At 41.2% G+C, this 230,686-nt stretch carries 177 protein-coding genes and 5 pseudogenes (1 of these 182 cut by a window edge); 85 read left to right on the forward strand and 97 right to left on the reverse strand.

The annotated features are described in order from the left end of the window. Window positions 1–125: 125 nt before the first annotated feature. A pseudogene (locus H6G18_RS01400) lies at window positions 126–320 on the forward strand (glutathione S-transferase family protein); the annotation flags it as partial. A gap of 121 nt (window positions 321–441) precedes the next feature. Beyond that, window positions 442–1,338 (forward strand): DMT family transporter, encoded by an 897-nt coding sequence (locus H6G18_RS01405; protein ID WP_449224085.1) that lies wholly within the window; start codon window positions 442–444, stop codon window positions 1,336–1,338. Window positions 1,339–1,758: 420 nt separating this feature from the next. On the opposite strand, the gene H6G18_RS01410 is transcribed toward H6G18_RS01405, so the two are convergent. The 20 genes from H6G18_RS01410 to H6G18_RS01505 all read right to left on the reverse strand — a co-directional run bounded on the left by H6G18_RS01410 (window position 1,759) and on the right by H6G18_RS01505 (window position 32,303). Continuing rightward, entirely contained in the window at window positions 1,759–2,925 is a 1,167-nt protein-coding gene (locus H6G18_RS01410) for an alpha/beta fold hydrolase (protein WP_190405294.1), read from the reverse strand. Window positions 2,926–3,192: 267 nt separating this feature from the next. Then, window positions 3,193–4,059, reverse strand: coding sequence for an SDR family NAD(P)-dependent oxidoreductase (locus H6G18_RS01415; protein ID WP_190405295.1), 867 nt, complete (start codon window positions 4,057–4,059; stop codon window positions 3,193–3,195). A 53-nt stretch (window positions 4,060–4,112) separates the two neighbouring features. After that, window positions 4,113–4,787, reverse strand: a complete 675-nt coding sequence (locus H6G18_RS01420) for a DevA family ABC transporter ATP-binding protein (RefSeq protein ID WP_190405296.1) — start codon at window positions 4,785–4,787, stop codon at window positions 4,113–4,115. 13 nt (window positions 4,788–4,800) lie between these two features. Next, complete coding sequence (gene devC, locus H6G18_RS01425; protein WP_190405297.1) at window positions 4,801–5,970, reverse strand: ABC transporter permease DevC; 1,170 nt, start codon at window positions 5,968–5,970, stop codon at window positions 4,801–4,803. Between the two features lie 23 nt (window positions 5,971–5,993). Continuing rightward, window positions 5,994–7,310: an ABC exporter membrane fusion protein gene (locus H6G18_RS01430; RefSeq protein ID WP_190405298.1), complete on the reverse strand. Its 1,317-nt coding sequence runs from the start codon at window positions 7,308–7,310 to the stop codon at window positions 5,994–5,996. Window positions 7,311–7,408: 98 nt separating this feature from the next. Then, the gene (locus H6G18_RS01435; RefSeq protein WP_190405299.1) at window positions 7,409–8,719 is read right to left on the reverse strand and encodes a CmpA/NrtA family ABC transporter substrate-binding protein; all 1,311 of its coding nucleotides are present in this window, start codon (window positions 8,717–8,719) and stop codon (window positions 7,409–7,411) included. Between the two features lie 57 nt (window positions 8,720–8,776). Next, window positions 8,777–9,589: an ABC transporter ATP-binding protein gene (locus H6G18_RS01440; RefSeq protein ID WP_190405300.1), complete on the reverse strand. Its 813-nt coding sequence runs from the start codon at window positions 9,587–9,589 to the stop codon at window positions 8,777–8,779. 50 nt (window positions 9,590–9,639) lie between these two features. After that, window positions 9,640–10,437 (reverse strand): nitrate ABC transporter permease, encoded by a 798-nt coding sequence (gene ntrB, locus H6G18_RS01445; protein WP_190405301.1) that lies wholly within the window; start codon window positions 10,435–10,437, stop codon window positions 9,640–9,642. A 145-nt stretch (window positions 10,438–10,582) separates the two neighbouring features. Beyond that, window positions 10,583–12,169 (reverse strand): GMC oxidoreductase, encoded by a 1,587-nt coding sequence (locus H6G18_RS01450; protein WP_190405302.1) that lies wholly within the window; start codon window positions 12,167–12,169, stop codon window positions 10,583–10,585. Window positions 12,170–12,313: 144 nt separating this feature from the next. After that, window positions 12,314–13,738, reverse strand: coding sequence for a carotenoid oxygenase family protein (locus H6G18_RS01455; protein WP_190405303.1), 1,425 nt, complete (start codon window positions 13,736–13,738; stop codon window positions 12,314–12,316). 22 nt (window positions 13,739–13,760) lie between these two features. Next, the gene (locus tag H6G18_RS01460; protein ID WP_190405472.1) at window positions 13,761–14,009 is read right to left on the reverse strand and encodes a hypothetical protein; all 249 of its coding nucleotides are present in this window, start codon (window positions 14,007–14,009) and stop codon (window positions 13,761–13,763) included. A 196-nt stretch (window positions 14,010–14,205) separates the two neighbouring features. Then, window positions 14,206–15,963, reverse strand: a complete 1,758-nt coding sequence (locus H6G18_RS01465) for an NAD(P)/FAD-dependent oxidoreductase (RefSeq protein WP_190405304.1) — start codon at window positions 15,961–15,963, stop codon at window positions 14,206–14,208. A gap of 210 nt (window positions 15,964–16,173) precedes the next feature. After that, window positions 16,174–17,949, reverse strand: coding sequence for an NAD(P)/FAD-dependent oxidoreductase (locus H6G18_RS01470; RefSeq protein WP_190405305.1), 1,776 nt, complete (start codon window positions 17,947–17,949; stop codon window positions 16,174–16,176). A gap of 125 nt (window positions 17,950–18,074) precedes the next feature. After that, window positions 18,075–19,046, reverse strand: coding sequence for a DUF1702 family protein (locus tag H6G18_RS01475; protein ID WP_190405306.1), 972 nt, complete (start codon window positions 19,044–19,046; stop codon window positions 18,075–18,077). A gap of 210 nt (window positions 19,047–19,256) precedes the next feature. After that, window positions 19,257–20,228 carry a DUF1702 family protein gene (locus H6G18_RS01480; protein WP_190405307.1) on the reverse strand — a complete coding sequence of 324 codons (972 nt, stop codon included), beginning with the start codon at window positions 20,226–20,228 and terminating at the stop codon, window positions 19,257–19,259. A gap of 70 nt (window positions 20,229–20,298) precedes the next feature. Beyond that, the gene (locus H6G18_RS01485) at window positions 20,299–20,853 is read right to left on the reverse strand and encodes a hypothetical protein (RefSeq protein ID WP_190405308.1); all 555 of its coding nucleotides are present in this window, start codon (window positions 20,851–20,853) and stop codon (window positions 20,299–20,301) included. Window positions 20,854–20,898: 45 nt separating this feature from the next. Continuing rightward, complete coding sequence (locus tag H6G18_RS01490) at window positions 20,899–24,138, reverse strand: SDR family NAD(P)-dependent oxidoreductase (RefSeq protein ID WP_190405309.1); 3,240 nt, start codon at window positions 24,136–24,138, stop codon at window positions 20,899–20,901. A gap of 8 nt (window positions 24,139–24,146) precedes the next feature. Further along, a complete protein-coding gene (locus H6G18_RS01495) occupies window positions 24,147–27,224 on the reverse strand; it encodes a type I polyketide synthase (RefSeq protein ID WP_190405310.1) in 3,078 nt (1,025 codons plus the stop codon). A gap of 945 nt (window positions 27,225–28,169) precedes the next feature. Then, window positions 28,170–30,020 (reverse strand): NAD(P)/FAD-dependent oxidoreductase, encoded by a 1,851-nt coding sequence (locus tag H6G18_RS01500; RefSeq protein WP_190405311.1) that lies wholly within the window; start codon window positions 30,018–30,020, stop codon window positions 28,170–28,172. 1,929 nt (window positions 30,021–31,949) lie between these two features. Next, on the reverse strand, window positions 31,950–32,303 hold the full coding sequence (locus H6G18_RS01505; RefSeq protein ID WP_190405312.1) for a DOPA 4,5-dioxygenase family protein: 354 nt from the start codon (window positions 32,301–32,303) through the stop codon (window positions 31,950–31,952). A gap of 288 nt (window positions 32,304–32,591) precedes the next feature. Here H6G18_RS01505 and H6G18_RS01510 point away from each other — a divergent pair, with 288 nt between their 5' ends. Continuing rightward, window positions 32,592–33,773 (forward strand): acyl-CoA dehydrogenase family protein, encoded by a 1,182-nt coding sequence (locus H6G18_RS01510; protein ID WP_190405313.1) that lies wholly within the window; start codon window positions 32,592–32,594, stop codon window positions 33,771–33,773. A gap of 32 nt (window positions 33,774–33,805) precedes the next feature. Beyond that, a complete protein-coding gene (locus tag H6G18_RS01515) occupies window positions 33,806–33,970 on the forward strand; it encodes a hypothetical protein (protein ID WP_190405314.1) in 165 nt (54 codons plus the stop codon). Window positions 33,971–33,990: 20 nt separating this feature from the next. On the opposite strand, the gene grpE is transcribed toward H6G18_RS01515, so the two are convergent. The 3 genes from grpE to H6G18_RS01530 all read right to left on the reverse strand — a co-directional run bounded on the left by grpE (window position 33,991) and on the right by H6G18_RS01530 (window position 35,602). Next, the gene (gene grpE, locus H6G18_RS01520) at window positions 33,991–34,635 is read right to left on the reverse strand and encodes a nucleotide exchange factor GrpE (protein ID WP_190405315.1); all 645 of its coding nucleotides are present in this window, start codon (window positions 34,633–34,635) and stop codon (window positions 33,991–33,993) included. 85 nt (window positions 34,636–34,720) lie between these two features. Beyond that, window positions 34,721–35,212 (reverse strand): Dps family protein, encoded by a 492-nt coding sequence (locus H6G18_RS01525; protein WP_190405316.1) that lies wholly within the window; start codon window positions 35,210–35,212, stop codon window positions 34,721–34,723. Window positions 35,213–35,338: 126 nt separating this feature from the next. Continuing rightward, window positions 35,339–35,602, reverse strand: coding sequence for a ParB N-terminal domain-containing protein (locus tag H6G18_RS01530; protein ID WP_190405317.1), 264 nt, complete (start codon window positions 35,600–35,602; stop codon window positions 35,339–35,341). 114 nt (window positions 35,603–35,716) lie between these two features. Here H6G18_RS01530 and H6G18_RS01535 point away from each other — a divergent pair, with 114 nt between their 5' ends. After that, window positions 35,717–37,384, forward strand: coding sequence for a SpoIID/LytB domain-containing protein (locus H6G18_RS01535; RefSeq protein WP_190405318.1), 1,668 nt, complete (start codon window positions 35,717–35,719; stop codon window positions 37,382–37,384). Window positions 37,385–37,586: 202 nt separating this feature from the next. Here the strand turns inward: H6G18_RS01535 and petF1 are convergent, their stop codons facing one another. Continuing rightward, complete coding sequence (gene petF1, locus H6G18_RS01540; RefSeq protein ID WP_190405319.1) at window positions 37,587–37,886, reverse strand: ferredoxin PetF1; 300 nt, start codon at window positions 37,884–37,886, stop codon at window positions 37,587–37,589. A gap of 780 nt (window positions 37,887–38,666) precedes the next feature. On the opposite strand from petF1, the gene H6G18_RS01545 reads away from it, so the two are divergent. Continuing rightward, window positions 38,667–39,656: a Gfo/Idh/MocA family protein gene (locus H6G18_RS01545; protein ID WP_199311517.1), complete on the forward strand. Its 990-nt coding sequence runs from the start codon at window positions 38,667–38,669 to the stop codon at window positions 39,654–39,656. 5 nt (window positions 39,657–39,661) lie between these two features. Beyond that, on the forward strand, window positions 39,662–40,432 hold the full coding sequence (map, locus tag H6G18_RS01550) for a type I methionyl aminopeptidase (RefSeq protein ID WP_190405320.1): 771 nt from the start codon (window positions 39,662–39,664) through the stop codon (window positions 40,430–40,432). A gap of 86 nt (window positions 40,433–40,518) precedes the next feature. Here map and H6G18_RS01555 read toward each other — a convergent pair whose 3' ends face one another. Beyond that, entirely contained in the window at window positions 40,519–41,871 is a 1,353-nt protein-coding gene (locus tag H6G18_RS01555; RefSeq protein ID WP_190405321.1) for a pentapeptide repeat-containing protein, read from the reverse strand. A gap of 97 nt (window positions 41,872–41,968) precedes the next feature. Here H6G18_RS01555 and H6G18_RS01560 point away from each other — a divergent pair, with 97 nt between their 5' ends. Together H6G18_RS01560 and H6G18_RS01565 are read left to right on the forward strand one after the other, a co-directional pair. Beyond that, complete coding sequence (locus H6G18_RS01560; RefSeq protein WP_190405322.1) at window positions 41,969–42,835, forward strand: SDR family oxidoreductase; 867 nt, start codon at window positions 41,969–41,971, stop codon at window positions 42,833–42,835. Between the two features lie 283 nt (window positions 42,836–43,118). Next, the gene (locus H6G18_RS01565; protein WP_190405323.1) at window positions 43,119–44,141 is read left to right on the forward strand and encodes a tetratricopeptide repeat protein; all 1,023 of its coding nucleotides are present in this window, start codon (window positions 43,119–43,121) and stop codon (window positions 44,139–44,141) included. 152 nt (window positions 44,142–44,293) lie between these two features. Here the strand turns inward: H6G18_RS01565 and tftA are convergent, their stop codons facing one another. Next, complete coding sequence (gene tftA, locus H6G18_RS01570; protein ID WP_190405324.1) at window positions 44,294–45,646, reverse strand: hormogonium tapered terminus morphoprotein TftA; 1,353 nt, start codon at window positions 45,644–45,646, stop codon at window positions 44,294–44,296. A gap of 162 nt (window positions 45,647–45,808) precedes the next feature. On the opposite strand from tftA, the gene dnaG reads away from it, so the two are divergent. The 3 genes from dnaG to H6G18_RS01585 all read left to right on the forward strand — a co-directional run bounded on the left by dnaG (window position 45,809) and on the right by H6G18_RS01585 (window position 53,526). Then, on the forward strand, window positions 45,809–47,722 hold the full coding sequence (gene dnaG / locus H6G18_RS01575; protein WP_190405325.1) for a DNA primase: 1,914 nt from the start codon (window positions 45,809–45,811) through the stop codon (window positions 47,720–47,722). A 248-nt stretch (window positions 47,723–47,970) separates the two neighbouring features. Further along, the gene (locus tag H6G18_RS01580) at window positions 47,971–52,647 is read left to right on the forward strand and encodes a PAS domain-containing protein (protein ID WP_190405326.1); all 4,677 of its coding nucleotides are present in this window, start codon (window positions 47,971–47,973) and stop codon (window positions 52,645–52,647) included. 69 nt (window positions 52,648–52,716) lie between these two features. After that, the gene (locus H6G18_RS01585) at window positions 52,717–53,526 is read left to right on the forward strand and encodes a Tab2/Atab2 family RNA-binding protein (RefSeq protein WP_190405327.1); all 810 of its coding nucleotides are present in this window, start codon (window positions 52,717–52,719) and stop codon (window positions 53,524–53,526) included. Window positions 53,527–54,240: 714 nt separating this feature from the next. On the opposite strand, the gene H6G18_RS01590 is transcribed toward H6G18_RS01585, so the two are convergent. Beyond that, window positions 54,241–54,846 carry a DUF4360 domain-containing protein gene (locus H6G18_RS01590; protein ID WP_190405328.1) on the reverse strand — a complete coding sequence of 202 codons (606 nt, stop codon included), beginning with the start codon at window positions 54,844–54,846 and terminating at the stop codon, window positions 54,241–54,243. Window positions 54,847–55,131: 285 nt separating this feature from the next. Here H6G18_RS01590 and H6G18_RS01595 point away from each other — a divergent pair, with 285 nt between their 5' ends. Continuing rightward, a complete protein-coding gene (locus H6G18_RS01595; RefSeq protein ID WP_190405329.1) occupies window positions 55,132–56,520 on the forward strand; it encodes a collagen-like protein in 1,389 nt (462 codons plus the stop codon). A 21-nt stretch (window positions 56,521–56,541) separates the two neighbouring features. Here H6G18_RS01595 and H6G18_RS01600 read toward each other — a convergent pair whose 3' ends face one another. The 4 genes from H6G18_RS01600 to H6G18_RS01615 form a co-directional block, all read right to left on the reverse strand. Continuing rightward, entirely contained in the window at window positions 56,542–57,114 is a 573-nt protein-coding gene (locus tag H6G18_RS01600) for a nitrate transporter (protein WP_190405330.1), read from the reverse strand. A 278-nt stretch (window positions 57,115–57,392) separates the two neighbouring features. After that, a complete protein-coding gene (locus tag H6G18_RS01605) occupies window positions 57,393–57,968 on the reverse strand; it encodes a TIGR04376 family protein (RefSeq protein ID WP_190405331.1) in 576 nt (191 codons plus the stop codon). 88 nt (window positions 57,969–58,056) lie between these two features. After that, window positions 58,057–59,502 carry an NYN domain-containing protein gene (locus H6G18_RS01610; RefSeq protein ID WP_190405332.1) on the reverse strand — a complete coding sequence of 482 codons (1,446 nt, stop codon included), beginning with the start codon at window positions 59,500–59,502 and terminating at the stop codon, window positions 58,057–58,059. A 64-nt stretch (window positions 59,503–59,566) separates the two neighbouring features. After that, window positions 59,567–60,409, reverse strand: coding sequence for a M15 family metallopeptidase (locus tag H6G18_RS01615; protein WP_190405333.1), 843 nt, complete (start codon window positions 60,407–60,409; stop codon window positions 59,567–59,569). 275 nt (window positions 60,410–60,684) lie between these two features. Here H6G18_RS01615 and mnmG point away from each other — a divergent pair, with 275 nt between their 5' ends. Both mnmG and H6G18_RS01625 read left to right on the forward strand, forming a co-directional pair. Further along, a complete protein-coding gene (gene mnmG / locus H6G18_RS01620; RefSeq protein ID WP_390824732.1) occupies window positions 60,685–62,601 on the forward strand; it encodes a tRNA uridine-5-carboxymethylaminomethyl(34) synthesis enzyme MnmG in 1,917 nt (638 codons plus the stop codon). Between the two features lie 329 nt (window positions 62,602–62,930). Then, window positions 62,931–64,301 (forward strand): hypothetical protein, encoded by a 1,371-nt coding sequence (locus H6G18_RS01625; protein ID WP_190405459.1) that lies wholly within the window; start codon window positions 62,931–62,933, stop codon window positions 64,299–64,301. 233 nt (window positions 64,302–64,534) lie between these two features. Here the strand turns inward: H6G18_RS01625 and H6G18_RS01630 are convergent, their stop codons facing one another. Beyond that, on the reverse strand, window positions 64,535–64,756 hold the full coding sequence (locus H6G18_RS01630) for a hypothetical protein (RefSeq protein WP_190405335.1): 222 nt from the start codon (window positions 64,754–64,756) through the stop codon (window positions 64,535–64,537). Window positions 64,757–65,262: 506 nt separating this feature from the next. Between H6G18_RS01630 and H6G18_RS01635 the strand changes: the two genes are divergently transcribed. Further along, window positions 65,263–68,463, forward strand: a complete 3,201-nt coding sequence (locus H6G18_RS01635) for a glycoside hydrolase family 15 protein (protein ID WP_190405460.1) — start codon at window positions 65,263–65,265, stop codon at window positions 68,461–68,463. A 73-nt stretch (window positions 68,464–68,536) separates the two neighbouring features. On the opposite strand, the gene H6G18_RS01640 is transcribed toward H6G18_RS01635, so the two are convergent. After that, entirely contained in the window at window positions 68,537–69,160 is a 624-nt protein-coding gene (locus H6G18_RS01640; protein WP_190405336.1) for an exopolysaccharide biosynthesis protein, read from the reverse strand. 420 nt (window positions 69,161–69,580) lie between these two features. Here H6G18_RS01640 and H6G18_RS01645 point away from each other — a divergent pair. Next, window positions 69,581–69,802, forward strand: a pseudogene (locus tag H6G18_RS01645) (IS4-like element ISSysp3 family transposase); the annotation flags it as partial. Window positions 69,803–70,012: 210 nt separating this feature from the next. Here the strand turns inward: H6G18_RS01645 and H6G18_RS01650 are convergent. After that, window positions 70,013–72,268, reverse strand: coding sequence for an FdhF/YdeP family oxidoreductase (locus H6G18_RS01650; protein ID WP_190405337.1), 2,256 nt, complete (start codon window positions 72,266–72,268; stop codon window positions 70,013–70,015). Window positions 72,269–72,555: 287 nt separating this feature from the next. Between H6G18_RS01650 and H6G18_RS01655 the strand changes: the two genes are divergently transcribed. The 5 genes from H6G18_RS01655 to H6G18_RS01675 all read left to right on the forward strand — a co-directional run bounded on the left by H6G18_RS01655 (window position 72,556) and on the right by H6G18_RS01675 (window position 83,015). Further along, window positions 72,556–73,356: an RMD1 family protein gene (locus H6G18_RS01655; RefSeq protein WP_190405338.1), complete on the forward strand. Its 801-nt coding sequence runs from the start codon at window positions 72,556–72,558 to the stop codon at window positions 73,354–73,356. A gap of 208 nt (window positions 73,357–73,564) precedes the next feature. Then, complete coding sequence (locus tag H6G18_RS01660; protein WP_190405339.1) at window positions 73,565–74,629, forward strand: type I phosphomannose isomerase catalytic subunit; 1,065 nt, start codon at window positions 73,565–73,567, stop codon at window positions 74,627–74,629. Window positions 74,630–74,884: 255 nt separating this feature from the next. Continuing rightward, window positions 74,885–77,302 carry a GH116 family glycosyl hydrolase gene (locus H6G18_RS01665; RefSeq protein WP_190405340.1) on the forward strand — a complete coding sequence of 806 codons (2,418 nt, stop codon included), beginning with the start codon at window positions 74,885–74,887 and terminating at the stop codon, window positions 77,300–77,302. Between the two features lie 928 nt (window positions 77,303–78,230). Then, window positions 78,231–81,365 carry a cysteine peptidase family C39 domain-containing protein gene (locus H6G18_RS01670; protein WP_190405341.1) on the forward strand — a complete coding sequence of 1,045 codons (3,135 nt, stop codon included), beginning with the start codon at window positions 78,231–78,233 and terminating at the stop codon, window positions 81,363–81,365. A gap of 1,170 nt (window positions 81,366–82,535) precedes the next feature. Beyond that, a complete protein-coding gene (locus H6G18_RS01675; RefSeq protein WP_190405342.1) occupies window positions 82,536–83,015 on the forward strand; it encodes a HetP family heterocyst commitment protein in 480 nt (159 codons plus the stop codon). A gap of 53 nt (window positions 83,016–83,068) precedes the next feature. On the opposite strand, the gene H6G18_RS01680 is transcribed toward H6G18_RS01675, so the two are convergent. Continuing rightward, window positions 83,069–83,338 (reverse strand): hypothetical protein, encoded by a 270-nt coding sequence (locus tag H6G18_RS01680; protein ID WP_190405343.1) that lies wholly within the window; start codon window positions 83,336–83,338, stop codon window positions 83,069–83,071. A 221-nt stretch (window positions 83,339–83,559) separates the two neighbouring features. On the opposite strand from H6G18_RS01680, the gene H6G18_RS01685 reads away from it, so the two are divergent. From H6G18_RS01685 to folE, 9 genes and pseudogenes are all read left to right on the forward strand, one after another. Beyond that, on the forward strand, window positions 83,560–84,360 hold the full coding sequence (locus tag H6G18_RS01685) for an ADP-ribosylglycohydrolase family protein (RefSeq protein WP_190405344.1): 801 nt from the start codon (window positions 83,560–83,562) through the stop codon (window positions 84,358–84,360). Window positions 84,361–84,420: 60 nt separating this feature from the next. Continuing rightward, window positions 84,421–85,860 carry a sodium/glutamate symporter gene (locus tag H6G18_RS01690; RefSeq protein WP_190405345.1) on the forward strand — a complete coding sequence of 480 codons (1,440 nt, stop codon included), beginning with the start codon at window positions 84,421–84,423 and terminating at the stop codon, window positions 85,858–85,860. Window positions 85,861–85,881: 21 nt separating this feature from the next. Continuing rightward, window positions 85,882–86,592, forward strand: coding sequence for a response regulator transcription factor (locus tag H6G18_RS01695; RefSeq protein ID WP_190405346.1), 711 nt, complete (start codon window positions 85,882–85,884; stop codon window positions 86,590–86,592). 258 nt (window positions 86,593–86,850) lie between these two features. Next, a complete protein-coding gene (locus tag H6G18_RS01700) occupies window positions 86,851–87,966 on the forward strand; it encodes a sensor histidine kinase (protein WP_190405461.1) in 1,116 nt (371 codons plus the stop codon). 94 nt (window positions 87,967–88,060) lie between these two features. Then, window positions 88,061–89,071, forward strand: a complete 1,011-nt coding sequence (gene hemB, locus H6G18_RS01705; RefSeq protein WP_190405347.1) for a porphobilinogen synthase — start codon at window positions 88,061–88,063, stop codon at window positions 89,069–89,071. A 60-nt stretch (window positions 89,072–89,131) separates the two neighbouring features. Further along, entirely contained in the window at window positions 89,132–90,364 is a 1,233-nt protein-coding gene (locus H6G18_RS01710) for an FAD-dependent oxidoreductase (protein WP_190405348.1), read from the forward strand. 148 nt (window positions 90,365–90,512) lie between these two features. Then, window positions 90,513–92,357, forward strand: a pseudogene (thrS, locus tag H6G18_RS01715) (threonine--tRNA ligase). Between the two features lie 310 nt (window positions 92,358–92,667). Continuing rightward, the gene (locus H6G18_RS01720) at window positions 92,668–93,699 is read left to right on the forward strand and encodes a CobW family GTP-binding protein (protein WP_190405349.1); all 1,032 of its coding nucleotides are present in this window, start codon (window positions 92,668–92,670) and stop codon (window positions 93,697–93,699) included. Window positions 93,700–93,797: 98 nt separating this feature from the next. Then, the gene (folE, locus tag H6G18_RS01725; RefSeq protein WP_190405462.1) at window positions 93,798–94,448 is read left to right on the forward strand and encodes a GTP cyclohydrolase I FolE; all 651 of its coding nucleotides are present in this window, start codon (window positions 93,798–93,800) and stop codon (window positions 94,446–94,448) included. 89 nt (window positions 94,449–94,537) lie between these two features. On the opposite strand, the gene H6G18_RS01730 is transcribed toward folE, so the two are convergent. Next, the gene (locus H6G18_RS01730) at window positions 94,538–94,843 is read right to left on the reverse strand and encodes a hypothetical protein (protein WP_190405350.1); all 306 of its coding nucleotides are present in this window, start codon (window positions 94,841–94,843) and stop codon (window positions 94,538–94,540) included. Window positions 94,844–95,395: 552 nt separating this feature from the next. Between H6G18_RS01730 and H6G18_RS01735 the strand changes: the two genes are divergently transcribed. After that, window positions 95,396–96,073 carry a sugar transferase gene (locus H6G18_RS01735; RefSeq protein ID WP_190405351.1) on the forward strand — a complete coding sequence of 226 codons (678 nt, stop codon included), beginning with the start codon at window positions 95,396–95,398 and terminating at the stop codon, window positions 96,071–96,073. Window positions 96,074–96,315: 242 nt separating this feature from the next. Here H6G18_RS01735 and H6G18_RS01740 read toward each other — a convergent pair whose 3' ends face one another. The 4 genes from H6G18_RS01740 to H6G18_RS01755 form a co-directional block, all read right to left on the reverse strand. Beyond that, window positions 96,316–96,996, reverse strand: coding sequence for a HupE/UreJ family protein (locus tag H6G18_RS01740; RefSeq protein ID WP_190405352.1), 681 nt, complete (start codon window positions 96,994–96,996; stop codon window positions 96,316–96,318). A gap of 87 nt (window positions 96,997–97,083) precedes the next feature. After that, complete coding sequence (locus H6G18_RS01745; RefSeq protein ID WP_190405353.1) at window positions 97,084–98,397, reverse strand: sensor histidine kinase; 1,314 nt, start codon at window positions 98,395–98,397, stop codon at window positions 97,084–97,086. 85 nt (window positions 98,398–98,482) lie between these two features. Continuing rightward, window positions 98,483–100,234: an ABC transporter ATP-binding protein gene (locus H6G18_RS01750; protein ID WP_190405354.1), complete on the reverse strand. Its 1,752-nt coding sequence runs from the start codon at window positions 100,232–100,234 to the stop codon at window positions 98,483–98,485. A 163-nt stretch (window positions 100,235–100,397) separates the two neighbouring features. Beyond that, window positions 100,398–101,096, reverse strand: coding sequence for a hypothetical protein (locus tag H6G18_RS01755; RefSeq protein WP_190405355.1), 699 nt, complete (start codon window positions 101,094–101,096; stop codon window positions 100,398–100,400). Window positions 101,097–101,340: 244 nt separating this feature from the next. On the opposite strand from H6G18_RS01755, the gene galE reads away from it, so the two are divergent. Next, window positions 101,341–102,339: a UDP-glucose 4-epimerase GalE gene (gene galE / locus H6G18_RS01760; protein ID WP_190405356.1), complete on the forward strand. Its 999-nt coding sequence runs from the start codon at window positions 101,341–101,343 to the stop codon at window positions 102,337–102,339. Between the two features lie 142 nt (window positions 102,340–102,481). Here galE and H6G18_RS01765 read toward each other — a convergent pair whose 3' ends face one another. Then, the gene (locus tag H6G18_RS01765) at window positions 102,482–103,246 is read right to left on the reverse strand and encodes a circadian clock KaiB family protein (protein WP_190405357.1); all 765 of its coding nucleotides are present in this window, start codon (window positions 103,244–103,246) and stop codon (window positions 102,482–102,484) included. Window positions 103,247–103,422: 176 nt separating this feature from the next. Next, window positions 103,423–104,709: a type IV pilus twitching motility protein PilT gene (locus tag H6G18_RS01770; protein WP_190405358.1), complete on the reverse strand. Its 1,287-nt coding sequence runs from the start codon at window positions 104,707–104,709 to the stop codon at window positions 103,423–103,425. Between the two features lie 700 nt (window positions 104,710–105,409). Between H6G18_RS01770 and H6G18_RS01775 the strand changes: the two genes are divergently transcribed. Then, window positions 105,410–105,784 (forward strand): hypothetical protein, encoded by a 375-nt coding sequence (locus tag H6G18_RS01775; RefSeq protein ID WP_190405359.1) that lies wholly within the window; start codon window positions 105,410–105,412, stop codon window positions 105,782–105,784. Between the two features lie 97 nt (window positions 105,785–105,881). Beyond that, window positions 105,882–108,050, forward strand: a complete 2,169-nt coding sequence (locus H6G18_RS01780) for a DEAD/DEAH box helicase (RefSeq protein ID WP_190405360.1) — start codon at window positions 105,882–105,884, stop codon at window positions 108,048–108,050. Window positions 108,051–108,200: 150 nt separating this feature from the next. On the opposite strand, the gene H6G18_RS01785 is transcribed toward H6G18_RS01780, so the two are convergent. Then, complete coding sequence (locus tag H6G18_RS01785) at window positions 108,201–108,785, reverse strand: pentapeptide repeat-containing protein (protein WP_190405361.1); 585 nt, start codon at window positions 108,783–108,785, stop codon at window positions 108,201–108,203. A gap of 377 nt (window positions 108,786–109,162) precedes the next feature. On the opposite strand from H6G18_RS01785, the gene H6G18_RS01790 reads away from it, so the two are divergent. After that, complete coding sequence (locus H6G18_RS01790; protein WP_190405362.1) at window positions 109,163–109,888, forward strand: AMIN domain-containing protein; 726 nt, start codon at window positions 109,163–109,165, stop codon at window positions 109,886–109,888. A gap of 40 nt (window positions 109,889–109,928) precedes the next feature. Here the strand turns inward: H6G18_RS01790 and H6G18_RS01795 are convergent, their stop codons facing one another. From H6G18_RS01795 to H6G18_RS01855, 13 genes are all read right to left on the reverse strand, one after another. Then, entirely contained in the window at window positions 109,929–111,044 is a 1,116-nt protein-coding gene (locus H6G18_RS01795; protein WP_190405463.1) for an LptF/LptG family permease, read from the reverse strand. Between the two features lie 129 nt (window positions 111,045–111,173). Further along, window positions 111,174–111,902 carry an LPS export ABC transporter ATP-binding protein gene (lptB, locus tag H6G18_RS01800; protein ID WP_190405363.1) on the reverse strand — a complete coding sequence of 243 codons (729 nt, stop codon included), beginning with the start codon at window positions 111,900–111,902 and terminating at the stop codon, window positions 111,174–111,176. A gap of 28 nt (window positions 111,903–111,930) precedes the next feature. Further along, window positions 111,931–112,428 (reverse strand): LptA/OstA family protein, encoded by a 498-nt coding sequence (locus H6G18_RS01805; protein ID WP_190405364.1) that lies wholly within the window; start codon window positions 112,426–112,428, stop codon window positions 111,931–111,933. 276 nt (window positions 112,429–112,704) lie between these two features. Next, on the reverse strand, window positions 112,705–113,097 hold the full coding sequence (locus H6G18_RS01810) for a DUF309 domain-containing protein (protein ID WP_190405365.1): 393 nt from the start codon (window positions 113,095–113,097) through the stop codon (window positions 112,705–112,707). Further along, window positions 113,094–113,459: a ferredoxin thioredoxin reductase catalytic beta subunit gene (locus H6G18_RS01815; RefSeq protein WP_190405366.1), complete on the reverse strand. Its 366-nt coding sequence runs from the start codon at window positions 113,457–113,459 to the stop codon at window positions 113,094–113,096. Before H6G18_RS01815 ends, H6G18_RS01810 begins: the two co-directional genes overlap by 4 nt. Window positions 113,460–113,677: 218 nt before the next feature. Further along, window positions 113,678–114,841, reverse strand: coding sequence for a DUF58 domain-containing protein (locus tag H6G18_RS01820; RefSeq protein ID WP_190405367.1), 1,164 nt, complete (start codon window positions 114,839–114,841; stop codon window positions 113,678–113,680). A gap of 175 nt (window positions 114,842–115,016) precedes the next feature. Then, on the reverse strand, window positions 115,017–115,604 hold the full coding sequence (locus H6G18_RS01825) for a Uma2 family endonuclease (RefSeq protein ID WP_190405368.1): 588 nt from the start codon (window positions 115,602–115,604) through the stop codon (window positions 115,017–115,019). A 235-nt stretch (window positions 115,605–115,839) separates the two neighbouring features. Then, window positions 115,840–116,085, reverse strand: coding sequence for a hypothetical protein (locus H6G18_RS01830; protein WP_190405369.1), 246 nt, complete (start codon window positions 116,083–116,085; stop codon window positions 115,840–115,842). Then, window positions 116,069–116,344: a BrnT family toxin gene (locus H6G18_RS01835; RefSeq protein WP_190405370.1), complete on the reverse strand. Its 276-nt coding sequence runs from the start codon at window positions 116,342–116,344 to the stop codon at window positions 116,069–116,071. Before H6G18_RS01835 ends, H6G18_RS01830 begins: the two co-directional genes overlap by 17 nt. Window positions 116,345–116,427: 83 nt before the next feature. Next, window positions 116,428–117,234, reverse strand: coding sequence for a hypothetical protein (locus H6G18_RS01840; protein WP_190405371.1), 807 nt, complete (start codon window positions 117,232–117,234; stop codon window positions 116,428–116,430). A 173-nt stretch (window positions 117,235–117,407) separates the two neighbouring features. Next, entirely contained in the window at window positions 117,408–119,198 is a 1,791-nt protein-coding gene (gene typA / locus H6G18_RS01845) for a translational GTPase TypA (RefSeq protein ID WP_190405372.1), read from the reverse strand. A gap of 417 nt (window positions 119,199–119,615) precedes the next feature. Then, window positions 119,616–122,096 carry a DUF4114 domain-containing protein gene (locus H6G18_RS01850; RefSeq protein ID WP_190405373.1) on the reverse strand — a complete coding sequence of 827 codons (2,481 nt, stop codon included), beginning with the start codon at window positions 122,094–122,096 and terminating at the stop codon, window positions 119,616–119,618. Between the two features lie 301 nt (window positions 122,097–122,397). Continuing rightward, entirely contained in the window at window positions 122,398–125,517 is a 3,120-nt protein-coding gene (locus H6G18_RS01855; protein WP_313954410.1) for an esterase-like activity of phytase family protein, read from the reverse strand. Between the two features lie 761 nt (window positions 125,518–126,278). Between H6G18_RS01855 and H6G18_RS01860 the strand changes: the two genes are divergently transcribed. Continuing rightward, a complete protein-coding gene (locus tag H6G18_RS01860; protein ID WP_190405375.1) occupies window positions 126,279–127,064 on the forward strand; it encodes an RNA polymerase sigma factor SigF in 786 nt (261 codons plus the stop codon). Window positions 127,065–127,198: 134 nt separating this feature from the next. Here H6G18_RS01860 and H6G18_RS01865 read toward each other — a convergent pair whose 3' ends face one another. Then, window positions 127,199–127,777, reverse strand: coding sequence for a Uma2 family endonuclease (locus H6G18_RS01865; protein WP_190405376.1), 579 nt, complete (start codon window positions 127,775–127,777; stop codon window positions 127,199–127,201). 28 nt (window positions 127,778–127,805) lie between these two features. Beyond that, window positions 127,806–129,842 carry a magnesium chelatase ATPase subunit D gene (bchD, locus tag H6G18_RS01870; protein WP_190405377.1) on the reverse strand — a complete coding sequence of 679 codons (2,037 nt, stop codon included), beginning with the start codon at window positions 129,840–129,842 and terminating at the stop codon, window positions 127,806–127,808. 105 nt (window positions 129,843–129,947) lie between these two features. On the opposite strand from bchD, the pseudogene H6G18_RS24630 reads away from it, so the two are divergent. From H6G18_RS24630 to H6G18_RS01935, 14 genes and pseudogenes are all read left to right on the forward strand, one after another. Further along, window positions 129,948–130,049 (forward strand): annotated as a pseudogene (locus H6G18_RS24630) (Uma2 family endonuclease); the annotation flags it as partial. A gap of 99 nt (window positions 130,050–130,148) precedes the next feature. Next, window positions 130,149–130,835: a ribonuclease III gene (rnc, locus tag H6G18_RS01875; protein WP_190405378.1), complete on the forward strand. Its 687-nt coding sequence runs from the start codon at window positions 130,149–130,151 to the stop codon at window positions 130,833–130,835. 774 nt (window positions 130,836–131,609) lie between these two features. Beyond that, a complete protein-coding gene (locus H6G18_RS01880; RefSeq protein WP_190405379.1) occupies window positions 131,610–134,678 on the forward strand; it encodes a peptidase domain-containing ABC transporter in 3,069 nt (1,022 codons plus the stop codon). 115 nt (window positions 134,679–134,793) lie between these two features. Continuing rightward, a complete protein-coding gene (locus H6G18_RS01885) occupies window positions 134,794–136,344 on the forward strand; it encodes an HlyD family efflux transporter periplasmic adaptor subunit (RefSeq protein WP_190405380.1) in 1,551 nt (516 codons plus the stop codon). A 32-nt stretch (window positions 136,345–136,376) separates the two neighbouring features. After that, window positions 136,377–137,114 carry a peptidylprolyl isomerase gene (locus H6G18_RS01890; protein ID WP_190405381.1) on the forward strand — a complete coding sequence of 246 codons (738 nt, stop codon included), beginning with the start codon at window positions 136,377–136,379 and terminating at the stop codon, window positions 137,112–137,114. 437 nt (window positions 137,115–137,551) lie between these two features. Further along, on the forward strand, window positions 137,552–137,827 hold the full coding sequence (locus H6G18_RS01895) for a hypothetical protein (protein WP_190405382.1): 276 nt from the start codon (window positions 137,552–137,554) through the stop codon (window positions 137,825–137,827). A gap of 473 nt (window positions 137,828–138,300) precedes the next feature. Next, entirely contained in the window at window positions 138,301–141,060 is a 2,760-nt protein-coding gene (locus H6G18_RS01900) for a tetratricopeptide repeat protein (protein WP_190405383.1), read from the forward strand. Between the two features lie 109 nt (window positions 141,061–141,169). After that, window positions 141,170–142,351: a calcium-binding protein gene (locus H6G18_RS24920; RefSeq protein ID WP_190405384.1), complete on the forward strand. Its 1,182-nt coding sequence runs from the start codon at window positions 141,170–141,172 to the stop codon at window positions 142,349–142,351. A gap of 133 nt (window positions 142,352–142,484) precedes the next feature. After that, window positions 142,485–144,401 (forward strand): tetratricopeptide repeat protein, encoded by a 1,917-nt coding sequence (locus tag H6G18_RS01910; protein WP_190405385.1) that lies wholly within the window; start codon window positions 142,485–142,487, stop codon window positions 144,399–144,401. A 26-nt stretch (window positions 144,402–144,427) separates the two neighbouring features. Then, window positions 144,428–145,282, forward strand: a complete 855-nt coding sequence (rfbF, locus tag H6G18_RS01915; protein WP_190405386.1) for a glucose-1-phosphate cytidylyltransferase — start codon at window positions 144,428–144,430, stop codon at window positions 145,280–145,282. After that, on the forward strand, window positions 145,206–146,252 hold the full coding sequence (locus H6G18_RS01920; RefSeq protein WP_190405387.1) for an NAD-dependent epimerase/dehydratase family protein: 1,047 nt from the start codon (window positions 145,206–145,208) through the stop codon (window positions 146,250–146,252). Before rfbF ends, H6G18_RS01920 begins: the two co-directional genes overlap by 77 nt. Before the next feature lie 202 nt (window positions 146,253–146,454). Next, window positions 146,455–147,714, forward strand: coding sequence for a class I SAM-dependent methyltransferase (locus tag H6G18_RS01925; protein ID WP_199311519.1), 1,260 nt, complete (start codon window positions 146,455–146,457; stop codon window positions 147,712–147,714). A 27-nt stretch (window positions 147,715–147,741) separates the two neighbouring features. Continuing rightward, on the forward strand, window positions 147,742–148,965 hold the full coding sequence (locus H6G18_RS01930; RefSeq protein ID WP_190405388.1) for a class I SAM-dependent methyltransferase: 1,224 nt from the start codon (window positions 147,742–147,744) through the stop codon (window positions 148,963–148,965). A gap of 187 nt (window positions 148,966–149,152) precedes the next feature. Beyond that, on the forward strand, window positions 149,153–149,992 hold the full coding sequence (locus H6G18_RS01935; protein ID WP_190405389.1) for a PEP-CTERM sorting domain-containing protein: 840 nt from the start codon (window positions 149,153–149,155) through the stop codon (window positions 149,990–149,992). Between the two features lie 262 nt (window positions 149,993–150,254). Here the strand turns inward: H6G18_RS01935 and H6G18_RS01940 are convergent, their stop codons facing one another. Further along, window positions 150,255–150,779, reverse strand: coding sequence for a DUF937 domain-containing protein (locus H6G18_RS01940; RefSeq protein WP_190405390.1), 525 nt, complete (start codon window positions 150,777–150,779; stop codon window positions 150,255–150,257). 356 nt (window positions 150,780–151,135) lie between these two features. On the opposite strand from H6G18_RS01940, the gene hemN reads away from it, so the two are divergent. Together hemN and H6G18_RS01950 are read left to right on the forward strand one after the other, a co-directional pair. After that, a complete protein-coding gene (gene hemN, locus H6G18_RS01945; protein ID WP_190405391.1) occupies window positions 151,136–152,554 on the forward strand; it encodes an oxygen-independent coproporphyrinogen III oxidase in 1,419 nt (472 codons plus the stop codon). Window positions 152,555–152,739: 185 nt separating this feature from the next. Further along, window positions 152,740–153,846 carry a saccharopine dehydrogenase family protein gene (locus H6G18_RS01950; protein ID WP_190405392.1) on the forward strand — a complete coding sequence of 369 codons (1,107 nt, stop codon included), beginning with the start codon at window positions 152,740–152,742 and terminating at the stop codon, window positions 153,844–153,846. Between the two features lie 299 nt (window positions 153,847–154,145). On the opposite strand, the gene H6G18_RS01955 is transcribed toward H6G18_RS01950, so the two are convergent. The 3 genes from H6G18_RS01955 to H6G18_RS01965 all read right to left on the reverse strand — a co-directional run bounded on the left by H6G18_RS01955 (window position 154,146) and on the right by H6G18_RS01965 (window position 162,305). Then, complete coding sequence (locus tag H6G18_RS01955) at window positions 154,146–155,000, reverse strand: DUF2382 domain-containing protein (protein WP_190405393.1); 855 nt, start codon at window positions 154,998–155,000, stop codon at window positions 154,146–154,148. 214 nt (window positions 155,001–155,214) lie between these two features. After that, window positions 155,215–159,138: a hybrid sensor histidine kinase/response regulator gene (locus H6G18_RS01960; protein ID WP_190405394.1), complete on the reverse strand. Its 3,924-nt coding sequence runs from the start codon at window positions 159,136–159,138 to the stop codon at window positions 155,215–155,217. 1,655 nt (window positions 159,139–160,793) lie between these two features. Next, a complete protein-coding gene (locus tag H6G18_RS01965; protein ID WP_190405395.1) occupies window positions 160,794–162,305 on the reverse strand; it encodes a hydroxysqualene dehydroxylase in 1,512 nt (503 codons plus the stop codon). Window positions 162,306–162,417: 112 nt separating this feature from the next. On the opposite strand from H6G18_RS01965, the gene H6G18_RS01970 reads away from it, so the two are divergent. After that, window positions 162,418–163,437 carry a tRNA-dihydrouridine synthase family protein gene (locus H6G18_RS01970; protein ID WP_190405396.1) on the forward strand — a complete coding sequence of 340 codons (1,020 nt, stop codon included), beginning with the start codon at window positions 162,418–162,420 and terminating at the stop codon, window positions 163,435–163,437. A 259-nt stretch (window positions 163,438–163,696) separates the two neighbouring features. On the opposite strand, the gene H6G18_RS01975 is transcribed toward H6G18_RS01970, so the two are convergent. Continuing rightward, window positions 163,697–163,861 (reverse strand): hypothetical protein, encoded by a 165-nt coding sequence (locus tag H6G18_RS01975; protein ID WP_242040152.1) that lies wholly within the window; start codon window positions 163,859–163,861, stop codon window positions 163,697–163,699. Window positions 163,862–163,909: 48 nt separating this feature from the next. Further along, a pseudogene (locus tag H6G18_RS01980) lies at window positions 163,910–164,116 on the reverse strand (iron uptake porin); the annotation flags it as partial. Window positions 164,117–164,417: 301 nt separating this feature from the next. On the opposite strand from H6G18_RS01980, the gene H6G18_RS01985 reads away from it, so the two are divergent. The 5 genes from H6G18_RS01985 to H6G18_RS25155 all read left to right on the forward strand — a co-directional run bounded on the left by H6G18_RS01985 (window position 164,418) and on the right by H6G18_RS25155 (window position 169,697). Beyond that, entirely contained in the window at window positions 164,418–165,485 is a 1,068-nt protein-coding gene (locus H6G18_RS01985; protein WP_190405397.1) for an iron ABC transporter substrate-binding protein, read from the forward strand. Window positions 165,486–165,651: 166 nt separating this feature from the next. Then, a complete protein-coding gene (locus tag H6G18_RS01990) occupies window positions 165,652–166,647 on the forward strand; it encodes an iron ABC transporter substrate-binding protein (RefSeq protein WP_313954409.1) in 996 nt (331 codons plus the stop codon). Between the two features lie 3 nt (window positions 166,648–166,650). Beyond that, entirely contained in the window at window positions 166,651–168,270 is a 1,620-nt protein-coding gene (locus H6G18_RS01995; protein ID WP_190405398.1) for an ABC transporter permease, read from the forward strand. 50 nt (window positions 168,271–168,320) lie between these two features. Next, window positions 168,321–169,361, forward strand: a complete 1,041-nt coding sequence (locus H6G18_RS02000) for an ABC transporter ATP-binding protein (protein WP_190405399.1) — start codon at window positions 168,321–168,323, stop codon at window positions 169,359–169,361. A 132-nt stretch (window positions 169,362–169,493) separates the two neighbouring features. Beyond that, window positions 169,494–169,697: a hypothetical protein gene (locus tag H6G18_RS25155; RefSeq protein ID WP_190405400.1), complete on the forward strand. Its 204-nt coding sequence runs from the start codon at window positions 169,494–169,496 to the stop codon at window positions 169,695–169,697. Between the two features lie 622 nt (window positions 169,698–170,319). Here the strand turns inward: H6G18_RS25155 and surE are convergent. Beyond that, the gene (gene surE, locus H6G18_RS02010) at window positions 170,320–171,000 is read right to left on the reverse strand and encodes a 5'/3'-nucleotidase SurE (RefSeq protein ID WP_190405401.1); all 681 of its coding nucleotides are present in this window, start codon (window positions 170,998–171,000) and stop codon (window positions 170,320–170,322) included. Window positions 171,001–171,047: 47 nt separating this feature from the next. Continuing rightward, the gene (locus H6G18_RS02015; RefSeq protein ID WP_190405402.1) at window positions 171,048–171,962 is read right to left on the reverse strand and encodes a M48 family metallopeptidase; all 915 of its coding nucleotides are present in this window, start codon (window positions 171,960–171,962) and stop codon (window positions 171,048–171,050) included. A 167-nt stretch (window positions 171,963–172,129) separates the two neighbouring features. On the opposite strand from H6G18_RS02015, the gene psb32 reads away from it, so the two are divergent. Then, window positions 172,130–172,867, forward strand: a complete 738-nt coding sequence (gene psb32, locus H6G18_RS02020) for a photosystem II repair protein Psb32 (RefSeq protein ID WP_190405403.1) — start codon at window positions 172,130–172,132, stop codon at window positions 172,865–172,867. 68 nt (window positions 172,868–172,935) lie between these two features. On the opposite strand, the gene H6G18_RS02025 is transcribed toward psb32, so the two are convergent. From H6G18_RS02025 to uvsE, 3 genes are all read right to left on the reverse strand, one after another. After that, window positions 172,936–173,319: a DUF4346 domain-containing protein gene (locus H6G18_RS02025; RefSeq protein ID WP_190405404.1), complete on the reverse strand. Its 384-nt coding sequence runs from the start codon at window positions 173,317–173,319 to the stop codon at window positions 172,936–172,938. A gap of 184 nt (window positions 173,320–173,503) precedes the next feature. After that, window positions 173,504–175,102, reverse strand: coding sequence for an Hsp70 family protein (locus tag H6G18_RS02030; protein ID WP_190405405.1), 1,599 nt, complete (start codon window positions 175,100–175,102; stop codon window positions 173,504–173,506). Window positions 175,103–175,161: 59 nt separating this feature from the next. Further along, the gene (uvsE, locus tag H6G18_RS02035; protein ID WP_190405406.1) at window positions 175,162–176,109 is read right to left on the reverse strand and encodes a UV DNA damage repair endonuclease UvsE; all 948 of its coding nucleotides are present in this window, start codon (window positions 176,107–176,109) and stop codon (window positions 175,162–175,164) included. A gap of 408 nt (window positions 176,110–176,517) precedes the next feature. Between uvsE and H6G18_RS02040 the strand changes: the two genes are divergently transcribed. Next, a complete protein-coding gene (locus H6G18_RS02040) occupies window positions 176,518–176,736 on the forward strand; it encodes a hypothetical protein (protein WP_190405407.1) in 219 nt (72 codons plus the stop codon). Window positions 176,737–177,012: 276 nt separating this feature from the next. Here H6G18_RS02040 and ftsH3 read toward each other — a convergent pair whose 3' ends face one another. The 3 genes from ftsH3 to H6G18_RS02055 form a co-directional block, all read right to left on the reverse strand. Further along, complete coding sequence (gene ftsH3 / locus H6G18_RS02045; protein ID WP_190405408.1) at window positions 177,013–178,854, reverse strand: ATP-dependent zinc metalloprotease FtsH3; 1,842 nt, start codon at window positions 178,852–178,854, stop codon at window positions 177,013–177,015. Between the two features lie 87 nt (window positions 178,855–178,941). Then, entirely contained in the window at window positions 178,942–179,733 is a 792-nt protein-coding gene (locus H6G18_RS02050; protein WP_190405409.1) for an aminotransferase class IV, read from the reverse strand. A 31-nt stretch (window positions 179,734–179,764) separates the two neighbouring features. Next, window positions 179,765–180,550 carry a hypothetical protein gene (locus H6G18_RS02055; protein WP_190405410.1) on the reverse strand — a complete coding sequence of 262 codons (786 nt, stop codon included), beginning with the start codon at window positions 180,548–180,550 and terminating at the stop codon, window positions 179,765–179,767. Between the two features lie 392 nt (window positions 180,551–180,942). On the opposite strand from H6G18_RS02055, the gene H6G18_RS02060 reads away from it, so the two are divergent. The 3 genes from H6G18_RS02060 to H6G18_RS02070 all read left to right on the forward strand — a co-directional run bounded on the left by H6G18_RS02060 (window position 180,943) and on the right by H6G18_RS02070 (window position 183,422). Further along, entirely contained in the window at window positions 180,943–181,440 is a 498-nt protein-coding gene (locus H6G18_RS02060) for a hypothetical protein (RefSeq protein ID WP_242040145.1), read from the forward strand. A 100-nt stretch (window positions 181,441–181,540) separates the two neighbouring features. Beyond that, window positions 181,541–182,455 carry a hypothetical protein gene (locus H6G18_RS02065; protein ID WP_190405412.1) on the forward strand — a complete coding sequence of 305 codons (915 nt, stop codon included), beginning with the start codon at window positions 181,541–181,543 and terminating at the stop codon, window positions 182,453–182,455. Beyond that, complete coding sequence (locus tag H6G18_RS02070) at window positions 182,442–183,422, forward strand: hypothetical protein (protein ID WP_190405413.1); 981 nt, start codon at window positions 182,442–182,444, stop codon at window positions 183,420–183,422. Before H6G18_RS02065 ends, H6G18_RS02070 begins: the two co-directional genes overlap by 14 nt. A 119-nt stretch (window positions 183,423–183,541) precedes the next feature. Here the strand turns inward: H6G18_RS02070 and H6G18_RS02075 are convergent, their stop codons facing one another. Beyond that, window positions 183,542–184,759, reverse strand: a complete 1,218-nt coding sequence (locus H6G18_RS02075; protein WP_190405414.1) for an acetate kinase — start codon at window positions 184,757–184,759, stop codon at window positions 183,542–183,544. Between the two features lie 100 nt (window positions 184,760–184,859). On the opposite strand from H6G18_RS02075, the gene H6G18_RS02080 reads away from it, so the two are divergent. Further along, a complete protein-coding gene (locus tag H6G18_RS02080) occupies window positions 184,860–185,288 on the forward strand; it encodes a hypothetical protein (protein WP_190405415.1) in 429 nt (142 codons plus the stop codon). Window positions 185,289–185,612: 324 nt separating this feature from the next. Next, window positions 185,613–185,984 carry a hypothetical protein gene (locus H6G18_RS02085; RefSeq protein WP_190405416.1) on the forward strand — a complete coding sequence of 124 codons (372 nt, stop codon included), beginning with the start codon at window positions 185,613–185,615 and terminating at the stop codon, window positions 185,982–185,984. A gap of 93 nt (window positions 185,985–186,077) precedes the next feature. Here H6G18_RS02085 and H6G18_RS02090 read toward each other — a convergent pair whose 3' ends face one another. From H6G18_RS02090 to H6G18_RS02105, 4 genes are all read right to left on the reverse strand, one after another. Further along, window positions 186,078–187,076 (reverse strand): transaldolase, encoded by a 999-nt coding sequence (locus tag H6G18_RS02090; protein ID WP_190405417.1) that lies wholly within the window; start codon window positions 187,074–187,076, stop codon window positions 186,078–186,080. 241 nt (window positions 187,077–187,317) lie between these two features. Further along, complete coding sequence (gene pyk, locus H6G18_RS02095) at window positions 187,318–188,748, reverse strand: pyruvate kinase (RefSeq protein ID WP_190405418.1); 1,431 nt, start codon at window positions 188,746–188,748, stop codon at window positions 187,318–187,320. A gap of 231 nt (window positions 188,749–188,979) precedes the next feature. Then, window positions 188,980–190,011 carry a type I glyceraldehyde-3-phosphate dehydrogenase gene (gene gap, locus H6G18_RS02100; protein ID WP_190405419.1) on the reverse strand — a complete coding sequence of 344 codons (1,032 nt, stop codon included), beginning with the start codon at window positions 190,009–190,011 and terminating at the stop codon, window positions 188,980–188,982. Between the two features lie 276 nt (window positions 190,012–190,287). Continuing rightward, window positions 190,288–192,669 carry a phosphoketolase family protein gene (locus tag H6G18_RS02105; protein ID WP_190405420.1) on the reverse strand — a complete coding sequence of 794 codons (2,382 nt, stop codon included), beginning with the start codon at window positions 192,667–192,669 and terminating at the stop codon, window positions 190,288–190,290. Window positions 192,670–193,032: 363 nt separating this feature from the next. On the opposite strand from H6G18_RS02105, the gene H6G18_RS02110 reads away from it, so the two are divergent. Further along, window positions 193,033–193,329, forward strand: a complete 297-nt coding sequence (locus H6G18_RS02110) for a hypothetical protein (RefSeq protein WP_190405421.1) — start codon at window positions 193,033–193,035, stop codon at window positions 193,327–193,329. Between the two features lie 2 nt (window positions 193,330–193,331). On the opposite strand, the gene H6G18_RS02115 is transcribed toward H6G18_RS02110, so the two are convergent. After that, window positions 193,332–194,063 carry a 2-phosphosulfolactate phosphatase family protein gene (locus H6G18_RS02115; protein WP_190405422.1) on the reverse strand — a complete coding sequence of 244 codons (732 nt, stop codon included), beginning with the start codon at window positions 194,061–194,063 and terminating at the stop codon, window positions 193,332–193,334. Window positions 194,064–194,351: 288 nt separating this feature from the next. Here H6G18_RS02115 and H6G18_RS02120 point away from each other — a divergent pair, with 288 nt between their 5' ends. Together H6G18_RS02120 and H6G18_RS02125 are read left to right on the forward strand one after the other, a co-directional pair. Next, window positions 194,352–194,771, forward strand: a complete 420-nt coding sequence (locus H6G18_RS02120) for a BlaI/MecI/CopY family transcriptional regulator (RefSeq protein WP_190405423.1) — start codon at window positions 194,352–194,354, stop codon at window positions 194,769–194,771. Then, the gene (locus tag H6G18_RS02125; protein ID WP_190405424.1) at window positions 194,771–195,616 is read left to right on the forward strand and encodes a M56 family metallopeptidase; all 846 of its coding nucleotides are present in this window, start codon (window positions 194,771–194,773) and stop codon (window positions 195,614–195,616) included. Before H6G18_RS02120 ends, H6G18_RS02125 begins: the two co-directional genes overlap by 1 nt. 213 nt (window positions 195,617–195,829) lie before the next feature. Here the strand turns inward: H6G18_RS02125 and H6G18_RS02130 are convergent, their stop codons facing one another. Then, a complete protein-coding gene (locus H6G18_RS02130) occupies window positions 195,830–197,473 on the reverse strand; it encodes a tetratricopeptide repeat protein (protein ID WP_190405425.1) in 1,644 nt (547 codons plus the stop codon). A 232-nt stretch (window positions 197,474–197,705) separates the two neighbouring features. Here H6G18_RS02130 and H6G18_RS02135 point away from each other — a divergent pair, with 232 nt between their 5' ends. The 3 genes from H6G18_RS02135 (at window position 197,706) to H6G18_RS02145 (ending at window position 199,441) form a co-directional block, all read left to right on the forward strand. Beyond that, window positions 197,706–198,488, forward strand: a complete 783-nt coding sequence (locus tag H6G18_RS02135; protein WP_190405426.1) for an SAM-dependent methyltransferase — start codon at window positions 197,706–197,708, stop codon at window positions 198,486–198,488. 78 nt (window positions 198,489–198,566) lie between these two features. Then, window positions 198,567–198,911 carry a cupin domain-containing protein gene (locus tag H6G18_RS02140; protein ID WP_190405427.1) on the forward strand — a complete coding sequence of 115 codons (345 nt, stop codon included), beginning with the start codon at window positions 198,567–198,569 and terminating at the stop codon, window positions 198,909–198,911. Between the two features lie 26 nt (window positions 198,912–198,937). Next, entirely contained in the window at window positions 198,938–199,441 is a 504-nt protein-coding gene (locus H6G18_RS02145) for a hypothetical protein (RefSeq protein ID WP_190405428.1), read from the forward strand. Between the two features lie 6 nt (window positions 199,442–199,447). On the opposite strand, the gene H6G18_RS02150 is transcribed toward H6G18_RS02145, so the two are convergent. The 3 genes from H6G18_RS02150 to H6G18_RS02160 all read right to left on the reverse strand — a co-directional run bounded on the left by H6G18_RS02150 (window position 199,448) and on the right by H6G18_RS02160 (window position 201,693). Then, a complete protein-coding gene (locus H6G18_RS02150) occupies window positions 199,448–200,152 on the reverse strand; it encodes a Crp/Fnr family transcriptional regulator (RefSeq protein ID WP_190405429.1) in 705 nt (234 codons plus the stop codon). Window positions 200,153–200,373: 221 nt separating this feature from the next. Further along, window positions 200,374–200,940 carry a phycobiliprotein lyase gene (locus tag H6G18_RS02155; protein WP_190405430.1) on the reverse strand — a complete coding sequence of 189 codons (567 nt, stop codon included), beginning with the start codon at window positions 200,938–200,940 and terminating at the stop codon, window positions 200,374–200,376. Between the two features lie 72 nt (window positions 200,941–201,012). Then, window positions 201,013–201,693, reverse strand: coding sequence for a HEAT repeat domain-containing protein (locus H6G18_RS02160; protein WP_190405431.1), 681 nt, complete (start codon window positions 201,691–201,693; stop codon window positions 201,013–201,015). A 232-nt stretch (window positions 201,694–201,925) separates the two neighbouring features. Here H6G18_RS02160 and H6G18_RS02165 point away from each other — a divergent pair, with 232 nt between their 5' ends. Beyond that, a complete protein-coding gene (locus H6G18_RS02165; RefSeq protein WP_190405432.1) occupies window positions 201,926–202,477 on the forward strand; it encodes a ferritin-like domain-containing protein in 552 nt (183 codons plus the stop codon). Between the two features lie 433 nt (window positions 202,478–202,910). On the opposite strand, the gene H6G18_RS02170 is transcribed toward H6G18_RS02165, so the two are convergent. Both H6G18_RS02170 and H6G18_RS02175 read right to left on the reverse strand, forming a co-directional pair. Next, window positions 202,911–204,230 (reverse strand): dihydroorotase, encoded by a 1,320-nt coding sequence (locus H6G18_RS02170; protein ID WP_190405433.1) that lies wholly within the window; start codon window positions 204,228–204,230, stop codon window positions 202,911–202,913. 49 nt (window positions 204,231–204,279) lie between these two features. Beyond that, on the reverse strand, window positions 204,280–205,629 hold the full coding sequence (locus tag H6G18_RS02175) for a histidine phosphatase family protein (protein ID WP_190405434.1): 1,350 nt from the start codon (window positions 205,627–205,629) through the stop codon (window positions 204,280–204,282). A gap of 235 nt (window positions 205,630–205,864) precedes the next feature. On the opposite strand from H6G18_RS02175, the gene H6G18_RS02180 reads away from it, so the two are divergent. Beyond that, window positions 205,865–206,329 (forward strand): hypothetical protein, encoded by a 465-nt coding sequence (locus H6G18_RS02180; protein WP_190405435.1) that lies wholly within the window; start codon window positions 205,865–205,867, stop codon window positions 206,327–206,329. On the opposite strand, the gene H6G18_RS02185 is transcribed toward H6G18_RS02180, so the two are convergent. Further along, window positions 206,326–206,724: a nuclear transport factor 2 family protein gene (locus tag H6G18_RS02185; protein WP_190405466.1), complete on the reverse strand. Its 399-nt coding sequence runs from the start codon at window positions 206,722–206,724 to the stop codon at window positions 206,326–206,328. The genes H6G18_RS02180 and H6G18_RS02185 overlap by 4 nt on opposite strands. Before the next feature lie 82 nt (window positions 206,725–206,806). On the opposite strand from H6G18_RS02185, the gene H6G18_RS02190 reads away from it, so the two are divergent. Then, window positions 206,807–207,544 (forward strand): DUF4437 domain-containing protein, encoded by a 738-nt coding sequence (locus tag H6G18_RS02190; RefSeq protein WP_190405436.1) that lies wholly within the window; start codon window positions 206,807–206,809, stop codon window positions 207,542–207,544. A 10-nt stretch (window positions 207,545–207,554) separates the two neighbouring features. On the opposite strand, the gene H6G18_RS02195 is transcribed toward H6G18_RS02190, so the two are convergent. Beyond that, window positions 207,555–208,349 carry an aspartyl/asparaginyl beta-hydroxylase domain-containing protein gene (locus H6G18_RS02195; RefSeq protein ID WP_190405437.1) on the reverse strand — a complete coding sequence of 265 codons (795 nt, stop codon included), beginning with the start codon at window positions 208,347–208,349 and terminating at the stop codon, window positions 207,555–207,557. 133 nt (window positions 208,350–208,482) lie between these two features. On the opposite strand from H6G18_RS02195, the gene H6G18_RS02200 reads away from it, so the two are divergent. Then, window positions 208,483–209,952, forward strand: a complete 1,470-nt coding sequence (locus H6G18_RS02200; RefSeq protein ID WP_190405438.1) for an amidohydrolase family protein — start codon at window positions 208,483–208,485, stop codon at window positions 209,950–209,952. A 224-nt stretch (window positions 209,953–210,176) separates the two neighbouring features. On the opposite strand, the gene H6G18_RS02205 is transcribed toward H6G18_RS02200, so the two are convergent. Further along, window positions 210,177–210,449 (reverse strand): hypothetical protein, encoded by a 273-nt coding sequence (locus tag H6G18_RS02205; RefSeq protein ID WP_242040146.1) that lies wholly within the window; start codon window positions 210,447–210,449, stop codon window positions 210,177–210,179. Between the two features lie 305 nt (window positions 210,450–210,754). On the opposite strand from H6G18_RS02205, the gene H6G18_RS02210 reads away from it, so the two are divergent. Further along, a complete protein-coding gene (locus H6G18_RS02210; RefSeq protein ID WP_190405439.1) occupies window positions 210,755–211,402 on the forward strand; it encodes a TetR/AcrR family transcriptional regulator in 648 nt (215 codons plus the stop codon). Between the two features lie 10 nt (window positions 211,403–211,412). Here the strand turns inward: H6G18_RS02210 and H6G18_RS02215 are convergent, their stop codons facing one another. Both H6G18_RS02215 and H6G18_RS02220 read right to left on the reverse strand, forming a co-directional pair. After that, window positions 211,413–211,841 (reverse strand): hypothetical protein, encoded by a 429-nt coding sequence (locus tag H6G18_RS02215; protein WP_190405440.1) that lies wholly within the window; start codon window positions 211,839–211,841, stop codon window positions 211,413–211,415. A 253-nt stretch (window positions 211,842–212,094) separates the two neighbouring features. Continuing rightward, window positions 212,095–212,640 (reverse strand): PadR family transcriptional regulator, encoded by a 546-nt coding sequence (locus H6G18_RS02220; RefSeq protein WP_190405441.1) that lies wholly within the window; start codon window positions 212,638–212,640, stop codon window positions 212,095–212,097. A 334-nt stretch (window positions 212,641–212,974) separates the two neighbouring features. Here H6G18_RS02220 and H6G18_RS02225 point away from each other — a divergent pair, with 334 nt between their 5' ends. Further along, on the forward strand, window positions 212,975–213,385 hold the full coding sequence (locus tag H6G18_RS02225; RefSeq protein WP_190405442.1) for a hypothetical protein: 411 nt from the start codon (window positions 212,975–212,977) through the stop codon (window positions 213,383–213,385). Window positions 213,386–213,480: 95 nt separating this feature from the next. On the opposite strand, the gene H6G18_RS02230 is transcribed toward H6G18_RS02225, so the two are convergent. Further along, window positions 213,481–213,774, reverse strand: a complete 294-nt coding sequence (locus H6G18_RS02230; RefSeq protein ID WP_190405443.1) for a hypothetical protein — start codon at window positions 213,772–213,774, stop codon at window positions 213,481–213,483. 125 nt (window positions 213,775–213,899) lie between these two features. Further along, window positions 213,900–216,911 carry a UPF0182 family protein gene (locus H6G18_RS02235; RefSeq protein WP_190405468.1) on the reverse strand — a complete coding sequence of 1,004 codons (3,012 nt, stop codon included), beginning with the start codon at window positions 216,909–216,911 and terminating at the stop codon, window positions 213,900–213,902. 293 nt (window positions 216,912–217,204) lie between these two features. Between H6G18_RS02235 and H6G18_RS02240 the strand changes: the two genes are divergently transcribed. Both H6G18_RS02240 and H6G18_RS02245 read left to right on the forward strand, forming a co-directional pair. Beyond that, a complete protein-coding gene (locus H6G18_RS02240; protein ID WP_190405444.1) occupies window positions 217,205–217,645 on the forward strand; it encodes a cyclic nucleotide-binding domain-containing protein in 441 nt (146 codons plus the stop codon). After that, the gene (locus H6G18_RS02245; protein WP_199311520.1) at window positions 217,642–218,157 is read left to right on the forward strand and encodes a GNAT family N-acetyltransferase; all 516 of its coding nucleotides are present in this window, start codon (window positions 217,642–217,644) and stop codon (window positions 218,155–218,157) included. Before H6G18_RS02240 ends, H6G18_RS02245 begins: the two co-directional genes overlap by 4 nt. A 120-nt stretch (window positions 218,158–218,277) precedes the next feature. Here H6G18_RS02245 and lysS read toward each other — a convergent pair whose 3' ends face one another. The 3 genes from lysS to H6G18_RS02260 all read right to left on the reverse strand — a co-directional run bounded on the left by lysS (window position 218,278) and on the right by H6G18_RS02260 (window position 221,881). Further along, window positions 218,278–219,963, reverse strand: a complete 1,686-nt coding sequence (gene lysS / locus H6G18_RS02250) for a lysine--tRNA ligase (RefSeq protein ID WP_190405445.1) — start codon at window positions 219,961–219,963, stop codon at window positions 218,278–218,280. Window positions 219,964–220,243: 280 nt separating this feature from the next. Beyond that, window positions 220,244–220,672 (reverse strand): hypothetical protein, encoded by a 429-nt coding sequence (locus H6G18_RS02255; protein ID WP_190405446.1) that lies wholly within the window; start codon window positions 220,670–220,672, stop codon window positions 220,244–220,246. Window positions 220,673–220,918: 246 nt separating this feature from the next. Next, entirely contained in the window at window positions 220,919–221,881 is a 963-nt protein-coding gene (locus tag H6G18_RS02260; RefSeq protein WP_190405447.1) for a M48 family metallopeptidase, read from the reverse strand. Window positions 221,882–222,036: 155 nt separating this feature from the next. Here H6G18_RS02260 and H6G18_RS02265 point away from each other — a divergent pair, with 155 nt between their 5' ends. The 3 genes from H6G18_RS02265 (at window position 222,037) to H6G18_RS02275 (ending at window position 225,231) form a co-directional block, all read left to right on the forward strand. Next, complete coding sequence (locus H6G18_RS02265; protein ID WP_190405448.1) at window positions 222,037–223,590, forward strand: helicase C-terminal domain-containing protein; 1,554 nt, start codon at window positions 222,037–222,039, stop codon at window positions 223,588–223,590. Between the two features lie 113 nt (window positions 223,591–223,703). Continuing rightward, window positions 223,704–223,919 (forward strand): DUF2839 domain-containing protein, encoded by a 216-nt coding sequence (locus H6G18_RS02270; protein ID WP_190405449.1) that lies wholly within the window; start codon window positions 223,704–223,706, stop codon window positions 223,917–223,919. 967 nt (window positions 223,920–224,886) lie between these two features. Next, window positions 224,887–225,231 (forward strand): DUF1815 family protein, encoded by a 345-nt coding sequence (locus tag H6G18_RS02275; protein ID WP_190405450.1) that lies wholly within the window; start codon window positions 224,887–224,889, stop codon window positions 225,229–225,231. Window positions 225,232–225,507: 276 nt separating this feature from the next. Here H6G18_RS02275 and H6G18_RS02280 read toward each other — a convergent pair whose 3' ends face one another. Continuing rightward, window positions 225,508–227,562, reverse strand: coding sequence for a CHAT domain-containing protein (locus H6G18_RS02280; protein ID WP_190405451.1), 2,055 nt, complete (start codon window positions 227,560–227,562; stop codon window positions 225,508–225,510). 118 nt (window positions 227,563–227,680) lie between these two features. Between H6G18_RS02280 and H6G18_RS02285 the strand changes: the two genes are divergently transcribed. Then, on the forward strand, window positions 227,681–228,181 hold the full coding sequence (locus H6G18_RS02285) for an acyl-CoA thioesterase (protein WP_190405452.1): 501 nt from the start codon (window positions 227,681–227,683) through the stop codon (window positions 228,179–228,181). Window positions 228,182–228,320: 139 nt separating this feature from the next. Here the strand turns inward: H6G18_RS02285 and H6G18_RS02290 are convergent, their stop codons facing one another. Both H6G18_RS02290 and H6G18_RS02295 read right to left on the reverse strand, forming a co-directional pair. Further along, entirely contained in the window at window positions 228,321–228,518 is a 198-nt protein-coding gene (locus H6G18_RS02290; RefSeq protein WP_190405453.1) for a hypothetical protein, read from the reverse strand. A gap of 537 nt (window positions 228,519–229,055) precedes the next feature. Then, window positions 229,056–229,847 carry a hypothetical protein gene (locus H6G18_RS02295; protein ID WP_199311521.1) on the reverse strand — a complete coding sequence of 264 codons (792 nt, stop codon included), beginning with the start codon at window positions 229,845–229,847 and terminating at the stop codon, window positions 229,056–229,058. Window positions 229,848–230,131: 284 nt separating this feature from the next. Between H6G18_RS02295 and H6G18_RS02300 the strand changes: the two genes are divergently transcribed. Continuing rightward, on the forward strand, window positions 230,132–230,686 hold the beginning of the coding sequence (locus H6G18_RS02300) for a phosphoketolase family protein (RefSeq protein WP_190405454.1). It continues 1,659 nt past the right edge of the window; 555 of the gene's 2,214 nt are visible here — the first part of the coding sequence; its start codon is at window positions 230,132–230,134; its stop codon lies off the right edge, out of view.

Below are 230,686 nucleotides of genomic sequence, written 5' to 3' on the forward strand. Positions count from 1 at the left end.
GATATCGGGCATGGGCTGATTGTGGTTTTTGAGTTGTCGTTGTGAGAGACAATAACTCTACTACATCGGCCCTCTCTCTTCATCCTCTTATTTTGGCTAAGGTATTGTTACAAGGAAAGGATTTCATGAGGAACATACAACTGTACTTCGCTAAAGCCTCTACCTTCTCTCAAGGTACTCGTGTAGTCTTATTGGAAAAAGGCATTGACTTCACCCCAATAGAAATTGACTTACAGAACAAACTAGATGGATATACGCAGATTTCGCGCTATGGCAAAGTTCCAGCTATCAAGCATGGGGATGTCATCATCTATGAATCTACCGCAGAAAAAACAGTGGTTTTAGCAATACAATCGGGTTATCCTTTAAAAACCTTTTAGCAAGTTGGGCATTCTGACAGTTCTTCTATCTGCTTTTGTTTTATCGTTCCACAACGTTACCGTGCGAGTTTTGTTTTCAGAACATCTCGTACTAGGTTTCTTTTTACTTGGTGGATACGTTAAACCGGATTTGCAGAACTCATTATTGCTGATGTTCATGCGAATGCTACTGGTGGTTCCACTTATGGCATCTCTAGCATTTAAGCTATATCCATCTGCTGGAAAAGAATTCCGAGACTTGTTCAGGCGCGAAAGCACTGATGTTTTGCTCCAAGCATTGGGCTGTGGAGTATTGATGTTTGTGTATATTGCGTTACTCTACGTTGCTATTGGGTTAATTCCTACTGGAATTGCCATGACCATATTTTTTACTTATCCCGTGTTTACGGCGCTGCTTGCTTGGAGGTTTTTTGGCGAACGTCCTACACTCTTCCGTTGGCTAGTAATGATGATTATTCTAGGGGGTGGCGTCCTCACAATTCCTCAATCTTCTGCTGCTTACGGCAGTGACACCATCACTACTGGCATTTTCGCCAGCGTTGGTTCTGGGGTTGTTTATGCTTTTTATAAAGTCCTAGCCCAAAAATGTTTGGAAAAATTCCATCCAGTTCCCTTCACTTGGATTAGTTTTACCTGCACCCTACTGCTCTCTGGTGTAAGCTTACTGTTCTGGCCACGTACCAGCACCCAACTTGATTGGACACCCCTGTGGATTGGCAGTATTTTTTCAGGTTTAGTTAGTTTCATGGGACACACTTTCAATAATGTGGGAATTCGCATGATTGGTGCAACTAAGGCTTCTATCATCGGCGCAAGCAGTCCAGCATTAACAACATTAGTCGCATGGACAACAATTAGCGAAACTTTAAACCTGATTCAAAGCTTGGGGATTTGTATTGTCACATTAGGAATTGCACTGTTGAGTGGAGAAAGCTTTGTACGTAGACGTAGCTCATAAAATTGCTCAACAATAGGTGTTAATGAGTGATTAATTTGTAAAGTAACGCCTGATGTGAATTAGCAACGCCTCTTATCCCACAAGAGTTTCAAGACTCACTCAAAATCACAGTTTTGTGAATACGTACAGAATTACAAGGGTTTCAAGACTAATTCACATTAAACGTAAGTATTTAATTTTTGATTTCATGCAGAGAAAGACACTTCCGTAGGCGGGTTTCCCGATTTGTACCCCTACGGGGAAACAAGCTAAGCCCAGCGTCTCCGTCAGGGTACTAGTGGGATTTAGACAAATGCGGTGTGACAATTGATGAAGAAACATTGGTTATGAAATACTCTATTAGATGATTACTTCATTACTTGAAGTATCATTCTATTCCTCCGTTTTCCTAATTAATACCGCAATCAACAACGCCGGAAATTAAAATGCGTTTCTCCTACGAAATATTGAGGAAAAGTTGACGGCTATCCATCTGAACAAAAGCTTATTCACATCATCAGCACGTTCTTGCTGCATCCAATGACCCGAATCGATCTGACTAATTATCAGACGCAGACATTTTTTCTTCATCGGGTTCATCAGATTGGTTCTTACCGTATCGTTGATATAGTCGTAAGTACCGGAAAGGAAAAGAGCCGGCATTTTGAGTACGCCATTGTCCAGAGCTTCATTAGCATACACCACATTGTCTGCGTCGTTCACGTACAGAGAATTTACACCAAAAAAACCAGTGCGTTTATATGCGTCAACATAGATAGCCAGATCAGATGGACTGAGAATAGCAGTGTCTAGAGGTACATCTGGTGCTACACCAGTAGGGCCGAACCAACTACCTTGTAGTCGAACGAAGGATGTTGGAAAAGGCTGACCAGCTTGTGTTGGATCGCCCCGACGCAATAAAACTTTGAAGGTATTATCGAGATTAGCTTCAAAATCTCGCGTTGCAATATCAAAATTCTCTTGATAAAACTTGTAGTATTCATATTGTCCATAGGGGAACTGAATTTCAGGGTAAACTCTGCGGTCAATAAACTCTCTTAATCTTTCCACACCACGTTCAAGGGTGTCATACGGAACAGTCAAAGCAACAACCCCATGACAACGGTTAGGATGATGACTAGCAATATTCCAAACTACAGGTGCGCCCCAATCATGCCCAACCCAGATAGCTTGATCAATGCCCAGGTTATCAACCAATTCGAGCATATCTTGAACTATCTCGCGTTGAGCATAAGCGGAATTGCTACTGTAGAGGTTTGACCGACCGCACCCCCGCAAGTCTGGTGCAATCACACGAAAACCAAGTGACGAGAATGCTGCCAGCTGATTCCGCCAAGCCCAGGAAATCTCAGGCCAGCCATGAACAAAAACGATCGCCGATCTGCTTGTTGTTGGCCCGGCTTCCAGATAATAACTCTGGTGGCGCGCTGTGCGGACATACCCTGTCCTAATGTGCTGCTTGATCTGACCAAAATACTGATTTTGCGGTTCTATTTTTTCCTGGGCTTTTAGTTGCGAATCTAGTAGAAAAGTTGCTCCCATCGTTGCAAATGCACTAGCACCCATGAGAATATTTCTGCGTTTCATTACCTATCTCTCCAAATGTTATGGTTAAAACCCACAGACAAAGCATCAGCCATCCATCTATGAAAAGGGATGTTGTAAGGATGTTGTGTTGTTCAAAAAACCTTGTATACAAATTGCAGTACCACATCTCTGCATTCAGATTTATACCCCGTGGTACTAACAACATTTTTTAGCTAGTAGATAATCAAGTTTGTAGTAAGGACTTTAGTCCTGGTTTTTCTAAGGACTAAAGTCCTTACTACGAACACTCCCAATCATTAAATAGATTCAACTTTTGCCCAGTCCCAGATTGTTTTCCCTTCGTTGATGCTTAGTCATCCCTTCCATCACCCCACCCATAATCCGGACTCGCGCCCATCGTGGCAAGGTGGAAAGAGAGTATACCAGCAGTTTTGACAGTGGACCTGGCAGTACTGTGGACTTGCGACCTAAGGCACTTAAAGTAGGTTGAGCCACATCCCCAGGCTTCATTGCCATGCCCATCTGCATACCAGCACGGTTGGCAAAGCCGCTATTTGTTGGGGCTGGGGCTGAGGCCAGGACATCAACTCCCAGAGGTGCAAGTTCAACATACAGTGCTTCAGCTAGGGTCTGCACGTATGCTTTAGTTGCGGCATAGTGAGCAGCGAAGGGCATACCTTGGAATCCGACGATGGAACTCATCAGCACCATACCACCACGACCGCGCTTGGCGAATCGTCGCCCAAAGTACCAGCTCACTCCCAAAATGCCACGGCAGTTGACGTTGATCATTTCTATCTCTTGTTCTAGTTGGGAATCGAGAAACGATCCTGAAGTCCCAAAACCAGCAGATGCAATGAGCAACCCAACATCCAAATCTTGGGTAGCTTTGTCTAGGGTTTCAACTCCTGTGTCTACAGCTAAATCGAGTCTGACAACCCGGACTTCAGTACCATATCGATTAGTTAATTCAGTGGCTATTTGTTGCAATATTTCTTGGCTACGCGCACACAAAACAAGATTTAACCCTGCTTCAGCGAGTTGGAATGCTATCTCACGACCTATACCTGATGATGCACCAGTCACTACTGCCCAAGGGCCATAACGGGAGTAGATCCGTTTTTGCCAACTACCTCCGGCTTGCCGTCTAGGGACTGAATTGATATTGAGCATTTTTTACTCCATTTTTCGCTTATTTTCAGGATGGTGGCTAAATATTAGTCGATTTATGATACTAAGTGACCATCTTCCATCTCCACAATGCGGTCTGCAATGTCTAAAATCCGATTATCGTGAGTTACCAACAAGATGGTACATCCTTGTTCTTTGGCTAGACGCTGCATGAGGTTGACAACATCTCTACCAGTTTTTTTGTCTAATGCAGCTGTGGGTTCGTCAGCCAACACTAGTTTAGGATGACTCACTAAAGCACGAGCGATCGCGACCCGTTGTTTTTGTCCACCAGAGAGACTTTCGGGGTAATAATTGATTCTTTCTTCCAGTCCTACCTCTGCCAGTATGGCTTCAGATTTGATTCTGGCTGCTTCGGGATTAATATCTTCATGTAGTTCAATCGACATCTGTACATTTTGTCTTGCTGTCATAAATGGCAATAAGTTATGAGCTTGGAAAATGTAGCCAATAAACCGTCGAGTTTGCACCATTTGCTCCTCATTTGCACGATTCATTTCTCTGTTAAGAATGTTGAGACTGCCTTCTTGAACCGACCTTAAAGCTCCAATTAACGATAATAAAGTGGTTTTTCCTGAGCCTGAAGGCCCTGTCATAATTACAATTTCTCCAGGATTTATATCTAAGTTAATATCAAATAAAACTTGCTTTTTTAGATTACCATTACCAAAATAATGATTGAGATTACGAATAGAAATTACAGATTCCATAAATATCTACCCATTAAAAAATATCAGCCGGATCTGCCGATTTAAGTTTGCCTACCGCAGTTGCACCGGAAATGAAACACATCACAATCGTGGCAATAATCACAAACATAGCTCGATTGAATGTCATTTCTACAGGTAGCAGTGTGGCTTTTTTGGTGACTTCATACTGAATAATAGAAATTAACAATCCCGGAACATAACCTAAAATACTAATAAATAAAGCTTGTTGTAAAACCATCGATAGTAAATATTTGTGTCGATATCCCATAGCCTTGAGTGTGGCATATTCAGGTAAATGCTCAGAAACATTTGTATAGAGAATTTGATAAACAACCACCATGCCAACGATTAAGCCTAAACCTACACCCAAATTAAAGATAAAACCAATAGCTGTACTACTTTGCCAATAGTTTTTCTCAAATTGGATAAACTCTTCTTTGGAAAGAATTTTTACATCTGGAGGTAAATAATTTTTAACTTGATTGACAAATTTTTGAGTATCCGTTCCTGATTTTAATTTAATTAAGCCAACATCAATAAAACCTTTGCGACGATTACCAAAAATCCTGAGGAAATTGACATGACTCACCATTAAATTACCATCAGAGCCGAAAGATGTTCCCATCTGGAATAAACCGACTACATCAATTCTGCGATTATTACCCCCGCTACCTACTTCTGTAGACACAGGCTTTTGCTGTTCAAAATTGGCAACAATCGGGCCAAACTCAGAGCGAGAACTGCTGTCAAATAAAACTGTGTCAGATATTTTTAAAGCTTCAATATAATCATTAACTCCTGGCAAATTAAATATGCGATAACGTAAATCAAAACCAATTACAAATAGGTTACGCCAATAATTTCTAGTTTCAGGGTTTTTCCATTGAGCAAAATCTAAATATACGGGAGTGACAAAATCAACTTCGGAAAACCCCAGGACTTGATTTAAACGTCTTTCTGGAAATGTTTCCATAGCAATTAAAGAGGTAGAACGGGGACTAATTAAAAAATAATCTCCCTCTAATCCCTTATGCAGACGAACGGCACTATCAAATAGAGCATCACGGATGCCAAGCTGCATGAAGATAATCACAACGGCGAAAATTACTCCCGAAAGTGCAACTATCAACCTGACTTTTTGATATCTAAGTTGTAACCAAGCTGTAGGTAATTTACTGAACATATAAAACTCATATCTGATATTAACTAATTTCTTTGACTCACCTGAGAATCACCTGTGTTGATGATGACATTCACTTGTAAATTCGTTAAGTTGGCAACTTTTGCACTAGATTCTTGATCTAGGCGAATTTTTACTTCAACTACTCTGGCATCAGCATCAGCAACAGGATCAGTACCTAAGGCGTTTTTTGTGCTAATCTTCCAGCCAATTTCATCGACAGTTCCGGTTAATTCGTCTACTACACCTTGCGCTTTGATAGTTGCAGTTTGATCGGCACGGACTCTAGTGATATCTGTTTCATAGACCTCTGCTTTGACGTACATTTGGTCAGTTTTACCTAACTCTACAATGCCATCGTTACCAACTAGTTCACCAGGCCAAGTCTGTATTTTTAGAACACGGCTATTGCGAGGCGATCGCACAAAGGCCATATCGAACTGAGCTTGCGCTTGCTGTACAGATGCTTTGGCTGATTCCAGTTCTGATTGTGCCAATCTGACATCTACCGGACGGACTTCGGCGACTGAGTTCAAAGTTGCTTTTGCTTCCTGGATTTGTTGGCGATTGGTGGCGACGGTGCGCTCTAAGTTAGCTTGAGCTTCAGCAATCTGCTCTTCATTTGTACTGATAATGCGCTCCAGATTGGCTTGTGCTTCCTTAAGAGTTTCTCGGGTGGTGTTTTGTTGCAAGCAAAAACTATCTCGTTGTTGCTCTGGGACTGCTCCTTGTTGATATAAACTTTCATAGCGATCGCAATTGAGGCGAGCAATTTGTAATTCGGCGTTAATCCTTTCAATAGTGGCTTTTTGGGCGCTGCTTTCCCCTGATAACTTGGCTTTTAAGCTGGCAATAGTGGCTCTTTGAGTAGCAATTTGTCCTTGGAGTTCGGCTTGGGTACGTCCAAATCTGGCATCTTGAGCGTTAATATCTCCTCTTTTTGCTCCTGCTTTAACTTGCAAAAGACGAGCTTCGGCTACTCTCACTTGTGTTCGCGCTTGTTGGAGAGCTGCTTGTAGGCGATCGTGATTGTCTAAAATCGCTAATACCTGTCCCGTATTGACTTGATCTCCTTGTTTGACAAACAGTTTCTGCACCTTTGCTCCTTCCATAAAAGCTGGAGCTGAGATTTTAATTACTTCTCCCTGGGGTTCTAGATATCCTGTTGCTGCCACAGATGTAGGGGTAGCGTCAACGGTTTGAGAAATAACTGGAGGACTAGAAGTTGCTGACTGCAAACGTAGTAAATGATAAGTGATCACAGCACCCGTGATCAAAGCCGCAGTCATTAATACACCAGTTTTTGCCCATCCTGTTGGTTTGAAAGCTAGTGGTATTTTCATGGAGCTATCCTGTAAAAGTAGGAAAAATTTCTGATGTGTTCGATCTACTGCTAGTTATATACCTTAAATGCACATTGGAGTACCGTATTTCAGAAGATTTATGCCAAATTTCTGATTTTAGGCGCGTTTAAATAAGCTTGGGGATTTTCGGGATCAAATTCCAAGCCATTAAAAAATTTCTCTACACCCCTGGATGTACTGGCAGGGATGGCTTTTTCCTGGCCGATGAATTTTGCAGTTTCTCGCCACAAATCTTCACGATTGACAGCATTAATTAAAGATTTGCTATCAAAGTCTGGTGAGCGATGTCCCCAGCGCATATCTTCAGTCAGAAACCACAAGTCGTGACTTTTGTAAGGATAGGAAGCACTGTCAGTCCAGAATTTAATTCTATGGGGACTGTTTTCTACTACCCGCCCATTACCATAATCAAACTTACCCAATAGGCGATCGCGCATAAAATCGATTTTGATGCCGATCCACTCTCGCTCGGACAAAATTTGCAACATTTCCTCTTTATTTTCCGGGCGATCGCACCACATCTGCGCTTCCATCACTGCTGCCAATATTGCTCTAGCCGCCTTGGGATGCTTATCCACCCAGTCAGCGCGCATAACCAGTGCTTTTTCGGGATGATTATTCCACAATTCGCCAGTAGTGACGCTGGAATATCCAAACCCCTGTTTTATCAGTCGGTGATGCCAAGGATCTACACAGGAGAAGGCATCCATACTACCTGCCCGCATATTAGCTACCATTTGCGGTGGTGGCATTGTCACTAATGTTAAATCTTTTTGTGGATCTATACCACCATAAGCAAGCCACCAACGCATGAAAAAATCACCTGTACATCTAGGGAAAGGAACAGCACATCGCACTGTTTCCCCAGACCTAGTCTTCTGTTCAAATCTTCGTTTAAGAGCAGAGCTATCCAAACCAAGGTTTAAATTCTTCAGAGCATTGGTAATGGAAATCCCTTGTCCATTCACATTCATACGAGCCAATATATACATCGGAATTTTGCGCCGATAGCTAATCTCGCCTGTGGCAATTAAGTATGCCATATTAAAAAGTAAATGAGAACCATCCAACCCTTCATCTTCTGATCCCAACATCATTTTGTCCCTTTGAACAGCCCAAGAAGGTTGTTTCTTCACCTGGACATCAGGCATACCATACTTAGCAAAAAAACCCTTTGTTTTGGCAATAATTAAAGGACAACAGCTGGTAACAGGAATAAAACCCAATGTTGCTTTTGTAACTTCAGGAGTGTCACTCTCACCAGCATACGCTCCTAAACTTAAGTTGGTAAAAGTATTACTGGATGTGGGGCGATGGTTGAAGGTTTGAGTTAACAGGGCTGCTGCACCGGTAGTGATGATAAATTTGCGTCTAGAAAGCTTTTTCATAAAAATTTGGGACTAGGAAACAGTATTGTTATTCAACACTAACTAAACAGGTTTTTATCAAACTTTGGTAATTTGGCTCTCTATGTACCTAATTTGCTGCTGATGGTGCAAAAATTGCATGAGATCATGGTGTAGTTGACGATAGTTAGTGCTATCCATAATCTCTATCGGGATGCGAGGATAGGAAAATGGCACATCCAAAATTTGCTCAATAGTTGCACCAGGCCCGTTTTTCAACATCACTATCCGATTGGAAAGCAACAGTGCTTCATCCACATCATGAGTCACCATCATTGCCGTAATATTGTGTGTACTACAGATACACATTAATTCAGCTTGTAAATTAGCACGGGTAAGTGCGTCTAAAGCTCCAAATGGTTCATCTAACAAGAGCAACTTAGGCTTAATCGCTAATGCACGCGCCAAAGCCACTCGTTGCTTCATCCCCCCAGAAAGTTGTGCAGGTTTCTTGTGCATCGCATCCTTGAGTCCCACCATTTCCAGGTAATGGCTAATCAATTGATGGCGTTCTTTCTTGGATCGGTGGCGCATAACTTTATTCACAGCTAAGGCCACATTATCCCAAGCAGTTAACCAGGGTAAAAGAGAATAGTTCTGAAATACCATCATCCGGTCTGAGCCAGGTTTTAGTACCCGTTGACTATCAACTTGTACATATCCTTGCGTTGCTTGATCTAATCCAGCAACGATGTTGAGTATGGTAGATTTACCACAACCTGAATGACCAATCAGAGAAACAAAATCTCCCGGTCTGATTTCCAAATTTATGTTTTCGAGGACAAGGTTTTTATCTCCATTAGGTAATTTAAATTCCTTTGCCACTCCTTTAATTTCCACAAAACTAGACATACAGACTCCTATTGGCGTGTAACTTTTAGAAAAACTAAAACCCTGAAAATTTACTCTTGGGGCGTTAATTTGAAGGATAGATAAGCCATCATCTTGTCTAAAAGCAAACCTACTAAACCTAAGTAAATAATTGCTAAGATTAACTCACTAATATTGGATGTGTTGTAAGCATCTACAATGAAAAAGCCAATTCCATCGTCAGAGAGTAGCATCTCAGCCGCTACAACAGCTAACCAAGACAAACCAAGGGCAATTCTCAATCCTGTGAAAATGTAGGGAAGTGTTGCAGGTAATTGAATTTGCAGAAAGTTCTCAAAAACTGTCAGTCCTAAAATTTTGGAAACATTAGTGTAATCTTTGGCAATCAGTTGTACACCCAAAGCAGTGTTTAGGATAATCGGCCAAATTGCTGTAATAAAGATGACAAAGATAGCAGAAGGATCTGGTTTTAGGAAAATAGCTTGCGCTAAAGGTAGCCAAGCCAGAGGCGCGACTGGACGCAACATTTGAATGATGGGGTCGATCGCTTCTCTGATAAATTTATTGCTACTAATAATAAACCCGATAGTAATACCTACTATTGCTGCTAGGGAATAGCCGAAAACTACTCGTTCCAGACTAGCAAGAATCAGCCAGAAGAATCCTTTGTTATTGCCTCCCTTGTTAAAAAAGGGATCTATAATTAAACCCCACGTATCAATTGTCACTTGCAATGGAGAAGGCAGCGATGATTGAGGATTTAAGCTCATCAAGTACCACACACATAACATCACGGCAATACCAACAGCAGGTGCCATAATTGACTGCAATTGTCTATGGGAAATGAATTGTTTCGCGTTGATCAACATTCAGGGTTATCCTCTGATTTTTAGGGACTAGGGTGTAGGGAGGGGTGCAGGGGAAAGACTTTTTCATCCGTTCTAGTTTACCCAGTTCATGATGACCACTTAAAACAATTTAAGTTGTTGGGTTTGCTCCCCCTGGCTCTTTACCTTACCTATTACGGGAACGCTTACCTACATAATTGAGGAAGCGATCCATACTGCGTTCCGCTAAAGCTGCTATGGTAAGTGAAGGATTGGCACAGGCTGTAGAAGCTGGAATCATAGAACCATCAACAATAAACATATTCCGATACCCAAAAACTTGCCCATAGGTATCGCAGACTTGCCCCATCAGTGCGCCACCCAGGGGGTGTCCAGTGGAAGAAAAGTCAGTTGGCCCAGCCAAACTTATACCGTTAGCTTCAGTCAGCAGTTTATATGTATACTGAATGGCCTTAGCCAATTTCTGATTATTAGGAGAGTTAGCAGGCCAAAATAACTCTGTTGACTTAGTAGCAGCCTTGTAAGTAAAATAACCCTCTGGTTTAGTGATTCCCTGTCCGAGAATCACGGCTGCACCTTGTGGCACGGAAGGAATCGGAAATGGTTCCAGTAAGACCGGTGCAATGGGGTTATCTAAATGCTCGATCGCTACTACTCCCGGAGTCCCCAAGGTCGGATTTGTTTGTCTGTTACTAATCACCGTAGTAATCGAGTCAGCATTAGTTCCCCATCCAAATCCAATTTGATTACTCAGGCGGCGCAAAGTCCGTTCTTCTCTAGCACGCAACAATAACTCCGTAGTGCCAATTGAGCCAGCTGCTAAAAACAAGTACCGACAAATAAAATTCCTTTGTGCCAGCACTTCTCCTTGCTCGTTAATTTGACCACAAACAACTTGGTAAAGTCCATTTCCAAATTCGTTGATTTCAGTCACGATGTGCAGAGGTCGGATTTCAACATAACCTGTTTCCTCTGCCATTTTCAGGTAGTTGCGGTCTACGCTATTTTTTGCGCCGCTTTCAGCACCGTAGTAATATTGACCCGAAATAATTGAAGGTTTCTTTTGACCTGACATTTCTTGCCGAACGATATCCCAATCAAAAGCAATAGGTATCTTACTGGCTTTTAAACCTGCTTTGGCTGCTTGCTCTAGAAAAATGCGGCTGGATAAGTAGTAAGGACTCTGTAGAATATCATCAGGAATGACAGTCGCCTTCAAGATAGAACGTACTCGTGGATAATAGATAGAGTTCATTTCAGAGTACTTGATTGAACGGGGAAAAACCTGATGAAATAGTTTTTCTGTCGGCTGAGAAGTAATACCACCATATACAAGTGAAGTCCCGCCAACTCCCGCGCCGTTCAAAGCACCAATAGTATTTCCTACTCCTAACTTCCCACTGAGAATACCAGCGTAAACATCGATAGGAGTACCAGCATTAAAGAACAAGGCTGTTGGACTTAAAAAAGCGGCGCGGCCATCAATCTTGTCGTAGGGGCTAAAAGTATTGCCAGCATCAGTAATAGTCCACCGTCGCCCACGTTCTAAGACAATAGTTTCAATTCCTGCCTCACCCAAACGCAACGATGCTACTCCTCCACCAAAACCACTCCCAATCACGAGGGCTTCGATGTATTCATTAGCACCATAATCTAACTTACGAGCCTGCGCTCTTAGATTGGATAAACCTATGCCGGCTGCTGCTCCTATCGAACCTTGAATGAATTGGCGACGCTTAAAAAGTCTAGTCATACCCCTCTATCCTCTAGTATTTTCATTTTTCTGAACTAAGCCAAGCCAAGTAAGTATGCGTTAAAATAACAACTCAGCTATCAGTTATCAGTTAAATTTCTAGGTTTTATTCCGAGACTATACGCCTGATAACTGTTCACTGATTTAAGCTGGTTTCCAAGTACCGTGAAAACCCAGAGGAACAACACTAGGTAATCCTAATCTGCACACAGGTTGCTCATCTAAACGATCGCTGTCAAATATCCAAACTTCACTGGTGTGAGAATTACCGTCATAAACAATCGTTACTACCCAACCCTGATGCGAATTAAGGGCATTTGGTGCGTAGATTGGTTCGATTGGGTAGCGGTTTTCTCCCAGATTAGCTGTTGTGAGTGTATCAGTTTGCGGGTCAAATTTGGCGATCGCCCCAAAGTATTCTTGACTAATATCTATTCCTGGACGCTCCATTAATAAATAAGTCGGAGAAATTTGCTGCACTTGTTGCGGTGGTACGATAGGGAACTCACAATGCTGGTTTAAAAGTTGCTGAATTGATGTAACTTTGCCTTGGGGCTTGAGTTGCACTTGCCACAATGTACTGTGAGCATGGGTGTGGGTTTGACCAGTTACCACTTCCTTGAGATATTGATTAGTCTGGAAGTCTGCATAGCGAACCACATCTATAATTAACGCACCACTAGCATCCACATAGCTATTGCCGAAGTGCCATTGATACCAAGGTTCTGTTTCACCCCGACCGACAACCGACAGTGTTTCCCGGTCAAATACGAGAATCTCAGTCCCTAGATTTGGTTGCCATTCGAGTGCATCACTGTAGCTGCTTAAGCCTAGCAACATTGGCAGTAAATTCAGCCGCACCGGTGCAATAAAAAATACTAAATATTGTCCAGCGAGAGCAAAGTCATGCACCACTGGAGAACCCTTTAACTTGATTGAGGCTTTTTGCCGAATCTTACCAGTGCGATCGCTTTTGTAGAGATGCAGAGTTGCATTCGGCCCAGGACTGATGCCAAAATTAAAAATCTCCCCTGTTTTGATGTCACACTTGGGATGAGCCGAATAGGGTAATCCGTGATGCAATCCTCCCAAATCATCCATTCCCTTGGTTTGTAGGGTTTCTGGATCTAAGGCATAGGGATTGTTACCTTCCCATAAAGCTAAGACTCTATCCGGTAATGCCAACACAGAAATATTCGCTGGATTCTTCATGGTTTTAAACCATCGCTTCCAGAATGGCCCCGGTGCAGTCATACCATAGGTGCTGTGAAGCAGTCGATTTGCCGCCGCTTCTTGCTGATAGCCATGAGTCTGCACATAGCGATAAACACCAGTCGCACCAGTATCATTGAAATGTACGGCAAGAACCGCACCATCACCATCAAACCAGTGTCCCATCTTGACACCATCACGTTCTAACCGTGCTGGGCCATTGCGATAGAGTGTACCACGTAGACCAGTTGGGATCTGACCAGAAAGAACTGGTAATTTAGTAGGCGGAAATTCTGTAGCGGGTTTGAGCGAATTAGCCCAGGCTTTTTGAGTCGTTGGCTGACTAATAGTTTGCATGATCAGCTTTTAATTCCAATAATCAATCTGTAATCAGTTGTAATTGTGGTTCGCGGTACTGTATGTTTGCAGCATCCAAGCGTTGTTGTTCGATACTTTGTACTTGCTGCCACAGCGATTCAACTTCTGCTGCTAGATGTAGAAACTTAACTTGCTGATCGGCTTGGTATGGTGGTTTTTCTGAATCTTTCCAGTATGGTTTAGAGATTGGTATTGTCTGAGTGTCGCTGATATGTTGCGGATCAGGCAAACTAGATAGACGGGTTGACATTAGTTTATGTAGGTCGATGTAAATATTTATAATTGGCTTTTGGTTGTTTGAAAGTTAACAAAATATTTAGAGCTTTAATCAAGGGTTTCTGGACTAGCGATCGCTAGTCTATCTATAAAAGAGGTATTTGAGACTGATTCAGGTTTCAACCAGGAGCAAGAAGGGAAATTGAATTTCCCTCTCTCCCCTTTAAACCTTAAAACCAAGGTTGTAGTTCAGGCTGATATTGATAATTTTTAAATTCTTCCCTCATTTGATTAATCAAGCTATTATCTGGAAGATTACGGGTTTTAAACAAATAAATTTGTTCGCCCATAGCAACGTATATATACAATCCGAACAATTGCAATACCCGGAATATACAACGTGGAGATAAAACACCTAAAATTCCAAATCCTTTGAAGCGTAGTTTTAAATAATAAAAGATGAGGAAAAAGAAGGTTGCTTTCATCCCAGCAAACACGTTGCAACGCAAAGCCTCAAATTTAGTATTCTCTAGGAATTTATCAAACATTTTGGTAGGAGAGTAATTCCAGAAAAATTGATCGGCTCGCGTATAATCTACAACGCCAATATTTATTTTTCTCTCAACCAATTTGTCAAATATTTCATACAGTTCAGTAAAAATGCTATTTTTCCCAAAGAAGATAAAATTAGCAATTTTTTGGTACTGGGAAATAAAATCAAAATCCAAAAACCACTTACCTATATACATGGGAACTAATATGCCAAACCAGAACATATTTTCCATGTAAATTCGCCAACTCATCACACTGGCATCACCTAAGTGTTTATCATGTTTCTGATAAATTTGGTTATATGTGCGAGAATTGATCAGCAAGAAATTATTGTAAAATTCCTGCTTCTGCTCAATATCAGCTTCTCCAGCCAGTTGACTACAAATGATATCGGTGGTGCTTTCAATTGCTAGAGCTGTTAGGGTTAAGCCAGGAGAATAAAACGGATCAAACATCTGCGCCGCATCACCTAACACATACCAGTTATCTTCCGAGATAATTTTCTTACTGTTGTGTGCCAATCTTGGTAAGTGATTGAAATCAACTAATTCACCACTTTCAATCAGATTAGAAACAACAGCGTGATTAGCTTTTAAGAAATTAGTGAACTTCTCTAAAGTATTAATCTCTTGGCTAGGAATGATATTTTTATGATAAACAATACCAATCGATAACTCTTTTTCTTGTTTATCAATAGGAATCATCCAAATCCAATGACCATGACCAAACCAGTGGTGAGTAGCATAAAAACGACTAGCCACAGAACTGTTTGGATGATAGCCATTGTCAATAATGCTGCGGTCTATATTCTTTACTCGCAACCACGCAGAACCGGTATTGATTCCATAAAGCTGTTCGGGGTCGAAGATTAAATTATCGGTTTTTTTACCAATGATAAAACGACGACCAGCAGCATCAATCAGGTGCTTGGCTTTAAGGTCAATTTGATTTTCTTCAAGTTTTACCTGAACTGTATGTAGTTCATCTTTGGGTGTTAATTCCACATCTACAACTCGACCATTGTAGAAAATTGCACCCATGTCTCGATTCATTTGCAACAAATCTTGCTCTAATTTAGCTCGATTGAGTTGAAATGTATCAATAGGAACTGTGCGATTTCCTACATGATAATAATCATCTATAGAATCAGTTTGATCAGGATTTTTTGCCCAGTGAAAATTTAATCCATGTTTGGGAGAGTGGTTTTCAATTAAATATTCATGCAAACCCAATTCTTTACTTAAGAAGGTTGCACCAATTTCTACTGTTGATTCACCCACTTTTAAATCTTTTGCAGTCCTTTCTGGTGAACGAGGATCTACAATTGCTATCTTGATATTGGGATTTTTTAATAATAGATGTCGCGCTTGGCAGTTACCTGCAAAACCTGCTCCCATAATCACGACATCATAAACTAGCTCTTGAGTAGGATTCATTAACTACTTCTCCTTTTTGTTGTGCAAATTTTGTTGATTGGGGAAAACCAGAAAATAAATTATCCGCAATTGATGGTTGGGTAGGGTGCGTCAGTATGAATAATTTCTGAGTATAGTTAGGTTCTATCGCACTGACGCACCCTACTGTTTGGATATTTTTTATCTGGAAGTCCCTTGCTGTCTGATTAAGAAATCAGACAGCAAATATTGTTAGGCTTTAATTACTTCCGTCCAAGAACGTAAATTGGGTTGATGTTGGTAGTTTTTAAACTCTTCTCTCATAGTGTCAATAGCAGTGTTAGCTGGTACATTACGCATCTTGAACAGATAAATTTGTTCACCAATAGCGACATAAAGAGCTAACGCTAACAATTGGATGATAAAGGAAATGTTACGTGGAGATAACACACCTAAAATTCCAAAGGCACTGTAGCGTAATTTCACGGAAGCCAGGATAAAGAACAGGAAAGTTCCCTTAATTCCAGCCAAGACATTACAACGCAAAGGCTCAAATTTGGTCTTTTTCAAGTAATCATCAAAAAATTGTAAAGGCCCATACTTAAAGAACAATTGGTCGTTGCGAGTAAAGTCCATGAGACCGATATTGAGGTTGCGCTCAACTACCAGATCAAGAATCCGATAATAATCAGAGAATAAACTATTTTTCTTGAAGAAAATAAAATTAGCTATGCTCTGGTATTGACCAATAAATTCAAAATCGAGGAACCACTTACCGATATACATTGGCAGTAAAATACCAAACCAAAGCATATCTTCTAAATAAGTCCGCCAACTCATTGCACAAGCATTACCTAAATGTTTTTCATGTCTTTGGTAAATGTAGTTATATGAGTTAGAGTTGGTTACTAAAAAGCGATTGTAGTACTCTTGCTTTTTCGCAGCATCAGCTTCTTGGGCAAGTTTAGCACGAACACACTCAGTCACACTTTCGATATCAAGAGCTGTGAGACTTAACCCAGGAGAATAAAAAGGATCAAACATATGTGCTGCATCACCTAACACATACCAGTTATCTTGGGAAATCATCTGGCGGCTTTTATGTGCTAGTCTTGGCAGATTATTAAAATCAACTAGTTCACCACTTTCAATGAGATTATAAAGCAGAGTATGATTCTCTTTTAAGAAAGCTTTGTATTTCTCGAAAGAGTTAATATCTTTGGTGGGAATGATGTTTTGATGATAGACAACACCAAGTGATAATTCTTTGCCAGATTTACCAATAGGAATCATCCAAATCCAATGACCATGACCAAACCAGTGATTTGTGGTGTAGTAGTGACTGGCGATGGAAGTATCGGGATGATAGCCGTTATCAATTATACTCCGGTCGATGTTTTTTACATGAACCCATGAAGCCCCAGTATTAATCCCATATAATTCTTCTTTGTCGAAGATGAGATTATCTAGTTTTTTCCCAATGAGAAAACGACGACCAGCCGCATCAATTACGTGCTTGGCTTTGAGGTCGATTTTACCATCTTCAAGTTTGACTTCAACAATGTGTAGTTCGTCTTTGGGAGTTAAGTCCAAATCTACAACTCTACCGTTGTAGAAAGTTGCTCCCATGTTGCGGTTCATTTGGAGTAAATCTTGTTCCAGTTTTGCCCGATTCAGTTGAAAACTTTCGGTGGGAGGTAGCCCATTTGTCCAAATGTTAAAGTAATCATCTGTACTATTAGTTTGTTCAGGATTTTTTGGCCAGTGGAAGCTCAGTCCGTGTTTAGGTGCTTGGTGTTCAATTAGATATTCATAAAGTCCCAACTCTTTAGTTAAGAAAGTAGCACCAATTTCGACTGTGGATTCGCCCACTTTTAAATCTTTTGTCGTTCTTTCTGGTGAACGAGGATCTATAATTGCGATCTTGATGTTGGGAATGTTTAATAACAGGTGTCTAGCTTGACAGTTACCTGCGAAACCTGCTCCCATAATCACGACATCATAAACTAATTCTTGAGTAGATTGCATTTACTGAGAATCCTTTTTTGGTTGAATAAATTTGGTTATTTGCTGTCTGATGGTAGTGAAGATTTTTACTGATATATGAGACAGCACATAGTAATGAAAAATTGAGCAAGATATAGGTCAATTAACTAGACCGCAACTGGCATTTCTATGAATTGACGGCGAATGGTTTCTCGATAAGTTTCGTAGATTGGTTGTTCTACAAACACCTTTTCATTAGGATCAACCTTTAGCTCTTCCATCACTTTGATAGTGAGTTTGGCTGCACTTTCCGCAGACATCCCACAGTGAACGGAACAAGCTAAATCATTGTGTTCCACAATATTGTTAGAAAAATAACGAGCATTTGCAGCCTGGGTAGAACCTAGAGATACGTAAGAAGCATATTCGCCAGCCGCCGCTTTTAAATCCCGTAAAGTTTCTTCACTAACTCCACCTGCGTAGGTACTAGCTACACCAATCCCACTCCATATATCGGCTCGACGGGATTCAGGAAACTTCTGCAATTGATTGACAATTTTGCTGATATCAGCGCTGAAGAGAAACCAGATGCTTCTACCCAATCCTCGATCAAATGCTCGCAGGGCGTAGCCGGAAACTTTCTTGGGAACAATTTGTTTTTCTGTAGTTTGTTTCCACTTAAATATCCCATTATAAAAACCATAGCCATCCATAGCCCACCACCGTTGCATGGGGTCCAGAGGTGCTAGAGATTTTTCGATATCTCGATTCAGTACAGACATAGCAAAACCAACACCAATGTGAGCCAAACTGCTGTGATTAGGATTCTGATCTACAAATTTTTGGAATTTGCTTTCCCGACCCAAACTGGTGTAATCAATCATAATTAAGCCCATGCCAACTCCCTCATAGGCAAAGCCACGCAGATTAATATCAAAAGATTGGAGTTCGCTGAGGATAATATGTGATAAACCAACTTCTAGAGCTGTATTATAGCCGCTAATAAAAGCGTTACTAGATAATCTTAATTGCTTTCTTGCTTCTGTTTCAGATCCAGGAAATTCTTTCCAAAATTTATCCATACCTTCTATAGGAAGTCCGAATAAAAATCGGCGTAAAAATCCAGTGGTGAAAATCATAATCTGCTCCCGGTTTTAGTTGATGAAATTGGATCAATTTGTCCAAATAATACTGACTGAAGCAAGAGTAACGGCACAGGGCAGTAGCTTCCATATAATAATTCTTCACTCTGACAAGAAGATTTTATGCAGCTAAATTTATTTATGGGGATTCTTTTCTGCCTACGTTATCGTGAATGTGCTTCTGTCTGGTGGAAATTGAGTTAATAGTTAGACGGTAACTGTATTTTTCAAGAAATGAGTACGAACGCCTTCTCGGTAGGTTTCATAGATTGGTTGGTCTACGGATACCGCTTCTTGTTCATCAATAGTTAGTCCTTGGATAATGTCCAATGTGAGCCGTGCTGCATCTATTGCTGACATCCCACACAAAACGTCACAAGCCAAGTTAGTGTGGTCGAGAATTTGATTAGTCAGGTAACGAGGATGTGCGGCTAAGGCAGCACCCAACGCTAAATAAGATGTTTTACCACCGGCTGCTAGTTTTAAATCTTGCAAAATCTGTTCATTAATTCCGCAAGTATGAGTGCAAGCTAAGGCGATACCACTCCACAGATCCCCATGACGGTGGGCAGGGAAAGATTGTAATTGTTGGATAATTCTGGGGACATCGCCGCCGTATAAAAACCAAATACCCCGTCCTAACCCTTGATCAAAGGCGCGAGTTGCGTAGCCTGTCAGCTTTTGGGGGACAACCTGCTCAAGTACCGCACTTTTCCAGTTGAGGAGTCCGGCATGGAAACCAAAGCCATCTATTGCCCACCACCTTTGCAGGGGAATCATTTGAGCTAAAGACTGTTGTACATTCCGCTTTAAAACTGCGATCGCAAAACCTGCACCAATATGAGCCGAACTGATATATTCAGGATTTGCATCGATAAATCGTTGTAGTCTTTGCTGGTTGCCAGGCGGAATATAGTCTAGGATTGCCAAGCCCATACTTGCCCCTGTATAAGCATACCCTGGTAACTCCCCCTTAAAAGCTTTTAATCTTGTAGTTAGATTTTCTGAGAAACCAGTCTCTAGGGCGATGTTATAGCCATTGACAAAAGCAGTGGTTGATTCCCTTAATTGTTGGCAAATATAGCTGTCAGGAATGTTCAACTTTTGCCAAGAACTGTCCATGACTTCTGTTGAGATCCCAAATATGGCGCGGCGTAAAGATCCGAAATTGGGAATCATACTTTGTTTTGATCTCCTATCGATATTTTCTGGGGAGTTAGATGGGGTAACACCCACCTAACTCAAATCTCTATTTTTTATTGACCACCACTGCAACCATTCTGGGAAAGCTCTTGGTCAAGTTGACCAGAAAAGTCATCACATACAGCTTTTTATCGGCAAATTCCCCCTCGAACAATACTGTATCTTCTCTTTGAGAGTCAATTCTCAAACTAATATCCCTAGCATCAAAAGCTTTACGGAAAGCTTCTATGGCTACCCACAGGCGTGTACCTGCTATATCTACTGAGTCGTAACCATTGGCTAGTAGTTGATTTAATAGGGATTGGCGATCGCTAGTTAACAGCAAGATCCAATCTGCTGGGGAGCGATGGCTGACAGGAAGAATATCACAGCCTTGGGGGCCTTGACCGACCACGCACAGACAGAACCGATCATCATGGGAAAGGGATACTTCTACTTGTTGGTTCTCTAATCCTTCCAGGATTGGTTTACCAGAATCTAGCCAGTTGATGTGTATCTGTTGTGGGTTTTCTGCACCAAACAGAGGGAGAGAACGGGATTGAGTGGGAGTAAATTGCTTTGCTTTTGTGTCGGATCGATTGGACTGTACAAGGGTTGTCATTGCTTTTGACCGTTTGTTTGTAATTACTTCAAAGTGTGTAAAAATTTACAGCAATCTAAACCACAACTCTTTCGCGGCCATGGTGAATACCAGCACCAAGGCTAAAAAGTTCAAAAACTTACCAACAGTCCGAGAAAAAATTGGTAGTTGGCGATCGTGACGTTTTTCCGTGGATAGGTTGTGCATACCAGGCATCTCTTCCAGGGATATTTGTGGTATGGTGACATCCAACGCTGCGGCTCGCTCCACCAATTCTTGATGTAAAATTTGTTCAGTGCGATCGCCACGAGTTGCCAATTCTTCGGCTGTGGGATTGTCGGGACGGTGGTCAATCATTCTTAATTGATAACCTTCTAACCTTTCAATTAGTCGTCCGTCTTCATCAACACTGAACACTGAGGTATCGTACTGTTTACCTTGTCTACCTTCCCCTTGTGCCACACCAATACAAGATTCGCTACCGTTGTTATGGGTTTGATAAATCTGAATGGCTTTGATCCCAATTGGTAATCCTAAATCTTGAGGTACCATTGGCTGCACAGACTGGAGTAGGGAATCGCGGTAATAAGGATCGCCTAACAGGAATGGGCCATCGGCTCTATCTACAGACTCTTGCACTTGCTCTACAGCATTCCTGAGCGTGCGGAAAACCATTTTTGTAGAGTTTAGGGTGTAAATCTGTTGCAAGCGTTGGAAGCGTGGGCCTTGGAACAACAACCAACTGTACAAGTCTTCTTTGGGTTGGAGAGCTAGAGGTTGTGCAGGTAATTCTACATTCTGAATATGAACTTCTATCGGTTGCCCTAAGATAAAGGTAGCAGCAAAGTGAGCTGTAGTAAACCCAGTCTGCTCAGTTCTAATTTCTGCCAAAATTTTGATCGGAGCTTTTTTAGATTCCCTCTCTAGCACTTGGGCGCGCAGTTCAATTTCTACACCATTTTGAGGATCTACAACAATTGGCCTCTCTAGACGAATATCCTCGATCCGCACGGTATGGAACTTGTCTTGACCTACAGTATAAGCAACAGTCTGTGCCATTGCTTCTAGACCAAACACTGTGGGGAATAGATAAGAGCCTTTGTATACGTGGTCTTTGACGTAGGAGTCTTTTTCTAAAGTCAGATGGGTACGAGCAATAATTTCAATCCCTGGATCGATAATTTGTAACTGCTCGATAAATTTGGCTGTCTGTGGGGGAGGAGTGCGTTTAACTCTCCAAGTATCAAAACCCCGTCCTAATGTCTGCACACCGCCCAAACTGGAAGTAATCACAACTTGAGCATCACCAGGATTTTTCTGTATGAGTTGTACAAACCGATTCACACCTTCATCTTTGGGAATGGCTTTGATTCCCATGCGGCGGAGGTTGTGAACTGTTCCCATCCGCGCACCCATACCGACTTCTGCCCAAACACTGTAGGCGGTGGAAAGAACTGCGGTTTCTGGGTGTTGCTGACTGAAGCGACGCAGAATTAAATCCAACACTTCGTTAGAGAAACTATACCAAGAGTTACCGGGTAAACCAACGACTGCACCGATGGATGAAATACCTGCAAACATCTTGGGTGGTTTATTTTGCAGTGCTTGACAGAGGTTGAATGCACCCATGACTTTTGGGGCAATTTCTACTTCAGCATCTGCCAAAGCACAATTTTCTACCCGTCGTGCTTTATTGACTGCTGCCCCGTGAATCACCCCTGTAATATTACCTAAATCTTTCTCCACCCGTGCCACTAGTGCTGTTACGGCTTGAGCATCAGCAACATTACATTGGTAATATTGACAAGTTAATTCTTCGTCACGGAATCTTCTTAAAATCCGGGAAATTTCGGGACTGCTCTGACCTGTAGGATTTTCTTGGGGATGGGCTGAACTACCCACTAGTGCCATTTTCGCACCAGTTACTCTAGCTAAAGCTAAAGCACATTCGGCTGTAATCCCTTTTGCTCCGCCTGTAACTAAAAATACATCATTCGATGACCAAACAATATTGCGGTCTTGATATAGGGATCTGTCTTGAATTGTCGGACGAGGAATGCGTCGAGTTAGTTGAGAATCATAACCTACTGCTAAGAAAGCATCTGGTCTAGCAATCTCTTCAATGGCACGTTCTACAACCACGCTCGATTCTGCTGAAGCAGGTAAATCGATGATGCGGACTTTCAGGTCTGGACGTTCTAGATGGAGTGTGGAGACAAAGCCGATAGTGCAACCTTGCTCGATATCACCGATTTGATGTAGTTTGCCAAAATAACCGCCACCAAATTGGATATAGCTGACACTGGTGTACTCCCGTTGTGCTTTGGATGCTTGTGGTGGGGTTGCTATAGCGTTGAGTCTAGCCATAGCTCGTTTTAACCCTACTTCTGGGGATGTCTCATCTGGAATATGCTGGGGTAGAACAGCAATGAAGTGGGTAAACTCTTCTTTTTTAATGAAGGAGTTAGCTGACATTTCTGCAAAGCTAGTCACCTCTACCTGAGCATGGAGTTGCTGAAGTTTTTGCTGAATGGTGGCGACGAAATCTGCGGCTTCTGCTTCCGCAACTATCAAGACTTTGGCTATTTTCCAATCATCTGTTGCAAATAAGTGAGTATTTTGCCAATTCTCTTCTTGACTGGAGATACTGGCGGCTTCTTCTGCAACAAATTCAACTACAAAGTTGCGTGTCCAACCAGTTATATCTTGATCTTCATTAACAGTGGGAGTGGGTGCAGTCTGTGTAGAGGTTTGTGGTTGCGATTGTTGGGGTTGGGATAGTGCTTTGAGAGCATCGACAATTTCGATGAGACTGGCATTAGCAAAGTGCGACGGATCTAGCTGTCCTTGAACTCCCATTTGTTTAGCTGCTTGAGCAACTAATTCTGCGGATTTAATGGAGTCTAGATTTAAGTCATCCAGTAACCTAGCTTGCAGGTTAATACTATCTCGTGGATATCCAGTTTGCTCGACAACTAAATTCACAAGAATGTCTTGTATGGAAACTGTTGACGGTTGGGTTACCTGTTCAACTGGCTGGTTTGGTTGATGACCGTTACTAACTACATGAATTGGTTGACTACCATTACTAACTACATGGGTGGTTGGGGGAGGTGTCAAAACCTTGATTTCTGGTTTGTGTGTTCCGTTCCCGTTAGTTGTATTGCTTTTAGCCTGTTTTGGTTTGTTATTTATCAATGATGAACTTTGTAAGTCGGCTCGAATGACTTGAGCTAAAAAGTGACCTCGGTGAGAAAAGTAGGTAGATAGTAAGTTGATCAGTTCTTCGTTGTTGTGTGTATCCATAGGAATATTTAATGATCTTGAGTGATAGTTGACAGTAAAGGTAGGCTTTCTATATCAGCCCGAATTAACTCAGCGAGGAAAAGACTTCTTTCTGAGAAATACTCAGTTAAAGCGTCTACTAGTTCTGTTTCTGAGTCGGCGAATTGGTGGATTGAGTGAGTATGATTGACTGTTTCTGCCAAGCCATGTTCAAGGGATGCGATCGCAGATATTTCTGGATCAGACACTTGAAAAGGCCTCTCACACTGGTTCTCAATAAATATCCGTTGTGATGCGCTCACAAACGGACGGACTAGGCGGTTGCCATAAACAACTTGCCAGTTAATTTCGCCGCCACGGACAAAGAAACTACCTAAAACGGTGTTAAAGTCGCGGTCATGTCCTGGTTTTGATTCTAGGGGAAGACAGATAAGGTTGGGGTCAGAAGTGGTTGCCTCTACCAAACCAGCCAGGACTTTTCCCGGCCCTACTTCTATCATTAAATCACACTCGCTCTCCATTGCTTTGACTAAGGAGATAAAGTTGACTTGCGAGAGCATCTGATGAGCAAAGTGCTGTTTTAACTCTAACCCTTCCGTGGCTTTTTTTCCATCCCCACTGAGAAATAAGGGTATGGAAGTTACAGAAAGTCTTTGTGGTATCTGAGCTTTCTCTTGTAAAAAGGCTGCGGCTGAAGACATCATGCGAGAGTGGAAAGCGTTAGAAACAGGTAGTTGCCGAGTCTGGATGTTTCTCGACTGGGCTTTCTGCACTACCTCCAAAACGCTGGCACTTTCACCAGAAATCACGGTTTGTGTGGGACTGTTAATATTAGCGATCGCTACATAACCAGACACCCCAGTTAATAGTTGCTCAGCAGTTTGGTAATCGCAGTTGAGACTAGCCATTGCACCGCTTTGATCCTGAGTCGCAGACATGGCTTTACCACGCATGGCTGCTAGACAAATCAGGGTTTTCTCGTCATAAGCACCGGCAGCACAAAAGGCTGTCAGTTCACCCAAGCTGTGACCACCTACAGCCACAGGTTTAATTCCCAGATATTCCAGGTACTTTTGCCAGAGTAAAGACACGAAGCATATAGCTGGTGAAGTTATTTCGGCTTTGGTTAAATCTTCTGACCATGTTTTGAGTTGCTCGGCATCGGCAGCTTTCTCTAGAGGATGATAGATATATTGACTGATGGGTTCACATCCAGCCTCTTTTAACCAATTATCGGCTTGCTCTAGAAATTGCTTTGCCCAGGTATGTCTTTCTACTAAGGTTCGGGCCATATTCAATTTTTGCGAACCTTGACCAGGGAAAAGAAAAGCTACTCGACAATTTTGGATATTGTTACCAATCCAGATGTCTTTTTGCGGAGAAACTCTGATTTCCCCTGCACTGGGAGGCATATCTTGCAGCATTTGCTCTAACTGCTGTAAACGCTCCCATAAAGCCATAGGAGTGTCAACAATTAATGCTGCTCGAATTGGCTGTGCAGAATCTATGGATTCTGTTAACTGCACTGCCAAATCAACCATTTCTGCCATGCTCATCCCATGTGCCGTTTCCCTAATCATTTGGGTGCGGGCGATTAAATCTGTAATCGATTTGGCACTGAGAACAAACAACTCTGTATCCTGATGAGAAACTAACAATGCTTGTTCTGTGAGGGATGGTTTTAAGTGGGGCGCGGGTGGATCTCCAGATTCTAAGGTGATGTGGGAATTAATGCCACCAAACCCCATAGCGGAAACTCCGGCTCGGAGAATATCCGTTGGCTGGCGTACTTCTCCAGAGATGACTGGATAGACAGACTTAACGGTAGTCTCGAACACGGCGTTAAGTTCTTTGCAACCACAAGTAGGCGGAATGACTCTTTGGTTAACAGCCATAACAGCCTTGATAAAACCACCGATACCAGCTGCGGCTTTTGTATGTCCTACTAGGGATTTGAAAGAAGTTACCCCGACAGAACGAGGTGCAATTTCTCCATCTTCAGCGATCGCTAGAGCAATTCCTTCTAATTCTGTGCGATCGCCTACTGGTGTTCCTGTACCATGTCCCTCGATGAAGTCTAGGTCGTGACTTGTGTAAGGTGCTTTATTATAGGCACGACGGAGGGCTTTGGCTTGACCAGTTTTCGAGGGTGCGGTAATTCCGCCTTTACCATCTGATGAGATTCCCCAACCTTGGATGACGGCATAGACATAATCTCCAGCTGCTCTGGCATCTTCTAATCGCTTCAGCACGACAAAGCCGCATCCTTCGCCGGGAATAAAGCCACTAGCTTTGCGATCGTAAACATTCATATCTCCTTCTGTGAGCGCGCCTGCCTTGGCAAAGCCAATCAATTCAAAGGTATCTAAACTAATGTCTACGCCTCCAGCTAAGGCAATATCTAGTTCTTGGGTTGCTAGTTGAGTACAGGCAGTCGCTACGGCAATTAGAGAAGAAGAACAAGCTCCGTCTACTACATATCCGCCACCGTCAAAATTGAAGAAATTGCAAACTCTACCTGCCACCGTATTCGCCAGATTACCGGCTAAAGTATCTTCTGTAATTGGCGCAAACACAGATTTGTAGTATTTTTCCATTGTTGCTACAAGCACTTCTGTGTTTTTTGCAGACATACCCTTGGCTGTTGCTGCTGCCTCTAGAGACTTGCGGACAAAAGGCCAGCGTAATCGCATATATTGAGAACGACTTTGTTCTCCTGTTAAGGTGTTGCCTAAAATAACTCCTGTGCGTTCTGTAGGGACGTTTTCACGGGTATATCCGGCATTTTCTATAGCTTGTAAAGCGACTTCTAGGGCTAACCAGTGAACAATATCAGATGACTCATAAGCTCTTTTGGGAACTCGTCGATTAGCCCAGTCAAAATCAAAGCCATCTATAACAGCAGCTCGACTGCCATAGGTCTTGTCTGGGGTTTTGCGATCTGGATCGTGGTATTGAGATACTGGCAATCTTACGTCTGGAAACTGTCGAAACTCGCGTCTTCTTGCAAGTATGTTTTCCCAAAGTTGTTTGAGGTTATTGCTACCAGGGTAATGACAACCCATGCCAACAACTGCAACAGCAAAGTTATTTGCTTTAGCGAACATAATTTATGCTTTTTTGATTGGATTTACATTTGTCGGGAAACCAACACTGAGGTTAGTTAGTGCTACCTATTTTCTTGAGTTGTTTGTTGAGCAACCATTGAACCAACACTGTCTATATTGGCAATTAGAGACGGCAAATATTTAGTTTATTTACCCCATAACCCTGATACATGAAGGGTTTGATTATGTTTAATGCTAAATTTGTTTCAATCAACATAGTTGCTACCCTGTATTGTTCTGCTCGATTCATTCTTTAGCTATGTTGATTAATCAGTTGTAACCAACATATTTATGCAATATTTTTTGGCAATTGGGGAAAAAATAGTTGTGGCTCTACTTTCCCCTGGATGCTGGGGGATTAAAATCAAAGGTTGAGAGTGGATATCAAAGTCTTGAAACATAATCCCCCATCAGAAATACAGCCTGTAACATTGTTTGCTTTCTCATCTGATTTCATAGAGAAATCGATAGAGCAAACAAATTTGATTCCATCATAAGGACTTTTCTGGAAGGATGAGAAAATCTTTACAATGATATTACTGAAACATTGAAAATCATCTCAAGTCATCATTAGATATCTCCAAAAATAGCGTATAAACCCTGATGACACAAAGCTGTTATCTTCTTTTCTGGAGATGTCTTGTGTGTTTTGTCCTTGAAGATGGAATTTGTCTCATTGTTGCCTCAACAGCCTAGTAGTTCACCAACCCAAATTGCTCGGTTAAGGTAAGCAGGGGGAGAAAGAGATTCTTTTGCTGCTTATCAACTTTGCTAAGTTAACTTGGCAGACTACTAGTAGTTCACCAACCTAAAATTGCTAGGCTAAGGCAAGCAGGGGGAGCAGGGGAAGTAGAGGGAGCAGGGGGAGAAAGAGATTTTTTTGCTGCTATTGACCTTGCAAAGTTAACTTGGCAGACTACTAGAAAAAGCGGCTAAGACTTAATTTCAGCCCAATGTTGATACTTTTTGAACTCTTGATGTCTCTTGTTCATCTGATTGTGCCTCTCCTACCTTCTGGTTATGCACAGATACATAAGCTATTTCCTGATCCCAAGGTTGCAATTCTGGTTGGTGACGATAGTTAGTGAACTCTTGACGCATCTTCGCTACTTGACTATTGGTTGGTAGGCCTTTAATTTTCTGCTTGTAGAATAACTCGCTAATAGCCATAAACCCTGCTATTATCAACAACCGGAAGAAATGGTATAGGTGTTTTGGCGCTAGTAAGCCGGGAAGGCCAAAGCCTTTCCACTGTAATTTCATGTACCAGATAGCAAAGTAGAAGTGTGTTTTTTTCAAGCCTGCGAAGACGTTGCAATGCCAAGGTTCAAATTTAGCATTTTCTAAGAAATGATCAAAGTGCATCAGGGTGTTATAGTCTCCAAACAACTGATCTCCCCGATAACAGTCCATAAATCCGATGTTGGCTTGTCGATCTACTAATTTGTTGAATTGTTTGTAGACATCAATAAACAGTCCGTTCACAGTGTCTCGATAGATATTGATGAAACTCTTGAGAAATGTCAGATGTAAATGCCATTTACCAACGAACAGAGGTACAACTATGCCAAACCACAACATATATTCAAAGTAAATGCGCCAGCTCATAACACTAGCATTACCTAAGTGCTTGGGATGGTCACGCATGAGTTGATTAATACCGCCGCTTTGGACGACGTTAAACTCGTTGTATGCAGTCCGCTTTGCTTCTGCATCAGGTTCTCCTGCTAGCTTGGCGCGAATAATCTCTGTCACACTCTCAATTGCAAATGCCGTCATTGAACTTCCCATCGAATAGAAAGCATCAAAAATACAAGCAGCATCACCAATTACATACCAGTTATCTGGAGAGAACATCACTTTACTGGTGTGTGCCAACCTCGGCCAGTAGTGGAAATCGATGTTTTCACCGCTAGCGACTAGTTGGTAGAGAATGTTGTGGTTCGCTTTCAGGAAAGCATAAAACTTCTCCTGAGTGTTGATACTATCAGTGGGAATCACATCATGATGTTGGATAATCCCAATTGATAACTCCATTGATTGAGTGTCAGTAGGAATCATCCATAGCCAGTGACCATGACCAAACCAGTGATTTGTGGCATAGTAATGACTGCATGAAGCACCATCTGGGTCATAGCCATCGTGGAAGATCGTGCGGTCTACATTTTTAACGCGCACCCATGCTGAACCAGTGTTGACACCACAGAGATTATCCGGCCCAAACAAAACATTATCGGTTTTGCGACCAATAATAAATTTACGACCGGCAGCATCAACCACGTGTTTGGTTTTGAGTTCCAGAGATTCATTACCGACCTTGACTTTGACGGTCTTGAGCGCATCCCCTGGCGTTAGATCCACGTCAACCACACGACCGTTATAAAAGACCGCACCCATATCTTTGTTCATTTTCAGCAAATCTCGCTCGAATTTAGCGCGGTTTAGCTGAGTAGCAGTCATGGCAGGTTGTCGATTAGTCCAGACGTGATAGTAGTCTTCGATATTCCCGGTTTTTGCTGGGTCTTTAGGCCAATGAAAGTTCAGTCCAAACTTAGGAGGATGATTTTCGATGACGTATTCATAAAGACCTAATTCTTTACAAATAAACAGAGCAGCAACTTCAACTGTTGACTCACCAATTTTTAGGTCTTTTTCTGTGCGTTCTTCAGGACGTGGGTCTATTAAGGCGATCTTGATATTGGGAACTTTGAGTAGTAGGTGTCGAGCTTGGCAGTTGCCAGCAAGGCCTGCACCCATGATTACGACATCGTACTCTTGTGTCTGGACACTGTGCATCTATAACTCCTTAATAACTTATGGAAGTTTTTGCGAGAGAACATGGTCTTACTAAATACCTGTGAGTCTTGGTTGGTCGCACCATCGCAGATTCACATAGTAAACCTAACGGTAGATAGATGAGATAATATGCAGTTACGGTATATTTTCCCAACCTCAAAATTCAGCTTCAAACATCCGAAGCCTCAGAAGTTAAAGTAGAAAGTCGATGAGGTTTCTGAGTGATTTAACAAATTCATCACCAAATCAAGCAAGAATCTAAGTTGGCAAGGCAAAAAATTCGGTGTATGTGGTGACACAGCGAGATCTGGATGCAGGAGATTTTGAGCCATCAAAGTTACCTTAGTAAACTCAGAAGGCATCTTTAATCACGTTCAATGGCTCGAAATCCCACGGAATTGACATCTGCTTGCTTTTCAGCAATCTTATTTTCCTCATCTAATTATCCTTCTGGTGGGCTATGGACATCTACATCATCTATATACATTGATATTGACGGACACAACTGACACAAACGTAATGCAAGTTTAACCCTCCGGTTACCATTTTTTCTAATCTCAGTCGAATCACTGTATTGACAATGTACAGTAGAAGTTCTCAATTCATCTCTATGTTGTGCAACGTCTATATGTTTTCCTTCTAGTTGTAAACAGCAGTGGTTTTACAGACTTCGGATAAATTCCTTTTTTGATCAGATTTAATTCTGCTTAACCTCAGCAATCAAGTTTTGTGCAATATTTACACGCATTGTTGATGTATGGGACATCCTCTAAGGATAAAAAGGAAAATTTGATGTGCAATGTGAATTGAGGGGAGAATCCTTGCCATTTTATCGATGCTGCCAAAACAACGATTTTTAACAAGTCTTGCAACGCTCACATTAGAAGAGGTATTTCTAATTCAACATTAGCAGTAATTAACCAACTAATACACTAATTGTGAGCAGATCGATTAAATAATGCCATTGTTATGTGGCAAATTTAATTAGCTGATTAACTTATCCCAGAATCTAGATGATAAACACGATTTCATAATATTTTATTTATATTTTAAGTCAATACACTAGATACCGAATTTTGAATATTTTCACAAAAGTTAATATCATTAGAATGATTATTCTATTTGATATGTGATTTTTGTTTATATGGTTAAAAATTGCACAAGATTTATTTAAGAGAAAGGTAAATGTCATGGAATTTAAACTAGATAATAGGATGTTTTAAAAGTGATGTAATTTTATGAGAAAACTCATAATCATTCATCTGCAAGATTTAATAACGCAGTATCTCGTGATTAAAGCTTTGTTATCTATATTTATTATATCCAGACTAGATAAAAGAATTAATATTTAATTAAATAGTTCTTAACCATAAAAAAGCAGAATTCTATATTGTTTAGATATTTATATTAGATTCAAAAAAAAGGAAGTAATTAATATTTAATATTTAATTAAATAGTTCTTAACCACAAAAAATCAACAGAAATGTCAGGCATATTTACGCCATCACTTCAAGCAACTGATTAAACTTCCTGACTTAAATAACCAAGAGATTGAGACAGAATTTATCAACCTGATAGATGAAGGTTTTAAAAACTATGCTTTATTCCAACAAAACCAAAACCTTGATGAATTACTGAGTTGGGCATCGGAGTTTAGCGCAAAATTGGAAGCAACTATTCATTCATGGATTGAGCAATCTGGAGGAGAAGTAGGTAAATTTCTACGTTCCTTACTCAATAAAGCTCATCAGTGGTGGTATAGATACCGCCTGACAATAATCTAGCCGAACGAACGTTACATTTAGCGGTAACAAAAAGAAAAGTTAGTGGCGATTCCCGTTCTATGGAGTGGTTTCAAGATACTGCCAATTTATTGACTGTTATTCAAACTTGTCGCGGTTTTTAAACGCAAAGTTACGCTGAGGGTTTTTAAGAAGCATTGATTCTTTTGAGGAGACCGATGTTTAAATTGAGTTTAGTTCCTAGCCATAAAGCGTGTGCTGTATGATCTGTGACATCATCGCCTGTTTCCGGATGGATGAGAATATCTAACCCCTCACGGTTGAGCATTAACCAGGGGACTACTTGAGGAAACTGGTTAGGTGAGAAGGCAACTTGATACATTGATGTGGGATGCGGTCCAATGGGTTGATCGTGCCAGTGTCCCAACTGTACTTCAAATCTAGCTTCTAGTCCTTCTCGGATACGGGCAGCAATGTCACGAGTTTCGGTATTGTAGTAGACGTGAGCGTGAAAATTAGTGATGATGCTATTTTCTTTCATCGTTCTTGCTGGGTTGGTCGAATGAGAATTTCATTCACATTAGATACTAAAGCTAAAGTGAAGATTGGGAACTTTTCGAGAGGGGGTAAAGCCCGGACACTGGAGTTTACATCTTGTTGAAACCACCTATAAAAAAGGAATCAAGATTATGTCACAAGAGTTAGAACAGTACCAACCCCAATGGCAGCATTCTGAAACATTACCCAAATGGGATATTACTATTGTCCCTTTTTAGCTGGTGTTTTTATTTTCTTGCAAGTCCCTTAATTACGAATTACGAATTATTCAATGTCACCAGTTTTAAAAGTTACCCCAACAGCATCTTCCCCGGACGTATTTGAGCTTGTCGCGTCACTGGCGGCTGATTTTGCCACGCGTGCAGCCATCCACGACCGCGACAGTTCTTTCCCTTTCGAGAATTTTCAAGCTCTCCATCAAGCACAACTGTTAAATCTCACAGTTCCTCAAGAATTTGGTGGTCAAGGAGCAAACTATACAACTATTTGTAAAGTCATTGAAAAGATAGCTAGTGGGGATGCTTCTACGGCTTTGGTGTTGACAATGCACTACCTACAACATAGTAATGCAGCCCGGACTCGTAATTGGCATCCCACCGTGTATGAGCGCCTGTGTCGAGAATCAGTTACAGGTATTGTTTTACTCAATGCTGCCCGTGTAGAACCAGAATTAGGTACACCAGCCAGAGGGGGACTACCAGCCACAATTGCCAAAAAAACGAGTGATGGTTGGCTAATTACTGGTCATAAACAATACACTACAGGTAGTCCGATCTTAAGTTATTTCATCGTTTGGGCGCGGACAGATGAAGCAGAACCACGGGTAGGTAGTTTTCTTGTCCCGCGTGACTTTCCTGGTGTGAGGATTGAGAAAACTTGGGATCATTTAGGGATGCGAGCCACTGGTAGCCACGACTTAATTTTAGAAAATGTCTTGATTCCCCAAGAATATGCGTTGGATCTTCATTTCCTGAACACTTCTTTAGCACCAGACCCTCTAAAATTGGCGGGTGGTAGTTTGTGGTTGAGTGCATTGTATCAAGGAGTGGCAACAGCAGCACGAAATTGGTTAGTTGAGTATTTGCATGAACGTCAGCCTGCTAACTTGGGTGATAGTTTAGCAACTCTACCCAGATTTCAAACAGCCGTTGGTGAAATCGAAGCCCTGTTATACGCCAATCAGCGACTAATTTACAGTTTGGCGAACGATATTGATCAAGGTGAGTATGATACCAAAGTTGCTTTACAAGCGCAAACAGTGAAATACCTAGCTACAAATAATGCCATTCGCGCTGTAGAAATTGGACTTGAACTGATTGGTAATCCTGGTTTATCCAAGAAAAATCCTCTGGAAAGACATTATCGAGATGTACTTTGTAGTCGCATTCATACACCACAAAATGATGCAATTTGTTTGTCTTTAGGGAAATCAGCACTCAAAATTACAACCTAAAGCCATAGATTATACCTATCAATGGTGAGTAAATGTTTAATGGACAAGTGGAAACAGAGTTATTAGATGGAGTACCTTGGTTATTCGGGAAACAGCCCCAATTACCACCCCATATTCAGTTATTAGTTGATGAACAACAGCAGAGACGAGATATTTGGGAGTTACCAGAAAAAAATAGCCCTGGAGAGAAGACCTAACGATCGCTCACATAGCACCACTATAATTTTTCCACCAAACTGACTGTGGCTCTGTAAAGCAGTCTAGCACCTTGAATATAACCAGCGTGGGTGACTTTGACTATTTCGCCTGGTTGCGCTGTTCCCTCTTTTAATTGCTGCAATTGAGGATCATAAGGTATTTCAGATCCTACAGGTGCGATCGCTTCTATACCCCACGCCTGTAATAATTTTTCTAAAGGTTTTTGGACTAAAGGCACGATTTTCACGGCTGCTAGTTCGGGATTATCTCGCGCTTTCTGGGCTGCTGTCGGCCATTGCAATAATAAAGGTTCCAGCAATTGTAAACTCGACTGCTGGAACTCTTGCTGTAATATTTCTCGCTGCTGTTGTAGTTGTAGCTGCGATCGCTCATACTCTCTTTTTAAATCAGCAATTTCTTGGGGATTGGGCGGTGCTTGGTACTCAATATCTGATTCTAAAAAAGTTGATAATAATTCACTCAAGGGTATTTGCAGCGCTTTTGACAGCTTTAGCAGTACATCCAAGCGCATCTGTTCTATCTTACCCTGGCGCAAGCGCAATACTTGATACTCGGAAACGTCAGCATTGCGACTTAGGGCTTTAAAACTAGAAATACCTACTTGTTGTATTAAATTTTGCAACTTTTGCGTAAAATCAGACATCGGTTACTGGGGATTAGGGATTAGGGGCTGAGAACCGAGTAAATTGTCTCTCCTCCCCCTGCTCCCTGCCCCCTGCCCCTGCCTCTTATTCTTCCAGTAAACTTCTCAACATCCAAGCAGTTTTTTCATGTACCTGCATCCGTTGAGTTAGTAAATCGGCGGTGGGTTCGTCGTTAACTTCATCTACTACAGGAAAGATAGAACGCGCTGTTCTGACTACAGATTCTTGTCCTTCCACTAGTAAGCGAATCATTTCTTTGGCTTTGGGAACCCCTGGAGTTTCGGGAATCGAACTCAGTTTGGCGTATTCGCTGTAAGTTCCTGGTGCTGGATAGCCAAGCGCCCTGATTCTTTCAGCAACTAAGTCTACTGCTAAGGCTAATTCTGTATACTGAGTCTCAAACATGAGATGCAGTGTCTGGAACATTGGCCCAGTAACATTCCAATGAAAATTATGTGTTTTCAAATACAGTGTATAGGTGTCAGCCAACAGGCGAGACAATCCATCGGCGATTTTAGCCCGGTTGGCTTCATCAATGCCGATATTTACATTGTTAATTGTTCCTTGAGATGCCATGAGTTTCTCCAAATTGAGTAATTATTATTAATTGGGAACCTGAGAACTGGGAAAAAGAGGAAATTTTGCTAATTTTTCTTCCTTACTCCCTGTCTCCTGCTTCTTGTCATGCCTCTTTCTTATTCTCTACGCTAAGTGCATCTTCAAAACACTACGTGGAGCTTTGCGAACTCTAGCTAGAATAGTTTCTTTACCTAAACGTTGGCAGGCTTCATACCGATGGCAACCAGAAAAGCCATAATACTGTCCATCTACTTCTAAAACATCTATGGGTTCTTGTTGTCCAATTGCCGCAATCGATTCCATCAGGGCTTGTACTTTATGGGGATCGTTACCACGGGGCAATGGCCGCTTAATTTGATTTAATGGAATTTCTTGTACCCTAACCATGAGGAGTAAACTCAACTAGTTCTGTTTCGTATCTTTATATAAATCATAGTCATTATGACTTCGTTTTGCAACTTTTTTTAGAGCAAAACCGATAAGGGTATTATTGGAGCGTTCATGCGACAAAACCACCACTTTATAAAGCAATTGCCACCAGCCCAGAGCCAAAGCACAGAAGGAAAAAATCAGATAGCAATGAAAAATCCGTTCTGGCGTTTTTCGTACACAGTACTGATGACATTCTGTTTATTGGGATTGACAGGTGCATCAGCCACTGAAGATAAAATTAAGGATTTAGAACTGAAAATTGGGATTGTGCAGCGATTTGGGGAACAGCCCACAGCCAAGCTGCAATTAGAACCAACAATAGGCGATCGCTTAAAACTCAAGTTTGCCGAAGGTGATAGAGAGCAAATTCTCGTCACGGAAAAACCTGTCAAACTGGAAACAGTGATGCAAGCGTTGCCCAAACCAGCAATTGAAGAGGTTGTGGTTTTAGGTACATATCGCACTTACGAAACAGCAGAAGACAGTGCCGAAAATTGGCGCAAGCAGGGGATTCAGGTAGAAATAGCCCAGCCAGAACGTTGGCAAGTTTGGGCGAAACGGGACGTATATAATACTCCCTTACTACGACGCTTGTTATTCCAGAGCGTCAAAGCCACTGGTAATGATTTAGCCTACATTGACACAAGGATTTTGCCCAAAGTACCGCGAGTGAGTTGGGTTGTGAATGGTAAGAGCTACACCCCAAATCATGTAGAAATCAGCACAGTTAAAAACTTAATTCGGTTGAAAAAAGGCGAAAAACTCAATACTTCTCGGCTTTACGCCGGGCGGATTAAGTTTCAACCCAACGCCTATGGTACATACACATTTGTAAATAAAGTATCATTAGAAACTTATTTACGTGGTGTTGTGCCGCATGAAATTGGCACCAATGCACCCACATCTGCTGTAGAAGCACAAGCAATTCTGGCTCGGACTTATGCTCTGAGGAACTTACGTAGATTTGCTATAGATAACTATCAATTGTGTGCTGATACTCACTGCCAAGTTTATTATGGGCTGGGTGGTACAGATGCAAGAATAGACAAAGCGATCGCCGCAACCAAAGGGATGGTACTCACCTACAATAATGAACTAATAGATGCACTTTATTCTTCTACTACTGGTGGAATTACTGCCTCTTTTAGTGATGTTTGGAATGGGGCAGATCGTCCTTATTTACGTCCAGTAGTGGATGCACCTACTAATATTTGGGACTTTTCCAAGCAAAACTTGAAAGACGAAAAGAACTTTCAAAAATTTATTAGCCTGCAACAAGGATTCAATGAGAGTAGCTGGAATATATTTCGATGGTATAAAGAAACACCATTAAATGACATCATTAAAGACTTGCAAAAGTTTTTACGGGCGAAAAATAGTCCTTATGCCAAATTTAAAACCATTGAAGCAATGGCTATAACCGAGCGCAGTCAGAGCGGACGTATTCTGGAACTAGCAGTAAGAACAGATATTGGCATTTTTACCTTACACAAAGACGAAGTTCGTAGCGCCTTTGCTGCGCCTCGGAGTACCCTTTTTTACATAGTGCCACTTAATAAAGGCAAAGAAGATTTGTGGGGATTTGCTTTCATTGGTGGCGGTTTAGGGCATGGAGTCGGATTGAGCCAGACTGGCGCTCAAAATTTAGCCAAGCTAGGCTGGTCTAGCTCCAAAATCCTCGAATTTTACTATCCTGGCACAAAATTGCAACGCCTGAGCGAGGAAATAAAGTTTTAATCGAGGTTTCCTTGTTTTAGTGAAGTAAATCTCGTTGAGGCAAAAGGCTTGTGTTGAGAAGTTGGATGTATCTAAAAATGGATGTTTCTCTGTGCTTCTGCGCCTCCGTGGTAAAAATTATTTAAACACAGAGACACAGAGGAAGAAAAACTAAGAGGCTAGGAACTAGTCTCTAGCCTCTATTTTTCAGCTAGGTTGACTCTTAGTAGAGGTCTTCTTCTTTGTGGGTTTGAATGGTTACATCAGAGGTGGGATAAGCAACACAGGTCAGTACATATCCAGCTTCGATTTGATCGTCATCCAAGAATGATTGGTCAGACTGGTCAACAGTACCAGAGACTAATTTACCAGCGCAGGTGGAGCAAGCACCAGCACGGCAAGAGAAGGGAAGATCAAAACCCTGTTCTTCAGCAGCATCTAAAATATATTCATCTTCAGGAACTTCAATTGTATTGGTGGTTCCTTCGGCTTCGTTGATCAATGTAACTTTGAAAGTTGCCATTTCCGTAATCCTCTCTTTTGTGATCGGCAGTATAAGTTATCTTAAAGCAGAGCTTGGCGGCTATTCTTCGGGGATTAGCCACAGATTCAAATTAAGTTCAATTCTGATACTACGAGAAAAAGTCAAGTATGTAACTCGAAATCCATCACGATTAGTAATGAAATTTAGTTACCAGATAACAATAAGTTTTTTTTATGCTTTAGGGACGCTAAAATCACGGTTATTAGAAAAACTTATGATTTGCATCGAAAAGACCAAATTAGGGAAAAAGAGTCCAGTAATTAAGATAGCTTTTGGTTAGGCTTGTGCCGACCAGGACAAGCTACCCCTAAAGGAGATGGAATCAATGAAGGGAACACCAAAAAATAAATTATTCCCAAGTGACAGTTATTAGGGTGCGTCAACAAGAGGCAGGGGGCAGGGGTAAGGGAGCAGGGGGAAACCCCATCCATGTAGCTTGCTTCCCCGTAGGGGTATGGAGGGGATTGAAATAAGGACGTAGTATTTCTTGCACTACGTGCCTTGAAATACATTGAAATTTGTTCTCCATCCATAAATGGAGGGGCTTGAGACCCAATGGCAGGGGGAATTCCAGAATCTTTCTCCCAGCAAGAACTGCTCCCCGCGCCCCTGCCTCTTGTTGACGCACCCAACCTACTTGGATATTTTTTTATCTGGAAGTCCCGAACGAAAAGTGAGTGAACAGTGAGCATCAATGATAATTGATCACTATGATTGGTAGCAGTTTAGGAGAGTAATATATATGAATTGGAGGCAGCTTTGGCAAATGCAAAAATAGGTGTGGGTATAGTTGGTACTGGTTATGCGGCAAAACTACGAGCAGAAGCTTTTTTAGAGGATGAGCGATCGCACTTAGTCGCTATAGCTGGAAGTACACTAGAGAGAACCCAGGCTTTTGCTCAAGATTACCAGACCGAGGCGTTAACTGGCTGGGAACAGTTAGTAGAACGGGAAGACATAGATTTAGTAGTGATCTGTACAATCAATCGTGATCATGGTGCGATCGCCCGTGCTGCTCTGACTGCTGGTAAACACGTTATTGTAGAATATCCCTTATCTGTAGATTTGAGCGAAGCAGAAGAACTAATTGCCTTAGCTAAAACACAACATAAATTACTTCATGTCGAACATATCGAACTTTTAGGTGGCTTACATCAAGCCTTGAAGCAAAATTTAGAAAAAGTAGGTCATCTTTTCTACGTGCGCTACAGCACCATCAATCCTCAAAATCCTGCACCCCGTAAGTGGACTTACAATCATCAAATGTTTGGCTTTCCCTTAATCGGCGCACTTTCCCGCCTCCATCGTCTGACAGATTTGTTTGGCAAAGTCTTCACTGTTAATTGCCATCAACGCTATTGGGAAATAGAACCAGAATATTACCAAGCCTGTTTTTGCATGACTCAACTGTGCTTTACTAGTGGATTATTAGCCCAAGTAATCTATGGCAAAGGTGAAACTTTGTGGCAACCAGAACGAAAGTTTGAAGTTCATGGTGACAACGGTGGTTTAATTTTTGATGGGGATAAAGGGTTTTTCATCCAACCAGGAGAAAGCACACCGATAGAAGTGGGTACTCGTCGGGGTTTATTTGCCAAAGATACAAGTATGGTGTTAAACCATCTTTTTGATGGCGATCCTTTGTATGTCACCCCTGAGGAAAGCTTGTATACTCTGAAAGTTGCTGATGCTGCTCAAAGAGCTGCACAGACAGGGATAACTATATTTTTGCCAGATACGCTAGATTAAATTTCATGAAAACAGACTTAATTGTTATCTTATCCCAACGAGAAATAGAAAAAATGCGGCAGGCGGGACGCTTGGCTGCTAAACTTCTGCAACATCTTGAGCCAATGGTGAAGCCAGGGGTGACTACATTGGAACTCAATGATGAAGCTGAACGTTGGACACAAGCACATGGAGCCAAAAGCGCGCCTCTAAACTATAAAGGCTTTCCTAAATCGATTTGTACCAGTGTGAATGAAGTCATCTGTCATGGTATCCCTAATGCCAAGCAGATTCTGAGGGATGGTGACATCATTAACATCGATGTCACACCAATTGTTGAAGGCTACCACGGTGACACATCCAAGACTTTTATTGTGGGCAATGCTGCTCCCAAGGTGAAGAAGCTGGTGGAAGTAACCCAAGAGTGCCTGAATTTAGGCATTGCGGAGGTGAAGCCAGGGGCGAAGATCGGTGATATTGGGGCAGCAATTCAAGAGTATGCTGAGGCTCAGGGCTTCTCTGTAGTACGTGATTTTGTGGGACATGGTATTAGTAATATTTTCCATACTGCACCAGATGTTCCCCACTACGGTACAAGGGGGAAAGGTAAGCGCCTGCGGCCAGGAATGGTATTTACCATTGAGCCGATGATTAATGAAGGGACTTATGAAGTCGAGATGCTGGCTGATGGGTGGACTGCTGTCACACGCGATCGCAAGTTATCAGCCCAGTTTGAACATACCATAGTAGTTACAGATGATGGTGTAGAAGTCCTTACCCTACCAGAACTTGAGTAAATAACCTATGACGCAAACTTTAGCGGCGGAAAACCTTACTCTGGAGCAATTAATCCCCTGAATAGCTCTTGAGTCAGACTACTGTACTATTTCCCCAATTTATTAGCTATACCTTCACAACCACCGGGAATTGTCGCTCTAGTTTTTTCCCCTCCCCAAGCGCAGCAGTAACAACGGTTAGCCTCCGACATTCGTTGGACATCGCTAAAATCGGCATTTTCGATCACCGCACCCGTATGTTCGCCTGTTCTGTAGTTTGGTGGTTCCGTGCGACTGCGGGGTGAGGCTTGTTCCCATGAGCCGTAAAATAGACGAACTCCGTTGAAGTCAGCACCACGGAGGTTAGCATAATACAGGATAGTGCGGGAAAAGTTGGCTTTGACTAAATCACAGCCGCTTAGATTAGCGCGGACGAGATTGGCTTCACTTAGATCAGTCCATCGTAAATCTGTGTTGGAAAGGTCAGATCCGGCTAACATCACGCCTAAATCGATGACGCGCACACCTTCTAAGCGGTCTTCAGCATAACCACCAATACCATCGAGAATGGCTCTACCCAAACGGCGATCGCGTTTTAAGGGTGTGAGTAACTTAGAACGGGAAAGAAAACGGAGGATTTTGGCTTTACCAGTACCATCAACACTACTAAAAATTGCGGCTGTACGTCCTTCAGCGATCGCTCTTTCTTGCGGCCAGTCTTCTAGTAGTCCCTCTTCGTCTAGTACCAAGTCAGAAACACCTTGGAAGTAGGAATCGATGGTTTGTTGTTGGGTAATAATATTTTGCTGGACTGTTAGCAGGTTTTGTTGAATTGTCAAGTCTTTGGAAATAACATATTGTCGCCACGCTACATAAACTGCAATGATCGCGATCGCAATTTGTCCCAAAGCGCCAAACCATTCCGCCAGAGTACCAGAAGCTTCCCAGTTAACTTTTCGTCCCCATAGTAGCAGGCGATCGCCCACACCACTAAACCTCAAAAAACCAATAAAAGCAACGATTAACCCCAATAAGGCAACAAACAAGGTTTTATCTTGGGATGAAAACCACTCACTCACTACATATAACAGCCAAGGCGACAGTATCGCCAAAGACAACACCAACGTCACCAGCGTACCCGCAATGCCAATTATCCAGTTATTGAGGAGTAAGCCGATGAGCGTGACAGCTATTCCTATCACGATGATTAATAATGCTCTTGGTTTAACTATAACTGGAGGCTGAGGACGTAGTGAAAAATTAGAGCGAGCTTGTTGCAGCACGGCTGTGTTTTGCGGTGACTGCAAGGACGAAATAGCAGCTAAGGCCTGTTGTGCTGCTAGTGTTTCTGGAGTTAAGTGATTTTCACCTGTACCACCGTCAAAGTCATTTGGTTCTGATTCATGTTCAGGTGTAGATTCTGGGGTTGTGGGAGTTGGAGAATTGGATTCAATCGTCATGTTTTCTATTTTGCCCCAGAGGAGTTGATTTCACAAAGAGGGATGAGGGCGGTATAATCTCTGCGTTCCCTTTCTCGATATGCTGGCTGATTGCGACATGAAAAAACTTTTAATCACTGGTGCTAGTGGTTTTTTAGGATGGCATCTTTGCCAACAAGCTCAAACAGAATGGGAAGTTTATGGGACATATTATTCCCATCCTTTAGATATTGCGGGTATCAAATTAGTCAAAGTTAATTTAACAGATTTTACAGAACTCAAACAGATATTTAGAGAAATTCAGCCAGACGCAGTAATTCATACGGCTGCACAATCACAACCTAACTTTTGTCAAATCCATCCCCAGGAGTCATTTGTAATGAATGTCACTGCATCCTGTAATCTAGCAGGACTTTGTGCAGACGATGTTATTCCTTATGTTTTTACATCTAGTGAATTAGTATTTAATGGCTTAAATTCACCTTATAAAGAAACTGATTCTGTAAGTCCTATTAATATTTATGGTGAACAAAAAGTCTTGGCTGAAACAGGTATATTAGAATGCTATCCCCAAGCATTAATTTGTCGGATGCCATTGATGTTTGGCAATGCTACACCCACAGCGAAAAGCTTTATTCAACCATTTATTCAGACCTTACAAGCTGGTAGAGAACTAACATTATTTATAGATGAATTTCGTACTCCTGCCAGTGGGACAACGGCAGCCAAAGGGCTATTATTAGCATTAGAAAAAGCCAACGGGATTCTTCACTTGGGAGGTAAAGAACGGATTTCTCGTTATGATTTTGGGCATATATTAGCTGAAGTTTTGCAACTACCAATTACAGGAATTAAAGCCTGTCGTCAACAAGATGTACAAATGGCAGCACCAAGACCAGCAGATGTTTCTTTAGATAGTTCTCAGGCTTTTACATTAGGTTATCAACCTTTATCTGTCAAAGAAGAATTGGCGAGATTGGTTTGATTAAATGCAAAACAACTGACACTCGCAGTGCAATAAAATATACCGTTCCTAGTTAAGCTAGAGAAAAACTAAGCAAATTCAACATAATTGCCAAAAAAATATCTTTGGCTAACAAAATAGCCTACTATTGCTTTAATAAAGCATTTAACATATCATCTAGCTATCTTTACGTCTTGTATCTAAAGGTAGAAAATAAAGGTTAACTTAAAGTTAGGCAACCTGATAAAGGTTTGATCTGCTCAAGAGTAACCTGCCAATCTATCTACAGTGCAACTGAGGTCAAATGACGCAATCTTGCAATCGAGTCAACGTTTGGGAAGAACGTCGTAATGAAGCTAATACCTACTACAAGCAGGGAAAGTTTCCAGAATATCTCGATTTGGTAACGGAAAATTTACAATTAGCCAGAGCAATTCCCGACCGAGCTAGAGAAGGTCGGACATTGAACGATATTGGTTTAGCCTATCTTGGATGCTGGCAACCGCAAAAAGCATTAGAGTGTTTCCATCAGGCGTTGGCTGTGGCTGTAGAAATTGGCAACATACAAGCAGAAGCCACAGCTTTAAGCAATCTGGGTTCTACTTATAATCGTCTGGGCAAACTTGCCCAAGCGTTGGAAAATTTTGAGGGAGCAGCGCAAATCTTTAGGGAATTGCAAGATATTCCAGGTGAAGTGTCTACTCTCAATGATATGGCGCTAATTTATATTAAATTGGGTGAACCCAAGCGATCGCTTCTGCTACAAAATCAGATTTTAACCATGCGGCGTTTGCTAGGAGACTTTTCTGGTGAAGCTACTACACTCAATGGCATTGGATTCGCTTATAGTGTTTTGGGTGAGTTTGAGATAGCGCTGCATTATCTTCAACAAGCATTACCAATTCAAAAAGCAGTCAAGAATCTTGCTGGCGAAGCCATCACCTTAAACAACATCGCCTCTATCTATCTCGACTTAGGACAAACCAAACAAGCCCTATTACTCTACCATCAAGTTCTGTTAACACGACAGGCAATCAGCGATCGCCCAGGAGAAGCCACAACTCTCAACAATATTGGCTTTACTTACTCCAAATTGGGTAGTCACCGCAAAGCACTGAAATTCTACAAACAAGCTCTTGTCATTCATCAACAACTAGGAGATTCTCTTGGAGAAATTTCGACTTTGTTAAATATGGGCAACCTTTACGTAACCACAAAACGGAAAAAATTAGCGCTATTGTGCTATCGCAATGCTCAAGAATTAGCAGAGCAAATCGCAGATCAGACAATCCTGGAGAAAGTCAAGCAGTTTATGGATGCGCTGTAAATTCAAGGGTTTAAGACCCCTACTTCTACACGTAGTATCAGTTGAGTTGGAGTTTAAATCCCCGACTCCAACTGTTTTGAATTTTGAATTTTGAATAGTTAATTAGTGGGAGTAAGCGACAGATGTATGCTGCCATTCCTCCCCACTTTCCCCTACAGCAACCCTGCGGACTCATATAAACGCTTCACCATAGCTGTAATTTTTGTTCCATAATCTAAATCAGCTGACCAGCGTCCTGAAAGTTGCTCAATCAGTGAAGCAACGCCACGGGTGACGAAGCGAAATCTCGGATCTACTACTTCATTTACCAGAGGTTCTAGACTGGCGTAAGCTTTGAGGTGTTGGATATGCGCCCTTACACCAATTCTCGCACTAAGAAAAGAAGCAGTTTCCCTACCACCACCAATAGAACCTAAACCGGCAAAGTTATTTTGTTCTGCTCTAATATCACCACCAAAGCGTAAAAATCCAGTTTCTACACACATTTGGCAAAAGGCAATATCATAATTTACTCCCTCTATACCGGCTTCTTCTCGATAGAGTTTAGGAATGTCTGGAAATTGGCTTAAAGCATTTTCGTTATTATTTCTCAGGAAAATTTGCATCTGTACTTCGGATGTACTACCATTCGACATGATTCTGTTAATTTGACCAGGGCAAACGATCAAATTAGAACGTAAGTTGACTGTGCGTGTTGCGGCATCCCAACTAACTGATATATTGAAATCTCGCAGTTCCACTGCTTTGACATACACAACGCGGCGATAGGTAATCCGATTGACATTGGGTGCTTGCGACAAATCTATGCGTAAACGATCGACTAAATCCACTGGAATGTAAGCGTTACCATTGACTAAGATTCCTTGCTCTGCGTAATTCTGTCCGTTAATGTTGATGTTGATGGCTGGATAAGTTGGGTCTGCTGGAGTTCCGGGGGTAGGATCAATCACTCGACTCCATGAAGCCAAGCCATCAGCAATACCCAAAGCGAAATCTCGGCGACGATTTTGCAGCAAAGCCCGATCCTCTGGACTGCTGAGAAAAGCCACTTGCATCAGCAAAGAAGCGATCGCAATCTGCCGACAAAATGCTAAACTACCTAACCCACTATTTGTATCTGGCTGTACTCCCCGATTTGGTAGTTGGGGTACACGACGCAACAATCCGACTAAAAGCAATTCACTATTGCTCTTACGCTCGTTATTCCCTGCAATATAGAACACACTAGCCCCACGCACACTAGGACTACTCGCCGAATCAGCATGAATCTCTAAAGCAATATCACCTCGACGACCACGGGAATTGATCCAAGCGATAGTACCAGCAGCACTCAAATCATCAGGAACAGACAAAACCTCAAAACTCCGCGATCGCAATTCTGTGACAATTAAATCTCGCAACAGAATCATCTCTCTAGCTTCCGTCGTTCCCCCAGCGATTGAGCCTGGATCTGTACCTCCCGCTTCTCGTCCTCCGTGGGCTGCCGAAATAAAAATACGCCCCATGTCCCGTATTTCCTCTGATAAGATTAAGCGTAAGCAATTCTACACAATATTATGGGCTTGGCAACAAGAATATAATAGCCGTAATGAGTAATGAGTGATGAGTAATGAGTAATGAGTAATGACAACTGACAACTGACAACTGACAACTGACAACTGACCAAAATGCAAATTCCGCGCTTACACCCAGACACAATTGATGAAGTTAAACATCGGGCTGATATTGTCGATGTGGTATCAGAGTATGTAGTTTTACGCAAGCGTGGTAAAGATTTTGTCGGCTTGTGTCCTTTTCATGATGAAAAATCGCCTAGTTTTACTGTCAGCCAAACTAAGCAAATGTACTATTGCTTTGGGTGTCAAGCTGGGGGAAATTCTATTAAGTTTTTGATGGAATTGGGCAAGCAATCATTTGCTGATGTGGTATTAGATTTAGCTAGGCGTTACCAAGTTCCCGTACAAACACTGGAACCAGAACAACGGCAAGAATTACAGCGTCAGTTGTCTTTGCGGGAACAGTTGTATGAGGTTATGGCTTCTACAGCCAGCTTTTATCAACACGCCCTCAGACAATCCCAAGGACAAAAAGCTATTGAGTATTTGCGGGGCGATCGCCAATTCAATGAAGCCACAATTCAACAGTTTGGCTTGGGTTATGCGCCCGCAGGTTGGGAAACTCTCCATCGTTATTTGGTGGAAGATAAACATTACCCAGTGCATCTGGTAGAAAAAGCGGGTTTGATTAAACCGCGCAAGGAAGGGGCTGGATATTATGATGTGTTCCGCGATCGCCTGATGATTCCCATCCGCGATATCCAAGGACGGGTGATTGCTTTTGGTGGGAGAACCTTAACTGACGAACAACCGAAGTATTTAAACTCTCCAGAAACCGAGTTATTTAATAAAGGTAAAACCCTATTTGCTCTCGATCAAGCAAAAGCGGGGATTTCCCAGTTTGATCAAGCAGTGGTAGTGGAGGGATATTTTGATGCGATCGCTCTCCACGCTGCGGGGATTAATAACGCTGTTGCTTCCTTGGGTACGGCTTTGAGTTTAGAACAAGTACGGTTGATATTGCGCTACACCGACTCAAAACAGTTAATACTCAACTTTGATGCAGATAAAGCTGGAACTAACGCCACAGAACGAGCGATCGGGGAAATTGCTGATTTAGCTTACAAAGGTGAAGTGCAATTAAAAATACTCAATATCCCTGATGGCAAAGATGCTGATGAATACTTGCGTAGTCACACATCAACAGATTATGAGCAATTGTTAGCAAATGCGCCATTATGGTTAAACTGGCAGATTCAGCAGATTATCAAAGACCGCGACTTAAAACAAGCTACTGATTTTCAGCAAGTTACCCAACAATTTGTTAAGTTACTCAAAAATATAGTTAACAGCGATACCCGTAACTATTACGTCTCTTACTGTGCAGAAATCCTCAGCTTCGGGGATACAAGACTCATACCTCTACGAGTAGAAAATCTCCTCACTCAAATTGCTCCCACTACCACCCCCTCTAAACCCCCCTCAGCAAAGAGTAATAGAAGCCACTCCCCACTCCCTCCTTCCAACTCCCCCACAGATCGCCACCTTCTAGAACAAGCCGAGGCGCTACTACTGCGAATTTACCTCCATTGTCCTGAACAGCGTCCAGTCATCCTCACAACTTTGGAAGAACGGGATTTAGAGTTTAGCCTGTCCCACCATAGATTTTTGTGGATACAGATTTTAGAGTTCATCGGTGAGCAGATTGATTTAATTTCCCGGCTACATGATATATATCTAGAATTAGCTGAAGAACTCGGTTCAATTTCTCATCTGTTTCATCTGAATGAGAAAACCAAGAAAGAAATATTACGTACACCCCAAGTTGTGCAGGCGGCGATCGCCTGTATGGAACGAGTGTTAAGAGAAAAGCGTTATCGTCACTTTTTGGAACTGTGGCAAGAAACTGACCCTGAAGCTGAACCAGAAAAATGGCAGTCATACTATCAGGCATTCTACACCGAAAAAATTAAACTTCAAGAACTAGACCGACAACGGACATTTTCCCTGACAGAATTGTTGTAGTTAAATTGTTAAAAATTTTTATTAATATTAAGTTTGTATGATGTATTTACAAATTTAAATATATTTGTTTGACTAAAATTATATATTTTCAGCTTGATTACTATATTAATACAAAATTAGCATCTAACTAAAAGAAGTTTTTTAAACTGATACGATAATCTATCTCCAGACAAGTACCTAAAACTTGCAAACTAGCTTAGGTTAAGTATAAGCTCTGCAACAAGTCTTAGTTGTCGCAAGTAATTTTCATGCCATATATTCCTATTTCTGTATTGCTACGTTTTGGAATTGTTATATTTGCTGTGGCATTTGCCTGTGTGCTGATGCTGTTATTAGATCCTTGGCTAGGCATGACCAGTACTCCTTTTTTGTTATTCTTTAGTGCTGTTATATTTAGTGCTTGGTATGGTGGGTTGCGATCAGGATTGTTAGCAACTTGCTTATCTGTGGTCATGAGTGATTACTTCTTTCTGCACCCAAGGTATGACATATCTTTTGATATCTCTAATACAGTAAGAATCGGGTTATTTGCGGTACAAGGATTGTTCTTCAGTATTGTATGTGCAACATTGAAGAATACTAAGGAAAGAGATGAAGTGAATTTACTCCAACTCAGACAGAGTAACGAGAGATTTCGATTAGCACTCAACAGTTCAGATATCGTAGTTTTTCAGCAGGATCGAGATTTACGGTATCAATGGATTCATAATCCGCAGGGTGTAGACTCTGCTGAAGAAATTATTGGTAAGTCTGACTATGAACTATTCCCCGCTTCAGTAGCAGAGCAACTAACAGCAATTAAGCAAAGAGTACTAGAGGAGGATGTTTCTGCTCGTGAAGAAGTTTCTGTAATCTTGCATGGAGAAGTTTTTTACTATGATTTATTAGCAGAACCCCTGAAAATCAATGGTCGTATCCAGGGTATTACCTGTGCAGGCGTAAATATCACCGAACGCAAACGCTCAGAACTAGAGAAGGTTAAATTAGAGAGCCGACTCCAAAAAGCTATTCAGCAACAAGACGAATATCTAGCATTATTGAATGCTTGGCTGGCCAGTTCACCCGTAGCACTAGCTTTTCTAGATACACATATGCGTTACGTTTATACTAACGAAGCTTTGGCAGCAATCAACGGTGTACCACAAAGTCAACATACTGGGCGCACTTTGAGAGAAGTATTACCAGAATGGGCAGAACAACTTGAGCCTATTTTCCATCAAGTAATGGAAACCAAACAACCATTACTCAATCAAGAAGTATCTGGAGAAACCTATCCAGTTGGAGTATATCGCTGTAGCTTGGTCAACTACTATCCAGTATGTTTACCAGATGGGCAACTGCTAGGGGTGGGGGTGACTGGGCTGGATATTACGGAACGGAAGCGGGCTGAGGATGCACTACGTTACATGGCGGAAACCAGTAGTAAATTATCTAGTTCGCTCGATTACGAGCAAACCTTAGAACAGATTACCAAAATCTCAGTACCACAACTAGCTGATTGGTGCAGCATTGACATTATCAACGAAGATGGCTCGATTCGCCGCTTACCCCTTGCCCATGTAGATCCCGAAAAAGCAGAGTGGGCGAAGATATTTCAGCAGTATGTACCAGAAGCAGGGAGTGGCAGTTTAGTTACCAAAGTACTACAAACTGGTGAAGCATTATTAATTGCCGAAATACCAGATTCTCTGTTGGTAGCCAGCGCTCAAAATCAGGAACACCTGGAATTGGTGCGGCAGATAGGAATTAAATCGGTGATGATTTTACCCTTAATAGCACATGAACGAGTTTTGGGATGTATTACCTTTGTGACGGCTGAATCAGGTCGTAGCTACAATCAAAAAGACTTAGCTTTAGCTAAGGATATTGCTTATCGTGCGGCGCTAGCGGTGGAAAATACCCAACTTTATCGAGATATTCACCGGGCCTTAAAACATTATGCTGAATCTCTGTCACTTCTAGATGCCTTGTTAGCAGCCTCACCTGTAGCAGTCTGCTTTTTAGACCGAGAGTTGCGATATATCCGGATCAATCAGGTATTGGCAGATATTAACGGTTTGAGCATAGAGGAGCATCTGGGGCGGAAATTTCGGGAAGTTCTACCCAAGATGGCAGAAGAATTAGAAGCTCAGTTACAACGGGTATTAGATACAGGAGAACCTATCCTAAATGTAGAAATTAGTGGTGAGACACTAGGGACACCGAGAAGTTACGGCTATTGGTTAGGTAATTATTACCCAGTCTACAACAGCGTAGGCGAAACAGTGGGAATCGGGATTATCCTGGCCGATGTGACAACCACCAAGCAAGTAGAAATTGCCTTGCGCGAAAGTGAAGAACGCTTCCGGGCAATGTTTGACCAAGCAGCAGTAGGGATTACCTTAGTAACTTTGGATGGTAAATTTTTGCAAATTAATCCGGCTTTATGCGACATTACTGGCTACAGCGCCGAAGAGTTAAGTCAAATGAACTTCCAAGAAATTACCCACCCTGATGACATAGAAGCTGATTGGGTATATGCCAAGCGGGTGTTAGCACGGGAGATTAATGGTTACTCCTTAGAAAAACGTTATATGCGCAAAGATGGGGCGATTGTGTGGGTAAATCTGACTGCCTCAGCCTTGTGGGATGATCAGGGAAACCCCAAATATGCTTTAGGGATTATTGAAGATATTAGTGAACGCAAACAAGCGGAAGCTGCACAAAAGTTTTTAGTCGAAGCCAGCACTCTACTAGCGGCTTCTTTAGATTATGAAGTGACCTTAAATAATGTGGCTAACTTGGCAGTACCGATGATCGCTGACTGGTGTACTGTAGATATTCTCCAAGAAGATTGGTCAATTAAACGTGTAGCGATCGCTTGTGCCGATCAGACAAAACTGGAGATAATAGAAACAATTCACCAGTCTTATCCACCCAGAACTGAAGGTAAACACCCGTTTCGGGAAAAACTCCTCAAGGGAGAATCCGCCTTTTATCCTCAAGTGTCAAACTCTCTGTTGTTGGAGATAGCAAACAATGAGCAGCATCTGCAATTATTGCAAAGTTTAGGGATGCGATCGCTGATGGTGATTCCCCTCCACTCACGGGGGCAAATATTTGGGGTCATCTCTTTTGTTACAGGCAATTCAAGTCGGCAATTGACACAAGCGGACTTGGCTTTAGCAGAAGATATTGCCCGACGTGCAGCTACAGCCATTGATAATGCCAGACTTTATCAAGAAACACAACAAGCAAAACAAGCCGCCGAGTTGGCAATGAGTCGGACAGTACGCTTGCAAACTATCACTTCCGCCCTCTCAGAAGCCCTAACTCCCCAGCAAGTGGCTGATGTGGTTGTAAACCAAGGGCTTGCTGCTTTGGGCGCGTCTGCTGGTTCTGTCGTTTTGTTAACTGAAAGCGGTAACGCCCTCAAAATCATCGAAGCAATTGGCTACCCAAAATTTGTGAGAGATGCTTGGGAGACTTTCCCCCTAACTGCGACTGTACCAATTGCCGAAACAGCCAGAACCGGGGAGGCGATTTTTTTAGCAAATGTAGAAATATTTGCCGCTAAATATCCTCAAATTGCCAATGTTCCCTCCCTGACAGGTAACAACGCTTTTGCTTGTATTCCCCTCATCGTTGAACAGCAGATCATTGGGGTAATGGCATTAAGCTTTGCCACAGCCCAAAAATTTAATGAAGAAGAACAAAAATTTATGTTGACATTGGGGCAACAATGCGCCCAAGCGATCGCCCGCGCCCAACTTTACGAAGCAGAAAAGAATGCAAGAGCTGTAGCCGAGTCAACCAACCGCATCAAAGATGAATTCCTCGCCGTCCTTTCCCATGAATTGCGAACTCCCCTCAATCCCATCATGGGTTGGGCAAAATTACTCCGCACCCGCACATATAAAGAAGAGACTATCAAACAAGGCTTGGAAACAATCGAGCGCAACGCCAAGTTACAAACTCAACTCATTGACGACTTACTTGATGTTTCCCGAATTTTACGCGGTAAACTCAGTTTGAATATATGTGCAGTAGATTTAAGAAACACAATTAAAGCCGGGTTAGAAACGGTACGTTTAGCCGCAGAAGCTAAATCAATAGAAGTTCACACAGTATTAAGTAATGAACCAATCCAGGTAATGGGTGATGGCGATCGCTTGCAACAAGTAATCTGGAATTTAGTCTCGAATGCTGTTAAGTTCACGCCACCAGAAGGACGGGTAGAAGTGCGTTTAGAACAGGTAGGACGAGATGCCCAAATCCAGGTAATTGACACAGGTAAAGGCATTACACCAGAATTTTTACCCCACGTCTTTGAATACTTTCGTCAAGGAGATGCCAAAACAACCAGAGTATTTGGCGGTTTGGGGTTAGGGCTAGCAATTGTCCACCATCTTGTAGAATTACATGGTGGTACAGTGCAAGCAGAAAGTGCCGGAGAAGACCAAGGCGCAACCTTTACAGTCAAGCTACCGTTGAATAAAAGTGCTGAGTACTCACTGCTGAGTGCTAAATCTGCGGTTGAAGAATTGGAAAATCAAGACTCCTTGTTGGCTGGTGTGCAGATTCTCTTAGTTGATGATCAGGAAGATGTGCGAGAGTTTTTTAGCTTTGCGCTACAACAGTGCGGGGCAACTGTGACGGAGGTAGCATCAGCAATAGAAGCCTTGGAAGCCATAGCTCGATCAAAGCCAGATGTGCTGTTAAGCGATATTGGAATGCCACAAATCGATGGCTATATGTTATTGCGCCAAATCAGAAAATGGTCGCCAGAACAAGGCGGACAAATTCCCGCCATCGCTCTCACCGCCTATGCAGGAGAAATTGACCAAAATCAAGCCATAGCCGCAGGCTTTCAAAAGCATATAGCCAAACCAGCCGATCCAGTCGAATTAGCTCAGGCGATCGCTCAACTCATCGGACGCAGTTAAATATGTGGCAGCATTTATGGTACTACTGAAAAGCAGGCATTATCTAGCCGTTGAGTAAGAGAGCAGCTCATGAGTCTGGTTTGGCAAGCAGATTTTTATCGCAGTCCTTTGCAAGTTGCAGATGGACAAGTCTTGTGGGAGTTGTTAATTTGTGATGCAACTCGCAGTTTTGAATATACGGCGACTTGTCCCCAGTCAGTAGCTAATTCTAGTTGGTTGACTGATCAACTGCAATTAGCAGCAGGTGCAAAACTCCCAGATGTAATTCAAGTTTTTCGTCCCCAGTCATTGAGTTTAATGGAAGTGGTTGGACGCAATTTGGGAATTAAGATCGAACCTCAGCGCCAAACTATCGCGTTGAAGCAATGGTTACAAGAAAAGCAATATCCCATAGCAGTAGATAAACCACCACCAACACCATTACCAGATAACTTGTGGGGTGATGAGTGGCGCTTTGCTAGTATCCAAGCTGGTGATTTAGTTGATTTGTTTAGCGATCGCCCAATTCCCATTTTATCTTTACCCGAATCCCTCCAACCGCTCAATTTAGGACTGGCATCAACCATTGCCATTCCCGGTGTAGTAATTTATGGTGGTAGGCGATCGCTCAACTTAGCTAAATGGATTGCCCAAGCACGTCCTGTAGAGTTGAATTATATTGCTGGTGCGCCCGATGGTTTAGTATTAGAAGCCGGTTTGGCGGATAGGTGGATTTTAGTCACTTTTGCAGATGCAGAAGTAACGGCTGCCGCAAAAGTTTATGCACAACGCAAACAACAAAGCCAGGGACTGCATTTCTTATTGGTACAACCAGATGATTCTGGCATGACTTACACTGGCATTTGGTTGTTGCAAACTGACGTAGTTGGTAATTTGTAATACAGCAGATTTCAAATTAGCAAAGTACAAAGATAGTCCCCAGTGGTTGATTGTAAAAATTTTGATAATTACACTATCTTTTGTATACGCTGCGGCTAAAACTGCACTACCACAGCCACCTAATACCAATTCAAAATTCGTCTTGAAAAGTTTCCTACGGCGGGAAACCCGCCTACAGAACTTTCCGCAAAATTCAAAATCAAGAAAGCCAGGCATGACAAAGCTTTGGTTATGGGTATCTGTCGCATTCTTTTTTCAAAGTGGTATAACACTAAGCATCTTGTTTTATGTGTGAAATAATTGAAATTCAGGACTTAACTTTCAGACTAAACAACGTCCATTCTGATGGGATTTGGCATCATGACTTGGCACTTAGTACAAAACACTAAAGGGTAAGTTTCGCGTCACGAAACCTACCCTTATTCTCTGTTTCATTAAGTTTTATGAATGGGGATGGTAGTCCGATTTGATTTTTGAAAAATTCTCAATATAAGTAGTATTAAGTAAGGTGCGTTATCGCCGCCAGTACAGCACGAAAGACTTCGGATGGTACGTTAGCCTTTAGCATCAAGCACCCTACCTATATTTCAAACATCAAACATGAGTCCTATAGTAAGGACTTTAGTGGTTAGAGAAATAGAACTAAACTCTTTACTACAAACACATTTAACCCTTAAAACTAATGAAACAAACTACTAGTGGCGTAGCAAACATCTAACGACACTGGCGATATTTGACGTGATAAACCAAACCACGGTGAGCTAAGTCAAAGGAGTCCACAGTTGCCATACCTTGACCACTGGCAGTCATCGCCGCATTCACCCGCATATTTAGGCTGTCCCCACAGCGTGACCAGACATTAGCCACAGTTGCTAATTTATCTCGAACGTTGTAGTCAGTTTCACCTCTAAATGTTCTAGAAAAAACAGGGCCACGCTGACCAGCAAAAAAGTACTCTGCTCTTAGTCTCCCAGTTGTGGCTGGAGCAACATAACCCCGATAATCAGCATCATAGAGGGAAATTTGAAAGCCTTGGGGTACTTTAATGGGAATGCTCAAGTTACAGTTTTTGCGACTTTCTGCGGGCTTATTCCCCAAAGCCATAAACTGATCAAATAGAATACTTAGCTCTTGACCATCAGGGCTGACGCTGACGCTAGCCGACCCATCAGGGCAACCGTTACCACCATATTCTGCACCTAAAATTTCTACCTTGGTGTTAGCAAGGGCAGGGCTGATAAAAGCTGTCATCAGTGCAGCCGTAGCTAAAGAAGATTTTACAAAGTTGATAGATGTTTTCTTGAAGTTTTGATTATTCATTACTCGCCTCTTGTGAGTGTTTTCAACAGTGTTAAATCCAAATTGACTCTGGATAATTCCGGAAATTTACAGATAATTTCCAAAATTCAAATAATTTAAAAGTTCCCGTTAATTATTAAAAATTTATATTCAGGAAATCAGTGTTAAAAAAAGATTAAAATCAGGTCTATAAACCCGATCACATATTCAAAACAACTCACAACTGACATACGCAGTGCCATAAACAGGAGCAAAACACTATAAATCAGTGTCAGTAATACTTAGAAAAATCTAGATTAACCATCTATGTACAAAGGATTAAGAAGTCAACTACTACTGCTGTTAACATTCTGCTTATTTACAAGCTTATTACCTGCTTCCGGTTCAGTTTTATGTTCTGCTGTTGCCTATGAGAAATATGAGACAGGAGGTAGTAACAGTACTAATGGGCGAACAGGTAGAAATGGCCTCGATGGTGACAACCAAACTCTTTTTGCTGATGGTTCACCAGTAAATCTTGACCTATCTGGTCAAGATGGCGAAGACGGTGAAGATGGCGCACGAGGTAACAGACCTTATTGCGGAAATCAACCCAATAACCCAAACTACGACATTCATGCACGCAATGGTGGCGCAGGAGGTGATGGTGGTAGGGGTGGAGATGGTGGTAATGGTGGTCTACTCACTGTCTACTACACAAATTTGGCAGACTTGCGAAAAATTTTCGTGCGTGGGACTCCTGGAGACGGTGGGCGAGGCGGTCGCGGTGGCAATGGTACAGTGGGTTGTAGGTGTCGGCGGCGCAGTTGGGAGATAGAAACTTGTCAAGGAACTCCTGGTAATGCTGACTATAAATGTACGAAGAAACGCTACAGGTGTTACGACGGCAAAGATGGGCGTGATGGTAGCGATGGTCGTGATGGAGAAAAAGGGCGTTTAGGGATTCTCAGTATTGTCAATAGTAAGGAACCCTTAGCACCTGAGACTCCAACTGTGACGATAAATTTGGCTGAACTTGCAGGTAAGAAGTTAAATCTATCGAAAAATAAATGGAATATTCGCCAAGGTGCAGGTTCTTTACTGGCTCCTGGTTCTGTTATTGCTGATGAGTACCGAGAATTTGCACAACGTTTAGAAGAAACTTTACAAATAGTTTGGCAAGAGAAGCAACCTAACGGTAATTTTTCTAATCAAACCTTAAAAGTAAGTTTAAATAATAACAAGCAAGTAGAAATAAGTTTTCCCGAAGATTTGTGGCTTGCAGGTAGTACAAGTACCCAGGCTAACTTGACAACATTTACCGTGAACCATGCCATTCCCAAAAAAGATGTCACACGGTTAGCAGTAGCAGAATTTGCCGATGCAGGAGAAAATCTCAACTTAAAAATAGTTGATTTGGCTGCGAAATCTGATGCACTCCAGACTCAGTTTCAGGTCAAGTTTCGGGCTAGAGACAATTATGGTGGCTTCTCTGACTACAAAACTGTATACGCAGGAGATATTCCCAGCCAATTTGTCACCCGTGACTATAACCGTTTTACCTTGGCTTTAGGTAAACTAAAAATTCCTTCTGAAGCCCTCAGTCCTGGGGTAAACGTTGATATAGAAGTAGTAGCAACTCGCTCTTTGGGAGAACGTTCTGCCAAGCAAACGATTAGCTGGCAAGGTACAATTCGTAAAAAGAGAACAAACTAATTTGTAATTAATACAGGTAGTTCACGATGACTTTTTACTATCTGTTACCATCTGAGCAAGAAGATAACCCGTGTAATCTAGAAACTGGTCTAGTAAAAAGCCAATAATACCAATGTAAAGCACTCCCTCAATAATGTAGTTGCTATTACCCGATTTATAACTATTCCACACCAGAGCGCCCAGTCCTTTGGAACCTAGCAACATTTCTATGGCAATAACTGTAAACCATGCTACCCAAATACCAACTTTCAGGGCATGAGATGTATGGAAAATAACTGCCCTAAAGTTATTATTTTGTCTGCGAAAATGTTGTATTCCTATGGCAGTATTAATAATAATTGTCCAGAGACTTGCCAGAAAAATTACCACTGCTACTGCTGATTCATTCTCTTGAAAAATAACCAGTGTAATTGGCAGTATCGCAATCGGAGGAATACTATTTGGTATCTGAAATATCCGACGCATTAATTGATATACAGTGACATTGATACCTATGAGATATCCCATGAAACTGCCGAATATAGCTGCTGGAATGTAACCTACAAATAATCTTTGTAAGCTAGTTAAAACATCTAAAAATATACTTTGATCCATGCCTCAGTGCTTATTTGAAACGTCTAGAAAATACTGTGGCAAGCAAAAAATGCAAATAAACAATCAGGATAAATTAAAAGGTTGATTCCAATATATCAGTAAATGTATTTAAAATTAAAAAAATAAATAAAATCTCAATATTTAATTCCTAAAGAGAAAAACATTTTTAAATAACGTTTTTCAGCATGGTTTTGTTACCTAAAATACAGATAAATTCCCCAAATAAAGGATGAAAGTATTTAAAAAATCTTTCATCCTATTTCTCAAGTATGTAGAAATTATTTTCCTAGATTCCGCTTCATTTGCTCTAGCTCATCTTCAGTTTCCCAACGAAGGAACTTTTCTTCTAAGTCATCAAACCCGCCACTAGAACTAGTGGTAGAATTCCACCATCCATTGGTTTCTATACGCTGTTGGGTTTGAGCTTTAGCGCGTGTTGTCTGTGCTTCGGTTGCTTTTGTTTGCACTTCCTGCCGCCGAGCTTGTATTTTCCTGAGTAGCTCTTTGGATTGTTCTATACGTTCTTTCAACCCTTGCATTTGTCCCCAAAGCTGATTACCTTCGCGCAACAGGGCGGCTTCTCGTTCTTCGGCTGGCCGCACTAAATCTTGTCTACCAGCATTTTTGGCTTTTTGAACGCGGATGTGCCAACGTTGAATTTCTTGCGCTGTGGCGAGAATATCTTCTTGCGATCGCTTCTCTTGTAATTGTAAATCTGCTATCAATTTTAAGGTATCTTCCTCTTGCTGACGCAGTTGTTCTAACAGCGCCTCCAACTCCAAATGTGGATTATTTCGCAAGAATTCCTCTAAACGGTTTTCCAGAAACCGACTCAAATCGTCAAATAGTCCCACTGTCAGAACTCCAGAGGTTAGATGCGTTACCACTTCATTGTAGTAATTATCATCGTGGGCGAAAAGTAAATTACTAAAATATGGTTTATCAATTATTTTTTGCTAATTCAATAGTGTTCGTAGCTAAATCTGTTTTCAACATGAGCTTATTATTATTATTGGATATACACATTCTGGTGCCTTCAAGAGATTTTTTTAAAAAAGTTGACAATTTACGACCGTTTTCTTCTTTTGACCTTTTTTCGTCAAAATCAGGAATTTCTGCTTTGAGAAATATATGAACTTGAGAAATAGAGATACCATCTTTACCAATTTTATTTTCTTTATGTAGTTTTTGTAAGGTTAGTTTTGTTTTGAGAAAAATATCATCATCTGTATGTTTAGCAAAATCGTTTGAATGGTTTATTTGTAAATCTTCTATGTTTTCTTTAAGAGAAGGCAAAATTATAAAATAATCACAAATAGACTGAAAAAATCGGTTAATTTTTCCTTCATAACCACAACCAATAACTGTCTTTCCATACTCATGTAGTTTTTTTGCCAAAGAAGCAAAACCACCATCGCCTGATACAATTACAAATACTTGTATGAAAGGACGTATAACCACTAACTCCATAGCATCAATAGATAGTTGGATGTCTGCTGCATTTTTTTTATGCCCAAAATCAAAAATCTGGATTGGTTCAACACCAAGTTCTTGAATTTCATCTTTAAGAAGCTTTAACCTAACATCACTCCAATCTGCATAAGCACATTGAACAGCACTTTTCTTAAATATATCCGTTGTTTTTAAATGAGATTGAATTTCTTTAAAAGAAAAATTGTTATGGGAATTATTTCTTCCCAGATTTAAATTTTGAATATCATAAAAAATAGCTGTGTTAAATTCATTCAATGAGTTATACGTTTGTAAATTAATTTCTTGTAAACTATTTTGCTTTTCTTTGATTTCTTGAAATTCAAGGATTATAGATTTTATTTCATCTGTTTTTACAAATTTAACAGCTTTTTCTTTTAACTCTATTAGTTCTGTTCTCAAATCTTCAAGTTGTAGTTCTGCTTGTTTTAATTGTTGTGGTAATCTCTCAAATATCGTGTTGACATGAACGAGACTTTGATGAGCTTCGTACTTGAGTTGAGTAATAGTGACGGACAACACGTGCTGACGTTGTTGGTAAGCATCTAACAAAGCTTGCTGTATATCATACCAATAGTTTGGAAAATCCTCACGAGTATAAACCTGTAAAGATATTTCATAACCAGCAATAGCAATTTCTAAATTAATAAAAGGATTACCATATTCAGACTCTTGAATAGTCTTACTAAATTCATAAATGACTTTAGCTAGAGGAATAGCTGTACTTGGTCGATGCTTAAACTGTTCTAATGACCATTGTCGTAATTTTAAAGCCAAATCTTCATTAATTTTATCTATATTTTGTGATAATAGTGAGTATAAATTATGTTTTTTAGAGGTTGCTTTCAATAGTTCAATCAAGAAGGTTTGACACTGGTTATTAGATTCATTTAGCATATTAATCATCCTTGAGAATACAATTGTAAATTTATTATTCCCAAGTTTGCACAGTTTTTAACAGTTAAATTGGTGTCAACCAATAAGTAATTCCTCTAATAACTTTCTTTTTTAACCCCAACTCTGGCAAACTATCTATATTTACACCAAGATAAGTCCAGTGTGGAACGTCGTTTTCTACAGTTTGAAACCAACCATTATCATACAAAGCTTGTCTTTGTTTTGCACTAGATACTCGTAAATCAATTGCTAATCCCCAAAGATGTTGTGATGCTCCTGGTGGTGCAACTACTCCGAGAATTCCTGTTTCTTTCCCTTCTCGCATTTTATCTAAAGTATATTTATTGGCATATTTTCGCCAAAATCTCAAAGTAGTGGCATAATTACGAGTACAATCACTAGCACCATAACCAGATTTAAGAGGGATATTTTGTATAGAACGTGCTTTATTTAAAGCTGCTGCGGCTGACTTTTGTAAATAACAATTGTTTGTACCCGTGATTTTATCCATAGTTAAAGTAGTTTGAAATTCTTGAGTTTCTTGCTCATTAATAAAAACTACTGTAGAGGGGAATTGAACTTTTGGGGCTGGATCTACAAAAGCTGCACCGTAAGCACGGAGCAAGATATATTCATAACTATTAGGCTCGGGAACTTCAAGTAAATTAGAGGCGATCGCCGATAAGAAACGCTCTTGTTCAGTACTGGAAATGTTCGTGTTGGGTGTAGGTATTATTGGTTTTTCATATATACCAATACAAGCTACAGAACTTTCTATTACACAAGCATTTAATATTTCATGATTGTGGGAAAAATTAGGATAATTAGTTTTATTGCTGGCAACTAATGTAAAAACTATCAAAGTGCCAATACAAATAAATCTTAATCTCTTAAATAATCGTTTCATGGGATTATGAATGATAGATAAATATAAAAATACACATACATATTTCTAGTTATAACAAAAATTCTCATACAAGGAAACAATCTCTAGAGAAATATCAACCTTTAAACACACAGCATTTATTTAAAATAATTGAACTAAAAATGAATACAAATTGTTGATTAATTGAATAAGTTTTTTCTGAAAAATTAACATACATGAAATCACTGGCGGGATGGGTTAAAATTGGAAATAAATCTCAGCTTCTTAATCCTGTACATAAGACCATGCACAATTCAATGACCGAAAAAAATTTTGGGCAAGATAATTTTGATGTCATTGTCGTCGGTGCAGGTCACTCCGGTTGCGAAGCAGCGCTTGCTACTGCCCGCCTCGGCTGTCGTACCTTGTTACTGACCCTCAACTTGGATAAAATTGCTTGGCAACCCTGTAACCCGGCTGTGGGTGGGCCTGCCAAATCCCAGTTAACCCATGAGGTAGACGCTTTGGGTGGGGAAATTGGTAAAATGGCAGACCGCACATATCTGCAAAAGCGCATCCTTAACTCTTCACGAGGACCTGCGGTGTGGGCATTACGCGCCCAAACTGACAAGCGGGAATATGCGGCGGTGATGAAAAATATTGTTGAAAACCAAGAGAACTTGAGTATCCGTGAAAGTATGGTGACGGACTTGGTGCTTGGTGCTAACGATGAAGTGATTGGGGTAGAAACCTATTTTGGTGTAGCTTTTGGGTGTAAAGCCGTAATTTTGACCACGGGTACATTCCTCGGTGGCAAGATTTGGGTAGGTAATAAATCAATGGCAGCAGGACGTGCCGGGGAATTCGCGGCTGAGGGATTAACACAAACACTCAATCGTTTGGGATTTGAAACCGGTAGATTAAAAACTGGGACACCTGCACGGGTAGATAAGCGGTCAGTAGATTACAGCAAAATGGAACTCCAGCCAGGGGATGCAGAAGTCCGTTGGTTTAGTTTTGACCCAGATGTATGGGTGGAACGGGAACAACTACCTTGTTACATGACCCGTACCACTTCAGAAACCCATCGCCTGATTAGAGAAAACTTACACCTATCGCCTGTGTATGGTGGCTGGGTGGAAGCTAAAGGCCCCCGTTATTGCCCCAGTATCGAAGATAAGATTGTCCGCTTTGTGGATAAAGAAAGCCATCAAATCTTTATTGAACCAGAGGGACGGGATATTCCCGAATTATATATTCAAGGGTTTTCTACAGGATTGCCCGAAAATTTGCAACTACAGATGTTACGTAGTCTCCCTGGGCTAGAAAATTGCGTAATGTTACGTCCTGCTTATGCGGTGGAATATGATTACTTACCAGCAACTCAGTGTTACCCCACACTGATGACTAAAAAAATTGCTGGATTGTTTTGTGCAGGACAAGTGAACGGAACAACTGGTTATGAAGAAGCAGCAGCCCAAGGGATTGTGGCAGGAATTAACGCGGCGAGGTTTGTAAGTGGTCAGGAAATGATTGTGTTTCCCCGTGAGCAAAGTTACATCGGGACGTTGGTTGACGACCTTTGTACAAAAGACTTACGGGAACCTTACCGGATGTTAACTAGTCGCTCCGAGTATCGTTTGCTACTACGTTCCGATAATGCTGACCAAAGATTGACACCCTTGGGACGGGAAATTGGCTTAATAGACGATCGCCGTTGGCAAATGTTTACCCGTAAACAAGAACAGATTACAGGTGAAAAAGAACGCCTACACGCTACTAGAGTCAAAGAAAATGATGAAGTAGGGAAAGCGATCGCATCTAATACCCAACAAGCCATCAAAGGTTCAATTACCTTGGCTGATTTACTGCGTCGTCCTGGTTTCCATTACCTAGACCTCGACAAGTACGGCTTAGGCAATCCCAGTCTGACCAAAGCAGAAAGAGAAGGCGCAGAAATAGATATTAAATATTCTGGCTATCTCGCCAGACAACAAAGCCAAATCGAACAAATTGCCCGTCAAGCCAACCGCCAGTTACCGGGAGATTTGGATTACACAAAAATTGATACCCTATCCAAAGAAGCACGGGAAAAACTGAGTAAAGTCAAACCCCTGACCATTGGTCAAGCTGCTCGCATTGGTGGGGTGAATCCAGCCGATATTAACGCCTTATTAATTTATTTAGAATTACGTCAAACCAAGCACCAGTCAGGGTTAGCAGCTTTACCTTAACTTCATCTTCATCAAGGGTGAGTATAGTAGAGGGGGAGATGGGTATGATAGATGACAAGAATCCAGAACTGGCATCGTCAACTGATCCCCAGTTTTACGTTGGATTTAATACAATTAGGGTTTTCCCATGAGAACAAAAATCAATGATTTGGACAAAGGGTATAGGGGTATAGGGGTGTAGGGGTTCAAAACCTTTCTACCCTGAAACTCTTACACCTTCCCGAAATGAAGAGTCTCATTGTGCAAATCCTCACATATTTTAAAAATCCTGATTCCCAGGTAGTAGGGGCGGCGTGGCCCCATCCTGGCAGCTACTACCCAAAATGCTTATGTTACAAGAAGTTAGCACCCATCTCATTATTCCAGAACCATCAGAAGACCTGATTGTTAACGAGCCTTGGTCAATAGAATTTTACGCCGATGGCTTGATGGATGAACTTTTTGCTGATATCGACGAGATTCTGGATGTGAATCTGCCTCACCTTACTAACAGACGAGGTAGACAAATACGCCAAGCATCTCCAGTCAGTAGGATGAAAGAAACCGTTGCCAGCGATTGGTTCCATAATTCAAGCAACCCTTCCCATCAACAAACTATAGAATATGAACGTCTGCAAACATTAGATGTACAGCAGATTGTTTTACCAAACACACTCAACCGGACTGTACAGACTGTAGGCCCCTTAACAACTAGACAAGGGGGGAAAGTTGTAGTTGATACTCAATCTTTCAAACCAGTTACGAGAATCCGTCAGCAAGCTCAAATGACGTTGGGCAAACTGCTGATTGTAGGGACAAGTATTGGTGTGGCGATCGCAGGTGTACTATACATAGTGCAGTCTGGTGTATTAGTTCTGCTCACTTCTAGACTCACCCAAGCAAATATTTATGTGCCGCAAACTCCATTGCTGACTCAACCCGATGTTAAGGGAGAGTTAGCTAACTATATGCTAGGAGCATTGGCAGTTATAGATAAATCCAATATCAGGAATCAGCCACAAGTCCGTTCAGAAGTTAGCAACAGGGTGAGTTATAACCCCACAGCCCAGACATTAAATAACAATCAGCAGCCTCTAGGTAATCTACCGTCTCCCCTCACAGCTAACAATACATCACCAGTGCCTAGCCGTCCCAACGTTGTTGAGCGTATTTATATTCCCGTTTATCAAGCGCCTTTGCCGATGCGCTATGCACCGCCGCCAATTCCTGGGGTTGCATCGCCTAATTCTTCACCATCTCCATCCAATGTAGTGAACAATACCTTAAATCAGGTGCAACCAGCAGCCAACCCAGCAACTGTGAATATGTTAACTGCGGCTGTGCGCCCAGATATGAAACCCGTAGCTGTACGCAATGCACCAATCAATGTCCAGCCATCACCTAAATTACTCCCAACATTGCCAGTTGTCCCATTTGGTGCGAGCCTACCAAAACAACTTAATAGTGGTGGAGACGCTGTACCTGTAGCATCACTTACAGTTAACTCGGCTGCACCTGCTCCTACCCACACCTTAGAAGGTTTATTAGAATTAGGTAATAAATCTGTGGCTTTATTTCAAGTGAATGGTGCTAGTCGTCGCGTCAGCGTCGGTGAAACTATTGGCGCTAGTGGTTGGACTCTTGTTGATGTCAATAACGGTGAAGCTATTGTTAGGCGTAATGGTGAAGTGCGATCTATTTATGCTGGGCAAAAGTTGTAATGTAGATAGTAGCGGTTTTCAATTGGGTGCAATACATACCAACATTATTGGCTTATTGACTGGGATAATTCTGATGATTTATCTCACTCAGAGACGCACAGAGAATAAAAACTCCATCCAAAAGGGGGTGGAGTTATGTCAGTGGTCAGTGGTAAAGATGTTTTAAAACTACTCATAAGGGGATAGAGTATTAGACTTTCATCCAAAGCAACTGACAACTGACACTAGATTTCTTAATTTTGAACTGGTGTGACTAGTTCAACTAAAGCATCACCTTGAAACCTGACTACGCATGACACTAAACAGCCACGATAATATTCAGTTGTAAATACTGAAAGCGTGATATTGGTCTGATCCGGATCTAGAATTTGTTTCACCTTGCAGATTTGTCTTTTATTCTTGCAGTAGGCAACGATGCGATCGCCGGCTTTAATATCCAACGCTTTAATTTTCAATTTTCACCCAACCTCTTCAATAAATTGACTTAGCTAAAAACCATAAAAATCTAGCAATATAGATTCCTAGCTATCTCTTCCAAAGAATTATTCTTGGTTAATCCCAAGCATTCAGAGGTGATACTTAATACTTCTTGATTCAAATGCTTTAGCATTAATAAAAAAGTAAAAGCTTGCTGACGATAAAAACAAAATTTACGTCAAAACTTTATTCTTACCCTCTAAAATTTTAGCACGAAATTTAAAATTTTGTAGAAAAGTTAATGACTGGAAAATCATGGGGGTTGAGAGTTCATACTCATGACTAATTTAGTCTAATAAATCCTATTCTTACTGAGCTACGTGAGAATTTATTCACGATTTTGTAACCAAATGCTCACTAACACGAGATAATAAAAAATCCTTACCACCCTCAGCTGTAATACCATTGCTCATGCTTTGGCTTGGCTTACATAATTGATACCACAGCCACAGGGTAAGTCCGCAAGCTGCGTTTAATTAAGATGATGAAAACAGCCACTGAATTACAAGCTCGACTGGAACATTACTACCAGCAAATCAAAACTGTGATTTTGACACGTCAAAATCCCATCACTGGTTTGCTACCTGCAAGTACAGCAATCACTGCTCACGGTGATTATACAGATGCGTGGGTAAGAGATAATGTTTACAGCATTTTGGGAGTTTGGGGTTTAGCCCTGGCATACCGCAAGCTTGATGAAGATCAGGGGCGTACTTATGAATTGGAACACAGCGTTATCAAATTAATGCGTGGGTTGCTGTTTGCGATGATGCGACAGGCGCACAAAGTAGAACAGTTTAAACAAACTCAGTCACCTTTGGATGGTTTACACGCCAAATACAACACAGCCACAGGTGATATCGTTGTTGGTGATGATGAATGGGGACATTTGCAACTAGATGCCACATCCATATTTTTGTTGATGCTGGCACAGATGACTGCTTCAGGATTGCAGATCATCTACAGTATTGATGAAGTCAACTTTGTCCAGAATTTGGTTTATTACATCGGCCGGGCTTACCGTACACCCGATTATGGTATTTGGGAACGGGGTAATAAAATCAATCATGGTAATGCTGAGTTAAACGCCAGTTCTGTAGGGATGGCAAAAGCAGCCTTAGAAGCCATGAACGAACTGGATTTGTTCGGCGTGCGGGGTAGTCAAGCATCAGTAATTCACGTACTGCCAGATGAAATCGCTCGGACTCGCAGTACTTTAGAATCATTATTACCGAGAGAATCTGCTTCTAAGGAAATTGACGCAGCATTGTTAAGTATTATTAGCTATCCGGCTTTTGCTGTTGAAGATGTGCAGTTGAGAGAACGCACCCTCAACGAGATTGTTAACAAACTCCAAGGTAAATACGGTTGCAAACGCTTTTTGCGTGATGGACACCAAACGGTTTTAGAAGACACTCAGCGTCTGCATTACGAACCTTGGGAACTGAAACAATTTGAGCATATCGAATGTGAATGGCCGTTATTTTTTACTTATTTAGCCCTAGATGGGTTGTTTAGTGGTGATCAAAAACAAGCTCAATTTTACCAAGAGCGTTTAGAAGCCTTGTTGATTGAGCGTGATGGGCTACATTTTTTACCAGAACTATATTATGTCCCTGCGGAAAATGTCGAAGCTGAAAAGTTAGCCCCCCAAACTCAACCCCGTTTACCCAATGAAAATATCCCCTTAGTGTGGGCGCAGAGTTTGTATTATCTTGGTCGAATGTTGAGTGAGGGGTTATTAGCCGTTGGTGATATTGACCCTTTAGGTAGACACTTATCTGTAGGTAAAAAACGCGAAGCTTTAGTACAAATTGCCTTGTTAGCAGAAGACGAGGATTTGCAAGCAGAATTAGCAGTTCATGGGATTGAAACCCAAACACCAAAACAATTAGCACCGATTCAAGTCAGACAAGCTGGTGAACTTTCAACTATTTATACTCAAATTGGTCGCAATGATAAACTTGGTTTAACAGGTCGTCCAGTCCGAAGGTTGCGGAGTTTGACTACATCGAGAGTTTTCCGCCTCCGGGGTGAGACAATTGTCTTTTTACCTTCATTTTTAGATTCTCAGCAATTCTACTTAACACTTGATTACCATTTTCTGTTAGATCAAATCAGAAGTGAACTTGCGTATATCCAAAAGTATTGGAGTGATTTAGGTCGTCCTATCCTCACTTTAATGTTGACTCATACCATGTTGGATACTGGTTCTCAGGCATTACTAGAACTGATGCAGGAACTGAAAGATGGTGTATGCAATGGTGTAGCAGTAAAATTAGGACGATTAAATCAACTGATGCTGACAGGGGCAATTCAGAGGATTGATTTTCTTCAGGATGTGAAATTTTACCAGTCGGCAGTCCAAGATGCCGCCAAACGTTGTTATTACCTAGCTTATCATCCAGGAAAAAACTGGCCTTTGGAACATATCCAAGAATTCCAGATGGAATATGAAACTAACTTGGGTTTATTGCTTTCATCTTTGCGTGCATCGGAAAATTTATATGAGCAAATTGAGTTATTGCAGACTTTGACTCGTTTGCAGGGATTGGAGTTTGATACAGGATTTGGCAAGCCAGATCAACGAGTTACGGTAGGCGATTTACTTGATGAAGTGTACACCAAAGCCGGAGAGTTTGGTTTTTGGGCAGTAGTCCGGCGGGCGGCTGGTTTGCGTCAGATGGTTGATATTGGCTTGTCTGATGCAGTGACGAGTATTTTGATTAGAGGTAAGCAAATTGCAGTAGGTAGGGCTTATAGTGAAGCGTCGCTGATTTCAGTGCCGATACCCCACTATGAAATTGCCGAGAAAATTAATAACTTCTGTCGTGAGGATATCCGCGATCGCGTCCTGACGCAAGAAGTCCTGATCTATCTCGGTATCCTTATCAGATCAGAACCCGAATCCTTTCAAGGACTACTCACCCTGAGAGTCGGCTATCTCATCCTCTTAATTACCAGCGAACTAGCCCAAGAGTTACAAGTCACCCAAGATGAAGCCTACGAACGCTTGATGGAACTTGCACCAGTGGAAGTCAAGACGCGATTAAATCAAGTATTAACAGCTTATCCGGGTATGAGTAACCTATTGCGTCAGCAGGAATCACTGCACGTCAAGCAAAAAGAAAGTGATATTGATTGGGTAATACTACCTGGTATTAGCGAAGAAATGGAAATTCCTCTCGGTGGTTGGCGACGCTTCCGCCAAGCCGAAGGCGCATTAAACCGCGTCCCGAAAAATTTCTTTCAGCAAGTTTGGCTAATTATGGAACATTGCAAAGGGTTAGTAATTGGCGATAAGTTAGAACGGCGGAATCGTTTAGATAGTGATGTGATGCTATCAGAAATGACTCCCGGTGAAAAGAATTTTGCCCTCCGTGTTGAGCATCTGTTAAATAAAATCGACGCGCCAGAATATCGCCAAGTTAACATTGAAGCATTAATGGAACTAGCGGCGATCGCTTCCAGCAATCCCAAACTGCAAATCGAAGAATACATAGTATTAGATGTATTGATCGGTCATGCAGTCCGCCTGGCGTGGTTAGAACACAATCCCGAACGTGGCGATCGCTATGATGAAGATAAAGCTAGTGCCTGGCGATCTTTCTACAATACTTCCCCCAAAGAATGCGCTACCTATATTCTCAAAGCCTTTAAGTTCTTAACTGAGTTTGTTAAGTAAAGTGGGGGTGTAGAGGGAAAAGAGGAAGTCTTTCTCTAACTTTCTCCCCCTTCCTCCCTACTCCCCTATTTCTTCATCTCCCTAACCAAGTCTTGATGATATCTATCAGACTGGAACCACCCCAAGCTAAGGCCATGAGAATGGAAGTAGTTAAAATTGCTCCCATCACACAAAGAACTAAACCACCTAAACTAATTGCGCCATCGTCTTCTAGTAAACCAAAACCAGTCACGAAAATACCCATTGCTGGCAAGGTGTTAGTTCCAGGGATGGGAATCATCATGGAAATTGCCATCAAGGCGATCGCAATACCAATTGTCACCCTACCTGCTAGAGTAGTACAGATGTATGATAAACGGGGACGAGCGAGCGCTTCAATTCTTTTTAACCAAGGAATCCCGCCTTTCAAGAACTTCTGGACTGTTTGCAGTTCAATCGGGTGATTCATCATTTTCTGGGGTAGCCAAGGGGTTTTAGCACCAACAATTAGCTGGACTGCTAACAGAAAAATCAGGATACCAAAGGGTACAGAGTAACCAGGTGCAGGCACAGGCAAAGCTGATGGCAGAGATAAAATTACCAGCAAAAAGCCAAAAATTCGTTCCCCAGCCAGCAGCAAAATCTCTGCCAAGGTTACTTTTGCTGGTCGTTCTTCCTCAAAAAAGTGGCGTTGTAGTTCGTTAGATAACCTAGCCATAGATAGTTAAATTTTTCCTTACCTAAATCTGAAACAATTAATAAGTAGATTTTTATCCCTCATCTCTTGCCTAAATACCCTTTGTGAGAAGTCCAGGCTGATCACGATAACTCATAAAAGCTTAATTCTAAATTATTTTTGACTTAAATTAGTGCCAATTTTCTGAAGGGGTGACAACTGTCCTTTTGGGTGATCGCCAGTTGCTCATAGGGGAAACCCCCTAGCGTCCCGCAGATAGACACTACACGAAAATTTGGAATTTTGAACGGGATCTCCCACCCTGACTTTTCACGTTATGTGGAAAAGCTAACGTAAAACCTAACCCCCTAACCCCCTTCCCTGCGTTCGCGCAGCGTGTCGTTCGCGTTAGCGTTGCGTAGCAAAGACAGGGAAGGGGGAAAAATTAAAGCCTCTCTCCCTCTTGCTCCTACATTAGATGGCAAAACTCGACTACAACAAAATCCCTATCCTCCTTCCTCTCTTGCTTGGGTTACTTGGATTATTGCTCGACTTGGTGGCTGGTCTGGTTACAAGTCTCAAAAACCTCCTGGTATTACTACTTTGGTTCGCGGTCTTGAGCAATTTGAATCCACTTTTTTTGGCTGGAAACTCGCTCTGGGCAAACTTGTGTGTACACCGTAGCCGACGCGGGGAGAGGTACTCTACGAGAAGCGCTGAGTGCAAAGCACACGCTACGCGAACGCTCTATGGAGAGGGGTTTTCCAGATCCCGTGAAAAGTCAGGGCGATGACTCGCTATGAATTTGCTGCCGGATTAAATGCTTAGGAGGCAAAAGGGTTTTCAACCTTTTGTCTCTTTATTATTATTTTTCAAATCAGTTAAAATATCGTCTTAAGGAAGCCTGGATTCTGTAATACAAACTGGAACTCTTTTATAAGCAGGTGTACCACTTTGCGGGTCAATTTTTGCTTTAAATAAAACATTAGCTTCAGGATAGAACATAAAAGCTACACCTTCAAGAATTGCCCCACAAATAATTTCAATATTGTCTAATTCTCCTCTATCTCCTTTCACTGTTACTCGCTGATGTTCCTGGAATCCCGCTTTTTTTACATCCAGAATATTCATTAAAATACAGTGACGATGGGGCATTCCTCGATATTTATCTTCACTACGATAAACTACAGTATTGTGTTGACCATAGCTTCTTCCTGTTCCTAAAATTATCACAATTCCTGGTTGATTTTCTGCTACATTAAATGCTGCTTTAGTTGGTAGCGATAATTGCGGTAAAGGCGTGACAAACATCTGCGCTTTGCCATGAGATGTATGAAATTTCGGTTCGTCTAAAATCCGCCCTTTAATGAGAAATTCTTGTTTTGTTTGGTCAATTGTGCCAATTTTTTCATAGCCAGGGATGGTTTTAGCAATTAATTCTCTTACATAAACTGTATCTTGTAGTTTACGCCAATTTATCGGTGTTTCACCGTGTAAACTATGAGCAATTTCTGTAATTAATTCTATTTCCGAAATCAAGTCAGCATTTGGTGGTCTTAAATGACTTTTACCTTCATCATTTAACCGCACAAAATTATTACCTGATTCAGTTGTTGTTTTATGAGGGTTTTCAAAGCGATTGAATACGGGTAATATTAAAGTTTGCTGTTTAGCTAATCCGTGAAAATGTCCTAAATTCGGTTTGGTGGCTACATAAAATATGGTATCTATTTGCGATAATGCCTGTTTTGCTTGTGGTAAGTCTGGGTTGGCTGCATACAGATTTCCCCCTAAACAAAATAGTGTATCTATCTTTCCTAATTCTGCTGCTGTTATTAAGTCACGAGTATGATAACCAGGAGTTTCATTTAGTGGTTTTCCTAATAGTTGAGATAATGCTTGTTTGATTTCTTCCCGCAAGTTTACAGTGACACCCATTGAACCAAATCCTTGCACATTGGAATGTCCTCGAATCGGCATTGTCCCAGCACCAACTTTACCAGCATTACCTGTAATTAAGGCTGTATTAGCAATACTCAAGATATTATCTACACCGTTATCGTGTTGAGTTATCCCCATTGCCCAGGCGAAAACTACACACGCTGATTTACCAATTATATAAGCTGTTGCTGTAATTTCTTCTTGAGATAAACCACAGGTTTTGGTGATATTATCCCAAGATATATTATTAGCGTAATTTACAACTTCTTGCCAATTTTGTGTATAGGATTTAAGATATTCTATTTTTATTAAATTTTGTTCAATTAGAGATTTTTGTAATCCTACAAATAATGCGGTATCACTACCAGGAATTGGTTGTAAATATAAAGAAGATATATCTGAACCTCCTGTGAGTAAAGATTTGATGGGAAATGCAGGAGATGCAAATTTAACTAAACCGATTTCAATTTGGGGATTAATAATAATTACTTTCCCACCTCTTTCCCGCAATTTGATCAATTCGTTCATTAGTCGCGGATGATTTGCCGGGGCGTTAGAACCAATTAAAACAATACAATCACTATGTTTTAGGCTCTCTAAACTGACCATTGATGTACCTGAGCCAAACACTTTTTTTAACCCCACCGTTGAAGGTGCATGACACAAATCTGAACAGTCTGCTAGATTATTACTACCTAGCGATCGCATTAATAATTGTAGTAAATAAGCAGCTTCATTAGATGAACGTCCAGAACTATAACTAGCAATTCGTGCTGGTGGTAAATTAAAGGCTTGTGTAGCGATGTGGTAAACCTCTTGCCAGCTTATACGTTGATAATGGGATGAACCCGATTTGAGAATAAGAGGATAACTTAATCTACCCAAGCGATCGCATTCTTGAGAAGTCAGTTTTTGTAATTCACTGATACTATGTTCTTGGAAAAAATCTTGTTTAATTCCTGATTGCAATTCCGCAGCGATCGCCTCTACACTTTTAGCACAGCGTTGTAAATATTCTCCCGCTTCATTAACAAATCCCCCTTTTTGTCCACCCGTACCCCAAGCACAGGATAAACACGCACTTTTATGATTGAGAGTTTGCCATAATTTTAATCCTTGCGGTGAGAGAGTTTGTTCTACCCAATACTGAATTACAGGTAAACCACCCCCAGCAGGGGAGCTAGACTTGCTTTGAGGTAAGTTATCCATACTTAGCTAAATCTCAACTCGCTTCACTAACTATTATTATTGCTAAAAATTATTTGGCGTATGGTCGGTACAAAAAAATAAATTGCTAATTTTACGCCTGAAGATAAGGGACTTGCCAAAAATAAATTATCCAATTTACTCAAATAATATTTTGTTGTCTTCCCCCTGCTACGCCACTTCCTCCCCTGCTCCCCTGCCTACCCAGTGATAGGATATTTTTTTAGCTGGAAGTCCCTAGTTTATTTCCTGATGTTCCCTTAATAGACAAAATATAGTATTTGGCGACAATGCAAAAACTTCTTTTTCATGACAGAGATAGCTTTAGAGCGCAAGCCCTATTCCTTGGTAAAAAGATTAACCTACAAAGATTAGAGAATTATGTTTGCTTGGCCACTATGCCAGTAATGGTTACAATCGGTGAACACGGATGTGCGGTGCTGCTGGGCTATGGTGCAGTTGTTCTGTTTAACCTTGAGCCTGTAGAGAAGGTAGCTTTTTTAACTAAAATATCCTCTCAAGTTAGTGACTCTTTTCCCAACCCCGAAACAGAAGAAGTAGAAGTTCATCTCAATATTGTGGAAAGTGAGCGAGTTAAGGAAGGAAAAATTTTCCTACATGAATTTAGTGTAGAACGTTTACAGATAGTGGCTGATATTCTTGCTAAAAGTGTTGTTCTGTCTCACTATGAAACGAGCCTAGCAACTGTATTTGATCAAATTGAACCGTTTGCAGCTAGTCTTCAGGCTGACAACAGGAGTAAACGCAAGAGTCGGGAATTATTGCGTCAACTTGGGACTACCCTATTAGTTCAACATAAGATTGTGGGTCGAGTAGAGATTATCGATAAGCCAGAATTGCTTTGGGAGTCCCCACAGCTAGAAAACTTATATCTGCGTTTGGAGGATGAATACGAAATCCGTGAGCGTCACAATGCCTTGGAACGAAAACTAGAGCTAATTTCCCAAACCGCACAAATCGTACTGGAGTTCATGCAGCATAGCAGTAGCCAGCGAGTAGAGTGGTATGTGGTGATTCTAATTGTGGTGGAAATTCTGCTGTCGCTGTACGACATCATTTTTAAACGCTAAGGCTTTTTTCCTCGCTTGAATCAAGAGAGCGATGACCTCCAGTTGCTCAAAGACCATCTCTGCGTTCCCTGCGGGACGTTATCGAAATGAGTGCAGCGAAATTTCATGCTTCCGAGACAATGCCAATTTCATGTCTTTATTAGCCTGTAGATAGAGGCGTTGCCCTATCACTGCATAGAAACTAGATGTATTATTGGGTCAGATTTTCATGGATTGGTATCCACTGAAGTTAACTACTAATATCCAAAGATACACCTTTGGCGAACGAGTGATTCCAGAACGTCTGGGCAAGCATGGCTTACCTTCTGGAAGAATAGCCGAAACTTGGGAAGTGAGCGACTACAAAGACAAAACAGGGACTGTAGTTAATGGTTCTTTGGCTGGTCGCACCTTACATGAACTCACATTAGCTTATCCTAACGAACTGGTTGGTCAGGGCTGGCAGGGGTCACATTTTCCTTTGCTGTCCAAATTTATTGATGCTTCTCTTATGCTGCCCGTACATCTCCACGCCGATGATGAAACAGCTCGGATTTTGCACAACGAACCCAATGGTAAAACCGAAGCTTGGCATATTCTTTGGGCAGCACCAGGGGCAACAGTTTTGGCAGGACTCAAGGCAGAGTTTACAAAAGAGCAGTTATTTGAAGCTTTTGTGGCCTGTGACTATGATTCTGTCTTGGTGCGTCATTCAATTCAAGCCGGAGATACTGTCTATGTGCCGGCTGGTATCCTTCATTCTTTTGGCCCAGACACACTTGTTTTTGAAATTCAACAAACCTCCAATTTGGCTCAATCTGTGATGCCGACGGATTTGTATGGAAACAAGTACAGCCAACAAGAGTGGTACATCAATATTCATGCAGCCCTTGATGAGCTAAAAAACCATTATCAACCTCGTCCCAACAGTGGGCTAAAGTTACAATCAGCAGCTAATGTTCGGATTTTTGGCTGTGCTAGTCAATATTTCGCCCTTGAACACTGGATTTTAAATGAATCCCATTTAGAACCATCTCATCCCCGTCGTTGTCTAATTCTTTCCAATGTCGGCAATGTTGTACAGCTAGAATTTAACTCTGGTATCGAGCATTTGGAGCAAGGAGAATCTTGCATTTTGCCAGCAGCTATTGGAGAAGTTCGTGTTGTTCCAGAGCATCAAGCCAATCTCATAGCCTGTTACGTGCCTGATTTGCAACAAGATGTCATCAAGCCACTCCAAGCCGCAGGATACGATCAACAGCAAATACAAAAGTTAGGTGAGTTAACAAATTGAAGAGCTAGAATGCACAACTCCTATCAAAATGAGGAGAGCAAAGTGTCCGTCGCGCAGATTCGCAGAGAGTAAGAGTTTGAGAGATGAAAATTTTGATATTCATACCTCAATTCAGCAACGCCCAAAATTGAAAATGAAGAAATAATAATTCCCTACTTGCAACTCATCACTCATCACTCTCCACACGCCCCTTGAGAAAAGTTACACATCGAGTTAAGCTTCCTTAGCGTAACTGCATACTTGTGGCATTAGGTAATGACAAATCAATCCTCCCCGCAAATTCCCTCCTGTACTTGGAACCGTCCTATTGGTTTAGGTTGGGATAAACCTTATACTGTCCGCTATGCCAGTAATATTGATGATGGGCCTTGGCATGGTATGCCATTGGGTGGCTTTGGTGCTGGTTGTATTGGTCGCTCTTCGCGGGGAGATTTCAACCTGTGGCACATTGATGGTGGGGAGCATATTTTCCAAAATTTTCCGGCTTGCCAATTTAGTGTATTTGAGTCCAATGGCTCATCTTCCCAGACTTATGCTCTATCTACTCAACCAACAGATGATGGTAGCTTGAAAAGTTGGCAATGGTATCCAGAATCTAATGCTACACAAAAAACAGGAACATATCACGCCTTATACCCTCGCAGCTGGTTTGTGTATGAGAATGTTTTTCAAGCCGAGTTAACTTGTGAGCAGTTTTCCCCGATTTGGGCAAATAATTATCAAGAGACTAGTTACCCTGTAGCTGTGTTTGTTTGGCAAGCTCGTAATCCTACTAATGCACCTATTACACTCAGCATCATGCTGACTTGGCAAAATATGGTCGGTTGGTTTACAAATGCGCTCAAATCTCCTAATGTGCGGGTACGGGATGATGGTAGTCCAGTTTATGAGTATCAGCCACGCTTGGGGGAAAGCCAGGGAAATTACAATTATTTAGACGAAAGTCCCCAACATCTTGGTTGCTTTTTAGGTAGAAATGGGATGAATGAACCTTTACAGGAAGGTGAAGGGAGTTGGTGCATTGCCACATTGAAACATCCCCAAGTGGAAGTTTTTCACCAGACAAGATGGAATCCTGTGGGTACAGGTGAGGAAGTATGGCAGACGTTTGCTAATGATGGTTCCTTACCCAATTATATAGATACCACGCCAGCTACAGAAAATGAACAGGTAGGAGCAGGCATCGCCGTCCGTTTCACTCTCCAGCCAGGAGAAACCCTAGAAATCCCCTTTGTTGTGAGTTGGGATTTACCTGTAACAGAATTTGCCGCCGGAGTGAATTACTATCGCAGATATACAGACTTTTTTGGGAAAACGGGTAATCATGCTTGGGCGATCGCAACTACTGCTCTAGAACAGTATAAAGCTTGGCAACAACAAATCCAAGCTTGGCAAGAACCAATTCTGAATCGGGAAGATTTGCCCAATTGGTTCCAAATGGCACTATTTAATGAGCTTTATGACCTCACCAGTGGCGGAACTCTCTGGAGTGCAGCCACCCAAGGCGACCCCATCGGTCAATTTGCAGTGTTGGAATGCTTAGATTACCGTTGGTATGAAAGTTTAGATGTGCGATTGTATGGTTCTTTTGGGTTGTTGCAACTGTTCCCAGAACTAGAGAAATCAGTAATGCGAGCTTTTGCGCGGGCAATTCCCCACGGTGATGATACCCCCCGTGTGATTGGTTATTACTATACAATTGGGGCAGAAAGTCCCCTGGCTGTGCGTAAAGCCGCAGGTGCAACACCCCACGATTTAGGCGCACCCAATGAACACGTGTGGGAGAAAACTAATTACACTAGCTATCAAGATTGTAATTTGTGGAAGGATTTAGGCTGTGATTTTGTCTTGCAAGTGTACCGAGATTTTCTCTTTACTGGTGCTGATGATGTCCAGTTCCTAACCGATTGCTGGAATGCAATTGTAGAAACCCTCGACTACGTAAAAACCTTTGATTTAGACGACGATGGCATTCCCGAAAACTCTGGTGCGCCTGACCAAACCTTTGATGATTGGCGTTTGCAAGGGGTTAGCGCCTATTGTGGTGGCTTGTGGTTGGCTGCATTAGAAGCAGCGATCGCTATCAGTGAGATTTTATTACAAAATCACGAAGATTCCACCACCAAAGAAAAGTTACTTTCCCAAAAATCCACATACAAAACTTGGTTGACAAAATCCCTACCGATTTATCAGGAAAAACTCTGGAATGGTAAATACTATCGACTCGACAGTGAAAGTGGTTCTGATGTTGTCATGGCAGACCAATTGTGTGGTCAATTCTACGCTAACTTACTAGAATTACCGGATATTGTACCAAGCGATCGCGCAATTTCTGCACTACAAACTGTTTATGATGCTTGCTTCCTCAAATTCTACAATGGTCAATTTGGTGCAGCTAATGGAGTACGTCCCGATGGTTCCCCAGAAAACCCAAAAGCTACTCACCCGTTAGAAGTGTGGACAGGAATTAACTTTGGTTTAGCTGCGTTTCTGGTACAAATGGGAATGAAAGATGAAGGCTGGAGAGTGACACAAGCTGTAGTAGAGCAAATCTATAACAATGGCTTGCAATTCCGCACACCTGAAGCCATCACCGCCGCCGGAACCTTCCGTGCTAGTACCTATCTCCGCGCTATGGCAATTTGGGCAATTTATGTGGTTATTAGTCCATAGTCAACATTTCTCTTCTCCCCCTGCTAAGCCACTTGCTCCACTTGGGGAGACCCCTTCTCTACGAGAGCGCCAACGCGGAGGAGAAGACCGCAGTGGCTCCCCTGCTCCCTTCTAAATATTTGGGGAAATATAAAATTTTCCTTAAATTTTTAGTGTAAATAATGGAAAAACCGACCTTGAGAATTAATAAGTTCGGTATTTTCCAAAAAATATTTCAGCTTTTTTAGCTTTATTTGTCTATATTTTCGAGATTTACTGCACCTGTGGGGGGTGACAGCTATCTTGTCAAGATTGTCGTTGTTCTTAGAGGGATACCAGGAAAAATCTGTAACGAGATATACATAATAGCCGTTATATATGCCTTAGTATCTCTCTCTTGGGTGGGATTCTGCCTCAAATTTAAAAATCAGTGTAAACAATTCTTGGGTTTATTTTCCGGGTGTTTAATGAATCAAAAGAAAACGTAAATAAGTTTAAATAACTTTGGATGTAAATAAATTAAAACTACTTTTTGCAGGTGTCAATGTTTCTTAGGTTCTGTCCAATTATTACTACGTTAGGTAAGATATCAAACTTATGTTCATTAAGAACCTTTTGAAAATGGAAAAATAATTTTCCTGATGTTTTACAAAAATACTGTTGTTTTAAATTAAATATATTTTTTTAGTTGGCAATTATCGATTTTTTACATTTAAGTGAATGTACTCATGAATAATCAACAGCAATTAAACATAAATTTCATGAATACTGGTTAAAGATTTAGTAAAAATTGATAAAAAAGGGGAATAAATTTTCATCCAATCTTGAATCAGAAATATACATCAGCAGTTAATTAAGATGCTGATGTGATACTAATTTGAGTTTACAACTGTCATCTATATTGCTCAAAACTCAGCCAAAAGTTTATACACCAAGCAGAAATTAAACTATGAATCCCTCTTCGTCGTTAAGAGTTCAGGGAGGGCTGCAAAAAGATCCTAATGATCAGCCATCTCCCACTCCAGAAGCGGCTATCCTCAATCTTGTGAGGTTAGTTGCAGGGGATACGAGTCTAGTTTCACAGTTTAGCCAAAATTGGATAATTCGTGAGTTTCAATTAGGTGATGAACTGACAAATTATGCTGTAGATAAAGCAACTACAGATAGTAGTAATACTATTTACATAGTTTGTCAAGGTAGAGTCAGATTACTAAGTTTTAATCAAAACCTTGGACGAGAGGTTTCATCTCAATTGGTATTAGCTGAACAAGCTTTTGGAGCAGATGATTTCTTTTGTAGTCAACCATTACCGTATCGAGCGATCGCCGCTAGTACAGGCGTTGTTATATCAATCACAATTTCTGACCTGAAACCCTGGTTACAAACCATTCCCCAGTTAAAAAATTATCTACAGCGCTTAACTCGTGAACGACAAGCGCTCATCTTCTTTAAAAGCTATACAAAATTACAATCACTTAAGAGTAAAAAACTCAAAGAATTATTACCTTATTTAACAGCTAAATATATCCCCACAGGTTCATCCTTATCAGAAGTAACACCACCAGAAAAAGGACGCTTTTGGTTAGCGAGTGGTCGAGTCCAATCTATATCAATAGCCAGTTTTTTGCCTGCGGTGGGTGATAGTTGGGGATATCCTGAACACACATTACCAGACGGGACTGCTCAAACAGATTTGCTAGTTTACCAACTATCCCCGGAAAATTGGGATACAGCAAGAGCCATCGCACCTGATTTCTTTACTGAGGACTATCAACCAGTAGAACCGCCAGCCGAGGTGGTTGATGTTATCCCTGCTGAGAGTAAACCACAGTTAGCTCTGCCCAAGTTGCAGAATTTGCGCGCGTTGGAAGCACCAGCCATAGCCACATCCGACATCGACGATATCGACTTTCCTAAGGGAGTAAAGCAACGTAAATCGAGATCGTCCTATTCCTATCCATTTATTCAACAGCAGAGTTCTTCGGACTGCGGTGCAGCCTGTTTGGCAATGATTAGCCAATATTGGGGTAAGCGCTTAAGTCTGTATAGTCTCAGGAACTTGGCACAAGTAGACCGGACTGGCGCATCTCTGGAGGGTTTAACGGTAGCAGCCCAAACCTTGGGTTATGATGTCCTACCAGTCCGGGGTAGTTTGCCTAAATTAGAGTGGCACTATAATCCCTGGATTGCCCACTGGCAAGGAAATCACTATGTAGTAGTGTGGCAGATTAAAGATGACCGCATCTTGATTTCTGACCCGGCTGTCGGGAGGAAATGGTTATCACGTCCGCAATTTGAAACTAGTTGGACTGGCTACGCCTTATTGTTAGACCCCACAGAACGTTTTCAAGCGCTCAAAAGTGAGAAATTTTCTTTGGGTCGTTATGGGCAAACATTGTGGCATTATCGAACATTACTCAGGCAAATCATTCTCGCCTCCTTATTAGTACAAGTTTTTGGATTGGCAACTCCTCTATTTACTCAGGTCATTCTCGACCAAGTAATGCCTATCAAAGACTTGTCAAACTTGCACATATTTGCATTTAGTTTTTTATGTTTGGGTATCTGGCGGACTGTGTTAACTGCACAGCACCAACACTTACTAGATTATTTTGCTAACCGCATCGATTTGAACTTGATTGGCGGTTTTATTAACTATACGTTGCAGTTACCCTTACAATTTTTCGCCTCACGCCAAGTAGAAGATATTATTAGCCGGGTTCAAGAAAACCGCAAAATTCAAATTTTTATCAGCCGTAGGGCAATTGCGGCGGCGGTAGATATCTTGATGGTGGTGACTTACCTGGGGTTGATGACCTATTACAGTTGGCAACTCACTCTCTTAGTTCTGAGTTGGATTATTCCCGTAGTGATTTTGACTGTAGTCGCCAGTCCATATCTCAAACAAGCATCGAGAGAAATTTTTCAGGAATCCGCCAGACAACACTCATCAATGGTAGAGATTATGACTGGAGTGGCTACACTCAAAACTGCCACCGCCGAACGTCCTTTGCAGAAGTATTGGGAAGAACGTTTCTTAAAAATGTTGAAGGCGCGGTTGCGGGGACAAAAGTTAGCCCATCGTTTGCAAGTGGCGCGGAATTTAATTAATCACGTTGGTAGCACCCTAGTTTTATGGTTTGGGGCAACTTTGGTGATTGGTGGGCAAATGTCCCTGGGACAGTTTGTAGCTTTTAATCTGCTGACGGGGAGTATTACTAATCCAGTTTTGGCATTAGTCGGGTTATGGGATGAGTTTCAAGAAGTCTTAATTTCGGTGGAACGACTCAATGATGTTTATGCAGCTATCCCTGAAGGAAGTTCTCAAACAACTCTACTAGTGATGCCACCGATTCGTGGCGAGGTAAGATTTGAAAATGTATCCTTTCGTTATAACTCGTTTCAAGAACGCAACGCCTTACAAAATATTTCTTTTGGGGTCAAACCTCAACAAACTATCGGCATCATTGGTCAAAGTGGTTCTGGTAAAAGTACTTTAGCCAATTTATTAGCGGGTTTGTATCGTCCCGATACGGGAAAGATTTTGATTGATGGACATGATATGGCTGGAGTGTCTCCCCAGTCCTTGCGGAGTCAGGTAGGGTTAGTAGCACAAGAAAGTTTTTTGTTTTCCGGCACGATTTTAGAAAACATTACTTTGCATGATCAAGAATTAAGTTTAATCCAAGCGATCGCTGCCGCCAAGTTAACCGGCGCACACGATTTTATCCAAGCCTTACCTCTGGGTTACGATACCCAGGTGGGAGAACGTGGTTTCATGCTTTCTGGCGGACAACGACAGAAAATTGCGATCGCCCGTGCTTTGGTGAGAAATCCCAAAATTTTGATTTTAGATGAAGCCACTAGCGGTTTAGATGCCGAATCAGAACGCCGCTTTCAACATAATTTAGCTCAGATTAGCCAAGAACGGACTACTTTTATTATTTCCCATCGCCTTGCTACTGTGCGCGATGCTGACCATATATTTGTTTTAGATCAAGGTATGGTGATTGAACATGGAACTCATCAAGAACTGATGGCGATCGCTGGTCTTTATCACCACTTAGCTCAACTGCAACTATAGATATACAGCAGTTTCAATCATCTTTATGAAACATTGATAACTATAGGAGTGTAACGCTGTGCGTCCCTACTTGAGATTTTGGTGTAGCGATGAGTTTGCTATGTCAAAGTATTTTTTTGAGCGGTAAAAATAGAGATATTTTTTGAGGTGTGCCAAAGCGAAAGTAACAAATATTAATAATATAGCACAAAAGTGTAATATATACAAAATATTTGGGGAAAATCCGCTAATTCTATAATAAAAATCATGCTCATTTTATAGATATTTTTCCGGAGATATAAATGCAACCATATTCTCTGTATCAGAATTTTAGTGCCAATTTATATTCGTATACCATTTAGAAATGATCGCTAGTATTTCCACATCAATATAAAAATATTTTTAGATTTTCAAAGGCTGATTTTTTTCTATTAAATTATTGCTTATCAACTTATTTAGTGGTAAATTTCCTTAGTGAGTTAAAAGTCTCAAACACGGAGTAGGCGAGGGGTCTGACCCCTCATCACCTAGCCGAAGACTCTCAAAATCCCTAGCAGTATAGCGTATAAGTCAATATTAAAAATATTCAGTAAAATTGAGTAATAAAATTCTGATTAGCAGGTGACATTCATGAAAAAAGATAGTATAAATACGAATATAACTCTGAATAGAGTATGGAGAAGCAATGATAGTTTTAAAGAATAAAATACATCTAGCAACACTGAAGTTATCTCCATACTTAAGTAATGAAAGAATCCAATAAATTGATCAGGGATAAAAATTACAGATATCACCAGGCAAACAGCAAAAAGCTGTAGCGACAGCCAGGGAAGACGCAGACTGTTATCTGCCATTCAATTACATGATAAGGGAGGGTGAAAATATGGAGATAAAACATTATTATACTGATAGAAATTTAGCCGTAGAGATAGAATTAATTGAGAGTAAAAATGTTGCTGCATCATCCACAAATTCAGCAAAAATATTTACAAGTATCAAACCTGTCCTAGAAATAATTCCCCAGCTAGTAATTAAACATCACAAAGGGAAGATGTAGTTTTAGCTCCCACTCCCGAAAGCTACCGGCTCTACTGGGAAAGATCACCTTGGCGCAGTAGTTCCTGCCGATAAAAGTTTCTTCATTCAATTCACCAAATAGCTGAAATACCTTCATCCAAGACAACAACCACTATGAACCAAAACACCACAGGCCTAACCAACTACAATAAAGCCATCAATCCTCAGCAATTTGACAAAGTAGTTGAAGCAATTCTTGCAGGTAAATATTCTTGGGCGTGTGTCTTAATGCTGCGCTTTGCTGGATATAATCCTTTACACTACATCCCCTACCGCACATATAACCGCTTACTCAAAGAAAACTCAGAAGCTAGTAAAGCGCAACAACAACACAACGATAATGTCAAAATTGCTCAACCTGCTGCTGTTGCTCGGTCTAGTACTAATATGCCATCAAGTTGTTTGAGTAAAATTAAAGACCTGGCCTATCTGGAAGTAGTGGGAAAACAGAAAACAGAAATTCATGGTGGTAACTTGGACAGATGGTTAACACAGCAAGTCCATGATTTTCAAGATATCAACTTGGAACCACAAGCCATATCCACTCAAGACATTGCCTTCAAATTGTCAGACATAGACTTTATTCGCAACTGATGATGATATTGTGAATCGATTTAGCGTCCCAGAGTCAGCAGCTGACAAGTGTATTAGCGATACCTGTCCCGTTCTAAGTCGTAGATTACTTTTTCCAGATACCAGTTATCAGACTTACCCCGGTGTAACTGTCGCTGTTGCCTCAAAAGTCGTTTAGCTGTGGCTACATCTCCACAGAGTAATACCAGCAGCCGTTTTTGCAGTTGTCTATTTTTGGGATTTGTGAGGAATGACGTTGAAACCTTGCCACGTGGTTTTGATGACAACAGTTTGATGAGAGCAAGTGATAAGCTGATGATGAGAAGCACCACTAGAAGTTCCATACTTATTGAATATAAGTAGTTTGCTATTCTACCATGTTAAAAATGTTATCTTTTTAACAACCGTAAAACGTCGGAAATTTTTGTGATGTCAATATAAAGTTCCCCTTGAAAGATGATGATAAAGTAATTTTGAAGAATCCTTAGGTGATTTGGCATGGCGAGTTGACAACGCAGTAGTACGCCTACAAAACAAGCCTAAGATTATCGAGTAAAAGATAAATATGCTGGGTGCGATCGCAGGTGACATAATTGGTTCAGTCTATGAGGGAAACAGTATCAAAACTAAAGATTTTCCCCTCTTTAGTAGGCAGTCTCGGTTTACTGATGATACAGTGCTAACCGTGGCTGTAGCGGACGTAATTCTCAATACTGACCAATTTCCTAGAAGTAGCAGGTACATCGACCAATTCAAATGGTACTATCGTCGCTACCTATATGCAGGCTACGGACGGAACTTTAGCAACTGGGCTAAATCTAACAACAATCAACCATATAACAGTTTTGGCAATGGTGCAGCTATGCGAGTTAGTCCCATTGCCTTTGCTTTTCAAGACTTAAATACTGTATTACAACAAGCCAGAGGTAGTGCGGAAGTCACCCATAATCACCCAGAAGGCATCAAAGGCGCACAAGCGACAGCATCTGCCATTTTTCTCGCCAGAACAGGTCTTGATAAAGCAGAGATTAAATCCTACATTCAGACTACCTTCGGTTACAACCTAGACCAAACCTTAGAGCAAATCAGACCTACCTATCAATACGATGCTACCTGTCCAGGTTCCATTCCCCCAGCAATTATTGCCTTTTTAGAATCCACCAACTTTGAAGACGCGATTCGCAATGCAGTTTCCCTTGGTGGTGATAGCGATACCATAGCCTGTATTGCAGGGGCGATCGCTCAAGCATATTATGGAGGCGTACCAAAAGCAATTGCCCAACAAACCCTGTCTCACCTGAATGAGCATTTATGCACTATCACAGAAAACTTTATGTATAAATACTGCAATAGTCATTGTGGTTAAATTTGGAATGTTATCGGCTAATTTTGCCTCTACTGCTAAAGACAACAGCAAACAACTACCATGTTCAAACTCATAGACGTATTTTGGGCTTATATAATTATCGCTATATTAATCCTGGTGGGAAGGTTGATCAGACAACGCCTATGGGTATTGCGATCGCTATACATACCTAGTTCAATTGTTGCTGGTATCATGGCCTTATTACTGGGAGGGGGTGCTTTTGGTGCTGTTGTGAGAGTTGTAAATCCACAATCTCCCCTTGTAAAAGGCATATTTCCCGAAAACATACAGGTAGTATGGTCACAGTCTCCTAGTATTTTTATTAACGTTGTTTTTGCTACCTTATTTCTCGGACATTATGTTCCGGGTCTAAGGGAATTTTGGCGTAAAGCTGCACCACAAGTAGCATTTGGTCAAGCGATCGCCTGGGGGCAATACGTAGTAGGATTGCTACTAGGAATAACCATATTAACACCAATTTTTGGTTTACCACCCATCGCCGCTTGTTTAATTGAAGTCGCCTTTGAAGGGGGACACGGAACAGCCGCAGGGATGGCGGGAACTTTTGCAGAATTGGGATTTCCCGCCGGGGCTGATTTATCTTTAGCTTTAGCAACAGTGGGACTGATTTCGGGAGTCGTTGCGGGGACGATGTTGATTCACTGGGGACGTAGTACAGGACGCATCCAAGTTAGTCGTGAACCACTGGTTGAATCAGAAAAGATAGATAGTCATTCACCAGACGAACACCCAAGTATTACTATTGCCAGAGAAAATTTATTCCGCGAATTACTGATTGATCCATTGTCTCTCAATTTTGGTTTTGTCGGACTAGCGATCGCTTTCGGCTGGCTCATCTTAGAAGCGTTGCGCTGGATTGAATCCATGACTTGGGGTAGAGGTGGTTTGCAATTGATGACCTACGTGCCGTTATTCCCCATAGCTTTGATTGGTGGCATTATTGTGCAGTACATACTCATCCGTACAGGACGAACCTACTTAATTAGTCGTCCCCTCATGGAGCGTATCGGCGGACTAGCATTAGACATTACAATTGTCACAGCCCTAGCCAGTATTTCCCTGACTGTACTAGGTAATAACCTAGCTCCTTTCATTATTTTATCAATTGCCGGCATCGTCTGGAATGTATGTGCTTTCGTATTTTTAAGTCCTCGTCTACTACCTTTTTATTGGTTTGAACGTGGACTTGGCGACTTAGGACAATCAATGGGTGTCACTTCCACAGGATTATTGTTAATGCGAATGGTAGACCCAGATAATCGTTCTGGTGCATTTGAGAGTTTTGCTTACAAACAATTACTTTTTGAACCTATCGTTGGTGGGGGCTTATTTACGGCTGCTGCACCCCCCTTAATTGTTAAGTTTGGCCCCATACCAGTTTTGCTATTAACATCATTTATCCTGGCATTTTGGTTGATGTTTGGTTTCTATAACTGTCAGCAGCTACGAAAGCAAGACTTACCAGGAAAAGTTTCATAAACCTGCATACCATACTTCACAATGGATATTTTAATTGTTGAGGATGAATCAGAAATTGCCCAGTTAATCCAACATTCTCTGGAAAAAGAAGGATTTTCCTGTCGCATTAGCCGCGATGGTATTAATGCTTTACGAATGTTTCAAGAGCAACCACCAGATTTAATTATCCTAGACTTAATGATTCCTGGGTTAGATGGGTTGGAAGTTTGCGTGAGAATTCGCCAAAAACCCGGTATAAAAGACCCTTATATACTAATGCTCACAGCCAAAGGTGAAGAAATAGACAGGGTAATTGGCTTATCTACTGGCGCGGATGACTACATGGTTAAACCCTTTAGTCCCAGAGAGTTGGTAGCGAGAGTGCGGGCGCTACTACGGCGCAGTCTGCGTCAAGGTGGTCAAGGTCAAATAACTCGGACTCAACACTTTATAGTAGATTTAGATCAACGCACCGCCAGCCGTCAAATAAATTCCCCGCAACCAGAAGCGTTAGATTTAACCACTCTAGAATTTAATTTATTAAATACTTTTGTTAGTAATCCTGGGAGAGTATGGAACCGGACTCAAATAATTGAAAAACTATGGGGAGATAATTTTTTCGGTGATGAGCGTGTTGTGGATACTCATGTAGCCAGGTTAAGAAAAAAGATTGAGCCTGATCCTGCTAATCCTACTTTTATTAAAACTGTAGTAGGTGTTGGTTATAAATTTGAAGACTCCCCTGTAGTATAAATGAGTAGTGAGTAATGAGTAAGGAGTAATGAGAAAAGAGTATTTATTACTTACGGCTCATGTGATTTGGAGTCGGGAAAGGCGTAAATACTTTAATATCGCTAAACATCTTGGCTAAACCACAACCTAAAAACCTTGCTATCTGTAGGGCATTTTTAATTCACATAAGGTGTTACTTATTACTCATTACTTATTACTTATTCCTTATTACTTTAAAGCCGTCGTAGAAGGGATTTTAAACCCATTTTTCTGATGAGCATAATCAACAAAAGTTGGCATTGGACAAAATCCCTACCTTTAGCATCCCGCCTGTTTTTCTCACACTTAGTAGTGATGATGGTGGGCTTAATTAGTTTGGTCATTATTAGTAAAGTTTCTTCTCCCCGCTTTTTTGTCCTGCACTTAGAAAGATTAGAAAGCGAAGGGATAAATTTAATTAATATTCGTGCAGATTTAGTACAAGGATTTGAGATTGCTTGGCGCAGTAGCACTATTTGGTCTGTGTTTGTCGGTGGTACAGCTGCGGGGGGATTGAGTTACTGGGTTTCCAAACGGATTATGCAGCGACTAACAGAGATGGAACAAATCACCCAACAGTTTGCAGCCGGTCATCTAGAAGCACGACTACCTTTGTCTGACATCCCCGAACTGAATCGTTTGGGGACGAGTTTTAATCGCATGGCTGCTAGTTTGGAAGGAGTGGAAGCACGGCGACGGGAACTAATAGGAGATATGACCCATGAATTACGCACACCGTTAACAGTGGTGCGTGGTTATTTAGAAGAACTCGCAGATGGAGAAATTGCTCCATCTCCAGAAGTTTACCGCCGACTAGCCAAAGAAACTAGACGTTTAGAACGTTTGGTTAACGATTTACAAGAATTATCTAAAGCAGAAGCTGGTTATTTGCCGATTAAAATACAACCAGTCAATCTATATCCTTTGTTAGAGTCTTTAGTAGAAAGATTTAGCGACCAATTATTAGAAGATGGGCCAGTACTACTGGGAGAATTTACCCCTCAAATCCCCCTTGTGCTAGCAGATATTGATCGCACAGAACAAATATTAGTAAATCTCTTGGGCAATGCCATCCGTTATACTATTAAAGGTTCAATTACCATCAGTACATGGACTAAACATAAAAAACTCTGGATTGCTGTTATTGATACAGGTATTGGTATTGCGCCAGAAGATATACCCCATGTATTTGAGCGCTTTTGGCGGGCTGATCAATCACGCGATCGCCACTCTGGAGGTACAGGTATTGGATTAACTATTACTAAGCACTTAGTAGAATTACAGGGCGGCAAAATTCAGGTAGAAAGCGAACTAGGTATTGGTAGTACATTTGAGTTTTGCTTGCCCCTAGCGTAAAAAGTAGGGGGAAAAGCCGGGTTCCCAATTTCTATTTTCCACACAAAATGACTAGCTTCATTTATGATAATGATTATCAATTTTATGAAGCCTTATGTCACTTGAAAATCCATCTACCACCAAACCATCGAACCTGTTTCAACGTCCCCGTCGGCTACGTCGGACTGCAACGCTGCGGCGGATGATGCGGGAAACGACTCTGACAGTGGATGATTTGATTTATCCGATGTTTGTCATGGAAGGAGAGGGACAGAAAGTAGAAATTGCTTCCATGCCAGGATGTTATCGATACTCGCTAGATTTATTACTGAAAGAAATAGCCGAAGTATCACAGTTAGGAATTAATGCGATCGCTCTTTTTCCCGTTATATCCGAAAATAAAAAAGACAACACAGGCACAGAAAGCTACAACCCAGAAGGGTTAGTCCAGCAAACCGTCAAAGCCATCAAACAAGCAATCCCAGAAATTGTTGTTATTACCGATGTAGCCCTTGATCCCTTCACCACACATGGACACGATGGTTTGGTCGATGAAAACGGCACTATCTTAAATGACCCTACAGTGGAAGTGTTAGTCAAAATGGCACTTTCTCAAGCCGCAGTCGGCACAGATTTTGTAGCACCTTCCGACATGATGGATGGCAGAATCGGCGCAATTCGTCAAGCTTTAGATGCGGAAGGTTACATTAATGTAGGGATTTTGGCATACTCCGCCAAATATGCCTCCGCTTACTATGGCCCCTTTCGGGATGCCTTAGATTCCGCCCCCAAATTTGGCGACAAAAAGACCTATCAAATGGACGCAGCTAACGCCAGAGAAGCAATCAAAGAAGTAGAACTAGATATTGCCGAAGGTGCAGATATTGTCATGGTAAAACCTGCCCTAGCTTACCTAGATATCATTCACCAAGTCCGCCAAGCCACCCAGCTACCAATCGCAGCCTACAACGTCAGTGGCGAATACGCCATGATAAAAGCTGCCGCTCAAAGGGGATGGATTGATGAAAAACAAGTAATTTTGGAATCCTTAACCAGCATGAAACGTGCAGGTGCAGATTTAATCCTCACTTACTTTGCCAAAGAAGTAGCGTTGATGTTGCTTTAGGAATGGGAGCAGGAGCAAAAGAGGAATAACTATTGACCAATTACCAATTACCCATTACCCATGACTAAAAAAATTGACTTGGCTATTGTTGGTGCAGGGCCTCATGCTCTGACTTTGACTACCCATTTGCTGCAAAAACGGCAGTCTATTAGGGGTAAATTTTTAGTGTTTGACCCTAGCGGTGGGTGGATGAGTGGCTGGAATCAGCAATTTGCAGCTTTGGAAATCCCGCATTTGCGTTCCCCCGCAGTTCATCATCCAGACCCCAACCATTTTGCTTTGAGGAAATTCGCTGAATCTCGTCCTGATGAATTATTTGCGCCCTATGATTTACCAGGGACACAACTATTTGAGGATTTTTGCCAGGATGTGATTCGAGTTTGGCAGTTACAAGAGCTAGTAACTCCTCTAGCCGTCAAGAGTATTGAACCCATATCTCATCATCTGCGTCCCCAATTTCGCCTTAGTTTGCAAGACGGACAAGAGGTGACAGTAAGGCGGGTAGTGTTGGCTAATGGTAGCGCTCAACGTCAGATACCTGATTGGGTGAAGGAAATTCACACAGCATACCCACAAGATAGACTTTGCCACTCACAAACAATTGATTTACGAAAATTACAGTTGATGGGTAAGAGAGTTTTGATTGTGGGTGGTGGGTTAACGAGTGGGCATTTGGCTGTGGGTGCGATCGCTCGTGGTGCTAAAGTTCAGTTAATGATTCGGCGACAGTTATCAGAAAAGTTATTTGATGCGGAACCAGGATGGTTGGGGCCAAAGTATCTGAAAGATTTTTTTGCCCAATCTGATTGGGAACAACGCTTGACAATGATTCAGCAAGCTAGAAATGGTGGTTCCATGACTCCGGCGATCGCCACCCAATTACGGAGACAAGTCCGTAGTGGTAACATGAAAATTGATGAAAACTGTCAAATACTCAAAGCCCAATGGCTAGACGAAAATTGGCGTGTCGAATGTAGTGATGGTAGCCAAAATGAGTGTGATTATATTTGGCTTTCGACTGGCACTAAATTTGATGTCACCACTGAACCGCTATTAAAAGACGTTCTAGCCGCTCACCCCATTCCTATAGTGAAAGGTTTGCCAGTTTTAGATAGTTGTCTACGTTGGCCTGGTTGTGAATTATTCATCATGGGTGGTCTAGCCGCTTTACAAGTAGGCCCAACAGCACGGAATTTATCAGGTGCAAGAATGGCTTGTGAGAAAATCGTCCCAGCTATTGTCAAACCGAGCGTAGCCTTTTCCCGCAGCGCCACTGGAATCAAAGCAAGCTGAAAGTTTAAGGCTGTAGAGGTATAGGGTTGGAAAAAATAATCATTTTGAGGTTGGTTTTACAGTCATCACTCATTCTTCGAGTCAAAACCCAATTCCCAATTCCGCCTCTTTTGCGCTAACATGATAACGATTCTCATTCCTTATTAATATGGTCAGTTCTCTAACCCAGTCCCAGAAAAACTTAGACCAGCACGACAGCGAGAAACTTGTGCGGATCCGTCACACCTGCGCCCATATAATGGCGATGGCAGTGCAGAAGCTATTTCCAGGGACTAAAGTAGCAACTGGCCCAGTCACAGAGAACGGATTTTACTACGACTTTGATTGTCAAGTCAGCATCACTCCCGATGACTTGGGCAAAATTGAAGCAGAAATGCGGCGGATTATTACAAAAAACTTACCAATTATCCGCGAAGAGGTGCAAAGAGAAGAAATTGGCGCGGAAATTGCCCAACTAAACGAACCTTATAAGTTAGAAATATTAGACCGTATCCCCGCAAGAGAAACCATTACCCGCTACTTCATTGGCAGTCCTGATACTGGTAAACCAGAATCTTCCTTGTTTGTTGCCGATGTTCAACCAGCCAGTAACTATTGGTGGGATTTGTGTGCAGGGCCTCACATTAACTTTACTGGTGACATTGCGGCTGATGCTTTTACATTGTTGAACATTGCGGGTGCTTATTGGCAAGGGGATGAAAGCAAACCCCAACTACAACGAATTTATGGTAACGCTTGGGAAAGCAAAGAAGAACTACAAGCATACCTCAAACAAAGAGAAGAAGCTTTACGCCGCGACCATAGAAAGTTAGGACAAGAACTTAACTTATTTAGTATTCAAGAAAAAGCTGGCGGTGGTTTAGTTTTTTGGCATCCCAAAGGTGCGAGTATTCGCTACATTATTGAAGATTATTGGCGCAAAGCCCATCTAGAATCAGGTTATCAACTACTTTACACACCTCATGTAGCAAACCTTGATTTATGGAAAACATCTGGTCATTTTGATTTCTATCAAGAGAATATGTTTGACTCGATGGAAGTGGAAAATCAGGCTTATCAAATCAAGCCAATGAATTGTCCCTTTCATGTCCTCACTTATAAACATCAATTACATTCTTATCGAGAATTACCCCTCAGATGGGCGGAACTAGGCACAGTTTATCGTTATGAACGTTCGGGGGCGCTACATGGTTTGATGAGAGTCAGGGGATTTACCCAAGATGATGCTCATATCTTTTGTTTACCTCATCAAATCACCGATGAAATTTTAAGGGTTTTAAATCTCACAGAGCGGATTTTGTCAGATTTTGGGTTTAAAAATTATGAAGTGAATCTTTCAACCCGTCCTGATAAATCCGTAGGAACTGATGAAGTTTGGGAGTTAGCAACATCAGCCTTAAGACAAGCCTTAGATGCTAAAGGTTGGAATTATGTTGTTGATGAAGGCGGCGGTGCTTTTTATGGGCCTAAAATTGATATCAAAATTCAGGATGCTATTGGTCGTCTCTGGCAATGTTCCACTATTCAGGTAGATTTTAATTTACCAGAACGCTTTGATATGGAATATATTGCTACTGATGGTAGTCGCCAAAGACCAATTATGATTCATCGAGCTATTTTTGGTTCTCTGGAACGATTTTTTGGCATTTTAATTGAGAATTATGCTGGTGATTTTCCCTTGTGATTAGCACCAATACAACTGCGAGTATTATCTGTAAGCGATGAAGTTAGAGAATATACACAATCAATAGCCCCCGATTTACAAAAAAAGGGATTTAGAGTGGAAATAGACTTCATTGGTGAGCGTTTAGGTAAGCAAATTCGGATAGCAGAGTTAGAAAAAATTCCCGTGGTTGCTGTTGTGGGTAAAAAAGAGGTAGAGAATCAAACTTTGAGTGTGAGAAGTAGACAAAATGGTGATTTAGGAGTGATGAATGCAAATGACATGACGCATCAATTACAAGAAGCTATCATCACCAAAAGGGGAATTTAAAAATTGCTTGTCTGATGCCAATATTTTTTACTGACGCAGATAATAAAGATGAGTTTTTCATTTGGTGGTGGAATGTTTAAAGTTAATATAGAGAAAAAATTGCAAGTAAAATAATGGGTATATAACTCCTTAGATATTGATGAGCAAGTTCATATTGCTCTTAGTCAATTACATTGTTAAGAAGCTAATTGTTCGCCAATTGAAACAGGACAAAATCCATAAGCCAATTGCTGAAATTGAATATACAGATATATCTAAAATTGTTCGGCCGCATCCTTGATTCAATAGTTTACCAAAATCTCACTGCAATATGGATACTATAACCACACCCACTACGAATATAATTCCTGAATTTCCTAAACGGGGAATGCCTGTTACAATCATTACTGGATTTTTAGGTAGTGGTAAAACTACACTACTCAATCAAATTCTCAAGAATAAACAAGATTTAAAAGTTGCTGTTCTTGTCAATGAGTTTGGCGATATTAATATCGACAGCCAATTGTTAGTTTCTGTAGACCAAGATATGGTCGAACTGAGTAATGGCTGCATCTGCTGTACCATCAATGATGGTCTTGTTGATGCTGTTTATCGAGTTTTAGAACGAGAAGAACGTATTGATTATTTAGTTATTGAAACCACTGGTGTTGCTGACCCGTTGCCAATTATTTTAACTTTTTTGGGTACAGAACTGAGAGATTTAACTAACCTTGATTCAATTCTCACAATGGTAGATGCAGAAGCATTTAATTCTCACCATTTTGAAAGTGAAGCAGCTTTGAAACAGCTTACCTATGGAGACATTATTCTTCTCAATAAAACAGACCTCGTGACTCCAGAAAAAATTCAAGAATTAGAAAATTATGTTCATGATGTGAAAGCTAGTGCAAAGATTTTACACACCAAACATGGTGAGGTGGCATTACCATTAATTTTAGATGTGGGTTTAACACCAACAGATAAGTATGTTGCTAATGAGGTCGAAGATACTCATGAACATCATCATGAACATCATGACCATAAACATCATCATCATGAACATCACTCTCATCATTTAGAAAATGATGGATTTGTTTCGGTTTCTTTCCAGGCTGATAGACCATTTGATGTTCATAAGTTTGAAAATTTTCTTACTGAAAAAATACCACAGAATGTATTTAGAGCTAAGGGCATTTTGTGGTTTAGTGATAGTGAATTACGCCATATATTTCAACTGAGTGGACTTCGTTATAACTTACACGCTGATGAATGGCATACATTACCTAAAAATCAAGTAGTTTTTATTGGGAGAAAATTAGATACCAGTCAAATTTATACACAACTTAACAAATGTTTGGTATGATAAAGAAGTGTTAAGCAATTAGCGAATTTAGTTAATAGTTATTCATGGCTGTTGAACTATTAACTAACTCAGAATCTATACCAACTAAACAAAATAACATGACTCTATCGATTCGTTCCGATATAAATTCTGCTGCTCAGGTGGTGTCATCTTTATCTACTCAGCAGCCACCAACTGTCACAGAAGCAGAAATGGTGCAGGCTGTGCGGACTTTATTAATTGGATTAGGAGAAAATCCTGATAGGGAAGGTTTGCTAGATACCCCTAAGAGAGTTGTAAAAGCTTTACAGTTTCTGACTAAGGGATATCAAGAGTCTTTAGATGAACTGCTAAATGGAGCAGTATTTACAGAAGATGCCAATGAAATGGTATTAATTCGGGATATCGATATTTTCAGTTCTTGCGAGCATCATATCCTACCAATTATTGGTCGCGCTCATGTTGCCTATATTCCCAATGGTAAGGTGATAGGATTATCGAAAATTGCGCGCATTTGTGAGATGTATGCTCGACGTTTACAAGTGCAAGAACGTCTCACTCTACAAATTGCTGATGCACTGCAAGGGTTACTCAAACCCCAAGGGGTAGCGGTGGTTATAGAAGCAACTCATATGTGCATGGTGATGCGTGGTGTACAAAAACCTGGTTCTTGGACTGTTACTAGTGCAATGCGTGGTGTGTTTGCGGAAGATGGACGCACTCGTGAAGAGTTTATGAATTTAGTGAGACACAATGCTAATTTTCGCTAGAAAGTTTTGGCTGATATAAATATAAATAAAAAGAGACATAATATATTATGTCTCTTTTTATTTACTTTGGAAAATTTAATACTTATTCTTCAAATTTCGTCATCTACTCCTTGAATTAAAGAAGTCAGCTTATCTAAAGTTTGTGTTAGTTGTGTTAGTTTTTGTAGTGAATCATCTTGAGATTCAGCAAGACTTTGTACTGCATCACACAAAGCAAAAATTTGATATCCCTGTTGCTGTAATTGCTTTCCTTGTGCTTCAACTTGGTAACTCAGGTTTTCCACTCTTTCTGCAAGACGTTCAATGGTTTCAGTAGTAGACAGTACTGCTTCTCCAATTTGCTCAACAATGGATTCCAAGCGACTAATTTTTACTTCGACTCCACCTGCAATCATTTCTTCACCACCCTGATTGTAAAAGAGCTTTTTAGTAATTTATTGATGTTAATAATTGAATAATTTAATTCAATAAATACAACCCTATCTAAAGACTGCTTTCATACTATTAATGATTTTGTTGCTTGCTGCTTCTGGCAAATGATAGAAACATTTTTACAACTTCACTTATAGTTTCGCTAGTTTAAGTACTGTACCTTGCATCTGCCACCTGCATGATATTTTGAGCAGAAAATCTCTATTGAAGAATGCCTCTCCAGACTAGAGTTTTATCAGATGCAATTGAGCTTTTTCACTTACTTTATCAGTTGATAACAATTTTGCAACTATAAGCATTTTTTGATACATACTATTGTGTCCTGACCATCTTCCTTATGGAATATTTATTTATCTTTATTTTAAATTCATAAAACTACATGATCCCCAGATTATTGATGAAGATTACGTAAATATACCGTAAAATATAAAGTTTTTAATGAAGGTAAGTTTATATTTTGAGTGAAACTCAGTGATTTTACCCTTGTTGCTAGGCATTCGGCTAGAAAACGTACCATGTATCAAACACAATTAGAAAGCGTCTTGCAAGGTACTACTTATAAAGATTGGGAATTTGAACTTATGCCCCATCCCTCAGTTCAATCAAAGTTCAAGCGTTTTTTGGATATTTTAGGGAGCTTGGTGGGGTTTTTGATTTTAGCGATCGCCTTCGTACCAATTGCGATCGCCATCAAGTTGGATAGTCCCGGCCCGATCTTTTTCTCTCAGGAACGCTACGGCCTCCGGGGTCGTCCCTTCCACATTTGGAAGTTTCGCTCAATGGTGAATGATGCGGAGAGATTAAAAACCTTAGTAGATAACGAAGCAGACGGACTTATCTTTAAAAATAAAAACGATTTTCGTGTAACTAGAGTGGGGCGCTTTTTGCGTAGCACCAGCTTAGACGAACTACCTCAATTCTGGAACGTCCTTATGGGTGACATGAGTTTAGTTGGAACACGTCCACCCACTGGTGATGAAGTAGCCAAGTATAACGATCACCACTGGCAACGTTTAAATGTCAAGCCTGGTTTAACCGGTGAATGGCAAGTTAACGGGCGTTCTCATGTAAAGGACTTTGAACAAATAGTAGATTTAGATTTGCAGTATCAAAACAATTGGCATCCGTTATATGATTTGCTACTGATTGGCAAAACAATTTACGTCATTGTTGGTAGAGTTGGAGCTTTTTAAATCAGCAGGTCATCGAACTCACACTAAAATTAACCAACTTACTTTTTTCCAGAACTAATTAGACAAATACTAATACAGCCCGATTATTGGCTATATAATAAGCGATCGCTCTTTGACCCACAACTCCAGAAGCGCGATCGCTTGTTTATTTAGGCTAATAAAAATTGGTAGTAACTAATACCAATTTATAAAATGATGGCGACAGATGGAGACAGGAAACCAAGTCGTTGTCTATCCAAAATCTAAAATCCAAAATCCAAAATGCTATAAGCGTTGATCAAGTTACCGCACAATACAATGCCGATCGCCACAATAGCGAAGCCTAAAAAACGGATAATTGTAGGTATATGAGCGAAAATTGTTTCTCTGCTGATATTTTTACCAATTTCTCTAGTGCTACTAGCAACTGTATACTGAGTTAAAGCCATGCCTAAGGCATAGGCAAGGAGTGATATAGGCTCTACTCCATTTATTGCTTGGCTGGCAATGTAACCTTGAAATAAGCCAGCGATCGCACCTAATATTCCTACAACCACCCAGTTAACCTGATAGCGCATGACTAACATAGCACCAAAGGCAATACAAAAAATGGCGATTGCTATCTCTGCACCTGGTAAGCTGAACTGTAATAAATGTGTGCTTAAACCTAAGATGGTTGCTAATACAAAAGAGATAGTAATGATTGCACCATGAAGCATACCAGTAGAGATCAAGCCAATACCCAAGATATTAACTAAACTATCTAAGTGCAGTACCGGATCAGCAACACCCCATAACAAGCCATCCCAGGCATTAGAGATAGTATGGTGAAGTGACAATCCACTCAAAGAGCTTAAAAGACTAATTAATACAAGAGATGCGATCGCTCCTACATGACGATACTGTAACTTCCCGACAGCAACAGACTGAGAAATAGTAAACATGATTATGCACGATTAGTTTTTGTGGTAATTTATACTACCCTAGTAGATAGAAAAACTAACGTCGCAAGTAAATCTGCATGATGCTAATTATTTGAAGTTATGTAAAACATCTGTTCTAGAAGATGTCATTTGTATGGGGAGTTGAATGATAAATTCAGTTCCTTTGAATGGTGATGAAATGCACTCTATCTTACCACTGTGCTTGTCGATAATTTGGTGGCTAATTGACATCCCTAAACCTGTACCGGAAGCAATAGGTTTAGTTGTAAAGAACGGATCAAAAACTTTTTGCATGACTTCTTGTGTCATCCCATCACCATTGTCAGTAATTCTTACCATTACTTGCTCGCCATTTAAAACTTCAGTGTAAATATGAATTTTTGGTCTAGCTAAAACTTCAAAGTCTTGCAGTTTTGACTTTTGACCCTTAACTAAGGACTCCTCTAACGCATCGATAGCATTAGTTAATATATTCATAAATACTTGGTTGAGTTGTCTAGGATAGCAATTAATTTTCGGCAAGTTGCCATATTCCTTAATTACTTCAATTTCTGGATATTTACCTTGACCTTTTAAGCGATTTTGTAATAGTAAGAGTATACAATCAATCCCTTGGTGAATATCTACTTGTTTGATTTCGGCTTCATCTAAGCGGGAAAATTTCCGTAAAGATAAAATTAACTCACGAATGCGTTCTGCTCCAAGTTTCATCGAAGATAACATTTTTTGTAAATCTTCTTGAACAAAATCAATATCAACTTCTTGAATATAACTTTGAATAGCTGATGGTGGTTGGGGATATTGTTCTTTGTACAGAGAAAGTAAGACTAATAAATTTTGGAAATATTCCTTAGCAAAATGAATGTTGCCATAAATAAAGTTAATTGGGTTATTAATTTCGTAGGCAATAGCAGAAACTAATTGCCCCATAGAAGAGATTCTTTCAGTTTGAATTAATTGCGCTTGTGTATTTTCCAGTTTTTTTAAAGCTGTTGTGAGTTGAGTGTTAGTAGCCTCCAATTGAGCAGGACTCGGCAAAGCTAGTGCTTGAGGAATTATCGGCACTAACACACTAGCGGTATACACTGAAATCAAAGCAGTAATAGCTTTGAGACTTCCAGATAACCAGTAAGTTGGATGCCAAAGTGTCCAAATTTCCATTAAATGGGTTGTACCACAGGAGACAATGAAGGCTCCAAATAATAGCAGTATGCCTTTGAAAGGTAAATCATCTCGCTTTTGAACAAAATAGACCAGACTAATGGGTATTGAATAATAAGCAAGAGCAATTAAAGAGTCTGATATGATGTTTAACCACACCAACCCAGGCTTCCAAAGATAACAATGTCCATGAGGGATAAAGAAGCCATCTCCCAGGAATTGATGTATTAATTCCATCATAAATTTCTTGCAGTATGAATATTGCCGAGTCTGTATACAGGATAAATTATATTCACACAATCACAAGATGCCCAGATGAAAAATACTAACGTAGTAATTCTTCTACTTGATGCTGGCTCCACAGGTTTCTGTAAAGACCATCTCGCTGCACCAATTCCAAGTGATTACCTACCTGAACAATTTTGCCTTTGTCCATCACAAAAATTCTGTCAGCCGCCGCCGCCGCCGAAAGTTGATGAGTGATAAAAATTACTGTTTTGCGTACAGTACCAGTAGAAAGGTTGTTGAGAATTTGGGTAGCTGTTTGATTATCCACACTAGAGAGGGCATCATCTAAAATTAAGACTGGAGCATTAACCAACATGGCTCTAGCTAAGGCAGTGCGTTGCCTTTGACCACCAGAAAGGGTGATACCACGCTCACCAACAAGAGTTTCATACTGTTGAGGAAAATTAATAATTTCGGGATGAATCTGAGCTAGTTTAGCAACGTACTCTACATTTTCTGGTGGGCTAACTGGATCACCGTAGCGAATGTTATTTTTAATTGTGGTACTAAACAAGAAACTATCTTGAGGAACGTAGGCGATCGCATGACGTAAATCTGCCAAAGCGATCTTAGTAATATCCAGCCCATCCAAAAATAACTGTTCTGGTTCAATTTCCAGCAATCTTGGTAAGGCATTGGCTAAAGTGGACTTACCAGAACCAATTGCTCCCACAATCGCCACTGTTTCCCCAGAGGTAATGGTAAAGTTAACCTTGTCTAATGCTGGAGTAGTAGCACCCGGATAGATATAACTGAGATTTTTGGCAGTTAATTCTCCTTTTACCTCAGCTAATGGTAGGTGGATTGCTTCGTCGGCATCTTGAATTTTAGCTTTGACACTGAGAATAGATTCCAAACGATCCACACTCACCTCACCTCGTTGGTAAGCAGAAATCGTAAAACCCAACAGCGCTGTAGGAAAAACTAGACGTTCTATGTAGATGAGAAGCGCCAAAAAATCACCAATAGCCAAAGTTCCCGCCGCAATTTGTGATGTTCCCAACCAAATAATCACCAGTGAACTCAGACTAGCTAGACCCCCAATCATAGGAAACAAAATATTTCTACTTTTGGCTAGTTCCAAGTTAGCCCCTAATAATTTTTGATTTTGTTGGGCGAAAGCGCGACGCTCGTTTTCTTCTTGGGCGTAAATTTTAATTAAAGCAATGCCACTAATATCTTCTTGAATTAGTTCACTAATGTCAGAGAGTTGTTCTTGAACTATCCCCTGTTGGCGACGTAACCGATTGCTAAATAAATTTACTAAAACAAACATGAAGGGATACACTGCCAAAGCTGCTAGTGTCAAATCCACACTAATTGTCAGCATGACGGGTAGGGTGAGAGCATAGGCAAATAGGGTATTTGCCAAACTCAAGACCGCAAAACCTAGCAATCGTCTGACATTCTCTACATCACTGGTAGCCCTGCTAATTAAATCCCCAATTGTATTGTTAGCAAAATAAGCAGGCTCTAACTTTAGTAAATGTGTAAAAATGCGTTGTTTGAGGTCAAATTCTACCTGTCTTCCCACTCCAAATAACCAAATCCGCGAAGCCATGCGGATAAGCAGCATAGCTGAACTCAGCAAAATGATAATTATTACATAACGTAATATTTGATTCCAGCTAAAGTTGGTAGAAAGTAGGTCAACACAAGCCCGAATCAACCAAGGAATATAAACACCCAGCCCATTGACAGACAACAAAGCCAGGATGCCCAATGTCGCCTCCCGCCAATGGGGACGCATATAAGCAGCAAGTTTAGCAATTCGTTGAGATTGTGCCATGAAATGGGGGTTAGGGACTGGGGATTAGGGATGGGGGATTAGGGAATAGTAAGTGCTGAGTTATGAGTGCTGAGTCAGAATTTCTTCACCTCTGCTCCCTTGCTTCTCTGCTTGTTTCTAGTCCCTAGTCCCTATGCTCTTGTTCAAGATACTTATTTTACCCTTATGTCTGGCGACCACGTAAGAAAAAGTAAACTTGATTGAGGTAACTTTCCCAGACTTGTGTTGTCAGTTGCAGGGTTGCGGCACTGGGTACAAAGTCCTCGATACGTAGTCCTCGCTCCTGAATCTGTTGAGGATTTTGTAACAGATAGGGGGGAATTTTGCTATTCAAAGGATTGAAAGCTAAGGTTACTTGTCCTAGTTCTGGGCTGGGTAAAATCGTGTCTCCCAGGATATCGGCCGTTGGCGTTAGGTGAGTTGCTTGTCCTAATGCTACTAATGTTTCCGATGGGGAAGCAGACAATAGCTGATAGGTGGGAACAACGGCTCCGGTTGCCAATGGCGCTCTAATTAAGAAGTAGGCGATCGCTGGTGTACTCGACAAAAGTAAAATTGTCAATGCCCAGCCCGCTAGATATCCTCCTGGTTGATCTATGCCACCGCCTTTAATTTTTTGAGCTGCAAACATCAATAGCAAAACTGATGCTCCCAAAGGTTTGAGTGGAAAAGATATTAACCTCCACAAAGACGCTACAGCTGGTTCGTTGGGATTAACGAACGACAAAGCTATGACTACCAACACAATGACTAAGACTAATCTACCGACAAAAGTGCCTTTAGGATAAAATCTCTGAAACAGTGAGAATACGATAGTACCAATCAGTAACCACAGCAGTACCCGGCTTAACAGTAAAAACATAGATTTATTCTCAAATCTCCTTTTGCAGTGAGCCTAGAGGTTTTGCGAAGTGGATTTATTTTAGCGTCAACTGTAATTGCAGTATTTGACATAAAATACTCAACCCTCACACAAAAGACCACCGTCGTAGTGATTTTAGTGCAATTTTTCCACACTGCGCCTAATATTTATAATTTTCGAGATTAGTAATGTGACCACCATTAAACTAAATTAATTCAGTAGTTGTCACTCAAAAGGAAAAACTATGTCGCCTGGAAAACCGAGCATTTTGGTAACGGGGGGAGCAGGATATATCGGTTCGCACACCGTACTAGCTCTCAAGCAAGCAGGTTATGACGTGGTAATACTAGATAACTTGGTCTATGGACATCGTGATCTAGTAGAAAAGGTTTTGCAAGTAGAACTTGTGGTGGGTGATACAGGCGATCGCCCTTTGTTGGATGAATTATTCAAATCCCGCAATTTTGACGCAGTGATGCACTTTTCTGCCTATGCCTATGTAGGCGAATCGGTGAGCGATCCTGCTAAATACTACCGCAATAACGTTTTAGGTACATTGACCCTATTGGAAGCGATGCTGGCTGCTTCTATTCATAAATTTGTCTTCTCCTCCACTTGTGCTACCTATGGAGTCCCGACAGTTGTACCAATTCCTGAAGATCATCCCCAAAACCCCATTAATCCTTATGGGGCTACTAAGCTCATGGTAGAGAGGATTTTGGCAGATTTTGATGTGGCTTACGGTTTGAAATCAGTACGTTTCCGTTATTTTAATGCGGCTGGTGCCAATCCCGATGGTTTGCTAGGTGAGGATCACAACCCCGAAACTCATCTCATCCCCTTAGTACTCCTCACAGCCTTGGGTAAACGCAAATCTATCTCAATTTTCGGCACTGATTATCCTACACCCGACGGCACTTGTATTCGAGATTATATTCACGTCAACGACTTAGCCGATGCCCATGTTTTGGGATTGGAGTATTTATTAAAAGGTGAGGATAGCGAAGTTTTCAATTTAGGTAATGGCCAAGGCTTCTCAGTTAGAGAAGTCATTGCAGCTGCCGAACAAGTAACAGGATTGCCCATAGCCATCGAAGAATGCGATCGCCGCCCCGGAGATCCCCCAAGTCTCATTGGTAGTGGCGAGAAAGCCAGAAAAATCCTCGGCTGGCAACCCCAATACTCATCCATTAAAGATATTGTTGCTCATGCCTGGCAATGGCATCAGCAGCGCCATCAATAGAGTTGGGGAACAATTTCTCACTCAGCACGAAATGTGACTCTCTGTGTTAGGAGAGTGTAAGGGTATGGGGGTGTAAGGGTTTTTAACACCTACACCCGTATACCCCAAGCAGTTTTCAATCCAAAATCTAAAATAGACATCGTCAAAGATTGTCCATAGCTCCCAACATTTGTAAAATTTTGGCGGCGTTGTCCAAATCACCCACCATCCGCCGAATTGGCAAAGGCCAAACTTTAACTAAAGTCGGAGTTGCGGAAACCTGATCAATTTCTGCCTGTTCAGGATTAGTCAAGACATCAATCACCTTCATGGTGTAAGGATATCCCAGCGATCGCTCCAATAGTTCATGCAGATTTTTCAATATCCGTTCAGTGTTAGCACTGTGTCCCACCACAAATAAACGCAGAACATAAGTTTTGAGTGGCGCTTTTTGTACTGTGATAGCTGGTGGATAATACTTAGGAGCCTGTTCAGACAAGTCTAAGTTTACTATTAAGTCATGGTCTTCCCAGAGTTGGGGAAACGAAGAATGATAAGTTGCTAAGACCATGCGATCGCACAAACCCTCTTGCCAAGGAGCAGGTTGCCAAACTAAATTACCTGTGTTAAAAATAGCGTTCAGAACTGCTTGATGTTTAAGTACTGCGGGAGAAGCTTCCGCAAAAGTTTTTACCTGTTGAGACTGAGGATCTAACCAATGGTCAACCGTTGCTGTGTAGCAAGGAGCTAAAAAGTGAGGCGGTTCAGGTAAGTCTAAAATTTCCTGCAATGCAGCACATAAATGGGAATGCCATCGACCCTGCTTATGAGGGTCGATGCAGTAAATTAAATCGCCTCCCGGTGTAAACAGGGCAATACCCTTATATAACCGAGGTATAGGTAAGTTATCTGGAGTCGATTTAGTCACAAGATCCCAAAACTGAACAGTAATTAAGTAAAAGGTTTACACAAGTGTCATAGATTTTTCGCTAGGGCTGTCAATAGTGCAAAGTCCACAATCCTTCACTAATGACTATTGACCACTCTCACTTATGTTTGAGTTTACCAGTTGCGTAATTCCTAACCTTTTACCTTTTACTGTATCTAAACCCGTCCTCGGAGAAACTGAGCCATTTCGTTAGGAGTTGGTGACATTTCCAAAGCGGTTTCTTCAGTAATGCGACCTTCTTGATAGAGATTGAGCAAAGACTGATTCATGGTAATCATCCCATCAAAACTAGCTTGCTTCATCAGTTCGCTAATTTCATCATACTTACCATCTTTAATCCATTCCTTGATTGCTTCAGTATTGATCAGAATATCGTGGAAAGCTGCCCGCTTACCATCAGTGGTCCGACACAAGCCTTGAGCAATTACAGCCACCAAAGACTCAGCTATCGCTATTCGCATAGCATCCTGTTCTTCACCTGAATACAAATTGAGAATCCGTTCAATAGTTTTCACCGCACTATTGGTGTGCAGAGTTCCCATGACCAAGTGACCAGTTTGAGCCGCTTTTAGTGCAGTGTTAACCGTTTCTTTATCCCGCATTTCCCCCACCAGAATCAAGTCTGGGTCTTCCCGCAAAGCCGCTTTTAAAGCATTATCAAATTTGCGGGTATGCATTCCCACTTCCCGTTGCTTAATCAGTGACTTGCGACTTTGGTGAACAAATTCCACCGGGTCTTCAATGGTGATAATGTGCTTAGGCATCTCTCGATTGATGTAATCAATCATCGCCGCCATCGTCGTTGATTTACCAGAACCAGTAGGGCCTGTCACCAAAATTAAACCCTTGTGAGTGTGGCAAACATCCCGAAATACGGGGGGTAGTCTCAATTGATCAATAGATAAGATTTTCAGTGGAATCAACCGCAGCACCATCGAATAGCCTTTGAGAGAGTCAAAGACATTAATCCGTACACGGGCAAATTCATACTGAGTTGCACCATCAAATTCTAAATGTTCGTGAAATCGTTGAATTTCCGTCTCTGTCATGATTTCCCGCAACCAACCCATAAAAGTCGGTTTGTCTGTTTCGGGATAATCAGTTGGGTTAATTTCACCTCGGTTACGGAATCGAGGTATTTCACCAACCCCTAAGTGAATATCAGAATAGCCATTATCAAAAGCTTCTTTAATAATCTGCGCCAAAGTTAAAGGCGAATCGCTAGCTGGGGTTGAGATTGGTGGTGGTGTCCCAGGACGATGAGCAGCACTAGGTGGTGGAGGTGGTGTAGGTTGATGAGCGCTCCTATTCACTGACGACATATCCAACGTTTGTGTATGTTGGCGTTGGGTGATTACCGATGGTGGCGGCGGAGGTGGTACTGGTGGGATATTCCGCGAAGCCACAGGATGAGAAGTTGATGGGGGTTGAGATTCCGTCATATATCTTTATAATTTTGGAGTTATTAACTGGAAACAGCAAACAAATCTCTCAAGGGTTCTGATAGCCCTAAAAAACGGCATCACAGATGTCTGTTTACTGAAAACTTCTAAGTAACATTTCATGACAATACTTTTTTATTTTTGTATTTTTTTTAACCATGAAATAAAAAAGAAAATCTCCCTCTATATAAACTGGTTTAACCTAAGCATTTCAATAATCACATCAGTAGAAATATTTAGGTTTATTAGTATTACGGAATACAAAAAACTTTCACGAAATAGGTTGAATCAGCATAAATGAGAAAGTTATGGCTAACTCAGCCGTAACTGGCTAGTAATTAATAGCAAAATCATCTGTAGATAATTTGTTTAGCCGCACTACAGAATTATGAGAGACAAAGCCATTTTACATAAGAAATGTTAAGCAAAATCTAAGCCAAGAGTTTGCAGTGAACTTTTTGAGTCACGGCTTTTGTGTTCTACTCCTCAAGACAGATACCGAAAGCTAGATTAATCCTGAAATGTAAATCCGGCTTTACATTCATCATTCAAAAAAATTAATTGTAAAGTTTAATAAATAAATGCTCATTTTCCTAGATGAGTTTTATATACTGAAACTTCATTAAAGTATTCAGTTTGTTTCATAAAAGCGAAATAATACTGAATTGAAAATTTGCTGTGTATTTTAGGAGGAAAAGTCATGGTTTCGGCTCAGAAATCTAATTTCGGAAAGACCTACTCCTTGTTGGTTATCAAAAGCTTTTTGATATGGACTTTTACATTGGCAGTGTGCTTGTTGGTTGTGGGTTTTCCGTTAGTGGTGTTGATGGCTACGGTCGGATGTTTGTTGTCGATTGTGTTGCAATCTGTAATGCCTGTTAGTGCGGTTTTATTCGTAGCAGGCAGCTTGATTATGTTTAATGTCATGGCAGTTTTGATTGCTGCTGGTGTATTGACCTTCAAAGGTGTACACCCCACAGACATGAAATGGTTAAGCTGGTTGCACGGAGAAGAAGAGCAAATGCAAAGTAGCATCTACGCTTCTTGCCCTCTGACCTGCGATGTCAAGCTATAATTCTAACCACAAATTCGACAAACAGTACATCTGCCCGGTCAAGCCGGGTTTTTTCATGTTTAAATTAGGAGAAATATTGACTGTTGACTAATGATCAATGACCAATGACTTTAAAAGACTTGCACCTTTTATTCAAGAATATATTTATCATCATCAGTGGACTGAATTAAGACCAGTTCAAACAGCCGCTTGTGAAGTGGTGTTTGACACCAATGCTCATCTATTAATTGCCGCCACTACTGCTGCGGGAAAAACAGAAGCAGCATTTTTACCTGTTTTAACTCAGTTATATAACAATCCATCAACCACTATTGGTGCATTATATATAGGCCCTATTAAAGCCTTAATTAATGACCAATTTGCACGGCTCAACGATTTATTAAAATCAGCGAACATTCCTGTTTACCATTGGCATGGTGATGTCGCCCAAAGTCGGAAAAATAAACTTTTACAAAATCCTCAAGGCATTCTGCAAATTACACCAGAATCTTTAGAAAGTTTATTAGTCAATAAACATAAAGAAATATTACGTTTATTTGGCGATTTAAGGTTTGTGATTATTGATGAAATTCATGCCTTTATGGGTTCTGAACGCGGTTGTCAGATTATTTGCCAATTACAACGTTTAGCAAACCTCACCAAAAACCAACCCCGCCGTATTGGTTTATCTGCAACTTTAGGTGATTATTCAATAGCGGAAGAGTGGCTGCGTTCGGGAACTGATAAACAAGTGATTACACCAAAGGTAGAGGCCACAAAACGCCAAATCAAATTGGCGTTAGAACACTTTTATATTGCGAATGATGTCGATGAATCAGCAGCGACAGCTTACGAACAATATATTTTTAATCTGAGTCAATCTCGTAAATGTTTAATCTTTGCAAACAATCGTACACAAACTGAATCAATAATTGCTTCTTTGCGACAAATTGCTGCCCAACAAGGACAACCAGATATATATCATGTACATCATGGGAGTATATCAGCCAGCTTACGACAAGTGGCAGAAAATGCCATGCGCGAACCCCATAATCCGGCGGTAACTGCGGCTACTCTTACTTTAGAGTTAGGTATAGATATTGGTCATTTGGAACGCGTCATTCAATTAGAATCACCTCTGTCTGTAGCAAGTTTTTTACAACGCTTGGGACGTGCGGGTAGAAGAGGCGAAGCTGCTGATATGCGCTTTGTTTGCGCTGAAGATGAAATCTCACCAGAAGCATATTTACCAGAGCAAATTCCTTGGCAGCTTTTACAATGTATAGCAATTATTCAACTTTATTTGGAAGAACGTTGGATTGAAACGATTAAGCCAATTAAATATCCTTTGAGTTTGTTATATCACCAGACAATGAGTATTTTAGTAGCAGTGCAAGAAATTTCTCCTGCTGCTTTAGCTAGACAAGTTTTGAGTTTACCTCCCTTTGCTGCTATTTCTCAGGAAGATTTTAAGTTAATGTTGCGCTATTTAATTGATATTGGTCATATTCAGCATACTGAGCAAAATAAATTAATTCTGGGTTTGGCAGGGGAAAGAATAGTAGGTAAATTTCAGTTTTATGCGGTCTTTGCAGATACTAAAGAATATACTGTTAAGCAAGGTACAAAAGAAATTGGTAGTATCGTTACCCCACCCGTTGTTGGTAAACAATTCACTTTAGCAGGGGTAACATGGGAAGTTATAGAAATTGACTTTAAAAAAAGAGTAGTGATAGTTAAGCAAGTAGAAGGTAAAGCTACTAGTTATTGGAGAGGTGGTAGCGGTACGGTTCATACTAAGGTTTTGCAAAGGATGCGTCGGGTTTTACTGGAAGATACAGAATATAGCTATTTGCAAAAAAATGCTCTCCGACGTTTACAAAAAGTTCGGAAATTAGTACGAGATGCTGGATTAGATGAGCAGCCTATTTTGCAATTAGAACAAGGTAGATGCTGTATCTTTCCTTGGATGGGTACTGTGGCTTACCGCACTTTAGAAAGGTTACTCAATACTTTGTGTCGAGAATCGTTGGAAATTAGTAGTATTGGTGGAGTCAATCCCTATTATTTCACAATGAAGTTAGGGAAAGGTAAATTTAAATATCTTCAGCAAACAATTGTTTCTTTGTGTGAGCAGAGAATTATGAGCGAAGATTTGGTAAGTTCTGCGGAAGCGCCAGAAATGCAAAAATATGATGAGTTTATTCCTCATCCGCTTTTACGGAAAGCTTTTGCTGATGATTATTTAGATATGGATGAACTCAGGGAGATAGTGAGGCAGTGGTGAAAAAGCATGGGAGCAGGAGAGCAGGGAGTATTTACTCATTACTCATTACTCATTACTCACTACTCACTACTCATTACTCATTACTCATTACTCATTACTCATTACTCATTACTCACTACTCATTACTCATTACTTATTACTGATTATAGGCTATGGACAAAATAAAGTATCGCGGGTGTCGCGTCCTGTGGTGGGATTAGTACCTTTGGCAACTTTACATAATTTTTTCTGCTCGTCTGGACGTAAGAGTACATCGGTGAAGTCTGCTCCTTCAATTATTGCTCCGTCAAATTTGGTGCTAGCAGCAAAGGCTCCTTCCAACACTGCATTTGTTAAGTTGGCTCTGATGAGACGAGCAGAGTCCAAAGTTGCATTTGAGAGGTTTGTTCCCTCTAAATTTGCTGACTCTAAGTTGGCGGCAAAAAAACTGACACCACTTAGATTAGATTTACTAAAGTTACTCTGACGCAAGTTAGCTTTTGTAAAACTAGAGTCTGTTAAATCACGTCCTGAGAAGTCGGCTTCAATTAAAATTTCTTTGTTGTAATCAAGTGCTAAAGCTGGGGGGGTGAAACCGGCAATTGTGATTATGCCGAGTATTCCCCAAAATAATAAGCTAAGTGTACAGAGGCAAAGTTGTTGATATTTTTTACGCTCTAGCCCGAATAGAGTTATGGTTAAGTCTGACAGAGAAACCAGTGTGCGATCGCTTAATTTCTTTAATTTCAATTTCATGCTACTTTTACCCAATGGCGAACCCTCCTCCATCACATTATCCTGATCTTGTTTGTTAACGCAAAGGGACACAAGGCTAACGCAGAGGTACGCTGAGTTTATACCTGCAAGCTTTTAGCTGAAACAGCAAGGTCGGAAAACTGTCGTCAACTCACGCGCAATTCATCTGGCTGATAGAGCTAATCGACAAGGGAACTTAATTATCAGTAACATCTCTCAAACTTGAGATTTTAATGCTACACCTGAAGCAGTCCAGGTCAAATCGGTAGATTTCTATGCCATTAGTATAAAAACCTATGGCGAAGAATCAATGGGTAATCAATGATTTCTCATAACTGAAAAATGCCTGATGGCTGAATACATAAGGGAAGACAATAATGAGTAACAACATTCAGGGGATTCAGCAATTATTTGGTGCTAGTTTGTTCACTGCTATAACTTTAGTCACAACTAGTAGTGTTGCGGCTCAAGTGCAGATGGCAAAGCTGAATAATTGGCGCTTCTACCCAGACACAAAAAAGCTGGAAATTACTCTTTCATCTGGTAAAACACCACAATACTTTTACTTAAGTGAACCTCCAAGGCTGGTTGTAGATATTCCCGATACCAAGTTAGGTAATATTTCCACCCAGCAAAATTATACTGGGTCTGTTCAAAGAGTCCGCGTCTCCCAATTAAACGCTAATGTTACTCGCATTGTCTTAGATTTAGCCCCAGATTCGGCAGTAGACGCTAACAAAGTACAATTACAACCTATTTCTAAACAAAACCCCACTCGCTGGGTTTTACGTCCTGCAATTGTGAAAGCCGCTACAAAACCAAGCAACGTGCAGGGAATATCTCCGGTGAGAACGCGATCGCCAAATAACCAACTCCCAACAACGCCCAACTATATACAATTACCTAATACTCTATCTCCCATAACTGGTCTTCAACAGCAGCCTTTTGTCAGTGTACCTCCCCTCAATTCTCCTAATCCGACTCCAATATCAAATTCTCCCAAGCAACCCAGTAATTTTAACAACGCTACTTCTTCTACCCCCCCAATTCCGACTCTACCCAACTATCCAGTAATTGAGTTTGGTCAACCTCTACCTAAATAGGGAGCAGGGGGAAAACTAATGATTAATGACTAATGACTAATTACCGTTGAGCAACCCGCATTAATAACAAGATTCCTGTTCCTAGACCAATAAAGTTTGGTAGCCATGCTCCGATGAAGGGGGAAAAAATCCCAGCCTGTCCTAAAGCGCCAGTAACAAAGCCTAGTAAGTAGTATGAGAAAATCACTATGACACTAATACCAAAACTGGTGCCTTTGCCTGTGCGTTGGGGTATGGTTCCCATAGCTGCGCCTACCAAACCGAATACTACACAGACAAAAGGCAACGCAAATTTTTGTTGAATCCTCACTTCGAGTTTACGAATTTTTTGGCGATCGCCACCAAGACGTTCAATATTTAGCTGTTCTAAAGCTTGGGAAATATTCATTTCTCCGTAGTCGCGGCTTTGTTCTACCAAGCTTAAAGGTGTACGGGGTAGTTTTAGCTGTTGCTGTTCAAAACGCAAAATATTACGATAAGAGCGATCGGGAGCTACTAAATAGATTGTGCCGTTATAAAAATCCCAGATGCTTTGAGCGCCATTCCACTCGGCAGATTCTGCCACCACAATTTGATTTAAACCTTCTGTAGAACGATCTATAATTGTTAACCCTTGCATCCGCTTTCCATCAAACTGGTCAGCGTAAAACAGACGTGCTAGTATTCTGTTCTTGCTACCATCTGGTTGTTGAATATCCCGATATTCAGGGTAAAAAATATTTTGTTGCTGAAGCATAGGTTTGTCTGATTTCAGCGCTTTGTCTAAAGTCAGAGTTGCTTGGTAGTTTGCTGCTGGAGCAATTTCTTCGTTAAATAGGAATGTCATTCCTGTAACGACAAAACTCAACATCACCGCAGTCATTACCATGCGATAGACACTGACTCCACAACCACGTAAAGCAATCAGTTCACTTTCGCTAGATAGACGACTGTAAGTCATCAAAGTCGCCAATAGCGTAGACATGGGGAAGGCTAACACAATAAAATTAGGCAGCTTTAATAAAAAAACCTGCACTGCAATACTAATGGGTAGTCCAGATTCTACAACTCTTCTGACTAGCTCAAATACAGCATCAATCGTCACGCCAATTGATGAAAAAGCCCCAACACCAAATAAAAATGTTGGCAGCAGTTCGCTAGTCAGGTAGCGATCCATGATTGTAAAAGGCAGCAGCGAATTGAGGCTATAAAAAGACGGGAATTTCTTAGCTACCATAGATTTAATTAGTCATTAGTCAACAGTCAAATAGTCATTAGTCAACGGTCAATCGGCAAAAGTCCTCCGTTAAACTTGAAAATTATCACCCAAGTAATACTGGCGTACAAGAGGATTATTATAAAGTTCGTCAGCATTGCCGTAAGCCAGTATTTGACCTTCACGCAAGATATAGGCGCGGTCAGTAATGGCTAGAGTTTCTCGAACATTGTGGTCTGTAATTAAGATACCCATGCCGCGATCGCGCAGTTGTGCGACAATTTGTTGAATCTCAAATACAGCGATCGGGTCAACACCAGCAAATGGTTCATCCAAAAACAAGAATTTTGGCCCTTCTCGCCCAGCCGCCAAAGCCCTCGCTAATTCTGTCCGTCGTCTTTCTCCCCCAGAAAGTTGAATTCCTTTACTTCTAGCGACCTTTTCTAAGCGGAACTCCCGCAGTAAAGTGTTGAGTCGCTTTGACCACTCCCAGCGTGGCACATTGGTTTGCTCAAACACCAAAAGAATATTATCTTGTACTGAAAGTTGGCGAAAAATACTGGCTTCCTGTGCTAAATAACCAATGCCTAACCTTGCCCTTTTGTGCATTGGTAAACCAGTAATATCTAAACTATCTAGCCAGACTCGTCCCTGATTCGGTTTTTCTAAACCTGTAGCAATGTAGAATGTCGTCGTTTTACCAGCCCCATTGGGGCCTAGTAAACCAACGATTTCACCCTGTGCTACGGAAAGATTAACGCGATTCACAATTACTCGCTTGCCGTAAGACTTGTGAATATTTTCTAAAACAATTTTCACTATGCCTGTGCTGTCTTGTTGGTTGATGCTAATTAGAACGCCGTAATGCCGGTGTTGTCGGAGCAGGTGTATTAGATTGACCACCTTGCTCTGAGTCTTCCACCATATAAATGGATTCTACCTGACGATTGGATTGGGGTAAGGCAACAAATCGTCCTTCATCAATCAAATATGTTACCCTCTCAGCGCGCATACTGTTACCGCCTTGCTGCAAAATGTAGACATTGCCACTGAAATCAATCCGGCGTTCCTTGCTGAAGTATTGCGCTTGAGCAGAGGTTGCCTGAATTTGACGAGCAGGATACAACATCTGCACATTACCACGAGCAGTGATCACCTGATTTTTGGCATCATATTCTTGAATATCAGAGCGAATGGTAAGCGGGCGATTTCCCCCCGGTGTTTGTGCTGTCACGCTTGACAATTGGTTGGGCAAGGCTACACTACCCAAAAAAGCCACAGGTAGTAGCAAAGCTAATCCCAGGCGGCGCATTGTTGATAGAGGCAATTTATAGCAAGGCATCATAGTAAGTTAATATTGGGGATTGTTGCTTGTATACTAATTATCTCAAGTACTTTCTCCAAAAATATAATCTCCTATGGGGAGTAACATGAGATAATCGCTGGCTGAAATCTTGACGCTTCGCTAAAGTTTAAAGTTTCGTCAATAGTCATTAGTCCTTGGTTATTTTCCTCTTGCTTCCCTGGTTTTTCCGTTAGTCTACATAAAAAACTAGGGAACAAGAAGAAGTTTCTCATTCCCCAAAGCCTTACGCCTGATAAATTGAGTCAAGCTAATTAACTAATCATTTGTCACCACAATTGTTGGTAAGGACAGGATAGGATGTTCGCTGGGGTTGCTGGCGTTTATCTTGTCTGCTCCAAGTTCTTGTAGTACTTTTAACAAACCTACGCTCTGGTTTAGTAATTCATCTACATCAATATTGCCGTAAATTGAAGGGTAACGTCGTAGGCGATTGCTGCCTTCCCCTAGTAAAATTACTGCTCCTCGCCAGTTACGATTACCCAAATGATAAAGACCTACGGCAATTTGTAAAATCCCTTGATAAAAGGTTTTTTCTGGTTCGCTAGCTTCAATCCATAAAGCTTCTAGGGTGTCATGACAGGCGTAGAACTGTCCAGCGTTAAATTGCTCTACACCTTGCCAAAACTCTGCGGGCATGGTTTCACTCATCCCATACTGTCTCGTACTTCTTTAATCGTTTCTAAAGAAATGTCTTGGCTTTCTCCTGCAAATTCATTCTCCTGTGTAAGAAACAGCATACAATGGCACTCTTTACGTTCTCTCATTGGCACGCAAGGACAGTTCCAGTATGTAGCTTTTACTTCAGCTTCTTTATCTTCGTAATGACGACAAGGACACAAAGGCGCACCTAATTCATCCTTATGTTTGGCTAATCCTTCTATGACGACTGCGGTAACAGATGGTTCAGAACAGAAGTAAGTCCCAGTACGTTTAGCATATTGTTCTGAAAAATGGCGCATTGCCTCTAGACTTTTATCGCTGGATTTTGTGTTAGCTTCTGATGAAATCATGGGGATCGGCGGTTCATTATTTAAATATTTCTTTGCATTGTACCTCAGCCTCACTAGGGTATTGCTAGGGAGTTTTCCCCAAGTTTAGTTTTGAGATATTCATTCTAGTTTCTCAAACATGGGTATTGCTAAAATGGATGGGATCAAAGAAAAGTTAGGCATCAAAGATATTTAAATTGTCAGCATTCATTGAAATTTTGAATAGTTGAAATACAATTTCATAATGAATGCAAGGGTCGTTGTAACTGAAGTTGCAATGGTTTTTCTTGCTCTAGGATGATGCCTGGGTAATCTTGGTTAATTATTACTTGTTCTTTTAACGATGATACGTCCTGCCATAAGACCCAACGACTACCTTGAGGCAGAGTAGAAAGGCTGAGAGAGTTTTGTGTCAACCAAATCCAAGGAGAGTTTTGCGGTTCTGGATTGGTAGGTTCTTCTAAGAATTTAGTTGCTGCTAGTGTTTCCAAAACGACGCGATCGCCTTTCACTAACCCTGTTGATGCAGTCCATATCTGCACTTGTAACTGTTGATGTTGTGCATAAAAGTACAATGACGCTGCGGCAATTACGGCTTGTTCAAAATTTTCTGTTTCCCAATTGTTACCACTATCAAGGGCGATAATAATCTCCTGTCCACTCGTCACCATTTCTAACTCCCGTACCCGTAATTCACCATAACGGGCGCTAGTCCGCCAGTGAATCAAACGGGTGGGGTCGCCAACACGATAGGGACGGAGCGATCGCACCAATCCAGATGTGGCTGTCTGCAATGGTTTACCGCGATATTCGCTCCTTTGACTCTCTTCTTGTCCCAATTCATCGACTAAGGGGCAAGCCGCTAAAGGTAATACGGTCGGATAAACAATGGCTGAGGCATCACACTGACGCTGGCGACGACACCAAAACAATCCTAAAGGCGCACCCGTACCCAATTCCACAGTATGCCAGCGATAGATGCCCCGGCGCTGGGTAGGTTGGTAATGTACCCAACGGTAACTATCTTGACTAGCAATTGTTTCCACCCCTTGTTTTATGGGTTTACCTAAAACAAAAGGTAATATATCCTCAACTTGCAATAAACTAACAGCCCGCTTTGTCTGGTTGTGAATTTCTAATTCTAAAATTAAGTCGTCCCCGGCTGATACAGGTTGGATGGGACGACGAGTCACGGATAGACCTGTGAGCGATCGCGGTGGCAAAAATGCAGCTATACCCAATAGGGCAAAACTCACACCGCTAATGGCATACAACCAGCCAGCCATTGTATTAACCGCCGCACCAAAAAAACAAACAGCAACTCCCACTAGTACCCAGCCGGTGTATGCAGGGGCGCTAGCGCGGATTTCTAACCAGTTAGTGATGGGTTTAATGATTTTCATGTTTCTTTTTTAACCCAACACTGATGGAAATTCACACTATAACGATAGGAAAGTACAGGTGCGATCGCACTTGGCTTGTGTCGATTTCAAAAACATTTAAGTGGAGTCAACCACTTCCCTACGGGACGCTACGTGTAGCTTGCTTCACGGCAGAAGTACGGAGAATTCAAAAAAGTCAATTTTTCTTCTGTAACCAAGCGAAAATTTCATCAACAGAGAGTGTTAAATTCAAATCTTCTAAAACTGGTAATATATCTTTTCCAGCTAATAACTCTGGCAAGGAATTAGGCTGATAAACCAAAATAGAGCGTTCACTTGAGTCAATTAACCATCCTAGCTGACTGCCATTTCTCAAACAGTGTAAAATGTTGCCAGTGACTTTAGTTTGATTTTGAGCAGGCGAAAGAATTTCTATTACCCAAGCGGGCGCAAAATCAATACCACTGCTAATAATCTCACCGCTTTCATCTAGTGGTAGTTGATTGGTGGAGATAACAACCACATCAGGAACTACTGAACGATTACCACAGGTACAACGTAATTCAGGAAAAGCTTCGTAGTTACTTCCTAACCCATCAATTACTGCAACTAACCGTTTTTGCAATAAGCTGTGTTTACCTCCTCCCATTGGTTTCTGAATTGCCTCTCCGTTAATATATTCCCAAGCTGGTGACTCCTCAATGTATGGAAGTTTTAAGAACTCGTTTAGAGTTGTACTTTCTGGAACTGTAATTTTTCCTTGCGTTAACCCAATATTTTTCATAATTAGGTTTTTAATTTACATAAAAGTTACAAACGGAATCAGGTGATCTGTTGGAACCACTGGTATTTTGAGATCATAATTGTTCTAGCCTTCCCTATTTAGTATAGGCTCAAGCCTTAACTAGTCTTGAAAGTAGCTTGCCGCCGTAGCGATCGCTAATCTTTATAATTTGATCTTGCCATCATTCACAAACAAAAAACACTCCACTCAAAGTCTTAAATCCTACCAAAAACGGTTATTCTGTTCGCTGTACAGTAGTGTTAGTTTGCTGGCGCTGGGCAATCTCTATTAGTAATCTTAATGCGTTATTCACTGCTTCGTCGTTGGGAAAAGCTTGAGCAACATCGTGATCTAAACGCACTAAGTTTGTTTGTGTCCGATATCGCTCAACATATTTACCCCTAACCCCTCCTTCCATTTGGGAAAAGTCATACTCAGAACGTAATTCATCTTCCATTTCGTTTTCAACTTCCTTCTTCATAAAACTTCCTCTCTTTGCGGGTAGCTTTTCGGGCGCTGATAATTCTAATGTTTTCCCCTCTATCAGTATGAGCAATAACTAAGATTTGCCCAAAGCCAGATAGGCCAATAATAACGTAGCGACTTTCTCCTATGGAGTGGTCAGGATCAGGGAAAGTTACAGATAGCGGATCATTAAATACGGTTGCGGCTTCCTGAAAAGAAACGCCATGATTCTCAAGGTTGAGTATCGCTTTGTCTGGATTCCATTCAAATTCCATGTACAAATCTTTCAGCTTTTCCCTCAATAGTTTAAAGGTCTGCGGAAGAATACTGATAACTAGTATTTATGTTGCAGTAACTACTAGTGGTTATGCTGTTGTAAAGGTTTTGAAGTCTCACTAGCCTTCTCTTGAAGTAACACAATACGTGAATCTTCAGATCGAAACATCCACTGTGAACTTCGTATAATTTGTTCACAGTCCTCTCTGATTAACTTCTTCGGTGAATCTGCAATATGAACTCCAGCAAATATAGGTGGCTCACCATTTTCAAGCTTCCAGGTCACTAACCAAGGCTCTATCGCCATCAAGCGAAAATAACCTTCAGGGCAATCGTCGGTAGTCCAGCCAAAAACGTCGAGTGTTAGTACCTGATTTAGAGTAATAATACATTGATGCAACCAAGCACCAACTTCATGATTTTGAGCCTTATCAAAAATACTTTGAGCTTCGTAGGGCATCAACTTATCTATATGTGCTGATAATTGATCTCGAATACCTCGAATCGCACTTGTCTTATCAAGTGGAACGACTCTCGAAAACTCACTCAGCAGTTTATTTATCTCTGCTCTCTCCTTCTTATTAAATCGGCTTTTCATTTCAGTCCCAGAATTTAAGTAATTTAAGAGATCACGTATAGCTAAACAGAGTGAGTAAAGAGAATTAATAAGAATTTTGACACGTCTGCGACGTTCGTCTTCACTACTGAGGATACTGCTCCCCTGTAGCAAGTTCTTAATATCTTGTAAAGCTTCAAAGCATCGCCAAAGGTTTTGAGCAGGAGTGTTTGATGGATGCCAATCTGTAACATCGATCTTCTCCGCAGCTAAGTTAGCAAATTTACGCTTGGTTTGATCGAGATATACCGGAATGCCTTTGCTTTCGTTCACAGGGTGTTTTGCAAATTTTTAATTTTCTGCTCTATCCTAGCTTAACAGTTCAAAAAGGACTGGAAAGAGGGCAAGAGCTTTGATATTGTAGGTATCTAAGTAACAAAACGCAAATATCAAACTAAAAAGCCCGCATCTGCGGGCTTTCTAAATTAATTAAACGATCGCTTTACTTACCGTTTTGCCAACTTCTTGGACATCTTCCGTAGACGAATAGATTGGGGTGTAACTTCCACCAACTCATCAGGGCCGATGTACTCTAATGCACGCTCTAAACTCATGTCTATTGGCGCTTGCAACTGCACTAGTTCATCACCACCAGCAGCACGGTGGTTGGTTAACTGTTTGGTTTTGCAGACATTTAATTCTAAGTCTTGAGGACGGTTGTGTTCACCGACAATCATGCCTCTGTAAACTTTAGTACCAGGAGTAATGAAGAATGAGCCTCTATCTTCAGCGTTCTTCATAGCGTAGAAAGTAGAAACACCTTCTTCAAAGGAGATGAGAACACCTTTGTTACGGGCTTCAATATCACCACTGAGTTGACGATAATCTAAGAAGCTGTGGTTCATGATACCTTCACCACGGGTCATCCGCATGAATTCACCACGGAAACCAATCAAACCACGGGCGGGAATGACGAACTCTAACTGGGTGCGATCGCCACTTCCAGGCTGCATATCTTGCATTTCGCCTTTGCGTTGTCCCAAGCGTTCGATACAGCTACCAACAGCATCAGCAGGAATGTCTAACACCAAGAGTTCATAAGGTTCGCAAGGTTGACCGTTGATTTCTCGGTAAATTACTTGTGGTTGGGATACTTGGAACTCGAAACCTTCCCGGCGCATGGTTTCGATTAAGATGCCCAGGTGTAGTTCTCCACGACCGGAAACTAGGAATTTGTCAGGAGAATCAGTTTCTTCGACACGTAGAGCAACGTTGGTTTCTAGTTCGCGGAATAGGCGATCGCGTACTTGTCTTGATGTCACCAACTTACCTTCTTGACCAGCAAAGGGTGAATCATTTACCCAGAAGGTCATTTGTAAGGTAGGCTCATCCACTTTAATTAGTGGTAAAGCTTGGGGTTCGTTGGGGTCAGTAATTGTTTCGCCAATATAAGCATCAGCGAAACCAGCTACCGCGACAATATAACCTGCGGTTGCTTCTTCCATCTCTACCCGCTTCAGCCCTTCAAATCCCATCAATTTGGTAATTTTACCCTTGACAATAGAGCCATCTTCTGTAACCAGAGCAGCTTGCTGTCCAGCGCGGATTGTACCGTTGTGAATTCTGCCAATTACAATCCGTCCGAGATATTCAGAATAATCTAGGGTTGTGACTTGCAGCTGTAGGGGCTTGTTGATGTCGCCTACTGGTGGTGGAACGTGATGTAGAATCGCATTGAACAGAGGCTGCATATCTACTGCTTCTGCTTCCATGCTTTCTTTGGCATAACCACCCATACCGGAAGCAAACAGATAGGTAAAATCACACTGGTCTTCGTCTGCTCCTAATTCCAAGAACAGATCCAACACTTTATCTACAGCAACGTGGGGGTCTGCTTTGGCACGGTCGATTTTGTTGATGACAACGATGGGACGTAAGCCTTTTTCCAAAGCTTTTTTCAACACAAAGCGTGTTTGGGGCATGGGGCCTTCATTGGCATCGACAATCAGCAGACATCCGTCAACCATGCCGAGTACTCGTTCTACTTCCCCACCAAAGTCGGCGTGTCCGGGAGTATCAACAATATTAATCAGTGTTTCTTTGTAGCGAACAGCTGTATTTTTCGACAGAATAGTAATGCCCCGCTCCCGCTCTAAAGCGTTGGAGTCCATGACACAATCCGGAACGTCTTCGCCTTCGCGGAAAATGCCGGATTGTTTGAGGAGTGCATCAACCAGGGTGGTTTTACCGTGGTCAACGTGGGCGATGATGGCGACGTTGCGAATTGGGAGCGTCATAGAGGCTTTTAGCTAAAGGGAATTTTACGATTTACATTTAGGTCTAGGCTGTTTTAACAGAATTGGGGATGATCTGCGAATTCTGTAAAGAAGCTTTAATAATTCTAGCGTAATTGTCACAATTCTAGAGGGCTTTGTAAATGTGGCGGCGATGTGATAGAGAAGTAAGGCAGTCTGTTGAACTCAGTGGGTTTCTACTTACACAAAATAAATCGTCAATTTTCCTCAGGAAATTTATGTAATTACTGTGCCAAAAATGACTCTGATTTTATTGGCTTTCAAACAATGGCTTGAGTTTTAGGGCAGCAATTACGCAGCTTAAAATTAACTTTTCCAGATTGTCATGATAAATCAGATTCAATTCCGCATCCTAGCAAAATTTGAACAGAGTGATATTGACGGACTCTTATATGAAAATTAGGCAATACTTAAATTGACCTGTACTATCATATCGTTGAAATCTTGATCGCCACCATTTGGTAAATCTTCAAAGCCAAAGACGTTATTTGCTAATAAACGAATATGATCAACTCGATTAGGATTTGCACCTAAGAATGGAAAATACACTGCTGGGTCATTATTGGGATTGCTATCTAAAATTGCATTCGGTCTACCATTAGCAATAATAAATGGTGCAAATAATGAACCAGGTTGAAAAATTCCCGTATAAGTTGCTGTTCCTCGGTTATTCACAAATAAATCAATCCCCGGAACACGGCCACGAATAGCAGCTTGGGTATAACCAGCTTGTCCTGGAAGGATATCTGCTGTACCATCACCATTGGTATCAATCCCACCATTATCATCAGTTATCTGATAGAAGCCAATAAAGTTGTTGAAAGCAGCGTCTCTGTTGACAATAAAATCAGCTTTTACTAGTTGTGTCATACCACGCAAATCAATCAGTTCTCCCTGTGGTTGACTTTGCAAATTTGTACCCAAGGGTAAGGCTTGATTTGTTGTTTGAATATTGACTACTAAATCTCGGAAGTTATTAGGATTACCAAATCCATCTTCCCAGGCTAAAGAAAACCCACCATTTCCCAAGTTGGTAATTCTTTGCGTGGAAGCATTAGCAAATACTACATTTGTGATGGGAGTGATTCCTGCTAGTACAGCATCAGTGCTACTATTTCTCACGAGGTAGAATCTCAAGTTATCACCAGAATTAAATTCCAGCAGACTGGCTAAATTATTAGAGTTAAAACCGTTGGGGTTATTGGCTATGGCTGAGAATATGACTCTAGCACGTTGTAATGCTGCTTCAGCGTAACCGGCTGTACCAGGAGCAATACCATCAATATTGCCATTAGCATCATCTACAGTAAATACACCCAACTCATTAGTAAAATTAGAATTACGTCCTGCAAGAGTGACTTGGAGATTTACTTGATTTTCATTACCTTTGATGGTGAAGACATCATTGTTAGGATTCTGGAATAGCGGGATATCGTTGTCCGTAATGGCAACTTCTACGGGAGTGATGAGGATATCATCATAGTTGCCATCGCCACTTGTAGCGGTATGACTAATTGTATCAGTGCGATCGCCTTCTACTAAGAAATTGTCTACGGTTGTGACTATCACTTCTTGGGGTATATCCCAATTTTCAGGAGTAAAGGTGAGATTCCTGCGGTTAGTAGTAATCTGGTGACTGCTATTGATAGTGATAATGACATCAGATGTTGGTTGGCTAGTCAGTACAACAAAGTAATTGTCAGTTGTTTCACCTTCTATAACTGTAGTATTACCATCAGTTTGGGTAATGATGACGCCTGCATTATCATCATCATTGATAGTACCCTTAGCTGTGGCATCTGTAGGACTGAGAATAGCGCCATTTGTAGGATTACTCAAGGTAACGGTAAAGGTTTCGTTTTCCTCGACTACAAAATCTTGAGTGGTTTCTACAGTAAAGCTTTTTTGGGTTTCTCCCTGTTGAAAAGTTAGAGTTTGAGTTTTGGCTACAAAATCAGTGTTACTAGCTGTGTCTCCCGTAACTAAGGATGTAGAAACAGTCACACTTTGCTCAGTTTGGGTATCCCCTGTGCGGGTGATGATGAAGGTAATGGGATTTCCTTCTGTAGCAGATGAGCTAGTAATGGCAAAAATAGTAGTTTTATAGTCAAAATCATCTGGTGTGAGACTGTTGGCTTGGACGTTTCTTAAAATACCTAAGTCTCGTACAACACTATTTATCCTAGCTTTGACGACGGTATCAGCACCTGTTTGCTGTAATTGCAAATCTGCGAATGTCTGCACCTCAGGGATACCACGAACGATAACTTTATCTTCATCCTTGGTAAAATCTAATACTTCAACTGGAACTTCTGGGACTGCTGCGCTTGTCAGAAAAAATCTATCTGCACCTGTACCGCCAGTTAGTTGGCTTCCTCTAACACCACCAAAGAGTAAATCATCACCAGCACCACCGAATAATTGATCAGTATTGACTCCCCCAATGAGGATATCATCACCCTCATTACCATAGAGGATATTATTCCCCGTACCATTGGAGACATCTAGAAAATCATCATCAAACCCCCCAGAGAGGATGTTATCACCACTACCATCTAAAACTATCAGGCGATCGCTTCCTGCGCCTCCATCCAGGATGTTATTTCCACCCTCCACAACAAAAAGCTGATCATCACCATCACCACCTTCGAGGATATTAGAACCGAGACTACCCAAGGCGTATAAACTGTCCTCTCCAGCACCACCTCTGAGGATATCATTGTTGTTGGCAAATAAGCGATCGCTCCCTGCTCCACCATCCAATAAATTATTCCCCTCACCATTAGAAGCATCTAGAATATCATCGCCATCCAGACCAAAAACTTCTTCATCCTTATTAGCAAATAATTCATCTACACCAGGAGTACCATTAATAATCATTGTTTTATATTTTCACCTAAATAAAAATGTACTTAATTCCTAATAAAGCCGTCTGCTTTTATTGCTCAAATTAGTAATACTAATAAACAAAAAAATACTGATATAAAACACCCAACAATATCAACCCATATAAAAATTAAAAAAAAATTATCAAAAGATTATCAAAAAATTAAGTTATACCCAAAATCCAATTAACACAATAAAAAACTCAGCGCCCCTCCGCGTAAACCTCAGCGCCCCTCCGCGTTCCAAAATAAAAAAAGCGAGAGAATTTAACTCCCTCGCTCACACTAAAACACTATTAACCAACCACACTAGCAGCAAAAACAAAATCACCAGCAGTCAAACTAGTTGAGGTAATTCCTTGTAAAGAAACCAGCTCAGTTGCGCCTAGTTTTACCAAAGTATCACCACCTTGCTGTACCAAGCTCAAACCACTAAATTGAGTTACCTCAATTCCACCCAAGCCGATTTTGTCAATACCGATTGCGAAGTCAGTAATAGTATTCTTGCTAGTAGGTAAACTACCATTCGCAATCCAGAACTGATCAACACCAGCGCCACCACTCAGACGGTTATTACCACCTTGTCCAGCGAACAGGATATCATCACCATCGCCACCGAACAAAGAGTCATTGACATTGGAAAAGAGGATGTCATCTCCCGAACCACCATTGAGACGGTTATAGTTACCGTTACTGGTGAGAGTGTCGTTACCAGAACCACCAAAAACGAATTGGCGAGAACCTTCAATTACTTGCAAGCTATCATTACCTGCTGCACCAAATAGGTTATTAGTCCCACCTGCTTCTACTACAGTGATTTCATCATCACCACTACCAGCATTAGCAGTAGTATTACTGGCTGGGCCATTGACACCGATAAAGACTTGATCATCGCCGTCTCCAGTAGATACAGTAGCGTTACTACCAACAAACACTGTATCTTCACCGTTGCCTGTAATGATAGTATTACCGCCCAGAGAATCTACCGTATCTGCACCATCACCAGTAAATAAGATTTGACCTGCTTGAGGTGTAATTTCATCACTTACAGGAGAACCAAAGGTGATTTCTGTAGCACTAGGTTGTCCCACACCAGGAGCTAGGTTCAAAGGTTGCTCTAATCTCAGCAAGATAATTTCATTATTATCTATAGCTGGAGGACGACCAACAGAAAATGGATAGTTGTTATCATTAGCAACCAAAATAGTGTTTGCGTCAACCACAATCACATTTTCAATAGTGACGAAGGGGAAAGTAAATACAGTGCTACCATCTCCATTCAAGTCGTTGGGGTCTTGGATGTTGAGTAGGTCAGCAATTTCCACTTTCTCAACAAAACCGTTAGCATCTATTTTGGAGATGTCAATTTTGAAAACTTTCTTGAATTGAGCCGCACTTCCTTGACGGCCATCTCTTTCTATGACCAAAAATTCTGTGTCATTGATGGGAGTAAAGTCGCCAATGGCGTGGCCAGGAACTGAAGTAGGATAATAACCGACTAAGCCTATATACTGATTTTGGGCAACGTTAAACTCATAGATGCGTAAAGCATTAGCTGGATCTCCGGCAACTGCACCTTCCAATAAAGGATATAGTATGGTGCGGTCTGGGTTATAAGCCATACCCTCAAAGCCACGGGAACCAGCAAGATTGGGTCGGTATTCACTAACTACAGCCCGTCCAGTTCCGGGGAAGTCGGTGAAGAAGCCATCTACTCCCAAATCAATCAATTGTCGGTATTCGTCTTCAGGGGTTTGAGGAGTACCATCAGGATTGAGGGTAAGATAACGTTCTTCGTTACGTAGGGTGTATGGATGAACCTGCATTCCCGCATCATGGGCCCATTCAATGAAAGGACGAACTTCTCCGGTGAGTTGAGTTGTGATTTCCGCTACGCCATCCCCATTACCATCTACAGCCGCTACAGGTCTTCTCAAGATGAAGCTGTTTTTCCAAGGGCCTATACCTTCAGCATAAGCTCTGCCAAGATAATCAAAGACTTCTCTAGTGGCTAAATCTTGGTAGTTAGTATCAGGTACACCGTCGCCGGTGATATCTCTACCAAAATCTGGCACGATATCAACTAAATCACCATAGATAGCGCGGGCTGCGGCTTCATCAAAGTTAGGATTGCTGAAATTATGAATGATGTCGTAGGGAACTGAGAAACCATCACCAGAATCAGAGTTAGCTGCTTCTACATCGCCGTAGAGTTGTACTAGGGGGATGTTTTCTAAGCCAGCCGCAGGTAGGATATTGTTCTGTAAATCGATGAGGTTAGCAAACTCGAAAGACTGGATAAAGATGCGATTGGGATTAGTGAAACCAGTTTCTACCAGAGTTTGCACTAGAGGTTCTTCTAGAGATAAACCTTGTTCATCAAAGAAGGTAGGATGCTTAGTTTCAGGATAGATACCAACTCTTCTACCAGTTTCAGCTTCTACTTGCTGTACGAGTTCAATAACTTCTCTGAAGGTAGGAATTTCATACAGACCATTGAAGCTTTGATCACGGAAGCTCAAAGGTTGAACAGCGCGTAGTTGTTTGATTTCTGCCAGAGTAAAGTCTTCTGCAAAGTAAGCAGTGACTTCTACCCCATCGAGCATTTTGGTAGACTTACGATCTTCACCAAATACTGATGCTACGTTGGTAGTGTCATCTAAGATGGGTTCATGACGAGCGATTAAAACACCGTCTTTAGTGATTACTAGGTCAGGTTCAATAAAGTCTGCACCTTGAGCGATCGCTACCCTGTAAGCTTCTAAAGTATGTTCTGGGCGATCGCCACTTGCACCTCTGTGACCGATAACTAGGGGGGTCTGACCTCTGAGGGTGTTGAATGGGGTCAAAGTTGGATTTTGGGGCGATCGCACTTCAGGTCCACCAACAATACTATCTTCCAGCGAGATGTTGGGGGTGGCAATGGGTGCATCAATTAGTACACCGTTGGCATCAAAGTGTAGTAAGTATGGGCCAAATTCTTCCCCAATCCAAATACTACCGTCTTTGTCTATAACTATTGACTCGACATCAAAGTCTGCACCAGTCAGTAATCTCTCGGTGGTTCCTTCGTTCACAATGGAGAAAGGAACTTTGTTGTTGGGGTCTGAAAGTTGAATGAAATCTAAAATCTGAACACTGCCATCTCCATTTTCTACACCGCGAAAATTCGGATTTGCACGGTAGATACGGAGTAGGTAATCTGCACTATTATCTTGGCTACCGTAGCCATTATCTGACAGAAAGTATAAGGTGTCACTATTGGCAAACTGTACACCACTAAAGCCTTGTACTGGTTGTCCAGGGAAGGGGCCTGTTCTACCATTACCAGAAATACCTTCACCAGATGGTGGCCCCTCAGCGTAAGTATCAGCCGGGAGAGATGCAAAGCCTACTAATTGAACATTTGACATGATATTTAACCCTCAAATTTTTAAGTAGTCGTCATGAACTCCGTACACAAGAAAAAAGGAAAGTGTGACGTTTACGCTAGTAGTGTGACAACCAAAATTACTGGGTAATTAGAGGTTCTTAGTCAGGCTAAAGCCCTGTTTTATGACTACTAGAGGCTAGAATTTTTAACTCATCACCCAGAACAATCAGAAAACTTGATTAATACAGAAGATATTTGAATTTGAAGATTAAGAAGAAAATAAGCTCAACAGAACTAATGGTTAAAATGCTTCTAATTCGCAAAAGCCATAATTATTAAATTTCTTAAAATAATTAGCAAAATTACATATAAAGCTATACAATATCCGCCTACAATCCTGATTATTTTCGAGATATTGGGAAACTAACTCCGGGAAGAGAAAAGACCGTAGACAGTGAACTATTTCATTACTGATATGAGACTACTTAGTTTACATTCAGGACTCTAGTCCTGACTAAGAACGTAGTTGTGTATGTATTTTTCAGCAGAAATAACTGAGTTTGTTGCAAAAAATAAAGATTGTACACAGATTATTTTTCATTGAATAAATAAAATTACCTATAACAGAGACAACCAAGAAATCGTGCGTACAAACACTGAATGCTAGAGTCAGCCCCCCAACAAGTTCAGTGAATCGACGATGGTTTATTCAGGCTCTACTAAGGAAAATAATGACAGCTTTGAAGAACATATTACGCAACTCCAATTTGGTGAAAAAAGGAGTTACTACAAAGGAACTTTTATATGGCAGCAAGTGAGTCTTCTATGCAAACTGATGGTATGGAGTTATTGCGTTTATACCACCAAAATCCTTCTATTAAACTTCGTAATAGACTGGTTCAATTACATACTGGTTTAGTGAGAAAGATGGCTCATAAATTTAGCCATCAGTGTAATGAACCTTATGAAGATTTAGAACAAATTGGTTATTTTGGTTTAATTAGAGCTATAGAACGCTTTGATCCTAGCCAAGGATATGCTTTTAGTTCCTTTGCGGTGCCATATATTAGAGGTGAAATGCTGCATTTTCTCCGCGATCGCAGTACTCTATTAAAAATTCCCCGTCGTTGGCAAGAACTATATAATGAAGGACAAAAAGTTCGTAAAGAATTATCAATATCTCTAGGTCGTCCTCCCAAAGATGCAGAGATTGCTAAGTACCTCAAGGTATCTGTGCAAGAATGGCAAGAAACTAAATTGGCTGCTCAAAATCGGATGCCTCTAAGTTTGGATGCTACCGCAGTCCACTATGTTGATTGTCAAATTACCTTAGGTGAAGCCCTCCCTTGTCCCCGGACAATTGTTCAACAACAACAAGAGGAAGAACGGCAACAACTCCAAGGGGCTATTAATATGTTAGAAGACAAGCCCCGTCAAGCTGTGGAAATGGTATTTTTAAAAGAACTTTCTCGTAAAGATGCGGCTAAGAATATTGGTACTAGTCCCATGACGGTGACACGATATTTGCAAAAGGGAATTCAAGATTTAGTTTGTTATTTGCAACCGCAAGTAGTGGCAACAAGTCCTTAATATTTATGGATTTTCAAGATGCAATTACCTATATCGCCTAAAAACCACCCACTCTTGGGATGGAGTATTAAACCAGATTCTTTCAACAACTGACAAATAACAAATAACAACTGACACGCGCAGCGCAATAAATTTTAGGGATTTAAGCCTGCCCGTTGAAAGATGGCATGAGGGGTAATTTCTAATTGTGGCAACAAATCATCAGTTACTACTTCATGATCTCGATAAGTAATAGGGAAACAAGAGAGAGCAAATACAGTTATGGTTCTAGCTTTTGTATCGACTACCCAAACACGGGATACACCAGCTTTGAGATAATTTGTAGCTTTTTCGATCATCTCTCCAAAAGTTTGACCGGGTGAGATAATTTCAATTACTAATTCGGGTGCAACCGGACAAGCTTCATCTTGCAGCCAATTAGCAGCGAGACGGTCATAGGAAACATAAGTCAAATCAGGTATAGGTATCCAATCTTGTTGATTGCGTGTTAGTTTGATTGCCCATTCAATGACAACCCGACCCTTTTCTTGCGCCCACGCAGATAATAGTATAAATAAAGCACCTATAGTTGAGCCATGAAAAAATTTTGGTGACACTTCATCTTCTTTATATTTGGGAACAGCTTCACCGTTCACAAATTCGTATGTAATGTCACCTCCGGGAAGTGCGAAAAATTCCTCCAAGGTGAGGCGTTTATTAGAAGACTGAACCATAGGTGTTTAAATGTGTGGGACGGGTTAACTACCTAGATTTTAGATCAGCGATCGCACCTCTAGTCATGGCAGCGATCGCTTTATCAGTGGCTTTGGGTAAGTGATAATATTTACCTCCTGATGTTTTGGCTAATTCTTTGGCAAAGCCAGTGGAGACAAATTTACTCTCTGTATCGATAACTAATAACTGCATCCCCAAAGCCCTGATTCTGGCAGCAATGTCTAATAATTCCGCTTTGATATCGGGTTTTTCTCCTGGTTCTTGGGGTTCCCCTAAGGAACGGGCTAAGGGAATATTCCCCCGGCCATCAGTGATAGCTACAATTACGACTTGCCCAATATCACCACCCATTTGGGCATTAACACCGATGCGGACAGCTTGGGTTAGACCATGAGCTAGGGGTGAACCACCGCCACAGGGTAATCTTTCCAAACGGTTCCGGGCTAAGGCTATAGAACGGGTCGGGGGTAATAATACCTCTGCTTGTTCTCCCCGGAAGGGAATCAAAGCTACTTGGTCACGGTTTTGATAAGCTTCAGTTAGTAGCTGCATGACCGCACCTTTGGCTGACTGCATCCGATTTAGCGCCATTGAGCCAGAAGCATCTACCACAAACACCACCAACGCCCCGGCTTTCCGTACTAAACGTTTTGAGCGAATGTCACCTTGCTCAACAATCACTTTTCTGTCTGGCTGTCTTTCTCGCCGTGCTTTTTGGTATGGTGCAGCCGCCCTCAGGGTAGCATCTACGGCAATGCGCCGGACTTTCCCCTTGGGTAACATGGGTTTAATATAGCGCCCGCGATCGTCAGAAAAGATGATACTACGACTACCAGATTTACCTTGCCGTTGTGCCATCTGAGCAAAATACAGGACGCTGTTATCTAAAATTACCCCTTCCGGGTCAAAAATAAATTCTTCGGGGATGCTAGGGGGTTCTTGCTGTTCTTGTTCTTCTGGTTTATCTTCGTTGTCTTCCTGTTCTTCTTCCTCTTGTTGTTCATCAGATTCATCCTGGCTTTGAGGTGGTGGTGGGGGTGGTGGGGGTGGTTGGTCTGGTGGTGGTGTCTGGATAACTGTTGCCCGTGGTACAATTACCAACTCTACAGCCCGACGTAAATCTTCTGCATTTACGGTTGTGCGCCCCTCTAAAGCCGCCGCCGCTTTAGCAACCCGCACGGCAAATAATTCGGCGCGATGTCCTTGCACAGCGCCACGAAGGGCTTCATCTACTAAGTAAGCTATTTGTTCTTGAGTGATAGTGACTTCCTTCAACCACTCCCGCGCCAAGATGATTTGGGTTTTGAGTGAGTCTAAGTCTTCGTTATATTGCTGGAGGAAATCTTGGGGAGATTTGGAGTAGGCGATCGCTTGTTCTACTGCTTCTACTCTTTGATCTAGTCCGAGAACACCGTCAGCAGAAAGAGCGATCGCAATCCTATCTAATAAATGCTCCCGTAATGCGCCTTCTTCTGGGTTATATGTAGCGATAAACAGGGATTTGCAAGGATGTTGAAAACTAATACCCTCGCGCTCGATTTGGTTGCGTCCTTCGGAAAGTACACTTAATAGCTGGTTTGATATTTGGTCATCTAATAAATTGATTTCATCCACATACAGCACACCCCGGTTAGCTGTGGCGAGTAACCCTGGCTGAAATATGGTGTCTCCTTGCTTAACTGACTGTTCCACATCCACAGAACCGAGAAGCCTATCTTCCGTCACACCAAGGGGGATTTGTACAAAAGGTGAGGGGACAATTTCCTTGGGGACATCTTGAATATCTTTATCGGCGTACTCTGCTAATAGATAATCATCCCATTCTTCTGGGTGGTTGGGGTCGCAATTGCTCAATGAACCTTGGACAACCTCAATCGGCGGGAGTAAGGCGTGGATAGCACGGGCCATGACAGATTTTGCCGTACCGCGACGACCTGCGATCGCTACTCCCCCCAAACCAGGATCAACTGCTGCTAACAGCAAGGCTAGTTTGATGGCTTCTTGACCGACTACAGCCGTCAAGGGAAAAGCAGTAATTGTGGGATTAATAGTAGGCGCAGGCATTGGTTTGCAAAATAGCTAGTCTCGGCTTTTAGCATATCAATTTCTGGCACATTTAGAATAAGGGTTAGAGGAATTAGGGCTTTGAGTTATCCTTGAGAGCAAAGTATCGCTCAAGCTAAACGCTTCACATTGGATGAGTACCATCAACTAACGGAGTTGGGCTTTTTCCACGAGAATGACCGCATTGAATTAATTAACGGTGAATTGTCTTACCGAATCAGGTAATATCTTTACCTTGTTTTCCTAATTCGTCCCTTGATTTAAGTAGAGTATTTCCAGGTTTTCGGCAATAATACAAACATAAAAATGCACAAAATTCTCATATTCCACGATGAAAAACTTTTACGCCGTGCGCTGACTCACCGTTCTTATGTCAATGAAAACCCAGAGGAAGGCGAACATAATGAACGCTTAGAATTTCTTGGTGATGCTATATTAAATTTTCTAAGTGGTGAATATCTCTATCGTCTTCACCCAGAAAGGGGAGAAGATGAATTAACCCGGCGGCGTTCGGCGTTGGTAGATGAAAAACAACTGGCTAAATTTGCTCTTGAGGTAGGTTTAGATGTGAAGATGTTGCTAGGTAAAGGTGCTATTCGAGATGGCGGCTACCAAAATCCTAATTTACTTAGCAGCACTTTTGAAGCGGTGATTGGGGCTTATTATCTAGATCATAGTTCAGATATTGAAGCTGTTCGGGCAATTGTAGAACCTTTATTTGAATCTGTACCAGAACAAGTTGTGGTTGTTCGCTCTAATGTAGATTCCAAAAATCGTTTTCAGGAATGGGTACAGCGTAACATTGGTCCGACTCCTCCCAGATACTTGACAGAACAAATAGGTGGTTTTTCTCATGCACCAGAGTTTAAAGCTAAAGTTTTGGTGGGAGAAGAAGAGTACGGAGAAGGTATAGGACGCAATAAAAAAGAGGCTGAGAAAGTGGCTGCTGAGGATGCTTTGGCTAAATTGGAGAAACAAGCTTTGTTGTCATAAATATATTTGGATATGCCTGCAAGAGATATTTATCATGATGTTGTTTAAAATGCCTTAATTAAACATAGCTGGATAATGACGGATGATTCCCTATATTTAAAGTAGTTAGACTTTTTTGTTTGCCATCTATACAAAGTTAGATATAACCAATTAAATGTAAATTTAATTGCCAAAATGGCACGTTTATTTTATACAAATTATTTTATTGAAAGCTGGGGAAATTTCTAATTCCCAACACATGATCCGGCTTTTAAGCCAAAATGGCATTGATTTACCCAAAACATCTTGACTACATTCAAAAATATTGTATTGTCTTTACGGAAGCTAACTCTAACAATGCTTATGCAACAATGTTGCTTGTGTAGACAAAATATATAGAATTCCTTCTATGATCTGTAGCGATAAAATTTAATTTTGATAACATAATTTACTAATTCAAATTGGCTTGATGCTTAATAGCTGAAAACTGCTGTTTTAGGCTAATGAAGTTGATTTTGACGTAGATTTTATGGCTATTTTTCCCAGATTTTAAGTTTCTCTTCCACTGTTATCAAAGGTGGAAATAAAAATTATTAAGGCACAAATCAAGATTTCTAAACCGAATGGCTCTCAGTTAAGCGCAAACCCCTAATATGACTGGTTTTTGGGTGTCAGGCTATAAGGGAAAGACCAAAAAATCAACTACCTCCTCTAGACCTTACCCTAGCAAGGGTTTCAGCTTTTCTTAGTGACATTCATTTCTAAACCCCTGGTACTTTATATAGAGGTAAACAAGTGCTAACCACGTTTTCCAAGTATCAGTTACGTGAAAACCTTACGGCGTTTTGTGGTGAACAACTTTCAGAAGCAGACTTAGAAAACTGCTTAACGATGGTAGAGATTGTAGAACCACCCACCGCAAAACAGTTTTGGCAATCAACAAGTGTAATATCCGGTAGTTACATAGTATTGGCAGGTAAAGTCAGGTTGTTAGATGGTGCTGAAAATCTGATTACAACTCTGACAAAAGGAGCTTCATTTGGTGAAGGAACTCTATTTCCAGACAGAGTTTGGCAAACTTATACAGCTAGGGCTTCTGATGGGCTAAAGCTGTGCTATGTCCCAGGGAAAATACTACAAACCTTAATGGTTAAGTATCCCACTATAGGCGATCGCCTATTCGCTCGTGCGGAAGTTTGGGATTTATTACTGACTTATTGTGCCAAAACACCCCAACGCCCCATAGCTGTACCAGGGATTCTACAAGCATTATCTTTATTCGAGCGCCATGAGCTTGATGCTGGGCTTTTACCGCCAGAATTTTCTCAAGATTCTCAGTTGTGGCTACTATATCAAGGCGAACTGGTAAATTCACAAGGGCGCAAGCTGATAGCCGCCCAAATGCACGTACCCCAAGAGCAAGGTTGGCAAGTAACACAACCTTCAGTTGTCTACGTACTGAAAAATTCTCATTGGCAAACAGCCGTGCAGCACTGGCCAGAATTGGGATTGTCTATTAACTTGGATGTGACTCCCACCACAAATACTGAGCGGAAAATCCGCCAGAGTCGGCTGCAAGCACCTCAAATAAGTTTGGGTAGGAAAATTATTCCTTTTCCTACCCAAACTGCACCACAACCAAAGCCAGAAAAACCACGTCATTACTTTCCTAGCCCGAAAGTCAGAATAGGGCATTGGTGGAGACACCTATCTCGACGCTATCCCTTCTATGCTCAACAAAGTGCCTCTGACTGTGGTGCTACTTGCCTTGTAATGATCTGTAATTATTGGGGTAAGCACTTCAATCTCAATCGCTTGCGGGAAATGACCAACGTCAACCGTCATGGCGCTTCTCTCACTGCTCTTGCAGCCGCCGCAGAAAGTCTGGGTTTTGCTACGCGTCCCGTAAAAGCCAGTCTGGATAAATTAGCAGAACAATCTCTGCCTGCGATCGCTCATTGGGAAGGAAAACACTTCATCGTTGTTTATGAAATCACCAAACAGCGAGTGATTGTCTGCGATCCCGGCCTTGGTCAACGTAGTCTTACCAGGAGAGAATTTCTAGCGGGTTGGACTGGTTTCGCCTTGTTACTCCAACCTACAGCCCTACTCAACGAGACTCAAGACGAAACTACAAGTGTCTGGAAATTTTTTGAGTTAATCAAGCCTCACTATGGCGTACTGATAGAAGTATTCATAGCTTCGGTATTAATGCAATTATTTGGGTTGATAACACCAGTATTTACTCAATTATTGCTAGATCGAGTGCTTGTACAACGCAGTGTTGTCACCTTAAATGCTATTGGTTTGGGGATGATCGTTTTTGGTCTATTCAGTATTACCATGAACGGAGTGCGGGCATATCTGCTCAGTCACACTGCCAACCGTATCAGCATCTCTCTACTAGTAGGTTTTATTCAACATACCTTCCGCCTCCCCCTTTCCTATTTCGAGTCACGCTATGTTGGGGATATTGTCTCGCGCATTCAAGAAAACCAGAAAATTCAGCGATTCCTAACCGGACAGACACTATCTGTCATCTTGGATATGTTGACATTAGTAGTCTATCTGACCTTGATGTTCTGGTATAGCTGGCGGATGGCATTATTCGTGCTAATTACCGTGCCACCATTTTTTATTCTGGCGCTAGCTAGCACAAGTATTCTACGTCGCATCTCTAGAGAAGTGTTTAATGCTGGAGCCGAAGAAAACAGCTATGTCATCCAATCTCTCACAGGAATTCGTACAGTCCGTTCATTAGCAATTGAACAAACTGTACGATGGCGTTGGGAGGAATTGCTGAATAATTTGGTGAAAAAAGCTTTCAATGCTCAGATAATTGGTATCCGCCTCTCCATTATCAGTGGTGCAATTAACACCTTTGTCAGTACCTCATTAATGTGGTTTGGCGCTTGGCAAGTAATTCAAGGAGAACTCACCATTGGTCAATTAGTTGCTTTCAATATGTTGGTGGGTCATGTTTTGAGTCCTTTCCAACGACTGTCACAACTTTGGAACCAATTTCAGGAAATCCTGATTTCTACAGAACGGATTAATGATGTTCTCGAGGCAGAACCGGAAGAAGACTTACAAAATCAATCTCGCAGGCATTTAGATAGAATTCGCGGTCACATTCATTTTCAGAATGTCACCTTCCGCTATCACCAAGAAAGTGAGACTAATGTGCTGGAAAATATGAACTTTGAAATCCAGCCTGAGCAAATGGTAGCAGTGGTAGGGCGTAGTGGTTCTGGAAAAACTACCCTCAGCAAATTAATTTTGGGCTTATACCCACCTACAAAAGGCAAAGTGTTCATTGATGGGTGTGATGTCACAGGTGTCTCCTTGCGATCGCTCCGTTCTCAAATAGGGGTTGTGGATCAAGATACATTTCTCTTTGGTGGTACCATTCGGGACAATATCTCCATCGCCCATCCAGAAGCTTCTTTAGATGAAATTATTCAAGCTGCAAAATTAGCTGGCGCAGATGAATTTATTCAGCAAATGCCAATGGGTTACGAATCCAAAATTGGTGAAGGCGGCGGTATGCTCTCCGGTGGACAACGCCAACGCCTAGCAATTGCCCGTGCGCTCATGGGAAATCCTCGTTTGTTACTGTTTGATGAAGCCACTAGTCACTTAGACTCAGAATCAGAACGTATCATTCAAAACAACCTCAAAACAATTCTCCAGGGGCGCACCAGTATCATCATTGCCCACCGCCTATCTACTATCCGCAATGCAGACTTGATTCTAGTTTTAGATCGGGGCTTATTAGTGGAAAGCGGTACTCACGAAGAATTAATTGCCAAACAAGGCCATTATTACTATCTCAATCAACAACAACTCTCAAAAGTCGGTTGATTTCAGCTTGGGATTGGGGACTGGGCATTAGGAATTAGGTAAATTTTTTCTTCCCTATTCCTTGTCTCTTCCTATTCCCTAGCTTTTAAACTCTAGCTTTTTTCCCAACAGAATTATGACATATCAATCTTCCGATTCTGTAAAAATACTGCCCAATGAACAGCCTGAGTATGTAAGTTATCAACAAACTCAAGAACTTACTGAATTTCAGGAGCAGACAGAAACCCCCAGCTATACCAAAGATTTGTATCATGGCACTGAAGCATTGTTAGATGCTTTACCAAGACTATGGACAAGAGGTGTTTTATATACACTCATAGGCTTTGTTTTCCTTGTCTTACCTTGGGCTACTTTCTCCAAGGTGGATGAGACTGGAAGCGCCAGAGGACGGATAGAACCTCAAGGTGCAACGCAAAAATTGGACTCTCAAGCTGGCGGAAGTGTCAAACTTGTCATGGTTAAAGAAGGTGACACTGTAAAAGCCGGGCAAATTCTCCTAGAACTTGAGTCTGATATCCTACGCACTGAATTACAAGAAACACAAGAAAGGCTCTCTGGGCTACTCAGTCAACAATCGCAATTGGACATACTTATCAACCAATTACAGTTAACGCTGAACGTTCAGGAACAACAAAACCAATCTCAAGCCTTAGAAAAAATTTCCCAGGTGAACCAGGCTCAACAAAACTTGGAGGTAAAACAGAGTATTTATAACCTGCAAAATTTAGAAAGACAAGCACTAGTCAATCAGGCACGACAGCAGATTTACAATGCTTTGAATAATCAAAGCTCGGCTCAGGAACGGTTGAATATAGATTCTAGACAAGTCAATCGCTTTGACCAACTTGTGAACGATGGTGCAGTTTCGGCAAATCAAGTTGATCAACTCAAAAAAGAAGAGCAAGAAAGCAAGCGGCTTTACAAAACAGCGCAATCTGATGTCAAACAGGCACAATTGCGCCTAACTGAAGAGGTGAGTCGTTATGAGTCAACTATCAATCAGTTGCAGTCTGATATTAAACAAGCCAAACTGCGACTGCAACAAGAAGAAAACAGTTATCAAAGCTTACTGCAAACTGGTAAACTCGCCATTTTGAAAATTCAGGAACAACTTAAAGACTTGGAAAAACAAGTTGTGACACTGCGATCGCAAATTGCTCAAACTAGAAGCCAAATTCAATCCTTAAAGTTGCAGATGCAGCAAAGAGTGGTGCGATCGCCTATTGATGGGGTGATTTTTGAGTTGTTATTCACTAAGCCAGGATCTGTAGTCCAACCTGGTCAAAGAATTGTTCAAATTGCACCTAAAGATACTAAATACATTCTCAAAGCTCAGATCCCTATTCAGGATAGCGGCTTTTTAGAAATGGGAATGCCAGTCAAAATCAAGTTCGATGCTTATCCTTTTCAGGAGTATGGCATTGTTCCAGGCAGCGTGACTTGGATTGCTCCCGATTCCAAAGTTAGTCAAACAGCCCAAGGTAATGCAGAAACCTTTGAATTAGACATCGCTTTAGACCAGCAACATATCCAAAGCAGTGAAAAACTTATTCCTTTAACTGCCGGTCAGACAGCAACTGCTGAAATAATTATTCGCCAGAGACGGGTGATTGACTTTGTTCTAGATCCGTTTAAGAAACTGCAAAAAGACAATTTAGAATCTTAGTCCTGAAAACGACAACATAAAAGGATTATTTGATGACTCGCACATTAAATATTACTAGTTCAGATATTGTTCATCACCTGAAGTTATCTTACCAAGTACCTGAGATTATCGAGGCGATCGCATCTCAAAAAATTATCCAGGAAGCAGCCCAAGAAGCAAAAATTACAGTAACACCAGAAGAAATACAACAACAAGGAGATACATTCCGCTTAACTCAGAAATTGGTAAAAGCTCAAGACACATTAATCTGGCTAGAAAAACATAGTCTTTCTGAGCATGATTTTGAAGCATCAGTCTGCAATCAGATCCTGGCTCAGAAGTTAGCTCATCATTTATTTGCGTCTCAAGTCGAACAATTTTTTTATCAAAACCAACTAGATTATGTTACTGCTGTCACTTATGAAGTCATATTCAATGATAAAGACGTGGCTCTAGAAATGTTTTATGCAGTTGAAGAAGGTGAAATTTGTTTTCCCGACATTGCTCGGATGTATATCCCAGAACCAGAACTTCGCTGTGTTTACGGTTATCAAGGTTCCAAAAATCGTAAAGATTTTTGTCCAGAAATTGCTGCATCTGTCTTTGCTGCAACTCCACCCCAAATCCTCAAGCCGATTGTGACTTCAAAGGGAGTACATTTAATTTGGTTAGAAGAAATTTTACAACCAAAATTAGATGAAAAGTTACGTGAGAAAATTATTTCTGAATTATTTTCTGTTTGGTTAAAGAAAGAAAATGATTCTTTAAAGATAGCTTTTAAATCTGACTGAAGCCACTAAAATATACAACAATTTTTGCATTCAAACGTCTAGAATAGTTGTTATTTTTTTGTATTTAAATAAATGCAAAAAGAAACTTTAATCTAGAAACTTTGTGCATAAAAAATATACCTTTGTTCGGAAAAATCTTTGCATAGCAAGGCTTTTAATCTTGATTAGGTAATTAAAATCAAATTAAATAGATTATGAAATAACGACAAGAATGATTTATTTTTGTCGGTTTCTGCATTTTATTTTTATTTGAAACTATTAGATAAATTCCTATGTTAAAGAAGAAATAAAGTTAGTTTTTTGAATCAGTAATCTGCCAAAAAGGCATTGACTTTTTAAAAGTATGGTCTTATGTTTATAACTGTGAGCAATAAACAAGATATTGCACACAGAAAAAATAAAACTTTCTCAGGAACAAAACAATGATTATTTCTGATTTGTCTTACTTGGAAGCTGTTGAAGCCAACGGTGTTTTCGGTGGTGATTTTAACTACTTCGTCAGCAAAGATGTTGACATTGATGTTAATGTTGATGAAGATTTCAATATCGACAAGAATGTTGACGCTTTTGTTTTCATCGATGGCAACCTAGCTAGTGCTGAAGCTAGTGCTAACGCATTCGGTAACAACACCTTGGCTGAAGCTTTCGGTTTCACATATACAAATGAAAACGAATCTCATGCTAACGCTTTCTCAGTTTCTGCTACCTACTAATTCTAAAACTGGAGACGCAGTTATCGTTGAGGACTGCGAGTAAAGTTAGCTTTTCAGTCAACGGTGAATGTCATTAAGGCAAGATAAAGGAGGAAAGGAAGATGGGAAAACTACGTTCCTACCTTCACGAATCTCTCCTTGATCTTCCCGTCATTCTGCCAAAGACATTCAGGATTTGCCGAAGGCCTTCTGGCTAGTCGAGTCTTCGGCAATCCATTTAATATATACTCGTTTCTAGCATTCTAGTCAAGTTGTGCTAGTTAGTAATTGATAAAATATTGGTCAAAATCCTGCTCTTCTTCTAGAAAAACATTCCCATTGCCTTAAGTAATACAAGGGTTTTAGCTCTGGTTACAAGGCTCTTTTGGCTTGAGAAATTTAGCAACAATAACACTGATGTTTGCATGATGCTAAAGCAATGATGTGCAGACATACAAACATATCAATAATTGTAAGCAAGAGAAGAAATATCGATGGAGTGCGATCGCCAAGAATTAAGCTATGCCCTCTGCAACCAAGATCAGATATCCCCAGAGGAACGAGCAAACTATGCGGCCTTGAGCTACCAATTAGCTACAAATTACAAAAACGCAGGTGATTTGAAGAATGCCGTAGTTTACTACCAACAAGCGATCGCCCTGCAACCAGATTTAGTGGAAGCGCACAACAATTTAGGAGATGCACTCCAACAGCAGGGACAGTTAGATTTAGCTCTCAAATCTTACCGTCAAGCTATTAGCATTAAACCTGATGATGCTCCTGCTTATAACAATCTAGGCAATATTCTCAAGCAAAAGGGTCAACTAAAGAAAGCTGTAGCGGCTTACCAAGAAGCTTTGAGACTTAAACCGGACTTGGCATTAATACATAACAATTTAGGAAATGTCCTGAAAAAACTGGGCAAGTTAGAGTTAGCTGTCGAGTCCTACAAGCAAGCTTTAAAGCTGGAACCAGATAGTAGTTATTTTCATTACAATTTGGCAAATACCCTCAAAGCACTAGGACAATTAGAGGCAGCCGTAGCATCATACGAACAAGCTTTAAAAATCGAATCAGACTTTGATCATGCCAAATTTGGCATTCTGATGAGTCAGCTGCCCATCATCTATGAAAATGTTGAAGAAATCAAATTTAGACGTAATAATTATCATCAATATTTACAAAAATTAGCACATAATTATCAGGTAGTTGAACAACAGGAGCGAGCCAAGGCAGCTGATGCTATTGGTTCATTACAGCCTTTTTTTCTGACCTACCAAGGCTTGAATGATCGGGAATTACAGCAAATTTATGGAGAAATGATTTGCCAAATTATGGCAAGTCGCTATCCTCAGTGGAGCCAGCCAATTTCCCCTCCGATTTTAAAAGTCAAAGAAAAAATTCGCGTCGGTTTTGTTTCTGGATTTTTTCACCATCATTCTAATTGGAAAATTCCCATGAAAGGTTGGTTAGAAAACCTGGACAGAAGCGAGTTTGAATTATTTGGGTATCATACTGGTTCCAGACGAGATGAGAATACTTTAATAGCGGCGAAAGTATGTGACAAATTTATTCAAGAGCCACTGCTACTGGAACAATGGTGTGAGTTAATTCGCCAAGACAATTTACACATCTTGATTTTTCCAGAATTTGGGATGGTTCCGATGACAGTGCAGTTGGGTTGCTTGAGATTGGCTCCCATTCAGATGACTTCTTGGGGACACCCAGAGACTAGCGGGCTACCAACAATTGACTATTTCTTAAGTAGTGAGTTGATGGAAACTCAAAATGCACAAGAGCATTACACTGAGAAATTGGTCAAATTACCCAACCTCTCGATTCATTACACGCCTTTGGCGATTCAGCCTCAAGCCAGAACCAAAAAAGAACTTGGCATCAAAGATGATGAAATCATGTTTTGGTGTTGTCAATCATTATTCAAATATTTACCTCAACATGATGATGTCTTTCCTAGAATTGCTAAAGATTTAAGCAATTCTAAGTTTGTTTTTATTAAACATAATAGTGAGCGAATAACAGAAGTATTTTGCCAACGTTTAAGCTGTGCTTTTGCAGAATTTGGACTTAATTATCAAGACCACTGTATATTTTTAACTGGCATGGCTGTCGAGATGTTTGCCGGTACAGCAGCTATTGCTGATATCTTCTTAGATAGCATTGCTTGGTCAGGATGTAACTCTGCCTTAGAATCTGTTGCTCATAACATTCCCGTTGTCACTTTACCAGGAGAGTTAATGCGGGGACGGCATAGTATGGCAATCTTAAAAATGATGGGTATTGAAGAAACGATCGCCACCACTAAAGAAGACTATGTGAAAATTGCCATCCGTTTGGGTAAAGATGCCGAATATCGCCAACACATCTCTCGATTAGTTGCTGAAAATAAACATAAGTTATATGGCGATTTAACACCAGTCAGATATCTAGAAGATTTTTTCTTTGAGGTGGTGAATAAACCCAGGAGATTTGCTAAAGCAGAAGAAGCAGAAGTCCTGCGATTAGCAATGCAACATCATCGAGCTAATCGCCTAGCTGAAGCTGAACAAGGTTATCGCCAAGTTCTTTCCCAACAACCTGAACACCCAGAGGCTTTATATGGTTTAGGTATGGTGGCACAGCAGATGGGACAGCCCCAGGAAGCAGAACAGTTATTGAGTGCATCTGTGCGAGTACAGCCAGATTCTGTCAAAGCTTGGTTCAGTTTGGGTAATTTGCGTCAGGCTCAAGGGCAATTAACAACAGCAGAGGCAGCTTATCTACAAGCGATTACTCTACGACCAGATGCAGGCACAATTTACAACAATCTGGGCTACACCCAACAACAACAAGGCAAATGGGAAGAAGCAATAATCTCCTATCAAAAAGCTTTGGAATTTCAGCCCAACTGCGTTGAAGCAGAGGTCAACTTGGGTAATGCCCTTTACGCCCAAAGGAAGCTCTCGACAGAGAAACAGAAGTACTATGCCGAATTGAATTACCGCCTGGGCATTGCTCGCAAACAAGCAGGGGATGAAGAAACGGCTATTGTTTACTATCGACAGGCGATCGCCCTCAAACCAGATTTTGTCAACGCTCATTATTACTTGGGAATGGGACTGCAAGCACAAGGTCAATTAGCAGAGGCGATCGCTTGTTATCAAAAAGCAGTGGAACTCAATCCTCAACACGAAGAAGCCTACACGAATTTAAAACATCTTGAACAAAACCAAGACAAATTCAAGGTTGCACAATGATGACCATTATCAAGTTGTGGTTAAACACAAAAAGCACATTTGCAGCATCTGACGACAGTAAAATCCAGTTCTAGTTTTTATACACATTGGAAATTAAGGAGAAAAAGTCATGGTTTTTAGACGTGGAACTAGTGGTAATGATCTGCTCGAAGGTACAGATACTAGCGATCAGCTATTTGGCGGATTTGGAAATGATATTCTCAGAGGTTTGCTTGGAGATGACTTCTTGAGTGGAGATCAAGGACAGGATCTTCTAGAAGGTGGTGATGGTAATGATCGCCTATTTGGTGGTAGTGGCGATGATGGTGAAGTCATAGACACTAACGGAGATGGCATTCCAGATACAGCTATTGACCGTAATGGCGATGGTAGACCAGATATTGGACTCTTTGGCGGTAATGGTGATGACTACCTAGATGGTGGGTCAGGTAATGACTATCTAGATGGTGGGCTAGGTAATGACACTCTTATAGGCGGAAGTGGTAATGACATTCTCGTGGGCGGGGCAGGAGATGACCGACTTTATGGGATTAGTGGCAATAACTATATCAATGGTGGGTCTGGTGATGACTTTATCCAAGGAGCCAGTGGGAGTAACTTTCTCGGTACAGGAAAAGATATCCTGCGAGGCGGTGATGGCAATGACCGGATATTTGGGCTATCAGGTGACGATCAGCTCTTCGGAGAAGACGGTAATGACTACCTAGATGGTGGTAGTGGCAATGATCGGCTGGAGGGCGGCAATGGTGATGATATTCTCGAAGGAGGCTTAGGCAATGACATCTTGTTGGGAGACCTTGGCCAAGATACCCTGAATGGCGGCAGTGGTAATGATATCCTCGAAGGGGGTGGTGGTGATGATGTCCTCAATGGTGGACCTGGCAATGATGTCCTAATTGGTGTTGGTCGGGGTAGTTCTACACTGTTTGGAGGATTGTCTTTGGGTGTTGGGGAGACTGATATCTTAACGGGGGGAGACGGGGCAGATCGTTTTGTTCTGGGAGGTAACGGTCAATTTTACTACCTTAGCACTGCCGGGTTTAGTCTTGCTGATGCCGCTATTATTGGTCAGCAAGTAGAGGGAGGAGGACTAGAGAGACAATTTGATGCAGCCAGTGGTGATATTATCCAATTGCAGTCAGGTTTGCCTTATTCTCTCGGACAAGCTAGTATCTTTACTCCCACAGATACTGTGATTATTGCTAGGTTGAATAGCTCTATATCCGACATAATTGGTGTCGTGGTGGGAGCAACTCCTGCGGAAGTAGCTCCAGCCTTACAGATTGTGTAATAAATTTCTCAAGTACACAGATACTTTTTCTAGAAGGGTAGTGGTCAACATATAGTCATTGACTATTGGTAAGACAATTATCACTACCCACATACTGCTATCAAATCTTATTAAGCGATAGAGTAGTTTGGGCATGACCACAGTTTCCAAAATTCTTGAATGTGCTGTTAAATATCATCGAGACAATCGTTTAACTAAAGCTGAACAGTGTTATCGTCAGGTTCTGGCACACCAACCTGAACACCCTGAAGCCTTATACGGGTTAGGTGTATTGGCACAACAGAGCAATTATCCTCAAGAAGCAGAAAAGTTATTCAATGCAGTCCTTCAGGTTCAACCAAAGTCAGCCAAGGCTTGGTTTAGTTTAGGTAATTTGCATCAAGCTCAAGGACAATTGCTAGCAGCAACAGCCGCTTACCAGCAAGCCTTATCTCTGCAACCAAATTCAGCATCATTACATAATAATTTTGGTTATACATTATACCAGAATAGCAAGATTAATGAGGCGATCGCTCATTATCAAAAAGCTCTGGAATTGCAGCCCAATTGCCTAGAAGCCGATGCCAATCTAGGTAACGCACTGCACAACCAAGGGAAACTTTCTATAGAACAACAAAGTGACTATGCAACATTAAATTATCAGTTGGGTAATGCCCGCAAACAAGCAAAGGATTGGCAGAATGCGATCGCTTATTATCAACAGGCGATCGTCTTAAACCCAGAGTTGGCAGAAGCACATCTAGATTTGGGAGTTATCCTTCGCAATGAATTTGATCAACTAGATGAAGCTCTCATTCATTTTTACAAAGCTTTGGAACTTCAACCAGACTGGTGTGAAGTTTATCTGCATATTGGTCGTACCTACCAGATGCAAAGATTGATAGACAAAGCCGTTTTTGCTTTTCGCCAAGCCGTGTATCTGAGCAATCCCCTCTATGCCAAAACCATTGATCAAGATTCTACTCCCAACCAAGAAAGCCAAACACCACCCCAAATCCAGTTTGACGAGATTGTCATCGGTGGACATATCTTTCCCGCCATTTCACCAGTATCAGCCAGCGACAGCCAACGACCGTTCTGGAGTGTAGTCATTCCCGCCTTGAATCGTCCAGAATCTTTCCCAGAATGCCTTGCCAGTGTCCTAGCTCAATGGACAGGGCCAGAGGACATGGAAATTCTGGTTTTAGATAATGGCAGTAATCCATCCTTATGTGAGATTGTCAATTTTTTAGGAAAAGGTATTATTCGCTACTATCGATTTCCAGAAACCGTACCACTACAGCAAAATTGGAATACGGTTGTTGCTCTTAGTCGAGGGCAGTGGATTCACTTACTTCACCATGACGATTATGTCCTGCCTGGGTTTTATCCTCGTCTCCAAGCCAGTTTAGAAATATGTCCAGAATCGGTGGGAGCAGCCTTTACTGGCTATGAAAATATTAATGAAAAACAGCAGATTATCTTCTCTCAACAACATGGCTTAGGAAATTATAGGGGTATTGTGAAGGATTGGGTGCAAAAGATTGGAGTTTCCTGCCCACTTAGTCCGCCTTCTGTCGTAATTCGCCGGGCTGTTTATGAACATCTCGGTGGTTATAAATTAGACATTCTATTTACCTGTGACTGGGAACTCTATAAACGCATAGCCTCTTTTTATGATTGGTGGTACGAACCAGGAATTCTTGCCCATTATCGTGAACACTCCAATAGTGTAACAGTCGCACTGCACGTAGATGGATCTTCGGGAGCAGCACATCGCCAGGCAATTGAAATTTCCAAGAGTTATCTTCCTGCTGAATATTGTGCAGAAATTACAGCTAAATCCCGTGCATATCACTTTAATTGGTGTCTAAGTACAGCAATTATTCCTATCAAATTTGGTAATTTAGATGGTGCTTGGGAATTAGTCAAAGAAGCTTTGAAACTTGATAGTTCATCTGAAGCATTGAAGAAATTATTTATATGGTTAACTGCCAATGAAACGGCGCCCTTACGTCATGAGATTATTGCTAAATTCATGACTGAATGTATTAAGAATGATGAAACTTAATTCAGATATTTTAGGAGCAGGAAAGTATGAAAGTGGGCATTCTGGCTGGAGGATTGGGTACACGACTTGCCGAAGAGACAGAAACAAAACCAAAGCCAATGGTATCTATTGGTGATCAGCCAATCCTTTGGCATATTATGAAACATTATTATTATTATAATTTTAAAAACTTTGTTATTGCTCTCGGCTATAAAGGTGAGATAATCAAGAAATATATGGTAGATTACTGTTCATTAAATAGTAATCTCACTGTGGATTTACAAAGTGGCGAAGTAAAAATGCACGGGGGAGAAAAACCCGCATGGACAGTTGAATTAATCGATACTGGATTGCATACAAATACTGGTGGTCGCATCAAGCGTCTAGCGCCTTACATGGGTAATGAAACTTTCATGCTCACCTGGGGGGATGGTGTTTCTGATTTGAATTTACGCGATTTACTGGACTTTCATCGCAGACATGGCAAATTAGCAACCATGACAGTAGTGCGTCCGCCAACCCGTTTTGGCTTACCCACACTGGATGGCGATCGCGTAGTCGAGTTTTCCGAAAAGCCACAAGTCCACGAAGGTTGGATTAACGGTGCTTTCTTTGTTTTAGAACCAGGAATTTTTGACTACATAGAAAGCGATCGCACCCAGTGGGAAAAAGAACCTCTAGAGCAATTAGCTAAAGACGGACAGCTCATGGCTTATCGCTACACTGGCTTTTGGCAGTGCATGGACACTCTACGAGATAAATGCCGTTTACAAAGCCTTTGGGACAGTGGTAACGCACCTTGGAAAATTTGGGAGGAAGAACGAGATGCGAGTATTAGTAACGGGACACCAAGGATACATTGGAACGGTCATGATACCCATGCTCTTGTCAGACGGGTATGAGGTATTTGGCTTAGATAGTTATTTATTCCAAGGGAGTACCTTTGGTCACGGGATTCAGCAAATTCCCGAACTTCAGAAAGATATTCGGGATATAGAAGCTTTTGATTTAAAAGGCTTCGATGCCATTATTCATTTAGCGGCGCTATCTAATGATCCTTTGGGAGATTTACAACCTGCTATCACCTATGAAATCAATCATGGTGCTGCGGTGCGTTTAGCAACCCTAGCTAAACAGGTAGGAGTTAAGAGATTTATTTTCTCATCTTCTTGTAGCAATTATGGTGCAGGTGGACAAGACTGGTTAACTGAAGACTCTCCCTTGAATCCCGTTACTCCTTACGGTATTTCCAAAGTAAAAACCGAACAGGATGTCAGCCAATTAGCAGATGATGATTTCAGCCCGACATTTTTGCGTAATGCTACCGCCTATGGAGTATCGCCACGTCTGCGATTTGATTTAGTCCTAAACAATCTAATTGCTTGGGCCTTTACCACAGGTCAAGTTTACATTAAAAGTGATGGTACTCCTTGGCGGCCGATTGTCCACATTGAAGATATTTCTCGTGCTTTTATCGCCGTCTTACAAGCTCCACGACAAGTAATTCATAATCAAGTCTTCAATGTGGGGCGTAACGAGGATAACTATCGGATCCGAGACTTGGCGGCGATCGCTCAACAAACAGTTCCCGGTTGTCAAATTGAATATGCACCAAATGCAGCCCCAGATAAGCGTTGCTACCGAGTTGATTGCAGTAAAATCACGCAAATTCTACCAAACTTTCGTCCTCAATGGAATGCCCGTAAGGGAGCAAAACAACTCTACGAAGCTTATCGAACCATCGGTCTAACCCTAGATGAGTTTGAAGGCCCTCGTTACAAACGAATTGCCCATCTCCAACAACTTTTGAGTACTGGAAAAATTGACAAGACTTTACGTTGGCAACAACTACCTCTAAGTAAGTCAGCGTAGCAGGGGAGAAGAGAGATGAGATAAGGGACTTCCAACTAAAAAAATATACCACTGCTTTGGTGAGCAGGGGGGGCAGGGGAAGCAGGGGAAGCAGGGGAGGAAAAATCCAACGATAATATTTGCTCTTACCCATTGAATATTTTATTTTCTGGAAGTCCCTAAATAAAAATTTTCCCATCTTCCCAAGTATTGATGACGAATTATGAATTGCGAATTAAATATGCTTTCCATTACCCGCAACACCCTACCACCTTGTCGCGCCAGTGGTGAGGATGACTTAAAATTAATCATTTCCTTCGGTCATACACCTCTAGCCGATGCTCTACTGACTGAGGAGCAACTAGATCAACCAGAATATTTTGCTTCTCTTGATTTGGCTTTCTCTCCTAGCAGTGGGCTGTTACAAATTACGGAAACAGTACCACCAGAGATTCTATTTTGCCGAAATTATCCTTATTTTTCTTCCGTCTCTCCTTCTCTCATGGCCCATTTCCGCAAGAGTGCTATGGCAATTATGGAGTCACGGCAATTAGATAGTCATAGTTTGGTGCTGGAAGCAGCTAGCAATGATGGCTATATGCTTAAGCATTTTGTTGAGAGAGGTATTCCTGTATTAGGCATCGACCCTGCGGATCAACCTGCTCAGGCTGCCAAAAATGCTGGCATTCCTACCCTTTGTACCTTTTTTACTCAGGAACTGGCTCACACGTTACTTGAGGAAGGCAAACTGGCGGATGTGTTTCTAGCTAATAATGTTTTAGCTCATGTACCTGATTTAAATGGTTTTGTCGCAGGTATAAGTATAGTCTTGAAGTCAACGGGTGTGGCGGTAATTGAAGTCCCTTATGTGGTTGACTTGGTTGATCACTGTGAGTTTGACACGATTTATCATCAGCATTTATGTTACTTCTCCGTGACTGCTCTTGATCGCCTGTTTAGAAAACATGGATTATTTCTCAATCGTGTGCAGCGTACTCCTATACATGGAGGTTCGTTGCGGTTATTTGTAGAACATCATGATGCAGCAGATAAATCGGTAATTCAGCTTTTACAACAAGAAGCGAAGCGGGGTGTAGATAGTATTGATTTTTACTTAGATTTTGGCGATCGCGTCCGTGCTATCAAGCAAGTTTTGCACTCTCTACTCTGGAAATTCAAAGGGGAAGGAAAACGAATAGTTGGTTATGGTGCAGCCGCCAAAGCCACAACTTTGTTGAGCTATGTCGGGATTGATCAACAATTATTAGATTATGTTGTCGATCTCAATCCCCATAAGCATGGACGCTACATGGGTGGTAATCATCTGCCGATTTTTCCGCCCGCTAAACTTTTAGAGGATCAGCCAGATTATGTGTTGATTTTGGCTTGGAATTTTGCGGATGAAATCATGCAGCAACAAGCCACCTATCGACAACAAGGAGGTAAGTTTATTATCCCCATTCCTCAACCAAGAATTATGTAGTTATGGATAGTGCGTCAGGAAACAAAAATGATACAACAGCATCTCACACAAAACCTTGAGCAAATACAGACTCCAGAAGAATCTATCTGTCCCAACTGTAGTCATCAAGGATTATCGATATTTTACGAAGTACATAACGTCCCTGTTCATAGTTGCCTCATGCTGTCGAACCAGCAGGAAGCTCTAGACTTTCCTCGTGGGGATATACTTCTGGGTTATTGCCATCATTGTGGCTTTATTACTAACTTAGCTTATGACCCTAAATGGTCAGCTTATGCCCCCAATTACGAAGACCAACAAAGCTTTTCACCTACTTTTAATAAGTTTGCTCTTGATTTAGCCAATCACTTAATTAAGAAACATGATTTGCATAACAAAGACATTATGGAGATTGGCTGTAGTAAGGGAGATTTTCTACTGCTGCTATGTGAGTTAGGTAACAATCGTGGTGTGGGAATCGACCCCAGTGTAGTACCAGGAAGGGTGGAAAGTGTTGCAGGCGATCGCGTTATATTTATCCCAGAGTATTATGATCAGCATCATGCCCAGTACGTAGGCGATTTTATCTGCTGTCGTCATACCTTAGAACATATTCAACCCACCGCAGAATTTTTGCAAAAACTTCGCCATTCCATTGGGACACGTACCCAAACGACAGTTTTTTTTGAAGTTCCTGACACCCATCGCGTACTGAAAGACTCAGCATTTGAAGATATTTACTACGAACACTGTTCTTACTTCACCCCTGGTTCTCTATCCCGTTTATTTCGCAATAACGGATTTGCGGTGACAGATTTACATCGGTCTTATGGTAACCAGTACCTTTTAATTGAAGCTCGTCCAGTAGCTGTAACTTCGGATAAAATTCATCCTCTAGAGGAAAGCATTGAACAAACAGCTAGTAATGTCCAAGCCTTTGCTAGTAAAATCCAGAAGCATTTGGAGCGATGGAAGCGCTACTTACAAAAATTGCAATCCCAAGGTAAGCGGACTGTGATTTGGGGTTCTGGGTCAAAGTGTGTTGCTTTTTTGACAACCTTGGATGCTGTTGATCAGGTTCAGTATGTCGTCGATATCAATCCTCATCGTCAAGGTAAATTTATACCGGGGGTTGGCAAAGAAATTGTGTCTCCAGAATTTCTTCGAGACTATCAACCAGATCATGTAATTGTGATGAACTCAATTTACTGTCAAGAAATTCAGCAGATGCTCAATACAATGGGTCTTATGTCAGAAGTTATTGCCCTCTAAAAAGCATCATGACTACGTCTTTTATAGGAATCCGATTTGATTATTGAAAAAAATCTAAATTTTAGATTTTAAAAACATTATCATTTATACCTAATTCAGCAAATACCAAAAATCAAAGATGAATCCTATCTTAACATCAGGAATTTTTATAATTGCATATCCATAAAAGTTCATATCAAGGATTATTATGAAACCATACCTAGAATTTGCACAGCGCTTTTTACTACTTGGAACAACATTCTTAGCTAGTTCGTTGTTATTAACAACCCCTAGTCGAGGAGCTACTCTTGCTGCTTCAGAAGCAGTATTATTGTTGACAGATTTTAGTCACGCTCCGGTGAGTAATTTTACTCGCACCACTGGTAATACCACATCTCTTTCTCAAGGTGGTAGTGTCGTTAGTGAAGGTAATGCGAACGCATATTTAGGAAATATTCCCACAACAGGATTTAACTTTACTTCTAGTTTTGCTACAGGTGAGAATAAAGATTACTCAGGTCTAGCAGAAAGTGAGTCTATAATCAGAGGTATTTTTGATATACCAGAAAAGACTACTTTTTCGTTTAACTTTGCAGCCAATCTCAATTTAAACGCATTAACTTCTCCTCCTACTTGGGGAAATGCCAACACAAGCGGAGAAATATTTTTTGCATTAGTTGATCTCTCAACTAAAAGCACTTTAGACTTTTTCAATGTTGTAGGAAGTCTATCAACGCAAGACGATGAAGATTTCCTAAATTATCAAACAATTGGCAATGTCACTTTGAATGATGAATTGACTGGAGTTAATGAGTATTTAGGTGACAATCAAAAATTCACTACGGCTTATTTTGATGGTTCTGTACAACGTTATTTTACGAACAGAACAAGTTTAGCTTTAGTAGCAGTTAATAGAAATCAAGCTAGCGTTTCTATACCGGAACCTTCAACTTGTATAGGTTTACTGATTAGTTGTGCTGTCGTTAGTATTGTACTAAAAAGAAGTCGCCAAAAAACTATTCCTACTTACTTATCGGCAACAAAGTAGGTTTAATCGGATCGTGTCTGTTTGAACACTAATAGGCATTTCTGAATCAAGAAATGATTCTTTTAGGGTAAGTATCTTGTTTGCCCTTTGAAATATCTGTAGAAGATCAACGCAGTTTATCTCCTACGTTCCTTTAGGGACGTAGGAGATAAGCATCGTCCCGTCAACTTTCTCAGTGCAATTTATCTTGCTGCTTCTATTATTTGACTTAATTGATAATACGCCCTAGCTTTTTCCATTAATCAAATAGGATTACCATAGATTACCTACCAACATACTGACTCATCAATTGCATAACATCAGCGATATCTACATCGCCATCTCTGTCTGCATCTAAGAAAGAATTTAAAACAGAATTTCCACCAGCTTGAGGATTTTGTGCGTTAGCGCCTGATTGCAAAAAGTTTAACACTAACGGTACGATGACTGGCAACATTTGCTGAATTGTACCAACATCTAAACCTGTATGTTGGGCAGCTACCTGTGCTACCTGCTGTTGTATGTTAGGAGAAAAGAGAGAATTCACGGCTTGGGGGTTAGAAGAGGTTCCAGCATATTGATTAACCAATGCTTGGGCTGCTTCATTACCTTCTGTGGCTTGTTTCTGTTGCAAAGCAGAACGTACATAGTTACCTACTATACCTACAACAGATTGCATTGTTGAAGAATTTGTGTTGCTCCTATTACTCAACTGATTTACTGTGTTGATGATACTTCCCAATTGACCTAAACTGGCTTGTTGATTGGGATTGCTAACAGCACTGAGAATTTGGTCAAATAGCCCCATAAGTATTTTCTCCCTTTGTTTTCAACTGTTGTTATTATGAAAGAATTCACTCTGCAAAACTAGAAACTTAAGGATGAAAAATCGGTGAAGGAACTAGTAACGCAAGGCAGAATTCAAAATTCAAATAGGGAACTCTAAAAAATAAATTAGCCAATTTCGGGAATAAAAACGGCGTTCTTTCCCCCTGATCCCTTGTCATCAAAGCTTTCTCTACGTTCCCGCAGGGATAGGATGTTTTTTTACTTGAAAGTCTCTTATAAGTAGGTTGTTAAGTTTCGTAACGCTGTTTTGCTTTAATAACTCGATGGTTATACAGTGATTAACTGTTAGAAATCACTCATAATCAAAATTTCAACATGGTTCGTCATTTAGATAATCGTCTTCAAGTAGCTACAAATGTCAAATTTGATGCTGATTTGCTCAGAAAATATGATCAGTCTTTACCTCGCTACACCAGCTACCCACCAGCCACGGAGTTCAGAGAGAATTTTGCCCAAGCGGATTTTACAGATGCGATCGCTATCGGTAATTATAAAAAAACACCACTTTCACTGTATTGTCATATCCCCTTTTGTGAAAGTGCCTGCTACTTCTGTGGTTGCAATACTGTGATTACACGAAAAAAATCAATAGTAGAACCTTACTTAAATTACCTAACACGCAACATTCAACAAGTAGCAGATAAAATTAATAATCAACGCAATGTTCAGCAATTACACTGGGGTGGCGGAACTCCTAACTATTTATCTCTTTATCAGGTGGAGAGTCTTTGGCAGACGCTCAATGATTGTTTCCAATTTGATGAGAATGCAGAAATTTCCATTGAAGTTAATCCGCGTTACTTGGCTAGGGACTATTTATGTTTTCTCAAAGATTTGGGTTTTAATCGGATTAGTTTTGGCATTCAGGATTTCAATTTCCAAGTACAGCAAGCAGTCAACCGGATTCAACCAGAAGAAATGTTGTTTCAGGTGATGGAATGGATGCGAAACGCTGGCTTTACCAGCGTGAATGTTGATTTGATCTATGGGTTGCCATATCAAACCCTAGAGACTTTTAAAAGCACTATCCAAAAAACCATTAAACTTAATCCCGATCGCATCGCCGTTTTTAACTTTGCTTATGTACCTTGGTTAAAACCAATTCAGCGCCTAATTCCTCCAACAGCATTGCCATCACCGCCAGAAAAACTAGATATTTTGCGGATGACAATAGAGGAATTAACCAGCAATGGCTATGTTTTCATTGGCATGGATCATTTTGCTAAACCCAATGATGAATTAGCGATCGCCCAGCAAAACGGTAAACTACATCGCAACTTTCAAGGATATACTACCAAACCAGAATCTGATTTACTTGGGTTTGGGATGAGTTCAATTAGTATGCTGCATAATGTATATGTGCAGAATCATAAACGGTTACAAAACTATTATCAGAGGATTGATAGTGATGAACTACCCATTGAAAAAGGAATTAAACTTCGTCAAAGTGACATTATTCGCCGCACAATAATTATGGAGTTGATGTGTCAATTCCAACTTTCACCAGATAACATTCAAGAAAAATATAATTTGAGTTTTGATGATGATTTTTCCGAGTACTTTTTAAAAGAGAGACGGCAATTGCAATTACTAGAAGCTGATGGCTTAATTAGACTTTCTCCCAATCATATTGAAGTTACACCTGTTGGTAGATTACTCATCCGCAATATCGCTGCTGTATTTGATGCCTATTTACAAGAGCGTTCAGGTACTGGGTTTTCCAAAGCCATTTGAAGTTTTAGGGAACTCCAAAAAATAAATTATCCAATTTCTGGAATTAACAAGTCATGAAAACCTACATCTGTAATAGTCCTATTCCCTATTCCCTATTCCCTCTCAGTATGTAAGTCATACTTGCAACTGATGCCAAGATTACCAAAAACTGGTCAAATAGAAGTATAGTTACCCATACTGGAGTAATGACAGACCGAGTATTAATTCTGGGAGGACGGGGGCGGATTGGTAGTAGTGTTGCTCAAGATATCGCCACCCATACCCAAGCTCAAATTACAATCACTGGACGTTCCCCAGGGAAAGAGAAGGATATTATCTTACCGTCGGGGAAACGAATGCAGTTTTTGGTGCTGGACTTGGCAGAAGTTGACAAGTTGCGAGAGGCGATCGCCCACTCTGATTTAGTAATCCACTGTGCTGGGCCGTTTCACTACCGGGATGCTAATGTTCTGAAAATCTGTATTGAACAAGGGGTTAACTATTTAGACGTTAGTGACCACCGTTCTTTTACCAGTAAGGCTTTCAAGTATCGTGAAGAAGCTGTTGCTGCTGGGGTGACGGCTATTGTTAATACTGGAATTTTTCCTGGTATTTCTAACAGCATGGTACGTCATGATGTTGAGCAATTCGACGAAGCGGAGAAGATACATTTAAGTTATTTGGTTGCTGGTTCTGGTGGTGCTGGCATAACAGTTATGCGAACCACTTTTTTAGGATTGCAGTATCCTTTTCAAGCTTGGCTAGATGGAAAATGGCAGATAGTTAAACCATATAGTGAAAGAGAAGTGGTTAACTTTCCATCTCCTTATAACAATAGTGGAGTTTACTGGTTTGATATGCCAGAAACTTTTACCCTACCTGAAGCTTTTCCTGGTGTGAAAACAGTTATTACCAAGTTTGGCTCAGTTCCTGATTTCTATAATCATCTGACTTGGATTGCTGCCCATATTTTTCCCAAATGGTTAATGCAGCGTCGTAACATGATTGAATTTTTATCTCATGTCAGCCATTTAATGACAGATGTCACCAATAATTTTAGTGGTATTGGTGTGGCAGTCCGTTCAGAAGTTACTGGGATAAAACAGGGTAAACAAGCAGTATATTGTTCAACTTTAGTACATAACAATACGGCAGGTGCTTCTGGTTGTGGGGCGGGGAGTATTGCCCAATTCTTGCTAGAAGGTAAGTTAAGAAAACCAGGGGTTTGGCCTGTAGAAGAAGCGCTATCAACCGATTTATTTCTAGAAGCTATGGCAAGTCGAGAGATGAATATTAATCATCATTGGTTATAGAATTTCTCTGCTAAAAATCAAAGTTTGTCTATAAACAATACCTCCGCCAAAAAATCCAGTCAAGAAGAGGAAAAGGGGCTGCTCTTGCAGGGGGCAAGGGGGAAGACCGGGACGGAGCTTGGACTCCGCCCCGTATAAGCGTCCTAGAAGGACGGGGCTTGTACCCATGTTCCGCTCCGCTCCACGCAGAGGGGAAGGGCTTGTTCCCCCTGCTCCCTGCTCCCTTCCCCCCTGCCTCTTCCGGTCAAGAAGAGGAAAAGGGGCGGAGGTATTGTTTAATAATTGCTACCTTCAGTCACTTAGGTTCTTGTACCACGAGATCGTTCATCATCTCTATTAATGTCTAATTCTTCACGACGAAGGGTATCTTCGGCTTCAACTGTATCCTGTTCAACTACTTTCTTAATTTTCACTTCCTCACGCAAAACTGCTTCCTTTTGAATATCAGGAGTTTCTTCGTAAACATCCATGCGAGTAACTTCTCCTTCACGGAAGTTGGCCTCAGCAGGCGATACAGTTCTAGTACCTTCTTTTGGTGTAGTGCGTTCAATCACGACACGCTCTTTTTCGACTGGTACAGAAACTCTGGCCGTTTCCGTTTCAACGTGCTTACCAACAGATACTTCTCCTGTTTTTACACGGGATTTATTGGCAACTAAACGTTCTTCGTATAGTTTGAGGTTTTGGTGATCCCGCTCATTCATATCGTAAAGATTTGGTTCATTTTCATAGCTATAGGTGTTACGATCATGAGCATCTACAGGTGTTGATGTCTCTAAAGGTGTTTGTGTAACTGGAGTACGATAAACCCCACGCACCTGTTCTTCATAGTCGTAATCAATCTGTTCCAAATTATGAAAATCTGGCAAGCTTTCTACTTGCCCTTTCGTCAGTCCGATAGCATACACGCGTCGATTAGTGTAGTCTATGCGGGAACGCCCAATTGGTAACAATACTTGTCTACCAAAAAACCAAAAACCTGTGTCAACAACTAAATAGCGGACACGACCAGAATCATCCACTAAAATATGTTTGACATTGCCAACTTTATCATCATCTATGTCTGAATAGACATCAAAATTTCTAGCATCATAGTTATCAAAATCTGCACTACCATAGCTGGCAGCGAACTCTTCCATTTTATATAAAGCCATATTTTTTTCTGCTTCAACATCTATATTTACTATGTTAAAAATATAAATTTTTTCTCCTTCTTTCCCAAGAATGAGATTAATGTCTGTCAATTAATAACTATAGAGTGAAAAGTGGAAAAAATTATATAGCAATGTCCCATATTGTTTTAATTAAATTGGCTCATATTTTCAGGGCTAAAGCCCTAATTACAAACCTTTAATTATTCTTGCCGACTTACTTGAGGGGATGAAGTAAGTGAAAAATTGTCTGCACTAACTCCTCAGGTTCCACAGGCTTAGAGATATGCTTGTGAAATCCGGCTGCTAAGGCTTGTTGTTGGTTGATTTCTCCTGCATAAGCCGTCAGAGCGATCGCTGGGATTGTTCCTCCTTCTTGGGGCGACCATTGTCTAATTTGCCGCATCAGGGAATAGCCATCCATTTCTGGCATCCCGATGTCACATAAAAGCAGGTCGGGGACAGACTGACTCAAGATGGTCAAGGCCTGTAATGCTGAGGCGGCTGTTGTTACTTGTGCGCCAGATTGCATCAGGATAAATTCTGCTAATTCCCGCATATCTGCATCATCATCCACAACCAATATCTGCACATTTGTCAGGTCTGTCATACTGTTTAAATGGTGATCATCAACAGATAATTCTTGTTCAACAACATTTAAAGGTAGCCGGACGCTAAATGTCGCGCCTAAGTCCTGTCCCAGGCTGCTGGCTTGAACTGTTCCCCCATGCAGTTCAGTGAAATGGCGAACGATCGCCAGTCCTAATCCCAGTCCGCCGAATTTTCGTGTTGTTGCCCCATCTTCCTGGCGGAAATATTCAAAGACATGGGGTAGAAACTCTGGAGCGATACCTTTGCCGCTATCCTTGACTTGAATCTGAGCATACATATTCATCTGTTCCAGTCGTACCTCAATTTGTCCTCCAGAGGGTGTGAATTTCACAGCATTAGAAAGGAGGTTCCAAAAAACTTGTTGCAAGCGGTTCTGATCGCCGGAAACATTTCCGGAAATTGGGTTGAGTGTAGTCTTGACTTGAATATTTTTGGCTTCTGCTGCCAATTGTACAGTTTCCAAAGCGGCTTCAATGGTGGCAGCTAAATTAACTGGGGCGACGTTTAACGTCATTTTTCCTTGGAGGATGCGGGAGACATCCAATAAATCTTCAATTAGTTGGGCTTGTAGCTTGGCGTTGCGTTCGATAGTTTCTAAGGCTTGCTCAACTTTTGTGGCAGCTACCCGCTTACTACGTAACATTTTTGTCCAGCCGAGAATTGGATTGAGAGGCGATCGCAGTTCATGGGACAGTACCGCGAGAAATTCGTCTTTAACTCGGTTAGCAGTTTCTGCTTTGGTGCGATCGCGTTGAGCTATTCGATACAATTGGGCATTATCAATTGCCAAGGAAGCACGGTAAGCTAGTTCCTCGGCTAGTTGCACATCGCCTTGATCATATCGATGACCAGACTCGGCAGAGATAAAGGAAATTACGCCAAGAATGCGTCTTTGGGTTCTTAGTGCCACTGTCATTGCAGATTTGAACCCAACTTGTCGTAAAATTTCTAAATGTTCTGGGTCACGGGCTGCTTGTACAAGTAACTCATCGGCAATATCTGCTAATAAATCTGATTGCCCAGTCCGCAATGTTAATGCAGCCCCTCTAGGTTCATTTGGATTCAGGGGATATTTGTGTCTGATTTGTTCAGCCCATTCCAGTTTCACTGGGTCGATGTGAGCTACTGCAATCTGCTCGATATTACCATCTTCTGCAACCATGTGGACTGTACACCAATCTGCTAACTCAGGTACTGCTAGTTGTGCTACTCGCTCTAGGGTGGTTTGATAATCGAGGGAAGAAGCTAGAACTTTACTCGCCTCCGAAAGAAAGCGTTGACCACGCTCTAAGCGTACTTGCTCTGTCACATCTAAAACATAAGCTGAAACTTCCTCTACTTGATTGTTTGAGTTCGTTGTGGGCAGATAGTAAACATTGTAGTAACCGGGTTGGCGATGACCTACGGTCGCTCGGAGACCATCGCTGTGTCCGGGTACACGGACGGCAAAGTTAGGTGAAATGAAGGGATTACCTGTGGCGTAAATTTCGTGAAATACTTGGACTAATTGGGGAGAGGATTCACCAAAAATTTCTGTAATTGAATGCCCCAAATGTTGTTGACGGGTTAGTCCGTTGATTTGGGCTAATGCTTCATTAATGGCGATAAATCGCTGTTCGCCATCTAACAAGGCAATTCCTACTGGAGAGGTTTCAAAAATATTTGCTAGTTGACGTTGTGCTGCTTCTGCCGTTGCTAATGCTAACTGCAAGCGCTCTTCACTGTCTCGTAATGCCTGCTCGACTTGTTTGTAATCGGTAACATCACGAGCAATATTCAGTACCGTTGCCACCGAACCATCAAGGTCAAGCTCTGGGGCGATATGTGACTGATACCAGCGAATACCGCCTGGACTGGGAAAACTAAATTCAATAATTTGTTTTTGCGCTGTTTCAAACACCCGTCCCAAAGTTTCATACCAAAAGCTGTAAACCTCTTCTGGCATTCCTAGATCGGCATTGGTTTTACCAATAAATTGGTCTGCTGGAATACCTGTAGCTGCTTCTATCGCAGGACTGACATAAAGATGGCGAAAATCCCGATCAATGCGGCTAATAATATCTGGGGCATTTTCCGCCACCATTTTGAATTCTTGCTCTCGCTGTTGCAGTTCTGATTCTAAGCGTTTGCGTTCTGTGACATCTTGAAAAATGACAACACCTGCAACAATTTGCCCCTGGTGATCTAAAATTGGTGCTGAATTAGTACTAATGAAAATAGGGCTACGGTCTTCCCAGTGTAAGTGCATTTCTTCGTTAGAGATCACTTCACCCGTCGAGAGTGATCGCGCCAGTGGATAATCCGTAGGAGCATATGGCCGTCCGTCACAGCGCCAAGCCGTAAAAGGAGTAATGGGTGCATATTCTTCCAGTTCTAGTGACTGTTCAAAGTTATACCCAAGAATCTGTTTAGCTTGTTCATTAGTCAAGACTAATTTGCCAGAAGCAGCATCAGCAATCATGACGCCAGCAGGCATTTGTCGCAAAACCGCTTCAAACTGGGCGCGTTCGGTTTCCAGTACGTGCAGCAATCTTTCTCTTTCTGCCTCAGCTTGTTTGCGCTCTGTGATATCACGGAAATAAACTGCCACACCTTTAGCAAATGGATAGGCATTAGCCTCTAACCAACGCTGAACGGGTTCCCCAAATTCTTCCCATGACACAGGAAGTTGTTCTGCTACTGCCTGATGTAGTTTCTGGTAAGCCATACCGCCTACAAGTTCTGGAAAAATCTCATGCCAAACGTGTTTACCAATAAGTTCTGCTGGCGTTTTTACCAAAATTTTTGCAGCCGCCTGATTTACGTATGTGTAATGCCAATTGTCATCAAAAGCCACAAAAGCATCTGTCATACTTTCCAGAATCTTTGTCACCTGGCGCTCAGTCTCTTGAGATGCGATGAGTTGGGTGTGCTGCTGTTGGGCTTGTTTGCTTTCGGTAACGTCCCGACTGATGACTATAACTGATATCGGTGTTCCCTCACTATTCAATTCGGGAACTAACCGAGCTTGATAGAACCGCACACCAAACTGGCCAGTAAATTCAAATTCAATCTCCTGTGCTTGAGTCGTTGTAAATACTTGGCGTAAATGTTCTTCCCAGAACAGGTAAATGGAATCTGAGATAAATTCGGACATAGGTTTGCCCAAAAGCTCATCCCGTGACCATCCCAAGACTTGCTCGACTATCCGGTTGACATATAAGTAACGCAGATGAGAATCGAAACGAGCGATCGCATCTGGAGCATTTTCTAGTAAGGCTTCTAATTCCTGTTTTTGACGCTGCAATGTAGCGATTATTTGCGGTTTTCCAATGCTGACACCATTTGCGCCAATTTCATCGGCGGCGATATTTTGTTCACTTCTCAGGCTGCGGGCAAAGTGTTCAATTAATTCCGAACGAGAAATACCTTGCTTGTGTGCCTCTTCATCAAGCGATCGCCACGCTGTACTGGTAAGAGATACACTATATCGGTGTTTTGTTTCCGAGTCCCAATTACTAACAAACTTACCAGTGGTGTCACGCTTCATGAGGATTCATCCGTATACATACACGGTTTCTTATATTGAACCTGAGTCACTATCTCATCAGGATCTCCCTTAAGACTGAGGTTTTGGCTCAACAAAAAGTTTACATATATGAGCCGCTTTCATGTTTTGGGCAAAGTAATTTAAGGAAGCATCAGGTGTTTTCACCTAGTACTGTTCTCTCACGTCCATAATTATGACGAAAGTCATGGATTCATTTATGACTTTTGTCGGAAGTATTTTTCCGAAAAAACAGATTTAATAAGTTCATGAAGCAACCAAGTGAGCTAAAAGCTATTGCTACTTAATACCGTTAATTGAGTAGATATTTAATATTTAAGGGAAAGACTAAAACTACAATCTATTTTCTTGCTTTCCTTTACAAGGATAGCCACTTAATTGGTGTCCATAAATAAATAGATTTGTTAACTTTTCCTATTTTTATAAATTTTATTAGTTATAACCCTTACTGTTTAACATTTTCTAGCTGAGACAAGGATAATAAATGAGTTACTACAACTTCAACGACCATTTCTGGTCGCCAAAAACAGTCTGCCTTCAAAAACCAACACAAAACCCTGATCAAAAAACTACTTTAAAAAAGAGAATAATAGTATTCTCATCTATGCTAGGTATTACTGTATCTACAATATTATTATTTGATATTTTCTTGAGGATAACAAACACAAATCAAGAAAATGTTTTCATGGATATTAACAATAGTAATTGCTTAATGCTCTCCAAGAACCAAGGAATGCAACTTTACTGCTCTAATCCACAAAGATAAGTAAGTAGCACGGCGTGAATAATCAAAGGTTTGTAGTCAAGTCGCTTTGCTCCAATTAAAAATTAAAAATTATTAATTAAAAATTGCAATTAGTGGGGGCTTGAACCCACCACTGATTGTAGACCACTGAATATTTAATTAAAAAAAGGTCAAAAGGCCCTCCAATGGATGGTAAAAGCGAGTTCCAGTATGTTGCTAACCCCCAAACCTGAGGACTAGAGCCACAACCACCACAGCCAGACCCACAACTGCACAGTACATCACAAACTCTATCTCCCCAACAAGGTAATGGTTCTAGTAGATCATCAAGTTTGAATTGATGGATAAGTAAGTTTGTAGTAAGGACTTTAGTCCTGATTTTTCTAAGGACTAAAGTCCTTACTACGAACCTTCAAAACTAACTTGACAGTCTACTAGCGCACCTCCTTTAGTTGAGCGTGTTGGTTAATCTCACAACCCACCACGCAAGATTTGTTGGGCTTGTACGTAGTAAATCAATAAGAGCGGAGCCGGAAATGCTCTGCTTCAGGTGAATGTAGCTTACTCAGGATTCGTGACGTAGCGGTGACTTGGGTTAAACATTTTAAGTGTACTGTGCAGTGAGAGCTATGACCCCTCACCCCGTTTTGTGGTTGTACAACTTAAAATAGAAAAAAACGACCACAGTGATTACCGTGATCGTAGACGAATTAACTATACAAACTTGATTCTACTACAAACAAACGTCTATTACCCTATCCCCCAAAAGGGGTTTTTTTTTGGGATAAAATATGCTTAACGACGTGTTTAGCACTATTAACACGAAAATATCGTTATCAATCTTTATCTGCCGTCCTCTAACTTGAAAAATTTTACGCTCTTGTTACCTATACTATGGCAGCCAAAAATCAGGTAAGAGAGATTTGCTTAATTTGCGTACTGACTGGTTGAGCGATCGCGCTACTTGGATATGTGCTTCATCTGCTTCTACAGGTAAAATCTCCGTAGGCGTACCTTCTCCCAAATGCGATACGACTAAATTCGCCGCTTCCAAACCTGTAACATAAGCTTTTTCTTGCGACCAAGAACCATGACGGTTAACAATCCAATCACCACTCATAAAGACATTGGTAAAACTAGTCTGGGCTGGCAACATATAAGGATAGCTACCAGGGGCAAAATGTGTTACCGCCTGTGGTAGGCGAATCACACTACTATCAATTACTTCTGCTTCTCGAAATCCTGGTACACAAGTTGTTAAATAACGCTGAACTGTGGACACAATTTCCGCATCACTCCAATTTAGAAACTGATTGGCGTGATAAAAATCAGCTTCAATTACCGCCCCTGCCTCATTTTTATATTCATCATGTAAGGCATTCAAATCAAAGAATGTCCATCCGGTAGTATTATCAAAACCAAAACAAGCATTAGAAGGGCGGGGAATATCAATTTTGCGGTCAAACCAAAGTCGTGTTGCTAAAACATCAATTGCCCCTAAATTATGCAAATTACGAAATTCGGCTCGGCTTTGTAAGCTGGGACTATTGGAGACAATTTTTTTCATCCCAGTGATACCAACTGCAAAAATTACAGCATCAGCAGCAAATACTTCATTTCCACAAACTACACCTGTTGCCCGATTATTACTATCAATAATTAAGTCGGTAACTCGATGTTTGGGTAGCACCTTTGCACCTAATTTTTCGATACGTTCCACCCAAGGACGAAATATTTTTTCCCCTACAGTTCCTCGGCACCAAACTACGTCAAAATCAGCTTGGTGAGCCAAAATGAAAAAGTAAAGCATACCTAATGTAGCGGCGGCGGAACATTGTTCACCAGGAGCAAATAAACCCACCAATAACATTGGTTCAAAAGCTTCTTTATAAAGTCGCGCTGAAACACCAAAATCTTTGAATAATTCCCGCGCAGTTACACTGTCATAACGCCGCCAAGCTGCATCAGAATTATCAAAGTCAACCACAGAATACAGTAAAGGTAAGGCACTGAGACGGTCAATTAATGGCAGACGTTGAAATTGAGTGTAAATAAAAGTGCCTAAAGGTGTGGGAAGCCTTGGTAAATCTTGAAAAATTGGTGATTCTACTTCCAACCCCGCAGGGGAATATTGGGCGGAACGAGTCCAGGTGGTGAAGGGATGAATATCTAATTCGTTAATCAGGGCAAATATATTTCTGTAAGGATACCAAAATCCATGAATCCCCGCTTCTACCGATTTACCACCCGTAGTTTGCCAACCAGCCACCAGTCCACCAGGATAGGGGCCTGCTTCTAGAAGTGTCACATCATAACCTTGCTTTGCTAGATGGTAGGTTGCTCCTAAACCAGCCCAACCAGCCCCTACAACTACCACTCGCTTTTGTTGTAACCCTTCTACCATTTTGCTCTCCGATTGCTTTTAAAGCGATTTTACTCAAAAGATGTCGGGGATGAGTCTTATTTTATTGCTAGTTTTTTGATAGAGTAATGCTTTGCCGATCGCTGGCATCTCTATGTCCCAGATATCGCTCCCTCAATCACTCTACAAAGACCTACCCCTGACTGCGCTTGCGCCCATGCAGGATGTGACAAATCTCTGGTTTATGAAGGTCATTGCCCACTATGGCAGTCCTGACTACTTCTTCACCGAGTATTTCCGTGTAAATGAGACCTCACGGCTCAATCGTCACATTCTGGCAGCAATCACCGAAAACGACACTGGTCGCCCCGTTTTTGCGCAAATGATTGGCGAAAGCATTCCCGACTTAGTAAGAACAGCACGAGAACTTTGTGGTTATAACATCGCTGGAGTTGACTTGAATATGGGTTGTCCAGCACCGAGAATTTATCGCAAAAATGTTGGGGGTGGATTGCTGCTCTCACCAGAAAAAGTGGAGCGAATTTTGGGAGAATTGCGGCAGGCTGTCAACGATCGCCCTTTGACTGTCAAGATGCGCGTAGGCTTTGAAAATACCGATAACTTTTATTCCATTCTAGATATCATCAATCGCCACAGCATTGATTTACTGAGTTTGCATGGTCGCACGGTAAAAGATATGTACCACGGGGCAGTGAAATATGATTTGATCGCGGAAGCGGTCAGACGGGTTGATTGTCCAGTGCTTGCCAATGGCAATATCCACTCGGCGACAATGGCCCTAGAAGTACTTTCTCAAACGGGTGCGGCTGGTGTCATGGTGGGACGCTGGGCGATCGCTAATCCTTGGCTTTTTAATCAAATTCGTCAAGCTTTGCGCTGTGAACCAATCACGCCTGTTCCTTTAGTAGAAGTACGTAGCTATATTGATCGTTTATGGCAAACTCCCAGAGCAGCAACGATGCCAGAGCGCGCGCGGGTAGGTTATCTCAAAATGTTCCTTAACTACATTGCCCTTTTCGTGGACACCGAAGGTCATTTCCTGCGGCTGATGCGACACACGCAGACTGAGGTAGAACTGTTTAATCTGTGCGATCGCTTTCTTCTTGCTGATATTACGAAAAATTTAGCCTTAGCACCCTCTCTAAGCTTGTAATACAATTAAAAATTCAGAAAAATTACTGAAAAAATAAATGCACCTAACGAGTAGGTGCAATGATTAGGCAATTTCAGAAGTAGTAGTATGTAAAACTAAGTAAGTAATAACTTAGGAGTTAATAGAGTTTATCTGAATACTCAATAAATTATCCCCGTAAATCTACTGAATTTTAGACTAAAAATCATAAAAGCAGTGAGTATAAGTATTTTGAGCATGAGCAAATGCTCTTAAGTAATAAATCTTAAATTCCTGATGTCTAGCTCGTCATTGTTATCAGAAATAGATTCTCTGCATCTAATACTAGTGTCGGATGAATATAAAATCCTACATCTTTGTTGTTTCCTGCTACACCTACACCCTTTGCTTTCAACCTTCCTACATGAGACTGCAAGTTAATTTCGCTCGTATCACTGAAGGTCATCGCCCGGTTACTGCGAAATGTGCTGGGATAACCAGTGATACAACCTTAGCGTTCCACGAGAGACTGCAAAGCTGGAAATGCCCAGTCTGTTGGTTGTACATCTGAAAGTTGGGAGATATTGGTGACTTGGGCTTGCTCATCATTAGAATTGTTGACAAATGTGTCCTCAGTAGCATTTGCCGCTTGTCCAAAGAATGCTGGTATTATCAAGCTGGCAGTAGCCACAAGGGACAAAGAAATCTTATTTAACTGCATTTTTCTATCTCAACACCAAATAACCACACGAGAACTATTCCCATTTGTCTACTGTTGCTTTTAGACAAAATCTTTGATTTAATAAAAATTGCTCTCAATTGTTTATTTGACATTTACTAAGATTAAATATCAATAAATTTTAGTCTAGATAAACTAATTTTAGAAAAATCATCCAAAAAAGTTAATTATTTTAGTGAGAAAGTTTATATATAATCTATCAGAGACGTAAGTATATACTTAAAAACTTTAAAAAAGATATTCAACAAAACTACTAAAACTTTTGTTTAATCAGGGGAAAATTATGCAGCGCCGCCAGTTTATCTATTTAGTGGGACTAGCAACAGTTAGCGGTGGGTTAGCGATCGCCTGCGATACAAACCCAACAGATACGGTAGAATCAACATCACAAGCAACAACTGCGAGTGTAACTACTGGAGAATTGGAAAAAGAGTTAGTAGTTTACTCAGGACGTAACGAAAAACTGATTGGAGAGCTAATTAAAAAGTTTGAGCAAGAAACCGGTGCTAAATTACAAGTCCGTTATGGTGATACAGCAGAATTAGCCTCAGCCATTTTAGAAGAAGGTGCTAATAGTCCGGCTGATATTTTCTTCGCTCAAGATGCTGGTGCTTTAGGCGCTATTCAAAAAGCAGATAAAGTCGTCCAGTTACCAACCGCAATCCTCAACCGAGTAGATAGCGCCTACCGTTCACCAGAGGGGAAATGGGTGGGAATTACTGGTAGAGTCCGGACAGTAGATTACAACACAAACTTGGTTAAAGCAGGGGAATTACCGTCGTCTATTTTTGGTTTTACTGAGCCGAAATGGAAAGGTAGAATTGGCTGGGCCCCCACTAACGGTTCATTTCAATCATTTGTCACAGCCTTGCGAGTAGCGGAAGGAGAAGGGAGAGCTAAACAATGGTTGGAAGGTATCAAAGCTAACAATGCTAGGGTTTATTCCAATAACACAGCCATATTAGACGCACTGACTCGCGGTGAAGTAGCAGTAGGATTTGTTAATCACTATTATTTGGAACGCATCAAACAGGAAAATCCCCAAGTACCTGTAGAACACCACTTTACAGAAGATGTTGGTTCTTTGGTGAATGTAGCGGGTATAGCAATTCTTAATACTGCCAAAAATCCCAATATTGCCCAAAGATTTGGGGAATTTATGCTGAATGAAGATAGCCAAAACTACTTTGCTAATCAAACCTACGAATATCCCCTGACTTCGGGAATTTCTCCTAAAGGTAATTTAAAATCTCTCAAACAAATTAAAACAGAAACTCAAAAAATTGATTTGACTAATCTCAATGATTTGGAAGCAACACTGAAGCTTTTACAGCAAGTCCAAATCATTTAAGTAGTTATTAGCTGCATAGTAAGGGGTAAGTCAAGAACAATTTAAAGTTTTTGAGAAAAATTCTTGCTTACTGTTGATACTTAATGGTAATGGTGGAAATGCCAAGAATACTGCAAAAACTTCCTACTAAGGAAAGGTGGAGGACAAGAGATTGAAGACTTTGCCATTGAAAAAAGTTTCAGCTGGTGCTTTAGCTTTTATGCTCACTTGGGGAATCGGTTTGAGTACCAATGCTCAAACAAAAACCCTAACTATTTACTCAGGGAGAGGAGAAAAACTGATTGCACCGTTGATTGAGAGAGCGAAAAAAGACTTAAAATTAGATATTCAGGTACGTTATGGCGATACATCAGAATTAGCGATCGCCCTCGTAGAAGAAGGAAAAAATAGTCGTGCAGACTTGTTTTTTGCTCAAGATGCCGGAGCGTTAGGCACTCTAGAAAGACTCAAGCGGACATTGCCAATTTCCTCTAACTTACTCAACCAAGTAGATAGTCGTTATCGCTCCCCCCAAGGACAATGGTTAGGGATTTCTGGACGCGCCCGTGTAATTAACTACAACACTAAGTTAGTTAAACAAAACGAATTACCGAATACAGTTTGGCAGTTAACCCAACCAAAATGGCGCGGTAAAGTTGCTTGGGCCCCAACCAACGGTTCATTCCAGTCATTTGTTACCGCCATGAGAGTGCTAGAGGGAGAACCAAAGACTCTACAATGGCTACGAGCCATGAAAGCCAACGGTGTAAAAGATTACCGAAATAATACAGCGATCGTGGAAGCTTTGGGACGAGGAGAAGCACATCTGGGTTTAGTGAATAACTACTACCTACCCAACCTGAAGAAAACTAATCCCAATTTACCAGTAGCAGCACACTACACCAGCAAAGATCCAGGCTCAATGATTAACATCGCCGGTGTCGCAATTTTAAATTCTACAGATCAAAAAGCAGACGTAGAAAAATTGATTGGCTATCTCCTCAACTCCAGTTCACAAACTTACTTTGCTCAACAGACTAATGAATATCCCCTAGTCAAAGGTGTAGCAGCACCAGCAAACCAAGTACCTCTGAACAAACTGAATCCCGCCAGTGTCAACCTCACCAACTTAAACGACTTACCCGGAACATTGGAACTACTACAACAGGCAGGAGTTTTGTAAAACTTGAAATCTTCCGTTCGCCCTCCATTATTTCTTACCATAGCAGCAGGAGTAGTAGCGATCGCTATTGCCCTGCCATTACTTTACCTGGTGATTCGTGCCTTGGGTATTGGTGGGGAAGAGTTTTGGCAATTAATCTCTCGTCCCCGCAATGTCTCTATTTTCTTCAACAGTGCCGCAATGGCGGCAACAGTCACCTTATTTTCCGCCCTAATTGCCGTACCATTGGCATTTTTAACCGTGCGGACAGACTTACCAGGACGCAGCTTTTGGTTAGTAGCCACCACATTACCCTTAGCAGTCCCCAGCTATGTAGGTAGTTTTGCCCTGATAGCCACCTTAGCCCCAAGGGGAGGCTTTTTACAGTTGTTGTTAGAACCATTGGGGGTAGAAGAAATACCTTCCATTTATGGTTTTCCTGGGGCAGTTTTAGCAATTACCTTATTTACTTATCCTTACTTACTGCTGAGTGTCCGTTCTGGCTTACAAGGTATCGATCCATCCATAGAAGAAGCTGCCCTTAGTTTGGGTTATAACAGCCGAGAAACCTTCTTTAAAGTAGTTTTACCCCAATTAAAACCTTCACTAGTTGCAGGTAGCTTATTGGTCGCTCTGTATTCCTTGCGGGACTTCGGTACACCTTCCTTAATGCGGTTCGATGCCTTTACACGGGCAATTTTTCTGCAATACAAAGCCAGTTTCAATCGCAACTCAGCCGCAGTTTTATCATTAATGTTAGTCACCCTAGTATTACTGATTTTATGGCTAGAGTATCGGATGCGATCGCGGGCTGCTTATTATAGTCGTGGTTCCGCTTCCCTACGTCCACCCAAAATTGTCAAATTAGGTATTTGGAAATGGCCGGCTGTCGGCTTTTGTCTCCTCATCACTAGCTTGGGGGTAGTCTTACCAGTCAGCATAACCATATTTTGGCTGATTCGCGGATTCAATACAGGTTATACCTTTCCCAATTTGCTCCCGTCTATTTCTAACTCAGTGTGGGCGGCTGGACTCGCAGCTTTAGCCACTACCATCTTTGCTTTACCAGTAGCCATATTATCAGTGAGATTTCCTACTAAAATCTCAGCCATCATAGAACGATTTTCTTATATAAGTTTTGGTGTTCCCGGTATTGTTATTGCCTTATCACTGGTATTTTTTGGGGCAAATTACTTGCCTTGGCTATACCAAACCTTACCCATGCTGATATTTGCATATTTAGTTTTATTCTTACCCCAATCCGTAGGCACAGTACGCAGTTCACTTCTACAAGTAAATCCCCAACTAGAAGAATCAGCCCGCAGCTTAGGTAGAACACCTTGGCAAGCATTACAAGAAATTACCTTACCTCTAGTCAGGTCAGGAATTTTGAGCGGTGCGGTGTTAGTCTTCCTCACCGCCATTAAAGAACTACCTGCAACCATGCTGCTAGCGCCCATAGGTTTTAACACTTTAGCAGTGCAGATTTGGCAAGCCACAGAAAACGTAGATTTTGCCGATGCAGCCTCAGCTTCCTTAGCCATGCTATTGGTTTCGATGGGTTCAACTTTATTGCTGCTATCTCAAGAAAACATCAAAAAAGACAAAGTAGCAAATAAACTTCCAGTGCCAACAAAGCTCTAGTTTGGAGATAGATATCTCCATTTTCTGCTTTACTATCTCCTTATCTACTTATGCAACAAGCAATCCTACACCTACAAAACGTCACCAAGCAATTTTCAGAAAGTACTTATCCGGCGGTGGACAATGTATCTTTAACATTGCAACAAGGCGATGTATTAGGATTGCTTGGCCCCTCTGGTTGTGGTAAAACTACCCTGTTGCGAATGATTGCAGGCTTTGAGCGCTTAGAATCAGGAACAATTGAAATTGGTGGACAGGTTGTTTGCAATACCTCTAAATATATACCAGCAGAACAGCGTGATATTGGTGTTGTCTTTCAAGATTATGCACTGTTTCCCCATTTGAATGTGGCAGAAAACGTAGCATTTGGCTTGAGAAATATTAGTAAACAACAAATACAAAAACGTGTAGCCGAAGTTATAGAATTAGTTAGCCTAAAAGGTTTAGAAAAACGCTACCCCTACGAACTTTCTGGTGGACAGCAGCAACGGGTAGCCCTCGCCCGCGCCTTAGCACCCCAACCACAAATCATGCTTTTAGATGAACCTTTAAGCAATTTAGATATTCAAGTTAGGTTACGCTTGCGTGAAGAAGTACGAGAAATTCTCAAAGCAGCCGGCACATCAGCAATTTTCGTCACCCACGACCAAGAAGAAGCATTAGCCATCTCTGATATAGTAGGTGTGATGCAGCAAGGGCATTTAGAACAGCTAGGCACACCAGAAGAAATATACACACATCCAGCCTCAAGATTCGTCGCGGAGTTTGTCACTCAAGCTAATTTCCTTCCCGCCCGTCGTCAAGGTAATTTATGGGAAACCGAAGTTGGTAGTTTTGAAATCCCCGTACACCATAACAACGATACAGGCGAAATTATGATTCGCCAAGAAGACTTGATATTAAAACCTACTACTGATGCTCCCGTAGTCATTCGCACACGCAGATTTTTAGGGCGGGAGTATCAATATTGTTTGCAAACTCCCTCTGGTAAAGAACTTCACGCACGGACAATGACAAATACCGCGTTACCTGTGGGTACAAAGGTGCAGATATCCATAGCCAGTGATGCGGTAAAGGTTTTCCCTGGATGAATCAATTCAAAATTCAAAATAGCCTACGGCTTCTCTACAAGAGGCTAACGCCAACGCGGTAGCGTTGCGTAAGCAAAGGCTTGCTATGGATGATTCTCTTAGGCAGATAATTCAGATATTAGGTAAGAAATAGTGACCGCAAACATCGCTAACAGAACAGGAATTATAGTGCTAATCTCTAGTTTTCGTCGCTTTAATATTTCAATTAAGGACATTGGTACAATTAAAGGCCAGAAGACAGTTGTAATTAAACACATCACAAAAGTTAAAAATTTATCTTCTGGGGAAGAAGTCGGATGGCGCAGAGAAAATCTCACCCAGTTACTAAAAAAATAACAAGTCATTAGTAAGTAACTGATAACTAAAGTTAATTGTATTTGACTCATAACCAAACCTCTTGAATACACAGTTGATTATTCCACCAAAATAACTTGAGCGAATTAATTACACAATGGATTAAATAGCAGTAAATCAAAAATTAACAGCAAATCCAAATACTGATTAAAGAAATGGACTTGTTTAAAACATGAAATGAGTACTGAGTGCTAAGTAAAAACACTCGTCTCTAAACTCTAAAGCTAAGAAAATCTACCATCTACTTTAAAGAAATTGCAAGTTAAATGCAATTTTTTCGTCAGATTTGACTAAAAAGCAAAAAAATAAGCGTCAATATATGGCGCTTGGGTAAGAGAAGATTAATTAAGTGATAATTAATCCTGAGAATGATTCTGAGGAAACAAGCAGGCGATCGCCGCCCAACCAGATACAGTGAGTAAACTAACCAAAAATGTAGCCATAACAAAAGCCAACATACCAACCATCCGCAAAGTCTCCATAATGAAGATGTAGGCTGTATATTTTTAACCTAGCAGTTGGATATGACGGAGACGCAAACAGATTGTGACGATTATTTGTACCCTTGATTTTTTTCGTTTTATACGTAAGTTATAGTGTAAAATCATACTCTTAATTGCGTGACAGCAATGTTGCCTGCAAAACAGACATCGACATCACTCCCTGGAGTACGTTCACGCTTGCCGTATTCACCCACATAATAAAAATCGTCGCCATCAATGCGATAGTTGACTGGTAAAGGTTTGGTACAAGGCTGACAAAATACTAACTCTGGTTTGGGTTCTCCTGGTTGTAAATGCGGTAAGTTCACATTCCAAAAGTATCCTGGCTCTAGAGGACGGTGGAGTAACTCAGCTAAAACTTCAGCCGTCAAGTTAGCAGCTAGTTCCCAGTCAAAATTTAGCTTGGCTTTACGATAGTGAGAAATAGCAATTCCTGCAATACCGTGCATGGCTGCTTCTCGGACAGCCGCAACGGTTCCAGAAATATAAGCATCAACCCCCAAGTTACCCCCAGCATTAATCCCCGACAAGACAAACTTGACATCTTGTGATATTTGTGTTATCGCAATCCTGACACAATCTGCGGGAGTACCAGCGATCGCATATTCAGTCTGAGAACGTCTTTGGAGGTTAATCGGGTGAGTGGTAGTAACTTGATGACCACAACCTGATTGGTGGTCTTTAGGAGCAGCAACGATAAAGTTTTTGCTACTGATAGCTTGAGCTAAAGCTTTGATGCCAGGTGCATCAATACCGTCATCGTTAGTTAAGATTATGGTCATAGTAATTTGTAGTTCGTAATTCGCAGCCTCTACCTTCTCCTCAAAACCTAACTTTGATCAGAGGGATTCCAAGCAGTCAGAAAATTCCAGTCCTCATCGTTTTCATGGGTGTCGACTTGCTCATTAGTGGGGTTTTTTCCCTGAATCAAATTGTCATAATTGCCAGAATCAACCCACTTTAAAAGTTCAGATGCTCGCATCACATTCCAGGGTAGACGATGTTCCATGAAGCTAAAAGCCTTGGTGAATTTATCTAAAGCATCCAAATTTTGCATATCAAAAGAACGAGCTTGCAGGACAAAATCGTTGATTGTGTCCTCATTCAAGTATTCACTCGGTAAGCCCCCTAATTTCATCAAGGCAGTAGTAGCAATATTTGCATCCTGACAAGCTAATAGACCGGCGCGATCGCCAGTAAATTTTGCCATAATTATCCAGTTGTATAATGCAATTTCTATACCGTTAATCGCCAGTCCACCTATACCCAGAGTCGTGTTGCTGATCAAGTTCTTCAACGCCGGCATAACATGAGCTATTTGTTGATAAGCCAAATACTTACCTTTAATTCGCGCGACTTCATACCCAAAAACAAACAATAATTCTTCACCAGATAGCCATTCCATCCCTTCCAAATTGATCCCAATTAATGGGTTCTCTACCCCTATTACATAAGATTGAATATATCCCGTACCACGAAACAGATATAGTTCTGGGAGAGGAGCAACATCTAAAATCGTACAAGCTTCAACAAAAGGTTCATAAAGTTGTGGAAAATTACGTTGTGTAACTTTAAACTCACTACCAAGTGTTTGCAACCGTAGCAATTTATCGATGCCGTATTCATTAACTTTTTTGAGCAACAGGGGTAGTACTGGAGTGCGTTCTAAAGACACCAATGCTTTGTGGTCAAATGGATGCTCATAAACTTCTGTTTTTAGCCCTGGGAATTGTTTTCTTGCCATCGATATTTTGCAACCTACTACGGAGAGATTTATGTAGATGACACTAGAATATATTCAATCACTCAACTTCCAAAAATACTGATTAGTTTGATAAATGTGTGAACCTGATGATTTTGACCTTAGTTGTGTAGTATTTTTGGTGCTAGTTGATCTTATGAAATTATCCAATGACACATACCCTCAACCAAGTTTTTAGGATGAGAAAGCTCCTCATCCAGATGATTTTACCTTTATTGGCGGTAATTCTGGCTTCTTCCCTATTTACTGCCCCTGCACTAGCTACAGGAGTATATCAAGTACCCAACCTAACAGCAGGCGATTCTACCTGGGTGATAGATCAGGGCGATGTAATCAGCCGGATTAATGAAGGTACAATTAGTAGCAGTTTCGAGGACTTGGCAAAACAAACGGGTAACGAAGTGAGATTCGTCACTATCCGTCGCCTAGACTATGGAGAAACACCAGAAAGTTTTGCTCAAGCCCTACTGGAAAAATGGTTTCCTAGCAAAGAAGCCCAAGCAAACCAAATTTTGTTAGTACTGGATACAGTTACTAACGGTACTGCCATTATTACTGGAGAGCAAGTCAAGCCTTTGCTCACAGATGCCATTGCCAAAAGCGTGGCTGAGGAAACATTAGCTGCACCCTTACGAGATGGTAATAAATATAATCAGGCATTTTTAGATGCTAGCGATCGCCTAGTTACTGTTCTCTCCGGTCAGCCTGATCCCGGCCCACCACAAATTGTTGACAATGTGCAAGTAGAAGGCACATTCAAAAAAGCAGAAGAAACCGATAAAGGTAACGCCACTGCTTGGGTAGTAGGACTCTTAATTGCCGCTACTGTCATCCCTATGGCAACTTACTACATTTATTTAGCGGTTCAACCATCATCTGAGGGTTAGGTTTAGGAGGTAGAAAGAGGAGCAGAGAGGAGAAATTTCCCTTTTCCCCCTGCCCTCTGCCCCTCTGATTAGTCCTGCACGTACTCTTGTCCTGTGACTAAAGCGACTTCAGCACGAACAAATTCACGACCTAAATAGGCAGCATGATCCAACTGAGTTACAGGACAGGAATGAGTTTCTTCAAAAATTTTCACACACAGTTCTTTTGCTGTTCTTCCACTGAAAACAGTTGTGTGAGTTCTTTCAACTTTACCCCTAGCCGGAATTACTTTTCCTGTTTCTGGATCTACAGCTAAACCACGTTCGTCAATTACATTTGTAAAATGCTTGGCATAAATTAAGCCGGAGGTTCTATCTAAGTAGATAATAAAATATCCGTTAGGGTCAAGGTCAATATGGCGCTGAGAAATTTTGTTATCAATGGCAGCTAAATCTTCAACTATCAAATCCATAAGCTTTAAAAACTAAATTTCTTTATTCAGGGATTTTATATTCTATATCAAGTGTAATCTTTATTGAACAACCATAAAAATCCATTTATTTATGAATGTAAATGTAAACAAGTGGGGTTTAGTAACTACTATGGGAATACCTGCGGGTAGACTTGCACAGATCGAGGAAAGCAAGCTGCAAAATTCAACTTAATTGCGCTACCACTTGATTTTCTAACAAAATGTTATTAGTTAATAAATCCTCGACTGTGATGCGTAAAAAGCGTTGTTCATCAACTTGAAATAAAATTTTAATGCGATCGCTCCCTGGAAATCCTGGTGGTGTGAGTTGGGCTATGGTTCTCGCACCTTCTTTGTCGTTTAGGGGCTTGACGCTAGTAACACCATTATCCAGGCGGCGGGTAATCAAGCGATCGCCATCAAAGTAAACTTCTGTACCGCCTGTTTCTGCACCTAATTCTCCTAATATTAATTCAATGCTTGGTTGATTCTCCAAGGAAGCACCTAAGACTAATTCTACTGGCTGGCTCATGGGGTAGCCTTGCCCATCCTTAATAATGGGATGCCAACTGTGGCGTTGGTTACGGCGATCCCAATAGCGCACACCATAACTATGATAGAGAAAATCTTTGATTTCTACGCCCTGGGATAGTTGCAATGCACCTTGAGCGATCGCCTCAAAGGGTTTTTCGCAACGTATTTTTTCTGGCTGAAAATATTGCTTCACCCATGTCTGCACTGCGGGTAGTTGCACCGTTCCACCAACCAATAAAACGGCATTAATATCTGTGAGTTCAATTCCTTGGCGGCGTGCTTGCTGCAATAAATTAGCTATTGCATCATCTAACTGCTCAAAAAAGCCGTGTTCTTTGAGGATGCTTTCTAGTGTGTCACGGTTTAATTCCAATTCGTAGCTTTCAAAGTTTTCATCATCAAAATAAACTTCACTGGCTTGGTTTTGACTGGATAGTTGAATTTTTACCCGTTCCGCTAGTCTTGTTGTCAAAGAATTTACCGCTAGTCCTTGAGTTTTGGCAAAGTAATCAACTAACCAATTATCAATGTCTGTACCCCCTAAATTCTGCCCAGCTTTTGCTAATACACGGGCAGTTTTGGTTTTTTGTTTGGAATCTTCGGCTAAGGATTTATTACCCCATTTGAGTAAAAATCCTACAGGTTTGGTGTTTGTTTGGGCGCTTTTATTTAATTGAACGAGGGATAAATCTAATGTCCCACCACCAAAATCAACTACTAACAAAATTTCTTGGTCTGCTAAACCATAACCCAAGGCGGCGGCTGTGGGTTCGTCTAACATCCGCACTTGTTCCACAGGGAGAGCTTGGCAGACTTTACCTAACCAATGGCGGTAAATTTCAAAGCTATCCACAGGTACGGTTAATACTAGAGAGTCTAAGCCACCTTCTAGGGGTGCGAGTTGTTGAATGACTTCGGTGAGGAACCATTGTCCTACTTGTTCAAAGGTGACAACTTGTCCGTCTAGTTCTGGTAGGAAGCCTTGGATATCTGCCCCAATTCCCCTTTTGAAGCTACGGAAGAATCGGGTATCACCTTTGAGATCAAGACCGCGATCGCGTACTTGTTGCCCTAATAAAATTTTAGCTTGGTTGGCATCTTCTACATAAACCAAGCTGGGAATAAGTGGGGGATTGAGGCTTTGTTGGATGGATAAGCCTGGTAAGGTGAGGGTTTGGGGCTGTTGGGTGACTGGGTTCCAACGAGCAATTACTGTGTTACTTGTACCAAAGTCAATCGCGATCGCCATATTCTTTTATTATGTTCGCGCAAAGGCGCAAAGTCACAAAGTGCTTTTCTATCAAAGAACTATTGTCCCATAAGCCACCATGACCGCAAATGGGCGATCGCTACTTCTTTTTGTTTCGCTTCGACTTCTATCCACGGAGCTTGTCGATAGATGTTGGGCATATCGGTGATGAGGTTGCTGTGTTTTCGATCCTTGAATGCTTGTTCGCCATTGGAAATATGGACTAGTTGCCATGCTGGGTTTGTCCAGGTTTCTCTGGAGGCGTAAAACATGACGGCGACGCTGGGATGATCGTAGCTATCTAGGTTTTCATGGCAAATATGATGATGGGCATCGAATACCATTGGGATCTGAGCTTGTTGGCACACGTCGAATATTTCTTCGGCGCTGTAGGCGTATTCGTCGTTTTCTAAAGTCAAACGGTTTTTGATGTTTTCTGGCAGTTTGGAGATGACTTTGACTAGTTGTTCACTACGTTGGGATTTACCGCCGTGAATATTCATCAATGACCAAGGGGAACGGGGTAGACCGAGTAAGTCGAAAGTACGGGCGTGTCGTTCTAATATTTTGATACTAGTTTGTACGATTTCAGGAGAGTCGGAACTGAGGACTACATATTGATCTGGGTGTAGTACCATTCTGATATTGAGAGCTTGCGATCGCTCACCAATCTTACCTAAATCAGTGCTGATTTCCTCTAATATATTGGTTCCTATTTGGTCTTCCATATCGCTGAGGGGAAATAAGGCTGAGGAAATGCGATACAGGCGAAGATTATTTTCCTGACACAATGTTAGGGCATCATGTAATCGCTGCAAGTTATGCAGATATATTTCTCGTAAGCTGCTTTCACGTTCAGCTAGAGAAAGTTTTAAATAACGTGTGCGCGTCATCGTCCGAAAGCGCACTTGTTTATCAAATGTGATGCAAACCAGTCCTAACTCTGGTTGAGCGTTTTTTTGTAACTGCGCTATCTGAGGCAGGTTGTTTAACTGGGTTGCAGCCATTGAATTATCTATTGTTACCACTGTTTTATTAAACTTATTTTTCTAGATGTGTGGGCAGTATCTAAAGCCTCAGGTTGGAGAGGCTATGAGATATAAATTTTGTCCCAGCAGAGGCAAAACATCTAGCTGTGGATAGAAAGCATTTCTATACAAATCAGTTTTTAACTAGTCGGATATATTTTTTTGATAAACCAGCAAGATTCACAAGTTGTAAAACCTCAGCCCGACAGGCGATTCATCACCACAGAACCAAAGAGTGAATGTCAAGATAATTAGATGTACCTTTCGGTGGCGCTGTCAAGTTTGTGAAATATTTATTAATATAAATGTATCACCCGAACTCAGAAATCCACACAGTAAGTATTTTGTCAACAGTCACGAACTTTAATAGCAACAGAATAGAAAATTATGAAAGACCAACCACAGTCAGACTCTAAAGAATTTGTAGGCAATCTCAAGAATGGGATATGGCTATTTGGCCTCTCTTCTTGGGTATTTGGTATTACTGACCGCAGCATTGCTTCCTTTGCCGATGGCTATCTATCTGCATTGGATTTAACGCAACTATTTACAGCAGCTACATTCTTTGTAGCTTGGCTATTTTTGAAGCCAACTTCTAGAGTTTAATTAAGTGGAAGTGCTTCACAGGTAGAACTTTTATGAAAACGGGAGTGCGCTTAGAGTACGGCGATTATATTCGCAAAGTCGGGGTAGTTCTGGAATTTTCAGAATTACCCTAACTTTTTAGCGATTCTACAAAATCCATTAGCAGAAAAACTTTTATCTTTGGGTATAGATCCTGATAATTTTTGATATAAAAAAGGGAGTAATTTTCATGATAAATTACTCCCTTTAAATTTATGCTTTTTATAAGCATTTTAGTACTTATAAAAACCCGTAAAACTAGGCAAAAGCAGCAGTTGTCACGTCGTTATTAACAAGAATTTCTTGCAATTCATCGGCATCTACAGTTTCTTTATCAACGAGCATTTGCGCGATTTGGTCGAGGATGTGACGGTTATTTACCAACACTTCCTTGGCGCGGGTGTAGGCTGTTTCTACTAGTTTGTGGACTTCTTCATCAATAGCAGCAGCTGTCTCTTCCGAGAAATCGCGCTCTGACATGATGTCACGACCGAGGAACATATTGCCTTGTTGACGACCGAGGGCGACAGGGCCGAGTTTATCACTCATACCAAATCGAGTAATCATTTGACGCGCCACACGAGCTACTTGTTGTAAGTCGTTGGAAGCACCTGTTGTTACTTCTTCTTCACCAAAGATGATTTCTTCAGCAATCCGACCACCCAAAGCTACAGCCATCTGATTTTCCAGATAAGCGCGGCTATATAAGCCAGTATCCATGCGGTCTTCACTGGGGGTGAACCAAGTCAAACCACCTGCTCGTCCGCGAGGAATAATGCTGATTTTTTGTACTGGGTCATAGTCGGGCATCAATGCACCAACTAAGGCGTGACCAGCTTCGTGATAAGCTACTAAAACTTTGCGTTTTTCGCTCATTACTCGGTCTTTCTTCTCTGGCCCAGCCAACACGCGGTCAATTGCGTCGTTGATTTCGTCCATCGAAATTTCAGTCAAGTTACGCCGTGCTGCTAGGATTGCGGCTTCGTTTAGCAGGTTAGATAAATCTGCACCGGTAAAGCCAGGGGTACGACGAGCGATTTTATCTAAGTCCACATCCTTGGCCAAGGTTTTACCACGGGCGTGAACTTTGAGAATTTCACTACGTCCTGCGTAGTCGGGACGGTCAACGACGACTTGACGGTCAAAACGACCAGGACGCAACAAAGCTGCATCAAGTACATCGGGACGGTTGGTAGCGGCAATAATAATGATGCCGGTGTTACCTTCAAAACCATCCATTTCGGTGAGTAACTGGTTGAGGGTTTGTTCCCGTTCATCGTTACCACCACCTAAACCTGCACCCCGTTGACGACCTACAGCGTCAATTTCATCGATGAAGACGATACAGGGAGCATTGGTTTTAGCTTGTTCAAATAAATCGCGGACGCGGGAAGCACCCACACCGACGAACATTTCCACAAACTCAGACCCGGAGATGGAGAAGAAAGGTACGCCAGCTTCCCCTGCTACTGCACGGGCTAGAAGGGTTTTACCTGTACCTGGAGGGCCTACTAACAATACACCTTTAGGAATTTTTGCACCGACGGCGGTAAAGCGATCGGCATTTTTGAGGAAGTCTACAACTTCGTTTAGTTCTAATTTGGCTTGGTCAATCCCAGCAACATCACCAAAAGTTACTTGGGTTTGTGGTTCCATCTGCACTCTGGCTTTGGATTTACCAAAGTTCATAGCTTGGCTACCAGGGCCACTTTGAGCGCGACGGAGTAAGAAGAATAAGCCTACCAGAAGCAATACGGGGAAAAATAAGCTGCTTAGTGCCTTAAACCAAAATCCCTCGTCGGTTTGGGGCAGAACAGTAATATCAACGCCTCTTGCAGTCAGAGTATTAATTAGTTCAGGATCGTTGACTAAAGTAACAAGTTTTTTACTAGGGTCATATTTGGGTGTAACCAAGGCTGTAGAACGGTCTGCACTCAAGCTGACTCTTTCTACTCTGCCTTTTTCAACTTCTTGAATAAACTGGCTATAGCGCCATGATTCCCGATTTTGGGGTTGCTTATCAAAAAAAGCTGTGCCAAGCGCAATTACAACAATAAATAGCAGCGCGTACAGCCCCGCATTTCTCCATCTTTTATTCACCGAGGTTTATCCTCCCGTATTTTTGTGCGTAGGGCATTATTAGAATTATGTTAACTTATCTTAACGTATACCAAAATGATACATCTGTCATGCTAAGAATAGTTCCCTGAGTTCCTGTAAACGTGGATGGTAGGAATCATATTGTAACGATTCTCTAGGCTGGTAAACGGTATGTATGGGAATAACTTCCACCACACTATTAGTGTAGGCGATCGCTTCAAAGCCGTTGACTAACTCAGGTGTCCAAGGTTCCTCCCGCACCTTCTGTTGATGAATTTGCAGCCAGTCAATTAACTGCTGTCGCCCAATTCCTGGTAAGATGCCATCTGTTAAAGGTGGTGTCCACCAACTCCCATTTTGCCACCCCCAAAGGTTTCCTGTGGTGGTTTCTAGCCAATTTCCGACGGTATTCACGAAAATAGCTTCTTGGGCATTCATCTTTGTAGCGTTAGTTTTTGCCATCCACGCACTCAGGTAGTTACCAGTTTTATGAGAAGGCAAACTTCGAGATATTTCTGGTTCGGCAATGGTACAAGCTACACCCTGTTTTTGAAGTTCTAATAAATTTTGGGGTAAATACCTACCAATTATCCACTCCCTACCATCAGGAAAGATGGTGATTCTGAGAACGGGGAATTGGGCCAAGAGTAATTCTGCACCTCGGCGGACAAGGTTCCAGTCTGGTTGTTCCCAGGCGAAAGCTTGGATGGAAGTGTGGAGGCGATCGCAGTGCGCCTGCCAATTTGTTAAACTACTATCTAGCGATTCACCATATATCCGCAGCGTTGTAAACACCGTTGCCCCATAGAGTAACCCTGGCTCATAGATATCTAATTCCAAAGTTTGCGACTCAATTAACTTACCGTTATACCAGAACATATTGATGATTGGGAAACTAACTGACTAATGACTAATCTTGTGGTGGAAATATAATTTGATTCACACCCTCAGGAGTCGTAACAATTCTGCCTCCCAACTTTTCAATTTCATTAATTGCTCTTTTCTGAGTTATTTCATCTACTTGATTACTTAATATCATTGCCCAAGTAGAAATTTGTGCATATTTACTATCAGGATTTTGCCTGAGAAAATTAGCTGTTCTTAAAGAAGTAACAGCTACATATTTACTTTCCTCATCTGTATAGTTAGTAGCCCAGTTAGCTGCTGTTGTAAACGATTGTTGAGCAGCTTGATAATTTCCTAAAAATAATAACTCATCAATTCCTTTATAACGCCAAACGTAATATGACTTTTCAGGTACTTTCGGTTTTAATGACTTTAAAGCTTTGTCCATCAATACTATAGAACGTTCTGGCATAGCAGCATAGAGAGAAATACTGGTTGAAAGACTAATATAGACTTCCAAAAATCTTGGATCACGTTCTATAATCACTTCAAAATATTCTGGACTCAGACCATAACCAGTTTTAGCTCTAATTTCTTCGTCACCAAAATATTGCAAAAAATTCAAATATACCCAATTAGCCATTAAGTTATCGTAACCAAAACTGGGTGTTTTTTTGAGTAAATTTAATCTCAGGCTCTCTGCTTGAATATCTTTTTCTAAACTTGCTAAAGAAATATCTTGTTGATTCTTCAATAAATTTTGTAGTCGGGGAGATTGTATCCAGCCAATGCTTAAGGCGCATAGGCAGACTACACAAGGAGCAAGTATCCTGTGACGAGACATTAGCATAAGATTTCTAGCCTTATTTTATATAAGTAGTCTGCCCGTAAAAATATCTAACTTTATCACTCAACTTGAAACATCTGTAAAGCATTCATCCTCTAAAGTACGGTAACACTTTAAACTAAAAAATCTTGAAGTCTTCCCAGGTAAGGACTTTAAGCAGTTTTATCCATTTAAGGTCAATATATTGTGCTTGAGGAAGATTCACATACATTGCCACAATATTAAAAGCTATGGAGTATAAATAAACAAGCAGAGTAAAGCTGAATATTTTAAGTGTTATGTTATACTCCTACCGAGCAGCCATTATCGAATATGTGCTGAACTCATTTGTTAAATTTACTTAACTTTATTTAATGAAAGTTAGTAAAATTTCTAACATCACTTAAAATGGGCTATTGTCTGCATTTAAACCCTTAATTTTTCATAACATCATGGAAATTACTCTCACAGAGGCATCGGTAAATAAAAGTAAAATTGTGAAATCAGAAAAAGATGATTTCCAATCAATCATCACGGATCTTGACTCTAATAATTTGGATGCTAATAGAATTATTGATGCTATTAAGTCGGCTATCGCTGAAGTTGTAGAACTCGAAATCACAACTTGGGTGGTAGAGCCATCAACACAATCAGAGGAAGAATTAGCAAATAGTACGGAACCGGCTAAACCAGGCAACCGAATTTACACAAAAATTAATTTGATCAGTGGGGATATAGAAAATGAAGTTGGAAGTCAATTTTTAGCTAGTGGCCCTTACTCAGAACTCCTCAATTTTCACTTGGTTCAAGTTAAAGATAGTCGAGAAATTATGCAGAAGAATATAGAAAGTGTCCAAAAAATATATAAGATTTTGATGGAGATGTATAACTCGCGGAAGACATCTCAACTATAAGGTAAATATTATATTTACCTGTTAATTTTTTTTGCCTCTACCTCTACTTAAAGGCATCATATAACGACAGTATTTACCAGGATTATAAGAGGTAATTGCTATGCAGAATAGAACTCAAGCAACAGACAGTCTTCAGACTCCAGATGTAAATGGGAGTATATTTTCTAATGATGTATCATTAAAAAATGGTAATCAACCCAGAGATGCTATTCAGTTTAAGTCTAGAGATTTATTAAACAAGTTTGTTTCGTCTGTCCAAGTATTAGTTGATGATATTACAGCCTTAGAAGTTAATACTATGGTTGTTTCTAATATCACTGGTGCTAAATTTAGTGCTTGGGAAGCTTATCAAGAAATTTATTCTATACAGGATAAAGATTATTTTAATGTAAACAAAATTCCTGAAGATATCTCATTACGAGAGCGTTATCAAGGTCTATTTTCTCAGCTTGAAAGAGAGTATTTTTATATAATTATTGAGCATGAGCAACTACACAATGAAAAAGTAGCACAATACCATCAAAGATTACAATTTTTAAAAGAAATTAAGAAAGGAAATATAGTTGAATCTGATCCCCGGTATATGGAATTAGCTCGTCCTATATTACCGGCTCCGACTCCTGTTTTAGATGGGGTAAATTTAGAAGATCAAAATGAAAATTGGAAACAAACGTGGGAACAAAATCATCGAGAAATTCAGACGCTCTTGAGTAATGATAAATTTGTGCGTACTCTGCGAAAGGTTGCTGAACTGAAAGCTGCTCTTGATGGTGGAGATGTGACAAATATTAAAACTGATACTATTTATGCTCAAACGGTTATGCAGTTAGACGGAGATATCATCACTCGATACCATAAAGACTTGTTTAGTTTGCCAGAGGAAACAAAAAGCTTAATTCTGCAAGTTCACAATGAAGGAGTGGTTGCTGGGGAAAAACAATGGCATGGAGTGCTGGATTTTGTAATTAATTTGGTAAGAAGTTTGGCGAATTTATCTTTAAATGGACGACGATAACATACAAACAAATAATCTTGCTGATCTTACAGTTGCTATTGCCTTGCAAATTCCCCAAGGTACTAGTTTACAGCTTCAGGTTAATCAAACTCATTATAGTTTTTATCTAAATCAGCAAGTTGTAGAACAAATTCAACAAGCAAAAAATACGGGTATTCCTCTTGATATTCCGCCCAAAGTTTTAATTCCTCTGTGGTACTATACTTGTTTTAGCCATAACGTTGTGCCAACAGATGAAGCAGAAATTACTAGTAAAGTTGTAACGAAGTCTTACATTATTTTTCTAGTAAATATTCTCAAAGCCTTTGGTAATAAATCTTTACAGAAAAACACAACTTTACAACCTGGATTTACTTTCACTTCTTACTATCAGTTAGAGCAATTACCATCTGTTAATGATTATAAACAAGACCGTGTTTTGCAAAGCGTTGTTTTATTTCATGGTGATATATTGCACAAAATTAAATGGGACTTTATCCAAAATAATTTGGATTGTCAAAAAATTATTGCTGCTCACTATTGGCTAACAGAACAAATTTTGAGTGCTTTGAGGAGTAAGTTGAACTTGTTAGTTTGGGAGATATCTTCGCTAGTTACTAGCGGTTTTTTGACATGGAATATATCTAAATTGGATTTACTATACTTAGGAAGTAATATTATATTTCTTATCATATTATGGTTAGTGATAACTGTAGTATTTATCTCTGTTCGTTATGTATTTGTTAAACAATTACAGAAAAATACTACTATCAAATACCAATATTTAAATTGGTTATCCTGGGGAATAACTTGTATTATTCCCATACTTTCATTGACAATTTTTAGTATGAGCAAAGGAATGATTCATACAAGTACTGTGTTATTACCATTTATCCCACCACTTATACCTCTAGTAGCCAAACGCAGTCTAAATTTTATCTTGCCACTGCTTGGTAAGTTGATGATACGCCGCTTATTGTCTGTGTGAGAATTTAAGTAGTTATCATCAACTACGAAAATGAAAAAACATGAACCATCTTTTTCTTTTTGTGTCTATGTGGTTCAATATTTTCTATCACTAAGACATAGAAGTCATCAATAATAATTTTACCTTTTCAATAGATGCCAACATTGTTGGGCGATCGCCCAATCTTCTTGAGTGTGAATTACTAACACTCGTACTGTAGAATCAGCAGTGGCGATATCTATATCCACTGGTTTGTTTTGATTTTTCTCCGGGTCAATTTTTAATCCCAAAAATCCAAAGGCTTCACAGGCTGCTTGACGAATACCTGCGGATTTTTCCCCTGCGCCTGCGGTGAACACTAACACATCCAAACCTCCCAGACTCGCCAGCATGGAACCAATACCAGAACGCAGACGGTGGACATACATATCCCATGCCAGTTGGGCGCGGTAGTTACCTTGAGTAATGGCTTCTATTACCTGGGGTAAATCGCTGGAAACACCAGAGATACCCCGTAAGCCGGAGGCTTTGTTTAAAACATAGTCTAATCTTTCGGCAGAATAATCAGATTGTCGCATTAAGTGAATAATAATCCCTGGATCGATGGAACCGGAACGGCTACCCATCATCAACCCATCTAAGGGCGTGAATCCCATTGTAGTGTCAACACTGCGACCATTTTTAATTGCAGCCAAAGAGCAACCGTTCCCCAAATGACAGGTAATTATCCGCAGAGATGCCACATCTTGACCGAGAACTTGGGCTGCGCGAGCAGAACAGTATTGGTGACTAATGCCATGAAATCCATAGCGGCGGATACCTTGTTCCACCCATTCATAGGGGCCGGGATAGATGGCTGCGGCATCAGGTAAGGTGGCATGAAAGCCAGTATCAAATACTGCTATTTGGGGGACATCTCCCAAGCTTTTTTCGATAGCTTCTATACCTTCCAAAGCGGCTGGGTTATGTGCTGGAGCTAGGTTTGATAACTTAGCGATCGCCTGTTTAACTTCTTCTGTAATAATTACACTACTGCGGTAATTTTGCCCACCATGTACTACTCGATGTCCCACTACATCAATTTCTGATAATTGACCGATAACCTTAGTCGCGCCACGACTGAGGGTATAAAGCATATAAGTGACGTGTGCTTGACGGGAGTCGCCATAAATAGATTCATGAAGCGTTTCACCCGTGGCTGTTTTCACTTCAATTTCCGCCACACCCCTATCTTGAGTCCAGTTAACTTTCCCTTCCCAAAGCGGCTGGGGTGCTTCACTCAGGAGAGCATCATCTGGGATTTCATACAAACAACTTTTTTGGCTACTTGAACCAGCATTCAAAATTAGTACTTTCATTACTTTTGCTTAATTCAGGTTTGTGAAGTGTGAGCTATATCGTTGCTTAATTTCAAGTATTTATTAAACTTATTACCGATATTTTAGGAAAAGCAAAGACGTGAACCGTTTCCAGAAGCTATCCTCAATCGTGTTTCTGTTATTAGCCTTTCTCTATCCGCCTACATTGGTTGAGGCTAAAGAAAGTACTCAAAATAATGTTCTCAATGAGCAGAGTATTGAAGCAGAAACAAACTTAGTTGCAGGTGAAAGTGGAGAACTTTTGCTAGCTCACCACCACCGTAGACAACATTATTACGGGCGAAGAAGGGCTAGACGGTATTATCATGGACGGCGGCGTAGAGGTCATTATTACAGACGGCGCAATCATAACAGACATTATTATCGGCAATACTATCGCCATAGACGATCTCACGGTAGATACTATCGCAGAGCGCGTTATCACGGTCAATACTATCGTAATGGAGGATGGGAACTTGTCCGCGATCGCTATGGGCGATTAGTATACGAGTGGCGACGTCATCATTAACGATTGACCAGATAAATTTTCTCGTTTTAGTGAGGTACATCTCACTTATTTTAGGGGCTAGAATGTACCTCATTTAATTGCCAATTAACATAAATCATTCATTGTACAGAACATCTGAAAACTATAATTGGCTTGGGTTAGAACTATTATTTGTTGTCTGTTATCCTCATACCGCATATCCATAATTTTGTGTAGTTGAAGCTATCTCCTCATTCCTGAATAAATTTCTTAGTATTCAAAATATCACTCTCAGGATAGATATAACCCTATTTAATAAGACTATATGTTTTTCACTGATATCCTTTTTTACTAACAATGAAAAACATGAAAAGTTTTGCAAAATTATCTTCCCTCGCCATATTACTTTGTGGCTTAGTTTATCCACCTTTTTTGGCTGAGGCAAAAGCTACCAACATCAGTAATAACATTGATCAACAAAGTATTGAACCAGGAGCCAACCTGATTAATGGTGAGCCTGGAATTACTTTACTTGCTCAACGTCGTGATGTCCGCAGACGATATATTCGTCGTCCAGTCGGTAGAAGATATTTACGTCGTGGTGTCCGCAGACAATATATCCGTCGTCCAGTCGGTAGAAGATATTTACGTCGTGGTGTCCGCAGACAATATATCCGTCGTCCAGTCGGTAGAAGATATATTCGTCCTGGTGTTCGCAGACAATATATCCGTCGCTAACACTAAGACTTTATGGAAACAGGGGATTTAATGGTTAGTGGCTGGGTTCCATCAACCAATAAGCCACTAACCACCGAATGAAGCAATCTAAACTTAGTGACTTGCGACTACTTCTAAACGAGCTAATCTCTCGGCTAGTAGTGTTTCTAACTCTTCCAGCGCTTTAGTAAAGCCTTTGATACCTTCGTCTAGTTTGTCATAAGCCATGCGGTCAGCCGCGTGCATCTTGTCGAAAGTAGCTTTGTCGATGGAAATCTTTTCAATATCCAAAGTAGCTGCTTTCGCTGGGTCAAGTTTGCGGGGTAGCTCACCAATGGTAGCTTGTAATTCACCCAACAAACCTGGGGAAATTGTCAGCAAGTCGCTACCCGCAAGCTCAGTAATTTCGCCAATGTTACGGAAACTAGCTCCCATAACTTCGGTTGTATAGCCGAACTTCTTGTAATAGTTGTAGATTGTGGTGACAGATAATACACCTGGGTCTTCCGCAGAGGGGTAGCTATCACGTCCGGTTTCTTTTTTGTACCAGTCAAGAATCCGACCAACGAAAGGAGAAATTAAGGTGATACCGGCTTCTGCACAGGCGATCGCCTGATGCAATCCAAATAGTAATGTTAAGTTACAGTGGATACCTTCTTTTTCCAGAATTTCCGCCGCTTTGATACCTTCCCAAGTAGAAGCAATTTTAATCAAAACACGCTCTGTGCCAATACCAGCTGCTTTATATTGAGCGATTAATTCCCGTGCTTTGGTAATAGTAGCTTCAGTATCGTAAGATAAGCGAGCATCTACTTCTGTAGAAACGCGACCAGGGATAATTTGTAAAATCTTTAATCCAAAAGCAACCGCCAGACGGTCAAAAGCTAAGGAGACAATTTGAGTTTTGCTTGCACCTGCGCCTGCATCTTTTTTAGCTTGGAGTAAGGTTTGATCTACAATTTCCTGATATTCTGGCATTTTAGCAGCTGCCGTAATCAGTGAAGGATTGGTGGTCGCGTCGCGGGGTGTAAACTTTTCAATTGCTTGAATATCACCTGTGTCTGCAACTACAACAGTCATTTCTCGCAATTGTTCTAGTAGATTTTTAGTCATAAAATACTCCATGATTTTAGTTTGTTAAGACTTACTTGCTGGGTTGCTAGATCCCCGACTTCTTCAAGAAGTCGGGGATCTGACCTTGCTTTGGACTAGTAAGTCCCTTTTGTTTAGGATTTACCCTATCCCCTCTTCTCCACACCCTTGCTTATTCCTTATAATTCTGATTTTGGCAATTTTTCTTAACCATTGCCCAATTTGGTTAAATGGCAAAAGCCCCAGACTTATTCTAGGAATATTAGGCTGTGATCGGTTGTCCAATAGAATGCACTTTGATTAAACTAGTTGTGCCTGATTTACCAATTGGTACTCCAGAAGTAATTACAACCTTGTCACCTTCATGCACCAAACCCGTTCTGACGGCAGTGTTTATAAGATTTATAAACATTTCCTCCGCATTGTGGACTGGTGGAGTCAGCAACGGTTCCACACCCCAAGAAAGTGCTAACTGATGGTAGGCTGTTTCATCGGGAGTCAAAGCAAAAATGGGTGTACTCGGACGATATTTCGACACAAGTTTTGCTGTACTCCCCGATGTGGTGTTGCAGAGGATCGCTTTTGCACCTGTTTCGTAGGCGATGCGACAAACGGCTTCGGCTACGGATTCGGTAACGCTAAGACTACCCGCTTCATGTGTCCAGCAATGTTTGCTACCCTCTTCTAAGGATTTTTCTGTGGTGATAGCGATATCGTGCATAATCTGGACGGCGGCGATGGGATACTCTCCCACAGCCGTTTCCCCAGAGAGCATGACCGCATCTGTACCATCAAAAATGGAGTTAGCAACGTCGGTAGCTTCGGCGCGGGTGGGGTCGGGGGCGCTAATCATCGACTCTAGCATTTGCGTTGCGGTAATCACGGGCTTACCCGCTTGGTTGCAACGGCGAATGATGTCCTTCTGAATCAGGGGGACTTCATGGATCGGCATTTCTACCCCCAAATCACCACGGGCAATCATAATTGCGTCAGCGACGGCGATGATAGAATCAATTTGCTCAACGGCTTCTGGGCGTTCAATTTTGGCAATCACCCGAATCGTTTTCCCAGCCGCTTCAATCATCCGTTGAGCTGGTTCTAAGTCATAAGGCGATCGCACAAAGGAAACCGCCACCCAATCCACATCCAACTGGATACCAAAACGTAAATCCTGTAAGTCCTTTTCGGTGATGGAACTGACAGGTAAACGAGTCGCTGGGAGGTTAACACCCTTACGAGTAGAAATCACACCACCAATTTTCGCCACAGCCCGAATGTGATCGGCATCGCGATCGGTGACAATCAACTTGACACGACCATCATTAATTAAGATGGGTTCCCCCGGTCTTACCATTGCAAACAAAGTCGGCAAAGGTAAAGGCAATTCATCGAGACTATCACCCTTTTCTTGCAAGACAAAAGTGACTTCCTTGCCAGCCTCTACCATTAACCCTTCCGGCGGTAAAGTTCCCAAGCGAATCTTGGGGCCGCAAAGGTCTTGCATAATAGCGATCGGTCTTTGCTTGTCAGCGCTGATTTGCCGCAAATACTGAGCCGTTTGGGCATGAAAGTCATAAGCCCCATGAGAAAAATTCAACCGCGCTACATTCATCCCAGCTTCTACCAACGCTTCTAACCGTTCTGGTGCAGATGTAGCAGGGCCTACAGTACAGATAATTTTAGTCCGACGCATAGATATTGGGGATAGGGGACTGGAGATTGGGGCGCAAGGGAAATCAAGTCAAAATTCAAAATTAAGAACTCACGTGATGTGCGACTTATTCTTGAAACCCCTCTCCAAACCTCTCCCCTGCGAGGAGAGAGGCTTTAATTATTACTCCCCTTCCCTGCAAGGGAAGGGGTTGGGGGTTAGGTTTGAAAGAAAGTTGTACTCAGCACTTTTGACTCCCCGCTTCCCATTTTCTTAAACAGCAGCCAGTTGTTCTTTTTTTACCATTGACAACATTAGGTCAACTACACGATTGGAGTAGCCCCACTCGTTGTCATACCAAGCAACTACCTTGAAGAAGTTGGAATTTAGCTCAATTCCCGCGCCTGCGTCGAAGATGCTGGAATGAGTATCACCCTGAAAATCTGTGGAAACTACTTCTTCATCGGTGTAACCTAAAACACCTGCTAGTGAACCTTCAGATGCTTGCTTCATTGCTGCACAGATGTCTTTGTAACTGGTGGCTTTGGCAGTCTTGAAGGTCAAATCCACAACGGAAACATCTGGAGTAGGGACGCGGAAAGCCATACCAGTTAACTTACCTTTCAACTCTGGTAAAACCAATGCCACCGCTTTGGCTGCACCTGTGGAAGAGGGAATAATATTTTGGGCTGCACCTCGACCACCGCGCCAGTCTTTCTTGCTGGGGCCGTCTACCGTGGGTTGAGTCGCAGTCATAGCGTGAACTGTGGTCATTAACCCTTCGGTTAGACCAAAGTTGTCATTAATCACCTTAGCGATGGGTGCTAGACAGTTGGTGGTACAGCTAGCATTGGAGACAATCAAATCTTTGCTGGGATCAAATAAATCGTGGTTAACACCAACTAAAAGTGTCCGCACTCTATCTGGGTCTTTGGTAGGGGCAGAAATTACTACACGCTTTGCTCCTGCTTGTAGGTGCTTAGATGCGCCTTCATAGTCGGTAAATAATCCAGTCGATTCTACGACATAATCAGCACCTAATTTTCCCCAAGGTAATTCTGCTGGATTTCTGACTGATACACAGGGAATAAAATGTCCATCGATCACAATACCGTCATCTTTGGCTTCAATTTGGTTTCCTAGCTTACCGTGTGTAGAGTCGTATTTTAAGAGATAAGCAAGGTTATCGGGTGGTACGAGGTCGTTAATTCCCACAAACTCGATGTTAGGGTTATTAATGCCAGCGCGAAGCACAAGTCGCCCGATACGACCAAATCCATTGATGCCAACTTTTAACTTCGTCAAAACTAACCTCCTACATTTTCGTCAAATCAATCTGGGCTTTTACCCTAGCTTTAACAGTGCAAATAGCCAGGGAAATTTTAGTCTGACTGAGCTGATCGTGACAGCCCCAGACGCTTAAAGCCCAATTACTTGGCATCTTTTAAGGTTTGGAGAGTTCATTTTGCTAAGTTGCAAGATCCCCGACTTCTGCAAGAAGTCGGGGATCTGGAGGGGATCTGGATCAAACAAGAAGAAAAAAGACCCCCTTTCTCCCTCATCTCTCCTACCCTCTACTCTCTAATACGGCCATTGCCAGTCACTAATTTCTGGCATATCTTCGCCGTATTTGGAAATGTAGTGTTTGTGTTCGATGAGCTTGTCTTGTAGTTGTTGTTTGACATAAGCTGCTTTGTAGCCTAGTTTTGGTACGCGATCAATTACGTCCATTACTAGATGGAAGCGGTCAAGGTCGTTCAGCACAACCATATCAAAGGGAGTGGTAGTAGTTCCTTCTTCCTTGTAACCGCGTACATGGAGGTTATTGTGGTTGGTTTGACGATATGTTAAGCGATGGATGAGCCAAGGGTAGCCGTGAAAGGCGAAAATGATGGGTTTGTCGGTGGTGAAAATTGTATCGAAGTCTTTGGGACTTAAACCGTGGGGGTGTTCTGTGTTGGGCTGTAATGTCATCAAATCGACAACGTTGACTACCCGCACTTTTAAGTCAGGGAAGTGGCGGCGTAAAATGTCTACAGCTGCCAAGGTTTCTAAGGTGGGAACATCTCCAGCGCAAGCCATGACTACATCTGGTTCACCGCCTTGGTCGTTGCTTGCCCATTCCCAAATACTAATGCCTTTGGTACAGTGCTTAATTGCTGCATCCATATCTAGGAATTGTAGGGCTGGTTGTTTGCCTGCAACAATGACGTTGACATAATTACGGCTTCTTAAACAGTGGTCTGTCACTGATAATAAGGTGTTGGCATCGGGGGGAAGATATACCCGAATAATTTCCGATTTTTTGTTAACTACATGATCAATAAAACCAGGGTCTTGGTGAGAGAAGCCATTGTGGTCTTGTCGCCAAACATGGGAAGTTAACAAGTAGTTGAGAGAGGCTACTGGTCTGCGCCAAGAAATGTGGCGGGTGGTTTTCAACCATTTGGCGTGCTGGTTGAACATGGAGTCGATGATGTGAATAAATGCCTCGTAACAGGAGAAGAAACCGTGACGACCTGTTAGCAGATATCCTTCTAACCATCCTTGACAGCAAGTTTCACTGAGGATTTCCATGACCCGACCACTAGGATCGAGGTGGTCGTCTTCTGGGAGAGTTTCAGCAACCCATGTCCGGTCTGTGACTTCTAGCACTGCGTTGATGCGGTTTGATGCTGTTTCATCAGGGCCGAAGACCCGGAAGTTCCGGCTGTCTAGGTTGAGTTTCATCACATCCCGGAGGAATTTGCCTGTGACTTGGGTAGCTTCGGCAATGATTCTACCTGGTTTGGGAACGTCAACGGCATAGTTTTTAAAGTCTGGCATCACCAGGTCACGCAACAGGATACCGCCGTTGGCGTGGGGATTGTCTCCCATACGCCGATCGCCTTTCGGTGCCAATTCTGCTAATTCTGGTAGAAGTTTGCCGTTAGTGTCGAAGAGTTCTTCTTGTTTGTAACTCTTCATCCACTCTTCCAGGAGTTTCAGGTGTTCTGGATTACCTGATACATTGCCAAAGGGTACTTGGTGCGATCGCCAGTAATCTTCTGTTTTTTTCCCATCTACTTCTTTTGGCCCTGTCCATCCTTTGGGGGTTCTCAGGACGATCATTGGCCACTGGGGACGCTTGGTAAATCCATGTACACGGGCTTCTCTTTGGATACTGTGAATCTCCGCAATCACTGTATCTAAAGTTGCTGCCATTTGTTGATGCACAACTGCGGGATCAGCACCTTCAACGAAGTAAGGTTTATAACCATAGCCGACAAATAAGCTTTCTAATTCTTCGTGGCTTAACCGTGCCAAAACTGTGGGATTGGCAATTTTATACCCATTCAGGTGGAGAATAGGCAATACAGCACCATCATTTACAGGATTAAGAAATTTGTTGGAATGCCAACTGGTAGCTAAGGCACCAGTTTCAGCTTCCCCATCACCAACAACCGCCGCTACAATTAAGTCTGGGTTATCAAAAGCTGCACCAAAGGCATGAACAAGAGCATAACCAAGTTCACCACCTTCATGAATTGAACCAGGGGTTTCCGGTGCAACGTGGCTGGGAATCCCACCAGGGAAGGAGAACTGTTTGAAGAGTTTTTGCATCCCTCCAGCATCTTGGGAGATGTTCGGGTAATACTCGCTGTAAGTACCTTCTAAGTAAGTATTTGCTACTAATCCAGGCCCGCCATGACCAGGCCCGGCAATGTAAATCATACTTTGGTCGTACTTTTTGATAATCCGGTTGAGATGGACGTATATGAAGTTTAGTCCTGGGGTGGTTCCCCAGTGACCTAAAAGACGTGGTTTAACGTGTTCTTTGTTAAGTGGTTCTCTGAGTAAGGGATTGTCGAGTAAATATATTTGTCCAACTGATAAATAGTTGGCTGCACGCCAGTAGGCGTTTATTTTTTGCAATTCTTCATCTTTTAAAGGCTTTATCTGTGGAGGACTTGCTAAAGTCATCTGAATCTCCAATTAAACAATAAATTTGCTGGATTCGTTAGTATGCCAGTCTAGTGTTCTCAGGTATGCGAGTCATCTTACTTATGACGAATGTTTCCACTGGCAGACTGGAACTTTAGGCTTGATTAGCCAATTTCATCCATTTTCGCCAATCTCAATAAAAGTAAAGAAATTCTGTTGCTCGCTCCCCTGAAAGGTTAACAGACTTCACATTGTAGTGAGTAATTTTTAACATTGATTTTATCTAGTGTTAAGAAAATCACATTTGAATTCAAAATACAAATAGTAATGATTAGTATTTTGATATGGGAAAGTAATACTTTTGATAGAAGTAAATGAAATTACAAGCACATCTTTTTCTCTGTGTCTTATACCAATTGGGAAAAAGAAGGCGACAGACACGCATTCCTCAAGTCTTGTTATGCCTGGCGTTTTAATTTTTTATTTTTAATTGGTATTAGTGCTGCTGTGACTCAATATTTTTTACTACTAAAGCAAAGAAACACGAATTATTTTCAAGAAAAGGGCGTAAGTGTTGAAAATACTTACACCCCTAAATTTCTGACTCAAACTCTAGTTGTCATTGCCAATGCGACAGCCCTAAAAAATGCTAAATCTAAAAAACAAAAATTTCTTAAGTTATTGATTTTGCATATTTAGTTTTAACTTTTAAATACTCCTGGTTCTTTCTGGATAGGCAAAACAGTTAAAACATCGGTTTGAGAACAATATTTTAGGTCTTCATGACATTCAAGGCGTAACAAACGTTTGCCGTGACTAGCATGATGGAACAATCCTAATAAATTGTTTTGCCATTGTGAGTAAAGAGCGATCGCACTAATTACTTCATCATTACCAGCTAATTCCTCTGGGGGTAACTGGGATTTTTCGACAACGCTGTGAGCGATCGCTCCTGCACAAGCGGTATCTTCTAAAGAATAACTACCTTCCCAACCTGAGCCGACAATCCAGACTATCTCTGGTTGTTTTTCCAAAAGATATTGGACTACGGTAGCTCGGTTAATAAAAGCAGCTGTCAATACAGTGGCAGAGTCTTGTACCCGTTTTAAAGCACGAGTACCATTAGTAGTACTAATAAACAAGCGTCGTCCCTCCACTAATTCTGGTGTGCAGTCAAGGGGAGAGTTACCCAGATCAAAACCAACGACTTTCCCGCCACCACGTTCTCCGGCTCTGAGCCGTTTTTGTGGAGGCCATGTTTCACTAACTGCAATTAGTTCATCCAAATCGCTGAAGACCTGCACCGCTTCACCGCCAGCAGAAAGGACGGTGGCAATTGTGCTAGTGGCTCGTAGGACATCGACTGCGATCGCGCAGTCTGGAACCTGATCTTTGGGGGTTAATTCCGGAGTATGGTATACAAATAGCTTCACGCGCGGGATACACCTGCTCTAAATACTACTGTCGAGATTACATTCTAATTGGTGTCATTACCCATAATGACAACTGAATTGACCTTATTTCTTATGGTTAGGCAAGATTATTTCTTATTATGGGATTTATGCGATCGCTGACTAACTTAAAGATAATCCAGAAAAAGACAGGGAGTTGAGGAGCAAGGGATAATAATAACTGACAACTGACAACTGACAACTGACAACTGACAACTGGCAACTGACAACTGGCAACTGACAACTGACAACTGGCAACTGGCAACTAATATGGCTCCTTTACCCGACTATCGTCCTAAACAAATGTCTGTAGGCCCTCTGGAAGCAGAAATCTTAAATATTGTCTGGGAAGTGGGTTCAGCTACAGTTAAAGATGTCCACGATCGCATTCTGGCTGACCCTAACCGCGAATTAGCTTACACCTCTGTAACTACTGTTTTGCGTCGCCTCACAGACAAAGGTTGGTTGGCTTGTGATAAAAAAGGACGGGCGTTTTACTGGCGACCATTACTTTCTCAGCAACAAGCACAGGTCATTAAAGCCCACGATCAATTGCATCGCTTTTTGGCAGTGGGCAACCCTGATGTAGTGGCAGCCTTTGCTGATAGTCTTGATGAAGCAGCCAGCGAACAAATAGAAGCGATCGCCAAACGCATTCAAGCTGCACGCCAAGCCAGGGAGGAACAATAATGCACTTGCTGATGATTTTGACTGTTTTGGCAGTTTCGTGGATTTTCAGAAGTTCTGGGACTAATCCCCAAGGTAATTGGGATGCACGGTGGCAAAGAGCTTTGTTTTTCTTTCTCTTTCCACCTTTGTTAATTTTGATGACGGCGATCGCTCTTTTGTGTATGGGGCCGCAAGGCAAAATGGGAGGAGTATACACAGGTTGGTTGAGCTACGCACTAGCATTAATTTTTCTGGGAATTTTCTCTTTTTTGTGCGTCAAACTGGCTATACAAGGCTGGCGATCGCTACAATCTGCCCGCCATTGCCCTTTAGTTAATTTTGAGGGTAAACAAGTCAGATTACTCAGCACAGAAGCACTATTTGCCGGTCAAATTGGTTTTTGGCAACCTGAATTAGTAGTCAGCCAAGGATTACTACAAACACTGTCCCCAAACCACGTAGAAAGCGTTTTAGCCCATGAGCAAGGACATTTCCATTATAGGGATACATTTTGGTTTTTCTGGCTCGGTTGGGTGCGTTCTTGCACTGCTTGGCTGCCCAATACAGATGCTTTGTGGCAAGAACTTTTAGTATTGCGCGAACTCCGTGCTGACAGTTACGCCGCATCCCAAGTAGATCCCTTGTTGTTAGCAGAATCACTCTTATTAGTAGTAAGTAATGCTTCTGTATTCTCACAATCAGAAATTTGCTGTGCTGCTTTGGGTGATGGTGTAGGCGATCGCTTAGAACAGAGAATAGAAGCCCTACTAGCACCACCAAACCAAACCTCAGACGCTGATTTACTGTCTTGGCATGGTTTCCTGTTGGCACTTCTGCCGTTACTAACTGTGATATTTCACACCTAAGTGAAAAAGCAGGGGAGCAGGGAGCAGGGAGCAGGGAACGTAGAGAAGCAAGGGGGCTTTTGCCCACAATTCGGCTTTGTTTCTACCTTTTCCCCTGCTTCTTGTCAATCAATTTAATTTAAATCATTGCCAATCATTTTTTGTAGGGTGTGTTGTCCTATAGCGCAACGCACCATTCGATATTTTCGGTGCATTAGGACTTAGATGACATCTTTAAAAGTTTAAAATATCTATTGATTCCTCTATCTCTAACTCTAAAATTCTTTCTTTTGTATCTTGAAGTTCTTCTAATTGACCTTCTTTACGATATATATCTGCTGCTTTTTGAAAGTCTTCAATTGCTGCTTGCTTATATTTGATGGCGGCACGAACATTACCACGGTTGTAATAAGCATCGGCATAATTAGAATTAATTTGTATTGCCTGAGTATAATCTTCAATCGCGCTCTCTTCATCCCCTAAATCATAACGAGCGTTACCACGGTTATAGTAGGTATCCGCAGCGTGGGGATTAATTTGTATTGCCTGGGTGTAATCTTCAATTGCTCCTGCATAATCACCAATATCTGCACGAGCATTACCACGATTTTTGTAAGCATTGGCATCGTTGGGATTAATCTTAATTGCTTGAGTAAATCCTGGTTGTATGCCTAATAAATAACGAGAAATTCCTCGATTTTTATATGTATCTGCATACTGAGGATTAATTTTGATAGCCTGGGTATAATCTTCAATTGCTCCTTGATTATCTCCTAAATGAGAACGTGCTTCTGCACGGTTTTTATAAACAACAGCAGCATGAGGATTAATTCTAATTGCCTGAGTATAATCTGCAATGGCGGCTTCATAAGCTGCTATTTGAGATAAAGCTAAACCGCGTTTATGATATGATTTAGCATCATGAAAGTTAATATTTATAGCTTGGGAATAATCGGCGATCGCTGCCTCATAATCTCCCAACTGATAATAAGCTAAACCCCGTTTATAATATAGTTCAGCATCACTCGAAGTTAGTTTTAATGCTTGGTTATAATTATCAATAGATGCAGTATATTCTCCTTGGGTAAAACATTGATCACCCAGTTTTGTATAATCTAAATTTATCTCTTCTTCTCGTCTATCAGGTAAAACATTTTTAATGTCAGTAAATAAAGCTGATTTGATTGAATTATGTTTATTTATCTTAGATGATAATTCTTGCTGAGACTGATATTGATAAATTGGTGGTGTTTGTCTGAAACGATGATAATTTACGGAAGCTTGCAACTGTTCCAAGTATCCCCATAAACCACCACCATAAAGTAATTGCTCTATCCCAAATGAGATTTTACCTGTCTTCAATTTAATCATTTGAGTAGGCAAAAAGCCAGCTAATAATAGATGATATGCCGCTTGTGCTTCGTTAACATCTTCCTTGATAAAAATGCAAACTATCACTGCATTTTTTTCGACTTCTTCGGCACTAACTGACCATCTCACTCGATCAATACTACCGTGACGCGATTTAACTTCAATGCCAATAGCCGGGTTAGCAGTTAAAGTAAAATCTATCTTGCCATCACCACCAAGTCGCTTCTCATAATCTACTTCAGTAATCAAATCAGCTAAACGTTCTTTAACAACCTCCTCACCCAATTTACCCTTGAGGTAGCTAATAAAAACGTCACGGACTGGTGAAACCCGCTTGTATTTTTCAGCCATCAGCCAGCAAAAGTCTCGTAGTGTTGTTAATCTTTCGCCAGAGATAACCGTTAATTCGCTATATTGACCTTCTATTTCGCAATGCAGCAGACAACCAGATGATAACCTTTTAATAAAATCAGACTGTAGCGATCGCAGTAGCGTAATCCAGTCCATTTATAGTTCTGCGAGTTTTTTGGTGAGGTTACTTTATTTTATACCGAGTTGCCTTATATATTCCGCAGGTTCAAACTTAAATTATTCTAACTCTTGTGGAGTGGGCATCCTTGCTCATCCGAATATTTAATTTAGATCAGTTTCAGCTTACCAGCTTCTTTGAGCTACCTCAGAGACAGCATCATAAATTTCTGGCAAATTGAGGGTATAACAAATTCAGAGGGTCACAGAGATGACCAGTACAAACCTCAATCTCCAAAACGCTTCTGGACACCAAATTCTAGCAGCAGCAGGCAAGAAATATCTACGCCCCGGTGGACGAATAGCTACAGAAAAATTATGCGAGTGGGCAAATTTTCATCCTCATGAAACAGTTTTAGAGTTAGCTTCTAGCTTCGGTTACAGTGCGATATCCCTTGCTCAACGCTACCATGTGAAAGTAGTAGGCGTAGAAAAAAATCCTGATAGTGTAGTTCGTGCGCGTGAGAATGTCCGTGCGGCTGGGTTAGAAAATCAAATTGAAATCATTGAAGGTGATATTTTTCATCTGGATGAAATATCAGGAAAGTTTGATTATGTTTTAGCTGAAGCCATTCTCACAATGCAGTCTCCATCAGGAAAAGCCAAGCTTTTGGCGGAAATTCACAATCGACTCAAACCGGGGGGTAAGTTTCTCTCCCATGAACTATTAGCTAATGACAAAGAAGAACAAATTCGTGCTGATTTAGCAACAGTAATTCGAGTAAATTCTACACCACTTTCAGAAGTCAACTGGATTGCAGCTTGTGAAACAGCAGGATTAAAAGTACAGAAACATCAAATCGGCTCGATGAATTTATTAAACTTATGGCGGATGTTTCAAGATGAAGGTGTTTTCAACACCATGCAGATTTTAGTGAATATTTTGATGCAGAAATCTATTCGTCAACGGGTTTTAGCAATGCGCCATATATTTAACAAATACCGCCATGAATTAGGCTATATCATTCTGTATGCTATTGCTCAACAAGACTAGATTTGTTATTAATTCTTCTCGTAATTACTGCCGATAACTGCACCAACAAATTTACAGAATAATCGGAATTTATCAACCATGTCCAACCAAACAATAAACAACCAATCTCTTGTCATCCAACTACGAGAACAAATTGAATATCCCCGTGCTGGAGTTAAGAGTCAAGTCATCTTTCAAGATAAAGTTTGCCAATACACTCTGTTTTGTCTGGCAGCTACAACAGAGATTTCCGAGCATACTTCCACTCGTAACGCCACTATTCATGTTTTAGAAGGCAAAGGAATCCTGAATTTATCAGGTCAAGATATTACTCTTGTTCCTGGTGTTTTCATCTTGATATCGGCTAATGCACCCCATGCTTTAAAGGCTGAAGAAAATTTAACTTTTCTGCTCACACTTTCTGAAAAAAATACAGATAAATAATCAATAATACTTGGGAGTTTTTTACAATGTCATCTTTGTATTCCACCTTCACTCAACACTTAAATATTACCTCTGTTCAATTAGAACTTATCCTTTCAAAAACACTCAATGAGGTTCTCAATTCACCGATTTTACAACAAGAATTAAATAGTTTAGATATCGATTTACTCAAAGAAACCTTACCCACAGCCGGAGCAGTTTTAGCTAAGGAACTACCACCTTTTTACAACTGGTTAAAAAATGAGTTAGGAATCAAGCGGGTTCCTGATAGTCCAGACCATACAACAAAATGGGTAGTTGGTTTTGTGAATAATCAGGAAAGTCTCACTCATTTAGTTGAGTTACACCGTCCCGTTCCTCGTCCCGCGTTAGAAGCTTCTGTTCCTCGCTTAGTAGGAGTGTTCGCAGGTGTGGAAGATAAGCAAATCAGACAAGAATGGCAAAAAGCCGTTGCAGCATTGTGTTTAATTCTAGTTGTCGCATCTCGTGAACAAGATAGATTAAATGGAGTAACTTTATTAGCCTCCTGAACACTGTCAAACTTCTTCGATATTCCCAGACGCGATCGCATCTAATTTCTCACTATCCAATATAATAATTTTGCCGCCTCGACTATACGCAACGACTGGATTTAGCCTTTTAATTAACCGCACGCATTCTTCATAAGTAATACCAATGCTGCGAGCCATCCGATAGTAAGATAACTTGATTTTTAAAATCTTACCTTGTGAACTGGCTTCAGTTCCCGATTCAGTAGCAAAATATTGAATTAATCTAGCCAGGCGAACAATTGCTCTTTCCGAAACTAACCCATGCACTGTTTCATGCAATTGTTGAATCCGAGTATTAAAAACCATCAACATTCGTAAGGCAATTTCTGGATTATTTTGGATGGCTTTTAATAAAGCATCACGTTGGACGGTGAGAATTTCACAATCAGATTCAGCCGTCACAGTTGCAGGTGAAATGCCATTTCCTAATAAAGCAGGGGCGGCAAAAATTTCCCCAGTGTTCAATCCCCGCAAAATAGTTTCTTTTCCCGTGTTTGCTGTTTTGGTAACTTGAATTGAGCCACTGACTACAGCATATAACTTAGCAGACAGGCGATCGCCTTCATGCAGAATAATCTCTCCTTTACTGTAGCTTTGCACCTGGGTGTGAGGTTGCAAATTTGCTTTGTCTGAGGTTTCTAAACCCCCAAACACAATAATCTGTGAAAGCTGTTCTAGGGAGGCCTGCATAATTAGCGTGATCTGAAAACGCCAAACGATGGTAAATTCAAGGTTTCGCTCCTTCTATACTACCTGGACAACACCGAAAGAGCGATCGCACTTAGCGTAGCGTTGCTTAGAAAGGCGAGTGAAGAGTGGGAGCATAAGCTCTTACTTAGTGGAGAGCAAATATTATCTTTTCCCCATGCCCCCTGCTCCCTGCTCCCTGCTCCCTGCTCCCCTGCTTCTTCTTAACTTGATGCAGAATTAGCCGCTTCCTCAGCTTTCGCCGCCGCCGGACTTCCACCCATGCGAATTTCCGAAGTAAAAGAAGCCATACTAAAGCCACCAAACCGCTTGAGGACACTGACGCGCATCCGTAAATTGGGACTAGCAAACCATAAGCGTTCTTCAGACCACATGGTTTCATACTCTGTGGTGAGAGTTAAAGCCCCATCGTCACCCATCTTGTAACGTCCAGCTACAGGAGCTTTTTCGGCATAACCCATTTCTCGTAGTAGTCTACCTTCGCTGGGATTATCTGTATCTGGTACAGTGGCTAATACTGTAGAACCTGTGTGTTTTTCTTCATCCCATTCCATTGTGCCGTTCCAAGTGACTCTCGCACCACAGGAAGCAGCACTAGCAGGAATTTCGTACAATTCGCACAACTTGATGACCTCTGGATGATCTGCTGCTAGTGACTCAATCACCAGATCAGATTTGCCGTCTTCAGATTGCTTAAAAGCTAAATGATGACTGGTACGATGAGAAAACCATTTGCCTGCACTCAATTCAAAAAATTCTTCAATATTCATGAATGAAATTACCTGAGTCTAAATTCTAAAAATCCCACTTATTATTATTAAAAGCTAATATGGGGCTTGATATTAAGCTTGATTATCCATTTCTTCAAGTCTCTTAAGACCAATCCTCGCGGCTTCGGCAACATTAGGATGACTATCTTTTTCTAAGTATTTTAAAGCTGATACGCTCTTGGGAGTGGGAAGATTGCCTAAGGATTCTGCTAGGCGTTGCCGTACTAACCAATCGTCTGATTGAGCAAAGCGGAGAATACTATCGACAGATTCAATGTCTCTAATTTCTCCTAAAGCAGAGATAGCAGCTTGTTGAATAACTCCTTCTTTGCTGTCTAACGCCTGCATGAGTACTTGATGGGCGCGTGGATCTTTAAGATTACCAAGGGAAACAGCCGCACTAAAACGTACTAACCAGTCTGTGTCTTCATAAAAGGCTCGTGATAGAACTTCAAAAGCTCTAATATCACCCAGATATCCCAATGCTCCAGCCGCATCAGCCCGAATCCCATAGTCTGGGTCATTTTCCAGAATAGTTGCCAAAATTGGGTAACATTCTGCTGTTTGTTTGATGCCTAAAGCAAATATTGCCATCGATCGCAGCTGCAAAGATTCGTCATCCAATACCTTTTTAATTAGAGGTACAGCATCCTCAGCAGGGATATTTCGCAAATTGGCCAGGGCTACCATGCGATCGCGCAAATCTGGACTTTCTAACTGAGTAGAAATTTCCTGCAATTGTGAAATAGTCATTTGTCAACGCATTCTTAATGTATCTTTACTTTACTTTACCTGATGTCTCATGTTGGTTTGTGAGGTATTCAGGAATTAGGGTAGAGTGTTTTCCACCTGAATAGAGTTTTATGTATTTGTTTTAGCATTGAGAATTAACAGTATTAAGAGTCAGTTGTGTCTCAGGTATGACGAGAAGCCTTGAGTGAGGAACGTAGGTTAGAGGGACAAACCGAAGTTCAGGAGAAGAACAATGGTTCAACTAAGCGAACGTCCAGGGACTGCCAGAATCAACAACTTCCAAGAAAAGTTTATCTACGAAGTTTGTGCGATTTATGATGCAGAACATCGCTTCTGGGAAGCCCAGCAGACAATGTTGCAGTGTTGCCAAAATAATCAACTCAAGTCTTTGATTGAAACTCACATTCGGGAAACAGAACAACAAATTCAGAATCTAGAACAGGTATTCAATGCTTTAGGACAGCAACCAAGGCGGGTTACTTGTGATGCTGCGGCTGGTCTTGTAAGTGACGGTCAAAAATTAATGCTGTTAGCTTCTGAGAACCAACAAATTCTCAACTTGGGATTGGCTGGTGGTCAAGCTAAGGTGGAACAGTTAGAAATCGCCTGCTACCGTGGTTTGATTAAAGCTGCCCAACAAATGGGACAGGATCAAATCGTACAATTGCTACAACAAAACTTGCAACAGGAAGAACAAACAGCCCAAAAACTAGAGCAGCATTTACCGCAGTTAATGCAAGAAGCTCAATCAGCAGGTGGTTCAAAATCCGGTAAGTCTCGCTAGTGAGTTCCTGAAAGCTTGATCAACCTCAGTTAAACGGATTGAAAACCCCTTTCCATAGAGCGAGGCGCTTCTCGTAGAGTACCTCACTCCCCATGACGGCTACGGTGTACACACAAGTCTGTAAACCTTGTTCCATAACGTTTTGATCCCCCCTAACCCACGCCAGTCGCTCCACTTGGGGAGACCCCAAGACCGCGCTGGCTCCCCTTAAAAAAGGGGGGAACTAGAATCAAAGTCCCCCTTTTGAAGGGAAGCCACTGCGTTGGGCGGGTTTCCCGACTTGTAGCAAGTGGCGTGGATTTAGGGGGATCAAACCACATTCTGAACCCAGCACAAAGATGTGTGTACACCGTAGCCCCATGTCAGGGAGAGGCTTTGAACCCTCCCTGCTCTATAAGTATTAAGTTAGCAATAATACTGTTCAAACATCCTCTTACACCCAAATCTTGACTACGCGACCTAGCAATTCTTGCCCTAACCAAGATGTATTGCTAGAAAGTGTACAAAGATTTTTCTTTTCAACTCTCCAGCTTTTTTGGGGGTCAAATAAAGTTAGTTCTGCCTTGTGATCAGGAGCAAGCACACTAACTTTTTGTTGTATGCACTCAGCCGGACGACTACTCAAAGCCTGCCATAATTCTAAAGCTGTAAATTCTCCAGTTTCTACAAGATGCTGCCAGAGTAAGGGTAAGGCTAACTCGAAACCGATCGCTCCTGGTGGTGCTTCCGCGAAGGCTTGGACTTTTTCTTCGTAGGTATAGGGTGCATGATCAATAGCGATCGCATCTATCACTCCTGTGCGGACTCCCTCCCGTAATGCTTTGACATCACTGGAATTACCCAAAGGCGGATCTAAACGGAGGCTAGTGTGATAGTTTTTAACTGCTTTGGTATCTAGCAATAAGTGTAGCCAAGTAGTGCTGGCGGTGATGGGCAAACCATTAGCCTTGGCAGTGGCTATAAGTTCCACACTGCGGGCTGTAGACACACGCATGATGTGTACTTGAGTATTACCTGTAGCTGCAACTAACTCGAGTAAAGCAGCGATCGCGGTTGTTTCTGCACTAGCGGGGACGGGAGGTAAACCAAAGCGAATGGCGTTTGCACCTTCTCTCATTACACCATTAGACATGAGTTGGCGATCGCATGGCCAAAATGCCAGGGGTTTTGCCAATGGTTGGACATATTCCAACACTCGCCGCATCAGGTTGAAATTGTCTAAAGGTAGCCCATCAGTAAAACCAACAACACCCGCCGCCGCTAAATCTGCCAATTCTGTCATCTGTTTACCAGCCACATCCAGGGTGATAGCACCCCAAATATGGAGCAGGGGGAGAGGAGACAAAAAAGAATGGCTTTCTTCTCCCCTGTTCCCTACCCCCTTTACCTTCTTCTGCAACTGTGCCACAAGCGCCGGCTGATCAATCGCCGGGGATGTATCGGGTAAAATGCTGACTCTGGTAAAACCACCAGCCGCCGCCGCTTGCAAGAAAGATGAAAGTGTTTCTCGCTCTTCAAATCCAGGCTCTCCAGAGTGGCTATATAAATCCACTAAACCAGGCCCAAGAACTAATCCCTGACAATCTCTGATTTGAGTATCAGGACTGATATCAGAAATATCTGGGACATTGGCCTTTAGCCCACCGTCGGTTTTCCCTTGGATTATACCGTCAGCAATTAACACATCTGTGATAGTGTCAATTCCCGAAACCGGGTCAATTACCCTTACTTGTTGCAGAAGTTCAGTTGTCATGTAACCTATCAGCGCTGGGACTGCTCGTCTATTGTGATTTATCTTTTGCCTATAATGCTCCAGCTGCGGTTTTATCCAATACACCACCCAGATGAGTAGTAATATTCATAGCTTGCAGGACTGGAGCGCCATCTAATCCTGATGGGTAGTCAATTACACTAACTGCCCCATTACCTTGACGAAAATTCCAGAAATTGTCTGTAGGTAAACCCAGAACATGACACAACAAAGTTTTATTTGTGGCATCATGAGCCACTATCAACCCTGTTTGGCATTGATTATTTAATGCTGTTTGGATGATATTTTGCCAAGTTGTGACGCTACGTTCCCATACCTGCTGTAAATTTTCCCCTTCCGGCATTTGCACTTCACCAGGTGTTGTCCGCCAACGGTGCAACTCACCAGGAAATTCCTGTTCTATTTCTGCTTCTAATTTTCCTTCCCAAAGTCCGTGGCTGATTTCTCTTAAACCGTCTTGCAGTTCCAAATTGATACTTGGGTGGTGACGCAAAATAATCTCGGCTGTTTCCTTGGGACGCGCCATAGAACTACTCACAGCGAAATCAATAGCGACATTTTGCAGAAATGCCCCGGCTTTTTGCGCCTGCTGTCTGCCATTATCATTGAGGGGAATGTCAATTTGTCCTTGAAACCTAGTTTGGCGATTCCATTCAGTTTCGCCATGACGCACCAACAACAGTCTTACTCCCTGATGATTGGGACGTAAGGAAGGGAGAGTTTCCCCTATATGTTGGGTTTGATTCATTGACTCTAACTGTACTGGTTCCTCCAATCCCCCAGCAAAATTTAATACACTGATTCCACAGTTAGATTGCTGTATGGAATGGTAACGACTAGGATGAATTCCCAAGGCTGTACTAATCAGGGCGCGGTTAATGCCGTTGTGTCCTACTATGAGGATGGTTTCACCGCGATGGCGAGACAAAATTTCTTGCCAAAACTGCTGCGCCTGCTCGTATAAAGATAGAACCGGAAAATGTTCTCTTGTCACCCCATTGTCGTTAACTAGCATCTGTAGTTCTTGGGGCTTTTCATGCCAAATGCGGTAATCTTCTGGAAACTTCTGTCTGACATCGGCTGTCAACATTTTTTCCCATAAGGGCAAGTCTATTTCTAGTAGCAGTTCGGAAGTTTGCACATCAGCAACGGGGACAGACTGATTTGCTAACTCACTATGAATAATTTCTGCTGTTTGTTTGGCTCGCTGGAGTGGGCTACAGTAAATCCCATTAAAGGAAATGTTAGTGAGGGCTTTGCCTACCTTACTAGCATCACTACGACCTTGATCTGTTAATGTTGAAACATCAGCACGCCCTTGGATGCGCCGTTCGGTATTATAAGTACTTTGGCCGTGACGCACAATAATGACACGAGTCATCCGTCTTGCCCTCCTCTATCTAAAGGACTAATTTTACTGCAAAATGCTGGCAGAATTATCCATTAGATTGGGTATCAGCGACTCAATGATTTTTTCATTGCCATAATCAGGCGATCGCTAATCTCAACTATGCTGAAGTGATCAGCCAGATTCGGGACTAGTATCGTCAGGCGGAAGTCAAAAGTCATTTCATTGTATATTTATATTGTAGTCGGCGCTCTCATTAGGGCTGTCAATGAATAAAGTATTAGATGAAACGCTTTCCATAAAAATTGGTGAAAGCATTAAAAGCAAGTCCAATAAACCCTTTGATAATGCTTATAAAGCCGCATTAGCAACACAGGGAGCAACTTATGTCCAAGGTTTTCTAGTTTGTGCAGGCAAGCCATACAAACCCAGAGAACACAGTTGGATTGAAATAGGAGATATTATTGTCGATCCTACACTACCTCATCTCCGCAAAAAACCTGAAGAATTATGGTATTTTTTAGCAGAAAGCTGGAGTATTAAACAGTTAAAAGCAATTATAGAAGAATCAAAAGAAGATTATCCCGAAGATGACCCATTACCCATCTATGGTGCAGCACCTTATGAATATTATGGTGATGTCATGCTGGGTGGAAAAGAATACCTCAACGCTTATCAAGCCGCAGAAGCAAAATGTAAAGAACTGCAAACAATTCAAGCCCAAAATAATTAATTGGATTTACCATCGCTACCGAAATACTCTCGATAACTACAAATCTTTTCACCACGCACATCAAAAGCAACCGCTACACGATTTTTATAAGGTTTCCCTAATAATAATCCTTCATCTCGAAACTCAAAAACTACAGTCTTTTCATTGCTAGTAACGTGGTCTAAGGATGTTAGTTGTAATCCGGGGTTAAAAGATTCAGAAACATAGGTAAAAAATTCTTTAGCTCTTTCTTTCCCAACATTCAAACCGTGAAATTTCCCCATTGGAAACCAAAAAGTAAAATCTTCCGTTAGCATATCCAGGAAAGTTTGCCATTCTCCCGTTCCTAGACCATTTATAAAGTATTCAAATGCTTGATGAGCAACTTTTAGGGTGTTTTCTGAATTTTTTGTCATCATTCTTAACTGGAAATATACTAAATTTAATTATCTATTAGACATAGACACTCACTCTACATTTTCTTTTATAAAAATAGCTATGACACGTTCACATATAGAATTCATTCTGTCGAGCGAAGTAGAGCAACATATCTGGCATATAGATGGCATTGAAAACGATGCTTGTGCGCGCACACTGAGTCATAATCCTCAGAATGGAGCAGCAACTGAGTTGGTGAGTTTTCCATCCGGTTGGTCTGTACCTATGGGTTCTTTCTCTGCGGATATTGAGATATTTGTCTTGGACGGACAACTACAAATTGGCCCTTACCGCCTGAAACAACATTCCTATGCCTATATTCCTGCTGGTGTTTGTTGTGGGCCTTGGAAAGCACAGGGTTTAACTAATGCTCTGTGGATGCCGTCAGCATCTTCTCTGTTCACTGCGACTACTGAGCATTCACATCCCATACACCTGAATTGCTACATCCCCAGTATTGATACGTCTGCACTTCCTTGGAGTGGAACTATTACACCAGGATTCCCACCTGGAGCGATGCGAAAAGTTCTCCGAACAGACCCAGATACAGGAGCAAGTACTTGGTTGCTTGGGGTGTTACCTCAGTGGCGTGATAACCGAGTAGAAATTCATCCGGTTGTCGAAGAGGCTTACCTTGTCATGGGTGAAATGAACACTCCCTTAGGTACTATGACCCCAGGTAGCTATTTCTGGCGACCAGCACATATCCCTCACGGGCCTTTTGCTACTAGCACTGGTACGCTGATTTTCTTCCGCACCGACGGGCCTTTACGCACTGACTACATCTGGCCTGATTAAGAAGCTAAAATTACAAAGTTTTATCCCACTCTAACTGATGGGCTAAACCATACTTAATAAAATCTTCTGCTTTAGCTTTATCGCTTTTACCAAAAACACCCAAGCTGTAAGGATTATCCTGCATACGTTGTGCAACTTGTTCTTTTTCAAAACGTATTACTTCCTCTCTAGGTTGATCCGGTTTGAAAAAGTCTATAACTAAGACAGTTCTGTCATAATTAGTGTAATTATGCGGACAGTGCGGATAAGTGTGATCTAAAATCAGAATTTCTCCTTGATGCCAATAAAGTTGCTCATGACATATCTTCATTGCCACATCCCCCTCAGGAACAATCAAACCTAAATAACCACGATTCATGTGAGGGTTATAGTTGACGTGAAGCTTAATATCTAATCCAGGATGGAATGTTCCAAAATATACATTCCTGATGATATTATCATCAAGTAAATTGACATTTTCTATTACTTTAGCCAAATTAGAAAAATATTTATTTCTTAATTCTAATGCTGTTTCTAATGCTTCTTTTGTACCATAATTTGAATATTTTATTTGATGAAATTGAATGTATTCTTCAATAAATAAACCTTGAAATAAGATCCCAAAAGCGCTGTATTTTGAATTACCTTTAGTTTTTATCGTTTTACTTTTAGGCCCTAAAACATCATAAGTAAATTTTAATTCCTCATCAGATGCCTGTTTAATAAAACTTGTAAACTCATCTCTAATCACTTGCCAATTATCCTGAAATCGGTTGAGGAACGGGAAGTCTTGGGGATTTAGATGATACTCATTAAAACTTTCCATTAGTTTTTCTCCTGAATCTAAATAAAAAACTGTTACATAGTAAGGGGATTTAGTTGGCGTTCCGGTACGATGTTGAAATTCCTGACCAAACCAGAACTTTTGCTTCTGTAATCATTTTAGTGTGAGGTCTACTATGGCTGAACCTCTTGTATTAGATAAAATTATCAAAAATGTGCGGGTAGTTCGTCCCCATGAGGATACTGTTGAACTACTGGATTTAGGAATTAAAGATGGAAAATTTGCTCAGATTGCTCCTAATATTACCCCAGAGAAAGGCAAACAAATATTTGATGCCAAAAACCTGCTAGGTTTTCCTGGGGTTGTGGATGCCCATATGCACATCGGTATTTATCAACCACTTAATCAAGATGCAGTCACAGAAAGCAAAGCTGCTGCAATGGGGGGAGTAACATCTAGTCTCAACTACATTCGTACAGGACAATATTATTTAAATAAAGGTGGTTCCTACCGCGATTTTTTTCCAGAAGTTTTAGAGTTATCCGCAGGGAATTTTTTTGTGGATTATGGCTATCACATCGCACCTATAGCCAGTCAGCATATTGACGAAATACCTCTAATGTTTACAGAACATGGCGTAACTTCGTTTAAAATCTTCATGTTTTATGGCGGCTATGGGTTGCATGGTTTGTCAGACCAGCAAAACCTCTTTTTGATGATAAATAAAGAGGAACGTTACGACTTTGCCCATTTTGAGTTTATTATGCGCGGTATAACTCGCTTGATGGCAGAACATCCAGAAGTGCAAGATTATATTAGCTTGAGTTTGCACTGCGAAGTTGCAGAAATTCTCAACGCATATACTAAAATTGTGCAAAATGATTCTAGCCTAACTGGACTGCACGCCTACAGTGCAGCGCGTCCCCCGCATTCGGAAGGGTTAGCAATTTCTATTGCTTCCTATTTGGCACACGAAACTAACTGTGCAAATATCAATTTATTGCATTTGAGTTCGCGTAAGGCTATGGAAGCAGCTTTGACGATGCAAACTGCTTTTCCCCATATCAATTTTCGGCGGGAAGTTACCGTCGGACATTTACTATTAGATACTAATACTACTGCGGCGACTTGGGCAAAAGTAAATCCTCCTATTCGTCCCCGTGCTGATGTGGAATACTTATGGCAAGCAGTACTCAAGCATCAAGTAGATTGGATAGTTAGCGACCATGCTTGCTGTTCTGCTGAACAAAAAAGAAGTGCTAAAGACCCAAATAATATTTGGTTAGCAAAGTCTGGTTTTGGTGGTACAGAATATTTACTTTCTGGTGTAGTGAGTGAAGGTAGTAAGCGGGGAATGTCTTACAATCACATGGCTAAGTTGCTATCGTGGAACCCATCGCGGCGCTTTGGGTTGTTAAAAAAAGGAGATATTGCTATTGGCTATGATGCTGATTTGGTGCTAGTAAATCCTCATGAAAGCTTTGTGGTACGTTCAGTTGAGTCGCAATCACAGCAGGGTTATACACCTTTTGAAGGAATGGAGTTAAGTGGGCGAGTAAAAAGTACTTTTTTGCGTGGTAATCTGATTTATCACAATGGACAAGTTATTGGTTCACCCACGGGACAGTACTTGAAAAGATGTTAGAGAAACTTTCTATTTATAAATAGGCTCTAACTATAAAAAAGTGATTACTCATAATATTTAGTATGAGCAACCACTTTAAACAATGATTATTTCTGACATTTGTTATGTCATTGATTATAAACGGGTTTTTTACCGACTTCATTACCGAAAACTGCAATATAGATTTCAATTTAATGAATAGGTGTGATTATGGTTTAACTAAAAATTGCCGTCTAGTGTTTGTTTTAAACCCAAAATTCTGGCTGAATTAATTCAATGGCGATCGCCAGCAAACTAGCAAAATCTACTCGATAGAAAAGTTGCCAAAAACGCACTTGTTCACGTATCTTTTGATTACCGCAGGAAAACATCACTCGCCTAGCCTGTATAAGCAAAGATAACCAAGGATAGGTATTACGGATGAGACGAAACCACGTACAGGAACATTTGTTAATGGCTAGGTAATGAGGAAGTGGGGAGTAGGGAAAGAGTTTTTGATTTTTCTCAAACTTTCTCATACTTATCACAATTAATGTATGTAGTCAGTACTACAGTCCTTGATTTTCTCAGCACTAATACCAATTTGAAAAAAGAATGCGACAGATATACAGCCTCAAACGCTTGTCCTGTCTTGATTTTTAATTTTTAATTTTTAATTTTGAATTGGTATAAGGTGCTTATTACGAAGCTGAACTGGGTGATAATTTATCCCTTGCATGGCAAAAGCTTCTGGGGATGAGGTAATTTATCTATAATATGAACAATGTTCATATTAATAAAATACGAACACTGCTCATGTTTTGTCAAGAGTGCAATCAGATTTATGACAGTGAATAATCTTTCCAGTAACTCAAAGATGCGCCGTCAACCCCAGCAAGCGAGGAGCCAACAGCGAGTCAATGACATCCTGAGTGCAGCTGAGGAGTTATTTATTGAGATGGGATATGAGCAGACGACAACAAGAGCGATCGCCACTCGTGCGAAAATTCCTGTTGGTTCGCTGTATCAGTTCTTTCCTGATAAAGAAGCGATTCTCAAAGCCTTGGCTATCCAATATTTTCAGCAGGAATATCAGTTGTTTGCCAAACTGCACACCGCAGAAGCCGAGACTTTACCTGTAGCAGTTTATGTTGATCGGGTGATTGATGCGTTCGATCATTTTATGAATAGCCATCCGGGGTATCGTGCTGTGTATGAGCAGTTGCTGAACTTGATGACATATTCAGCAATTGAAGCAATGGATAACTACGAATATCGGATTGTTGATGAGCTTGCTGCTTTCTTTACCCGACTCAATCCCAACTTAGCTGTGGAAAAATGCCAAGCGATCGCCTTAGTCGTGGTTAAAGTAGTAGGTGATCTTCTATGGCTGGCTACCAGTCAGAATCCTGCAAAGCGTCAACTGTTGCTAGCAGAAACAAAGATATTGATGTTGGGTTATCTGAATAATTATTTGGGTAATACCAAATGAGGTTCATTTTTTAGTATCTAATACTGGGTAAAAGTAAAATATCTACCATTTCACCCACTGTCAAACCTAAACCAGCTAAAACAGTTAAAATCCAAAATGAATCTATTTTTTTTAAGCCAGCAAAACGTAGTTCTAAATCAGCTAAAAGAGTAGTTGCAACAGGTATGAGAAATAAACTCAATAACATTGACCAAGTTGCAACTAAAGCAATAGATCCACTCAATACTATAACGACAACTAAGGTTCGAGAGCCAAAAGAAACTAAACTCTCCAACCAAAAAATACTCTTACGGACTACAGCGATCGCAATAGTAGCGATAAAAGCTCCTACCAACCAAATAATGTGATGTGCTGCAAGATACCATCCTAAGAGAGCATAAGCTAACCACAGTAGTACTAGAGCCATCACAGGAATTTTGGGAAAATAGCCTATATTCATACTTCCTATACTTGTAAAAATAATAGTAGTCTTTGATTAAGATATTAATAAAATAAGGCTAATATATCATCCTCAAAGCAGTATTTCTTTAAAAGAAATATAATAAGTTTAAATAACTTAAAAATATTAATTTTTAATAAATAATAATAATTACTATATCTTATATCATTTCTCTAGAGTTTGTGGGTCATTTTGATGATATTGACAAGTATTGTCAACTTTTTTGAAAATAAAATCAATGCAAATTCAAAATTTAATTGTCAACTTTATCTCCTAGTATTTCAATAGCTGACTTTAGCCAGTCAATATAAGTTTGCTCGCGGCGCACAATTAATTCTAACAGTAGTCGATGTATGAGTTGCTCACGAGTCGCCAGTTCATTGTCAACAGATGGTTGCTTGATTGCTTCACAATCGCTAATTTTTTCATAGTGAGCAGCTAGTTGCTTTTCTAGTAGACTAGCGATCGCGCCATTAGGTAACTGAGCCGCAAAAAATAATTGTACAAGTAAAGGCTCTCTGACTATAGGCAAGGGTTGGGGACATTGGAGCCAACTAATCAACTCGGCGTTGCCCAGTTCTGTGAGACTATATACTTTACGATTTGGGCGATCGCGCTGAATCTCAACATGACAATTAATCCAACCCTGCTCAAAAAGCTTATCGAGAGTTTTATAAATCTGTGCTTGATCTGCTGGCCATAAGTGAGCAATATATTGATCAAAACAACTCGTCTTGAGGTCATAACCTGTCATGTCTTCCTTTTGTAAGAAACCGAGAATTACGTATGCTAGAGACATAGACGGTTTTCCGAAAATACAGTAGTAAAAACTATATTTGATAGCTCCTATATTTATTATGCTAATATATGAATATTCATATAGAGAAGACATATGACAAAACAAAAGCATTCTCAACAATAAAATTTACTGTGTTGAGTGCAAAAAAAAGAATCTATGCGAGATAGGGAGGAATTACAGAGTGCCAATCCATCAGATACACATCACGCTTGAATGGACTACTAATTCCTGATATTGCACTTAATAAAGCAGTTTGATGAGAAGTTTTTTGTGATGCAAACCTCAACAGAAATTTCAGCTATTAAAAATCATTGTAATGGGAGGATAGATTCCATTGACTTCTAACACACTTTTACAACGAATAAATCAACATCAGCACCTCAAGAATTTACGAAACAAATTACTCAAACTGCACAAAGTTTTACTGGACGCAGAACGTATCACTTATGAACAGGCGAGTGGAAGAATATCAAGCGGAGAATTTCTGCAACTTGTCATCAATCACGAGCAATTTGCTTGGTTACACAGCATTTCGGAAGTTATTGTTCAAATTGATGAAATACTCACAGCAGATGAACCCATATCCCCAAATAACGTCAAAAATTTGATTTTTGATATCCGCTCCTTACTCTCGCCTTCAGAGGAGGGGAATACATTCGCCAGAAAATACTATACTGCACTCCAAGGTGAGCCTGGTGTAGTGTTAGCCCATGCAGAAGTGTCACAACTGCTTGCATCTGCTTGAGAAAGCAAAACAGAATCCCTGTAGATAGAGAAAAGCACCGTGAAATAACTCACGGTGCTTTTCTCTATACAAGGAAATGACAGTTCTTGAATTTATCAAGAATTATCGTGTCCCTGATGATTATTGGTATAACTATCGGTTTCTAGTAGTCGTGACATAAACACATCTGGTTTTCTACTAACGACAGAGACAACTTTATCGATGGCGACTACTTCGCTGATCTGGACAACCATTTCCCATAAAGTATCTTCCTCTGTATCTTTGTTGTGAGTTCTATGTTTAAACCACAACAAATCATCCCAAACCCCAATAATGTTTGCGTAATACCATTTATCTCGTATCAGTATCCAAATTTCTTTCTCTAGGTAGGTTTGTAGAATAGATTTCACAATTAGTGCAGTAGTAGTAAAGCGATGTGCTAAATACTATGTGGGTATGCAAGACTAGCGCAATAGTATAAATGCGTAATTAGTACGATAATTTACTAACAGGAATACTGAAGATAATCTCTTGACTAACCAGGGGGTGTACCCTCTTCAAAAGGACGAATAATTGGTGGTGCTGGTGTGATTTCTGGTTGAAATATGCCTTGTAAAGCTTGTTCCAAGGTTTGAGCCATAACAATCCGGTTTTCGTAAGCTACGACTACACGCACTAGAGTTGGAAGACTATTTTGGGTAGCTTCCAGGTAAATTGGCTCAACATATAATAGAGATTGTTCGATAGGAATTACTAACAAATTTCCTTGAATTGCTCTCGAACCCTGACGATTCCATAAGGAAATTTGCTGGGAAATTACTGGGTCTTGGTTAATGCGTGCTTCGATTTGTTCTGTTCCAAAGACAAGACGTTCCTTGGGAAAGTTATACAACAATAACCTACCGTAATTTTCACCATCCGATCGCGCGGCTAACCAAGCAATTAAGTTAGTTCTTTGTTTGGGGGTGTAGGGTATCAGTAGGATAAATTCTTCAAAGGGAACAGTAGGTAAACTGGTAATCAAGTAATAAGGTTCTACCGGACGGGGTTTATCACCATAAATTTCATTGGGGATTTGCCATTGGTCTTCTCGGTTGTAGAATACTACAGTATCTGTCATGTGGTAGATCATCAACCGTTCAGATTGAATAGAGAAGAAATCCACTGGATAGCGGATATGACTACGGAGAGTGACCGGCATAGCACTCAATGGCTGGAACATTTGGGGAAAGATAGCTGACCAAGTAGCGATGATGGGGTCTGTCGCATCAGCAATATAAAATTGAACTGTACCGTTATAAGCATCAATAACTATTTTGACTGAGTTACGAATGTAATTGATACCTTTACCATTGGGATCTGAGTAAGGATAGCGATCGCTCGTTGTATAAGCATCAACCATCCAGTACAAATAATTATTGTTACCAGGAAATGCTGGGTTAGCATCAGCAGCAACTAAATAGGGGTCACTATCAAATTTTAAAAAAGGTGCGATCGCCTGGATTCTGCTCTTGACATTCCGCCGGAGTAATAACTTTGTTTCTGGGAGAAAATCCCGTGTAAACAACATTTGCCAATCTTTTAAATACATGGCAAATAGTCCCCTCCGCCACCCAGTACCGATAGTAATTCCACCTAAACCGTCATAAGTATTGTAAGCATTTTCGCTACCACTGGGATAATCTAATTCTCGCACCCTTGTACCAGTCAGTACATAAGCATTGGCAATTTCACCGTAATAAATTCGGGGTTGTCCAATGGGAACACTGTTACGAATTGCTTCACTGGAAGTAGAGAGAGCGCCTTCTTCATTGTCCGCAATATCTTTAACAAAATATTCTGGTAATCCACCAGGCCCAGCAGTATTAACCGGACTCATGGTAAATCCGTAACCGTGAGTATAAATGAGATGTCTGTTAACCCATGTTTGCGCCTCCTGTGGGACTTCACTATAATCTAGTTCCCTTGCAGCAATTAGTACTTGTCGCCGTTCCGTTGCTTCACCGCCTGTTTCCTCTGGTGTTGTTGACTGAGGAGGGTTTGCGGGTCTATCTGCTGGTGTTTCAGTTTCTAGGGTGTAGCGGTCAATATCTGCATCGGGGAAGCGATAGTAAGGGCGAAATTGTTGCAGTTGGCGGTTAGTTTCTAATAATGGTCGTTGATCCCACAGGCGAATGTTGCGAATCGTCAAATCGTTGGCTTGGATAGCTGCTGTGGTTAAATCTCCCAGAGGGTTAAAGGTTCTAGCGTCAATGGTTTCTAGGGCAAACGCTTGTCTTGTTAAGGCAATTGTACGTTGAATATATAGTTGTTCTCGTTGTAATTCGTTGGGCTGAACAACCAAATACTGTATTATTGTAGGCAAAATTTGACCAGTAGCCACTACTAGAAATAAATAAACACCCAATCCATAAAGTACAAATTGACGATATCGAGACTTAGAACGCCAAAAAATTGTCCGCCATAATAGGTAAAAAGCGATCGCTAATCCGGCAACACACAAAAAGTTATAGGCTGGTAATTGTACAGTAACATCTGTGTAACTAGCACCATAACTTACCCCACGGGGAGAATAAACCAACTCATAACGACTCAGCCAATAACTGAAACCAACCATCAACATTAACAAGCCACCCACACCAAATAGATGACGTTGCTGTTGGGATGAAAAGCCGGGGAAAATACCTTGACTGAGACTGTCTGCGGAGAGGAGATAGGTGAGAGCGACGGCGATGAAGCCATACAAAAACATCCCCATCAACCAAAATTCTAGGAGTTCCCACAATGGTAGAGAAAAAATATAAAAGCTGATATCCTTACCAAATAAAGGTTCAGTACTGTTGAAAGATGTGGGGAAGAAATACTGTATAACCTTTGCCCAATTGTCAAACAAGATGATCCCAAACACAACACTGAGTACAACGGCGATCGCCCTCAGGAAAAATTGTGAGTAAATTAAAATAGCGATCGCTACACCGACAATTAAGCCAAGATACAATATTTGGGAAAAAAGCTGGCTACCTAGTTGCCAAATAGTTTCTAATCGAAATGAATTAATTGTTGGTAAATTATTGTTATTAAATGCCGGATACCAGTAGGAAAGGGCTATTTGTCCGTAGTGAACCAGTATTAAACCGGCTAATAAACTAAATGCTAAAGCTAAGGGTAACAGCCACCGCAACCTGAAGGGTTTTAAAGTGCGCCCATCAGGTATTCTCGTGGCATTCAACCTAGAATATTGAGGACTAAGAAAGTTTTTTAATTCAATACTTAGGTCTGCTTCTTCTTTCCTGACTTCCGCAATTTTTAAAGACTGGGGATACTTCAGCCGTTGCGCCAAAGCCAAATTTCCCCACAAATAAGCAGCAGTCGTCCCCGCAGCCATCACCCAGAAAAACCCACGACTCACCAACCGCAATAGAAATACTTGCAAGTAGCCGACTTCTTGAAACCAAAAAATTTCTGCACCCAAGCGGGAACTTAGATCCAAGAATAGCCATAGCCCGACAAAGACTATTAAGAGTCGAAAGCACCATTTCCAAAACATTTTTTGGGCAGTTAAATTAAGTACTCCAGGCACAAATAATGGAGAATTTTCCCCGGCCCTCATATCCATTATGAATTTATCTGGTAATTATTCTGCTGGTTTAAATTAATCTTTAGCTTATACTTGCTAGTCGGGAGAAGAAGCAGGGGGGAAGAGAGCAGGGAGCAGGGGGAGACTTTTTTGCTGCTATTAACCTTGCAAACTTAACTTGGGAGACTACTAGGTAAAAAAACAACAATAGCAACTGACAACTGACAACTGACAACTGACAACTGACAACTGACTATGTAATTATGCTTAGTAGCGTTGATCGTTTATTATTTGTGCGACGAGTCCCGATTTTTAAAGAATTGCGGGATGATTTTATCGTGCGGCTGACATCAGTAATGCACGAATTGCAATTTCCCGCCAATCACACGATTTTTAGACAGGGAGAAGAGGGGCGATCGCTATATATTATTGTTTCTGGTAGAGTCAAGGTTCATATTGGAGATAAAAAACTTGCAGAAGTAGACCAGGGAAAATACTTTGGCGAAATGGCTGTATTTGACACTCAACCGCGTTCTGCTTCTGTCACAACCATAGAACCTTGCGAATTTTTGGAACTAACACAAGAGCAACTATATGATGCCATTGAAGAAACTCCCGAAATTGCGGTGAATATCATTCGTGAACTATCTCGCCTAATTCGCCGACTCAACGACAACGTTAATATATCTCCATCACAGTCTTGACAGAAAAAATTATTTTGCGTCTAGAAAAAGTTACAGAACAACACGCCCAAATTATTTACCCATACATCAGTGATCCACAGATGTATAAATATATTGAGGAACCAATTCCTACCCTCAGAGAGGTTCAGCATAATTTTCGGTTCGCTGCTCTAGAAAAATCCCCTGATAATGAAACTATGACCTGGCTAAAATGGGTTGCTGTAACTACCCACAACCAGTATGTAGGTATGGTAGAAATAGGTATTTTTGATGACCTGTATGCAGAAATCGGCTTGATGACATTTGCTCCTTTCCAGAAACAAGGATACGCTCCCCTCTATTGTTCCCTAGCGATCGCCCAAACCCAAAAACGCTTTCCCCTATCCTCACTACACGCATTGATTAACGAGTATAATTTGGCTTCCTGCAAAGTCGTGGAAAAGCTGGGGTTTAAGTTAAAAAAAGTCAATAAAAACGCAGAGTTTTTCCAAGGTCAGCTTGCGGATGAACTCATTTACTGCCTTAACTTTTAAATAATAACCCACAGCAGGGTATAAAAATCCGATTTGATTTATGAAACAATCTAAGTAGAGGAAGGGTGTGTTAGGCGTAAGCCGTATCTGTCGCTAACACACCCTACTAAATTAACTATCTCAACTTAATTGTTCATGCTTAAATTTTCCCTTAATAAATTTGTTGAAATATTGACCTTTAGAAGGTGCATTGTCTAATTCTTCCTTGACGTTAGCAGGTACTTTAAAATACTCATACACACTTCCGCTATCAAATTCAATAGTCAGTGTTTGAGTTTTTTGCTCATAGCGAAATTCCTTAATAAAACTGCTTTCAGGCTTGAGTAAAGGGAAAGCAATCACATCTCGAATACTGGCAGCATCCGTTAATAACATGACCAAGCGATCGATCCCAATACCTAAACCTCCTGTGGGTGGCATACCGTATTCCAACGCCGTTAAGAAGTCTTCATCTACACCTTGGGCTTCCAAGTCACCGGCGGCTTTTTTGGCTGCTTGCGCTTCTAGGCGTTCTCTTTGGTCGATGGGGTCTGTTAATTCTGAGAAACTATTAGCTGTTTCCCGTCCGACTATGAATAATTCAAAGCGTTCTACTAATCCAGGTTGAGAACGATGGGGTTTAGCTAGTGGTGAAATTTCTACGGGATAATCAATAACAAAGGTAGGCTGAATTAAATTGGTTTCTACCTTTTCTTCAAAGGCTAGATTCAGAATTTTACCTATAGTTTGAGCTTCATCTACCCCAGGAATTCCAGCATTTTTACTGGCAGTTTTCGCTTCTTCCAAACTCGAAAAAGAATGGAAATCCAGCCCTGTATATTCCTTGACTAAATCGTGCATTGTCACCCGTCGCCAAGGTGGTGTCAAATCTACCGTTTCACCTTGGTAGGTAATTTGCAGTGTACCGAGTATATCTTGGGCAACGGTGGTGATAATACCTTCCGTCAGCGCCATCATATCGTTGTAGTCGGCGTAGGCTTGATAAACTTCAATTGAGGTAAATTCGGGATTGTGCCTGGTGGAAATCCCCTCATTGCGGAAAATTCGCCCCAATTCAAACACCTTTTCAAAACCACCGACAATTAACCGCTTGAGATGGAGTTCTGTGGCTATTCGCAGATACAACTCCATTTCCAACGTGTTGTGATAAGTGACAAAAGGACGTGCATCTGCACCACCGGCTTCACTTTGTAAAACTGGGGTTTCAATTTCTAAAAAATCCCGTTCTTCCAAATAGCGGCGAATCCCAGCCGTAATTTGCGCGCGACGACGGAACGTTTGCCGGACTTCGGGGTTAACAATCAAGTCAACGTAGCGTTGACGGTAACGCTTGGCAACATCCGTCAACCCATGCCACTTGTCGGGTAGAGGCAACAGGGATTTAGTGAGGATGGTATATTGTTTGACGTAAACCGATAATTCGCCCTTTTCAGTCCGTTTAATTGTACCTTTAGCTCCCAGAATGTCCCCTACATCGGTGAGTTGTTTGAGGTGATTAAAAGCATCGGCATCGACTTCTGCCATGCTTTCTTGAATCCGATTTTTTTCTAGATAAAGCTGAATTGTGCCTGTTTCATCTTCCAAAGTGAAGAAAGCCAACTTACCAAAAACGCGACGCGCCATAATGCGTCCAGCAATGGCAACTTCTGCATCGACTTCTTCACCACTGGGTAAATCAGTAAATTTTTCTTGTAATTGGGCGGCGTGGTGGGTAGATTCCCAACGGTAAGCGTAGGGGTTAGTCCCTAGCTGCTTGAGTTGTGCTACTTTCTCCAGCCTAGCGGCACGGATATCTTCTTCCGACATGGTAACGAACTATTCAGAGGGCAAGATTAATTATAAATAGGGATTAGGGATTAAGGGGGAATACCAATTCAAAATTCAAAATTAAGAACTCCATATTTTACGAGGGTTTCTAGATTTGGATCTGTTTCAAAATTTTAGTGAATTGGTATAAGGACTGGGGATTGGGGAAAAATTCTTGATGATTTGTTGATGTTTGGATGCTAAATCATATCTTAGAGGCGATCGCGCGAAAGCGCCCGCCAAGGACGGACGCTATTTTCCCAAAAGAGGCAGACAGGTTTTAATTACTAACGCTTGACACTGAGTATCGAACTAAAAGCGCTTTCAATTTCAGACTTGTCAATTGTTCTATGGCTTTAATCAGGTGTTGCTGTTCTGGTTGTAAATCCAGTGAGATCAAGGCTTGATTGAAGCTATAACCGGAGTGTACTTGATGCCTGAGTTCATCACGTTGCGAGATATCTAAAACTGCCTGGATTTCTTTATTTCTACGTTGCAGCACACCTTGCAGTCGTTGGCGCTGCAAAGGAGTCAAATCCAAATCAGAAAAAGAAGGGTAGGTAGTAACTAAACTAGCAGCAGGGGTATGAATTCCTTTAGAGGATGTTGGAAATCCAAATGGTGCTGCCAAGGTGGTTACAGGTATGAGTAGAAGCAGGGCAAGAATAGTGACCAACACAGTTAGCCACTTTGGAAAGTTAATTGCCATATTCAGCAGTTTCCAGACGGAATTTAGTTATTGGTTGCCTGTTGTGCAGGTTGCAAGGGTTCACATTTGAGATTGTCCCACTCTCCAAGGGACTATTTAGCTAAAATGATCGCTCTCATCCTGAGGCTACACCTAACCGAAAAACAACGGAGTCTCTTAAATGACTGTTTTGAGTGAATGGGGGGAAGCAGAGGAAGCAGGGGAGCAGGGAGCAAGGGAAAACTATTGGCAACTGGCAACTGACTATTACTCAGACTTTTTCATTTTGTTAATTTCTTGTTGTAATTCTTCAATTTGACGGCGTAATCTTTCGGCTTCGGCTTCGGTAGTGGCTGCTTTTACGTCTACAGAACCAGAGGCAGGCGATCGCTGATAATTACCTTGGCGAATTTGTTGATATTCTGGCGATACTGCCCATTGTTTTAAATACTGGACTCTTTCTACCGGGAAAGGATGGGTTAACATCGTACCCTGAGCGCCGTTGTACATTAAGAATTTATACACTTGATTGAGTCCATCATCATCTAATGCGTGATAATTTTCGGACTGCTTGATAAATTCCTGTAAACTACATTCGTTGGCGTATTTGCTGCTACCGCCAGAAATTTTCATCATGGACGACAAGACGGTATTTAGGTCATCTACCACTAACAGAGCCGCCCGATCTGCCGTTAACTCAGCCTTGCGTCGCCATTCAAAAAAGGCATAAATTAAGCCTTGAGACACGAAATTACCAATACCAAAGGTTAATTCTCCTAAAGCAGAAGCGGCACTCATCGCCCACATCGCCATTTGAATTAGAATAGTATGACCACATTTAATATGCCCCAGTTCGTGGGCTAACACCGCCCGAATTTCGGCTTCATTAAGTAAGTCTAATATCCCTGTATTTATGACTATGTAAGGATTCTCTTGACCTAATGCGTAGCTATTTGCCTGAGGATTTTGTGAAACAAACAGTGTAGGTTCTGGATAAATATCTAAATCCCGCACGCACTCCCGAAACATCTGGTAAATAGTGGAATATTGCCGAGGCCCTACTTGGATGGTGTTACCCATTAGATAGACTAGCTGAGGGCGTTCGTAGACAAATTCCACAAACTTACGAGCAATTAAATCAAATCCTGGTAAATTTCGTAAAGCTTGCTCGGCTTGCTGATCCAGTGGATGTCTGAAGGCTTCGCTGGAAATTCCTGTGTAAGTTGGCATAATTTAGAATGATGGGTCAGTGGTCAGTGGTCAGTAGTAAGTGGTCAATACTCAGCGTGAATGCAACTGACGACTAACTACTAACAACTGATAAATAAGATAATAGAAATGGGGTTATTGGCAATTAAAGTCACTTTTTATGGGATGGAAAGCGTGTGATTGAGGCAGAAGTTCATTTGTCATTACATAACTTTTTGCGATCGCAGGCGGGTTTCCCTTCCTGGCCCCATCATTTAACGATGGCACGGTTGGTAGCACGCGCCTTGCGTCTGGGACGTAGCGCCTTAATTCAAGTAGGGTCTGTTTGCGGCTATCAAGGGCGATATCGCACAAGTTTTGTCGCCTCCGCCTTGATGTGGCATGGTCCTGTAATTATTGTTGCCACAGAAACAGTGCAACAGCTCCTCTTACGAGTAGAAATTCCTCGTCTACAGCAGTGGCTAAAAATAAATAAACCAATCAGGACAGGTGACGTTTGGCCTAGCCCTGAGTTCCAAGGAATACTTCTGACTTCCCCAGAAGCTTGGTTACGTGGACAACTGACATCTGCTGATTATTTTCCCCAAGGTCTACCCACAATTATTGATGGGGTAGATGATTTAGAGGATTGGGTACGTCATCAGCTTACCCAAAATATAGAATCCCCAGACTGGGATCAACTTATACTCGCTTGTCCTAACCATGCTGAAGCAATTCGTGCAGCCAGAATTGAACTGACAAGCGAATTGTTCAAGCATCCAGCTAATCCTTACAATTGTTATTTAATTTCTCAATTAGAAGCTGATATTTTAAGCAAGCTCCACACAACTTTAGAATCAGCATCAGGCTTACCAGATGTTTGGCAACATTTCTGGCAACAATTACCAAACGACCAAAATCATACTGCGACTACTTCACCCCTGATCTGGGCGACTATTGCCCGTCGTCAAGGTTTATTTTCCTTACACTACGCGCCAATAGAATTGGGTGAAATTCTTGCACCTATTTGGCAACGACAGCCAGTCGTCTTAATTGGCAGTGCTTTAGAGCCGGAAACAGAGGCTCCTTTGTTCCATCAGCGTTTGGGTTTAGATGATTTAACTTGCTTAAAATTCGCTTCTGATAGCCAATCAGAGGCAATTCAACTGTACATACCTTACAAGTTACCTCTGCCCAATACGCCAGAGTTTCAAGCCGCATTCATTCATAAGGTGCGGACTTTAGTTTGTCTGAGTGCTACAGCACCAGGATTAACTGTTTTACTGGTGGGAGATGTGCCATTAAAGGCTCAGGTGGGAACAATCTTAGCCTCAGAGTTTGGTTCGCGGGTGCAGGTAGAAAAAACTTGTTTGGATGAAAATGGCATTTTGGTTAGCGGTTGGGAGTTTTGGCGAGAACATCAGGCGGTCTTACCTGCTCCCCAATTGTTAGTGATTGCGACTTTACCCCTACCGTCTCTAGAACATCCCCTGGTGGCTGGTAGGGTTGCTCATTATAAGCGATCGCATCAAGATTGGTTTCGTTTATTTTTATTACCAACTGCTTTGAATGAATTGCAAAGAGCAGTTGCCCCTGTGCGCGAAAATCAAGGTATTGTCGCTTTACTCGATAGCCGTGTCGTCAATCGTAGCTATGGCTCCCAAATTCTCAATTCTCTCAGCCCTCTAGCACGCCTCAACTATCTCGATCCCAGTCTGTTTACCCCCAACGGCGAAGAAAATTCAGCCTAGCTTGAGGGGGAGCAAGTGGCGTGGCCGGGAGCAGGGGGAGAAGATAAGTAATGACTAATGACCATAAGTATTAAAGTGAATTTATAGCCTAGACTAAATCGTGAATTTTAATTATGGGTGAAGCAAAGCGTCGTAAAACAACAATGGGAGAACAATACGGGCAAGACACCCGTATCTTGTCTTGGGTTCCCATTACTAAATCTCAAGCTGAACTATTCGTTACCTGGAGTACTCGCGGTGCCTGGATAGGCATTGGTGTTATGGTTGTTGCTTGGGTAACAATCCGTTTTATCGGACCGGCTTTTGGTTGGTGGCAAGTAGCAGCCTAAAATTTCTGTCAAAAGATAGGGGTGTATATATTCAAAATCTTTACACCCTTACACCCTTATTTAGGGAAGCGGTTTGTTGCCTAAGTCCCAATGACCTTGTTACCAATGGGAATAAGCGAAAATTCACACTTTAGCAAATTCTGTTGCTGTTTAAGTTCTGTATCTATAACTCTCGCTAGAGTGACTTACTGTTAGGCTTAAATATGATTGGCTACAGAGTTTTAGGAGAATCAGCTTCCTATGCGAATCCTGTCTACCTTCAAGGGGGATATTTGTAATGTACTTAACTTTTTTTAATGTTTAAAGCCTAAAAAAATACTGCCGGAATGGCAACATACTTATCTTGAGTTTAGCTATGCTCGGTTCTATGCCTATAGGTATTCGGGCTGTCGTTATATTTTTTGAAGTGTAATCAATTCCCTACTATAACTCAGACATTACGCCTGTATTTTCACTCTCAAGCTTGTACCCTAATTGATTGCAACTTTATACACCCAGGAGGTTTTGACTTGGGGAAAGGAAAATTTGCAAACAATCTTCAATTAGGAAGTCTGTATTTTTACCGCAAAGCGAGCTTATAGAGAATTGACTAAACTTCTAATCCGGGAGAATCACGAACAACAACTGCATCTAAACGTAAAAATGCAATCCGTGATTTTTCTATAGTTGACTAAGGCTAAATCTGAGTTAATCTTGATGCGATCGCTATCAATAATCACAAAATCAGACGAAAAATTGTAAACTTATGTATTAATTTTCTTAACTTCGTCTGATGACCTGATTTTGTAAAGTGAATTGTTTGATACGGCAGAAAGTGCAGTTTTCTCTTACCCTGAGCAAGGTAGTCAATTAACTACTTCAATCAATTTCTGGTAATTGTAATGGATAGTTTACAATACCAATGGATGAGAGAATCTAAAGAAAATATAAAAGAGACTAAAATGACTGTGGTGTCTGGAGGACAAAAGTGTTTCTAAGACTAGCGCATCAACATCGGCAGTTCGTTCAAGACTTGGTAATGAACCTCCAAGCCTTGGCAATTGTACTAGAACGGCGTGGGTATCTTGCGTCTTGTTATACCTGCGGCGACCAAATGAACAGTGCTTCATTTATGGTGAGTTTGGGCAATAATCATCTGATTCGGTTCTTAGTATCTGACTATGGGATCACCTGGACGGAGATGCGGGACGACCGCGAATTGATGAAACTAGAAGGTGCAGAAGCAATTAACCAGTTACAGGAACTAGCTAATCTGGTGAAGCAACCTACGCCAGTGAGTTCTGGGAACAAGACTTTGGTAAAACGGAGTTAACAATTTCTGTACACGTAGTTCTCATAGTCGATTTCACATTGAACATCGATTACATCTCACTGAAAAATTATGAATTAAGGCTTGGTTAGCAATTCTTAGCTATTGACCATCACTTTTGTGTAATTGATTAGCTAATTGTTGCGATGTGTCTATATTATGCGTGCTGAAGCTTGAATAATTCGTAATTACCTACCCTCTATATTCGGAGGCTGGGAACTAAATTAAATTTACGAATTACGTAGGCGTTAGCCTAGCCATAGGCTATTACGAATTATTCTACAAGCCATTCCCAATCAAAATGAAGGATGCCCAATAGTAAGGGTGATTAAAATTACTGGTATTTGTTACTGACAATTTTTGATTTTTTGTCTCTAAGTCATTAATTAAAGCTATTTGTGCTTGTTGTAAAGCTGTGGTTTTTGTCAATTTTCCCGTAGATAATTTGTCATAAAACGCACTCATCAATGCTTGCGTACCACCATCATCTACTGCCCAAAGTGAGGCAATAGCGGCCTTAGCGCCAGTTCTTTGCATCTGATAACCAAAGCCCAGAATTTCTTGGCCGTCGCCTAACTTTCCACCTAAGCCAGTTTCACAGGCACTTAATACTACTAAATCTACATGGGGTAGCGACCATGTGGCAACATCTGTCAGGTTTACGCGATCGCCATTACCAAATAGAATAAACGAATCTTGTGGTTTACCCACCACAAAGGCTGCATGAGTTGCTAGATGAACAATTGTATAGTCATCCATCTGAGGTACTGTGACTTGTGGACTAAAGCTACTACCTAACAATTTCTTGGTTTGAGGAATAGTAGCAGCTAAATTTTCTAATTCCAGTGCGGCAAATGGTAAGCTAGAAAAGGCCAATCGTTGATTACCGACTGTGACTTGATAATTACCTTGAGTGAAAGCACCAGCTAAAACCCGCAAATCTTGATTTCGTGGAGTGTTCAAGTTAGTCAAGCTAGCGGCGGTGATGTGATTAATATTAAAACTCTCAACAAGCCATTGTTTACCATCATATAGAGCTGATAAGGGAATGTAACGTAACTGGCTATCTGGTGCGTAAAGTAAAGTTTGTATTCCGGCTTGCTTTAATTTGGATTCTATGGGTTGAATCAGCCAGTCGTATAATTGACGCGCAGGTGTCTTAATATCCTTGCTAGGATTTGTCAACGCTTGACGAAAGGTAGCTATAGTTTGATTAAGTTTTACCTGGGTTACAGATACCGTGTGATGAATTGGCGGAGATTCTGGGGTGACTATGACCAATTCCAAGCTATCCTTGAGAACTAAAGGATAAATAATTGCAGATTTTTGGGGTAAACGCGCTAAATTATCTCGAATTTCGTTGATAGTTTCTAAGTTTAAATTTTGTCGCCTAGCAGTATGGTTAATTTGTTCTAACTGTGTGGTGACGGCGGGACTAGTGATAAATTGGTTAAACGCTTGTAGTAGTTGCTGTTGCTGTGTTACCAGTTGCTTAATGCGTTCTGTTTGTTGCAGCGATCGCTCTTGGGGTGGTATTTTTCTCAGTATTGTCAGTTCTTTACCCAAAGCCACTGCACTATCTACAGTCTGGTCTAGTTTTTGTTTAACTGGTTTTTCCTGGACGATAATCTCAATACCTTTAGCAGTACGTTGATTACCAGGGACATTCTGTAAATACTCCTGTAGTTCTTCAACTTTTAGTAAATCTATAGTCCGTTGTGCTTCAGCTATACGCTCTTGTTTGAGTAATTTATCACCCAAAATGCGGTATGTTTGAGCTACATTTAGGTTATACGCATTTGGTTGGGATTTAGAGAAAACAGATGGTTGCAAACGTGCTATTTCACGATTAAGCAAGCAATGCTTGTAAAAAAAGATAGCTAGCCCTGGTTTGTTTTGAATTTGAAATAGGTATCCTATATTACTATAGGTTTTGCCTAATTGGACGCGATCGCCAATTTGTCTATAGATAATTATCGCTTGTTGATAAGATTGCAGCGCCAGCGAATACTCAGTTTGACTTTGGTAGACTCTGCCAATATTATTCCAGGATACAGCTTCCCAAAACCTGTCTCCAGTTTCTTGACTGATAGTTAAAGCCTGCTGTAACTTTTTTAATGCTGCTTGCGGCTGACTTTGCTGAGAATCTGTAATTGCTTGTCTATTTAATTCTTCAATTTGCACTTGCTGATTTTTCTGGACTAAAATCTGAGATTTTTCTCCGTAACTAAGTGTTAAATTCACTTGTTGATTTAGTGTTTCTACTACCCCAGAACCCAGAACAAAAAATACAGGTGAAACTAAAGTACTGAAATAACGCAGATGAAGCGGCATAACTAAGCACTCCTTTTATATAGGAGTGTAAACCTAATTAATCGCATAAATTCAACAATGCAATGCTTTTTTATGTTATTCCAGATCTGGAAAATCCTAGTAACTAAAAAACAAGAAGATGTCTGAAGAACAATCTAGTCAAGCACAATTACCACCTACTGATGACATTGAAATTTTATCACTACGTCAGTTCGAGAGTTGGTTTGAGTATCCGGTGAGAGTTCATCCCCACCATACTGACTATGCAGGTATTGTTTGGCATGGTACTTATCTAACTTGGATGGAAGAAGCAAGGGTAGAATGTTTGCGTTCTATCGGTATCGAGTTTGCTGATTTAGTTGCATTAGGCTGTGATTTACCTGTAGTAGAACTTTCCATACGCTATCATCGTGCGATTCAGTTAGGCATGGCTATTGTGGTAAAAGCGCGTATGGTAGATGTTACAGGTGTCCGCATCAACTGGGATTACGCCATTGTTTCCCCTGATGAACAGCAACTATTTGTTACTGCCAAGGTGACGTTAGTAGCCTTAGATAGAGATAGAGGTAAGATAATGCGCCAGCTACCCGCAAACGTCAAGGATGCTTTGGCGAAGGTTTCCGCTTTACACAATAACTGATTCGGAATTGGGGACTAGGGAAAAATCAATTCAAAATATCCTGCGCCTGGGCTAACGCCTCCGTAGAGAAGGCTTGCGCCAACAAAATTCAAAATCACATAATTTTTTTCCCTACTCCCTCATTCCTCGCCTCTAGCCCTTATCTCCCGCTTTGGAATTGTGATAAGGTTTGAGCAAACTGCACAATTTGATGCCAAATATCTTGTGGTGTAATGCCAAAGCCAATGTTTAGTAATACAAGGATTGCTGCAATAGTTAAGGCATTGATAATAGTTGCTTTTAATACCTTCCAAACTATGACGAATACAATCCAAGCTAAAATAAGAGTGGGTATCATAAATATCAATTCTAGAAAATATCTTTCCTATGTTGAAAGGTATTGATTAGTGAATGTAACTTTTTAAATTGAAGAAATTACTAGTTTTAAAGAAAATAATTTATGTCATTTTTATTACTTGGTTGACATGGCATTTATATATAATAAACGAGTCTATAATATATCCTAAATCAACAAAGAGAATTCTGATTTTACAAAAACTTAGACAAAACTATATAAGTAGGTAAATTCAAATATTTATAATTATGTAAAGAAAAATTAGTTGTAGGGCTTGTGATTGCACAGCGTCAAGCACCGTCAACATAACTCACCTTATCTCATCTAATAATTTATATTTCTTCATATAAATTGATTTTTTTGACCGAATACTAAGATGCGATCGCTTTACCATAAAATTTTCACATTAATAATACCGGAGGCTCATCATCTGCGGGCGATAGATATCTGCATCGAGATGCACACCATCAAGGGTGTACATCGATGCAGTATGTTTACCAAGGACTTGAAACATATCTCAAGCACATGACGAATTACGGACTACTTGCGCTTTTTATTTTTCTTCTGCTTCTTTTTCTGTTTGTTACTCACAGGAGGTGCAAAACCAAGCGGTGGCTGTTCAAGTTCCTGCTTGTAGTAATTTAATATGTCTTCTAGTGGAAACCTTTTTTCGGGAACTTCTTCGCGTGTTTTCAATCCCAACTCTACCTGTACTTGGTCCCAATCGCCGACAATATAAATTGGTATCCGATTAGCAGCGAACGCACCTTCCATAACTGGTGCAGATTCAACAGCTTGTAAATCCAGCAGTTCACCAATCAAAAAAGCGTTAAGTTCTGGGTCATTATTGGCAAAATCTTCTAATTTTTGTGTTAAAACAGCCACACATTGGTCACGCAAATCAGGATGCTTTTCAACAATTTTAGTTAACGATGTAGCAGCATAGGCAAGTTGGTAAGCATCATGAGACGAATCTCCCAGATATGCTTCTAGTGTAGGTATTGCACCAGACCCTATGGTAGCAAAAAACTCAAATAATTCATTGGGCATCCAATCATCATCGAGTTCGTGAAATAGATTCACTAGGGGTTGAATTGCTGCTTCTGCACCGAGTTGAGTCAGCACCCGCACCGCATGAACTGGACTCCAAACTTCTAAACTATCAAGGTCATTTGCATTTAACTCTTTGTCAGTCGCCATGCGAATTAAGTCAGGAACATGGTCTGCATTAAAACCAAGTTCCTGCACATAATTAGGGACTTCTCGCGTTTTACTACAATCACCGTAGGTTAATAACTTATTTACAGGCGATGGATAAATAGAGCCTGCCATGCTAAATATCTCCGTCTTTGTGGTTGTAACTATTATCCCAGTCTGAATACTCAATGGATTTTCTTTGTATCTCCTTACCTCTGGAGTGCAAATTAACGACAAAAGTCAGATGGTACTTCCAACCCAAACGACAAAATTTTTCATGATTGTGAGCAAATCTATTGGAAATACTTATATTTAGCATTGCAAAACACTTATAAACTGATACAACGCTAAAGATGTAAAATTTTTGTTAACTTCATCGAGCATCAATAGTTTCCCGTTATCCTTATCAGGTACTCAGCATGACTGCAATCACCCCAAAGGCATCTTCAGCGCTTCCCGAATTTTCGGAAGGTATTCAATATTTTGGTGAAATGCTGCCAGATTTTGAAACTTATGGTGCCACACCTGCGATAGAATCGGGTAAAGTAGCGATCGCCGATCCCACAGACACTAAAGCTGTATATCAAACCTTACTCGCTGCTGATGCCTTGCGCTACCTAACATTACAAGTCACTGGTAGTAAGGCATCTGGGCATCCGGGTGGATTCGCCAGCCAAGCAGAAGCTTACGCAGCTTTGGTCATGCTGGGGTATAAGAATATTATTACCGAAGTCGGACACCATGCCCCCGGATTTTATAGCGCCATGTTCCTTGATCGCTCCTTGGAGGATATGGACATTTTCACAGTACAACAATTGCGCGATCGCTTCCGTGAAAAGCATGGACTTTTAGGACACCTTTCCGGTTACATCCCCGGTATTCTCGCCCCAGCAGGTCCCTTGGGACAAGGACAACACTTTGCAATGGCGGCTGCACTCCTCCACCGTGACACACTTTTCCCCTTCACCCTCGGC

It is taken from the genome of Anabaena subtropica FACHB-260 (assembly GCF_014697105.1).
Taxonomy (GTDB): domain Bacteria; phylum Cyanobacteriota; class Cyanobacteriia; order Cyanobacteriales; family Nostocaceae; genus Trichormus; species Trichormus subtropicus.

What these genes read in the sequence shown, in the direction of transcription:
- H6G18_RS02260 (WP_190405447.1), bottom strand. Translation starts at nt 221,881, where the DNA reads ATGCCAACTTACACAGGAATTTCCAGCGAAGCCTTCAGACATCCACTG.
- H6G18_RS01670 (WP_190405341.1), top strand. Translation starts at nt 78,231, where the DNA reads ATGAATCCCTCTTCGTCGTTAAGAGTTCAGGGAGGGCTGCAAAAAGAT.
- H6G18_RS01955 (WP_190405393.1), bottom strand. Translation starts at nt 155,000, where the DNA reads ATGGCTTTATATAAAATGGAAGAGTTCGCTGCCAGCTATGGTAGTGCA.
- H6G18_RS01740 (WP_190405352.1), bottom strand. Translation starts at nt 96,996, where the DNA reads ATGTTTACTATTTCTCAGTCTGTTGCTGTCGGGAAGTTACAGTATCGT.
- H6G18_RS01595 (WP_190405329.1), top strand. Translation starts at nt 55,132, where the DNA reads ATGTACAAAGGATTAAGAAGTCAACTACTACTGCTGTTAACATTCTGC.
- H6G18_RS02180 (WP_190405435.1), top strand. Translation starts at nt 205,865, where the DNA reads ATGAATAAAGTATTAGATGAAACGCTTTCCATAAAAATTGGTGAAAGC.
- H6G18_RS01780 (WP_190405360.1), top strand. Translation starts at nt 105,882, where the DNA reads ATGACCAATGACTTTAAAAGACTTGCACCTTTTATTCAAGAATATATT.
- H6G18_RS01770 (WP_190405358.1), bottom strand. Translation starts at nt 104,709, where the DNA reads ATGACGGAATCTCAACCCCCATCAACTTCTCATCCTGTGGCTTCGCGG.
- hemB (WP_190405347.1), top strand. Translation starts at nt 88,061, where the DNA reads ATGTCACTTGAAAATCCATCTACCACCAAACCATCGAACCTGTTTCAA.
- H6G18_RS02290 (WP_190405453.1), bottom strand. Translation starts at nt 228,518, where the DNA reads ATGATACCCACTCTTATTTTAGCTTGGATTGTATTCGTCATAGTTTGG.
- H6G18_RS01815 (WP_190405366.1), bottom strand. Translation starts at nt 113,459, where the DNA reads ATGATTTCATCAGAAGCTAACACAAAATCCAGCGATAAAAGTCTAGAG.
- ntrB (WP_190405301.1), bottom strand. Translation starts at nt 10,437, where the DNA reads ATGTTGATCAACGCGAAACAATTCATTTCCCATAGACAATTGCAGTCA.
- H6G18_RS01925 (WP_199311519.1), top strand. Translation starts at nt 146,455, where the DNA reads ATGAATTGCGAATTAAATATGCTTTCCATTACCCGCAACACCCTACCA.
- H6G18_RS01615 (WP_190405333.1), bottom strand. Translation starts at nt 60,409, where the DNA reads ATGAAACGATTATTTAAGAGATTAAGATTTATTTGTATTGGCACTTTG.
- H6G18_RS02090 (WP_190405417.1), bottom strand. Translation starts at nt 187,076, where the DNA reads ATGACTAAAAATCTACTAGAACAATTGCGAGAAATGACTGTTGTAGTT.
- H6G18_RS01635 (WP_190405460.1), top strand. Translation starts at nt 65,263, where the DNA reads ATGAAAACAGCCACTGAATTACAAGCTCGACTGGAACATTACTACCAG.
- H6G18_RS01940 (WP_190405390.1), bottom strand. Translation starts at nt 150,779, where the DNA reads ATGGGGCTATTTGACCAAATTCTCAGTGCTGTTAGCAATCCCAATCAA.
- H6G18_RS01680 (WP_190405343.1), bottom strand. Translation starts at nt 83,338, where the DNA reads ATGGAACTTCTAGTGGTGCTTCTCATCATCAGCTTATCACTTGCTCTC.
- H6G18_RS02160 (WP_190405431.1), bottom strand. Translation starts at nt 201,693, where the DNA reads ATGACTATTTCACAATTGCAGGAAATTTCTACTCAGTTAGAAAGTCCA.
- H6G18_RS01585 (WP_190405327.1), top strand. Translation starts at nt 52,717, where the DNA reads ATGAGTCTGGTTTGGCAAGCAGATTTTTATCGCAGTCCTTTGCAAGTT.
- H6G18_RS01785 (WP_190405361.1), bottom strand. Translation starts at nt 108,785, where the DNA reads ATGAAATTGAAATTAAAGAAATTAAGCGATCGCACACTGGTTTCTCTG.
- H6G18_RS02170 (WP_190405433.1), bottom strand. Translation starts at nt 204,230, where the DNA reads ATGACAACTGAACTTCTGCAACAAGTAAGGGTAATTGACCCGGTTTCG.
- H6G18_RS02235 (WP_190405468.1), bottom strand. Translation starts at nt 216,911, where the DNA reads ATGTTTTGGAAATGGTGCTTTCGACTCTTAATAGTCTTTGTCGGGCTA.
- H6G18_RS01420 (WP_190405296.1), bottom strand. Translation starts at nt 4,787, where the DNA reads ATGGAATCTGTAATTTCTATTCGTAATCTCAATCATTATTTTGGTAAT.
- H6G18_RS01525 (WP_190405316.1), bottom strand. Translation starts at nt 35,212, where the DNA reads ATGGCATCTCAAGGAACAATTAACAATGTAAATATCGGCATTGATGAA.
- H6G18_RS02140 (WP_190405427.1), top strand. Translation starts at nt 198,567, where the DNA reads ATGTCCAACCAAACAATAAACAACCAATCTCTTGTCATCCAACTACGA.
- H6G18_RS02200 (WP_190405438.1), top strand. Translation starts at nt 208,483, where the DNA reads ATGGCTGAACCTCTTGTATTAGATAAAATTATCAAAAATGTGCGGGTA.
- pyk (WP_190405418.1), bottom strand. Translation starts at nt 188,748, where the DNA reads ATGCGTCGGACTAAAATTATCTGTACTGTAGGCCCTGCTACATCTGCA.
- H6G18_RS01490 (WP_190405309.1), bottom strand. Translation starts at nt 24,138, where the DNA reads ATGGATACACACAACAACGAAGAACTGATCAACTTACTATCTACCTAC.
- H6G18_RS01885 (WP_190405380.1), top strand. Translation starts at nt 134,794, where the DNA reads ATGACATATCAATCTTCCGATTCTGTAAAAATACTGCCCAATGAACAG.
- H6G18_RS01410 (WP_190405294.1), bottom strand. Translation starts at nt 2,925, where the DNA reads ATGAAACGCAGAAATATTCTCATGGGTGCTAGTGCATTTGCAACGATG.
- H6G18_RS01460 (WP_190405472.1), bottom strand. Translation starts at nt 14,009, where the DNA reads ATGTCAACCCGTCTATCTAGTTTGCCTGATCCGCAACATATCAGCGAC.
- H6G18_RS01830 (WP_190405369.1), bottom strand. Translation starts at nt 116,085, where the DNA reads ATGAAGAAGGAAGTTGAAAACGAAATGGAAGATGAATTACGTTCTGAG.
- H6G18_RS01415 (WP_190405295.1), bottom strand. Translation starts at nt 4,059, where the DNA reads ATGCTCAATATCAATTCAGTCCCTAGACGGCAAGCCGGAGGTAGTTGG.
- H6G18_RS01805 (WP_190405364.1), bottom strand. Translation starts at nt 112,428, where the DNA reads ATGATGCCTTGCTATAAATTGCCTCTATCAACAATGCGCCGCCTGGGA.
- H6G18_RS02190 (WP_190405436.1), top strand. Translation starts at nt 206,807, where the DNA reads ATGACACGTTCACATATAGAATTCATTCTGTCGAGCGAAGTAGAGCAA.
- dnaG (WP_190405325.1), top strand. Translation starts at nt 45,809, where the DNA reads ATGCAAATTCCGCGCTTACACCCAGACACAATTGATGAAGTTAAACAT.
- petF1 (WP_190405319.1), bottom strand. Translation starts at nt 37,886, where the DNA reads ATGGCAACTTTCAAAGTTACATTGATCAACGAAGCCGAAGGAACCACC.
- H6G18_RS01890 (WP_190405381.1), top strand. Translation starts at nt 136,377, where the DNA reads ATGACTCGCACATTAAATATTACTAGTTCAGATATTGTTCATCACCTG.
- H6G18_RS02175 (WP_190405434.1), bottom strand. Translation starts at nt 205,629, where the DNA reads ATGACTCGTGTCATTATTGTGCGTCACGGCCAAAGTACTTATAATACC.
- H6G18_RS01950 (WP_190405392.1), top strand. Translation starts at nt 152,740, where the DNA reads ATGACAGACCGAGTATTAATTCTGGGAGGACGGGGGCGGATTGGTAGT.
- H6G18_RS02055 (WP_190405410.1), bottom strand. Translation starts at nt 180,550, where the DNA reads ATGCTAATGTCTCGTCACAGGATACTTGCTCCTTGTGTAGTCTGCCTA.
- H6G18_RS02030 (WP_190405405.1), bottom strand. Translation starts at nt 175,102, where the DNA reads ATGGCGATCGCGATTGACTTTGGTACAAGTAACACAGTAATTGCTCGT.
- H6G18_RS02105 (WP_190405420.1), bottom strand. Translation starts at nt 192,669, where the DNA reads ATGACTTTAGCAAGTCCTCCACAGATAAAGCCTTTAAAAGATGAAGAA.
- H6G18_RS02255 (WP_190405446.1), bottom strand. Translation starts at nt 220,672, where the DNA reads ATGGCAATTAACTTTCCAAAGTGGCTAACTGTGTTGGTCACTATTCTT.
- H6G18_RS01565 (WP_190405323.1), top strand. Translation starts at nt 43,119, where the DNA reads ATGACGCAATCTTGCAATCGAGTCAACGTTTGGGAAGAACGTCGTAAT.
- H6G18_RS01920 (WP_190405387.1), top strand. Translation starts at nt 145,206, where the DNA reads ATGCGAGTATTAGTAACGGGACACCAAGGATACATTGGAACGGTCATG.
- H6G18_RS02280 (WP_190405451.1), bottom strand. Translation starts at nt 227,562, where the DNA reads ATGCCGCTTCATCTGCGTTATTTCAGTACTTTAGTTTCACCTGTATTT.
- H6G18_RS01455 (WP_190405303.1), bottom strand. Translation starts at nt 13,738, where the DNA reads ATGCAAACTATTAGTCAGCCAACGACTCAAAAAGCCTGGGCTAATTCG.
- grpE (WP_190405315.1), bottom strand. Translation starts at nt 34,635, where the DNA reads ATGTCTGATTTTACGCAAAAGTTGCAAAATTTAATACAACAAGTAGGT.
- H6G18_RS02205 (WP_242040146.1), bottom strand. Translation starts at nt 210,449, where the DNA reads ATGAGAAAGTTTGAGAAAAATCAAAAACTCTTTCCCTACTCCCCACTT.
- H6G18_RS02040 (WP_190405407.1), top strand. Translation starts at nt 176,518, where the DNA reads ATGAAAGACCAACCACAGTCAGACTCTAAAGAATTTGTAGGCAATCTC.
- H6G18_RS01510 (WP_190405313.1), top strand. Translation starts at nt 32,592, where the DNA reads ATGTCACCAGTTTTAAAAGTTACCCCAACAGCATCTTCCCCGGACGTA.
- H6G18_RS01470 (WP_190405305.1), bottom strand. Translation starts at nt 17,949, where the DNA reads ATGCAATCTACTCAAGAATTAGTTTATGATGTCGTGATTATGGGAGCA.
- H6G18_RS01750 (WP_190405354.1), bottom strand. Translation starts at nt 100,234, where the DNA reads ATGGCACAATCTCAACGAATTGCTAAACTTGCTGCTTATATGCGTCCC.
- H6G18_RS02240 (WP_190405444.1), top strand. Translation starts at nt 217,205, where the DNA reads ATGCTTAGTAGCGTTGATCGTTTATTATTTGTGCGACGAGTCCCGATT.
- H6G18_RS01475 (WP_190405306.1), bottom strand. Translation starts at nt 19,046, where the DNA reads ATGATTTTCACCACTGGATTTTTACGCCGATTTTTATTCGGACTTCCT.
- H6G18_RS01560 (WP_190405322.1), top strand. Translation starts at nt 41,969, where the DNA reads ATGAAAAAACTTTTAATCACTGGTGCTAGTGGTTTTTTAGGATGGCAT.
- H6G18_RS01690 (WP_190405345.1), top strand. Translation starts at nt 84,421, where the DNA reads ATGTTCAAACTCATAGACGTATTTTGGGCTTATATAATTATCGCTATA.
- H6G18_RS01860 (WP_190405375.1), top strand. Translation starts at nt 126,279, where the DNA reads ATGGCAGCAAGTGAGTCTTCTATGCAAACTGATGGTATGGAGTTATTG.
- folE (WP_190405462.1), top strand. Translation starts at nt 93,798, where the DNA reads ATGACTCTATCGATTCGTTCCGATATAAATTCTGCTGCTCAGGTGGTG.
- H6G18_RS01820 (WP_190405367.1), bottom strand. Translation starts at nt 114,841, where the DNA reads ATGAAAATCATTAAACCCATCACTAACTGGTTAGAAATCCGCGCTAGC.
- mnmG (WP_390824732.1), top strand. Translation starts at nt 60,685, where the DNA reads ATGACCGAAAAAAATTTTGGGCAAGATAATTTTGATGTCATTGTCGTC.
- H6G18_RS02120 (WP_190405423.1), top strand. Translation starts at nt 194,352, where the DNA reads ATGGCTCCTTTACCCGACTATCGTCCTAAACAAATGTCTGTAGGCCCT.
- H6G18_RS02270 (WP_190405449.1), top strand. Translation starts at nt 223,704, where the DNA reads ATGGGTGAAGCAAAGCGTCGTAAAACAACAATGGGAGAACAATACGGG.
- rfbF (WP_190405386.1), top strand. Translation starts at nt 144,428, where the DNA reads ATGAAAGTGGGCATTCTGGCTGGAGGATTGGGTACACGACTTGCCGAA.
- map (WP_190405320.1), top strand. Translation starts at nt 39,662, where the DNA reads ATGAAAACAGACTTAATTGTTATCTTATCCCAACGAGAAATAGAAAAA.
- H6G18_RS02075 (WP_190405414.1), bottom strand. Translation starts at nt 184,759, where the DNA reads ATGAAAGTACTAATTTTGAATGCTGGTTCAAGTAGCCAAAAAAGTTGT.
- H6G18_RS01695 (WP_190405346.1), top strand. Translation starts at nt 85,882, where the DNA reads ATGGATATTTTAATTGTTGAGGATGAATCAGAAATTGCCCAGTTAATC.
- H6G18_RS01440 (WP_190405300.1), bottom strand. Translation starts at nt 9,589, where the DNA reads ATGTCTAGTTTTGTGGAAATTAAAGGAGTGGCAAAGGAATTTAAATTA.
- typA (WP_190405372.1), bottom strand. Translation starts at nt 119,198, where the DNA reads ATGACGCTCCCAATTCGCAACGTCGCCATCATCGCCCACGTTGACCAC.
- surE (WP_190405401.1), bottom strand. Translation starts at nt 171,000, where the DNA reads ATGACCATAATCTTAACTAACGATGACGGTATTGATGCACCTGGCATC.
- H6G18_RS02145 (WP_190405428.1), top strand. Translation starts at nt 198,938, where the DNA reads ATGTCATCTTTGTATTCCACCTTCACTCAACACTTAAATATTACCTCT.
- H6G18_RS01745 (WP_190405353.1), bottom strand. Translation starts at nt 98,397, where the DNA reads ATGATGGAATTAATACATCAATTCCTGGGAGATGGCTTCTTTATCCCT.
- H6G18_RS01580 (WP_190405326.1), top strand. Translation starts at nt 47,971, where the DNA reads ATGCCATATATTCCTATTTCTGTATTGCTACGTTTTGGAATTGTTATA.
- H6G18_RS01515 (WP_190405314.1), top strand. Translation starts at nt 33,806, where the DNA reads ATGTTTAATGGACAAGTGGAAACAGAGTTATTAGATGGAGTACCTTGG.
- H6G18_RS01755 (WP_190405355.1), bottom strand. Translation starts at nt 101,096, where the DNA reads ATGTTTTTACTGTTAAGCCGGGTACTGCTGTGGTTACTGATTGGTACT.
- H6G18_RS01590 (WP_190405328.1), bottom strand. Translation starts at nt 54,846, where the DNA reads ATGAATAATCAAAACTTCAAGAAAACATCTATCAACTTTGTAAAATCT.
- H6G18_RS01910 (WP_190405385.1), top strand. Translation starts at nt 142,485, where the DNA reads ATGACCACAGTTTCCAAAATTCTTGAATGTGCTGTTAAATATCATCGA.
- H6G18_RS01865 (WP_190405376.1), bottom strand. Translation starts at nt 127,777, where the DNA reads ATGGTTCAGTCTTCTAATAAACGCCTCACCTTGGAGGAATTTTTCGCA.
- H6G18_RS24920 (WP_190405384.1), top strand. Translation starts at nt 141,170, where the DNA reads ATGGTTTTTAGACGTGGAACTAGTGGTAATGATCTGCTCGAAGGTACA.
- H6G18_RS01935 (WP_190405389.1), top strand. Translation starts at nt 149,153, where the DNA reads ATGAAACCATACCTAGAATTTGCACAGCGCTTTTTACTACTTGGAACA.
- uvsE (WP_190405406.1), bottom strand. Translation starts at nt 176,109, where the DNA reads ATGGCTGCAACCCAGTTAAACAACCTGCCTCAGATAGCGCAGTTACAA.
- H6G18_RS01435 (WP_190405299.1), bottom strand. Translation starts at nt 8,719, where the DNA reads ATGAAAAAGCTTTCTAGACGCAAATTTATCATCACTACCGGTGCAGCA.
- H6G18_RS02125 (WP_190405424.1), top strand. Translation starts at nt 194,771, where the DNA reads ATGCACTTGCTGATGATTTTGACTGTTTTGGCAGTTTCGTGGATTTTC.
- H6G18_RS02155 (WP_190405430.1), bottom strand. Translation starts at nt 200,940, where the DNA reads ATGAATATTGAAGAATTTTTTGAATTGAGTGCAGGCAAATGGTTTTCT.
- H6G18_RS02150 (WP_190405429.1), bottom strand. Translation starts at nt 200,152, where the DNA reads ATGCAGGCCTCCCTAGAACAGCTTTCACAGATTATTGTGTTTGGGGGT.
- H6G18_RS01555 (WP_190405321.1), bottom strand. Translation starts at nt 41,871, where the DNA reads ATGACGATTGAATCCAATTCTCCAACTCCCACAACCCCAGAATCTACA.
- H6G18_RS02130 (WP_190405425.1), bottom strand. Translation starts at nt 197,473, where the DNA reads ATGGACTGGATTACGCTACTGCGATCGCTACAGTCTGATTTTATTAAA.
- H6G18_RS01600 (WP_190405330.1), bottom strand. Translation starts at nt 57,114, where the DNA reads ATGGATCAAAGTATATTTTTAGATGTTTTAACTAGCTTACAAAGATTA.
- H6G18_RS01930 (WP_190405388.1), top strand. Translation starts at nt 147,742, where the DNA reads ATGATACAACAGCATCTCACACAAAACCTTGAGCAAATACAGACTCCA.
- H6G18_RS02000 (WP_190405399.1), top strand. Translation starts at nt 168,321, where the DNA reads ATGCAACAAGCAATCCTACACCTACAAAACGTCACCAAGCAATTTTCA.
- H6G18_RS01665 (WP_190405340.1), top strand. Translation starts at nt 74,885, where the DNA reads ATGACAAATCAATCCTCCCCGCAAATTCCCTCCTGTACTTGGAACCGT.
- H6G18_RS01710 (WP_190405348.1), top strand. Translation starts at nt 89,132, where the DNA reads ATGACTAAAAAAATTGACTTGGCTATTGTTGGTGCAGGGCCTCATGCT.
- H6G18_RS01610 (WP_190405332.1), bottom strand. Translation starts at nt 59,502, where the DNA reads ATGCTAAATGAATCTAATAACCAGTGTCAAACCTTCTTGATTGAACTA.
- H6G18_RS01810 (WP_190405365.1), bottom strand. Translation starts at nt 113,097, where the DNA reads ATGAGTGAAACCATGCCCGCAGAGTTTTGGCAAGGTGTAGAGCAATTT.
- H6G18_RS01495 (WP_190405310.1), bottom strand. Translation starts at nt 27,224, where the DNA reads ATGTTCGCTAAAGCAAATAACTTTGCTGTTGCAGTTGTTGGCATGGGT.
- H6G18_RS01775 (WP_190405359.1), top strand. Translation starts at nt 105,410, where the DNA reads ATGGTTTCGGCTCAGAAATCTAATTTCGGAAAGACCTACTCCTTGTTG.
- H6G18_RS01660 (WP_190405339.1), top strand. Translation starts at nt 73,565, where the DNA reads ATGGATTGGTATCCACTGAAGTTAACTACTAATATCCAAAGATACACC.
- H6G18_RS02065 (WP_190405412.1), top strand. Translation starts at nt 181,541, where the DNA reads ATGCAGAATAGAACTCAAGCAACAGACAGTCTTCAGACTCCAGATGTA.
- H6G18_RS02015 (WP_190405402.1), bottom strand. Translation starts at nt 171,962, where the DNA reads ATGGCAAGAAAACAATTCCCAGGGCTAAAAACAGAAGTTTATGAGCAT.
- H6G18_RS01970 (WP_190405396.1), top strand. Translation starts at nt 162,418, where the DNA reads ATGTCCCAGATATCGCTCCCTCAATCACTCTACAAAGACCTACCCCTG.
- H6G18_RS01720 (WP_190405349.1), top strand. Translation starts at nt 92,668, where the DNA reads ATGGATACTATAACCACACCCACTACGAATATAATTCCTGAATTTCCT.
- bchD (WP_190405377.1), bottom strand. Translation starts at nt 129,842, where the DNA reads ATGCCTGCGCCTACTATTAATCCCACAATTACTGCTTTTCCCTTGACG.
- H6G18_RS01965 (WP_190405395.1), bottom strand. Translation starts at nt 162,305, where the DNA reads ATGGTAGAAGGGTTACAACAAAAGCGAGTGGTAGTTGTAGGGGCTGGT.
- H6G18_RS01675 (WP_190405342.1), top strand. Translation starts at nt 82,536, where the DNA reads ATGAACCAAAACACCACAGGCCTAACCAACTACAATAAAGCCATCAAT.
- H6G18_RS01535 (WP_190405318.1), top strand. Translation starts at nt 35,717, where the DNA reads ATGCGACAAAACCACCACTTTATAAAGCAATTGCCACCAGCCCAGAGC.
- H6G18_RS02195 (WP_190405437.1), bottom strand. Translation starts at nt 208,349, where the DNA reads ATGGAAAGTTTTAATGAGTATCATCTAAATCCCCAAGACTTCCCGTTC.
- rnc (WP_190405378.1), top strand. Translation starts at nt 130,149, where the DNA reads ATGCACAAAATTCTCATATTCCACGATGAAAAACTTTTACGCCGTGCG.
- H6G18_RS01735 (WP_190405351.1), top strand. Translation starts at nt 95,396, where the DNA reads ATGTATCAAACACAATTAGAAAGCGTCTTGCAAGGTACTACTTATAAA.
- H6G18_RS01975 (WP_242040152.1), bottom strand. Translation starts at nt 163,861, where the DNA reads ATGACCTTCAGTGATACGAGCGAAATTAACTTGCAGTCTCATGTAGGA.
- H6G18_RS01985 (WP_190405397.1), top strand. Translation starts at nt 164,418, where the DNA reads ATGCAGCGCCGCCAGTTTATCTATTTAGTGGGACTAGCAACAGTTAGC.
- hemN (WP_190405391.1), top strand. Translation starts at nt 151,136, where the DNA reads ATGGTTCGTCATTTAGATAATCGTCTTCAAGTAGCTACAAATGTCAAA.
- H6G18_RS02085 (WP_190405416.1), top strand. Translation starts at nt 185,613, where the DNA reads ATGAAAAGTTTTGCAAAATTATCTTCCCTCGCCATATTACTTTGTGGC.
- H6G18_RS01480 (WP_190405307.1), bottom strand. Translation starts at nt 20,228, where the DNA reads ATGATTCCCAATTTCGGATCTTTACGCCGCGCCATATTTGGGATCTCA.
- H6G18_RS02285 (WP_190405452.1), top strand. Translation starts at nt 227,681, where the DNA reads ATGTCTGAAGAACAATCTAGTCAAGCACAATTACCACCTACTGATGAC.
- H6G18_RS01530 (WP_190405317.1), bottom strand. Translation starts at nt 35,602, where the DNA reads ATGGTTAGGGTACAAGAAATTCCATTAAATCAAATTAAGCGGCCATTG.
- H6G18_RS01485 (WP_190405308.1), bottom strand. Translation starts at nt 20,853, where the DNA reads ATGACAACCCTTGTACAGTCCAATCGATCCGACACAAAAGCAAAGCAA.
- H6G18_RS01685 (WP_190405344.1), top strand. Translation starts at nt 83,560, where the DNA reads ATGCTGGGTGCGATCGCAGGTGACATAATTGGTTCAGTCTATGAGGGA.
- H6G18_RS01835 (WP_190405370.1), bottom strand. Translation starts at nt 116,344, where the DNA reads ATGGAATTTGAATGGAATCCAGACAAAGCGATACTCAACCTTGAGAAT.
- H6G18_RS02070 (WP_190405413.1), top strand. Translation starts at nt 182,442, where the DNA reads ATGGACGACGATAACATACAAACAAATAATCTTGCTGATCTTACAGTT.
- H6G18_RS01465 (WP_190405304.1), bottom strand. Translation starts at nt 15,963, where the DNA reads ATGAATCCTACTCAAGAGCTAGTTTATGATGTCGTGATTATGGGAGCA.
- H6G18_RS02050 (WP_190405409.1), bottom strand. Translation starts at nt 179,733, where the DNA reads ATGTTCTGGTATAACGGTAAGTTAATTGAGTCGCAAACTTTGGAATTA.
- H6G18_RS02185 (WP_190405466.1), bottom strand. Translation starts at nt 206,724, where the DNA reads ATGACAAAAAATTCAGAAAACACCCTAAAAGTTGCTCATCAAGCATTT.
- H6G18_RS02135 (WP_190405426.1), top strand. Translation starts at nt 197,706, where the DNA reads ATGACCAGTACAAACCTCAATCTCCAAAACGCTTCTGGACACCAAATT.
- H6G18_RS01625 (WP_190405459.1), top strand. Translation starts at nt 62,931, where the DNA reads ATGTTACAAGAAGTTAGCACCCATCTCATTATTCCAGAACCATCAGAA.
- H6G18_RS02165 (WP_190405432.1), top strand. Translation starts at nt 201,926, where the DNA reads ATGGTTCAACTAAGCGAACGTCCAGGGACTGCCAGAATCAACAACTTC.
- H6G18_RS01640 (WP_190405336.1), bottom strand. Translation starts at nt 69,160, where the DNA reads ATGGCTAGGTTATCTAACGAACTACAACGCCACTTTTTTGAGGAAGAA.
- H6G18_RS01655 (WP_190405338.1), top strand. Translation starts at nt 72,556, where the DNA reads ATGCAAAAACTTCTTTTTCATGACAGAGATAGCTTTAGAGCGCAAGCC.
- H6G18_RS01505 (WP_190405312.1), bottom strand. Translation starts at nt 32,303, where the DNA reads ATGAAAGAAAATAGCATCATCACTAATTTTCACGCTCACGTCTACTAC.
- H6G18_RS01650 (WP_190405337.1), bottom strand. Translation starts at nt 72,268, where the DNA reads ATGGATAACTTACCTCAAAGCAAGTCTAGCTCCCCTGCTGGGGGTGGT.
- H6G18_RS01450 (WP_190405302.1), bottom strand. Translation starts at nt 12,169, where the DNA reads ATGACTAGACTTTTTAAGCGTCGCCAATTCATTCAAGGTTCGATAGGA.
- lysS (WP_190405445.1), bottom strand. Translation starts at nt 219,963, where the DNA reads ATGTCGGAAGAAGATATCCGTGCCGCTAGGCTGGAGAAAGTAGCACAA.
- H6G18_RS02215 (WP_190405440.1), bottom strand. Translation starts at nt 211,841, where the DNA reads ATGAATATAGGCTATTTTCCCAAAATTCCTGTGATGGCTCTAGTACTA.
- H6G18_RS02210 (WP_190405439.1), top strand. Translation starts at nt 210,755, where the DNA reads ATGACAGTGAATAATCTTTCCAGTAACTCAAAGATGCGCCGTCAACCC.
- H6G18_RS02025 (WP_190405404.1), bottom strand. Translation starts at nt 173,319, where the DNA reads ATGGATTTGATAGTTGAAGATTTAGCTGCCATTGATAACAAAATTTCT.
- H6G18_RS01900 (WP_190405383.1), top strand. Translation starts at nt 138,301, where the DNA reads ATGGAGTGCGATCGCCAAGAATTAAGCTATGCCCTCTGCAACCAAGAT.
- H6G18_RS01960 (WP_190405394.1), bottom strand. Translation starts at nt 159,138, where the DNA reads ATGAAGCGTGACACCACTGGTAAGTTTGTTAGTAATTGGGACTCGGAA.
- psb32 (WP_190405403.1), top strand. Translation starts at nt 172,130, where the DNA reads ATGACACATACCCTCAACCAAGTTTTTAGGATGAGAAAGCTCCTCATC.
- galE (WP_190405356.1), top strand. Translation starts at nt 101,341, where the DNA reads ATGTCGCCTGGAAAACCGAGCATTTTGGTAACGGGGGGAGCAGGATAT.
- H6G18_RS01795 (WP_190405463.1), bottom strand. Translation starts at nt 111,044, where the DNA reads ATGGATCGCTACCTGACTAGCGAACTGCTGCCAACATTTTTATTTGGT.
- tftA (WP_190405324.1), bottom strand. Translation starts at nt 45,646, where the DNA reads ATGGGGCGTATTTTTATTTCGGCAGCCCACGGAGGACGAGAAGCGGGA.
- H6G18_RS01500 (WP_190405311.1), bottom strand. Translation starts at nt 30,020, where the DNA reads ATGCACAGTGTCCAGACACAAGAGTACGATGTCGTAATCATGGGTGCA.
- H6G18_RS01730 (WP_190405350.1), bottom strand. Translation starts at nt 94,843, where the DNA reads ATGATTGCAGGTGGAGTCGAAGTAAAAATTAGTCGCTTGGAATCCATT.
- H6G18_RS01825 (WP_190405368.1), bottom strand. Translation starts at nt 115,604, where the DNA reads ATGAAAAATATTGGGTTAACGCAAGGAAAAATTACAGTTCCAGAAAGT.
- H6G18_RS01430 (WP_190405298.1), bottom strand. Translation starts at nt 7,310, where the DNA reads ATGAAAATACCACTAGCTTTCAAACCAACAGGATGGGCAAAAACTGGT.
- devC (WP_190405297.1), bottom strand. Translation starts at nt 5,970, where the DNA reads ATGTTCAGTAAATTACCTACAGCTTGGTTACAACTTAGATATCAAAAA.
- H6G18_RS01790 (WP_190405362.1), top strand. Translation starts at nt 109,163, where the DNA reads ATGAGTAACAACATTCAGGGGATTCAGCAATTATTTGGTGCTAGTTTG.
- H6G18_RS02220 (WP_190405441.1), bottom strand. Translation starts at nt 212,640, where the DNA reads ATGTCTCTAGCATACGTAATTCTCGGTTTCTTACAAAAGGAAGACATG.
- H6G18_RS01850 (WP_190405373.1), bottom strand. Translation starts at nt 122,096, where the DNA reads ATGATTATTAATGGTACTCCTGGTGTAGATGAATTATTTGCTAATAAG.
- H6G18_RS02295 (WP_199311521.1), bottom strand. Translation starts at nt 229,847, where the DNA reads ATGGCAGGCTCTATTTATCCATCGCCTGTAAATAAGTTATTAACCTAC.